The organism is Thermosynechococcus sp. (assembly GCF_025999095.1).
Taxonomy (GTDB): Bacteria; Cyanobacteriota; Cyanobacteriia; order Thermosynechococcales; family Thermosynechococcaceae; genus Thermosynechococcus.
Window position 1 is genome coordinate 624,401 of record NZ_AP024678.1, and the last position, 230,686, is coordinate 855,086.

Below are 230,686 nucleotides of genomic sequence, written 5' to 3' on the forward strand. Positions count from 1 at the left end.
CATAGACACCGCGTTGGCGATGGGCTCCCCCTAGTTCAGGTTCATAGCCACTGCGAGATTCACTTTGGCGCAGTTGCCCCCCAAGCTCTGGTTCTAAACCAAGAGGCTGACCCATCTGCCTATCCATTTCGTGAGAGGCTAGGAACGCCAGCGTTGCAGCACGACCTTGACACTACCATCGGCCTGCTGTTCTGTGGCCTGCACCTGAAAGCCCTGTTCCATTGCAGATTGCAACACCGCATGGTAGGCATAGCGTTGGGTCACCTTATGCAAAAAGCGATCCACTGACCATGCCTGCTGCCAAAACTCCAAATCCGCCACCAGCTCGTACTCAGTGCCATTCCAGCGAAAGCCAATATCATAGCCATTCTCTTGGGGAACAACCACTTGAGCGGTTTGGGTTTGACCGCGAAACCCACGCACTTCTTGAGAGCCAGATTGCCACGGTAAGCCCAAGTCTGTTAGGGCAGCTTGTAGGGCGGGTAAACTGCGAATTTGGGTTTTAATTTGGCTGAAGTGCGACATGGATCACCAATCCTCAACGATTACCACTGGGAGCGGACAGATTGAACAACCAATTGATTTTCTTCCTCTTGGGAAGCGTAGTATTCTGCGGTGGGCTGTTGGCTAATGACACATCCGAGTTGTGCTTCAATGGCAGCAGTCACCTCAGCACAGGATGCCCCCGAAATTCCCGTCACCGTTTCAACGACGCGGCCATCGGGATAAATAACAAATTCAAGGGTTTCTAGCATTGGCACAACCTATTCACCCGCAGTTATGACCAACCGCTTACGCGGCTAAAATTCAAGTTCTAACCTATGGAACTCATTGTGACGAAGGCTAACCAAAGGAGTCAAGGTCTTCAATAAACTTTACACTCCACAGTCGTTTCCCTAAGACCCTGAGTAAAACAGATAATGGGGCAATCTATAGAGCTTTCTCTGCCTCAGGGATTAATAAGAGATATGTACATGTGACTTAGGGGGCAGGGAGGGGCAGCATGTCCTAACAGTTCAGATCAACAGTCGTCACTATTGGACAACGGTCGCGTTTTCTAACGTTATAGATACATTTACTGTAACTCTAGATTATGTGACTAGATAATAGATAGCAGTGCTAAGATTACAGGTGTTCATTTCTGGCAATATCTGACGACCTGTCTGCTAAACCCCTGCCCTCCTCCTTTCGGCCTTGACCTCTATGCAACAACGGCGTAGTTCTCCTGCACCTGAATTATCGTTGCAAAATACGCCCTTTTTTCGGGATTTGCCGCCGGCGGTGGTCGAGAAAGCCCTGGCCCATGTGGTGACACGTCAGCATCCTGCCAACCGAGTGATCCTGCTGGAGAATGACTGGGGCACATCGGTTTACTTTATTCTCAGTGGCTGGGTCAAAATTCGCACCTACAACATGGATGGCAAAGAAGTCACCCTCAATATCCTTGGCCCTGGGGAACTCTTTGGCGAAATGGCACCCCTAGAGGAAGTGCCCCGTTCAACGGATGTGATTACCCTAACACCGACGGTTGTGGCCAACATGCCCGCGACGGATTTTGTCAATCTCGTCAATACTGAACCCCAAGCAGGAATACGCCTCGCCAAGTTAATGGCACGACGGCTACGGCAAGTGAACCGGCGGCTGCGGCTGCGGGAATCCGATAGTACGTCACGGGTGGCGGATATTCTGCTGTTTTTGGCAGATGGTCAAGGGCGACAGGGAGCCGATGGCTTAGAAATTCCCAATCTACCCCACCGTGAATTAAGTAGTCTTAGTGGCATGGCGCGGGAAACGGTGACACGGGTGCTGGGGAAACTGGAGCGTAAGGGGATTATTCGCCGCACTCAAGACTGCTTGTGCATTACTAATTTGCGTGCCCTAGAAAACTTACTCCTTTAGGACGAGAAACGATAATGATTGCTCTGGAGAGGAGGGTATGTAGTGCCCAATACCCCGGCCAATGAACACCCCTAAAATCGCCATTTGAATCACCACTAGCATGATTTGCCAGTTCTTGTAGCCGGCGGCTTTCATTTCAATCCGCACGAGAATTTCGGTGCCAATGAGAATGGCAATCACACTAAAGACCCGAAAGGCAATAATGGCAAGGGTCACAGCGGTACTCAGCACCAGCACTGTAAAGAGACTGGGGGTGCCCACGCGCATCATTAAGCTACTAAAGATATTTCTAGGGTTGCTCTGGCGCGATCGCAGGAGGCTAGAGGTGCCACCCACGAGAAACACTGTTAGAATAGCTGCAAAAAAAGAAGCATAGGCCGACCACATCCAAGGATAGGCAGACAAATACCAGCCCACAAGTACGTACCCCAGAACCACCAGCAACAGTAGGGCGAGGGGAAATTTGGTATACTCTGGCAACGCAGTCATCCCTAACGGGGGGCAAGGTGAGTACAAATCCACTCTACGGCAGCGGCTAGGTCCTCTGCAATGTAATCGGGTTGACTGGCGTGCTGATAACTGCCCTCAAGGACGCGATCGCCAAAGCCTGTTTGCACTAAAATGCCATAGCAGCCGGCATTCCGCGCCAGATCAATATCAGTGGCTTTGTCGCCTACCATCACACTGCGGCTGAGATCTAAATCATGATCCCAAGCCGCCGCCACCAGCATTCCCGTATTGGGTTTGCGCCAGGTTGTCCAGCCCGCATAGTCGGCCACCACTCCCCCTTCGGGACCGCTGAGATCAGGACAGAAGTAAACCGCATCCAACACCGCACCGGCACGTGCGGCTAGCAACTCCTGAAGTCTGTGGTGCAGAGCATGGACGTGATCGATGCTGTAATAATTCCGCGCGGGACCTGACTGATTAGAAGCTAAGCAGCAAAACCACCCCGCATCATTGAGCCGTCGGACTGCCTGGGCAACACCCGGAATTAACTGCAAGTCCTCGAGGTGATGAATGTAGCCCACCTCTTGGTTCAGCACGCCATCCCGATCGAGAAAGACCGCCGGTCTAGCCATGGCAAGCTGCCTCAATCACTGCTGAAACGGGAATATCGGCCATGTTGCCTGTGGTGGACTTAACGGCACGAAAACGGGGATCCGCAGGCAGGAGTTTGGCGGGATCCGTAGGGCCAAAAAGCGCCACAAGGGGGGTACCCACTGCCACCCCAATGTGCATCGGGCCACTGTCTGTGCAGAGAATCTGTTGTGCCTGTTGCATGAGAGCCGCCAGTTTGCGCAAGTCTGGAGGATGGCTAATTTTAATGTCGGGTAGCGCCTGCGTCAGCGCCCTCACCCATGCTTGATCCTCAGGCCCACAGACCACAATAAAAGGGAGATGCGGCTCCTTCTGTGCCAGTGTCTGGATGACCTCCACCCAACGGGTAGGGGGGTAAATTTTGTTGATCCCCTTGCTGAGGGCCATTTGACTAGAGCCGCCGTGCAAGAGGCGATACCCACCGGCAAGGCCTAAGCGTTGCTGCTCCGCAGTTGCCCACTGCCTATCTTCAGCGGTAATCACTGCCTTGGGCAAAGGACAGGGGGTGGTGATCCCAAAGGCTTTGAGCAAGTCGTGGTAGGTGGCGGCACTGTACTGTTTAAGGTTGACAGGGATGGCATCGGTGAGAAATCCCAAGGGATTGAGTTTGGCAAAGCCGACTCGCTTGGGAATACCCGTCAGCCACAGCAGGAAGCGCACCGCTTTACTCCGCCCCAAGGAGAGAATTGCATCGTACTCTCCCTCCCGCAGGGTGCCAATCAGGTTGGCCCAATCCGCTAGGGCATTGCGGTCTTTGAAGTTAAAGGGAATCACTTGGTGGACACTCCTACTCAATTGGTAGGCAGCCACGGCCCGGGGTTCAACCACCACATCCAACTGCGCCTCCGGAAAATGGGCTTTGAGATCATCAAGGGTGGGAAAAAATAAAATTTGATCACCAATGCCGCCGGGCACCAGCGCCACGATACGTTTCATAGGGGTTTAGAACTTATGCAAACTCGCCCTCAATTTTACTGCCTGCAAGTTTTAGTTGCAGGCGATCGCGCCACGCGAAGGCAAGGGGCAGCTCTGTAAAGGGAATGCGACAGTGCTCTCCTGTGTTGGTTTGCAGCACTAGATGAATGGTGCCCTTGACATGGCTGGTATCTGTCTCAATCTCCTGGCCACTACACTCGACCCAAACTCGTTGCACTGTTGATAAGTTACAGCTCTGCAGATTAACAATGCCCTTGGGTGTTGGTTCTCCCCACGTTAGGCGATCGCCCCCCTGACCCAGGACAGCCGCAATATCGTACTTACTGGCTTCAAATTGCTGTGCCCACTGGCGATAGTGTTCCAGCTTGCGGTACTCGACCCAACCCAACCCTGCCAGCACAATAAAAACGGCCAATAGGGGTAACCAGAGCAGACCGTGACTCATGGACTCACCAACACTCATGGACTCACCAACAACTGTCGCCGCAGGAGATCTAGGGCATTCATAGTGCTCAGATAGCGTATCCAATCCCGTCCCCGTTGACCGCTCATGCGAAATTCACGGGTCATGACCTCGCCATTGGGCAGTGCCAAACCAATATAGACCAGTCCCACGGGTTTAGTGAGCGTCGCTCCCCCTGGACCAGCAATGCCGGTAATACTGACACCCCAATCACTGGCCAAGCGCGTCTTGACTCCTAGCGCCATCTGGGCGGCCACCACTGCACTCACAGCCCCCTCTTGTTCTAGATCCTGAGGATTCACTCCCAATAGGTTCACCTTAACTTCGTTTGCATAGGCAATGACGCCCCCTTTGAAATGGAGAGAACTCCCCGGCAGTCGTGTCAGCATTTCCCCAAGGCCACCGCCGGTGCAGGACTCTGCCACAGCCACCGTTTGGTGTTGCTCTTGGAGAAGGCGAGCAACGGCACTGGCAAGGGTGTCCTCATCGGCACCATAGCAGTCTAAACCGACAATTTGGCGAATCTCGGCTTCGAGGGGCTGAATGAGTTGCTGAGCTGCCGCTTCGTCCTTGGCACGTACGGTAATGCGCAGACGGACTTCACCATTGCTCGCATAGGGAGCCACAGTGGGATGCTCGCGGGCAATTTGGGCGGCCACTTTTTCTGCAAGCACGGATTCTGGAATGCCCCAGAAACGCAGTACACGGCTGTAAATTACTTCCTTGCCCCAGCCTTGGGAGCGCAAAAAGGGGACGGCGGTTTCGTGCCACATCTGCTTCATTTCGGCGGGGACACCGGGAAAGGTGAGAATTGTTAAGCCAGTGCGGGGCTGCCAGATCATGCCCGGGGCAGTCCCCAAGGGGTTGGGGAGAATCTGTGCCCCCACAGGCAGGAGAGCCTGCTTGCGGTTACTGGGACTAAAGCCGCCCCGATGGGCATATTTGCGCTCTAAATCAGCAACAATTTCGGGACGTTCTTCAAGGGGGGCTTGAAAGAAATCCGCTAGGGTTTCGGTGGTGAGATCATCGGGGGTGGGGCCCAGGCCACCGGTAAAGATGAGGAGGCGGGCGCGATCGCAGGCAATGGCCACCACTTTTTTAATGCGAGTCGGATTGTCGCCAACCACCGTTTGGTAGTAGTGGGGAATACCCAAGCTCGCCAGCTGCTGGGCCAAAAATTGGGCATTACTGTTGAGAATCTCCCCCAGCAGCAATTCTGTCCCGACGCAAATAATTTCTGCACTCATTGTTTCAGTCATTTTCGCTGCTGCGCACCCGTTGCCACACATACCACGAGGCAAAGCCCATCAGCAGAGACGCTGCCACGGCATAGCCCCATCCTCCCGGCAAACCCGCCAAAGCCAAAGCAAGACTGCCCACCCACAGGGTCAGGCAATAAATAAAGAGCACTGTCACCCGCTGCGAAAGTCCCGCCTTGAGCAGGCGATGGTGCAGGTGTCTCTTATCCGGTGCAAAGGGAGATTGCCCCCGCCGCAGCCGGCTGAAAACCACCGTTGAGGTATCCACAATGGGCACCGCTAGAATCAATAGGGGCAGGAGAATGGCCACCGCTGTGTAGGCCTTAACCAGGCCAATGATCCCCAAGCCAGCAAGGGTAAAGCCCATGAAGTAGGCACCGCCATCGCCCATGAAAATTTGGGCGGGATTGAAGTTATAGCGCAGAAATCCCAAGGCCCCCCCTGCCAGGGCGGCGGCCAATAGTCCCGCCTCCGGCTCCCCCATGACCATACACACAAAAAACATTGCCAAGGCGGCAATGCCAGATACCCCCGCCGCTAGCCCATCCACACCATCAATAAAGTTAATGGCATTGGCAATGCCGACCAGCCAAACGGTAGTGAGGGGCAAACTCAGCCAACCTAAGTCCACGGTGCCGACAAAGGGCACAGTGATAATGCGAATTTTGACGCCTACTGCCCAAACAATCGCCGCCACTAAAAATTGCAGGACAAGGCGCAGGAGTGCCGGCAAAGTCAATAGATCATCAGCAAGGCCAAGGAGAAAAAAGGCCACCCCTCCTAAGGTGACCCCCCAAATTTCGTACTCCGCCGGCTGAGGCAGAACACCAAACCCCCCCGCATTCCAAACAATCAGCAGCCCCACTAGATTGCCCAAAAAGATAGATACGCCCCCCAAGCGCACCATGGGACGGGTATGAATCTTACGTTCATTGGGGCGATCCACAAACCCTGCTTTATGCCCAAGGTCATTGACAATGGGGGTGACCAAAAGGACAACGGCAATGGCAGCAAGGAAGGCAATCAGGTGGTACAGCATCTGCTCAGGGTGTTGGCAGGATCCCCTCTTAGGCTAGCACTGGTTGCGGCAATTGCAAGTGGGGATAGAGGGGGAATTTAGCGCAGAGGGCCGCCACCCGTTCGCGGCAGCGATTTTTGATGGCTTCATCCCCTGGCTCATGCAGGCGATCGCTAATGATTTCAGCCACTTCTGCGAACTCAACTTCTGTGAAGCCGCGCGTGGTCAAGGCCGGTGTGCCCAACCGCAGACCACTGGTCACAAAAGGAGAGGCCGGGTCAAAGGGAATGGTGTTTTTGTTGGTGGTGATGTTGATTTCCCCCATCAGGCGATCGGCCTCTTTGCCCGTTAGATTCACCGATCGCAGGTCAATGAGCATCAAATGGTTATCGGTGCCCCCAGAGACCAGGCGCAGTTGCCGCCCTTGCAGCCCCGCAGCGAGGGCTTGGGCATTGCGGATCACTTGCCCAGAATAGGCTTTGAATTCTGGTTTGAGAGCCTCACCAAAAGCCACGGCCTTAGCGGCAATAACGTGCTCTAGGGGCCCCCCTTGGCTGCCGGGAAAGACCGCTTTATCCAACTTTTTGCCCAACTCTTCATCACGGGTCAGAATCAGGCCGCCGCGAGGACCGCGCAGGGTTTTGTGGGTGGTGGTTGTCACAACATCGCAGAGGGGTACGGGATTGGGATGGTAACCACTGGCTACTAAGCCGGCAATGTGGGCAATATCGGCCATGAGGTAGGCCCCCACTTCATCGGCAATTTGGCGAAACTCAGCAAAGGGAATAACGCGAGGATAGGCGGAATAGCCACAGATAATGAGCTTAGGACGGTGCTGCCGTGCTAAATCCCGCACCCGATCCATATCGAGGCGTTCCGTTTCAGGATGAACACCGTAGTGAACGACGTTAAACCATTTACCGGAGACGTTGACGGGAGAACCGTGGGTGAGATGGCCACCGTGGGACAAATCCATCCCCATAATCGTGTCGCCGGGATTGAGCAGTGCCAAAAAGACGGCAAAATTGGCTTGGGCACCGGAGTGAGGCTGAACGTTGGCGTGGGCAGCACCAAAGAGTTCCTTGGCGCGATCGATGGCCAGTTGCTCCACTTCATCCACAAATTCGCAGCCACCGTAGTAGCGTTTGCCCGGCAATCCCTCGGCATATTTATTGGTGAGAACCGTCCCTTGCGCTGCCATCACCGCCGGGGAAGTAAAGTTTTCGCTGGCAATCAGTTCGAGGTGTTGCTGCTGCCGCTGAACTTCCCGCTGCACCATTTCAGCGACCAATGGATCCGTGTGCGCAAGCCAATCAATATGGGTCATTTTATTGTCAGTGTGAAGGAAGATGAACTGCTTTACTATCTTACCGCGGTCACACCTGTAATTCCTCTGGAGGGCACGCAGATAGTTTTCCAGAGGGGGGGTATTCCTGGTTTTCCGCAAGGGCTAAAAGAGTGCCCTAGCTAACTTGAACATTCCAGAGGCGAGAGGTTTCGAGGCGATCCAGCCACCTTTCGTAGAAGGCCCGATTGGCGGCTTGCTCTTGGGGGTCAGTGGTTGTCCAAGGATAGGGAGCCAGGGCAGTGATTGCCGCCGTGGTGACGCAAAACATTGATTTTTGGAAGGTTTGGCAAATTTTTACTCGCAGATCATCTTCACCTCGGCCTTGGCGACGATAGAACTCCAAAAGATAGGAGGGGAGATAGTGGCGCATATCCTGCATTAGCAGCGTGGGGGGAATACCGGCTGCGCCTGTGGGAATGGGATCTGCAAACAGGGCGCCATAGCTAAACTCCGCTTGATCGCGGGAAATTTGCTGGGCTTGGGCATTGAAGGAAATAAGGCCAAAGAAGGGGGTGCCCCGTATAAACACGGCTTCGACATAGGGAATCGCGGTGTCTGGCAAAAAGGTGAGTCCAGCACTGGCGGGGAGAATCTCGTAGGTCTGGCCGTGGAGCTTGACGCGATAGGTAATGGGGCGATTTGCCGCGGCAATCAGACCCGCACGAATGTGATCTACCACATCGGGAATGCTGCGAATCTCACCCGCATCGTAGCGATCGCTCAACGTTAAAAAGATGGGATACATCACCGACCAAAACTGCCCCAAGCCACTGTAGTAGCAGAGCATCCGCACCGTTTCCAGCAAAAACTCTGGAAAAAGCCGGTTCACCAGTTGCATTAGGGGGTTGCCCCGCAGCTTGGCGGCGATCGCCTTGCCGGCTAATTGCCGAAATTCTGCCGAATCGAGGAAGGCATCCAGCCCTCCGCCCCCATGCCACATCATGGCACGCATACAGTATTCAGCATATTCATAGTTAATGCGGTCGTGCCACCAGTGGCGCAGCAGCTTGGGAATGGTAATCTCGCCATTGAAGTATTTGAAAAAGGGAAAGAGAACAAGAAACTGCCGCTCACTAATGTCGCAGAGATTTTCTGCATAGGCCTTGAGTACTACCCCATAGCTTTTGAGGATGCCCACCACTTCCATCACATGGGTTGGTGTATCCGGTAACAGGGCTTGACCGTGGAGCAACCGCTCTAGGATGGCGGTACGCAGTTCTTGATGCAGGGAGGTTGGAGTAGCGGTAGTCAGGGTCATGGTGGGGGCAGCGTAGCAACAGCAGTAACAAGCAGGCTAACCGTGGTTTTACTCCAATGGATCAGCCAGTTAGGAACAATCCCTAAGATCAAGATTAGCGTGGCTAATAGGAGGCTCGGGAGGCGATCGCCCCAAGCAACGGGCGGCAAATCCGTCAACTCATTGGGCAGACGACCAAAAAAGACGCGGTTCACCAGCAGGAGAAAATACACTGACGTTAAGCCCGTACCCACCATACATAGGAGCGTTTGCCCTGGGAATGTGGCAAAACTACTGCGGAAGATCAGGAACTCCGCCACAAAGCCCACCATGCCGGGGATACCGCCACTGGCCATGACCCCAACAATCATCAGACTACCGATCAGGGGCAGCCCCCGCTCAGGGTTCAGCAATCCCCGCAGTACCTCAATGTTGCGGCTACCGGTTTTTTCATAGACAACCCCCACCAGCAAAAAGAGAAGGGCAGAAATTAACCCGTGGCTCATCATTTGGGCAATAGCGGCCAAAATGCTCAAGGGTGTGGCAGTGGCAGTGGCTAGGAGGACAAACCCCATATGACCAATGGAACTGTAGGCCACCATTTTTTTCATATCGGTTTGGGAGATCGCCATGAGAGAACCGTAGAGAACACTGACCACCGCCCAAGTGGCCAACCCAGGCGCCAAGACCTGCCATGCCTGCGGAAATAACTGCACCCCAAAGCGCACTAACCCATAGGTACCTAGTTTCAGGAGCACCCCTGCCAGCAGCACAGAAATAGGAGTGGAGGCTTCGACGTGGGCATCGGGTAGCCAAGTATGGAAGGGCACGAGGGGAATCTTGATGCCAAAGCCCACTAAAATCAGCCCCAGCAGAACAAGTTGTGAACTTAGGGGCAAGAGGGTGGATAATTGGGCGTCAAAGTCAAAAGAGGGGGCATGGGCTAACCACACTAGTCCTAGAAACCCCGCCAAGAGCAGAACCCCCGAAATGGCCGTGTAAATGAGAAACTTGGTGGCCGCATAACTGCGCCGCGCCCCACCCCAAATGGCAATCAAAAGGTAGAGGGGAATCAACTCTAACTCATAGAAGAAGAAAAAGAGCAGTAAGTTATCCGCCAAAAAGGCGCCACTGACACCAGCATTCAACAGCAGTACCAGTGGGTAATACAACCGAGGACGGGGCAAGTTGACAGAAGTGGCCAATAGGGCAATCAGCGTCAGGAAATTATTTAAGACCAATAGCGGCAGCGACAGGCCATCCACCCTCAGGCGATAGCTCAAGCCCAATGGCTCTAGCCAAGGAACTACCTCGGTTAATTGCGGTGCTGCATTGCTGGGATCAAATAGACGGGCGATCGCGAGACTGACCACCAGGGCGATCGCCATCACCACAGCGGCTAAACTCCGGTACGTGCGCCCCAAACTCCCAGCGGGCAACAGGCTGAGGGCAAAGGCACCCAACAGGGGCACCCAGAGGAGGAAACTCAACAGGGGCATTACAGCAGTATCCACGCGATCGCCCCCCCAAGAATCGCCACACCAATAAACACCAGCAGTAAGTAGGCTTGGGATTGACCGCTGGCACTGTATTTCAGCAATTCACCCCCCACGAGGGACGCCGCCCCCGTTGTATTCACAATCCGATCCACAATGTGGCGATCCACCCAAGCGCTCAACTGCGAGAGCGATCGCACTGCCCAGACCACGGTATAGCGATACAACTCCTCAATGTAAAAATCGTAGGCCAGCAGATCCTGCACAAAGCGCAACGGTACCTTGATGGGGCGTGTCCAACTGCGTTTGAGGTTAACAAAGCCACCCAACAGAATACCCGCCAATCCCGAGACCACAAGCAGAGCCACAATTGTCCAATCGATGGTCTCTGGTAACAACTGCACCCGCTGCAAGATCAAAGGCACCAGCATATTCAAAATACTCAAAGTCACCATCGGCACTGCCAGAGGCCAGGGCACCTCAGGGGCACGGCGGGTTTTGGGTTGGGCAGGCCCTAGGAAAACCAGCCGAAAGACACGGGTGAGGTTCACAGCTGTCAGCACATTGACGACTAAAATCAAACCCACCAACCAAGGCAGTGTTTGCCAGTAGTAGCTAATACCACGGTAAAACGACCAAAAGGCCCCCAAGGGCAGACAGCCAATCAGGGATAGACCGCCGATAACAAAGGCCGAACTAGTGGCCGGCATCCGTTCGCCTAACCCCCCCAATTCCGTCAAATCCTGAGAGTTGGTAGTCATGATTACACTGCCAATACTCATAAACAGCAGTGCCTTGGCGATCGCATGGGTAAGCAATACAAACAGGGCAAAATCCGTCCAGTTGGTGCCAACACCAATAAACACCAGTCCTAGATAGACACTCGTCGAGTGGGACAGTGCCCGTTTGATGTCAATTTGGGCAATCGAGACCAGGGATTCACTGAGGGCGGTGACTGCCCCGATCGCAATCAAGGCAATGTTTGCCCCTGGGCAGGCTACCAGAATCGGCTGTAGCTTAATGAGAATATAGGCTCCCGCAGCCACCACTACCGAGTTCCGCATAATGGAGGCGGGGTTGGGTCCTTCCATGGCTTCATCAAGCCACAGGTGCAAAGGTACTTGAGCACATTTACCGGTGGGCCCCGCAATCAAGGCTAGGCCCAGTAAAAAGCCCCAACCTTCTGGCAAATTGACCTGCTCTGCCCATTCATAGAGATTGGGAAAATCATAACTCCCCGCCAGGCTGCCAACCGCCACCACCCCCATCAGCAGCAGAATATCCCCCACCCGTTTGGTGAGAAAGGCATCCCTTGCTGCTTTGACCACAAGGGGCTGAGCATACCAGAAGCCAATCAGTAAATAAGTAGAGAGGGTCAGCATCTCCAACAGGCCATAGCTCAGAAGCAGCGAGTCACTAATCGCAATGCCACTGAGAGCCGCCTCAAAAAACCCCATTAAGGCAAAGAAGCGGGCCATGCCCCAGTCCTTTTCGAGATAACCCAAGGCAAAAATCTGGGCGAGGATACTCAGACCTGTCACCAATTCCATAGCACCTGTGGTGACACTGTTGATGAGTAATGAAAACGAGAGATCGAGTCCCGGCGCCTGTAGCCAATGCCAAACAATCGTTGCGGTGGCACCACTGCGAGTTTGTTGCAATAGGAAAAACCCATGCACAAAAGCAACAACCGTCATCAGCAGATTGAAATAGGCTGCGGGTCGAGGCCCTGTGCGCCGCACATAACCTGTGGCCCAAGGCAAGGTCAGGGCTGCCCCCACTAAGCCATAACAGGGTACCCACCAACTGGTTTCTAACAGTGAATTTGACATGGCAAAAATGAACCTTGACGGTTGAGGACGTTTGCAATCATGTTCTCTTCGTGTATTCTACAGGCTGGGGTTCTGCAGCAGTTTTGAGTAAATCAATCATGGGGCAAGGGTTCACTCTAGGGAAGGTTGCGCACTGGGGGCGATCGCCCCTCCTCGTGATCGCCCTAGCAGTCACCCTTTTTCCTAGTCCCCCTGCCCCAGCTCAAACGCTTAGCCAGCGGGGAATGGTTACAGCTGCTCAACCTGCAGCAGCAAAGGCAGGTAGAGACATTCTCAAAGCAGGGGGCAATGCTGTGGATGCCGCGGCGGCAACTGCATTGATGATTGCCGTCGTTGAGCCCTATGCGGCCGGGATTGGCGGGGGTGGCTTTGCCCTTGTGTATCACGCCGAATCCCAAACCATTCGTGCCCTTGATTTTCGGGAGCGGGCACCCCTGCAAGCGACACCAACGATGTATCTCAACGGGAAGGGGGAGGTGATTCCCCGTGCCAGTTTGGATGGGGTTTTGGCCGCAGGTACCCCCGGCACCGTTGCTGGCCTAGCTGCTTTGCACCAACGCTATGGTCAACTGCCTTGGTCTCAGGTCGTCACTCCCGCCATTCAGGCCGCTCAGCAGGGATTTGCCGTTACTCCATTGTATCGACAGTGGGCGACAGTGCGCCAAGCCGTTCTGCAGCAGGATGTGACTGCCGCGCGGATTTTCCTCAGAGATGGCCAAGTTCCCCCCTTGGGCACGGTGATTCAACAGCCAGACTTGGCAAAAACCTTGGCGACGATCGCCCGCGATCCGAGAAGCTTTTATGAGGGTTGGATTGCTAGGGCGATCGTAGACTTGATGGTGCAGCAAGGGGGCAAAATGACCCAAGAGGATTTACGAACCTATAGCCCCGTTTGGCGAGAGCCAATTTGTGGCACCTACCGGGCGTTTCAGGTCTGTTCGATGCCACCCCCCTCTTCTGGTGGCGTTGCCCTTGTGCAAATGCTCAACCTCTGGCAACTGTTGCCCCCTGCTCCTATCCCCAGCGATCGTGGTCACTACCTAGCCAGCGTGATGCAAATTGCCTATGCGGATCGCGCCCGTTACCTCGGAGATAGTGACTTTGTGCCTGTGCCTGTCACTGCCCTCACCCATCGTCACTATGCCCAACAGCGCGTCACTGAAATTCTTCCCCGTCGTGCCCGTCCCCAAAGCGCTGTGAGTGCAGCAACCCCGATCCAACTCGCAGAGTCGGACAATACCAGTCACCTAAATGTGGTGGATGCCCAAGGGAATGCCGTCAGCCTGACATTTACGATCAATGGGCCCTTTGGGGCGGGCGTGGTTGTGCCGCAAACGGGGATTCTTTTGAACAATGAAATGGATGATTTTGCCATTGCCCCCAATCAACCCAATCTCTTTGGTGTTGTCGGTATTCAATCGGGCAAGACCTCCCTAGCCAATGGTATCGAACCGGGTAAGCGTCCCCTCTCAAGCATGAGTCCAACAATTGTGCTAAAGGACAACCGCCTCAATATGGTTTTAGGCTCCCCCGGCGGCAGTCGAATTATTAGCACCGTGCTGCAACTGTTTTTGAACGTCGTTGATTTGGGGCAGGATGCCGCCACTGCCATTGCTAGTCCTCGGATTCATCAGCAGTGGGCACCGGATATCCTCTTTGTCGAGCCAACCCTGCCTTATTCTTGGATACAAACGTGGCAGCAGTGGGGCTATCGGGTAAAACAAACCCGTCCGTGGGGCAACGCCAGCTTAATTCGCGTTTTGGAGCATGGACAATTAGAAGGGGTAGCCGATCCTCGAGGGGAAGGTGCGGCCATTGGTTGGTAGAGGAGGGGTATGGCACAGGTGAGTATGGCCGCCTTGGTGGCCGCAGTGCGCACAGGCAATTGGTTGATTAGTTTTCCCACAGATACAGTGCCCGCCTTGGCCAGTCGTTGCGATCGCGGGGAATTGATCTATGCTGCCAAGGAACGTCAACCGGATAAGCCCTTGATCCTCATGGGCGCTAATCCTGAGCAACTCTGGCCCTTTGTGCGCGGCAGTGCTGCTGAATGGGAGCAGTGGTCTGCAATGGCGGCGCGTTATTGGCCGGGGGCAGTGACCTTGGTGTTGCCCGCTGCTGAACTGCCGCCGGGGTTGAATCCCCTAGGTACAGGCACAATTGGCTTACGAGTTCCCGCCTGGCCGCCTGCCCAAGCCCTCCTCCAGCAAACAGGACCGTTGGCCACCACCAGTATCAACCGCTCAGGTCAGCCGCCACTCATTGAATTGGGGGCGATCGCTCGCGAATTTCCCCAAGTTTTAACACTCCACCCTTGGCAGTTACCCCCTGGCCCTGCCGAACCCTCAACCGTGGTGCAATGGCAATCGGGGCAGTGGCACATCCTGCGCCAAGGTCGAGTGCAGATTGAACCCCCCTAGTATTGGGAATCAATTTCCCCGGAGGCAACCCGTTCGAGGAGTTCCTGTAAAATTTTTTCCTCTTCTTCGGAAATTTGGCCATCGGAAAGCACGGCGTCAATAATTTGGCCATGCTCTTCGAGGGTCAGAATTTTATCTTCTAGGGCTTTTTCCACTAGAGCTTTAATTTGGGCCGTGTCCATGATTGCGACTCCACCTGTCACTGCCAGTATAGCCTCACCCTTGAAGGGGGAGGGGCAGGTTTCGGCGGGATCTGGGTAGGGGCGTTTCACGAACCACTAAATCTTTGCTAGACCTATAGGCCTTGCCTGCGGCAGGCAGGACTGAAGACTTCGGTTTTGATGAATCTATTTCTCCGCGGCTTGCCATTGTTCGCGAATGGTTGCTCGCCAGCTTTTACGGCATTTTTCGGGCTGATAGTTCCCCTTCAGGAGATACCCAATCCAGACTCCTAGGCAATTTGTAGCTCTCGACACTCCTACCGTGCCAAGGCGTTAATTTCCTCGACGAAATGGCCAATATCAAGGTGGCCAAAGTCTCCTGCCTTAAGCAGCTGCGCCTATGCGAGTGTCCGGGTGGAAAAATCGGTTTCATGGAAGTTTATTTGCATGATTTTTTATTGTATTAATCCACTTATTTTTGTATTTAATATTTGTGAATTTATCCTAGTTTATTTGCACATCAAACAATGTACGCTGCAAAAAATTCCCCCAAGCTGGGACTGGCACTCACCAGGGTATGAAAGATACGACTCCCAGCCTCCTGTCCCGGCTGAATGGGAAACAGGCTTTGCCACGGTTCTGGTGGGTCCAACCATTGCCAATGACCACCGGCGGCATGGACAATTGGCCAAGCGGGGGCAATATCCCAAATGCGAGGTGTGCGCTCAACGGCCCCGAGGGTATAACCAGCGGCAACGGTCAGCAAATTGTAACTGGCGGCTCCCAACATGCGAATTTTGCAGGGGAAGGCACGCTTGAGCACATCGGTGCTGCGGGCACAAAGGCTAAAAAACGTCTGCACATTTGGCTCACTGACCTTGACGCGAATGGGCTTCCCATTCAAATAGGCACCGTTGGCATGGTCAGGGGCTTGATAGAAGCCATGAAAGGTGTGCTGCAGGCCGGGAACGTGGACATAGCCAAATACGGGTGTGCCTTGGTACAGCAGGCTGAGGGCAATACACCAAATGGGCAAACCATGACTATAGTTAGTTGTGCCATCAATGGGATCGATAATCCAACACCACTGCTCGCCACTGTAGGTGTGGTTTCCTTCTTCACTGAGGCAGCCATGGTGGGGAAACTGCTGTTGCAGCATCGCGGTGATTTTCTGATCGGCCCAAAGGTCGGCGCGGGTAACAAGGCTGCCATCGGCTTTGCGATCGCTGGGGGACTGCCCTGTCCACTCCAGCAAACGGGGGGCAACCACCTGTTGAATCTGTTGACAGGTTGCCAGCACCTCAGACCAAAATCCTGAGTTCATTGGCTGTCTCCCACCACGATACAATGAGCACGTCTGATCCTATACCCACTAGGCAATCTGCGTCCTGACTCCCCATGGCACAAACACTGGTCGTCAAAATTGGCACATCGAGCTTAACGGGGGGCAAAGAAGGAAACCTGGCCTTGGCCACTATTGCCCAACTGGTGGAGGTTCTGTGTCACTGTCAACGGCGGGGCGATCGCGTGGTGCTCGTCTCCTCTGGGGCGGTGGGCGTGGGTACTATGCGCTTGGGCCTGACAGAACGTCCCCAACAATTAGCCCAAAAACAAGCAGTGGCAGCAGTGGGTCAAGGGCACCTGATGCGGATGTACGATGAGCTCTTTGCGGTGCTGCGTCAACCCATTGCCCAAATCCTGGTGACACGGCAAAACTTTGTCGATCGCCAGAGCTACCTGAATATCTACAACACGTTCCAAGCGCTGTTTGAACTGGGCGTCATCCCCATTGTCAATGAAAACGATACGGTGGCGGTGGATGAACTCAAGTTTGGTGACAATGATACCCTCTCAGCCCTTGTGGCGAGCCTTGTCGAAGCCGATTGGTTATTTCTGCTCACAGACGTCGATCGCCTCTATTCAGCGGATCCACGCATTGATAAAACCGCCGTTCCCATTGAGCGGGTGGTCTCCTTAGCCGAGTTAACACAAACCATTCAAATTGGGTCTGCTGGCTCCCCTTGGGGCACCGGCGGCATGGCCACCAAAATTCGGGCGGCGGAAATTGCCACAGAAGCCGGGGTGCGCACCGTCATTACCGATGGGCGATCGCCCACCAACCTCTTGAAAATCCTTGCAGGTGAAGCCTTAGGCACCCACTTTGAACCTCGTCCCAAAACCATCAATGCCCGTAAACGCTGGATTGCCCGTGCCCTCATTCCCAAAGGCGAGTTATGGCTAGATGAGGGTGCCGTTAAGGCAATTACCGTGGGTGGCAAGTCCCTCTTAGCAGCAGGCATTACCCGTGTGGAAGGGGAGTTTCAGGCTCAAGATGCCGTTAAGCTCTGTGACCCCGCAGGAGCTGAAATTGCCCGTGGCCTTGTCAACTACAACAGTGAAGAAATTCGTCGTGTGCAGGGGCAACAATCCACGGAATTGGCCAACATCCTTGGCTATGCCGGTGCCGATACAATTGTCCACCGTGACAACCTAGTGGTGACCCTGTAACCTTGTGCGATTGCGCTGAAAAGGACGATAGGCAGTAGGTGCGGTAAAATTACTTACCAACTGTGACCGTTTATGCAGCGATTGGGGGTAGGTTTTCCATCTGGCATAGCCCCACTAAGGCACGCGTATTAAGACAGTACCTGATTGGTAGAAAAAGTATGGTTCAGTTCCACATCCAACCAGATAGCGAAATTCCTGCTTCAACTCAGCTCTTTAATCAAATTAGTTTTGCGATCGCTGCACGGCAATTTCCCCCAGGCTATCGTTTGCCCAGTACGCGGCAGCTCGCCATGCAAACCGGGTTGCACCGCAACACGATCAGCAAAGTTTACGAACGCCTTGAAGCCGCTGGTTTAGTCGTACCCCAAGTGGGGTCTGGCATTTATGTCCGTGCCCTTGGCCAAGAGGAAACCCGTCCCCGCCAGCGCCGACCCGCTGTTGTGCCTGTACACCGCATTGTTCAAGAAAGTGTGGACACCCTCCTCGAAATGGGCTATTCCTTAAGTCAAATTCGCGAGTTATTCCTTGCCGAGCTTGATGCTCGCCAGAAAGCTGGGGTGAGGGTTTTGGTGACAGTGCCCCGCCACGATCAAGGGGCAGGTGAGCTGATTGTTCAGGAATTGCAACAACTTCTGCCAATTCCTGTGGAACTGGTTTTTCTTGAGGATTTGGCAGCAGTTCTCGATAGTGACACCTCGGCAACTGTGGTTACGGTGCGCTATTTTGCCAGCATGACGGAGGCTGTCACCCGCAATAGGGACGTGCGGGTATTTTTCATCGACATTTACAACTACCAGCGGGAACTGGAAGTGGTACGGCAATTGCCAAAAGGCTCCTGCTTGGGGCTGGTCAGCCTTAGTTCCGGTACACTTGGTGTCGCAGAGGTAATGATCCACAGCCTGCGGGGGGATGAGCTCCTCTTGGTGAGCGCCCAGGCCAACGATAGCTATAAGCTCAATGCCGTTGTCCACCGCGCCCACACGATCATTAGCGATCGCGCCAGTGGCGAACGGGTCAAAGCAGCCATTGCGGCGGCTCGCCACGAGTTGATTCGTATTCCCCGTCTCATTTGCTGCGAAAGCTACATTGATCCGCAGTCGGTTGAACTGCTGAAACGGGAAATTGGTCTGACGGAGGATCTTCCCCTCGAAGCCAAAGCCTCTTGACTCAGGGATTGAGAGCATTCAGCCCATAGGAGAAGTGCACGGGGACTAGCTGATTTTGTGCTTGATTTTGCATTGCATCCAGTTGTAGGTTTGTAAGATAACCTAAGCCAGCAGCTAGACCACAGTACAAGAGGCAGACAGCACTGAGTTTTGGCCAATGCAAGCTCATAAAACGCCACATGAGTTGACTCCTCATTTGCAGAACTACACCACTCAATCAAGACCCCTGCCGCCAACTCACACCACAGCTCTTTTCCCAGGGATGGAACACCGTCGACGCTGTGAAAGTCTCTAGTGGAGTGAAGCACCTCCCCTTTGGCTACCCCACGTTTTAGAATGCTGTACCTAGGAAATCCCTTGAGAACTTCCTAAGCTTGGGAAATTGGCTTGGGAGGAGGGGTCACACCTAAAAAAATTATTTTCAATTTTATTGATTGCCCTAGGAAGCCTACAGAGAGTGTTACAGTTGTTAAAGTTATTAAATACGCGCCAAAGTCTCGAATTTCTAAGGACTTGAGAAAGAGCAAGGAAGTCTTCTAAAATCATCTAAAAAATGTTAATTGTTTTTTTATTTTGGCGAAGCCAGCAAGCGTGGATACCCTTCCTTCAGTGCGGATTGTCCTTGTTGAACCCCAAGGGGAGATCAATATCGGCAGCATTGCCCGCGTCATGAAAAATATGGGGTTGCAGCAGTTGTGGATGGTCAGTCCCCGCTGTGATCCGAAGGGAGAGCTAGCCCAGCGCTGGGCAGTTCATGCAGAGGATGTGCTCCAGCAAGCAAAAGTGACCGATTCCCTGGCGGCGGCGCTGGCGGATTGTCAGCGGGTTTTTGCCACCGTGGGGCGAGATGTGGCGGATTTGGCCTTGCCCTGTTGGACACCGCGTCAGGCAGCACCGCAACTCTTGGCTGTAGCGCAGTCGGCACTGCTGTTTGGGCGCGAGGATCGGGGGCTCACGAATGCAGAATTGGAGTGTGCCCATGGTTTGGTGAAAATTCCGACAGCCAATGCCTATCCATCTTTGAATCTGGCGCAAGCTGTTGCCGTATGCTGCTATGAGTTATGGCTGACGGCCTGCGACAGTGTGGGAACTTTTCCCCAAGGGGATGCCGTCCCCTTTGAGCGGTTGCAGGGGTTTTATGACCATTTAGAGCAGGTGCTGCTCCAGATTGGTTTTTTGTATCCCCATACCGCTGCCAGTCGTATGACCAAGGTGCGATCGCTCCTCGGGCGCGCCTACCCCACGGAGGCCGAAGTGGCCCTATTGCGGGGCATGGTTCGTCAGGTGGAGTGGGCGATTCAACACGCAGCCGCGATTTCTTCAGAGACCTTTCTTCTAAAGTAAATGGCATGGTTGCTCAGTCTCGTTCAATGGTTCAGTCCTCCCGTTTTTCCTCACTCCCTCGGCCAGTCACACCTCCGCCGCTGCCCCGTCCCAATTTGTTCTTAATTACTTTTCGCTGTGGCGTGAGTGGGGTGGCCCTTGCGACGATGGTGGGCACACTCCTCTCTGTAGTGCACCCTCAGGATTTGTCCCTAAAGACCACAGCGGTGCCGGCGATCGCTCCTGAGGCACCCACTCCAACCTTGCCCCCCGAACGTCCACTGACCCGCCTGCAACAGCAAATTCAACAACTGCTTAGCCGTCAACCCAATCTGACGGCGGGGCTGTACTTTTTTAATCTCGATTCCGGCGCTTCCCTAAATCTCGGCGGCGATGAGATCTTTCCTGCCGCCTCTACGATTAAGTTTCCCATTCTTGTTGCCTTTTTCAAGGCAGTGGATGAGGGGCGAGTCACGCTCCACGAACGCCTCACAATGCGCCCCGATCTCATAGCCCCTGAGGCCGGCACATTGCAATACCAAAAGCCCAACTCCCAGTACTCCGCCCTTGAGGTGGCAGAATTAATGATCACAATTAGCGACAACACGGCAACGAATATGATCATTGATCGCCTTGGGGGCGCCGCCGAGCTGAACCAACAGTTTCAGGAATGGGGCTTAGAAAATACGGTGATCAACAATCTGCTGCCGGATATGAAGGGCACCAACACCACTAGTCCTCGGGATTTGGCAACGCTGATGCTCAAAATTGGTCAGGGGGAAATTCTCTCGCCCCGTAGTCGTGATCGCCTGCTGGACATTATGCGGCGCACGGTCACTAATACGCTCTTGCCCGCTGGTCTTGGCAAAGGGGCCACCATTGCCCACAAAACGGGAGATATTGGTATTGTGGTCGGGGATGCGGGCATGGTAGATATGCCCAATGGCCAACGCTATGTAGCGGCAATGATGGTGAAACGACCCTACAATGATCCCCGAGGGAGTGAACTCATTCGCCAAGTCTCGCGGATGGTTTACCAAGCCTTTGAGAAACTTTCTCCGCCTCGGCCTTAGATGGTGCAGCCACTCCTGACCCTAGAGAATGTGTGCCGCTACTTTGGCGGTCTTAAGGCCGTTGAGCAGGTGTCCTTGAGCGTTGAAACGGGGGAGATCTTTGGTATTATTGGCCCCAATGGTGCCGGTAAAACCACCCTTTTTAACCTACTGACGGGGTTAATTCCTCTGACTTCAGGGCAAATTCTGTTTCAGCAGCAGCCTTTGCAGCGGCTTAAGCCTCACCAGATTGCTGCTTTGGGGATTGCCCGCACGTTTCAAAATATTCGCCTCTTTCCCGAGATGAGTGTTTGGGAGAATGTTCGCCTAGGACAGCATCTCCATGCCCCTGCCAGTTTTTGGGCCAACCTTTGGGGGGCACCCTCTGTACGTTATGCTCAGGAGCGCTTGGAGAATCGCGCCAAGGAACTCCTCTACTGGGTGGGCCTCTACGAGCGGCGCCACGAGCGAGCAGGCAACTTACCCTATGGTGAACAACGCCGCCTTGAACTGGCGCGTGCCTTGGCACTGCAACCACGCCTGCTCTTGTTGGATGAACCGGCGGCGGGCATGAATCCCAAGGAAAAGCAAGAGCTCTGTGAGTTGATTCGCCGCCTCAAGGAGACCTTTGAACTGACGGTAATTCTCATTGAGCACCATGTGCCCTTGGTGATGAGTTTGTGCGATCGCTTGGCCGTATTAGACTTTGGTCAACTCATTGCCCTAGGAGATCCCCTGACGGTGAAAAATGATCCCAAGGTGATTGAGGCCTATCTTGGCGGTGATGTTTAAGTCAACAGAGTCCTATTTCCAAGGCCGAACGGCCCTTCTGGCTACGAAGCACGGCAAAGAACAGGTGATTGCTCCTGCCCTTGCCCGCCTAGGGGTGACGGTTGTGGTTGCCAGTGACTTTGATAGCGATCGCTTTGGTACCTTTAGCCGTGAAATTCCCCGCTGTGGCACCCAAGAGGAGGCAGCCCTTGCCAAGGCAGAAGCGGTGCTAGCGCAAACGGATGCCGACTTAGTCATTGCCAGTGAGGGGAGCTTTGGTCCCCATCCTCACTTTCCGATGCTCCCGAGCGATCGCGAACTCATTCTCCTTGTAGATCGCCGCCATGATCTTGTATTGCGGGGGGAGGTGCTCTCCCTAGACACGAACTTTAGCCATGCCACCGTCAGTAATCTTGAAGAGGCTTTGGCCTTTGGAGCCCGGGTGGGCTTTCCATCCCATGGCTTAATTGCAATGGCACAGGCTGATCCGCTACCCAATACGCCAATTTTCAAAGGGATTCAAAGCGAGGAACAGTTGCAAAGGGCGATCGCCACCCTGCAAACCAATAGCGCCACCTTTCACCTTGAAACCGATATGCGTGCCCACATGAATCCCACGCGCATGCAGGTGATTGCTCAAGCTGCTGCTGACCTTGTTCAAGGGATGGCTCAGGGCTGTCCCCAGTGTGGTTGGCCGGGGTTTGTGGCTCGTGAGCACCTGCCGGGGCTACCCTGTGAACTGTGTGGGGCACCCACAAGTGCCATCAAAGCTAGCCGTTACCGCTGTCAACGCTGCTTGTACGAACTGACGCTGCCGGTCCCTGAAACCACTGCCAGTGCCAGTCAGTGCTATTTCTGCAACCCCTAGGCAAAGACAAAGACTTGGTATAATCCCTGTACAGTCCCTTCTACTTCGGCACCGATTGAGTCATCCTGGCGTCTGCATTCCTAGCGCATTTTTGAGGAGTAATCCATGACACCTCGCTATCTGCCCAGTCTTGCCCTTGCGGCAGTCATTCTCAATCTTGGGAGTATGGCCTTTGCCCAGACTGCAAACCCGAATAATCCCATGGAGGGCTGGCCCCAAAACGGCAATGCTAACGACCTAGGCACCCTTCTCAGTCCCCAAAATGGCAACTTTTCCGTACCCGGACTGATGAATCGGCTGCGTTTGATGGATGGTCGTGACCCCAACGAAGTGGTGGCAGATCAAATGGAAAATCTCAATGCTCAAGCGGAGGCCTTTCGCAAACGGCAGCAGCAACAATTCCAAAATCTAACGCTGACGCCCTAGGATAGGGATGCTATGTCCCCAAGGGTATTGATTTTGGGCTTAGGTCATTGGGGACAGACACTGGCATACCTATTTGAGCAAAAGGGCTGCACCGTTTCCTGCTGGGGGCGATCGCAGGGGGCACTCTCGGCTGCCCTTTTCCAGGACATTCATTTGCTGGTTTCGGCTCTCCCTATCAAAGCGGTACGGGAAGTGGCGGCCCAAGTTGGCCGCCTTCACCCCCCCTTAGGAATCATTCTTGTGAGTGCCACAAAGGGCCTAGAATCGCAAACCTTTGCCACAGCGGCGGATATTTGGCAAACGTACTGCCCGCATCACAATCTTGTGGTGCTTTCGGGTCCCAATCTGGCCAAGGAAATCCAGCAGGGATTGCCAGCAGCAGCCGTGGTGGGGGGCAATCTAGCAGTGACCAAGCAGGTTCAGGATTGCTTGGGCAGTCCCACGTTTCGCCTCTACAGCAATGAGGACCGGCGGGGCGTTGAAATGGGGGGCATCTTCAAAAATGTGATTGCGATCGCCTGTGGCGTCAATGATGGCCTTGGTCTTGGCGTCAATGCCCGCTCTGCCCTAATTACCCGAGGACTGGTGGAAATGGTGCGGGTGGGTACCCACTGGGGTGGACAAGTGGAAACCTTCTATGGCCTTTCAGGATTAGGGGATCTGCTTGCCACCTGTACGAGCGCCCTCAGTCGCAATTATCAAGTGGGGTGGCATCTTGCCCAGGGTAAGTCCCTCTGCCAAGCCCTAGCCTTGACCCAGGGCACCGCTGAAGGGGTGAACACTGCTCGGGTGCTCTGCACCTATGCTCAGCAGCATCAGTTAGATATTCCGATCACTGCAATGGTGAATGCTGTTCTGGGGGGCTCTCTGACGCCTCAGGCTGCCCTCAATTGTCTTTTGGAGCGTCCCTTCAAGCCTGAGGTTATTCCTGGACAGTAGTTTTCGGCGTTGGTTTTGAGCTGGGTTCCCCTAAGGCAGCAGGCGCGGTTTCACTCACGGGGATGGCCACGGGGGGACGGTCAAGACTAAGCATCAAGCCGACTGCCGTTGGCTCAACAGGTAGAGGAGATACCTCTGGCTCAATGCGGGCAGGACTTGTGATAGCCACAGGCAGACTGGAAAAGGGATTGGGAATTAGGCCGCTCAGCATTGCCACGAGGGATGCCGCTAGTGTTGCCCCGGCACTCCCCAGGACCCAAATGTGACGGCGGCGATTGGCCTTAGCAATGACTTGGGCTGCTAAATGATCCGCCGGGCAGGGGGTCAAGGGCACTGGCAATTCCTGCAGCTGCTGCTTGAGGTTCAGGAGTCGCTGATAGAGGCGTTGTGCTTCAGAATCGGTAGCCAGCCATGCTTCCACCTGTTGCCGTTCGGCAGCGGTTACTTCACCATCCAGGTAGGCGCTTAGGAGTTCAAAGGTATCGCGTTTGCAGTGATCAAGTTCGTCCATCATAGAGGTCTGTCCTTGCAGGAAAAGGGTAGGGGTGATTCGCCTTAGGTGGAAGGGAGATCCAGGTGAGGTTGGAGTTCGAGTTGGAGTCGCTGTCGGGCCCGGGCAATTCGCGATTTCACGGTTCCGAGGGAAACCCCGGTGATTTGGGCAATTTCTTCGTAGGAGAGGCCTTCAATTTCCCGGAGGACAATCGTTGTCCGAAAGGTTTCCGGTAGGTTGGCGATCGCTCGCCGTAGTTGATCGTAGAATTCATCCGTGCGCAACCGGTCATCGGGACTGGCATCACTGGCGGCAAGTTCCCAGTTCATTTCACCCTCTTGGGTTTTCAGGGGCGCATCCAGGGAAAGGGGCGGTTGATGGCGTTTGCGTTTACGCAACTCATCGTAAAACAAGTTGGTGGCAATGCGGCTGAGCCAACCCCGAAATTTGCTGGCGTCTTGCAATTTGTGAATGTTGCGATAGACCCGAATCCAGACCTCTTGCACCAGGTCGGCGCGATCGTCCCAGTCGGGTGCAAGGTGATAGATAACTCGCTCCACATGGGATTGATATCGCCGCAACAATTCAGTAAAGGCAGCGCGATCTGGGGTTCTGCCGGCTTGACAGCGCACAACCAACTCTTGGGCTGTCAGTTTTGTCAGTGGCACCGTCACCCGAGCACTGGTCTCCTCACCACGTGGCCAAGCAAGGGGAAGACTGGATGTCATGGATACAATCGACCTCAGACCTATCGCTTTTCATGACGCCCTTGCCCCTAGGATGTTCCTTGATCCGTTATAGCTTGCCAGGGACATTTTCATGGGTTCGGTTTTGGCTGCGTGTCTGTTAATGTTTCCTTAACGTTGGTGAATTTAGATTAAAATGCTTATTGTAGCGGCGATCGCTCTTTGGACGCGCTACACAAACACTCAACGCGCGGCTCAACGTAACCCCTTTTCCTAATTACCGCCCCTCACCACTATGCTCTGGATCCGCATTGCCAGTGGACTTGTCGCGATCGCACTTGCGCTGCTGATGACCTTCCTAGGCGGTTGGTATTTTTGTCTGGGGATTGGGGCGCTCATTTATCTGGGGCAACTGGAATATTTTGAACTCGCCCGTGCGAAAGGGAGTGCACCGGCCGCTAAAACGACGCTAGTCGTCAGTCAGGTGCTCCTGATGACTTCCCTGCTGCGGCCTGACCTTGCGGATGCCGTCTTTCCAGTGGCGGGCACCTTTATTTGTTTTTACCTATTGTTTCAGCCCAAGCTGGCCTCGATCGCCGATATTTCCACCTCAATCATGGGGTTGTTTTATGGCGGCTATTTGCCCAGCTATTGGGTGCGCCTGCGGGGGCTAGAACAGCAGTCAACCCTGCCCTTAGGGGGCTTCTGGCCAGAACGGCTGCAACTGACGGCCTTTCCCTTGGGATTACAAGTGACGCTGTTGGCCTTTGCCTGTATTTGGGCGGCAGATATTGGTGCCTATGCGGTTGGTAAGCTCTTTGGCCGCACCCGTCTCTCTCACATCAGTCCCAAGAAAACCGTGGAAGGAGCTATGTTTGGTGTCTTGGGGAGCTTAGGCATCGCCCTTTGGGGAGCGTACTCCCTCGCCTGGCCCCTGCCTTGGCTGGCGGGAGCTCTGTTTGGTCTGATGATTGGGATTGCCAGCCTATTGGGCGATTTAACCGAGTCAATGATGAAACGGGATGCCGGCGTCAAAGATTCTGGGCAGTTGATCCCGGGGCATGGCGGCATTTTGGACCGCGCTGATAGCTACGTATTCACAGCACCCTTGGTCTTTTATTTTGTAACGCTCCTCTTGCCAATTTTGGCTTTCCATTGATTTTTCCATTGATTCGGTTGGGAAAGGCTGCCAGCACCCGCGATCGCTACCCCCACATAGGCTTCGGCATTGAATATTGGCATCAGCACCGATAGCAGCGGCCTGTGGCTTTGATTATTGGACGTCATCACACAATCCATCCAGGGCAATACAGGTCTCGTGTCTCGAAGACGTCAACCTTGAACCAGCGCCTAGGGGGTACGACGACCTTATCAAGTCGCCGCTTCAGCCACCCTCCCCACCAGCTAAAGGGGCTGTTGGCGATGATGTGATGGTGCTAGGCGCTCATTAGCTGCATGTCCCGATAACTTACCGCACCAGGATTGTGGTCAACCCCTGTTAAGGAATGGGCAACTTAAGAGGCTCCAGAACCCATTGGAGATCATCGGAAAACACCTAAAACCGCTCAGCATTCGTTTTTATTAATCATCGTGGCAATGGCAGCCGTGTAATATTCAGGCAAGTCTACGCCATGTACGCGCCTCGTCTGTGGATTGTTAAAGAGACATCGTTCTTCCAGTCTGAGGGGGTTTTCTATCGATTCAACCGTCATTAGCCTGAGCAGTATACTCTTAATGATTTCCTAATTTATGACTACTCTTTGATTTGCCCGCGTTTTAACGGCCTGTACAGCCCCTTATCTAGAACATGGGATTGCAAAAGTGTCATCAGAACAGTCACTAACAGTAATGCAACGCTTAGCAAAACCCAATTTTTTAGTGAAACTGCGAGCAGGGGTATTCTCCCTAGCCCTTTTTTCGTTAGTTGTACCGGCGGTTGCCAACGCTGAAAATCCTGCCCATGTGCGACAACTCTTGGAAACGCGCCAATGTCCCAACTGTGATCTGCGGGGCGCAAACCTGATGGATGCCAATTTGTTTAAGGCGAACTTAGCAGGTGCCAATTTGGAGGGGGCCTATCTGGCGGGTGCGAATCTCTTTGGTGCCAATTTGGCAAGAGCAAACTTGAACCGTGCCAGTCTATACCTAGCGATTTTGGTCAATGCCAATTTGGCAGGAGCACAACTGGTGGGAACACGCCTCACCCTCAGCAACCTTGTCAATGCCAACCTCAGCGGTGCCAATCTGGAGAATGCGGTCATGAAAGGGGCAAATATGATTGATGCGAATTTGACGGCTGCCAACCTGAAGGGGGCCGATCTCGATCGCGCCAACTTGAGTGGGGCCAATTTAAGCCAAACAATCTTTGATCGCCCCCCCAACCCCTAAGAAGTCGCTTGCGCCTGCTTTAGGGCAGCCGCAAGTCGCGGTTGATCCCAGCTTCGCTGGTGGAGAATTTGCCATGTGGCCATTAGATCAGGACCATGGACAGCACCGGTGAGGGCCGCCCGTAGGGTTCGCATTGTTGCTCCTTTTTTCACCCCTGCGGCTTTGGTGGTCTGTTGAATCAATTGTTGCCCCATCTCCACAGTGAGGGTTGGCTCTGAGGGTAAATGCTCTAGTAGGTAGGCCAAAATGCTCGCACTTTGGGGCTGGCCCAGTTGAGCCATGGCTTCAGAATCAAAGGTGACGCTGGGTATAAAGAAAATAGCCCCTTGATCAATGGCCTCCCTAAGGGTGTTGAGCCCGGGTTGCAGGAGTTGGGCAAGGTCAAACAACCAAGGGCGATCGCGCTCCTGATCAAAGGCATAGCCTGCCTCCTGCCACAAAGGGATGAGTGCCGCCAAAAATTCTTCTGGCTCCAATTGTTGAATATATTGACGATTCAGCCAATTGAGCTTATCCCAGTCAAAGCGGGCGCCTGCCTTGTTAATCCGTTCAAAACTAAAGTGCTTCGCTGCCAGATCAAGGGTAAAGAGTTCCCCCATCCCCTCTGGTGGAGACCAGCCCAAAAGTGTCATGTAGTTCGCCAAAGCGGGGGCTAGATACCCCATCGCCCGAAAGTCGGAAATAGAGGTAACCCCATCCCGCTTCGAGAGTTTTTGCCCTGCCGAATTGAGAATCAAAGGGGTATGGGCAAAGTTGGGGGGGGTGGCGCCAAGGGCTTCGTAGAGCAAAATTTGCTTGGGGGTGTTGCCAATGTGGTCTTCACCGCGAATGACATCGGTAATGCCCATGGCAATGTCATCCACCACAACCACCAAGTTATAGAGGGGATAGCCAATTTCACCGCGGGGGGCTGCCCGTGCAATGACCATATCGCCGCCTAGATCGGCCCCCTGCCAACTGACTCGACCGCGCACCAAGTCCTGCCACTCAATCTGGCGATCGTCCTCAATTTTGAAGCGAATCACGGGGGTTCGTCCCGCTGCATCAAAGGCGGCTTGCTCCTCTGGGGTCAAATGGCGGTGACGGTTGTCGTAGCGGGGGGCTTGTCCCTTGGCTTTTTGTTCGGCTCGCAGGGCGTCCAGTTCTGCGGGGGTGCAGTAGCAGTAGTAGGCTAGTCCCTTGTCCAAGAGGGTTTGAATCGCTTGGCGGTACAGATCCAGGCGATCGCTCTGGAAATAGGGGCCTTCATCCCACGTCAGCCCCAGCCATTGCAAGCCCTCCAGGATATTCTCGGTGTATTCAGGCCGCGATCGCTCGCGATCCGTATCCTCAATGCGCAGGATAAATTTTCCTCCCCGATGGCGGGCATAGAGCCAGTTGAATACAGCGGTACGGGCAGTCCCAATGTGCAGCTGTCCTGTCGGACTCGGCGCTAAACGAACACGAACTGTCACTACTGACCTCGAATACAAAAATCGCCCTTCCGATCCTACCGCATTGGTTACAGGCCTTCTAGGCTAGGGTATAGGGACGATTCAGCCGCTCCAGTTGCTGTACCAGCAGACTCAGAAACAGTCCTACATCCGTGACTACGCCCACGGATTCCACAGAACCCCGATCCGCTAGTTTGGTTACGACCGCTGGGTTAATATCCACACAGACTAACTTCACCCCAGCAGGGGTCATATTGCCAACCCCAATGGAGTGCAGCATCGACGCGAGCATCAAAATCATGTTTGCACCCCGAATCAGGTGAGCATACTCCCGCTGCGCCACAATTAAATCCATCAGGGTATCGGGCAGTGGGCCATCATCGCGGATTGAGCCCGCCAGGACAAAGGGCACATTATTTTTGACACACTCATACATCACGCCACTGGTGAGAATGCCCTGAGCCACAGCGTTGGCAATACTGCCACAGCGACGAATGGTATTGATCACTTTCAGGTGATGACGGTGACCACCCCGCACCGGGACGCCCCGCTGCATATCCACCCCCAAGGAGGTGCCCATGATGGCCTGCTCCATATCGTGCACAGCGATCGCGTTGCCGCCGAGGAGTCCTTGGACATAGCCTTCACGGATTAGCTTGGCTAAATGCTCACCCCCACCCGTGTGGATAACCACTGGCCCAGCCACCACAATCGCTTTGCCTCCCTGATCGCGGATGCGCCGCAGCTCCCAAGCAATCTGTTCCACCACCAGTTCGACGCGGCGTTCACTGGAGACCCCTGATCCCATGAATGTGAACTCTTGGTTGTTGCGCTGGCTTTCCGTTTTCCGAATCGTGCGGATGCCTTCGACGCCCACGACGACGCGATCGCCCACCTGCAAATCCCGCAGAATCCGACACTCCGCCACCGTGCCTTCTGGGGTTGAGCGCACCACAATCGCCCCATCCATGCGTTGGTTTTGAACCCGAACCCACTCGCCCGCAACCCGCACCTCTGTGGGGTAAATCGTTGTCACATAGAAGTCATCCGGGGCAACCCCTGCTTGGGTAACGGTTTCGAGGGTAGCATCGCAGACCTCCGAGGGCGGCAAAATCGCCCCGAGGGTGATCAACTGCGCCATGATGCCATCCATGACCTCGGCATCGGGGGCCATGACTCGAATATCCGCTTGGGAAGGACTTTGCCGCTGTTCGCCAAGGTTAAATTGTAGGACTTGGAAACTACCACCATTTTCGACAATTGTGTCGAGGACACGGTTCATCAGACCAGAGTCGAGGAGGTGTCCCTCCAGATGAACGACCCGATTGGGAATGGTGGCGGGTGCATGGAGTTCTTCACGCACCGGTTCAGTCACCCGCAACGTCAAACACTTAGCCGCACCTCCCGCCTTCAGAAATTCTGTGAGGGGCGTCTCCACCACCTCAAAGCCCACTTGGGCAAGGGCGGACTTCAACTCTTGGCTGGCACGGTTGAGAATCACCGTGCGATCGATATTGACGGCATTGCAGGCAAAATTAACCGCATCAGGCTCTTTAAGGGCAATTCGTTTATCCGCCGGTACCCGCAGTTCAATAAGACGGTTGGAATAGGCATCAAACGCGGGAGGATAGTAAAGTAAGTAGCCATTGGTCAGCGGGCAAAAACACGTGTCAAGGTGATAGAAGCGCTCATCCATCAGCCGCAGCGAGAGGACTTCAACATCTAGCCACTTTGCCAAATAGGCATGGGAATCCAATTCTGAACGGAAGCCATACCCCGCCCACAGCCAGCGGCCCTCGCGATCCAAGAGGGCATCCCCTGCCCCCTCAAAAGGCAGTTCTTTGGGTAGCTCAAAGACCTGGTACCCCTGGGATTCAAACCACGCCTTAAAGTAGGGTTCTTCGCCCTGACGTTCTGGGTGATAAAAGCGACTGAGCACCACACGATCGCCCAGCACCAACCCCGCATTCGCCGTAAACACCATATCAGGCCAGCCCGGCTGCGGCTCAATCAAGTCAACCGTCGCCCGAGCCTGGATAATTTCGTAGAGTCTTTGCCACTGCTCCTGTGCCCGATCGCGGGAGGATTTGTGGATATTTCCCTCCATCCAAGGATTGATCACATAGTCCACCTGATAATAGGTGGGCGGGCACATGAGGAATCGCAGGGTTGAACTCATAGGGATTGTTTAGAAATCGTTGAAATGTGTGAAAACAGTATGGGATGGGCTCCACGGCACCCATCGCAAACTTTAAATAATTCTATAGGCAGGGGGGATTCTGACGGTTACTTTTGTCATCAAGTCCTGACATTATCCCCCTTGTCCTTTGGGGTAGGGGCAATTCTATTTGCAAAGAGCAGGGGAAATCTGCGCTAAGATTATAATTTGCGCGATCGCGCACAGCCAACTGACACTACACTGACACCATCTGCGAAGGGGAACGACCTTGACTGACCTGATTGACCTCATTTCCGTAACGACTGAGCCACGTTCCAATAGCCAGCTCCTCGCCAAAATTGAGGTTGCGGGGGCACACTCTCAACAGGTATATAACCAAGTGGTCAACGATCTCCTTCGCCACACACAAGTGCCCGGATTTCGCAAGGGGAAAGCCCCCCGGCAGCTTGTATTGCAGCAGCTTGGCAGAGAGCGGCTGCACTATCTTGCCATGGAAAAACTGATTGAGGATGCCGTCAAAACCGCCGTTGAAAAGAACAATATCCCCTACCTAGGCAATCTCGAACTCGAAGGGAGCATTGCAGAGCTACGGGATCAATTTCATCCCGGCGAAAACTTTTCCTTCAGCGTCACGTTTGACGTCGAACCAGAAGTGACGGTCACAGCCTATCAAGGACTAACCATTGAGTACAGTCCCGTCACCTACAATCCCGAAACTGTCGAGCAGCTCTTGCAGCGGCACCAACGGGAGCACGCCACCCTCATTCCCGTGGAAGACCGACCGGCTCAGTGGGGGGATGATGTCACCCTGAAACTCGTGACCAAAGATGAAAACGGGGAAGTGGTGAAGGAACTCTCAGCGGATGAATTGCCCCTGTCCCTCGATGCAGCGCAACCCTTTTTGCTCAAAGAAATTCCTGCTGCTGTTGTCGGCATGAGTATTGGTGAACTAAAAACGGTGACGGTGTCTGTTGCCCAGGAAGCAGCGGAAGGAAAAGCGGAGACTCCCAAACCGTTGACCGCTGAGATTGAACTCTTGGGAATTAAAGCCCCGGAACTGCCCCCCCTAGACGATGCCTTTGCCGCTGAGCACAGTGAATTTAGCACCATGGCAGAATTGCGGGCCTATCTAGAGCAAAATCATCAGGAGCGAGCTAAAAATCAAGACAAGCAAGCCAAAGAAGCTGCCCTCATTGATGCCCTCATTGCGCAAAATCCCGTTGAATTGCCAAAAACCCTGATCCGCAAAGAAGCGGATGTGAAGGTGCGGACAACTCTGATGCAAATTCAGTCCCAAGGTGTTGATCTCAACAAGATCCTGACCGAGGAACTCTACGAGAAAATGCGCCAAGAGGCAGAGCCGGCGGCAGCTAAGGACGTGCACGCCCGTTTGTTGTTGAAGGCGATCGCTCGCCAAGAGGGCATTGAGCCCAGTCCAGAAGCAGTTGAGGAACGGCTGAACCGCTACAAAGAAGTGGTGAGGAACCAAACGGCAAAGGATCTGGAACGACTCCGCGAATTGGCCCACGATGAAGTGCAGCAGGAGCAAGTCCTCAACTGGCTCCTAGAGCAAAATACATTTCAGCCGGTGCAGTCCGACACAGCCACTGAGCAGCCCCCGGGGACTACTGGAGCGCCAAAGGATACCCAGATGGAGGCCGTTGCTGAAAACCCATCCACGCCGCAAAAACGATCTGGCAAAAAGGCAAGTGCTGCCCCATCCCAAGAATAGTTCGGCATAATGGAGGTAATGATCCCTCCGGGAACAAACCGCTGGTTACAATTAATTACAGTTACAATTAGTTACAAATAAAGCGTCATTTTAGGCCACTATGCTGCAATCCCGTTATGACCACCCCCTGAGTGCCATTCTGCGCTCTCCAGCGCTCAATCTGCCGTCTACCCATGCCAATATTGTGCCGATGGTGGTTGAGCAGTCGGGGCGGGGTGAACGAGCCTTTGACATTTATTCGCGGCTTCTGCGCGAGCGCATCATTTTCTTAGGTGGAGGGGCAGGCGATCGCCGCGGTATTGATGATGCCGTTGCCGACTCTATTGTGGCGCAACTTCTCTATCTAGATGCCGAGGATCCAGAAAAAGACATTTACCTATACATTAACTCCCCGGGTGGCTCAGTCACCGCCGGCATGGCCATCTACGACACAATGAAACACATTCGCCCCGATGTGTGTACCCTCTGCTTTGGCTTGGCCGCCAGTATGGGTGCCTTTTTGCTCTCCGGCGGCACTCCTGGTAAACGGATGGCTCTGCCCCACGCTCGCATCATGATCCACCAGCCCTTAGGGGGGGCCCAAGGTCAGGCGGTGGACATTGAAATCCAAGCGCGGGAAATTCTCTACCACAAGCGCAAGCTCAATGAACTCTTGGCTCAGCACACGGGGCAACCGATCGAGCGCATTGAAGCCGATACAGAGCGGGATTTCTTTATGTCCGCTGAAGAGGCAAAAGCCTACGGTCTGATTGATCAGGTGGTGACGCGGCAAAGCCTCCCGAGCCACTAAGTACACCCTACGTGCACCCCTAGAGGTTCCCTATGGCCAAATATGATACTCACCTTAAGTGCTCCTTTTGTGGTAAGTCACAGGAACAGGTGCGTAAGCTGATCGCCGGCCCTGGGGTCTATATCTGTGATGAATGCGTAGAGCTGTGTAATGAAATCCTCGATGAGGAATTGGCCACCGTTCCCAATGCCGCCGCTCCCCGTCGAGAATCGCCGCCGCCGCGCTCCTCCCGCAGCACCCCCCGCAGTCGTCCTCTGAGCCAGGTGCCCAAGCCACGCCAAATCAAAGAATTTCTTGATCAGCACGTGGTGGGGCAGCACGAAGCTAAGAAAATCCTTTCGGTTGCAGTCTATAACCACTACAAGCGCCTGAGTCTTTTAGATAGTGATCAGCGGGGGGATGACAACGTCGAACTGCAAAAGTCCAATATCCTGCTCATTGGCCCGACGGGTTCGGGCAAGACCCTCTTAGCTCAGACGCTAGCGAAGCTCCTCGATGTTCCCTTTGCGGTTGCCGATGCCACCACCCTCACGGAAGCGGGGTATGTAGGGGAAGATGTGGAAAACATTCTGCTGCGGTTGCTGCAAAACGCCAATATGGATGTAGAGGAAGCCCAACGGGGGATTATCTACATTGACGAGATTGATAAGATTGCCCGCAAAAGTGAAAATCCCTCAATTACCCGTGATGTTTCCGGGGAAGGGGTACAGCAGGCGCTACTGAAAATGCTGGAGGGGACGATCGCCAATGTGCCGCCTCAGGGGGGGCGCAAGCATCCCTACCAAGACTGCATTCAAATTGACACGACGAATATTCTCTTTATCTGCGGCGGTGCCTTTGTGGGTTTAGAAAAGACCATTGAGCAGCGGGTGGGCAAAAAAGCGATGGGCTTTGTCCGCGATGGTGAGCTTCTGCCCAAGGAAAAACGCTCTGCCGATATTCTCAAACAACTGGAGCCCCACGATCTGGTGAAGTACGGCATGATTCCAGAGTTCATTGGCCGTATTCCTGTGGTTGCTGTGCTGGAGCCGCTGGATGTGGCTGCCTTGGCAGAAATTCTCACCCAACCTCAAAACGCGCTCCTGAAGCAGTACCAAAAACTGATGCGGATGGATAGTGTGGAGCTGCGCTTTGAACCAGCGGCGGTGGAGGCGATCGCCCAAGAGGCTTACCGTCGTAAAACCGGTGCCCGTGCCCTGCGCGCCATTGTTGAAGAGATTATGTTAGACGTGATGTACGAACTCCCCTCCCGCAAAGACCTGCGCGAATGTACCATCACCCCCGAAATGGTGGAAAAGCGCTCCACGGCTGAGCTGCTCCTGCATCCTTCTTCACTGCCGACCCTATCGGCATAGGGTGCCGCCGGTAGCTTTAAAGGACTAGAAGAAAACGTGGCTATCGGGCATCAAGCTCAACTCAAGGGGAACGGCGTGGGGATCTGTCTCTAGGGTCGCGCGAATCAGACGGGCAACGGTGGCCGGCCGCAGAAGTTTCTGGCGATCGATTTTGAGGTTGAGGGCATCCCAAAAGGGGGTATCCACACCGCCAAAGTAAAAAAGACTAAAGCGAATACCATAGCGCTTTAGTTCTTCGGCCATGCATTTGCTAAAGCCCACCACCCCAAATTTTGCAGCACAGTAGGCCGACCCCATCGCGATTGAATGTTTACCGAGAATGCCGACAACGGTGCAGATGTGTCCCTGTTGCTGCTCTTTCATGAGTTCGGCAGCCTGTTGGCTAGTGTAAAAGCAACCCTTGAGGTTGAGGTCTAACATTTGATCTAGTTCAGCCGCAGTAATCTTTTGATAGGGCTTGAGGAGGCCAGCTCCCGCCGCGTTGATCAATATATCGAGTCTTGCCTGTTGGCTGCGGATGGCTTGCATCAATGCGCTTACTTGCGCCGGTTGGGTGATGTCACAGGGCTGAATTTGTACCGTAACTGAGGAGGGAAGACGCTCGGCCAAGGCCTGCAGGCGATCGCGCGAGCGTGCTGCCAAGACCAACGTGGCACCCGTTGCTTGGAGTTCCTCGACAACGGCTTGACCAATCCCCCCTGTGGCACCCACCACCAACACCACACGATCTGCTAAGACACTCATTTTGTTACATTTCTTTATGTTTACCCTTTTATCCTAGCGTTTCTTGAATTCCCGAAAACCTGCCAATGGCTTAGGCGATCAAATTTAGAAAGACAAGCCTTTGTTCTGCGTATTAGGATTGAGCCGTTAGGCTTGTCGCCTAGGTGTGACGGAGTTGGCATGAATGACGCAACAACCACAACCCCCCTCTCCCCTTCGGTTTGGTCAGTGGGGATGGAGAATGATTGGCTTGGTGGCCCTAGGGGCGATCGCGGTTGGCACGCGGACGTGGTGGTTTGTGCGCTATGAATTGGCTCCTGAAATCGCCCAACAACTGCAACAGCGCCTCAATCGGCCAGTGGAAATTGGTAGCGTCGAGTACGTCGGGCTGAATGTTGTTCGTTTTGGGTCCTCAGCGGTTCCCAGTTACACGCCAGAGGCGGGTAACCCAGAATTGGACAATGCCCTAATCAACAGCATTGAGGTTGCCTTTAATCCATGGCAGCTCCTGACGGGTCAAAAGCTCGATATTGACATTACCCTCCACCAACCCCAACTCACGGTGGTTCAGGATGCCCAAGGGCAGTGGTGGCGCACCGAAGTTAAGCGGCCAGCGGCGGAGCCGACCTTCTTGCAGCTGAATCAAATCAGGGTGAAGGTGCGGGATGGCTCGGTGCTGGTTCAACCCTTTCAGCGTCCTGCCTACCTGCTGCGTCATATTCATGGGGCATTGACCCTAAAGCCCGATCGCCAGAATTTTGCCCTCGCCGGTCAACTGGAAGGGCAGCTGGCCGGCGGTGGCCAATGGCGATTGCAGGGGGAGTGGAGCCAACCCCAGGAAACGGGACAATTGGCTTTGCGCTTTCGTCAGATTCCCCTTGCCCTGGGTAATGAGATTCTGCCAAGGACCATTCGTGTCCAAGGTGGCCAACTGGCGGGGCAGTTGCGCCTTCGCCTGCCTCTGCCAGAAACACCCCAAGTCACGGGTCAAATTTGGTTGCGGGATGGTAGGCTGCGCACGGCCTTTGTGCCCCAGGATATCAAAGCATTGCAGGCCCATGTGCAATTGCAGGGCACTCAGGCAAGGCTCCACTATCTGCGCGGGGCGATCGCTAACGTCCGCTGGCAGGCTGCAGGCACAGTTAGTCCTGAAAGGGGCTGGAATATCAATGCCCAAGTGTCGAGGTTTGATCTCATCCCCACCTTGAGGGCTTTGCAGATTACGCCACCTGTTCCCCTCAGGGGTCAAGTAGAAGTTCCCACCTTCCGCCTGCAGGGGGATCTGGAGAATCCTAAAATTATGGGTGAACTGCGCAGCCAAACGCCTCTCCAAGTGGATCAACTGCAACTGCAACAGGTAAGGCTGCCATTTATGGCCTCCCTTGCTGGGGGGGTTAGGCGGATGGATGTCCGCGCCCAGTTGGTGGATGGGGGTGAGGTACGGGCAACGGTGGGGATACAGCCCACAGGGGAGTTTCGCGGCCAAGCACAAGTGCAGCAGGTGAATCTGCAGGCGATCGCCCGCCGCTATAAGGTGGCTCCGCCGGTGTTTTTAGGGGAGGGCTTTGCGCAATTGGATTTTCGGGGCCATTTGCGTACCCCAGGGGCTTGGCAGGCCAATGCGGCCTTTCAGCTACCGACGGCTCAGTATCCCCTGCGGGGCACCGCTCGTCTGACCCAAACCCAACTGCTGGTTCCTGAGTTTCAAATGCCGTTTCTCGGCGGCAGTCTGCGGGGTCAAATGCAAGCCAGCGCCGGTCGGTGGCAGTTACAAGCCCAGGCCGCGAATATTCCCCTGCGGCAGTTCAATCAAGAGTTACAGGGTCGTCTCAGTGGGCGGGCGATCGCCCAAGGGCGAGTGGATCAACTGACGTTGCCAGCGATTCGCGCCAGTGCCAATCTCGCAGTGGATCAAACCCCCACAGGGGATCCCCTGATTGCGGCTGTAAACTGGGATGGCCAGCAATTGCAAGTCCAACAGGCCACCCTCGGTGCTATCCGCGCCCAAGGAACCATTGGCGTTGATTTAGCGGCTCTAAAACCTACTGACCTGCAATTGGGCATCCAAGCCAGGAATCTCTCCCTAAGTAGGTTAAGCACCGTCTTGAAACGGCATCTCCCTGTTTCCCTCGCCCTTGCCGGTACAACCTCCTTTACAGGCCAACTCACAGGCCGCCTCAATAGCCTCCAGTTTCAGGGGGAACTGCTGACCCAAGGATTGGCGGTGAATGATTTACGCTTTGCCCCTCAACTCACGGGCACGGTTGCCCTGAACCAACAACAGGGGGCAACCCTCAATTTGCAGGGTGGGGGCGATCGCCTGGCGTTTCGGCTGGATGCCGATGGCTTACCCCACTCACTGCTGGTTCAACGGCAACAGGCGCAACTCATCGGTCAGCGCCAAGGGGCAACCTTTGATCTGCGTCTTCGCCAATTTCCGCTGGACTCCCTGCGCTTACATCCCCCGGCACTCCCTAGGCATGCCATTCTCGCGGGAGTTGCCTCTGGCGAGCTCCAGTTGCAGAACTGGACAAGCGGTCAGGGCCGTTTTACGGTGGAGCGACCGGGGTTAGGAGCATGGCGGGGCGATCGCCTGCAAGCCCAATTCCGTCTAAGTCGCGATCGCCTGACGATTCAATCCGGCCTTTTTGAAAAAGGGGAAAGTCGCTATCAATTCACTGCCGATCTCCAGCCTCAGCAATTGGGGGCACAGTTGACAATTGCCCAAGGTAATTTAGCGGATTGGACGGGACTAGCCACTGTCCTTGGGATTGGTCAACCCACGGCTCGGGGCACCGCTGCAGATTTGGGAACACCCACCGCCGGGGAAGGTCTGCAGGTCTCACTGCTAACGCAAATTCGCCGCCTTGCCGAAATCGAGATGCTCCAAGCCCAAGCGGCTTTGGTGCGGCGGCCAGAACTCCTGCCCCCCTTGGATCAACTTCAGGGCATTTTTAATGGCCAGATCACTCTAAGTCAAACCCCCCAGACCGGTCTGGTGGCCCGCTTTGATCTCAAGGGCGCCAATTGGCAGTGGGGAAATTACCAAGTGGAGCAGTTTCTTGGTCGCGGTCGCTTTGCCCAAAACCGACTGCTGCTGACGACCCTCAATATGCTGGTCAACGGTGGGCAATTGAATGTCAATGGCATTTTGGGGGGTAACCAGCAAAATGCCCAACTGCGGCTAGCGCAATTGCCGGTGGGTCTTGTGGCCAGTCTTTTGCCGCCGGGGGTAAATCTGGAGGGTCAAGTGAATGCCCAAGCGGTGTTAACTGGCCCATGGCAGCAGCCTACTCTCGCTGGTGAGGCTACCCTGGCGCAGGCTCGGTTGAATCAACGTCCCCTTGAAGCCGCCAGTGCCACATTCCGCTATGCCCAAAATCGGCTTGCCCTGCGGGCGATCGCCCGCTTCGATACGCCAGAACCGCTGAGGGTGACGGGTTCGGTTCCCTTGATCTATCCCCTTGACCCACAACCCGTTGTGGATCCGCAGTTAGCCCTAGATGTGAGTGTCAAGGATGAGGGCTTGTCCTTCATTAACCTCTTGACGGATCAGGTGCAATGGCAGCAAGGTAAAGGAATTTTGCAAGCACAATTGCGGGGCACCTGGGACAATCCCATCATTAACGGCGTTCTAAGTGTGGATGATGCGGTTATTAAAACTCCCGCCTTTGAGGAGCCAGTGACGAATCTCAGTGCGCGGGTGCGCTTTGATCGCGATCGCCTACGGGTAGATGGGATTCAAGGCCTCTTTAGTCAGGGGCAAATTACCATGACAGGGGTGCTGCCAATTCAGACTCCCCTGGCCTCAGATGATCCAGATGCTGCGACACCCCTCACTGCTTCCCTGCAACGATTACAAGTGAATGCCGGCAATATCTATCGCGGTACCGTAGATGGCACCCTTGTGATTAGGGATACCCTCCTGAGTCCTAATTTCGGGGGCAGTGTCCAACTCAGCCAAGGCCGTTTAGATCTAGGAGCGATCGGTGGTTTTACCAATGGCGATGGGTTGACCACTTCTGCTGACTCCCTATTTGAGCCCCTGGTCTTTGAGAATTTAGAAATTCATATCTTAGATTCCTTGCGGGTGACGCGATCGCCCGTTCTTAACCTAATGGCCACGGGTCGTTTAACCCTCAACGGCGGCCTCAATAGTCTCCAGCCTGAGGGCAAAATTCGCCTCACAGGAGGGCAACTGAATCTTTTTACCACCCTCTTTTTGCTCCAGCGGCCAGCGGATAACTATGTGCTCTTTACCCCCGCCAATGGCTTGGATCCCGAACTCAACCTCACCCTTGCTGCCACTGCCACCGAAGTTTATACCCCCGGTACCGTGAGGCGACTATCGGATGGGGGCTCCGTAACAGCCAGCAGCCTAGGAACGTTGAACACCATTCGGATCACTGCCCGCATCAATGGTCGTGCCAGTCAACTCCAAACCAATTTACCTGCGGTGCTTGAGCTATCCAGTACCCCCACCCGTAGCAAAACCGAACTCCTGGCATTGATGGGCGGGGGCTCAATTGCAGATCTCAACCCACTGGGGGGAGAAGCGGTAGTGGCCAGTCTCGCCGGATCTGCGCTTTTCAACAACCTACAGGCATGGATTGATCGGGCTACAGGTAACCGCACCTCCTTTCGCATTTTTCCAGCCCTGGTACCCCCCGATCGCCAAGCCCAAAGCCAAGCCCCAATCCTTGCTGTGGGGGCTGAACTCGGGTTCCAAGTAAATAGTTTTACCTCGCTCTCCCTCTTGCAGTTGCTAACTGCCCCCAATGATCCGACACGGTTTAACCTTGGGTTTCAGGTGACAGACCAGATTCGCCTTGGTGGACAGGTGAGCACCAGTGGTCAGGGCACAGGCTTTCTGGAGTTCCGTTACCGTTTTTAATGTCGTCTATGATCGGAGTACTGCCAGCACCGCTCAAGCTTGGAAGGTGGCAATTGCGGCAGTTGCAGTAGCCTCGGTATCCATCTTGATGAAAAATTCCGCTAGAGCCTTATCTCAACGATTTTCGATTTCATGGCAGCGGTTAAGTCTGCGTTGGAAATTTACCTTGGCCTTGGCACTTGCGGCGCTCTTTCCAGCCGTGATTATTACTGAAGCCCTGATTCAAGTCAGCTATCGCAGCTTTGAGCATCACCTCGATCAGCAACTGCGCTCTAGTTTGCAGGATTTGCAGTGGGAAATTGACAATTTGGTCTATGAGTCTCGTATCCAAGCCCTCTTAATTGCCAGTGGAATCGATGCGCAGCATGTGGGTCAATCCCTTGTCAGTGTTTTGCATCCTGCCGCTATCCACGCCATTCTTGCGGCAGTGGATAGGACTGAACGCCCCATGAACCTGATGCTGGTGGCCGATGCCAGGGGTAGAGTACTGGCACAGCAAACAATGGTCTTAGCCAAAACGGGAGAGGCGCTCCTCGACTTGACCCCCGAAACCCATTCCCCCTATCGTCTCAGCCCGCATCAAGCCAACAGTATTGCTAATTTACCGATGTTTCAAGTGGCTCGCGATCGCCAGCAAATGATTAGCGGTCTGGTACTCCTCAATCGTGAACAGTTACAAGAACTGGGCTTAGCACAGCAGGCAACGATTACATTGCGTCCTCAACCTATCGCACCTCTACCCCCCAATCAGCGGCCAGCCCCTGCGGGTACCTATCCCATCGCGGACGGCAATATTGGCTTACTAGCCTTTGCTGCAAAGCCCCTTTATGAAAACAACCAATTTCAAGGGCTAATTCTGACGGGCATTTTGCTCAACAATATGCCGGATTTGGTGGATAGTACCACTGCATGGTCCACTGTAGATACGGTGGCAACCATTTTTGCCCAAGATTTGCGGATTGCCACCAATGTGCCTTACACCGATGGGCGCACTCGCGCCCTTGGGACCCGCGTCGCTCGCGAAGTGGCCACTCAAGTTCTCAATCAGGGCAAAATGTTTGTCGGTACAACTGACATTGTGGGTTCCCCCTATGCAACTATCTACAGCCCATTGCCGGACTTTCGCCAGCAGCTGAATCTGCCGCATCCACCGCCCATTGGTATTGCCTTTGTCGGGAAGTCCCAGGGGTGGATTGATACCATAGCCAACCAAAAACGGTTGGTGTCTTTTGCCATTACCCTTGGTGCCCTGGTGTTGGCCGGTGTTTGGGCTTATCTCACGGCCAATGCGATTGTCAAGCCGCTTCAATCCTTGGTCATTTCAATCCGTCGGGTACAGGCAGGTGATTTGACGACACTGGTGCAGGTGCACTCCCTTGATGAGGTGGGCGAACTGGCCAATTCCTTTAATGCCATGATGCGCCAGTTGCGTCTTTCTTTTGAGGAGTTAGCCCAAAAAAACCGCTCCCTCGAGCAGATTCGCGATGAACTGATTGAGGCCAATGAACAGTTTGAAGCGGTACTCAATGCCGTTCCCGGTACGATTGCTTGGATTAACGCTGAGGGCATCTATAAGGGGGTCAACCGCAAGTTGGCAGAAACCTTAAATTTGCCACCAGAGGCATTTATTGGGCGTCCCTTGGGCTTTTTGTCTGCGGATGACGAGCTGGCAGCCTTTATGCAGGAGTTTTTGCAGTCTCCAGAGCAATTTGCCTCACGGGTGATTTCCGTTCAGCACAATGGTCAAACCAGGTTTTACCTGGTGGCTTTGCAAAAGTATATGAAGGGTACCCATACCGTTGCTGTCGGCATTGATATTAGCGATCGCATTCGAGCCGAGGAAGCGCTGCGCATTGCTGAGGAAAACTACCGCAGTATTTTTGAGAATGCCCTTGAGGGAATTTTTCAAGCGTCAACGGAAAATCAGTTTATTCGGGTCAATGCCGCCATGGCCAAGATTTTTGGCTTTGACTCTCCCGCAGAAATGGTGGAGACCATCACCAGTATCCGCGACCAAATCTACGTGGAACCCAGCACCCGCGATCAGATTCTGAATCATTTTGCGACTGGAGAAACAACGGGCCATTTTGAATTCAAGGCCTATCGGCGCGATCGCCAGATTATTTGGATTCAGTTGGATATGCGAGCGGTCTTGGATACCGACGGCAAGATTTCCTACTATGAAGGATTAGTGCAAGACATTACCGAGCGCAAACAGCGCGAGCAAGCCATGCAGCAGCAAATTGAAGAGCTAAGGGTGGAAATTGATCATGAAAAACGGCGGCAGCAGGTGGCAGAAATTACCGAAACGGAGTACTTTCAGCAGTTGCGCCGCGAGGCAAACTATTTGCGTCAGCGTCGCCATTCCAAAAGCTAACCATGACCGATATCCAGGCCCTGTTTGAGCGCATTGCCCCCCTCTACGATCGCCTCAATGATCAATTGAGTTTTGGTCTGCACCATGTGTGGAAACAGATGGCTGTGGACTGGCTTGAGCTCCCTCAGGGGACAACGGCTTTGGATCTCTGCTGTGGCACGGGGGATTTGACGCGTCTGCTCGCGCGGCGGGTGGGGCGGCAGGGACGGGTGGTGGGCTTGGACTTTGCTGCGGCCCCGCTGGCGATCGCCCGCCAGCGGAGTGACCATTACCCGCAAATTGAATGGCTCCAAGGAGATGCCTTAGCAGTACCCTTGGCAGCTCAAACCTTTCAGGGCATCACGATCGGCTACGGGCTACGCAACGTGGGGGATATTCCCCAAGCTCTCAGGGAAATGTTGCGGCTGCTTGTCCCCGGTGGGCGAGCTGCCATCCTCGACTTTAGCCATCCCCAAACCCCCGCACTCCAGCAATTTCAGCAATGGTATTTGCAACAGTGGGTAGTTCCCACTGCCCGTCAGTATGGCTTGGCGGCAGAGTATGACTACTTGTGGCCGAGCATTCAGGCCTTTCCCACTCCCCTTGCCCTCTGTGAATTGATTCAACAAGCGGGCTTTGCAAGCGTGAAGCACTACCCTCTGCTGGGGGGACTCATGGCGATTACTGTTGCCCAAAAGTAATCTACGTTACAAATGTTAGGCTTCACTCCTTGGGCAATCCTCTAAGCTATAGATAGGCAAGCCGCAGGGCGTTTGGAGGGTGGTATGTATAAAAAAATTCTTGTTGCAGTTGACGACAGTGAACTGGGGGAACAAGTTTTCCAGAGCGCACTGGATTTGGCACAACACTACCAAGCTCGCATGATGCTGATTCATGTCCTCTCGCCTACCAATGCAGCCTATCCTGACCCCATCTTTACGACCCCTTTGGCTTCAGGGGTATATGTGGGACTGCACGAGGAAGTGATGCGGGCCTATGCCGAGCAGTGGGAAAACTTTGAGCAAAAGGGCTTGGATATGCTGCGCCACCTCACCCAAATTGCCACTGAAAAGGGGGTGCCCACCGAATTTACCCAAGCCTTGGGGGATGCGGGTCGGGCCATTTGTGATCTGGCCCAGGAGTGGGAAAGTGATTTGATTGTGCTGGGGCGGCGGGGTCTCAAGGGCTTGAGTGAATTTTTCCTCGGCAGTGTCAGCAACTATGTGCTCCACAATGCCCCCTGTTCTGTACTCACCGTCCAGCGCCGCCGTGATTGAGACTCCCGTTCGCATCAAGTTCCTTCTACAACCTACCCGTCCTGAGTGGGTAGAGCAAGCGATCGCTCACCTAGATACGATTTTGCTCGATCACTCCCACTGTGAGCGCAAAGCCGCTAGTGTGGCTATTAACTTAATGTTTCGCTATCCTTCCCACAAACCATTGGTAGATGCCCTCACCGATATTGCCCAAGAGGAACTTGACCACTTTCGCCAAGTCAATCAGCAATTAGAACGCCGCCACATTGCCCTGGCACCCCTGAGTGCGCCCCCCTATGCCTCGCGCTTGAATGCAGCTGTCCGCCAACAGGAACCCCAGCGCTTCTTGGATAGCCTATTGGTCTGTGCCTTGATTGAAGCCCGCAGCCATGAGCGGTTGCAACTGTTGGCTCAGCACTGCCCAGATGGGGAACTGGCGGAATTCTTTGCTAGCTTAGTGACCTCCGAGGCACGCCACTACGGCACCTATTGGTACTTGGCCTATCGGTACTTTGGTCAAGAGGTAGTGGCAGAGCGACTACCGCAGTTGGCTGCCCTTGAAAGTGAAATTCTCAGCACGCCCTATCCCTTGCCCCGGATTCACAGTTAGCCTTAAATCGCTGGTGACGCTGCCCCTTGAGCAGTCGTGGGCTGACCGACCGTAAGGCGCACCGTTTGACCAAATTGCTCCAAAACCACTGTGGGTGTGGTGTTATAGGCATCGATGGCACGCACAATCACATTGCCGGCGATGGTATCTCCCACTTGCACCGTGCGAGTCACATTTTCCTTGGGCGAGCGAATAATGGCTTGTAGGCGACCATCTACCGCAGCAATACCAAGGACCTGTACGGCTTGAGCATCAACGGGTGGCGGTGGCGGTGCAGGTCGAGTTGCACCCGAGCCAGTGGTGGTGCCTGTCGAGCCGGAGCCAGTGCCTGTGCCCTTCGTGCCTGGGGCTGCAGGAGTGGCAGCCCCATTTCCAGACTTGATGCCACCCATACCAGGCAGGGGCACCGGTGCAAAGGGATTAGTGCGACCGATATCAGACAGCCCCTGAATATAAGTTTTTGGGTTTGTCGGTGGCGTTAAGGCTGCAATCACTGATCCGGCTGTCTGCGGTTCTGTTGGTTTGGGGGCTGGAGGTGACGCTGGCGGGGGAGCAGCGGTCTGATCGGTCACTTTCTGATCGGTTATTTCGGTCTCAGTGGCCGTGAACAAACCACAGCCGCCCAGGGCGAGGGCCAACAACCCAGTTGCAATCCTGATAATAGTGCTGCGCCGGTTCAACATTTGCTGTTTCACCCTGTGATCTTGGTCTGGCGGTGCAGAGGTAGCTCTCCTGTTGCCTACTATAGGGTGTACTGTTATATTTCAGGGGCTATGCAGAGGCAGTTGTCAAAGTGGCCTGAGAGACAGCCAGTTGCTGTGGGGGCGATCGCTCGGTACACTGAGAACAACTGTAATGTTATTTACGGAATGAATCGGTCATGAGTGCTAAGCCCGTCGTGATTGCTCCCTCCATTCTCTCTGCGGACTTTAGTCGTTTGGGTGAAGAGATCCAAGCGGTAGATCGGGCGGGAGCCGACTGGATCCATGTGGACGTGATGGATGGTCGTTTTGTTCCCAATATCACGATTGGGCCATTGATTGTTGAGGCGATTCGCCCCTTGACCCAAAAGCCCCTCGATGTCCACCTAATGATTGTTGAGCCAGAAAAATACGTGGCCGATTTTGCCAAGGCCGGTGCAGATATTATCTCTGTGCATGCTGAGCACAATGCCTCACCCCACCTCCATCGCACCCTCTGTCAAATTCGTGAACTGGGCAAACAGGCGGGGGTAGTGCTCAATCCCTCTAGCCCCCTTGAGCTCATTGAGTACGTCCTGGAGGTCTGTGACCTCGTTCTAATTATGAGTGTCAACCCCGGTTTTGGCGGTCAGAAGTTTATTCCGGCAGTGCTACCGAAAATTCGGCGGCTGCGGCAACTGTGTGAAGAGCGGGGCCTCGATCCCTGGATTGAGGTGGATGGGGGTCTCAAAGCCGACAATACATGGCAAGTCCTTGAAGCCGGCGCCAATGCCATTGTGGCGGGTTCGGCCGTCTTTAATGCCCCCGACTATGCCGCGGCGATCGCGGGTATTCGCCATAGCAAGCGTCCTAGCCCTGAGTTGGTGACTGCCTAGGCACTGGTTTCTGATCGAGCCTGAAATCGCTGCCAGGAAAAGGCTTTGAGGTGGCGATCGCCCGTCTGGTGCAGGATCAAGTTGGCCATCAGCTTCGCTGTAATTGGGGCAAGCAAGATACCGTTGCGATAGTGTCCTGTGGCGAGGTAAAGATTGGCAGCTGGTCCTTGACCCAAAATGGGTAAGTCATCGGGGGTGGCTGGACGATACCCCCACCAGGTATCAATCACTTCATAGCTTGCCAATTCTGGAATAACGGCGGTGGCACGGTTCAGCAGTGCTTGCAGGCCAGCAACCGTAGTCCCTTCTTGAAAACCGACATCTTCACTGGTGGCACCCACCACCACTTTGCCGGAGCGTCGCGGCACAAGATAGAGCTGATCCCCAAAGATCACATGGTTCAGCAGCGGTTGCCCCGGTGGTTTCAGTGCCAACATTTGCCCCTTGCGGGGGGTGACGGGTAGAGGAAGGAGGCTTTGTGCCCAGGCTCCTGTAGCCAGAATGTAAATCCCCGCAGACCACCGGCCGCGATCGCTCTCTAAGGCTGTAATCTCTCCCTGCGGCGTTTGCTGAAAACGTTGAACAGTAATGCCCTCAATTACCTCGATGCCAAGAATACGAGCTGCACTCACCAGCACCTTAGCCAAGTTGCGGGTATTGACCTGACCATCTTGGGGAAACCACCAAGCCCCTAGTACACTCTCCGCAAAGCCCGGCTGATAGTTCGTAAGTTCAGACGCATCCAACCAGCGGCTGTCGGGTTCCATGGGGTGGGAGCGATCCCGCTGCCGCTCATCGGTCACGGGTGCCAAAATGCCACAGGGCCAGTAGCCCGCATCCAGCCCCGTCAGTTGTTCGAGCTTGTCAATCCAAGTGGGATACAAATTGCGGCTCGCCGTACACAAATTCCACATGGCGCCTGCCGGCAAACCTTCTGCTTGGGGGGCGAGCATTCCCGCGGCTGCATGGAGCGCTGCTTCCCGAAACCGGCGACTGAGAACGGTGGGCCGTGCCCCCCGCCATGCCAATTCGATGGCGATCGCCAGCCCCATGGTGCCGCCACCAATAATCAAAATGTCCCGCTGTTCATCCCCCAGGATCATTCTTGATGCGTCAATACCAACTTACCCATTTGTTTATCTTGGCATCTGCCACCCCTTAAGGGTAGCCCAAACTTCATCGGACAAGACGTGCTCAGCCTACTGTCTTGAGGTGAACCCGTTATAATTTAAGAGCGATCGCGGTGGATTTGCTGCCGCTGTGTGGTAACTGTCCATGATCTCATCCGGCTCTCACTACCCGATCTTTGGTCCTGAAATCCGTTGTCCCCACTGTCGGCAAGTCATTCCCGCCCTGACCCTCACCGATACTTACCTGTGCCCGCGCCACGGCCCTTTTGAAGCAGATGCCAAAACCGGGGAATTGATGCACCTGCAATCCGGTCGCATTTGGCGTCTCTGGGAAGGCGAATGGTATCGCCAGCACACCCACCCCGACGGCATTCGCTTTGAAATCCACGATGCCCTCGATCGTCTCTACACCCAAGGCTACCGTGCCACCAAAGTCATTATTGCCGAACGCTATCGGGATCTCTTTGGCGCCTACCTCGAACGCAGTACCCCTTGGCGAGGCGCCACAGATTCGCAAATGCTGCGCCTGTTTGGCTTGCCCGTTGAGTTTAGCCCCCCCGCTAGCCAAGAGGAGCGCTGGGATGTGATTAACTTTGATCTGGAAAAAGAACCCGGTGCCCCCCTTCGCCCCCCCTATTTTCGGATGTTTGACTAGTGATGCTCACCCTCGCCGACTGTGGCGAACTGGAATTGATTGCCCGTCTGCGCCCCTATTGCAACACGCAATTGGTGGGCGATGATGCGGCTGTCCTGTCGCCGCCCCCTGGTGAGCAACTCATTGTGAGTACCGATACCCTCGTGGAGGGGGTGCACTTTAGTTTGGGCATGAACGATACCCCAGTCACCATGACACCTCAGGACGTTGGCTGGCGATCGCTAGCCGCCAATTTATCAGACCTTGCAGCCATGGGGGCATTGCCCTTGGGGTTAACCGTGGGTCTAGCCGCACCTCGCAACTGTCCTGTGGCAATGATTGAGGGCATTTACCAAGGGATGGCTACCTGTGCTCAGGCCTACGGCACCAGTATTATCGGTGGTGATACCTGCCGCTCTAGTGTCCTCAGTCTCAGCATCACAGTCTTGGGCAGTGCCCCGCCAGAACGGATTATTTATCGCAATCGCGCTCAAGTGGGGGATGTCATTGTTGTAACGGGTGTTCATGGGGCCTCCCGCGCCGGTCTCGAATGCCTTTTGTATCCCCAGGGGGCAGGCACCGTCCCTGCCGAACTGCGGCAGGCATGGATTCAAGCCCATCAACGTCCCCGACCGCGGTTGGATATTGTCCACTGGCTGCGCCAACAGGTGCCGCCGCCGCGTCTTGCCGGCATGGATAGTAGTGATGGTCTGGCAGCTGCCGTCCTGCAAATCTGTCAAGCCAGTGGGGTGGGGGCGATGCTTTGGGCAGAGCAGATTCCAATCGTGGACTATGGCGATCGCCTGCAGGCCCTGAACTGGGCGCTCTATGGCGGTGAGGATTTTGAATTGGTATTGTGCCTTTCTCCAGAATGGGCTCAGGATCTCTGTGGCGCAGCGGGTGAACGCGCCGCCATGGTCGGGGAAATTATTCCTGAAAAAAGGGTGCAACTCAGGCTCAATGGTGAATTATTACCCGTCCAAGTCGATCGCCTCTTTCAGCACTTTTAAGGGGTTCGTGGGTTAAAGCACAGCGACAGTGGCAGCAATGGGTGTGCAGGGAAGGGGCAGCCGTCAAGGAATATTACAAAAATTCATAAAACTTGGGGGCGATCGCCAGCAAGTCCCCATAAATTTATACATTTCTTAAAAAAATGCCGAGCCACCCCCGAATCGTTCTAATCTAAGTTAGCGCGTTAACTAAAAGTAAAGGGAGCCTCTTAGTAACCATGGTTGTCAAAGCAAGTGGTGGAAGCTCGGTTGCCCGCCCGCAACTTTATCAAACAGTCCCCGTTTCAACGATTATCCAAGCCGAGCAGCAGGATCGCTTCCTGAATCGGGGTGAACTGGATGAACTCGCTGTTTATCTGCGCTCCGGGGCAAAACGCCTTGAAATTGCCACCACCCTCACTCGCAACGCCGACATCATTGTTTCCCGGGCTGCCAACCGCATCTTTGTCGGTGGTTCCCCCATGGCCTTTCTCTCCCGTCCCCAAACTGAAGAAGCCCCCCAATTCACCACTGGGGCAAGGGGCGAAGCCATTGACATGAAAGAAGCCATGAAGCTGGGAACCGCAACCTATGTGGACACCCGTGGTGGATTCCTAGAGGGATTGCGCTCCATCTTTAGTGCCTCCGGGGGCGGTGCACCCGTGGGGTTCAAACCCATCAACATTGCCCGCTATGGCCCAGCTCGCATGGAAAAATCCCTGCGGGACTTGGATTGGTTCCTGCGCTATACTACCTACGCCATTGTGGCCGGTGATCCCAACATTCTGGCGGTGAATACGCGCGGCTTGCGGGAAATCATTGAGGCTGCCTGCTCTGCCGATGCCACGATTGCTGCTCTGCAGGAAATGCGGCGGGCGGCTCTCAGCTATTTTGAAAAAGACGCCGAAGCCAAGGGGATTGTCGAAACCTACTTTGACGTTTTGATCAACGAATTTATTGCCCCTGCCCCCTCTGATAAAGTGCGGCAGCGCAACTCCACCGATCTGCAGGGTCTGCAACTGCCACAGATTTACTTCAATGCCGCCGAGCGTCGTCCCAAATTTGTGATGAAGCCGGGGCTATCCGCTGCCGAGAAGAATGAAGTGGTTAAGGCCGCCTATCGGCAAATCTTTGAGCGCGACATCTCCCGCGCCTACGGTTTGGGTATCTCTGACTTGGAATCGAAGGTGAAAAATGGCTCCATCTCTATGAAGGAGTTCATCCGCCAACTGGCCAAGTCACCCCTCTATCGCAAAAACTTCTATGAACCCTACATCAACAGCCGTGCCCTAGAACTCGCCTTCCGCCACATTTTGGGGCGTGGGCCCTCTAGCCGCGAGGAAGTGCAAACCTACTTTGCCATTATTTCCAAGGGGGGGCTCCCTGCCTTGGTGGATGCCCTTGTGGATTCCAAGGAATACAGTGACTACTTTGGTGAGGAAACGGTCCCCTATCTGCGGGGTCTGGGTCAAGAGGCTCAAGAGTGCCGCAACTGGGGCGCCCAACAGGATCTCTTCAAGTACAGTGCGCCCTTCCGCAAAGTTCCCCAATTCATCACTACCTTTGCTGCCCAAGATCAGCCCCTACCGGATCAACACCCCTACGGTGCCGGCAACGATCCCTTGGAAATTCAGTTTGGTGCCATCTTCCCGAAAGAGAAGAAAAACCCCAGTGCGCGGCCCCAACCCTTCAACAAAGACACCCGCCGCATTCTCATTGCCCGGGGGCCAGGGATCAATAACCAAGTCAGCAATCCTGCGGCCCGCGGGGTTGCTCCTGGCAGCCTGGGGCCAAAAGTCTTTAAGCTAGACCAACTGCCCAGCATCAATGCCCGCATTGGCAAGCGCGCGATCGCCACGGGCGGCAACAGTGTCAAATTTGCTGAAAGTTCAACCCAGCGGGTGATTCGTGCCGCTTATCTCCAAGTCTTTGGCCGTGATGTCTATGAAGGGCAGCGCCAAAAAGTCGCTGAGATCAAACTGGAGAACGGTGAAATCTCTGTCCGTGAGTTTGTGCGGATTTTAGCCAAATCAAACCTCTTCCGCAGCCTCTACTGGACACCACTGTACGTCACGAAGGCGATTGAATATATTCACCGTCGCCTCTTGGGTCGTCCCACCTATGGTCGCCAAGAGATGAATGCCTACTTTGACATTGCCTCGAAGAAAGGTCTCTATGGCTTGGTGGATGCCATCATTGACAGCCAAGAGTACAGCGAAGCCTTTGGGGAAGATACAGTTCCCTACGAGCGCTACATTACGCCCCAGGGTCTGGCTCTGCGATCGCTACGGGTGGGTACAATTGGCGAAACTGGCGTACCCCCTGAGAAAGAAGAAACGCCTCGCTTTGTCGAACTGGGGGCGGTAACCGAACTGCGCACTGAGCCAGCAATTCAGTTCCGGGCCAATCAAGGGGTGAGCAAGCGCCGCGAGCAAACCAAGGTCTTCAAGCTCACGGATCTCAACGACAAGCAAAATCTGCAACTGGTAATTCAGGCGGCCTATCGGCAGGTCTTTGAGCGGGATGTTGCCCCCTACATTGTCCGCGATGAGTTTACTGCCCTTGAATCCAAGCTCAGCAACGGTGAGATCACCCTCAAGGAGTTCATCGAAGCCTTGGGTTGCTCTGAACTCTATCAGAAGGAGTTCTACACCCCTTACCCCAACACCAAAGTCATTGAACTGGGTACCAAACATTTCTTGGGGCGGGCACCCGTTGATCAAGCGGAAATTCGCCGCTACAACCAAATTCTTGCCACCCAAGGCTTAAAGGCCTTTGTCCAAGCCCTCGTCAGTAGTGCTGAATACGCTGCAGCCTTTGGTGAAGATACGGTGCCCTATCGTCGCTTCCCCACCTTGCCAGCGGCCAACTTCCCCAACACTGAGAAACTGCACAATCAACTCACGAAGCAAAGTGAGGCGATTGTCGTGCCCAGCTTTGCGCCGGTCAAACCTCGCCTCGATAATACGAAGCTGCCGCTGCTCAGTCGGGCGATCGCCGAGCAAGAAGCTAAAGCCCGGCAAGCGGATCCCAGCAAGCCCCGCTTTATCGAATTGGGACGCTCCTTCCGCAATGGCGATGGTCAATCCGTGGAAGTGGGGGTCGGTACCACCCGTCGCCGTCCCGCTCGTATTTTCCGCATGACCGTGGGTGCCCCTAGTGCTGAAGTGGAGCTGGTGATCAATGCCATCTACTGCCAAGTGATGGATGTCTTTAGTGGCCAAGTGCCGAGCCAGTTCCGGCGCCCTGATCTGGAAAGCCGCCTCCGCAATGGTGAAATTACCGTCCGCGAGTTTGTGCGCACCTTGGCCAGCTCAGAGATCTATCGCAACCGCTTCTACACCCCCTATCCCAACACCAAGGTGATTGAGTTCCTCTTCCGTCACCTCCTGGGTCGCGCCCCAGCCACCCAAGCGGAAATTCGCCAATACAACAAAATCTTGGCGGATCAAGGCCTCAAGGCTGCTGTCGAAACGATGGTGAATAGCCCTGAGTACAGCCGCTACTTTGGCGAAGATGTCGTGCCCTACAAACGCTTCCCGACGCTGCCAGCGGGCAACTACATTGGCAGTGTTAAAGCCGATGCCGACTTGGTGAAGCAATCCTGGTCGAGCCTCTCGCCCTCATTGGTGGGGATTCAGCCCAGTCATCGCGACTAGGGTACGCTGCCACTAACCACTTGTGAATCAATCTACTAGCGGATGCTCCTGTAGGGGTGTCCGCTTTTTGGCGCGACAAGACCACGTTAAAATATCTTAAAGATTTTCAATTCTGAAAAACCCGCAAAATCCCGTTCTGGTAAGGGTTGGCAGTCTTTCTATAACCAGTAAAAAAATGATAGAGTACAAAAAATTCACATTTTAATTTCTATCCATTGCTGTCCCCATTGAGTAGGAGTGTCCGTTACTTTGGAGACCCACAAAGAAAAGATACTCGTTGTTGACGATGAAGCGAGTATTCGTCGCATCTTAGAAACTCGGCTGTCAATGATTGGCTATACCGTCGTCACTGCCGCCGATGGCGAGGAAGCCCTGACCACCTTTCGGCAGGAGCAGCCAGATTTAGTGGTGCTTGATGTGATGATGCCGAAACTAGATGGCTATGGCGTCTGTCAAGAACTGCGCAAGGAATCGGATGTCCCGATTATTATGCTCACTGCCCTTGGCGATGTTGCCGATCGCATTACGGGGCTAGAACTGGGGGCCGATGATTATGTGGTCAAGCCCTTTTCCCCCAAGGAGTTGGAAGCCCGCATTCGCTCGGTACTGCGACGCATTGAGAAGACCAATACCTCTGGCATCCCTAGCTCCGGGGTGATTCAGGTGGGCAATATTCGCATTGACACCAATAAGCGGCAGGTCTACAAGGGGGATGAGCGCATTCGTCTCACGGGCATGGAATTTATGCTCTTGGAATTGCTGGTAGGACGCTCGGGCGAGCCTTTCTCCCGTGCAGAAATTCTGGAGCAAGTGTGGGGGTACACCCCCGAACGCCATGTGGATACACGGGTGGTGGATGTCCACATTTCCCGCTTGCGGGCTAAATTAGAGGAAGACCCCAGTAATCCAGAATTAATCTTGACCGCACGGGGCACAGGGTATCTCTTTCAGCGCATTACTGAACCGGGAGAAGCAAGCAACAAAAATCAATAGCTGCTTGGCTTGAGGGTGAGCCATGAATCAAAAACGCTGGCGCTGGTCAGAGGTGGTGGGTCTAGGTCTGACGGCTGTGGCTCTAGGCATTGTTGCCTTTATGCAGCAGGATGCCCTGCGTCGATTACAAGCTCAAACGGGCGAACAATTCACCGATGCCGAATATGAGCGCCAGAATGCTCAAACCATTACTCAAATGCAGCTTTTGGCAAAGTTACCTTCCTTTGGGTTTGACAATTTAGTTGCCGATTGGGCATTTTTGCAATTTCTGCAGTTTTTTGGGGATTCTGCTGCCCGCCAAGTCACGGGTTACGACGACGTACCTGCTTTCTTTGAGGTGATTATTGCCAAGGATCCCGGCTTTGCCCAAACCTATCCCTACCTCTCGACGGCAATTACGGTGTATGCAGGACAGCCACAAACCGCTGTGGCTTTGATGGATCGGGGGCTGGCTGCTATGGATCCCGCCTATCAACCAACGGCCTACCTGGCATGGGTGTTTCGCGCCATGGATGAATTGCTCTTTTTGGGCAAGGGCCGAGCGGCAGCCGCGTCCTACGATCGCGCGGCGGCTTGGGCAGAATTGAATCCCGATCCGCAAGTACGCGCGGCGGTACCTTATTATCGCTCCTTGGCCCAAACGCTACGGCGCAATCCTGACAGTCGCATGGCGCAAATCAATGCCTGGATTTGGGCGCTGGTGAATGCCGTGAGCGATCGCTCGCGACAAACGGCCATAGAGAATATTGAACGCCTAGGGGGCAAAGTCTCACGGCTGCCCGATGGCACTTGGCAAATTCGCCACCCTGAAGATCTGCGGTAACCCCCATGGAGCGGACTATTGCCGAAATTAATGAAAAGATTACAGCAGGCAAAGCCACGGTTTGGACCCTCGCTGAACTCAAGGCCCGCCTTCAAAGCCTGAGCATTGCTGAAGCAGCCCGCCAAGTGGATGTGATTACCACAGGCACGTTTGAACCCATGGAATCCTCGGGAGCAATTATTAACTTGGGACCGACCGATCCGCCCATTAAACTGCGGCAGTGCTGGTTCGATGGCATTCCCGCCTACAGTGGTTTTGGCGCTGTGGATCTGTACCTTGGCGCGGCCCAATCGCTGGATCCCAACTCTGAAGGGGGAGAAGCCGACAGTCTGCGGGAACGGGGGGGTGGCCATGTCATTGCCGATTTGATTGCGGGTAAGGCCATTCCCCTACGGGCAGTGGGCTATGTTACGGATTGTTATCCCCGCGCCAGTTTAGAAACGGTGATTAGCAAAGACACCATCAACCAGTTCTATCTCTATAATCCCCGCAATTTGTATCAAAACTTTATTGTGGGTGTGAATGGGGGCGATCGCCCCCTCTATACCTATCTCGGTCCACTGCAGCCGCAATTGGGGAATGCCGTTTATGCCTGTGGCGGTGCCCTCTCACCGCTGTTGAATGATCCCTACTTGCGATTGGTGGGGATTGGCACGCGCATTTTCCTCGGTGGTGGCATTGGTTATGTGGCCTGGGAAGGCACCCAACACTTTCCGTTGCAAAAACGTCTGGCCAACGACACCCCCATTGGCCCCGCCGCAACCCTTGCCCTCATTGGTGATGCCAAACAGATGGATCCCTTTTGGGTGCGCGGTTGCTATTTCAAGCACTATGGGGCGTCTCTGATGCTGGGGGTGGGGGTGCCGCTGCCGGTGTTGGATCAAGAGGTCATTGCCCGCTGTGCCATTCGCGATGAGGACGTAGTGGCACCGGTTATTGATTTTTCAATTCCTCGCCGGGTACGTCCCACCTTCGGCCTGGTCAACTATGCCCAACTCAAGTCGGGCAGCATCAAAATTGAAGGCAAAACCGTGCGCACTGCTCCCCTGACCAGTCTCTACTTTAGTCAACGCATTGCCGAAGTCCTCAAGGATTGGATTCACAGTGGTCGTTTTACCCTCACAGAACCCATTGCCCCTCTGCCGCGCGATCGCGCCTTTTTGCCGCAACAACCTTGGATGCCCGCTGTCAGTGAGGATTAGTGGGGGTGGCAACCTTGCTTTCGCTATACTGACAAATAGTTCAACTGCCTTGGCCTTGGAATTCGCCAGTGCCTGACCTAGTGATTCAGGCTACTGCTGAACTCTTGCGGATGGGTGTTTAATAAAGATATAGGAGTCTGGATGCCAGCGATCGCGGGCAACCCAAAAGTTGCATCCTTCATCAGCTCAAATCCGTCATAGGTGTTCTTACGGTTGTTGCATGTTCTAGTTGTGTGTCAGTCTCAGGATTAGGGTAGAGGTCAAGGGCTGTGCAGTATCTCGCCGAAGTGATTAAAAAAACGGGTTTTATGGGGACGAGATCCGAGTTGAAGTTGTTGATGCGTGAGCAGTCGGGCTATTGGCACCCTGTCCCCCAAAACGAGGAAACGATTCCCTTTGACAATAGTCGCGACTACGGCAATGGCGTGCTGGTCTTTGTAGAAATGGCCGCCAACCGCCAAATTCAAAACGTAGATGAAGCGGCTCGCCGCCTCACGGGTATTTTGCACGGCTTTACACGGATGCGTGAGCGTTTCCAAAGTCAAGAGGAAGAAATTGAAGGCTGGAAGCAATCCCTCTTGTATCAGGCGGAAGCGCTTAATCAACGGGAACAGGAATTTGAGCAGCGCAAAGAAGAACTTCAAGAACTAGAGGCGCAACTGGCTGGAGCTGAAGAGCAACTGGCACAACTCAACAAACTACGGCAGGAATTGACCGCAGAGGAAGAGCGGATTCAAGCGGAACGCCAAGCCCTTGAAAATTTACGCCACCAAGTCCATCAAGAGCAGCAGCGCTGGGAACAATTGAAATCAAGCCACACCGTTGGCCTATCCCCAGAACAAATTCGCCAAGTGGACTTGATCTTGCAGCAGTTGGCAGAAACCCTCAACAGTAGTGGACGTCCCCAAATTGCGGAATGTTTTCAAATTTTAGACCAGCAGCAGGCCCTGCTGAGTCAATACTGGCAGCAACTGGAGCAACTAGAGCAGGAAGTGAGCCAACGGCAAGCCACCCTAGAGCAGCAACTTCAAGCTTTCCATGCAAAGGAGGAGACCTGGCGCACCGCTCAAGAACAATTTTGGCAAGACAGTCGGGCGATCGCCCTGCAGGAGGAACTCTGCCGCTACAAACAGTCCGTTCTCGAAAAAGAACGCCACCTCCTTGCTCAACAGGAGGAAATGATCCAGCAAATGCGCCAAGCCATGGTCAGTGATCTCACAGAGGCAGTGGATGTGAATGCCCTGATGAAAATGCCCATGGAGGAACTCGAAAAAGAAGTGGCCAACCGCGGCAACGACCTCAAGCGTGCTTCTGCCTTTGTCAACGATCAAGAAGAAGAGCTCAAAATGGCTCTGGAGTCCCTAGCAGAACTGGAGCAAAAAGTTAAAGAAGCCAGTGACTTTGATCGTCTGCAACTGGCGGGGGAACTAGAGGATGAGCGCCAGCGCTGTAATCTGCTCAATCAGGCCCTTGAGGGACAACGGCAAAATATCCGTGAAAAAGAAGCGATCTACAAAATTCACAAGCAAGTGCTAGAGGCCCGCAAGGATCCGGCCTCGCAGCAGGGCATTAGCCTCATTCCCATCCTCAGTGAACTTGAACACCAGTTTCAGGAGTACAGTGTGGCCGTCAATCAACTGGCAGAGGAATTGCAGTACGCCTATACCGATCTAGAAAGTTTGCGCCACGACCTCGAAGAGCGCCGCAAGCTGCAACAGCAGCAAAAAGATCAACTGAGCCAAGAAGAACAGGCACTGATTGAAGAACAACGCTTCCTCGCCGCCAAACGGGGGCAGGCGAATCTGCTGCGGGAAATTTTACAACCCGTGCAAGATCGTCTCAATCACCTGCGCCACAGCTTAGAGGGACTCAACCAAAATATCCTCAATGGCCGTCCCGGTGCCCTCATTTCTGAGTTGCAGCAGGTGGTTATGAATCTGGGGCAGGGGGCTTAGCCCCTAATTGCGCTGCCGCATGGCATCTCGGACTTTGGTTTCCCCTGTGGGGTTATTTTGCTCACGGTAGAGCTTCAAAGCCACTTGATAGGCACGGCGGGCCTCCTGCTGCCGCCCTTGGGCTGCCAAGGCTTTCCCCAGGCGGTAAAATCCTTCGGGATCCTTGGGGTTGATCTGCGTGGCTTGACGATAAATCGCCGCCGCTTCCAGGGGATGATTTTGCTGCATTAACAGCTCACCAAAACTGAAGTAAGTGGCGACCCGTTCCGGTTGCAGGGTGATCAGGCGGCGGTAGGCTTGAATCGCTCGCTCGGGTTGATTTGCCGCCGCGGCCAGTTCGGCCACCTGTTGGAGTAGATCCGCATCCCGCTGACCCAAGTTAGCAGCGCGATCAATTGCCTGCCAGCCATTGCGCGGATCGCCGGCCGCAAGAAGTGCCATTCCTAAATTGAGTTGAATTGAGGCATTGCCAGGGGCGAGGGCTGCCGCCTGTTGCAGACGACTGAGGGCTTCAGGAATATTGCGTTGTTGCAGCAGCAAAACGCCTAATCCCTTTTGAGCTGTCCAATTGCGGGGGGCAAGACGGAGGGCGGCGCGGTAGGCCTGTATGGCACCTTGGGGATCTCCCATGCGGACGAGAATCACCGCCAGTCCTTCATAGGCTTGAGGATTACGGTTATTCAGGCGGATGGCTTGGCGGTAGGCGGCAGCAGCACCGTCATTTTCCCCCATCATTCCCAGACTATAGCCTAGGGCATAGTAAAAATCAGCGTTTTGTGGATCCAACTCAATCGCGCGTTGGTAAGCACGGGCAGCTTCGGCAAATTGGCCCTGCTGGGCATAGATGTAGCCAATGGCAGAATGCACGCGGGGATTACGGCTCTCACTCTGGAGCAGTTGCTGATAAATGGCCAAGGCTTGGGCATAGTTTCCTCCTGCCACTAGCCGCTGCCCTTCCTGCATCAGCTGGCTCACTTGGCTATTGGCGTGGACCGGCGATGCCACCCAAAGGCTAAGACTGGCAATACTAGCCCACAAAAGGGAATTGCAGCGCATTGTGAGTGAGTCCTCCTCGCAAACGTTAACCCCAACTTAACGGTTGTTTACAGCTCCCTTAAGAGATACTGCAAATTCCGCCAAGGGCGATCGCCAAGGGTTAAGAGATCTAGTTAAAGCAAACCAAGGGTCTATTCTGGACAATTTTGACCCCCATGGCAAATCAGGCGAATTAGTAAGGTAGGTGTCCGATGGCGAGACGATGCAACATTGCCCTGGTGGGCAACTACAACAGTGGCAAAACCACCCTCGCAGAAAGTATTTTGCGCCTTACCCACGCCACCAACGGGAAAGCCAGTAGTCTTCTGGATACCAGTCCTGAGGCGCGCGATCGCCGGATGGGCGTGGAACTGAATGTTGTCCATACCCAGTATGGGGAGCTAGACCTCACCCTTCTCGACTGTCCCGGCTCAGTGGAATTGCTCCAAGAAACCCTCAATGCTCTTGTGGGTGTGGACATGGCGATCGTGGTCTGTGAACCCCTTAGCGATCGCGCCTTTACCCTAACCCCCCTATTCAAATTCCTCGATGACTGGCAAATTCCCCATATCCTTTTTCTCAACAAGATGGAGCGTGCCCATGATCCCTACATGGAGATTCTAGCCGCCTATCGCCAAGTGTCCAGCCGTCCCCTTGTGCCCCACCAGTACCCCATTTGGCAGGGGGATGATCTCTTGGGCTACATTGACTTGGTGACGGAGCAGGCCTATCACTACCATGCGGGGGCAGCGGCGGACTTAGTCCCTTTTCCTTCGGAGTTACAAGCCGTCGAACAGGCGGCACGGGCAGAGCTACTGGAGGCTCTGGCCAACTACGATGATCACCTCCTCGAAGAACTCCTGGAGGATATGGCGCCACCGGAAAGTGAAATCATAGCGGATTTGCGCTGGGAGTTGGGAGCCGACTTAATTGTGCCCGTCTTTTTTGGCAGTGCCCAAACGGACTATGGTGTCCGTCCCCTCTTGGCAGCCCTCGATCGCGAAGCCCCCGAGGCCACAGCAACCGCTGCCCATCGCCAGATTAACGGTGAGGAGCCTCTCGCCCAAGTGCTCAAGACGTTCTATGTCCCCCAAGGAGGTGGCAAACTCTCCCTTGTGCGGGTCTGGCAGGGCACCTTGACCGATGGCATGGGCTTGAATGGGGTGCGCGTGGGTGGCATCTACCGTGCCCAGGGCACGCAATTAGAATCCCTGGGGCAAGCAACGGCGGGTGAGGTTGTCCTATTGGCACGACTGGAGGGCATTCGTACAGGTGAGACCCTCAGTGGTAGTGGTCAGGTACCGCCTTTGCCCTGTGCACCGCAACTGGAACCGGTCTATGCCCTGGCCATTACTCCCAGTAAACGGAGTGACGAGGTGAAGCTCACTGGCGCGCTGCAAAAACTCCTTGAGGAAGACCCGGCGCTGCGTTGGGAACAGCATGGCGATACCCATGAAATTATTCTCTGGGGACAGGGGGACATTCACTTGCAGATTGCCCTCGATCGCCTGCGTCGCAAATATAACCTACCGATGCAAACCCATCTACCCCAAGTCCCCTACAGGGAAACCATTCGCCGGGGTATCAAAAACAGCCATGGCCGCTATAAACATCAAACCGGTGGCCACGGCCAATTTGGGGATGTATACCTCGATATCGCTCCCCTAGAGCGCGGCAGCGGCTTCCAATTTAGTGAAACCATTGTCGGCGGTGTTGTTCCCAAGCAATATATCCCCGGTGTTGAGCAGGGGGTGCGCGAATCGCTGAACCAAGGTCCCTTGGGGTTTCCGATTGTGGATGTGGCCGTTACCCTCACCAATGGCTCTTACCACTCCGTGGATAGCTCTGAGCAAGCCTTTCGCCAAGCAGCCCGCCTCGCTATGCAAGCGGGAATTCCCCAGTGTGAACCGCAACTCCTCGAACCGATCATGGCGGTGCAGGTGTGGATGCCCCAAGCCTTTACCGCTAAGGTGATGCAGGCTTTGACAGGGCGGCGCGGTCAGGTTTTGGGCTACAGCGGTAAGGAGGGTTGGCCCGGTTGGGAGGAGATTCAGGCCTACTTGCCTCAAGCGGAAATGCATGACTTTGTGGTGGAGTTGCGATCGCTGACCATGGGCACGGGTGGCTTCCATTGGCACTTTGACCATCTTCAGGAAGTACCGGAGAAACTGGCCGCGATGATTGTCCAGCGCCACAAAAACGCCTAGGCGACTCCTTGAGCCGCCTTGGCCTGCAATTCCTGAAGTCGTGTGGCCATAATCTCCTGAATCTGCGCCTGCTGCTGGCGATCGCCCTCATCAAGGTCATCGGCCACAGTGCCGGGAGCGGCTTGGAATTTCTTGAGTTGACGGTCAAAGAAACTATTGGGAAAACGGCGGTACTCAACGGTCCGCTGCTCGAGGCGGGCGGTGTGGCAAAACTGGTGCAACCAATAGGCATAGGCCACATCCTCAGCCCCATAGCGAAATTGGCGAAACACCTCATCCTCTGGAAAGCCGCCAATAAACTCATGGACTTCGCGGCGCACAGCCAGATTGAGCACCAAGGTTTGCTCGAGGCTCTTGTGCCAGTAGGGATGCAGGCGATCGCGACAATAGACCCCCGTGCGCACCGCCCCAAAATAGGCCGGGGCATAGGGTTCCGGCAAGGGCTGATTCAACACCGACAAGGCCAAAAACAGGTGCTCAGGGCGGTACAGATCATCGGCATCACAAAAAAAAATCACCTCCCCTTTGGCTAAGCGCACCCCAATGTTCCGCGCTGCCGCAATCCCAACATTTGTCGGCAGGCCCACCAATTGCAGAGGGACAGCATTCGGCCATCCTGCCATCGCCACATCGCAGGTGCGATCCGTTGAACCATCGCTAATCAGGATGAATTCCCCCTCAGGGGCGTAGGGGAAGTGCTGTTGGAGGTAGCGGCAACTGGCAGCAATGCTCTCAAGGGTTTCGCGAAAGATTGTTTCGCCTCGCTGGGTTACCACATTATAGGCGGGCATCACAATCGAGAAGGAACGCAGGCCAGCAAGTTTCACAGCACCTTCCTCAGTCACTCGCCCTCATTTTCTCCCTAGGCGGGGCTTCGATGCAAAAATTTCCCGAGGTGTTGACAAACCCTCCGGGTATTCGCTACATTAACTAATGCTGAGTCTTGCCCCCATCGTCTAGTGGCCTAGGACACCTCCCTTTCACGGAGGCGACGGGGATTCGAATTCCCCTGGGGGTATCCCACACTGGCAACCTCACATGAACGACTCGAACGGTGGATAGGTGATTCGCCGCTCGCCCGCCAAAGTGCCACAATACGGAAAGTAGTGCAGGAGACAAAGGATGGACTGGGCAACGCGGGTGATGCGGGTCACACCGTCGGTAACGCTGGCGATTGATGCCAAAGCCAAGGCAATGCGGGCGGCTGGCGAAGATGTCTGTAGCTTCAGTGCAGGCGAACCCGACTTTGACACCCCTGCCCACATTCGTGAGGCTGTGAAAACAGCTCTCGATCAAGGTAAAACTCGCTATGGTCCGGCGGCAGGGGAACCGGCTCTGCGGCAGGCGATCGCCACCAAGCTCAACAGCGACAACCACCTCCCCTATCGTGCGGAAAACATCCTCGTCACCAATGGCGGCAAGCAGGCCCTCTTTAACCTGATGCTGGCCCTGATTAACCCCGGCGATGAGGTGATTATTCCTGCCCCCTACTGGGTGAGTTATCCAGAGATGGTGCATCTAGCCAGTGGCACGCCAGTGATTGTGGCAACCACGCCAGAAACGGGTTATCGGATTACCCCTGCTCAACTGGAGGAGGCGATTACGCCGAAGACACGGCTCTTTGTCCTCAATTCCCCCAGTAACCCCACGGGCATGGTCTATACACCTGAGGAAATTCGGGAGCTGGCGGCAGTGGTTGTGCGGCATCAACTGTGGGTCGTTTCTGATGAAATTTACGAAAAAATTCTCTACGATGGTGCCCAACACCTGAGCATTGGCGCGGTCAGTGGGGCCGCCTTTGAGCGCACCATTGTTTGCAGTGGCTTTGCCAAGGCCTATGCCATGACCGGTTGGCGGGTGGGCTATCTAGCAGGGGCAACGGAGATTATTAAAGTGGCAACCAAAATTCAGAGCCACAGCACCTCAAATGTGTGTACATTTGCCCAGTATGGTGCCCTTGCTGCCCTAGAAGGAAGCCAAGCCTGTGTGGCCGAGATGGTGGCGGCATTTCGCGAGCGCCGTGCCTGTATGTATAAAGGCATTTCTGAGATTCCGCGGCTGCGCTGTCTCAAACCCCAGGGCGCCTTTTATCTGTTTGTCGATATTAGCGAAACTGGCTTAAGTTCGGTGGAATTTTGCGATCGCCTGCTGGAGGAGGAAAAAGTGGCCGCCGTCCCCGGTAAGGCCTTTGGCATGGATGACCACATTCGCCTCTCCTACGCCACAGGTCTGGCCACCATTGAAAAAGGTTTAAGCCGACTGGCAAAATTTGTTGCGCGGCTCTAAGCCTATAGCCGCGCCATCGGCAACGGAAACCCTGGCATCCCTGGCGCGTCAGCGGCCAAGAGCAGCGGCGAGGGATGGCAATTTAGTATTTAGTTAGTATTTAGATTAGTAACGAGTATTTAGTAATGACATCTGTAGCAATTGGAATAACACTAAGATCTACTGTAGGAGCAGTTCCCGCGAGGGGAGGGGCGGCAATGCACACCAAAGACCCCGCTCCCCCATTAGCGGCACATCGTGGACAGTGGTTGATGGCAGAACAGACCCTGTTAAAGTGCTGAGAGTTACAGTGCTTAGAGGCGGTCTTTTATGTATTTCCACGCTAGCTTAGCGGCACCAACCATCCCCGCCTGATTCCCAAGGGTGGCTCGCAAACAGTGGAGGTTATGGCGCGAGGTGGGCAGCACCCGCTCTTCCAATTCAGCAAGCATCGAGGGAAAGAAGAGATCACTGGCGGCACTAATCCCCCCACCAATAATCACTGCTTCCGGGGTGAGCACATACACAAGGCTAGCAATGCCAGCGGCTAGTTCGCGGCCATAGGTTTGCCAGAGGGCGATCGCCTCCGGATCGCCATTGCTGGCACGCTCTGCCATCTCATGGGGTTCACAGCCCCAACGCCGCCGCAGGGCTTGGGCGGAAACGTGTTGCTCAAGGGAACCGCGATTGCCACTGTTGCAGGGAGGCCCGTTGTAGTCGAGGGTAATCAGCCCCAACTCGCCGGCGGTGCCATCGCGACCAACGAACAACTCCCCATTGAGGATAATGGCGCCCCCTACCCCCGTCCCCAACGTGAGCAAAATTAAATCCTTGAACTGACTCCCTGCGCCTAGCCATGCTTCCCCGAGGCCAGCACAGTTGGCATCGTTGGCAATGACTGTGGGTTTGCCCGTCAAGTGTTCGAGGTTGTCGCTAATAGGCACTTCGTACCAGTCCAGGTTGATGGCACGGCGGGCAATGCGACCGCTGGCGTCTACCGGTCCTGGGATGCCCATACCAATGGCCAACGCCCGATCCTCACTGTCCAGTTCTTTAATCCCCTGCAAAATGGCTTTGATCACCCGTTCTGGAAAAGGGGGCTGAGGGGTGGGCAACACCAGGGAATGGTGACAATTGCCTTTAGAACTAAAACACCCCATTTTGATGGCAGTGCCACCCAGATCAACGCCAATAACGTAGGATTCACTCACAGAGATTTTGTTTGTCTCAATTGCAGGCGATCGCGGGCATCGTCGCCCAGTTGAATCGTCACATCCGATGCTAGCATACCCGTACTCTCCACCCGCACTTCTCCAAACCCCAGCAATAACTGTACTCGACGCGCTGCCGCCAAGTCCCCCTGCTGAGCGATGATCCGCGTAATTGGGATCGGTTGGGGGAATGGCTCCGCTACTAAGGGATAGGGGTAACCAGCGGTTGCCAGTTGCTCACTCAGATGCGTGACTAATGATTCTGGCAGGGTAGTATTTTGAATGGCAATCCGCACTTGGGCAGGGGAGGTCAAACCCGTCTCGCGCCGATCAGCAGTAGGGGTATCACGGAAATATTGATCCGTTAGCCAAGCAATCCGTTGGTAATTGGGCAACCAATAGCTCACTGCCACTTCATCAGTGCTGCCATTAAAGTTCCCCGGCAGCAGCAGAAACTGTACCCGCGATCGCGGCAAGCTGGTCAGGAATTGGCCCAGGCTCATCAGTTCTGCAACTGTTAAATTCGTATCCAAGTTTTCGCGAATAATACTAAGAATTTGGGGAGTACGGGCAAGGGTTTCCGGGCGAGCCGTTTGCTCCATCAATGCCCGCAAAAACATCTGTTGTCGCTGCACACGGCCAATATCGCCAAGGGCATCGTAGCGAAAGCGCAGAAATTGCAGGGCTTGGTTGCCATTCAGGTGTTGTCGTCCGGCTTGCAAATCAATACGGAGGCGCTGACTCTCATCGCGATAGCGCATAGCTATGGGCACATCCACGGTCACACCCCCAAGGGCATCAATGAGTTTCTCGATTCCTTGAACATTAATGCGCAAATAGCGATCGATGGGCACATTTCCCAACAGCTCACTGACGGTTGCTGCCGCCAACGCTGGCCCCCCAAGGGCATTGGCTTCGTTGATTTTGGCATCGCCGCGGCCGGGAATAAAGGTCAGCGTATCGCGGGGAATTGACAGTATCACTAAACGTTGCTGCACTGGGTCAAGGCGCACCAGTAGAAGTGAGTCCGATAGCCCCTCAACGGAATTAACTAGGGCATGGTAGGTCAGGTTGGGGTCGGGGGGGTGATCTAAGTCGGAGGTTAAGACCTTAGAGCCAATGAGCAATAAATTTAGCGGCTGATGGAGCCTTGTCCCCGTCCAGCGATCGCCCCCTTGAAACGCCTGCCACTCCTGACTGCTGAGTGATCGCTGCATGAGCGGTGTGCTCTGACTGAGTAGCCCCCAGAGTGCTCCTAGGCTGCCGGAGATCAAGGCCACCCCTAGCCACAACACCAATCGCCAAAATAAGACTCCTTCTTCAGGCGGAGCCGGTTGTCGTCGGCGTTGCCATCGAATAAATACCATTGCCGCGCCACCCTAAAATTCCCTTAAGCCTACCATAGAGCTCTTTTCTCCTAGGACATCCATCAAGGGTCTTCGACAGGGAGTTGCACCCTTTGGTGTCTATCTCGTCCCCATAAAAGGAACTGTCAACAAGTTGGCAGCATACAATACTTAAATACCACTCAAATATCCAACCGATCAGGAACTGATTGCGGCCAACATGCAATTTATTGACCTTGCAGAAATTCACGTCAAAGCCGGCAAAGGGGGTGACGGCATGATTGCCTTTCGCCGTGAAAAGTATGTGCCTGCAGGGGGACCATCGGGGGGCAATGGTGGCAATGGTGGCTCGGTGATTCTGAAGGCAGTCTCCAATTTACAAACGCTGCTGGACTTTCGCTATGCCCATGTTTTCAAGGCAGAAAATGGCCAACGGGGCGGCCCAAATAACCGTACCGGTGCCTGTGGTGCAGATTTAGTGATTGAGGTGCCCTGCGGCACAATGGTCTGGGATTCAGAAACCGGGGAATTGCTGGGAGACCTTACGACCCCTGGTCAAACGCTGCTAGTGGCTAGGGGAGGCAAAGGGGGGTTAGGGAATAAGCACTTCCTCAGCAATCATCAGCGGGCACCCGACTATGCCCTACCGGGCTTGGAGGGGGAAGAGCGGCATCTCCGCCTAGAACTGAAGCTACTGGCCGAAGTGGGCATTATTGGCCTACCTAACGCGGGCAAGTCCACCCTGATTTCAGTCCTGTCCGCAGCGCGACCCAAAATTGCCGATTATCCCTTTACAACCTTGGTGCCCAATTTAGGAGTTGTCCGCCAACCCAATGGTGACGGTACTGTCTTTGCCGATATTCCCGGTCTGATTGCCGGTGCCCATGCGGGGCTGGGGCTCGGCCATGAGTTTCTCCGCCATATTGAGCGCACCCGTCTGCTGCTGCACTTGATTGATGCCACAGTTGAGGATGTGGTGGCTGCCTACCAAACGATTCGCGATGAGTTGGTGGCCTACGGGCACGGCTTGGGCGATCGCCCCCAAATCGTGGCTTTGAATAAAATTGATGCCCTAGAGGCCTCGCAAATCACGACTATTCAAGAGACCCTCGCTGCCTACGTGGGTCAACGGGTTTTTGCCATCTCGGCGGTAGCTCGTCAGGGGTTAGAGCCTCTCTTAGAGGCTGTTTGGCAGGAACTGGGGGTCAGCGTTTCCCAGCAGTATTCTTAATTGCGACGGGTGCGGTTGAGGAACTACCGAGGAAAAAATGAACACCAGAGGACACCTTGTCTCGGGTGCGATCGCCCTTGGAAGTAGTCTGATTGTGGGTCTGGGGGTTCCAACTCTAGCCCAGCCATCCCCCCCGCAATTTCAGGAACTGGTCAATCAACTTGATGAGCAAATTTATCAACTGCGGAAACAAGGCGATGTGCAGGCTGCTATCCCCCTCGCAGAGCGCCTTGTGACCCTCGTGGAAAACACCCTAGGCCCCAACCATACCCGTTTGGCAGCGAGTCTCAACGAGTTGGCAAAGCTCCATGTTGACCAAGGAAATTATGCAGCAGCCCTCCCCCTCTATCAGCGGGCATTGGCTATCTATGAGCGGGCTGGGGGCTCAGATCAACCAGAGGTGGCAGCAATACTCAATAACTTGGCCAATCTCTACCGTGCCCAAGGGAACTATGATGCTGCGTTGCCAGTGTTCCAGCGGGCATTGGCGATCGCCGAAAAGGCTCTAGGGTTAGATCATCCAGAGGTGGCTATCACTCTCAATAACATGGCCCTGCTCTACAGCGAGCAAAAAAACTACACAGCGGCTGTGTCCCTCTACCAGCAGGCCTTGGGCATATTGGAGCGCGCCTTTGGGCCAAAGAATCCCCTCTTTGCAACGACGCTCAATAATTTGGCAGGCGTCTATCGAGCCCAAAAAAATTATGGGGCTGCCCTGCCGCTGTACCAACGCGCCCTTGAGATTCGTGAGCAGATCTGGCCCGCCGGTCACCCCGATATTGCTGCTAGCTTGAATAATTTAGGTACGCTCTATTTTGAGCAGCGCAATTACTCAGCCGCCCTTCCTCTATACCAACGAGCGGTGGCGATCGCCCAATCTCGCCTAGGGCCCAACCATCCCAATACTGCCCTTGCCCTGAGTAACCTTGCTGCTGTCTATTGGCAGCAGGGAAATCTACCGCAAACCCTGGCGTTATTCAAAACCGTGCAGGCGATCGAAGAAAAAAATCTTAGTCAAAATCTGATTGTGGGTTCTGAGGATTACAAGCGCAACTATTTGACAACCTTTCAAGACAGCACCAATGCCATTCTCACCTTCCACCTTCAGAGTCTGCCCCAGAATCCTGAGGCCGCTGCCCTTGCTTTGACAACTCTCTTGGGTCGCAAGGGGCGATTACTGGATTTTCTCAGCCAAAACCAAGCACGATTGCAGCGCCAACTGGCTCCCTCAGATCAAGCTAAACTTGAGCAGCTCATTGGACTGCGCGCCACCATTGCCAAACTCGCCTTTGCCGCCACAGAACCGGCAGCCTTAGCCCAAGTGCAGCAGCTGCAGGCTCAGGCCAACCAACTGGAGGCCGAATTGAGTCTCCGCAGTGCTGCCTTTCGCGAATTGACTGAGCCAGTGACCCTCGCCGCTGTGCAACGGGCTATCCCTGACGATGCCGTTTTGATCGAGTTTGTTCGTTATCGCCCCTACGATCTGACGACGCAGCGATTTGTGGAGCCGCGCTATGCCGTGTACGTCTTGGCCCCTAGGGGGCAACCCCAGGGCAAGGACATTGGCGCTGCAACTGAAATTGAGGATCTTGTCCGCCAAACTCGGTTGCGATTGGCCGATCCTCGCTTGGTCAAAGATGCTGTGCAACAGCCCGCCCAAGCCCTGACCCAGCGGCTGATCACGCCGATTCGTCCATGGATTGGTAAAGCCACCCACTTGCTCATTGCTCCCGATGGCGAACTCAATACCATTCCCTTTCAGGCGCTTGTGGATGCCCAGGGGCGCTACTTAGTGGAATCCTATCTGATCACCCTGCTGACCTCTGGGCGCGACCTCCTGCGTCTGCAGTTGCCACCAACCTCTGCTCAACCCCCCTTGATTGTGGCTGACCCCAGTTTCAGTCATGCCCTTGAGAATGTCTCGCCGTCGCTATTGACCCTGCGTTCTGTTGATTTGCGGGATTTGACCTTTGCGCCCCTCCCCGGAACGGCTGAAGAAGCGCAGGCGTTGAAGACGCTTCTCCCCCAAGCCCAGGTGTTGATTCAAGCGGCGGCTACGGAGACAGCACTCAAGCGGGCAAATTCCCCCAAGATCCTCCATTTAGCAACCCATGGCTTCTTTTTGAGCGATTTAAGCAGCAGGGGCGTCTTGGAAAACCCCCTCCTCCGGTCAGGTTTAGCCTTAGCGGGCTTTAACACACGCCAGAGGGGTTCTGCAATGGATGATGGTGTGCTCACTGCCCTAGAGGTCACGGGGATGAATCTCAGGGGCACGGAGTTAGTCGTGTTATCCGCCTGTGATACGGGGCGAGGCGAGGTGGTGAATGGGGAGGGAGTCTATGGGCTGCGGCGGGCTTTCACCTTAGCTGGGGCGCGATCGCAAGTGACTACACTGTGGAAAGTGGCGGATCAAACTACCCGCGAAATAATGGTTGCCTTTTACCAAAACCTGCGCCGTGGCATGGGGCGAACAGAAGCCCTGCGGCAAGTCCAGCTGCAGCGACTCAAGGAGGAATCTCCCTACTATTGGGCAGCGTTTGTGTCCAGTGGTGATTGGTCTCCCTTAGCATTGCCCTGATGACGATGGTTCGTGCGATTCAATACCGTCTAGCACTGTGGTACGTAGGAGTAACGGCACTCCTGCTCCTCATTTTTGCGACGGGGTTCTTTTTTTATGTGCGGGGAACCCTGATCGAGCGGATTGATGATACCCTTAGCCACGTTGTTGAGGTGGTGAGCCGCTCCCTAATTATTGACACGGGCACAGCAGCAGCCATTGATTGGCAAACCAGTCTAGGCAGTAGTCCCGTTGCGGCACTGGAGGAAGATCACATTGACCTTGAGGGGTTTACCCCAAATCAGCAGTTGGCTTGGAGCACGTTTTCAGAACCCCTTGATCTGCCTTTGCATCCGAGTCGGACGGCGCAAACGGTACAGGTGGGGAAGGATCGCTGGCTCCGGCAGATGACAGTGGCCTTAGTCGTGGGCGATCGCCTCCTGGGCTATTTGCGGGTCAGCCATCCTTGGTTCGAGGTAACGCAACCCAGTCAAGCCCTCCTCTGGGATCTCTTAGTCGGTATTACCCTCACGCTGACACTGGTGAGTATTAGTGGCTGGTTCCTGTCACGGCTAGCCATTGCCCCCTTGCAGCAATCCTATGCCTATTTGAAGCAATTTACCGCCGATGCCTCCCATGAACTGCGTAACCCCGTGGCCCTGATTCAAACCAATGTTCAAGTTGCCTTAGCCACTGCGGATCCGGAAGCCCAACGCCAACAACTCCTGGTCATTGAACGCCTTAGTCGTCGCCTCAGCCGTTTGGTGGATGATTTGCTGTTTCTGGCTCGCCAAGATAGCGGCATGATTCCCCTGCAGGCCCAACCCTGCCACCTCGATGCGATTCTTTTGGGGGTGATTGAGGAGCAGATGCCCCTGATTGAACAAAAGCACCTGCAACTGGAGTTGGAGCTGGCCGATCCCCAAACCGCAGAAGCAACAGCCTATCGCCTTTGGGGCAACCCCGATCATCTCAGCCGCCTGTTAACCAATATCCTCAGTAATGCTGTGCAATATACCCCTGCGGGCGGTCAGATTCAAGTGAGGTTGGAGCAGCAGGGTAAATTTTACCGTGTGGTAATTGCCGATAATGGACCGGGGATTCCTGCCAGTGAACTGCCCCGCCTGTTTGATCGCTTTTATCGCCTTCAGGGCACAAAGTCCGAAGGAACGGGTTTAGGGCTGGCGATCGCCCAGTCCATTGTTCAGGCCCATCGAGGTCAGATTCAGGTGACCAGCGAAGTCGGTCAAGGCACCTGCTTTACGATTCTGCTGCCAACGGAAATAAAAGAATCTAGATCGCTCTAGATCGCTGGTACGATCATCGCCAGAGTTATCCCCAAATCAGCCCATTTCATTAGGATGGCCACCACTGTGGAAAAGAAATCCCGTTCCCTTGCCCACATTGCCACCATTGTTGCCATTGCTACGCTGTTGAGTAAAGTCGCCGGCCTGGTTCGCCAGCAGGCGATCGCTGCCGAATTTGGTGTTGGCGCCGCAGTGGATGCCTACAGTTACGCCTATGTGATTCCGGGGTTTCTCTTTGTGCTCTTGGGGGGGATCAATGGCCCTTTCCACAGTTCGATCATCAGTGTGGTTCTTAAGCAACCGCCGGCAAAAGCCGCGCCCCTCGTGGAAACCATTACCACCGTTGTGGGCGCCCTATTGCTGGTGCTAACTGTCATTTTGATGGTGCTGGCGGATCCCTTGATTCAACTCATTGCCCCCGGCGCCAGTCCAGAGATCCAAGCCTTAGCCGCAGAGCAATTTCGGATTATGGCCCCCTTGGCCGTACTCTCGGGTTTGATTGGCATTGGCTTTGGCACCCTCAATGCTGCCGATCAGTACTGGTTGCCTTCCATGAGTCCCCTGCTGTCTAGCTTGGCGGTAATCATTGGGATTTGGTTCTTTGCCGACGAATTTGGCCCAGCAGTGCTCGCTTGGGGAACCCTAGCGGGGGGAGTGCTGCAATGGCTTGTACAAATTCCTGCCCAATGGAAAGCTGGCATGGGCACATTGCGATTACGTTTTGATCTCCATCGTCCCGAAGTGTGGGAACTGATCCGCCTCATGGGACCGGCTACCCTCTCCTCAGGCATGCTGCTTATCAGCGTTTATATCAGTCTCTTCTTTGCCTCCCAGTTGCCTGTGGGTGCTGCGTCGGCCTTGAGTTACTCCCAACTCCTATTTTTGACGCCCTTGGGGATTCTCTCCAATGTGATCCTTGTGCCCTATATGCCCATTTTTTCAAAGTTGGCACAGCCAGAACACTGGCCGCATCTTAAGGAACGCATTCGCCAGAGCTTGGTGCTCACGGCCTTGAGTATGATGCCCCTCGGTGGCATGATGGCGGCTTTGGCATTGCCGGCAGTGCGAGTGGTCTATGAGCGGCGGGCCTTTGATTTTCAGGCCTCCCAATTGGTGGCGGCGCTTCTGCTGGTCTATGCCATTGGCATGTTTTTCTACCTTGCCCGCGACGTGATTGTGCGGGTCTTTTATGCCCTTGAGGATGGTCGCACCCCCCTGCAGATCACCCTCTGGGGGCTGGGTGTAAATGCCCTGTTTTGCTTTTTCTTTACCCAAGCTTTTGGCGCCGTCGGCCTTGCAATGGCGACAGTGGGGGTGAATACGGTATCGTTTATTGCCCTTACGTGGATTTTGCACCGCCGTTTGGAGGGGCTCCCTTGGGGGGAGTTGATTGGGCCTTTGCTGGGAATTGCCCTAGCTAGTGTTCTCGCTGGGGGAGCAGGTTGGGGTACCCTCAAAGGGCTGGAATTGCTCTGGGGGCGGGAAGGTTTGGGGGTACAACTGGTGCAGTTGGCGATCGCCGCCAGCGTCGGCCTGATCATTTTTGCAGTGGCTATCTCGCCCCTGAATCTGCCAGAGCTGGAGTTTTTTCTAAGTAAAGTCCGGCGGTTTTTGCCCAAGGGATACCAGTAATCGGTTGCCATAGTATGCTAGTAAATCGGCCAATGACAAGCAGCGTTTTTGCGCCTCATCCCATCTGCCTCTGCCGTGGAGTACACCATGAAAGTTGTTTGTTCACAATCGATTCTCAATAGTAAACTGGCCCCCCTGAGTCGTGTTGCTCCTAGCAATCCGTCGCACCCGATTTTGGCGAATATTCTGCTGCAAGCTGAGGGTGGCCGCCTTGGACTCTCCGTCTTTGATCTCAGTCTGGGGATGCAAATCTGGCTCGATGCAGAGGTGAAGGTGCCGGGGGCGATTACCGTTTCCGCCAAGCTCTTTAGTGAGATGGTGTCGCGGATGCCCAATCGCGATATTGAGATTACGGCGGAAGATACGCGGGTGATCCTTGACTATGGCAGTGGTTTCTTTGAGATTCAGGGGATGACTGCTGAGGAATTTCCTGCGTTGCCCACGTTAGAGGATGTGACGCCCGTTACTTTAACCGCTGAGGCATTGCGGCGGGGACTTCAGGGGAGCTTGTTTGCAGCCAGCACTGATGAAACCAAGCAAATTCTCACCGGGTTACACGTGACCTTTGAGGTTGATTGCCTTGAGTTTGCGGCTACCGATGGCCACCGCCTTGCTGTTACCGTAACTGAACAGCCTGTTCCTGAAGCTCTCTCGCCGATTACGATTCCCGCAAAATCCCTCAAAGATCTAGAGCGGCTGATGGCGAAACAAGATGGGGATGTGACACTCCGCTGTGACCCCACCCAGGTGGTGTTTGACCTTGGCAATGATGCTCGCATCACCAGCCGTCTGCTGGAGGGTCAGTACCCCAACTACCGCCAACTGGTTCCCAAAACCTTTGCTCGCCAAGTCACGGTTGAGCGAGCGGCCTTGGCAGATGCCCTAGAACGGGTGGCGATTCTTGCGGCTCAAAAGAATAACGTTGTCAAAATCAACATTGATACTGAGGCTCAAGAACTCAAACTCTCCGCTGAGGCTCCGCAATTGGGAAGTGGTGAGGAGAATGTGCCGGCTCAAATTTCTGGGGAGTCAATGCAGGTGGCCTTCAACGTCAAATACCTCCTTGAAGGACTGAAGGTGATGAATAGTTCCGATGTGCAACTTCAGCTCAATGGCGAAACCCAGCCCGCGATCCTCCTCCCCCTTGGGGCAGCCCAGATGAAATACTTGGTGATGCCAATTCAAATTCGCGCTTAGCGCAGGAAGTTGCTGGTGAACCAAAAGGCAACAAAAACGCCAATACCCACCAGTTGATCCACGTTCAGGAAGACCCCCGCCAGCCCAAGCTGATAGATACCCACGGCGATCACCGTACCCAAGATCAGGGCAAGGAGGGTGATTGAAAAGGCACGGCCAAGGCGTTTTTCCTTGCGTTGCAGCCACACTAGGTTAAAGCCAATCCCCAGCGACAGCACCAAGGCCAAGGTGTCGGGATTGGCCTGAGCCAGCCCGATCGCCATCAGAACGGCATAGACGGTTGAGGTAATGGTGATGCCCCGCAGGTTGGGGGTGTCCAACTGTTGCTGCCACCACTGAAGGGCGGGATGGTTGGCAATGGGATTTGGCTTTGCTGGCGCTGTTTCGTTCAGTTGCTCAGCATAGCGAATGCGCTCAGGCACTTTGATTTTGCCCTCTTGGCGTTGCCGCAGCCGATCCATCAAAATTGCATCGTAGGCTGCTTCAATTTCGGTGCGCTGCCGTTCATCCCCCGGATGAGCCGCTAATAGCGCATCCCGTGCGTCTTTAATCTGCTCGAAAGAAGCGTCTTCCGGCACTTGCAGCTTTTCGTAGGGGTTATCACTCATGGCAAATTGATCTTTGTTCATTGGCCATTCTTACGGGCAGTATCAACAGCGGACTGAAGGCTACCCTACAGCTTTTTCGTAACGATGCCGTACCTTTCCAAGGAGCTGATCTTGCTCGTTTAGATGGATGGCACAGAAAAAAACTGCAGCGCGATCGCCTTCCCTCAAATTCTAGCGACTTCCTAGGAAAAACGAGAGAAAGTGGCGATTAAAGGGATGCAACCCCTTAAATGTAACAAATAATTTACTTTTGAGATTTTTAATTATTCTTTACAACGCTGCGGGCGATCGCCCCCCAGGAGAACAGTTTCTTGTTGCACATTTCCTTTGGCGCGATCGCGTGGCAGCCAAACTTGAGCTTTGGGGTCAGTTGGTCAGGGGATGACTTGGGGAGGGGGAACTTTTGTATTTTTGTTTAATTTGGCAATAAAAATAACAGCAAAAACGTGAAAACTAGTTTCTTAAAGAATTACTGCTTGTCTGAGAGACTTAGAGAGCCTGAAAAATTTTTTACTGATCCTCAAGGAGGCTGAAATTTTATTACGCAAAAATAATTTTCTTGACCGCTGCGGCTTCTGGCGATCGCTGGCGGACAATAGCAGTTAGGTCATCGTGTCGCTCCATTACCTAGGAGGCAAGGTCAACGTGAAACTCGCAGTGTACGGCAAAGGTGGAATTGGCAAATCCACCACCAGTTGCAACATCTCGGTGGCGCTGGCGCGGCGGGGCAAAAAAGTCCTGCAAATTGGCTGTGACCCCAAGCACGACAGCACATTTACCCTCACGGGCTTTCTGATTCCCACCATCATTGACACCCTCCAAGCCAAGAACTATCACTACGAAGATATCTGGCCAGAGGATGTAATCTACAAAGGGTATGGCGGTGTGGATTGTGTTGAAGCGGGTGGCCCTCCGGCCGGGGCAGGTTGTGGTGGTTATGTTGTCGGTGAAACCGTCAAGCTCCTCAAGGAACTCAATGCCTTTGATGAATACGATGTCATTCTCTTTGACGTTCTTGGGGATGTGGTCTGTGGTGGCTTTGCCGCCCCCCTCAACTATGCTGATTATTGCCTGATTGTCACCGATAACGGCTTTGATGCCCTCTTTGCGGCCAATCGCATTGCCGCCTCCGTCCGCGAAAAAGCGCGCACGCGCCCTCTGCGCCTTGCGGGTCTCATTGGTAATCGCACCAGTAAGCGGGATCTCATTGAAAAGTATGTGGAAGCAGTTCCCATGCCCATCCTTGAGGTGCTGCCGCTGATTGAGGATATTCGCGTGTCGCGGGTTAAGGGCAAAACTCTCTTTGAGATGGCGGAAAGTGATCCTAGTCTCAACTATGTTTGTGACTACTACTTGAACATTGCCGATCAAATTTTGGCGCGGCCGGAGGGTGTTGTGCCTAAGGATGCCCCCGATCGCGACCTCTTTGCCCTGCTATCTGACTTCTACTTGAATCCTCAGGGAGCAGAGCGTTCACTCGCTGCTGTCTAAAACTCCCCTAGAATACTCCACGCAACCCCCTCGCTGGAGTCAGTATGAACCCTGAACAACTACGGCAAAGCGCACGCAGCAAGTGGCTGGCCTACTATCAAGAAAACCGCCATTGGATTGTTCGCCTGGCCATTTGGAGTACCTACCGCGGTCAACGGCGCCCCTCCTCGAGCTTTATTTTGGCCGTGCTCACGACCCTAGAGCCCCGCCTACTGGATGCTCTACCCGTCATTGTCGAACTCACCAATGATCCCGATCGCATTATTTCTGCCCTTGGTTTGAACTTCAACCCTGACGAAGAGCTAGCCAATCGCGATAACCCCCCTCAACTGCCCCCGGAACCTCGCTTACTCCCGCCTCAGCCCTTTGTGAGTAATCGAGCTGAAGAACACAGTGAAGAGGCCGCTCAAACCCATCAAACCTAGTTTCAATAGTCTCTGAATGTGGAGGTTCTCCCTATGACTGCGACTGCTCCCAATGCCCTCAACTTTGAGTGTGAAACAGGTAATTACCACACGTTTTGCCCCATCAGCTGTGTGGCGTGGCTCTACCAAAAGATTGAAGATAGTTTCTTCTTGGTCATCGGCACTAAGACCTGTGGCTACTTTTTGCAGAATGCCATGGGGGTGATGATTTTTGCAGAACCCCGCTATGCTATGGCGGAGCTAGAAGAGGGGGACATTTCGGCACAACTCAATGATTATGAAGAGTTAAGGCGCCTCTGCCTTCAAATTAAGCGCGATCGCAACCCCAGCGTGATTGTTTGGATCGGTACCTGCACCACAGAAATTATCAAAATGGACTTAGAGGGACTGGCTCCCAAACTCGAAGCCGAAATTGGCATTCCCATTGTCGTTGCCCGTGCCAATGGTCTCGACTACGCCTTTACCCAAGGGGAAGACACGGTGCTAGCAGCAATGGCCGCCCGCTGCCCCACGCCCACAGCGGTTAGGGATCCAGAGGAGCGTAACCCGATTCAACGGCTTCTCAACTTTGGCAAGAAGAAAGAAGAAGTCCAAGCTGAATCAAGCCAGTACTACGACCACCCACCCCTTGTTCTCTTTGGCTCCCTGCCAGATCCCGTCGTCACCCAACTCACCCTGGAATTGAAAAAACAGGGCATTAAAGTTTCAGGATGGCTTCCTGCCAAACGCTATACCGAATTGCCAGTCATTGATGAAGGCTCCTATGTCGCTGGCGTGAATCCCTTCCTCAGTCGTACTGCCACCACCCTGATTCGCCGCCGCAAATGTCAACTCATTACGGCCCCTTTTCCCATTGGTCCTGATGGTACTCGCGCCTGGATCGAACAGATTTGTGCTACCTTTGGCCTTCAGCCCCAAGGTCTAGCGGAGCGCGAAGCCGAAACTTGGGAAAAACTCAGTGACTACCTTGAATTAGTGCGAGGCAAATCGGTCTTTTTTATGGGGGACAATCTCCTAGAGATCTCCCTAGCGCGGTTTTTGATTCGCTGTGGTATGCGGGTGCACGAAATCGGCATTCCCTACATGGACAAGCGCTACCAAGCGGCCGAGTTAGAACTCTTGACCAAGACCTGTGCGGCAATGGGGCATCCCCTGCCCACCATTGTGGAAAAACCGGATAACTACAACCAGCTCCAGCGGATTAAGGTGCTGCAGCCCGATCTGGTGATTACGGGCATGGCTCACGCCAACCCCCTTGAGGCCCGTGGCATCAGTACCAAATGGTCTGTGGAATTCACGTTTGCTCAGATCCACGGCTTTGGCAATGCCCGCGACATCTTGGAATTGGTGACTCGTCCCCTACGGCGCAACCACGCCCTGGCGGGATTAGGCTGGCAAAAACTTGTGGCCAATTGAGAAAAAGAACCCCCTCTGAAGGTAGCGAGAGGGGGAAACAAGCCACCCTAAAAACGTTGTTGGGGCGGTTGTAAAATTCGATTTTGGATATTGGGCGGCATACTGCCCGGCGTGGGCGAGTACTGGTAGCCAAATTCGGCATTCTGCGTATCATCAATAATCTTCGGTGTTACCATCACCACCAGTTCATTACGTTGACGGGCGTTGGTTTCCCGGCGGAAGAGTCGCCCCAGGAGGGGAATATCGCCTAGGATGGGAATTTTCGTAACTGTTGAGCGATCCTGATCTTGGATGATCCCCGCCAACATCAATGTCTGGCCATCGCGCAGGCGGATCCGCCCTGACTCCATCCGCCGTTGTGACAGAAGCGTTCCCGTAGATGGGTTTGCTACCCCCGGAAAGACGACCGAATAGGTGCCACTCGGAGCACTCACCTCAGGAGAGAGTTGCAACGTAACGAAGCCATTGTCGTCAATTTGATCCACTGTGACATTGAAAATCACCCCTGCAGGTCGAATGATGGGTCGAATTGTCTGAGACTGAAGGGCTGCCCCTGACCCTGTCCCCTGAGCTTCAACAGTGGATTCAATCCCTGAGAAAATCTCTTGAGTCAAATTGACCTGGGCAGCACTGCCCTCTTGAATTACAAGGGTTGGGTTAGTGAGGATTGTCGCATTCCCTGTGTCAATAGCCAATTGAATTTGGGCAAAAAAGTCACTAAGGAAATTACCCACTGGCGTGCCAGGAACGGGAGGTAAAGGTGTAGGGGTCAAACCACCAACATTGGGCGTGGTACCACGGATAACGCTGAGTCCATCAGCGCTGAAGATAGCTCCCCAAAGACTGCTACCAAAGTTAGTGATTAAGTCTGCATTTGCTCTCTGGCCGCGCAGTAGATTAACGTCAATAAACTTGACGTTGACCATCACCTGTCGCTTGCGGATATCAAACTGCTGAATGAGCTGGGTGGCAATTTCTACTTTGCGGGGTGTGCCAATGAGGGTGATGGTGTTCGTACGAGGATCGCCAACGACCTCCAAACCCTTTAAGAGGGTACTACGGCAAATTTGACTGACAACGCCACCGGCTGCAGATGGGACCTGAAGCTGCTCACAGCCCGTTGGCGCTTGTCCTGTATCAGGCAAGTTGGCACCATACATTTCCAACAACTGCACAGCACCCAACTGTAAGTCACCCTCACGAGTTCGAGTTTCACGGTTGAGGGCTGTTTGAGCAGTCGTTGAGGCTTGGGCACCAGCGCCGCCGGCAGTGCCAATAGTACCTCCCGTTTGCGCAACGGAGCTAATTTCCCGTGTGGTTGAACCCGCACCGAAGACTCGCATTTGATTCAAACGAATGGTGCGAACAATACGGTTTTGGGCATCGGGAGGCAAAGCTTGACCAATAAAGATGGTGCGGCCTTGGCGATTGGCTTTGAGGTTGGTGACCCGCAGCACGTAGTTGAACACATCTTGGACGGATTCGTTTTCAATGTCGAGGGAGATAGTTGGCCCGCCAGTCGTGCCCCCTTCGGGAAAGACCACGTTCAGATTGACTGCCCGCGCCAACAGAGAAAGCACTTCCCGCACGGGGGCTTCCCGCAGGAGTAAGCGGGGAATCCGCTGATTTGTGCCCAGTTGAATGACATCGGGCTCTGCGTTCAGAGGACTAATGAGCATATCTCCGACAGGTGGTGGCACCGGCCGTGGCAGAAAGGGAGGAACGGCACTGGGGCCGGGGGGTATGGCTGTGGGTTGGCCAGTGGGAGCAACTTGGGGACCGGCGGGGCCTTGAGCCGTAATGAAGTTAATTTGCAGGCCAGCGCGTCCTTCGCGGATGACCTCACCAATGGGGGCCGCACTAATGCCATTCACGGTGACGCGGATGGTTTTAGCATCCAGTTGCACCACCTCGACGGCGGAGATACCGGGAGCGGGGTTCTCTTGGCGGAAAGCACCCCCTTGGGGTAGGCGCAGTTGGCTATTGGCAATGTCGGCGATGGAGGTATTGCCACGATTGACAGTGAAAACGGCTGGCCGTAGATTCCCCTGCACGTTAAAAAGGAGCTGGATACCGTTAGCAGCAGTCACAAGGCGAATGCCGGTAATTTCTGTGGCTGCGGCCCAAGTGGGTGTTTGACCTGCAGCAATGAGGGCCGTTGTGGCCACCCCTAAACCGAGACGATGTAAAAGCTGACTCACAATGCTTGACTCCTCACGAATGCCACCAAACCTACGAAAAGAGAATGCTACTCAGTCCTAAAATAATCTACGCTGCTTCTTTGATTGCCATGCGCTATTGCTGTTGTGGTTGCTGCCGTTGTCCTTGCTGCTCACCTCCTTGGGGCTGCCCCTCCTGGGGCGGGGATGCTAAAGCGGCAATTTCCTCAGGCGTTAGGGGTACATAGGCCATAAGCTTAAATGTGGTAATCACTTCGCCGGGCTGATCAGCAACGAGTTCCATCGTCAGATTGTTAATAACGAGGAAGTTCTGCTGCTGATCAATTTTTTGCATGACCTGCAAAATGCTGGGAAATGGCCCTCGAATCGTAACGTTGGTTACCTGTTGTTTTAGTTTGGCATTGAGTTCTGGGCCAAGGGAGCCATCTTGGACAATTCCTGAAGCTGCACTATCGGGTTCAAAGGTATTGAGTTGGGCGCCACTGGTTAAGATCAGGCGGTTAAGGTCAAGGAGCAGGGTGTCAAGAGCTTTCTGGGTGGCAAAGAGCGATCGCACATCCCGATTTTCCTGCTTGGCGCGCTCTAACCCCGCAATCACATCATTGAGTTGCTTCAGGAGCACTTCCCGCTGGGAGAGGTCATTTTCCTGTTGGGCAATTTCTTGCTGTAGCTTGGCGGCTTCCTCGAGCTTGGGGGCAATGAGAAGACTGCCCAGATAGACGGCGGCTCCTAAACCGACGAGGGCAATCAATGCCCCACTCACTACGGGTGTCAGGGTGATGCCAAAGACCGTTGGATAATTTGGTGCTGCTTCCTCAACCGGGGGGCCGCCAAAATCGCCAGTTAGAGTCATTGCTCTACCACTCCTTTTTCTTTAAGAAATTGAATGCGCGCTACTAGTCCTTCAACACCATTGGCAGCAAGTTGCTCAAGGAGTTCCGATGCCGGCACGCTGGCGATCGTGGTCTTAACACTAAAGGAAACAGTGGTGATTTTCTCTTCTGCGTTACCACCGGTTGAGCGTTCAGCCTTGATTAACTGGGTGGCCTTGCCATCAAAGAAAGGAGAGCGATTTTGCAGGAGCAGTAGAAACTCACTCACGGCATCAAAGGACACCGCTGTTCCTTCGATCGTTAATTCCTGTGATGCTTCTCCCCCTTGGGTAATTTTGCGAATTTGTACCCCTGCTGGTGTTTGAGTTGCCATACTGCGCATCACCGCTGACCAAGGTTTGACCTGATTAAAGACGGTAGCAAGGGCTTTGGTTTCAGCTGCAATTTGCGCTTGCTCTTTTTTAATTTGATCCATACGTTGCAAATCCGGCGAAATTGCGGCAAGGCGATCTTGAATGGTTTTTTGCTTATTCGCCAGTTGTTGCAGCCAGAGGTTCGCACCCACTGAGCCAAGGAGAGCTAGACCCACAAAGAAGAGGGCGGCAATACTACCAATAATAATCGGTACATTACTCATTCCCGCTGCTGTGGTTGTCGCAGCAGCCATCCCCCCCACTGCGGGACGTTCTTTAAGGAGGTTAATCTCAATTGAGTACATAGGGCATGCTCCTAAGCGCCACGCAGACTAAGACCAATCACTGTACCGAGGGCAGGACGTTTTTCGAGGGGAATCTCTTCAGGGGTTTGCAGCCCCAGCAAACTAATGGGGTCAACTAAAGTGGTGGCATAGTTGAGCCGCTGACTAAAAAACTCATCCACTTGACCAATACTGGCACCCGGACCTGCAAGCAGCAACTGTGAGACCTCTAAGCTCTCCCCTTGGTTCAGGTAAAAGTCAATAGAACGGCGGATTTCATCGGCTAGATCGGAGAGCACGCGCAAAATAGCGGCACCACTGGGGTTGAGTGCCCCAGTGACATCCATCGGCTCTAGGGGAACAGTCAGATTCTCAATGAGGTCAACGCCCATCGAAGGGGGCAAGTTCATGGCACGGCTAATGGCTTCTTGCATCCGTTCCTTGCCAATGGGCACTTTGCGGTTGAACTGGGGAATGCCATCCTTGACGATGCTAATTTCTGTGCCTTCGTCGCCAATATCAATAATTGCTGCTGCTTCCCCCACAAACTGCTGTAGCGAATCCCGCAGGGTACGCATGAGGGCAAAGTTCGTGACTTCAAGGGCGGTCAGCTGCAAACCAGCTTGGGTAAAGGCATTGATGTAGGCATCGGTTACCTCGCGGGGTGTACCCACCAACAGGATTTCTACTCGCTCAATGCCATCTTCATCCAGGGAGGTTCCCAGCTTTTGGTAATCGACGTCGGCCTCTTCGCGGGGAAAGGGGAGGTAGAGGGGGGCTTCCTGCATGAGCACCACTTCCCGCAATTCGTAGTCCGGTAATTCAGCAGGCAGGCGAATCACGCGAATCACGGCTTCATTCATGGGAATGGCACTGATCACCTCCTTTTGTTTGATGCGTTTATCCTCAATCCCTTGACGGATGGCATCGGCAACGGCGCTGGTGTCAATGATACGGCCTTCTTCAATGGCGCCTTCAGCCAAGGGCACTGAGGCCATGGCTGTCATTTTTAGACCCTGCTTTTGCCGCTGAATCTGCACGATATTGACCCGCTCTGGGGTGAGTTCAATCCCCAAGCCTTGCTTTGGTTTTGCAAATAGGTTTCCCAGCACAATATCACCTACCAGTAACGGTCAAGTGTCCATGGACGAAACGACATCAAGAGTCAAGCATAAGGGGTTCACAACAGAGCAGCGCTGCACCTGCGGGGGTTATGCAAATGCCGCTATTGTTAAAGCAATCATAACCAATGGGCATCGGGTCTTTTCAATGGATTGGTATGGTTTGCAAAGTGTCTTTATGCAAAAGTGGCGGGCAACCCTGTGGGAATGCAGGACCCCTACTTGTGTACTAGGAAAAACAAAAATGCTCAGAAAAAGGCTAGCTGGTGATGGGGAGCTATAAAAGTTGCCTACAGGCGCGGGCGATCGCCCAATCCTCTTGGCTCTGAACCACGAGAACTTGCACGGAAGCAGTAGGCAGCGCAATGTTACGATCGCCTTTACCCTTTTCGTTAGCTGTGCTGTCTAACTCAATTCCCAGCCAACCGAGCCCTCGGCAGACATCGCGGCGCACACCTGCGGCATTTTCACCAATGCCTGCCGTGAATACCAACCCATCGAGACCCCCAAGAGCTGGCAAGAGACTGGCAATGCCCCGCTGTAGGGAATAGATAAAACAGTCATAGGCCAACTGGGCTTGGGTATTTCCCTGATCAATGGCCGCCAAAATCTGCCGCAAATCATTACTCACGCCAGAGACGCCCAACAGTCCCGATTGCCGATTCACCAGCCGATCCAGTTCTTCAACCGTCCGACCCCGCCGCAGCAGATAGAGCAAAATTCCCGGATCAATGTCGCCACAGCGCGTCCCCATCATCACTCCCGCTGTCGGGGTAAAGCCCATCGTGGTTTCCACGGAAACTCCCCCTTTGACCGCAGTCAGGGAACAACCATTCCCGAGATGGCAGGTAATCAGGCGCAACTCTGCTAGGGGACGCTGCAACAGGGTCGCGGCCCGCTCACTGACGTATTGATGACTAATGCCGTGGAAGCCATAGCGTTGAATACCAGCGGTTGTTAGTTCATAGGGAATGGCGTAGGTGCGTGCCACTGCCGGCAGTTGGGCATGGAAAGCAGTATCAAACACGGCCACTTGGGGCGTCTGAGGACAAATGTCGGCCATTAATTCCATCCCCAGCAGGTTGGCTGGATTATGCAGCGGCGCATACTCACTAAATTCGGTAATCGCTGCTTTCACCTGCGCATTCACTCGCACCGGTGCTTGGTAACGGCTACCGCCATGGACAACGCGATGACCGATGATCGTAATTTCTGCAAGGCTTTCTAGGAGCTTTGTCTGGCCACTGGTGAGGGTGTCTAGGAGGCTTTTGAGCCAGTCCCGTAGGCCTAAAATTCCCCCCTCTGGGTGGATTAAGTTGGCTTCATAGCGGTGGTCGGCAGTGGTTACCTTGAGATGCGCCACCGTCGGGTTTTGTCCCCAGTCGAGGAGACCTTGCCAAAGGGGAGCGGGGGGGGTAGCAGCCGTTGCCCCTATTTCAGGTGCCAACCGATACAAACAGGCTTTGAGGCTACTAGAGCCAGCATTTAACACCAGCACCGTGATCATGGCAGGCCAGTCAACGCATCGCCTCTATCCTACCCAAGCGCCTTTGGCTGGTGCAGCGCAGAACACCTTGAGGCGAAAAACATAGCCCTAGAATTGGGACAGGCATTGGGGAAGTTAGCATGTTTTGGCAAAAGCTGAAATGGCGGCGACAGGGTGTGTATCTACTGTTGTTTCTCCTGGGGGTGTTGATTGCGGCAGTGGTGCTTACCCAATTGCGATCGCACCCGATTATCCGCCCTTCCCTAAACCCGCTGCCTCAACATCCGCAAATCGCGGTACACATGAACCATTCCCAAGCCCACAGCTACCAAGAACCCTATCGCCCCTATACCCGTGCAGGCGAAGACCTTGAGGCCATCATGATTGAGCAGATTGCCAAAGCACAAAAGACCATTGATGTGGCGGTGCAGGAGTTTCGTCTACCAAATTTGGCAAAGGCTCTCGCAGCACGGCAGCAGGCAGGCGTACGGGTACGGGTGGTTATGGAGAATACCTACACTGCCCCCTGGGCAAAATACAGTGCGGCTGAAGTGAGTGCCATGGATCCAAGGATGCAGGAGCGCTATAACGACTGGAAAACGCTTGTGGATACCAACGGCGATGGTCAACTCAGTGCAGCGGAACTGAGCGATCGCGACGTGCAGACCATTCTCAACAAGGCGAAGATTCCTTGGATAGATGATACGGCCGATGGCTCCAAGGGCAGCATGCTCATGCACCACAAATTTATCGTCATTGACAATCGCCAAGTCATTGCCACCACTGCCAACTTTACCCTCAGCGATATTCACGGAGACATAGGACGACCCGATACCCGTGGCAATGCCAACTCCCTCTTAGTAATTGACAGCCCGGCTGTGGCGCGCCTATTTACAGAGGAATTTAACCTCCTGTGGGGGGATGGTCCTGGGGGTAAACCCGATAGTCGCTTTGGGGTCAACAAGCCCGTGCGTCCTCCCCAACAAGTCGCTGTTGGCGATGCCAGGGTCACGGTGCGCTTTTCCCCCACCCCAAGCTCGCAACCTTGGTCGGTGTCCACGAATGGATTAATTGGTCAAATCCTTCGTCAGGCTCGCCAAAAAATTGATATGGCGCTTTTTGTCTTGTCAGATCAGGAGTTGTCCTACGTGCTGGAGGAACGCCATAACCAAGGGGTTGCCATTCGCGCCCTCATTGACTCAGGATTTATCTACCGTGACTTTAGCGAAGCTTTGGACATGATGGGCGTGGCCATGGCCAATACAGCCCAAGTCCGACGGGGAAAGTGCTTCTACGAAGCCGGCAACCGCCCCTGGCCAAACCCAATTCAGACGGTGGGAACGCCCCTACTGCCGGAGGGGGATAAGCTGCACCACAAGTACGGCGTAGTGGACAATCGCACGGTGATTGTGGGTTCCCACAACTGGTCAGAGGCGGCCAACCGCGGTAACGATGAATTTTTGCTGGTCATCGAGCATCCGACGGTTGCAGCCCACTACGAACGGCAGTTTGAACGGCTCTATAGCCACAGTCGTCTCGGTCTGCCGCAATTCATTCGCGATCGCCTCCAGCAACAGTTGACCGCCTGTGGCGGTAAGATTGCCACCCGACCCGCTGCCGCAAATCGTGCCCGCCCGCCTAGCGCGCGGGTCAATTTGAACACGGCGACCGCCACCGAACTGGAGACCCTGCCGGGCGTCGGCCCAAAACTAGCGGCCGAAATTATCCGTACCCGCGAGCAAAAGCCTTTTAATTCCTTGGCGGATCTAGATGCCGTCCCCGGTGTTGGGCCGAAGCTCCTAGACCGCTTGCGCGATCGCGTGACCTGGTGATCGCTGCTCTTTTTGCTCTCCTAGTAGGTCACAAGGCTAGTAATAGGCACATCAGGAAGCTTTTGCCGTCCTCCTAGGTCCGTTAGTTCAACAATAAAAGCAAAGCCATGGAGTTCTGCCTGTGCTTTTTGGATAAGACCGGCGGCAGCAGCAGCAGTGCCCCCTGTGGCAATCAAGTCATCAACAATGAGCACCCGCCGCCCTGGCTCTACGGCGTCTTGATGCATTTCTAAGCGATCGCGCCCATACTCTAGCTCATACTCTACCGCATAGACAGGAGCACAGAGTTTACCCGGTTTGCGCAAAGGAATGAAACCTGCCCCCAAGTGATAGGCCAAGGGCGCACCAAAAATAAAGCCCCGGGACTCGATCCCAGCCACATAGTCAATGCCGGTGTTAGCATGTTTTTCTACCAATTGATCAATAACGTAGCGCAGCCCTGCCTGATTTTGCAGCAGCGTGGTTAAATCTCGAAACAAAATGCCCGGCTTAGGGAAGTCTGGGACATCGCGAATTAGGGACTTGAGATCCATAGGTAATCAGGTTCCAACCATTCCAGAAGCATCCTATCTAACTTTGAGCCTGGATGACTCAGGGAGTGGAATAAAAGCCGCCCCTTCAGGCGTGTAAATAATCCTTAACTGCCTACACAGGCCCTCCAAAAGCCGCCAAGGAGTCTCTCAGATGCAAATCAAACATTCAAAGTGATATAAAGAAATCTATACTTAAGCTCAATTTAGATTAGCCTTGGATTTACGATAGAAAGAAAAAAGGTTAAGCCAAGAGAAACAAGAGAACAAGTCAATGATCAAAAAACTGAAACGCTCCTTCCGCAGCCGCGGGTTTACCTTGCCCTTGGTCTTGGGAATGGGGCTGATCATGATCGTGGTTGCCCTGACGCTCCTCTCGCGATCGCAACTAGATGTCAGCACCACCAGTTTGCAAAAACAAACCCAGCAGGCCTTTGCCGTGGCGGAAGGGGGCCTGGCACGTACTCTGGGCTTACTGAATGGCAACTACCAGGTTCTGCTGCGCCGTACCTATAACCCTGCCACCAATACCAACTTTAATCCCCCCAGACCCTACCTCATTGATCGTTCAACAGATGCTACGAAAATTGGTCAGCCCAATACCAGCGGTCTAGCTGTTCCCTCTGTCAATGAATGGACGAAAGAGAGCCTGGGGTCCGCTGCTCCCCCCTGCTTTAGCCTCGATAACCTCGATACGATTCTCCTCAGCGGCACCATTGGTACACCGGTGCAGGGCAATTACCGCATCCTCTCCTATCTGTATGACCAGCCGACACAAACGGGACACCTGCTGATTGAGGGCCGCCTAGCCAATTCACCGGCCAATGCTTTTGTCTGGCAAAAGATGAACATCACAGATCGCAACATACCCGCCAACTTCCCTGGACTGCTGGCTGAAAAGATTAATCTCGGTAACAACGATGTCTTTGGCGAAGTCAACGGCAATGTCATTTGCACCAATCCCCTCAACTGTGTCGTACCGCCGACGGAGTGTCAAAATGGCCAACCCACCCAAAAGGGACTGCGACAGGCCATTGGTGCCCTGGATAACGCTACCATTGACGGCACGATCGCTATCAACAAAATTGACCTACCGCCCTTTCCTACCTCTCCTCCAACGGTGGGTAGCGTCGTCAATGGTAATGTTATACGCGATAATGTTTCCCTGACGTCCTTGCTCTCTTGGTTACGCCCCCCTCAAGATCAGGCTCCGGAAGTCTCTGAGTTTATTCAGAAAGCCCAGCAGGATGGAATTACAGAGTATAGTCAAGGTGCCTACGATCTTGGCGATCTTCCCACGCCGCAGGGTGGCGGTCAAGGCAAAAAAACAGATAGTCTACCCTTTCCCAATGACCATCGCCCCTACATTGATCCTAACCCCGCCATTCCCTTCTTCATCCCCGATCCCCTGCGACCTGGGGAGAAGATAGTCAACCCTGAAAAGGTCTATTACGCCTACCGGGTTAACAACATCAAGCTTAGCGGAAATGAAACCGTTCAGTTCGACACCAGCAACTATGCCATTCGCCTCTACGTCAGGGGCAACATCACCCTTAGCGGTAGTGCAGGGATTAAAAACACCTGTTCTCCTGACAGTTCCACCTGTGGTACCGGTGCCAATATGGGTCTTCCCAGCGGTATAGGCACACCGGATCGCCTGCGCATTTATGGCAATCCTCCCGATCCCAACAATGCTACGCCGGATCAGGAATTTACCCTCAGTGGCGGTGCCACCGCAGGCAGTCTCTTTGTCTATGCCCCCGATGCCAAAGTGGGGATTAATGGTGGCAGTAACGATCCCGATATTATTGGTGCAGTGTGGGCAAAAGAGTGGAATGGTTCAAATTCTAATAATGCGGAAATCCGGGTACCCGATCGCCTGCCCGAGGCCTTGGGTGGTCAGTATGCCAATGCTTCCATTGTGGTGGCCCGAACCATGGAAGCCAGCAACTGGAATCGCTTAGCCCAGTACTAAACTTTGGAGCCAATGTCCATGACTCACCCTAAACTCTACTTTCACGGGCTGGTGCAGCAACGTTGCCAAGGCTTTACCCTTGCGGAGGTTCTAGCTTCGATTTTGATTGTTAGCCTCTTTACCCTAGCGGCCATGCAGGCGATTGTCGTCGCTGCCTTTTTCCAGGCCAATGCCCGCAAATTTGCCGAAGCCAGTAACTGGATTCAAGATGATTTGGAAAATATCAAAATTGTGGCCTATGATCTTTGCCAGGCCAAGTTTGTTCAACGCAAGCTGGCCACTGCCGCCAATGACAACGCCACAACCCTAACCCTAGCGCTCATTCAACCGGGTGAAAGTGACTATGACCAAGCAATGCCCCCAGAATACCGATCGGAAGGGGCTTGTGCAGTTAGCTCACCCACCGACGGGTTGCGGGTGGGCGATCGCATCCTCATTGGCTCAGACTCTGGGACTCGAAAGATTACCGCTATTGCTGGAGATACGATTACGGTTACCCCTGCTGTGCAAGGCTATCGGGGTGCTGGCACGCGCGTTTATGCCCGCTGTCGGATTCAGCCCAATGAAACCGACGGAATTGATGGCGGGTTTGCTGCCTACCTGCAAACCCTCCTCCCCCTCTTAAATAGCAGTAACAACAGCCGGCCAATCCTGAACGACACCTTTACCTTGACCCGCACACCGACAATCCGTCCTCAAGCGCCCTTCCAAACTTTGGAGCTGGCCTATTCTGTCCGCGATAGCCAGAATCGCACTGTTGCTCAGCTTTCCACAGAGGTAGTGCCAAATGCATTTTTCCGCTGCCCCTAGGCTCCAACAGGGCATGACCCTGATTGAAATTCTGATTGTTTTGACGGTGGCCATCATTTTAGCGCTGGCTGTAACCCCTAGCTTTCTCTATTGGCTAGAAACACAACGGGTCAACCAGGCCCTTGACAGCTTAGAGGGGGCCCTGCGAGAAGCGCAGCGAGAAGCAATGCGGCGCAATCAAACCTGTCGGGTGGCAATTAATACTGGTGTCAATCCCCTCATTGGCGGCGAGCCTCCCGAATGTCTGCCCAATGGTCCGCGCCAACTACACCATGTGACCCTGCGTCGCAATGATGGAACTGCCTCGGTGCGGTTTGGCTTTCAGGGGCGCACCAGTAGTACCGGTACCATTGTGATTGCTTCGACCAATCAGCCGACCCTTCAACGCTGTTTGGTGGTCTCCCTAGGGTTGGGCATCATGCGCACCGGCAACTACGTTGAAACCGACACCACGGGCACAACTGCCGAGAACTGTCAAGCACGCAACTAGGGAGGCAGAAAGATGCAGGGCTGGCGCACAGGCAATCAAGGCTTTACCTTGACGGAGTTACTGGTGGCGGCTGCCGTTGGCGGTATCGTGGTGGCCATGAGCGGTTGGGCAATGGTGGCCATTTTGCAAAACAACCGCCGCGTTGAAGAGCAGGCAATTACCCGCATGAACCTGAGCCGCGCCTTGGATTTTATTTCCGACGACATCCGCTCAGCAATTCGTATCTCAACAACAGCACCCAGCGATTGGACAATTCCCAGTGGTGGCTACCAGTTGGTAATGTTTATCGAAAAACCGGCGGACAATCTCGAGGAGCAGGAGAATGGTCAATTAGCCTCAACAACTCGTGTGGCCTACTACACTCGCCCCAAGACGAGTAATGTGGTGTGGCGAGGCCCTAGGATTCTCTATCGCCAGAAAATTGGCGATTCGACCCCCAATGCCCTCATTGACGGTATTGCCAACACCAGCCCCACCTGCGCCAATACCTTGCCCAACGCAACCGATAGTGGTACCGACAAAGGAGGGTTTCGGGTCTTTGTGCAGCACAACCGCAACGTCAAGATCTGTCTTGCGGGTTTGGTGGAGTCAACGGGCATGGTTTACGAAGCCGCAACCCTGGCGGCGGTGCGATCGGGATCGGCAACCCCTACTCCCCCGGCGGGATCGTAGCCCTAGGCATGTGAGTAAATCCTAACAGCGATCGCCCTTAAAGCCGGATAGATCGTCATTTTCTGCTCCCCCAGACAGGCGCGATCGCAAGCGGGAGTGTAGGATAGGGAAGGTGTCATTCAAACTGGTTGGCTGCACTGTCCCTATGCCTCGTCGTACTGATATTTCAAAAATTCTCATCATTGGCTCGGGTCCTATTGTGATTGGTCAAGCCTGTGAATTTGACTATTCGGGCACCCAAGCCTGTAAGGCATTGCGCGAGGAAGGGTACAAGGTGGTCCTGATTAACTCCAACCCCGCCACCATCATGACGGATCCCGAGATCGCCGATCGCACCTACATTGAACCGCTGACGCCAGAAATAGTGGAAAAGGTAATTGCTGCCGAACGCCCCGATGCCCTGCTGCCCACAATGGGCGGACAAACGGCGCTGAACTTAGCGGTGGCCCTATCAAAATCGGGAGTGCTGGATCGCTATGGGGTGGAGTTGATTGGCGCCAAATTGTCCGCTATTGAGATGGCTGAGGACCGCAAGCTCTTTAAGGAGGCCATGCAGCGCATTGGTGTGGCGGTGTGTCCGTCGGGCTTGGCCAATACCCTCGAGGAGGCGCGGGCGATCGCCCAAGAGATTGGGGTTTATCCCCTGATTATTCGACCGGCCTTTACCCTAGGGGGCACTGGGGGTGGCATTGCCTACAACCAAGAGGAATTTGAAGACATTGCCGCTGCCGGTCTCGATGCCAGTCCGGTCTCGCAAATTCTCATTGAGCAGTCCCTCATTGGCTGGAAAGAATACGAGCTAGAAGTGATGCGCGACATGGCCGATAACGTGGTCATCATCTGCTCCATTGAGAACCTCGACCCCATGGGCATCCACACCGGCGACTCGATCACCGTCGCCCCGGCCCAAACCCTGACGGACAAAGAATACCAGCGGCTGCGGGATGCCGCCATCAAAATTATTCGTGAAATTGGTGTAGAGACCGGCGGCTCGAACATTCAGTTTGCCGTTAACCCCGAAACTGGGGAAGTGATCGTCATTGAAATGAATCCCCGTGTGTCCCGTTCTTCGGCCCTGGCCTCAAAGGCAACAGGCTTTCCCATTGCCAAAATCGCCGCAAAATTGGCTGTGGGCTATACGCTGCCGGAAATCCCCAACGACATTACCCAAAAAACTCCCGCCAGTTTTGAACCCACGATTGACTATGTGGTGACCAAAATTCCCCGCTTTGCCTTTGAAAAGTTTCCCGGCTCGCCGCCCGTCCTCACTACCCAAATGAAGTCGGTGGGTGAAGCCATGGCCATTGGCCGCACCTTCCAAGAGTCTCTGCAAAAAGCCCTGCGATCGCTGGAAACAGGTCGAGCCGGCTGGGGGTGCGATCGCCCCGAAAAACTCCCTAGCCTTGAGCAACTGCGGGGGAAACTGCGCACGCCAAATCCAGAGCGTATCTTTGCCATTCGCCACGCCTTCCTCTTGGGGATGACCGTTGAGGAAGTTTATGAACTAACGGCCATTGATCCCTGGTTTTTGCGGCAGATGCAGGGACTCCTAGAAACAGAAAAATTCCTTAAGCGCAGCAAACTGGAGCAACTCACGGCCGATGATCTCTGGCGGATCAAGCAACAGGGCTTTAGTGATGCCCAAATTGCCTACGCTACGAAAACCACCGACGATCAGGTGCGGGCCTATCGCCAATCCCTGGGTGTTGTTCCCGTCTATAAAACTGTAGACACCTGTGCTGCCGAGTTTGAGGCCTATACTCCCTACTACTACTCCACCTACGAGCGACCTCTGGAGCAAATTAACCCCGATAGCGGCGATGTTGAATTGCTGCCTCCCGAATCGGAAGTGCGGCCCCCCCGCAAGCCGCGGGTGATGATTCTTGGCTCAGGGCCAAACCGCATTGGCCAAGGAATTGAATTTGATTACTGCTGCTGCCATGCTGCCTACGCCCTGCGGGCCGATGACTATGAAACCATCATGGTCAACTCCAACCCTGAAACGGTTTCTACTGACTACGACACCAGCGATCGCCTCTACTTTGAACCCCTGACCAAGGAAGATGTCCTCAACATTATTGAAGTGGAGCGCCCCGTCGGCATCATTATTCAGTTTGGCGGTCAAACCCCCCTCAAGCTGGCGTTACCCTTGCAACGGTACCTTGAACAGCAGGGCGATCGCCTCGGGACCCAAATCTGGGGCACTTCACCTGACTCCATTGATATTGCTGAAGACCGCGAACGTTTCGAGAAAATTTTGCGGGAGCTCAACATTCCCCAACCCCCCAACGGCACTGCTCGCAGTTATGCCGAAGCCCTGAGCATTGCCCAGCGGATTGGCTATCCAGTGGTAGTGCGCCCCAGTTATGTGCTTGGTGGTCGGGCGATGGAAATTGTCTATTCCAATGGAGAACTGGAACGCTATATGAACGCAGCGGTGCAGGTGGAGCCAGAGCGACCCATCCTCATTGATAAGTATCTGGAAAATGCAATTGAAGTAGATGTGGATGCCATTGCCGATGCAACGGGCAGCGTCGTGATTGGTGGGATTATGGAACACATCGAGCAAGCCGGGATTCACTCTGGGGATTCTGCCTGTAGCTTGCCCACCCAATCGCTGTCTCCTGCGGTTTTGGAGACCATTCGCACCTGGAGTATTGCCCTTGCTAAGGCGCTCAAAGTGGTGGGGCTGATGAACCTGCAGTTGGCAGTACAAGGGGAACAAGTCTATATTTTGGAGGCCAACCCGCGGGCCTCTCGGACGGTGCCCTTTGTCTCGAAGGCGATTGGTATTCCCCTGGCTAAAGTTGCTGCTCGGCTGATGTCAGGGAAAACCCTCGCGGAACTCAATTTCCTCAATGAGAAGATTCCCAACCATGTCGCTGTCAAGGAAGCTGTGCTCCCCTTTGAAAAATTTCCTGGTACCGATACGGTGCTAGGGCCAGAGATGCGCTCCACGGGTGAGGCCATGGGGATTGATATGACCTTTGGGGCGGCCTATGCCAAGTCCCAACTGGCGGCCAATCAAAGGTTACCTTTGCAAGGAACCGTTTTTGTGTCGATGAGCGATCGCGACAAAGCGGCAATTGTGCCCGTGGTGCAGGCGTTGCAGTCGCTTGGCTTTCGGATTATGGCCACTGAAGGAACCCGCAATGCCTTGCTTGAGGCAGGGCTGAGCAATATAGACCTCATCCTCAAGCTCCATGAAGGGCGTCCCCATGTCCTCGATGCCATTAAAAACGGGCAAATTCACCTGATTCTGAATACACCCTCCGGTCAAGAAGCCCGTACCGATGCCCAATTGATTCGTCGCACTGCCCTTGCCTATAAAATTCCGATTGTGACAACGATCGCCGGTGCGAAGGCGACAGCTGCCGCCATTAAAACCCTGCAAACCTCAACCCTAGGGGTACGGGCCCTTCAAGACTACCATCGGGCAGAATGCTAAACATTGGTTTTGGCAATTACGTCTCACCGCAGCGCCTGCTGGCGATCGTGAGTCCTGACTCTGCCCCGATCAAACGCCTGATTCTTGAGGCACGGCAGCACCATCATCTCATTGATGCCACCCACGGCCGGCGAACCCGTGCTGTGCTGGTGCTGGATGGCGAGATGATTGTCCTTTCTGCCCTACATCCTGAAACCCTAGTGGCACGCCTCAGTTCACTCGCCTAACCACGGTGTGAAAGGGGCAACGTCCCCCTAGCGAAAGCTGATCATCTAAAATTTCCCTTGCAGGGCCGCTTTCACAACGATCGCACAACTGGGGATGCAAGGCGGATTGTCCCACACTTTCAGAATAATTCCAGCAGCGGACGCATTTCTGACCTTGGGCATGGCCAACGCCAATCCATAGCCCCTCCGCTTCAAGAACATAGGGCACGTCCACCGCTTGTCGTTGCGGCATCAGCTCCACCTGAGACACCAAGAAGAGATAGCGCAGTTCATCCACCCCATTACCCCTGAGGGCATCATTGGGATTCATCTGCGCCAGGCGATCGCGCCATTCAGAGTCGGCAATGTAGAGCCACACTTTTGCCTCCAGGGAAGAGCCAATCAGCTTTTCGGTGCGGGCTTTTTCGAGCACCTTGTTCACTTCGAGACGCAATTGCCGCAGGTGTTGCCACTCATTAGCTAGCTCCGGATCGCGCCACTGGGCCGGAAGCTGTACCCAACCGCTTTGAAACACTGAAAGATAGGGGGTTTTGAAGGGTAAATGCTGCCAAATATCCTCGGCTAAGTGGGGGAGCACTGGGGCAATGGCACGGGCTAAGTTTTGAACGGCAATGGCAAGTACGGTTTGACAACTGCGGCGGCGATCGCTCGTGGCGGCACTGATGTACAACCGATCCTTGGCAATATCGAGATAAAAGTTCGAAAGATCAACAACACAAAGATTTTGAATAGTTTGGAAAAAGCGATAGAACTGAAAGCTATCAAAGGCCGCCGTCACTTCACTAAAGACTTCGTGCAGTCGATGCAGCATATAGCGATCCAAGGCCGGCAGTTGAGCATAGGGAATGGCATCCTGATCGGGGTTAAAGTCGTGGAGATTCCCTAGGAGAAAGCGAGCCGTGTTACGAATCTTGCGATAGACGTCCGCCAACTGCTTGAGCATGTTTTTGCCAATGGGCACATCATCGGTATAGTCCACCGAGGAAACCCACAGGCGCAGCACATCGGCACCGTAGGCAGGGGCTTGCTTTTGGTCTTTGCCCCCCTCAATCACTTCGCGGGGATCCGTGACATTGCCGAGGGACTTGCTCATTTTTCGCCCCTGCTCATCAAGAACAAAGCCGTGGGTGAGCACCGCCTTATAGGGGGCTTGGCCCTTGACGGCCACCCGTGTCAGCAGTGAGGATTGAAACCAGCCGCGGTGCTGATCGGAGCCTTCGAGGTAGAGATCTGCCTGCTGATCGCCGAGAACCGCTGCCCAAGAAGATCCAGAGTCAAACCAGACATCCATGGTGTCGGTGCCCTTTTCGTAGCGATCCGCTTGATCGCGCAGGGATTCGGGAAGCAATTCCGCAACGGAGAGTTCCCACCAAGCATCGGACCCGCGATCGCGAATAATGGCTTGCACATGGGCAATGGTTTCTGCCGTGAGCAGGGGTTCCCCGGTTTCTTTGTCATAAAAGACGGGGATGGGCACGCCCCAACTGCGCTGCCGCGAGATACACCAATCGGACCGCTCCGCCACCATTGCCGTAATACGGTTTTCCCCTTGGGCAGGAATCCACTTCACCGCAGCGATCGCCCTGAGTGCCGCATCCCGAAAGCCCTCAACGGAAGCAAACCACTGCTCCGTGGCGCGGAAGATAGTGGGTTTCTTTGTCCGCCAGTCATAGGGATACTTATGCACATAGGGTTCCTCCTTCAGGAGCGCCCCACACCCTTGCAACGCCGCAATGACCGCTTCATTGCCTTCCTGGAGAACATTGAGACCGGCAAATGGTCCTGCTTCCGCCGTAAAGCAACCATTCTCATCCACGGGTGATAGGATGGGCAAACCATAGCGCTGACCGACGGCATAGTCCTCTAAGCCGTGACCGGGGGCGGTGTGCACTAGACCGGTGCCCGATTCTGTGGTCACATAGTCACCCCCAATCACAATCTTGCCCTCGCGTTCAAAGAGGGGATGGCGATAGCGTGTGTTTTCCAGGTCAGCCCCTTTGGCAGTGGTCACCACCGTTAGGGTGTGACCAAGGGTATGACTCAGCCGCTCTACAAGCTCCTTGGCCACAATTAAATACTTGTAGCGGCCACTGGGCTTCACCTCCACAAGGGCATAGGTGAGATCGGGATTGACACTCACAGCCAAGTTGGCAGGAATCGTCCAAGGCGTTGTTGTCCAGATGGCAACCCCCAATTTCCCTAGGGCGTTGTACCAAGCCTTGGCTAGCCCCTGGGGTAGCTCAATCACCTCAAAGGCGGCGTAGAGACTGCGGGAGGTGTGACCTTCGGGATATTCCAGCTCGGCCTCGGCAAGGGCAGTTTTTGAGCTGGGACTCCAGTGCACCGGTTTCAGGCCGCGATAGATATAGCCCCGCAGCACCATTTCACCAAAGACACCAATTTGGGCGGCCTCATAGTCGGGGGTAAGTGTCAGATAGGGGTGCGCCCAGTCGCCCCAAACCCCATAGCGCTGGAAGCTCTGCTTTTGTTCGGCGACGGTTTTGAGGGCAAATTCCTTGGCCTGTTGGCGCAGAGTGAGGGGCGTTAGCTGAGCCCGCTGTTCCGGTTTCAGGTGTTGCAGCACCTTGAGTTCAATGGGTAGGCCGTGGCAGTCCCAGCCGGGGCGGTAGTGAACTTTGCGTCCCCGTAGGAGTTGGTACTTGTTGATGATGTCCTTGAGAATTTTATTGAGGGCATGGCCAATGTGCAGAGCGCCATTGGCGTAGGGGGGGCCATCGTGGAGGATAAAGACTTCGCCCGGATTGGTTTGCTGGAGGGTTTCATAGATTTGGTGCTGTGCCCAAAAGGCCTGCAATTGGGGCTCCCGTGTCGCTGCATTTGCCCGCATTTCAAACGTGGTTTGCGGCAAGTTGACAGTGTCTTTGTAGTCGGGGGTTGCATCAGTCATGGGTGGGTACAGCGGCGTATGATCGTTTCAGGGCAAGAAAAACTGGGCAATGGATTCAATTGTAGGGGAACTGTTCTGATTCACTCAAGGATGATTTCCGTTCTCGGTTTGGATCTGGGGCGCAAGCGTATTGGTGTGGCTGGGTGCGATCGCCTGGGGCAGTTGGCCACGGGCATTACAACAATTTATCGCCGCAATTTTGCCAGTGATGTGGCACAGCTGCGGCAGATTTGCCAAGAGCGAGGGGTGGAAAAGTTAATTGTGGGCTTGCCCTACACCCTTGATGGTCAATTGGGTTCCCAAGCCCGCCAGGTGCAGCATTTGGCGGAAAAAATTGGCGCGGCCTTAAATTTGCCGGTGGAATACGTAGATGAGCGCCTTACCTCCTTTCAAGCGGAGGAAATCCTTAAACAACGCCGGCGATCGCCCCGTCAGCACAAGGATTTAGTGGATCAAATTGCGGCTGCCTTGATTTTGCAACAGTGGCTCGATGCCCGCTTGCAAAGCGAAAGATCAACACTGCCCCCCGCGGACCCGCCGCGATAACTGATAATTAATTTATTTGATAATTAATTTATTTTATTAATTTGTGTATTCCCAAATTACTGGGCATGATCCACAACTCAGCTACCATGCACGGGGTCGAAAGTGCGGATCATTGAGAATCACCACCCCGTCTCCCGACTGTGCCAATACAAACAAACCCTGCCGATAGGCATAGCGAGCTACCTCAGGTGGCACAATCATCCCCGCCACTGCTCCCAAGAGTCTGGTGCCGCGATACTGGTGAGCCAAACGACGAAATTTGGCAATGCGCTCTAGATGCTCATCCACATCCCCTTGGCTCAGTTTCGTTTTTACCTCGACGAGAACCGCTTCATCTGTATTGACCACCAGCAGATCAACTTCTAAACTCTCGTTGCCATCTTGCAGAATGACATCGCTGTAAAGTTGAGAGACGGCAATCCCTCGACTTTGAAATAAACGTAGTACCGCGGGTCGTACCTGCCATTCCACGAATTCTCCAAGCCGATTGCCCAGTTTTCCCAGTTGCTGGTTGAGTTGACGAGCCTCTTCCCGCAGCAATTGCTCCGTTTTTTGGAAACGTCGGTCAGTCTCCTGAAATCGCCGGTCTGTTTCTTGAAATCGCCGATCCGTTTCTTGAAAGCGGCGTTCGGTTTCTTGAAAGCGGCGTTCCGTTTCTTGAAAGCGACGTTCGGTTTCCTTTTGAGCTTCTAACAGCTCCCCTAATAATCGCCAAACATCTTCAGGGGTGTATGCCTTTGTCATTGCTTGATTGATGGGACTAAATTTACTGGGCCTTGCTTGAAAGCTGCGCAGCTTGAGTGAGGAAATGAAAAGGGGACTGAGGAAACATCTTTTATCTTAAATCCTTTGCGGTAGCATCTATCTATCACTTTTCTTTGAAATAACTCTCAATGGACCTAGAGACACTGCGCGCCTATCATGACACCTACCCTGCCCTACTGAATAAGATCTACCTCAACTATGGGGGTCAAGGGCCGCTGCACCAAGACACCTGGCAGGCCATTATCCAGAGCGATCGCCACATCCAAGAACAGGGTCCCTTTGCCAATCGCGTCTTTCCGTGGCTGAGTCAACAACTGCACACCCTGCGCGCCGCACTGGCACAGCTTTTGGGAACAACTCCAGAAACCATTGCCCTCACGGATTCGGTCACCACTGGCTGCAACATTGTTCTCTGGGGCATCAACTGGCAGGCAGGGGATCATTTGCTGATTTCCAACTGTGAGCATCCGGGGGTAGTGGCGATTACCGAGCAATTGGCGCGGCGATTGGGGGTGGTTGTGGATCGGGTCGCCTTTTGGCCGTGGTGTGACGATGAAGTAGCCGCCATTGAAGCCCAACTCCACCCCCGCACCCGCTTGGTCGTCCTCAGTCACTTGCTGTGGAATACAGGGAAACTTTTGCCCTTGGAGAGGATTGTTGACGTTTGCCACCGTCGCGGCATCCAGGTCTTGGCGGATGGCGCCCAAACAGTGGGGATGGTGCCCCTAGATTTACCAGCCTTGGGGGTGGACTATTATGCCTTTACGGGACACAAGTGGTGCTGTGGCCCCGCGGGACTAGGAGGGCTCTATATTCGGCGCGATCGCCTAGCCCCATTGGAACCCACCTTTATTGGCTGGCGCAGCATTCATCAGACCCGTGATGCCCAACCGGCGGGCTGGAAGGAGGATGCCAGTCGCTTTGAGGTGGCCACAACCGCCTTTTCCTTGGTACCGGGGCTAATTACTGCCCTGCGGGTGCATGATCAATGGGGGACCCCCCAAGGGCGATATGAGCGCATTTGTCAGCTCAGCCATCACCTCTGGCACCAGTTACGGGGTATGGTGGGTTTGACCTGTCTTAGTCCTGTGCCACCACCGTCCGGCTTGGTAGCCTTTCAGCTGGCCAATGGTCAGCATCGCCAATTGGTACAAGACCTTGAGGCAGCGAATATCTTGGTGCGGGAATTGCTCTATCCTCCCTCGGTGCGTGCCTGTGTCCATTACTTTACGCTGCCGCAGGAGTGCGATCGCCTGGTGAGTGCCCTCAAGCAGTGGATGCAGGCAAATCCCTAGTCTCTGTGCCCCTGCTGTGCCGCAATCATAGCGATCGCCTGCTTGAGAATGCGATGCTCCTGGACTTGAATGCGGGCATGGAGGGTTGCAGGGGTATCATCGGGAAAAACGGGCACCGCTGCCTGAACCAAAATTGGCCCACTATCCACTTCCTCCGCCACCAGATGTACCGTACAGCCCGTAATCTTGACGCCGGCAGCAAGGGCCTGCTCAACGGCATGCAGCCCGCGAAAACTGGGCAGCAAACTAGGATGTAGGTTAATCACCCGCTGAGGATAGGCATTCAGCAGTACCGGTGTAACAATACGCATCCAACCGGCCATGACCACCCACTCTACTGCATGGGCCTTGAGGGTTTCGACGATGGCGGCATCCAGACTTTCACGGTCGGGGTAGTGGCGATGGTTAAGGAGAACGCTAGGAATTTGCCACTGTTTTGCGCGCTCGGCCACAAAGGCGTTGGGATTGTTGTAAATCAACACTTGAATCTGGGCAGCTAGTTCACCAGCGGCGATCGCCGCCGCAAGGGCAGCAAAATTGGAGCCACTCCCGGAGGCCAACACTCCCAATCGCAGGGGGCGGCAAGGGGGGGTATTTTCGGGTGCCGCTGGCACAACAAGAGCCTCACTCGACATGATGGGCATGACGGATTTTGCTGCTCAATAATTCTAAAGCCTTGGCCACCATTGGATCCGTAGGTCGTGCCACCAAGTTAGGATTGAGGCGCAATTCCAAATCACTACTAGGATCGACCGTCACCAGCACATCAGGAGTGATGCCCGCCCCTGTAATATCCCGACCCTTGGGCGTCAGATAGCGCGCCACCGTCACCAGGAGGGCAGACCCATCCCCCAGTTCATGAACCGCTTGGACGCGCACCTTACCAAATGTAGGCGTGCCCACAACCACTGCCCGCCCCTGATCCTGCAAAGCACCCGCCAAAATTTCACTGGCACTGGCGGAGGCCCGATTCACTAAAACCACAAGGGGCAACTGAGTCAAGGCACGTTGGCGGGCACGAATCGTCTCTTCCCGCTGGTTTTGTTGAATGCGCACGATCACCCCAGCATCCAGCCATTGGCGGCTAATTTCAATCCCGGCTTCGAGCAGTCCGCCCGGATTATGGCGCAAATCCAGGATGAAGCCTTGCACCTTCTCCCGTTGCAGGATTGCGATCGCCTCTTGCATCTGTTGTTGGGAGCGGCTATTAAAACCACTGAGGCGGATGTAGCCCACACGGGGAGGGTTGAGGATTTGAAAATGCACGGTGCGGGGAATCTCGCCAGCGCGCGTCAGTTCAACACTAAAGGGTTGGGGCCTGCCCTCACGGCGCACCAGGAGATGCAACTTACTGCCCGCCGGCCCCCGCAGCATCAATGTGGCCCGCTCCAATGTCAAGCGATCGCTACTACGACCATTGATGGCTAGAATTTCATCCCCCACCTTTAGATTGGCCTTAGCGGCCACCGACCCCGGTTGAATGGCCTGAATGCGAAAGAGTTCTCCCGACTCCCCGAGGGCAAGCCCCACATCCACCTGCTGGCCTTGGGTTTGCAGGAGCAATTGACGGTACTCTTGAGGGGGCAGAAAGCGGGTATAGGGATCATTGAGACGGACAAGGGTTTGCTGAATCACCCGATAGGCAGCCTGGCGATCGCCATAGGATTGGGAGAGCAATTCCTGACGCAGGGCCTGCCAGTCAAGACGATTAAAGCTGCGATCTAGATAGCTTCTATAGATAATTTGCCATGCCTCATCCACCAAGGCCTTGGGGGCATCCTTAAGCGTAGAAGTGCCCGCCAGCGCTGGCGACATTCCCAATAGCGCAACACCCACTCCCAGAAGTGCCCAGTGTTTCACCCGCCAAATCCATCTAAAACGCCTCGCCCCTATTCTATCGTTGCCCCATAAAAAAATCCCCCTCACGGGGAGGGGGAAAGGAGAGGGCACTAGAAGCTAAACGTCGTGCGGATAGCACCCACAACAATGGCATCGTTATTTGCGTTGCTGTTGGGGTTAAAGATGGCAATGACCCCCGGCGTCACCGAGATATTCTTGGAGACGGCAAAGCGGTAAAAGCCCTCTAGGTGATAGGAGTTAAAGCGAGTGTAGCTTTCTCCAGGAACACCCGGGACATTGGTAATACTAATGAGCTGCGGCGGCTGACCAAAGACCAAGCCCGCCAAGTCACCCTTGCGCCAGAGGTCTGGCGAAGCAAAGGTAATAGCCCAGTTGACGATCTCCGCTTCGCGCCGTGGTCCTGCCAGTCGCACCTGATAGACGTTGGCGTAGCCAGCCCAGCCTGCCAGATTCAACTGCTTAATCGGCCGGTAGGTAAACTGGAAACCCACTGAATCAGCCGCCTGAGCAGCCACACCAATACCAAGATTAAGAGGATTCGCTGCAGAGCGCGCAAGCGAACTCCCTGTACCCCCAAAGGGATCTAAACCGTAGGAGTGGACGTAGGTGACCCCGAGGGCTAAATTCTTAATGGGTTGAACATCCACCTGCGCCAGAGCCGCATAGGCACCGTCAAAGAAGCCATTCAAACCATTGTTAAGGGTTGGATCGGGATTATTTGCATTTGGGGCAAGGTAGCCCACGTTAAGGGTAACGCCCGTACCGCGCTCTTTGTTTTGTAGAACGTTGTACTTAAAGGTCACGCCCGCCGCATTGGCAGCGTTGCCTGCGCGGTAGATGGGGTTAAAGCGACCAAAGCGAGACAGGGCACCGGTGTCACTGGATTGCAGGAAGGGATTGAAGTTGTTGATGTTATCGTTGAACTCACCCCCAACAAAGTCAAGGATCATCTGACCCCGAGAGGTGACTGGGAAGCTGTAGAATGCCTTTTGTAGCTCGAATGCGTTATTGTTGTTGCCATCGTAGCTAAGGCGGCCCATGTTAGTGAGCATCACTTGTGAGTAGGGAGTAATATTAGCTGCCTGCAACCGCAACCGCAGACGGTCTTTGCCGTAGAAGCTGGTATCAAAGTTCAGGCGTACCCGTGTGTTGGCAACGGGGTTGGTTGGAGCATTTGGTGCAGGCCCAGGAGCACCAGGACGTAGTGCCGCCGTGTCTGGGGTCAACACATCTGAAATGTTGAAAATGACCGTGGCATTGAGTTTTGTGAGGGTCGCAAATTGCCGTGCTTCCAACTGCGCAGTACGAGCCTCCAGCTTATCTACCCGACCGCGCAGGGTCGCCAGTTCAGCCTTGAACTCATCCATCAGGCGCTGCAGGGTGGCAAGGTCTTCCTTGGTGGCAAAGCGATCGCTGATTACATCCAAGCAGGCGTTCAAGGCCGCAGCCATTTCGTAGCGCGTGGCCGCCCGATTACCCCGGAAGGTGCCATCGGGATAGCCGGCAATACAGCCATATTTCTCTACCAGTGACGCCAGGGCTTGGTAGGCCCAATCAGTGGGGCGCACATCCGACAGTTGGCTGACAGAGGTCACTTGCCCCATCCCTTGGGGTGTGCTGCCGGTTCCTTCTTCCAGGGCCGCTACTGCAGGCACAGACATATCGGAGCGGCGGCCTTGGGCAACCCATGGGGTGCCTGTCGATTCCGTCCTCTCCCCTGGGGTTGGTAACTGAGCTGTGCTGACGTTGGTTGTAGGAGTATCAGCGGCTGTCGCCGAGCCAGCAACGATTCCTAATAGCAACAGCGGAGAGGTGAAAAACAACCTCGAAAAATAGCGGGACATAACACTTGACTCCTTCCACTCCTTACACTCGTGGGTAAAGCAATTCCTGGCCCTTCAAGTCACACTAGCAGCTTGAGGACGATTATTTCCTATCGCGGGAAACAACCCTTTACGCTTTGTAGTTTAGCAGTGTGCTCTTGAGTGAGAGGTTGTCTGAAGGTTAAGAGTCGTTTAATTTTTAGGGCTTGGATGAAGTTCTTGGCGCTTCCGAACGATTCCAGCCAGTGGCCACCGATTGGCCGATGCTCTGTAAAATTCCGCGACCAATGAGTCCCAAGCCACGGCCAATCACTTGCGTCAAGAGATAGACGACTCCTCTACCTAGCCAAGCGACCACTGCCCGCACTGGCGGCGCCAAGGCATCGCGAGCTTCCAAGGCTAAGGTGAGGGCGTAGGGAATCCCCTCCAATTGCAGTAGCTCCTGTTGGCGCGGCACGGTCAGCGCCAGTTCCTGAATGCCCCGCTGTGTCAGCCGCAGCAATACCAGCCGACTTTCAAAGATGTTTTGGGGTTCCTTGACCCAGCACTGCCAGCGGTAGTGCCAAGAGAGGGCATTGCGAAAGCGCTCCAGTTCTCGTATGGAAGCAAATTGCGGCTGAAAGAAGGTTTGCTGCACAACCTCGCTGTAGCAGCACCGATTTAGTAGTGGATACACAATCCCATTGGCCACTGTGAGCAACCAATGATCCAACAGGGCATCGAGGATCTCGAAGGCGGCAGCGGTGCCATAGCGGTAGGTCTGCTGATGGAGGGTGAGGGGCTGTTGCACCAGTAAATGAGCCAGCATCTCGGCTACGAAGGGGATCCGCTTCAGATACATGCTGACCACGGTTTCCCTTTCTATGAGCAATTGCTCAATGAGGTCGGCGTCACTGCCGAGGGCAAAACGATAGGGACGAAAAAACTCCCGCAGGCTCTGCTCCCACAGGTCTTGTAGTAGGGGGTTGCCCCGCTGGTGCAGAAATTCAATAGTGGGCGGTGTCGCTTGTAAAGTGCGCACCAGCAGATCCCACTGCCGCAGGATAGTGTAGAGCAGTTCCCGCCGCTGTTGGAGGATGAGCACCTCTAGCTCCAAAGGCTGCGATGTTAGGTTCAACAGATCCGACTGCAGCCGCTGTAAGCAGCGATCCACCAGTTGGGAAATGATTTCAATTTGCGGCCGCCCAGGGGACACCACCGGCCTAGGGGGTGTTTGACTCGGCTGTGGCAGGAAACGGGACACCAACCAGCGGGCAGCACGAATTTCTCGATGGCGACCTTCACACACAAGCCGTTCCAGGGGCGACAGGCTCGCCCGACCTAGATGCTGATCCAACGCCTGTAACCATGCCTCCATTTCCGCCAGTCCCTGCTGCAGAACCTGATACCGCCAACGATCCCAGGGATTGGGAAACAGCACACTCAAAGGCGGCTTCGGGGGCGTTACTGTGTGAACGATTTCCCCTTGGGCAATGGCCAGAATTCCCGCCAACAGCTCACTCAGCGCTGTATTGCGATGGTAAAGGCCTTCGACACCCGCCTGGTGAGCAAGGGAGACCAACTCGAGGGCGGCAGGTCGAATGGTGAGAATGATTCGCAGGGCAGGATAGTGCTGCTTCAACCACTGCCACAGCCAGGGAGTAGTGGCATCATTGACCGTGAGTTGGGCATCACAGAGAACAATCCAAGGCGCGCGTTCCTCATTGAGAGGTGTGTTTTCCAGATATGTGATCAGGCCGTGGCTATCGTGAAAGACCAGCGGCTCAATTCCCAACTGCTGTCGGATGCCTGTCCAAAGGCCAAGACGGACAACATCTTCCCCTTCAACAATCATTAGGCCAAAATGAACGGAGGCATCAGCAGTGACAGCGGTCATGGGCGTTTGGGTAGGACTTGGTTGGGGTTAGCGGAAGGACGATCCAGATATTGACCGACTAGCTGCGCCGTAACAATTGTCACAGACACCCGACCAGACCGGAGGGTATTGCATGCTAGCCGGTTTTTGGGCTGCGTCGGCTTCTAAGGTGAGATAAGGTGAGATGTCTAACCCCTGTCTCCAATAGCATAGCTAGCGTGGTTCCCTGCAAGGCAATAGTTCAATCCTAAGCACTCACTAGGCAGGATGGCTATCTCCACGGTCTGCGATAGGCTATACTGCTAGGGCTGTGGGGTTCGCTAACCATGGAGCCAACTGCTGAGTTTACGCTGCCCATTCCTGGGGCAGATGCCCCTCTTTCTGAGGCGGAATTTCTCCAACAGGTGCGCCAGGCATGGCAGGTGTGTGAGCGTTTTGACCTGCAAACGGAGATTTGGCGCGGCCAAATTTTACGGGCGGTCCGCGATCGCTATCGCCGTCAAGGAGATGAGCGGGGCATTGGCTTTCGGCAGTGGCTCCAAGAACAGGGGGTGACCAAGCGCCGTGCCTCTGCTTTGATCCAGTTGGCCGATCGCGCCGATGAGCTACTCAAGGTGCATCCCCTGCCTGCGGCAGCCCTCTCGCGCTTTAGTAAACGCGCCTTTTTGGCGACAGCCGCCGCCGATCCCCAGGTTCAGGCCCTGATTACAGAAGCGGCCGCCGGCGGCGATCGCATTACCCACCGCGAAGTTCGCCAACTGCAGGAGGAATGGACCGCCCTCCACGCCGAGGTATTGCCGCCCGTGGTGCGCCAAAAGGCCAGCGATCGCACCCTTGCCCCCCGCTACGTCGCCCCCTTGGTTAAAGAGTTAGAAAAGCTTCCCCCCCAGCAGCAGCAGGAACTCTCCCAGGCCCTGGCTAGCGACCCCCGCCTAGAAACGGTTAAGGAAATTACTGCCACCGCTCGCCACCTCAGTCGCTACCTGGAAACTGCCCCCCAAATCCAAGCCCTCAGGGGTCAACCCATTGATCTTGAGCAAGTCCTGATTGAAGCCCAGCGTCTAGGGCAGCTCCAAACCGTGGTGGCTCTCCTCCAGCAAGCTGCACAACTGGAAAGCGCAATTGCCCGCCTCTATACCACCTGGCAGCGTGTCAGTCATTTGAGCGATCGCCTTTACCAAGAATCGGGTGCCAGCACGCCGCAATTACAGGCGCTATTAGAGGCCCTGGATTTCCTCTCTGGCGATATCGTGCAAATTGACTTGGCGGGACAAACCGTTAAAGTACATATCTTTTCTGAGGGTGAAACTCGTGGTCCCAATTCTCCCCCTGAATTCTAAGTCAGTGGATCAACGGCGTCCCCATTACTGGTAACGTGGTATGGAAGCCATGTTATGGCTGGCGGAGTAGTTACTGATTTGAGCACGGTGAGCATGAGAGTCCTTGTAATTGGCGGTGATGGTTATTGCGGCTGGGCAACAGCCCTGTACCTTTCCAATCGGGGTCATGATGTTGCAATTTTGGATAGCCTCATTCGGCGGCATTGGGATGCTGAACTTTGTGTGGAAACCCTGACGCCGATCGCCCCCATTCAGCACCGTCTGCAACGCTGGCAGGATCTCACTGGCAAAAAGATTAGTCTTTATATTGGCGATATTTGTAACTATCACTTCCTTGAGCGCGCCATGCTCGAGTTTCAGCCTGAGGCAATTGTCCACTTTGGTGAACAGCGCTCCGCCCCTTACTCCATGATTGATCGTGAACACGCCGTCTTCACCCAAGTCAATAACGTTGTTGGCACCCTCAACCTGCTGTACGCCATCCATACCCACAACCCGGACTGCCATCTTGTCAAACTGGGCACGATGGGTGAATACGGCACCCCCAACATTGACATTGAAGAGGGCTACATCACCATTGAACACAATGGTCGCAAAGATACATTGCCCTACCCCAAGCAGCCCGGCAGCTTCTATCACCTCAGTAAAGTTCACGATAGTCACAACATCCACTTTGCCTGCCGCACTTGGGGCTTGCGAGCCACCGATTTGAACCAAGGGGTGGTCTATGGCGTCCTCACCGAAGAAACGGGCATGGATGAACTGTTGATTAACCGCCTTGACTACGACGGTATCTTTGGCACCGCCCTCAATCGCTTCTGCATTCAAGCTGCCATTGGCCATCCCCTGACGGTTTATGGTAAGGGGGGGCAAACTCGCGGCTTCTTGGACATTCGCGATACGGTGCGTTGCATTGAGTTGGCCATTAACAATCCAGCAGCGCCGGGTGAATTCCGCGTCCTTAACCAATTCACCGAACAGTTTAGTGTTGGTGACCTTGCCCACAAAGTCCAAGAAGCGGGGAAAGCCCTTGGCCTCAAGGTGGAAATCCAACACCTGGAAAACCCACGGGTTGAGAAGGAAGAACACTACTTCAATGCCAAAAACACCAAACTGCTGGATTTGGGACTACAACCCCACTATTTGTCGGATTCCCTCCTTGACTCACTTTTGAACTTTGCCATCAAATACAAAGACCGGGTGGATGTTAACCACATTCTCCCGAAAGTGAAGTGGCGCGCCTAAGCTGTGATGACTCCCTATGCTGTAACGGCGTCTTGGTTGGCTGAGCATTTGGCAGATCCAACCCTTGTGATTGTGGACTGCCGCTTTGACCTTATGGACCCCCAGCGGGGACAGCAGGACTATGCTCAAGCCCACATTCCCGGTGCCTACTATCTCGACCTAGAGCGGGATTTATCGAGCCCGCGGCAGCGCCATGGGGGGCGCCATCCCTTACCGGATCCGCAACAGTTGGCCACACGGCTCAACCAAATGGGGGTGACCCCCGAAACACTAGTGGTGGCCTATGATGATTCGCGCTTTGCCTATGCTGCTCGCTGCTGGTGGCTCTTGCGCTGGTTGGGGCACGATCGCGCAGCAGTCCTCGATGGCGGCTATGGCGCCTATGTTGCAGCCGGCTACCCGACAACCGCTGAGGTTCCCCCTCCGCGGCAGGGCAACTTTAAGCCCCGTCCGCATCCTGAGTGGGTGGTGGATCGTGCTGCTGTGATGGCTGCTCAAGGCGACCCTCAGACGGTGATTGTGGATGCCCGCGAACCGCGGCGCTATCGCGGTGAAATTGAACCCATTGATCCGATAGCGGGTCATATTCCCGGAGCGGTAAACTATCCATGGCAGGCCATCACCAATGCGCAGGGGCGACTCAAATCGGTTGCGGAACTGCAAGCCCACTGGCAGCCCTTGGCTGGGGCTGAGCAAATTATTGTCTATTGTGGATCGGGGGTGACGGCCTGCGTGGACATTTTGGGGCTGGCGATCGCTAGCCTGCATCAAACCAAGCTCTATGCAGGCAGTTGGAGCGATTGGTGTTCCTATTTGACGGCACCTGACAACCCTTCGCTATGATAGCCTAAGCCCTCTTCCTCACTTGGCTATGGAACGTCTTCCCGGTAATGCCCCGCCGCCGTCCCATCGAGGTCCTACCCAACCTCTCCACCGTCTTGGCCGTGAACTGCAACGCTTTGGCTGGATTGGTTTTTGGATCCAGGTGGTCCTTGGCTTTGTCTCGCTGTTGATTATTATTATTGTTATCTTTAGCCGCCAATTTAATATCAATCGTCCGCAAAACGGCATGAACAGTCCCACACTGGGCTTAGTGTTGGCGATTATTGGTCTAGTGTTTTTAGGTGTGAGTATTTACTGCTGCTATCGCTATCCGCAACTGGGCCGACGCTTGGATGATCCAGAAAAACGCCCGACCAAGGAGCACGTGCTCCGCAGTTTGAATATTGGTCTGTGGGTAAATATCGCCGGCATGATTTTTACTGTGGCCGCCGCAGAGTGGAATGTAGGGATGTTATTACTCAAGGTGCTTTCCATTCCCCAGGGGGCAGCGGTCTATGCCACTAATGTATTGATTGAGCCGTTGGAGATTTTTGTGATTCAGGCGAAGGTGAACACGATTGCTGCTCAGTTGACGGGTATTATTGTGGCCCTGTGGTTGTTGCGCTGTGTGCGCCGTCCAGTGTGAATTGTCTGAGGAGATCCACGAGACTTGTTGAATTCTCAAGAGGCGGTTGCCGGCAAAATTATTGTGGCGTTGGATGTGCCCAATTTGGAGGCAGCGATCGCCACTATCCACAGGCTGCCCCAAGTGCAATTTTGGAAAGTGGGGTTAGAACTCTTTTGTGCCAGTGGGCCGATTATTCTTGATGTCCTCAAGGATCAGGGGAAGCGTATCTTTCTCGATCTCAAGCTTCATGATATTCCCAATACGGTAGCAGCCGCCGCACGAGCGATCGCCCCCTATGGCGTGGACTTTGTAACCATCCACACTGCCACTGGCTTAGTCGGTCTGAAAAGTGCTCAGGCAGCTCTCGGGGAAAGTGCCACTCAACTCATCGGTGTCACATTGCTCACCAGCATTGGCGCAGACACCCTGCAGCAGGAACTCCAAATTCCCCTTGATCCGGCCACCTATGTAGAGCGCATGGCTAATCTTGCCCATCAAGCAGGACTGGCGGGCATTGTCTGCTCACCGCAGGAAGCCGCACGGGTAAAACAACGCTGGGGAGAGGATTTCTTGAGAATTTGTCCGGGGATTCGCCCCCTTGGCAGCGCAACGGGAGATCAAGCGCGATCGCTGACGCCTCATGCCGCCTTTGCTGCCGGTGCCTCTTACCTTGTCATTGGCCGCCCGATTTTACAAGCAGCGGATCCCGCCGCCGCCTTTGATGAAATTTGCTGCAGCCTTGTTTAAGCGATTTACAAAAGCCTGTAAATCAAGATATAATTAAAAGCTACTGAACTAGGGCGATTAGCACAGTGGTAGCGCACTTCCTTCACACGGAAGGGGTCACTGGTTCGAATCCAGTATCGCCCATTGTTCGTTGCCAGTTGCACGTTATAAGATGAACTGCATTGAACTTCACTAGATGGGTTGAGGACTGTGCCATGGGTACCCCAATTCCGCCGATTCAGCTTCCCCCCTGTGGTGACTGCACTGCGGATGCGGAATGGCTGGAGGCAGCCCTTCTCAACTGGCTCAATACCGAGTATTTACCGGAAGCTGTGAATCTGGCGATCGCCCAGCGAGCGGCTCAAGTGTACCGCCGTCAGCGGTTGGAAGGGGAGCACGATCTTGGGGGCATTCTCTTGGCCTTGGTTACGGAGTTGCAAGAGTTTGATTTTTCCCAAAGCTTCTACAGCGAGTTTGCGGTCGCCAATGCGGTGAGTGATCTGCTCCTGCGGCGACTGGGCATTGAACCCTGCTGTGGGGTGGGCTAAGCTTTGGGTTCCCAGTTGGGTTTGACCACTTGACGACAGCGGGCAATGACAAGGGCGTTATCCGGTACATCTTCTGTCACTGTCGAACCCGCCGCTACTGTGACATTCTCACCAAGGGTCACGGGCGCCACTAAAACAGTGTTAGCCCCTGTCTTGGTGCCGCTACCAATATGGGTGGGGTGTTTGCGGACACCATCGTAGTTGGCGGTGATTGTGCCTGCCCCGATATTGACGCGATCGCCCAAGGTGGCATCCCCCAGATAGGACAAATGGGACGCCTTGGTGTCACTGCCCAACTGCGCTTTTTTGAGCTCCACAAAATTGCCAATGCGACAGTGATCGGCAACCACGCTTTGCTGGCGGATGTGGGCAAAAGGCCCCACTTGGGTATCCTCGCCAATCTCACTGTCGCTAATCACCGCATAGCGAGCGGTTACCCGTTCGCCAATGACACTATTTTCAATCAAGGTGCCAGGGCCAATAATGCTGCCACTGCCAATACGGGTTTGGCCGCGCAGGTGAGTTTGGGGTTCAATCACCACATCCGGTGCGAGCTCAACGGTATCCTCAATCGTGATACTGGCCGGATCAATTAGGGTCACCCCCGCTTGCATCCAAGCTTTTTTGATTCGATTTTGGAGCACTTGATAGGCTGTTGCCAACTGCACGCGATCGTTGACGCCCAAAATCTCCTCATAGTCTTCCACGTCCACCGCCATCACGGGACTTAGGGCATTGACGGCATCGGTGAGGTAGTATTCCTGCTGATCATTATTGGACTGGAGATGGGGCAACACAGCAGCGAGTTGGGGCCAATGGAAACAATACACCCCAGCATTAATGCGGCGGTTTTGCTTTTGGGCGGTGGTGCAGTCACGATCCTCAATAATTTGCTTCAGCATATTCTGACTGTCGCAAATCACGCGGCCATAGCCTTGGGGGTTGGGAATTTGTGCCGTTAAAATGGTGGCCGCATTGTTGTGTTTCTGGTGAACTGCAAGCAAGTGTGCCAGTGTTTGGCCACGCAATAGGGGCACATCGCCATTGAGCACCAAAAGATGGCCTTCATAGTCCTTGAGGTAGGGCAAAAGCTGCTGCACAGCATGACCTGTTCCCAACTGTTCCCGCTGTTCGACAAATTCCACGTCGGGCCGATCCGCTAAAGCAGCACGGACAGCGTCTCCCCCATAGCCAATGATCACAAACTGCCGTTGCGGTTGCAGCGATTGAACTTGGTGCAAAACCCAGCCCACCAGCGATCGCCCACCTAGGGGATGGAGAACTTTTGGCAGTGAGGATTTCATCCGTGTGCCTCGTCCTGCCGCTAAGACTGCCACAATGACCATGGATTTGTTGTGCCTCAATGAGCAAAGGGATGGCGAACTAGCACTCCTGGGGGGAAGCAGCCCAGCATCAGCGCCATGCACAATTGGAGTATACCAAGGTTGCGGTAGCCAAAGATAGCAGCCCCACGGGCGAGTCAAGGCGCCCAGGATGAATCAACTGTACCAAAATCCAGTAAGGTTGATGCAGTAGTTGACGAGTCACTCACAGTCCATGACCGCTTCAAAATCAACCAAGCGACCTGTCCCCTTGGCGGCTCAGTTCCTAAAACTGGTGGGAATGATCCTACTCCTCACCTTTTTGGTCGAGTGGGGTATTCTCTTTATTACTCCCCAGTTCAATAACAGCCAGTGGCAACTCACGGTTGTCAACCAATTCATTGAGCGCGGCGCCACCCCCTTGATTGGCTTTGTCTTTATCTACACTGGCTTTTGGATTCAAGCGGTCTCTGGGAGTGCTACGCAGCCGGAGCCCGGGGAACCTGCCCTGAAGGATTGGCGATTTTGGGTCTTTGTCCTCTCCAGTTTGCTGGGATTGCTGTGCCTGCTGGGGATTCCTCTCTACCTATCCATTACAGGCCAAATTACGGAACAGGCGGTCAACCAAATCAATCAAGAGGCGGCACAGGCAGAAATTCGGGTGGAGCAGGAACAGCAGCAAATCAAACAACTGGCCAGTAGCGGTCAATTGCAGCAACTCCTGAAAAGCAATCAACTGCCCCCCGATCAACGGGCAATTCTTGAGCAGTTACAAAAAGACCCCCAAGCCCTCGAGAAACAAGCGGGTCAGGCACGGGAGCGCATCCGCACTCAACAACAGGAGGCGGTCAATCGGGCGCAACAGGAAGCTTTTTTGAATCGTCTAAGGGTAGGCATTCGTAGTTTTCTCTTGGCAGTGGGCTTTATTACCATTGGTTGGAGTGGTCTGCGCGAGCACCGCTAGGCGTTGTTACCATTGCCACCTACCTGAGGAGTGAAGTATGGTTTACCTCATCGTGCGTTGGCGCCTTCTGTCGCAGTCGGTGGGTCTTGGCTGTTTGATCAGCTTGCTCCTACCACTGACGGCCGCAGCAGTGGAATTGCGGGTTGCGGTTTTGGAGCGGGTGCATCAAGTAACAATGGGTAGCTCCACCCCAGCGCAATTGCGGGATGAGGCGGGTCGGGTCCTGACAGTGGCACCGCAGCAGCGTATTACCGCCGTCCTCACAGGGGCTGGCGTACAAGCAGGGGGTGTGCGTGGCCGGCAAGTTTTCCTCGAACCTCGAGACAATGGCCTCGTGCGAGTGGGCGATCGCTGGTATCGCGGGCGGTTGCAATTGGTGAGTACCAATGAGGGGATTCTCGCCATCAACCTTGTGGATTTAGAGGAGTATCTGCCCAGTGTAGTGGGTAAGGAAATGTATCCCTCCTGGCCGCTAGAAGCCCTCAAAGCCCAAGCAGTGGCCTCCCGTTCTTTTGTTCTCTTTCGGCGCGATCGCGAACGCCGTCGGCCGGGCAGCCTTTTTGATGTCGGTGCCACCGTTACTCATCAGGTGTATGGGGGGGTAAGTTCAGAAACCGCCAGTACCCTAGCCGCCGTTGCCGCTACCCGCGGTCAAGTGCTGACCTACAATGGCCGAATTATTGAAGCGCTCTTTCATGCCTCCTCTGGCGGGCACACAGAAAATTCAGAAGACGTTTGGCAAACGGTGATTCCCTACCTGCGCGGTACCCCTGACTTTGACCAAGTCTTCCCCAACTTTCAATGGACGGTTCGTTTTACAGCCGCACAACTGCAACAACGCCTCCCCGGTATTGGTTCAATTGTTGCTTTGCGCCCGCTGCAGCTGACGCCCCAAGGCCGGATTCTGTCAATGCAAATTCTCGGTACTGCTGGCAGCCGCACTATTTCCGGCAGTGAACTCCGGCGCGTGTTGGGACTGCGCAGTACCCTACTGACGATTAGGCCAGAATATGGCAATGTGGCCAGTCAAAGGGCTCAAAGTGTGCCAGTGGCCTTTACAATTACTGGACGGGGTCACGGCCATGGCCTGGGCATGAGTCAATGGGGTGCCTACGGTATGGCATTGCAGGGTTACACCTACGACCAAATTTTGGGGCATTATTACCAAGGCGTTACATTGAGTGTATTGGACACAACTCAGCGTTGACGAGCTTGATGCCCCTCGCCTATGCTGCCCCTAGTGGTATGGGGTCAAGGTTGTGGTCTTAACACTCTATTTCTTGCGCCATGGGCAAACTAGCTTTAGTCGCGCCAATGCCTACTGTGGAGAACTGGATCCACCCTTGACGGATGCTGGCCTAGCAATGGCTGAAGCTTTTGCTGAGCACTATGCCCAGTTGCCTTGGCAGGCAGTCTTTGTCAGCCCAATGGTGCGAACTCGAACCACAGCACAGCCCCTGTGCGATCGCCTGGGTCTCCAGATGCAGATCCGCGACGGTCTGCGGGAAATTCACTATGGTCAGTGGGAAGGCCTCTCCCCCCAAGAGGTAAATGCCAAGTTTCACGATGACTATGTGCGCTGGCTGGCGGATCCGGGCTGGAATGCCCCCACGGGCGGTGAGCGGGGGATTGACATCTACCACCGCAGTAATGCCGTCCTCTTAGAAATTGAACGGGAGTATCCCGACGGCAATGTGCTGCTTGTTTCCCACAAAGCCACCATTCGGATTATGCTCTGTGGTCTGCTTGGGATTGATGTGGGACGGTTTCGCGATCGCCTTGCTGCCCCAGTGGCCAGTGTCAGTATTGTGGAATATACCTCCCGTGGACCACTGCTCCTTGCCCTGGCGGAGCGATCGCACCTGAGTCCAGAGTTGCGCCAGTTGCCGGGCACCTAACCTATACGGTACCTATACGGTCATAATATCCTTTTCTTTTTCGGCAAGGAGGGCGTCAATTTTGCCGATGTACTTGTCGGTGAGCTTTTGCACTTTCTCTTGCAAATCCTTGACTTCATCTTCGGTGAGTTCTCCGGCTTTACCCGCCTTTTTGATGTGGTCAATGGCATCGCGGCGGATGTTGCGAATGGCAACTTTGCCCCCTTCAGCAATTTTGGCGGCAGTTTTCACCAATTCTTTGCGTCGCTCCGTGGTCAAGGGGGGAATGTTGAGGCGGACGCTAGAGCCATCATTGTTGGGCGTCAACCCCAAGTCAGAGAGTTGAATGGCTTTTTCAATGCTGGCCAATGTGGAGCGATCGTAGGGCTGAATCAAAATCGTGGTCGCATCGGGGGTGGAGATATTGGCCAAGGAGCGCAGGGGAGTTTCAGTGCCGTAGTAGTCCACCATGACCCGGTCTAATAACGCCGCGTTGGCGCGACCCGTGCGAATGCTATTGAAGTCATGCTGGGTTGCTTCAACCGATTTTTGCATCCGCTCTTCGACATCAGCTAATTTCACAGGAGCCTCCAACCATCGTACCAATGGGTTCCCCAATCAACGCGCGGTAGATGTTACCGGCTGTTTCTAAGCTAAACACAATAATGGGGATATCATTATCTTTACACAGCGCGATCGCTGTACTGTCCATCACCGCCAAGTTATGGGTGAGGGCGTGGGTGTAGGTGAGACTACGGTAGCGACGCGCGTTAGGATTTTTGTGGGGATCAGCGTCATAGACGCCATCGACCTTAGTGGCTTTGAAGATCACTTCGGCATCAATTTCGGCAGCGCGCAGGGCCGCGGTTGTGTCCGTGGTAAAAAAGGGATTGCCTGACCCTGCCCCAAAGATCACCACCCTTCCCTTTTCTAGGTGACGAATGGCACGGCGGCGAATATAGGGTTCGGCCACCTCCTGCATGGCGATCGCAGTTTGCACTCGTGTGGGCACATTCATCTGTTCAAGGGCATCCTGAAGGGTCATGGCATTCATAACCGTGGCAATCATACCGATGTAGTCTGCGGTTGCCCGATCCATGCCAGCAGCCGCTCCTTTCATACCACGAAAGATATTGCCACCCCCCACCACAATGGCGGTTTGCACTCCCGCCTGCACCACCTGAGCGATTTCACTGGCAAATGCCTGCACCACTTTTGGATCAATGCCGTAGTTCAGGTTGCCCATGAGGGCTTCACCGCTCAATTTGAGCAATACGCGGCGATATTTAGGATTCATTGCGAGGATTCTTGCACTCCAATACGCTCCCCATCAACGATAGCAGGTTAGACGCGCCCGGTTGGACTCGAACCAACGACCAATCGCTTAGAAGGCGAGTGCTCTATTCCGCTGAGCTACGGGCGCATTTTTCAATATTTTCCCACACGGCATAAGCTGAAGATAATATCTGGCTAGTTAGGACGATGCCGATGGATCTAACTTCTCCGCCTTCTCGTTTGCTTTTGGTCTGCGCTGACAACCACTTGTCGCAACGCATGGGGCAAGACCTTCAGGCAGCGGGTTACGATCCAGTGATTGCGACAACAGAAAAAGAATGTCACTTGGCCTGTGCTGAATGGCAGCCTGCCTTGATTATCATGGACCGCTATTTGGGACGGCTCAACAGTATGGAGTTGTGCCAGCAGCTGCGTCAGCAGGGGATCAGTCTGCCAATTCTACTAATGCTGGAGAGCGATCGCCTCGAAGATCGGGTCGCTGTCCTGGAGTCAGGGGCTGATGATTATCTATTGCTGCCCTACAGTCCCAAGTCTTTTCTCCAGATGATTCAGCTCTACCTGAAGCCACCGGTGACCCAAAGTGAGGTGTTGCGATTTGATAATTTGACCCTCGATTTATTGACGCGGCGAGCAGAGCGCAATGGGCGCATAATCGACCTTACGATGAAGGAGTATGAACTGCTGAAGTTTCTCATGGAGCACCCCCGCGAAGTCCTCACCCGTGAGCAAATTTTAGAAAACGTCTGGGGCTATGACTTTTTGGGTGAATCCAACGTCATTGAAGTCTATATTCGTTACCTGCGGTTAAAGATTGAACCCGATGGTGAAAAACGGTTGATTCACACAGTGCGAGGAGTGGGCTATGTTCTCCGTGAAGCCTAAGTTACGCTGGCTGGTTCTGGGATTGGTGACGTTGGGGTTCCTCCTAGGGTGTCAAAACCTGAGCCAAGGGGATCCAGCAACCCCGCCTCCAAGGGTTGGCGGCATTCCCCAATATCTACCGATTACGGCCAAGGCGCGCATTCACGATACCTGGATTCAATTGGAAGTGGCGCGCACGCCAGCCCAGCAGCAGTTGGGCTTGATGTTTCGCCCAGAATTGCCGGGCGATCGCGGCATGCTGTTTCCGATGGCTGCGCCCCACGTGGCCAGCTTCTGGATGAAAAATTGCCTCATCCCCCTCGACTTGATTTTTCTTAGGGATGGGAAAGTGGTAGCGATCGCCCCCGCCGCCCCCCCTTGCCCAACCCTCCCTTGCCCCACCTATGAATCTGGGGTTCCCGTGGATGCGGTTTTAGAGCTGGCGGGTGGCCGCGCCGCTGAATTGGGGCTCAAGGTCAATGACCCTGTAGAGATACAGTACTTGGCGCCTTGAGTAACGATCGGGCGTGCTTAACGCTTAAAAGCATTATCTAAAACATTATCCAAAGTGATTAAATATTTTGTGCTCTAGTTTTGGCCCTAGATCCCGCGGTGGCCTAGCCTCTTCTACCGCCCTTGGAGCTCCCTCATAGGATTCTCCCATAGAACGATTGGCGCTTTCTCCCCGGAACTTGTTGGGGGGACGTTGCGGCCCTCGTTTTCTAACTATGCTAACTATTAACTCGTGTCTTTTAGGAGGCGGTGACGGTGGCGCGATCGCCTGTCGCCGCAGGGCTGACTGCACTAAAGGTCAACTCACTACCCACCAAATCCACCAAAATCGTATCGCCAGGGGTAAAGACCTCCTCCAGAAGCTTCACGGCCAGGGGGTTCTCCAATTCCCGTTGAATGGCGCGCTTTAGGGGACGTGCCCCATAGACTGGATCAAAGCCCACCGCCACTAAATGATCGAGCGCTACTGGGGTGAGGCGCAGGTGAATTTTTTGATCCGCAAGGAGTTTTTCCACCCGTCGCAGTTGAATTTGGGCAATCTGAGCTAGTTCAGTTCGCCCGAGCCCGTGGAAGAGGATCACGTCATCAATGCGGTTGAGAAATTCGGGGCGAAAATACTTTTGGGCACTTTGGAGCACCCGTTGGCGCATTTCCTCATAGCGGCTGTCATCCCCCGCCAAATCTAAGATATGCTCGCTGCCCAGGTTACTGGTCATAATGATCACGGTATTGCGGAAGTCCACCGTCCGCCCTTGGGAATCAGTAATGCGGCCATCATCCAGCACCTGCAAGAGTACATTAAAGACTTCGGGATGGGCTTTTTCTACCTCGTCAAATAGAACCACGGCATAGGGACGACGGCGGATGGCTTCGGTGAGTTGACCGCCACTGTCAAAGCCAACATATCCCGGCGGTGCGCCAATCATGCGGGAGACGGCATGTTTTTCCATGTACTCCGACATATCAATGCGCACCAAGGCATTTTCATCATCAAAAAGGGCTTCGGCAAGGGCACGGGCCAGTTCCGTTTTGCCAACGCCTGTGGGTCCCATAAAGAGGAATGAACCAATGGGACGGGCAGGGTCTTTCATGCCAGCTCGGGCGCGGCGGATGGCCGCGGCCACGGCGGCCACGGCATCGGTTTGACCAATCACCCGCTGATGGAGGACTTGTTCCAGCTGCAGGAGTTTTTGGCGTTCTGAGGCCATGAGTTTTTGCAGGGGAATTCCCGTCCACTTGGCAACAATTTCGGCAATGTCAGCCTCGGTGACTTGATCGCGCAAGAAGGTGCCACCTGCGGCCTGAAGTTCCAAAAGTTGTGCTTCTGTGGCCTCCAGTTCCCGTTGCAGGGTTTCTAAACGACCATATTTGAGTTGCGCGGCTTTGTTGAGGTTGTAGTCCCGCTCTGCTTGCTCAATTTGCAGCTTCACTTGGTCTTCTTCTTCCTTGAGGCTGTTGATGCGCTCTAGCAGTTCTTTTTCTGCTTGCCAGCGGGCTTGCATAGCCTGTTGTCGCGGTTGCAGTTGGGCAATTTCTGCTTCGATGCGCTGCAGGCGATCGCGCGTGGCCTGTAGTGGTGCTTGGCTCAAGGGCAGGTTTTCTTCCTGTTTGAGGGAGAGTCTCTCCATTTCTAGTTGCCGCAGGCGCCGCTCAAGGGCTTCCAGTTCAGCGGGCTTGGTGGTAATTTCCATTTTGAGTTTGGCGGCTGCCTCATCCACCAGGTCAATGGCCTTATCGGGGAGGTAGCGATCGCTAATATACCGATCCGAAAGCATCGCCGCGGCCACCAATGCCGAATCGGTGATCTTAACGTTGTGGTGAATTTCATAGCGATCCTTGAGGCCGCGCAAAATGGAGATCGTATCCTCAACACTGGGCTGGCCAATATACACCTGCTGAAAGCGGCGTTCTAAGGCAGCATCTTTCTCAATGTATTTGCGATATTCATCTAGGGTGGTAGCGCCAATGCAGCGTAGCTCTCCCCGTGCCAACATCGGTTTGAGTAAGTTGCTGGCATCCATCGAGGAGTTTTGATTGGCGCCGGCACCGACAACCGTATGCAGTTCATCAATAAAGAGGACAATTTGGCCATCGGAATGGGTGACCTCATGGAGCACAGCCTTGAGGCGATCTTCAAAATCACCGCGAAACTTGGCGCCTGCAACCAGACTCCCGAGATCTAGGGAAATGAGCCGCCGATTTTTCAGGGATTCCGGTACATCCCCATTGATGATCCGCTGAGCCAGGCCCTCGGCAATGGCGGTTTTGCCCACGCCGGGTTCACCAATGAGAACGGGATTGTTTTTGGTACGGCGGGAGAGAACTTGAATCACGCGGCGGATTTCTTCGTCGCGGCCAATGACGGGATCCAATTTGCCTTGGCGGGCGGCTTCGGTGAGATCGCGCCCGTATTTTTCAAGGGCGGCGTACTTGTTTTCAGGGTTTTGATCTAGGACTTTTTGAGCACCGCGAATGGCTTTGACGGCAGCAGCCAACTGCTCGCGATCGCAATTTAAGGCACGGAAAAGGCGTTGACCGATCCGGCGATCGCCCACAAAAGCCAGTAAAAGATGCTCAATGGAAATGAATTGATCCCCTTGCTCTTGGCGCAGGCGATCGGCCTCATCAAGGAGTGCATCCAAACTACGACCACAGTAGAGTTCGCTGCCTGCGAGAACGCGGGGCTGTTGCTTGGCAAAATCCATCAGCCGCTTGAGCACCCATTCGGTGTCAATATCTGCCCGCTCAAAGATCAGTTGCCCTAATCCCTCTTCCCGCAGTAGGGCAATCATGACGTGCTCTGTTTCCAGATATTGGCTGCGATATTCCCGTGCCACATCTTGGGACTTAACAATGGCTTCCCATGCCTTATCAGTAAACTTTGTTGGATCCGTTGGTTGCATAGTGATAATTGCGGGCAAACCCCCAGCGACCGTGAATGCATTATGCCATCATCTTCAGTGTAACCAACAGGCCACCACCCCACCCACAGAGATGACTTACAGCGGTGGCAAATAGAGAAACTCCCGCAGGAGATTAGCCAATTTTTTCTCGCTGCTATAGTCAGCCCTGTAGCTCCATCGCAGGGGGACTGTGTCGCCAGAGGTCATGTGCACCACGACGCGAGAGAAACGATCGCCCTCATAATTCTTATAGCTTTCAATGGCAATGTCCCTAATTTCGCGCAAGGGCAATTCCTTGCGAGTGCGGTGGAAAAAATTCCCACGGCGAATTGTCAAGGTGCCACTGCCCCGATCTAAATCCAACGCTAAGAGAGGGGCGAAGGAAATTAGACTCATGCCTACAAGAAAGAACACCCCTGCAATGATCCCTACTATCCAGCGATCGTCCACACGGGCTGAAAGTTCGGTTTGATTGGGATTCCTTAAGAATTGGTTAATTTGCTGTACCACGGCGGCGCGATCGCCCCGCTGTGAGGCAGTATTACCCAATAGGATTGACTTGCCCGCCACTTCAAGAACAACGCCGTACCAGCGATCGCCCTCACTGTCAATGTCCTCCTCCAAACTTTGCCTGTCGTAGGACAGAAAGAGGAATTTTCACCCGTTCTTGGATTACGAGAGAGGTTGTCGTGGCAATACACTCATAGGGTAGGGTTTGGCGTTGGCAGTGGATTTCCGCAACTGTAAAGGAGCTTAGTATCAGCAGCGTATGCACAAGAAACATCCCACCCAGAAAATACTCCATCAAGGATCTCTCCCGTAAGCGCAGATAGTTCGTTTGCGCCAGTCTCTTCACGGCTAATCCTCCTGAGAATGTAGAAACAATCCCACGCTTGTTGCTAACTGCTGAAAATTGGGTTCAATTCGTTGTCCTAAGTACTCTTCAACTACCCGAGCAATCATACTTGCTAAAAAGAAGGGGACACCGGTAATGCGTTTTGGATCAATCCTGAGATGGCCTCGGCTGGTGATAATCGTTGAATTGCCCACGGCAATGAATTGATTTTCCCCCTGACAGTCAACGGCCTCCGTAAAGGCATGGGGGACAATGCGCCAGCGGGTAAGATAGTCGCGATCGTCCCAATGGCTATAATCTGTCCAGGAGAGCATCGCCTCACTCAAGAATGCCCGTGCCGCCGCTGGAATTTCCCCGCCACCATGCCAAACCAAGACCATTTCTAGGGCTTGGGGCTGTTCGTTGCGCGCCTGTACTTCAATTGCCCGCACATTGGGCATCCAGTTCACCAGTTCTGGCAGGCGATCGCGATAGGTGCGATAGACAGCGTCGCGGGGAAAGGGTAGCTCGACTTGGGAAGAAATTTCCATGACCTTATTCCCACTGTGGACACTGCCGCGCAATCACAACCACGTAGTCCCCCACCTGCAACTCATAGTTCAGCGGTGGATTAATATACGTTTGGCGACGCCCCTCAATGCGACGTTCCACAGCTATCAGGAGCGCATCGTCCTGCTCCTTAAGGTGGCGTTGCGCATACCAAAAGGTTTTGCCTACCAGCGTTGATGGCAAAGGCAGCCGATAAAATTGGTTCCCCACCTGTACCGTCAGCAGCTCCGCAAAGACATCCATCGCCCCTTGATTGCGCACCGCATTGCCAATGAGGTGACCCGCCATTTCATCAGCCACAACCACATCCTCCACCCCTGCCGCTTGCAGTTGGACATTATTATTGCGATCCAAAAGCTGAGCACAGGTGTAGATTGTCGGATTGAGTTTTTCCATGGTCAGGGCAGCAAGAACAGTGCGGGCATCGCGGTCTTGATCACTGCGGGGCTGGCTGGTATCCGCCAAGAGAATGGCACGGGAGGCATGGTAAATCTGCACCTTCTCTAAAACGTCAATGCGGGTATAGTCTCCCGAATAAAAGTAGAGGCGATTTTGATCCACTGTGCGCAATTCATTCAGGGGCAGCTGTTCCAGTTCAGCAATAATGACAATTGGTGCATAGCGGGTTTGGGGATCGGTTTGTAACTCCTCCAGCACAAGGGGGGCACTGCGATTCCAGCCGCAGAGAATAATGTGGTTGCGTAACTCATCCAAGTCAAGGTTCTTAATGCTCATGACCGACTGCAACCGCTGCACCATGAAGGCAGACACCACCCCTGTAAACACGGCAAACAAGGTCAGCCCCGCCAAAACCACGACTAGGGTAACGATCCGCCCGGCATGGGTTTGAGGATAGGCACCAATGGGTTCGGCAGACACTAAAGAAAAGAAGCTGTACCACAGGGCATCCCCAAGGGTCTTAATGTTTGGGTTTGAGGTTCCTTCGATAATATAAAAAGCCAGGCCCCCAAAGAGCATGATCAACACAATGATTAACAGTGCTGAAATTTGGGCACCGTAGAGACCAGAAACCTGGGGGGCAATGTAGTGCAGGTTGCGGTTCATCAGAATTGAGGCACGGGGCAGACGCAGCAGTGGCAGCAAACGAAACAGTGTCCACTGGGGCGGCATGGGGAGAATCGCCACTAGATCAAGCCAGTAGTGGCGGAAAAATCGTTGCTTTTTGCGGGCGATCGCAAATCGTAGGAATAACTCAACAACAAAGCACAGCCGCAGGGGTAAATCCAACAGCATCACAAAAAAATTAGGGTACCCGGGCTGTATCCAGAAGAGATCGATAACCACTAAAAGTACCCATATTAGAATCAAAACCAGCAGGCTAACTTCTACCTGTGGTGAGTGCAAAAATAGATCAAGCTGCTGTCTCAGCCGGCTTTGTCCCATAGGTGCTGCCAAAAGAGAGCATTAAATTCAAATTGGCGCGATCGCCGGCCAATAATGAACCTACGTGGGAATCAGTTCTCCTGGGCGCAGTTTTGCCCACCGTCCCCGTTCTTCGACAAAACTCGCACAACCGACCACATCCCACTCCAATTGAATTTCTTCCCCTTGGGTGCGGATATTCACATTGATTGTTGGCTCAATCGGCTCAAAGTCTGGCGTCAGGGTCAAATGGGGCTGCTGATGCTGCGCTTCAACGGCATGATAAGTAGTGCAGCGATCCACCAGGGCGCAGTTAACACAAATACACATGGCGAACTCTCCCAATGCCACATGCTCCTACTCTAGCGCATCCCCTAAGGTCGCCAAGGAAACTGCTGAAAGTTGGGGGGGCGTTTTTCCAAAAAGGCGGTCTTGCCCTCGGCACTCTCTTGGGTGAGGTAGTACAGCAGCGTTGCATTCCCCGCTAATTCTTGTAGACCGGCCTGACCATCACAATCGGCATTGAAGGCCGCCTTTAGGCAGCGAATGGCCAAGGGACTTTTGGTGAGAATCTCCTGCGCCCAGCGGATTCCCTCTGCCTCTAGCTCCTCAACCGGCACAACGGCATTCACCAAGCCCATCGCCAGAGCCTCCTGAGCCGTGTATTGCCGACAGAGAAACCAAATTTCCCGCGCTTTTTTTTGACCCACAATGCGGGCGAGATAACTAGCACCAAACCCGGCATCAAAACTGCCCACCTTTGGCCCCGTTTGGCCAAAAATGGCATTGTCTGCCGCAATGGTGAGGTCACAGACAAGGTGGAGCACATGACCACCACCAATAGCATAGCCGGCCACAAGGGCAATCACGACCTTGGGTAGGGAGCGAATTTGCCGTTGCAGATCCAGCACATTCAGCCGCGCCACCCCCTGCTCGTCGAGGTAACCCGCCTCACCGCGAATGCTTTGGTCGCCACCCGCACAAAACGCATACCTACCATCCGTGTGGGGACCTGCCCCGGTGAGCAAGACAACCCCAATGGTGGGATCGTTGCGGGCATCCTCAAAGGCCTGACTCATTTCAACAATGGTTTGAGGGCGAAAGGCATTGCGCTTGTGGGGGCGATTAATCGTAATTTTGGCAATGCCCGTCGTTTTGTGGTAGAGGATGTCAGTGTAGTTGTGAACCTGCTGCCAGTGGACGCTGTCCATAAAGTATCATCGCCGAGGTGAACCCCCATTGTACCCTGAGAATTCCCGGGTTGAGGGGGGGATAGCATGGCCTAACAATTGACCTCTTCCACCTGTGGCAGTTCCCAAGAGCAAGCCCACCGACGGCAACCTGCCAGAAAATGCTTGATGGTCTCTTGCCATGAATTCTTGATAACGGTCCTGCGCTACGAAGGCGCGGGCGGCCGCCAATGGGTTGCCCCGTAATCCTCAGGTATCATAAAACTCTAGGCACATGGGCATAGCAGTATGATGAGCAGTGATTTTCTCGCAGGACTCAATCCCTCACAGCGGCAGGCGGTAGAGCACTACTCGGGTCCCCTGTTGGTGGTGGCAGGAGCCGGTTCTGGGAAAACGCGCACGCTCACCTATCGAATTGCCCATTTGATTCGCCATCATCAGGTAGCACCAGAGAATATCTTGGCGGTGACGTTTACCAATAAGGCTGCCCGCGAAATGAAGGAGCGCCTTGAAACCCTTTTTAGCCAAGAGATGGCCAAGCAACTCTACGGCAGAGACTGGCTGGATCTGTCCCCTGCCGAACAGCAGCGGGTGCGATCGCGCGTCTATCACACCTACACCAAGCCCCTGTGGATTGGCACCTTCCACAGCCTATGTGCTCGACTCCTGCGCTTGGAAATTGAGGCCTATCAACATCCCCAAGGGTATCGCTGGACGCGGCATTTTACAATTTTTGATGAGTCGGACGTACAAAGCCTAATTAAGGAAATTATTACGGGTGAACTCAATCTCGATGAGCGCAGGCATGACCCGCGCGCTATCCGCTACAAAATTAGCCATGCCAAAAACCGCGGACTAAGCCCAGATCAATTGGAGCAGGAGCAAAGATCGCCCGCTGGTCGTGTAGCAGCAGAGGTTTATCGTCGCTATGAGGCGGCTCTTGCCAAGAATAATGCCCTTGATTTTGATGATTTAATTTTGCGAACAGTGCATCTGCTGCAACAGCGCCCTGAGCGTCTTGACTATTGGCATCAGCAGTTCCAGCATATCCTGGTGGATGAATACCAAGATACCAATCGCACCCAATACGATTTCATTCGGCTGTTGGCCACCAATGGCACCCCCCCTCAACAGTTTCAGAATTGGCGCAATCGCTCAATTTTTGTTGTGGGTGATATAGATCAATCCATCTATTCATTTCGCTGCGCCGATTTCACTATCCTGATGAATTTCCAGCAGGATTTTGGCGATCGCCTACCCGATCAGGATACCCGCACAATGATCAAGTTGGAAGAAAACTATCGCTCCGTCGCCAACATTTTGCAGGCCGCCAATTATCTCATTGAGCACAACAGTGAACGCATTGATAAAGTGCTACGTCCCACCAAGGATCCCGGTCCGCCCATTCACTGTGAATGTTGCGACACCGAAGCCGATGAAGCCTATTTCATTGCCCAACAGATTAAAGCCTTGGGCAGTCAATCCCTCGAACCCCAATGGGGACGGTTTGCGATTCTCTACCGTACCAATGCCCAATCTCGCCCCTTTGAGGAGGCTTTAGTTCGCGCCAATATTCCCTACACCGTGGTCGGTGGTCTCAAGTTCTATGAGCGCAGGGAAGTCAAGGATATTCTCGCCTACCTGCGGCTGCTGCAAAACCCTCAAGACACCGTGAGTCTGCGGCGAATTATCAATGTGCCGCGCCGCGGCATTGGCAAAACGACGCTAGAGCGCCTCAGTGAGGCTGCCCAAACCCTTGGCATTTCCCTGTGGGACTTGATTGCTGATACCGAATCCATGACGCCGTTGGCCGGGCGAGCTAGCCGTGCACTGCAGCAGTTTGTGACCCTCATGACCCGCCTGCGATCGCTAGTAGACGATATCGAACTGCCCGAACTGGTGAAAACCGTGATTGAAGAGACAGGCTACCGCCGCGAGCTCGAAAACGAAGGCACCGACGAAAGCTTAGAGCGACTGCAAAACCTGATGGAATTGGTCAACGCTGCCCAGCAATTTAGCGAGGAGAATGCGGAGGCCAGCCTCAGCGATTTCCTCAACAGTTCTGCCCTCACCTCAGATTTGGATACATTGCAAGAGGGAGAGGGGGTCGTCTCCCTAATGACCTTGCATGCTGCCAAGGGGCTAGAATTTCCCGTTGTCTTTTTAGTGGGGATGGAACAGGGACTGTTTCCCAACTTCCGCAGTCTCAACGACCCCATGGCCCTAGAAGAGGAACGCCGCCTCTGCTATGTGGGCATTACCCGTGCCCAGGAGCGCCTCTTTCTGACCTTTGCCCAAAGCCGTCGTCTCTACAATGGCAGGGAAGACACAATACCGTCGCAATTTCTGACGGAGCTACCCCCAGAACTGCTCACGGGCAATGTTCAACGCCGCCCTCCAAGGGCCGCTGTCACGCAGGTATCCCCCTCGCAGTTGAGCAGGGGTGCTGCTTCTCCTTGGCGGGTGGGCGATCGCATTCTCCATCCCGTCTATGGCGAAGGGGAAATTACCCATGTCTTCAATGTGGGAGCGAAACTCTCTTTGGCAGTTCGCTTTCCGCGACGCGGTCAGAAAGTCGTCGATCCGCGCCTGACCCCCCTTGAGAAGCTCAGCTCCTAAACTCGGCTCATACTCTCCAGCTCTCGATGTTCAGGTTTGTGACCAATGAGTAGGTTCACCAGCCGTTGAGTTTGTTCAATGAGTTTGTTGACCGAAACGCCTACACTCTGCCCATCCTCTTGAGTAGTTCAGGTGCAACCTGTCTGTAACATAGGGGATTGGTAGGAGCGGATCAAAACTGGATGGAGTCCTCCCGGGATGGGTCATCTCCTTGGCAATAAACAAAATTGAGTTTGCGGTCAGTGGCGTGGATCCTGCAGCCATTCGGTATTAGAACTGAATGGGTCCTTTGGGAAGGTAGAGGTGGTAGAGTACGCGTGCTAACGCATGGCTACACGGACCTCAAAATGTCCTTCTAGATATCATCTCAAGTTTAAGTTACTTAAGGCAGCGGATAAGCCTCTGAGAAATCAAATACCCTGCGCTGAACCCACTCACCCCCCGCCTAGGTTACAAACGCGTGTAAATCAGCATGTGTTCACCTAAACCTCTTGATAGTGTTGCCGGATGACTCGTTTCGCAACTGGTCATTGCGCCGCCCGACTGCTAGCGTTTCGGCCACCGCGCGGAGTGAGTCGGCTGGAAGCGCGTGTTGGGCGATTACTCGATGTTTGCATCTATCTTTTGCTGCACAAATTCACGTGCCAAATCCAATATCTCCTCGATACTCCTGCAACTATAGTTTGTTCCCATCACAACTTTACGTGCCAAATCCAATATCTTCTTGATACGCTCCCAACCATAGTTTGTTCCCAGCCACCATCCAGGAACGATTTCAATAGAGTCTCCTTCCACCAAGTGCGGTTTGTTCGGATAGAGTTTCTGCTTATCACGGGCTATGTATCTCCGTATCCTTCCATGCTTTTCTGATGCAAATCGGTCAAGAAAACCAGGATCAGCTTCCGCCAAAAACTGAAAGACCTTTACCATGAACTCTTTCGCCGATGCAGCCTCGTACGTCTTGCCTTCAAACACGAATGAAAAACTGCCTGTGGTTCGGGATCGGGAAGTCTGCTTCCGGTTTTTTGGTGCCCGGCGCATAGCCGTTTGTTGATGCGACGGTATCGGATATGCAGAAACGACACCAAGATGGTGATTCGATTTTAAAAATTCGCTACACAAATCCAAATCCGGCCTATAGCCACAGAGATCTTCAACTTTTTCGGCTAATAATTCCAACAACAATGAATCAGGCTCTTCAAGCAAACTCTTCCAAGCTCTTGGGAGTGTTGCCTCAATTTCTCTACTCCGGGCCACGTTTTGATAATCTGCACGTGCAGATTCTAAAGCTTCGCCAGAACACACTCTTTCATAGTGGAGATATCGTTCAAGCCTGCTGACCGCTTCTTCGATCTCACGCTCAAGAAGGTCGAGCTTATATACTCTCCTTTCATCATATCGGCCCTGTTCAGCAGGAAGATAAAAACTCCACTCTTGTCCATCTGTCAGGACGGCCACTGGAACTCCCGAATGAAAGGCGTATTGGAATAGCTGTCTATCAGCCCCTTCCGAAATGCCAACCCTCTTGACCTCAATAAATATCAATGGACGAAGGGCCGGATGACAGAGTGCAAAATCGACACGGCCCCCTTCGACCGAGAATTGGGGGACAACTACATTTGTATCAAATACGGGCCATCCTAGTTCCTGCAAGATCAGAAGAAGAATTCCCTGGGAAACAGCAGCCTCAGATATAAACTCACCACGCCGGAGACGTTCTCGAATCGTTTCTATATGGTTTGAAATTGTCATTTATACACCTTCTTTTTTACAACTTATTACGAGTATGCTTATTTACGACCGCAAAAACTCGCGCCGCAATTCGGTCTAACAAGTTTCACCGGTTTGTGCCTCAAAAACAATGTCATCCCAAAAACAGTAGTAAAGGTGTGACCACCTTTCATAGATTTTTCTAAAGATGACCGGGTTATCATCTTCCGATAACGCCAAAGTATCAACTTTGCCCGAGTGCTGTACGCCCGTGGGAAATTCTGACTGCACCAACTGACAATTGAACACTGTTTCAAGATTCCGTTCGACAAGTATTTGAAGATTTTTCTCAAGTGCAAAATTGAATTACATCAGAACAGGTAACTTTTGATCTGTGATTTCAAATAGTGACATAGATTTTTCTCAACGATACTTTGATTTTGCAAGGGGCAAGCCAACGCAAGAAACTGTTGAAAAAACCCTTTTTCGCGGAGCGAAGCCTGCCTGGGGTGGCTAGCGCGGCGGAGTGAGGGGGCATGCCAAGCGGTTGGGGCAGGGATTTTCGGCTAATTCGGCGTCTCAAACACACAGATTTTCCTCACACTATGTACTAGTGCGTACAGTTTCCATTGTACATCCACTTTCAATTTCGAGTGCAGCCTGAATCGGTTCATGTGTTTGTGAATACAAATGTGCGATGTTCCTCTTGGGTTGAAGGGACTGCAGTCAGGTTTTCCTCAACTCCATCACGAGGGCCTCCTGCGCGGGTGAAAGCCTTTTTTGCAGACGGTGCGCTGTGTGTGGGCGCTCTTCAAAGGTGGTGCGGTGTTTCCACTTGGACACCGTCATGGGGGAGGTTCCGTAGCGCCTGGCCAGCATGCAATCGAGTCAGAGCTCGCCGCAATTCCCGGCCGAATCGCGGGCGTGGTGCGAGTGCCCTTTGTGTAGCCGGATGAGCATGCACTGACCTCCTTAAACCGTCGGACCATGCCCGGAAGCAATCTCAGCTAGGATGCTGCGGGCCATCAGGTAACTATGGTGGGAAGATATTGTATAGTCGCCTGCTGCATTGTATAATTTCCCGCCATATTACAGAGCAACGCAATCGCAGTGAACGACGGTGACAACAACCTGGCTCCGGGCGACGTCGTCGCGGGCTTGGAACCTTCGGAGCTGGTCGAGATCCAGCGCGTCGCTCCCTTCGGCAATAAGACGCTGGTTGAAGGCGTCGGGCTCCAGTCCGGCCGGATGGTGAAGCGGCCTCTGACCGCTGAGGAGCTGGCCGCGCTTGTCAAAGTCCGCGGCCGATTCCGTACGTTCGATGGCGATGCCAGCCTCTTCCTCCTCGGCGTCGAGGCCGAGCGCATCCGCATCGCCCATCAGTTCGACCCGCTTTTTGCCGTCAACTCCAGCATCGTGGATCCACTGCCTCACCAGGTCGAGGCCGTCTATCGCTATCTTTTGCCCCTTCCCAGAATCCGGTTTTTGCTTGCCGACGATACAGGTGCCGGCAAGACGATCATGACCGGCCTTTTGATCAAAGAGCTGCTCTTCCGGGGAGTGATCCAGAAGATCCTCATCATCACCCCCGGCGGCCTGACGAAACAGTGGCAAGAAGAGGAGTTCCAGGAGAAGTTCGGCCTCCACGCGCGGCTGGTGGATCGCGCGTCTTTCCAAGCGGAGCCCGGCCAGTTCTCCCGCAACGAAGAGGGGATCTTCGTCACCTCCATCGATTTCCTGGCGCGGAATGAAGGCTGTCTCAAGGCCGCATCGGCAACTCAGTGGGACCTCGTGGTGGTGGACGAGGCCCACAAGCTCTCGGCCTATGAGTACGGCACCAAGCTCGAGGAGAGTAAACGCTACAAGGCGCTGAAGGCGATCGCCCCCAAGACCGATCATCTGCTCTTCCTCACGGCGACGCCGCACCGAGGACGAAAGGACACCTTCCGCCGGCTTCTTTTGCTGCTCGATGAGGACCTGTTCCAGAAAGATGAACACGTTGCCGACCGGGTGCGCGAGCAGGCGGCGCCCTACGGGGCTTCAGGAGCGGAGGATTTCGAGGACGAGTGCCCGATCAGCGAGGCGCGCAACCGCTTCTTCCTCCGCCGGCTGAAGGAGGAGATGGTGAACTGGGACGGGCAACCCCTTTTCAAGCCGCGCCACACCAAGACGATCGGCTACGACCTCACCCCTGAGGAGAAGACGCTCTACGACGCGGTGACGAGCTACGTCCGCTCGAAGCGCAAGGAGGCCAAGGCGAAGAAGAACCGGAACGTTGAGCTGACCCTCATGGTCATGCAGCGGCGGCTGGCCAGTAGCCTCTACGCAATCACGCGGACGCTGGAAAACCGGCTGCGTGCCCTCAACGAGGTCCTCGCCATCCTGCGGGATCCGCGCCGGTCGGAGGCGGAGAAGAAGCGGCTTCTGCGGGCACCCTCTGATCTGAGCGACCCACAAGACATCACGGAATACGAAGACCTGACCGAAGAGGAACGCGAGCGGATCGATCAGCGGATCTTCCGCTAGGTTCTCACCGATGACCCGGACAAGGTCGAGGAAGAACGGGACGAAGTCGAGCGCCTTTTCCGCCTGGCCGAGGGCCTCAAGGATCACACGGAAGCGAAGTTCGCCGAACTGCTCGCCGTTCTGGATTCCTCCGACGTGATCCGCGCGGAGGTTGGCGTAAAGCAGACCCGAGACTGGGGGCTCTGGCGATTGGCCGAGCAACGGATGGCGCGCACGCCACCGACTGCACAATTAGCATACACGGGAGGAAGCGATAGATGAAAACGGTTCGCGATGCCTGCCAACTCCAACCCAACGCCCTTTCGATCAAGGTCAGCGACCAGATCGAGCAGCTCGACGAACTGATCGCCGAGGAGCATGACGGGATCGCTTTCTTTGAGCGAACTCACATCACGCAGGGCATGCAGGACCTGATCAGCGAGGGCATCGCGCGCCTTGCGGGGGCTTCATCCCAGGCGGTCTTTCATCTCAAACAGGCGATGGGCGGCGGCAAGACGCACCTGCTCGTCGGTTTCGGCCTGCTGGCCAAACACCCCGCGCTGCGCAGGAAGTATTGCGCGGGGGTGGCGCATATCGATGCCTTTGAAAGCACTGCGATCGCGGCGTTCAATGGCCGCAACAGTCCAGACCACTTTTTCTGGGGTGAGATCGCCGAGCAGCTCGGCAAGGGCGAGCAGTTTCGCGAGTTCTGGACTTCTGGCCCGAAGGCGCCGGACGAAAAGGACTGGCTCAAGCTTTTCGAAGGCGACCGGCCGGTCCTGGTCCTGCTCGACGAGATGCCGCCGTACTTCCACTACCTGGACACGCAGAAAGTGGGCAACGGTACGGTCGCAGACATCGCCACGCGCGCCTTCGCCAACCTGCTAACCGCCGCGGGCAAGAAAAAGAACGTCTGCGTCGTTGTTTCCGACCTGGCGGCAGCCTACGAGACCGGCGGTAGACTTATCAACCGTGCGCTTCAAGACGCACGTGCCGAACTCGGTCGGCAGGAACGCGCCATCACCCCAGTAGACCTCGCCGCCAACGAGATCTACGACATCCTGCGCAAGCGCCTATTCACCAAGCTGCCCGACAAGTCGGAGATTGACGGGATTGCCAGTGCCTACGGGCGCAAGCTTGTCGAGGCGGCCAAGGCCAAGACGACGCATCGCGGCGCTGAGGCGATCGCCGACGAGATAGCGGCCACCTATCCCTTCCATCCGCGGTTCAAGAACGTCGTGGCGCTGTTCAAGGAGAACGAGCAGTTCAAGCAAACCCGCGGCCTGCTGGAGCTCGTCTCGCGCCTGCTCAAGTCTGTCTGGGAGCGCAAGGACAACGACGTCTTCTTGATCGGCCCGCAGCACTTTGATCTTTCCATCCCCGAGGTGCGCGACAAGCTCACTGAGATTTCCGGCATGCGCGATGTGATCGCCAAGGACATCTGGGACGCCCAGCAGTCCGCGCACGCTCAGTTGATCGACCTTGAGACCGGAAACGATGCGGCACAGCAAGTAAGCACGCTTCTGCTGACCGCAAGCCTTTCTACTGCGGTCAATGCCGTGAAGGGCCTCACGCGCGAGGAAATGGTCGAGTGCCTAGTGACACCGCTGCGCGAGCCGTCGGAGTTCCTGACCGCCTTCCAGGAGCTGGAGAAAGCCGCCTGGTACTTGCACCACACGCCCGAGGGCCGCTTTTACTTCGACCGCCAGGAGAACCTGACCAAGCTTCTGCAGAGCCTCGCCAACGATGCGCCGGAAAACCAGATCGATGAACTGATCCGCCACCGTCTGCGCGAGATGTTCAAGCCGACGCGCAAGACGGCCTACGAGGAGGTTCTACCACTGCCGCGCCTTGACGAGGTGGCCGAGCGCGTGCGCCGCGGCCGCGTGCTCGTGATCGTAAGCCCCGATTCGAAGATCCCGCCTGCGGAAGTGCAGCGCTTCTTCGAGGGGCTGAGCCAGAAGAACAATCTGCTGGTCCTCACCGGTGACAAGACGGCGATGGGCAGCGTCGAGAAGGCGGCCCGCCAGCTCTATGCGGCGCAGAAGGCCGACGGGCGTATCCCGAAGGGCCATCCGCAGCGCGAAGACCTCGAGCGCAAGCAGGCGGCCTACGAGCAGGACTTCAACGCCACGGTGCTCGGGCTCTTCGACAAGGTGCTGTTCCCGATCCAGCGCGCCGGCCGGGAGGCTCAGCTCGCCGCCAAGGCGCTCGACATGACGCGCGACGCGACCAAGCCCTTCGATGGCGAGGCGCAGATCGAAAAGACCCTGGTCTCCAACCCGCTCAAGCTCTACCTCGATGTCGAGAAGGACTTCGACGCGATCCGCGACAAGGCCGAGGACCTGCTCTGGCCCGCCGGCCAGGCCGAGACGCGCTGGTCTGATGCCGCCGACCGCTACGCGGAGCAGGCAGGCATGCCCTGGCTGCCGCCGCGCGGTCTCGACTGGCTCAAGGGCATCGCCATAAACCGCGGCCTTTGGGAGGACCTCGGCAACGGGTACGTGACCAAGAAGCCTGCGAAGAAGCGCACTTCGGCCCAAGTCGTGATCGAGCAGGGCCCGGATGACGAGGGGCGCGTGCGCCTGAAGGTCAACCCGGTGCATGCCGGTCCGGCGCCGCGCATCCACTACGCCGAGGAATCACCGGTATCGGAGTCGAGCCCGGTGCTCAAAGAGAACCCGTTCACGACGAAAGCCTTGCGCGTGCGCTTTCTCGTCTGCGATCCTTCCGGCCAGTACGAAACCGGCGATCCGGTGGTCTGGCGCAACCGGCTCGTGCTGCGCAATCGGCTCAGCGAGCAAGGCGGCAAGCGGCTGGTCGAACTCTTCGTCGCCCCACGCGGCGAGATCCGCTACACGCTCGACGGCAGCGAGCCGCGTGACGGCACACGGTACGAAGGGCCCGTCGAGATCGGCGACGGCGAGGTGCTGCTGCGCGTCTTCGCCACCGCCGGCGACCTCGAGGCCAAGGACGAGTTCCGCTTCCCGGCAAAGGGCAAGAAGGGTGTGCAGCTCGACGAGACCAAGCCCGCGCGCCTCATCTCCCGCACGGGCCACAAGCTCGATTCGCGAGCTTCGACTTTCGAAGGGCTCAAGCAGGCGGGTGACCTGGGCACCCTCTTCGAAAGCGTGACGCTGACCGTCGGCCAGGGCGCGCAGGTCGCGCAGCTCATGGTCGGCGAAATCCAGGTGGAGGCCACCTTTCTCACTCAGATCCTCGAGAAGGTGCTCGACAAGTTCCCGCCGGATGCGCCGATCACCATGAGCTTCCGCAAGGCGCATTTCCAATCGGGGCACGACCTGAAGCAGTTTTGCGAAAAACTCGGCATTGAGCTTGCCCAAGGGAGCGTCGAGCAGTGAGCGAGAAACCTGCCACCGTGGACTTCGGCGCCCCCGAAGGGTTTGGTGCGCACGTCTTCCGCGTCGAGATCCCGGCCGCGCGCGCGGGCGAGGTCCGCATCGTCGAGGACTACGGCTACCGCGGCAGCGAAGCCGGCATTCCCCGAGAAGAGGAGCGCGTTGTCCTCGAACGCCGCATCTGGTCCGCAATCGCCGACGTCGCCCGCCGCGAGTTCAACAGCCGTCTGAAGGCCGCGGGCCTCAAGACCGGCCGCTGGCACGCAGGCAACAACCTGGTCGAGCGCCTGCTGGGCCGCGAACTCTGCGTCCTCGCCTGGGCCGCGGAGAAGGCGACCGACGCCGAGCTGCCGGTGATCGGCAGCAAGTGGGCGGCGCTGCGTCCCGAGGAGCGCTGGTGGCTCTTCATGGTGACCGTAGCCGAGGCCGGCCTGCCGGACGACCACGACCGCGGCTGGCGCCGAGCGTTGCACCTGGCGCTCGCCGACGGCGAGGCGCCCAAGCCGAGCCGCCGTCGCCCGCGCCCCGCCGAGCCGGATCTCCTCGAGTTGCCGCTTTTCCGGGGGAAGGCATGAACCGCGCCGCCACCGAGCACGCCGCCGTCGTGCCGCTCTCGCTTGCCGAGGCGCCCGCCATCATTGAGCGGCTGCTGCCGGTGCAGAAGCTCTCGGCCGAGGCGTACAAGGAGCAGATGGCGGTGCACGGCAAGACCCTCACCGCCCTCGGCTCCTACTGGAAGGGGCGCAAGCCGCTGATCCTCGCCAAGGCCTGCGTGCTGGGCTGCCTGCTGCCGGCCACCGACGACCCCAAGCGCGACCTCGAGATCTTCGAGATGCTCATGGGCATGGACGAGCGCTCGTTTGCCGCCCGCGCCAAGCGCCGGCCGAAACCGAAGGAGATCCTCGGGAAACTGTCGCTCGCACGCATCCGCGACTACTTCGAAGTCACGCCCGACGACGCGCTGCCGCAGTCGTCGCCGGTGGACTGGTCCAATCCGGCCTACGCCAAGGCCAAGGTCGCCTGGCGCAAGGACCTTCCTGAATCCGAGCGTCGCCGGCTCGAGGCGCAGATGCTGCCCAAGGTTCCGTATCGCACGCTCGTCGAAGGGAGTTACCGGCCCGAAGAGGTGCCGGACGTCCACGACCACATCTGGGAGGAGGTCAACGCGCACCTCGGCACCCAGGCGCGTTCCTTTCCGGAGCTCGTCGAGCAGCTGGGCATCATGCGCTTCGGCCACCGGCCGCGCGTGGCCGATACCTTCTGCGGCTCGGGGCAGATCCCGTTCGAGGCGGCGCGGCTGGGCTGCGACGTCTACGCCTCCGACCTCAACCCCGTGGCCTGCATGCTCACCTGGGGGGCGTTTCACATCGTCGGCGGCACGCCCGAGGCGCGCGCGCAGCTCGAGCGCGACCAGCAGGCGCTGGTCGAGAAGGTGCAGACCGAGATCGACCGTTTGGGGATCGAGGAAGACGGCCGCGGCTGGCGGGCGAAGGCGTTCCTCTACTGCGTCGAGGCCCGCTGCCCGCAGACCGGCTGGATGGTGCCGCTGCTGCCCACGCTCGTCGTGAGCAAGGGCTACCGGGTCATTGCCGAGCTGGTGCCCGACCCGGCGAATAAGCGCTACGACATCGCCATCCGTTCGGGGGTGAGCGACGCGGAGCTCCAGGCGGCAGAAAAGGGCACGGTGCGCTCCGACGGGCGCGGCCAGGACCCGTACCTGGTGCACACCGTGGACGGGCGCGAGTACCGCACCAAGATCTCGACCCTGCGCGGCGACTACCGCAAGCCGGACGGCACCACCGGCAACCGCCTGCGCCTGTGGGAGAAACACGACTTCAAACCGCGGCCGGACGATATCTTCCAGGAGCGGCTCTACTGCATCCAGTGGATGCGGCCGAAGGGGTCAGGCAAGAGCTACGAGTACGAGTTCCGCGCCGTGACCGAGGAGGACCTCGCGCGCGAGCGCATCGTGGAGGAGTACGTGGCGCAGCACCTGGCCGAGTGGCAAGAGAAGGGCTTCGTGCCCGACATGCGCATCGAACCGGGGGACAAGACCGACGAGCCGATCCGCACGCGCGGCTGGACCCACTGGCACCACCTGTTCAACCCAAGGCAGTTGCTGTTGGGGGCGCTGATCAACCGCGAGCGTCGGGCTGGAGTCAAGTTAATCGTAGCGCAATGCGTCGACTGGAACGCTCGACTATGCACTTGGAATCGGTTTGGAGGCGGTGGCGGGATTGTTCAGCACACTTTTACTAATCAGGCGCTTAATACTCTGTTTGACTACGCCTGCCGGGGATTCGCCTACACGCTTGGCTTCCTGGTTCCGAGCTATCGCTCGTTCCCACTGAACCATGTGGCAAGGACCGTCGCCAACATCTCAGCCGATCAGATCAACGAGCACGTCGACACCTTCATCACCGACCCCCCCTACGGCGACGCAGTGAAGTACGAGGAGATCCTCGAGTTCTTCATCGCCTGGCTGCGCAAGAACCCGCCTCCGGAGTTCGCGAACTGGGTCTGGGACAGCCGCCGCGCGTTGGCCATCCAGGGCGAAGACGAGGATTTCCGCCGCAAGATGGTCGCGGCCTACCGGCGCATGACCGAGTGCATGCCGGACAACGGCCTGCAGGTCATCATGTTCACCCACCAGTCGGGCGCCATCTGGGCCGACATGGCGAACATCGTCTGGGCCGCGGGCCTGCAGGTGACCGCCGCCTGGTACGTGGTGACCGAGACCGATAGCGCCCTGCGCGAAGGCAGCTACGTGAAGGGCACGGTGCTGCTGGTGTGCCGCAAGCGCAAAGGCGAACGCAAGACCACGCGCGATGACCTCGCCTGGGAGATCCAGGAGGAGGTGGAAAAGCAGGTGCAGGCACTCACGGGCCTCAACCAGGAGGCGCGGGGGCTGTACCGCGACGAGAACGTCTTCGCGGACGCCGACCTGCAGATGGCCGGTTACGCCGCGGCCCTGCGTTGCCTGACCCGCTACGCTCGCATCGACGGCCGCGACATGACCACCGAGGCGCTGCGGCCGCGGGTGAAGGGCGAGACCACCTTCGTGGACGAGCTGATCGCCTTCGCGGTGGACACCGCCAACGGCTGCCTCGTGCCGCAGGGCATCGACCGGCGGCTCTGGGAGAAGCTCTCGGGCGCCGAGCGCTTTTATCTCAAGATGCTTGACCTCGAAGCACGTGGCGTGCACACGCTCGACAACTACCAGAACTTCGCCAAGGCCTTCAAGGTGCGCAACTTCTACGCGCTGATGGGCGATCGGCGCGCCAATCACGCGCGGCTCAAAAGCGCCGTCGAGTTCGGCCGCGCCGAGATGGGCGAGGGCTCGGAGCTGTACGGTTCGCTCCTGCGCGCCGTGCTCTATGCGCTGATGGAACTGCAACAGGAAGTGGACACCGACCAGGTGCTGGCGCACCTGACGCACAACGTGCCCGACTACTACGGCGACCTGACCCAGCGCGAGCGCATCATCGCAGTGGCCGATTATTTGGCTGGTCGGCTGAAGTTCGTGCGTCCCGAAGAGGCGAGCGCGGCGCGCGTGCTGGCCGAGGCGGTGCGCAACCAGCGGATTGGCTGAGATGAGCGGCATCCGGCGCTTCTCTTCCCGTCGCCAGCGCCTCGATCACGCCTTCCTGAACGAGAGGCTCAGGGGCGCGCGCGCCTACCGCCGCATCGCCGGCTACTTCCGCAGCTCCATCTTCGAGCTGGTGGGCGAGGAGATCGCACAGATCCCGAAGGTGCAGGTGGTCTGCAACAGCGAGCTCGACGCCGCCGACCTGATCGTGGCGCGGCATGCGCGCGAGACCGCGCTTAAGGAACACTGGAACCAGGCGGTGCCTGAAGTCGAGGCGTTGCTGCACCGCAACCGCTACCGGCGGCTGCACGCGCTGCTCACCAGCGGCCGCCTCGAGATCCGTGTGGTGCCCAAGGACCGCGTCTTCATCCATGGCAAGGCTGGTGTCATCGAACTGGCCGACGGCAGCAAGACCTGCTTTCTGGGCTCGATCAACGAAAGCAAGAGCGCCTTCGCCGAGAACTACGAAATCCTCTGGGAGGACCCTTCGCCCGAGGGCGTGGCCTGGCTCGAGGAGGAGTTCGCGGCGCTGTGGGCCGAGGCCTACCCGCTGCCCGAGGCCATCGTTGAGGAAGTCGAGCGCATCGCCAAGCGCGTCGAGATCCGCTTCGGCGACGCGGCGCCCGCCGAGCTACCTGCCGCGGCGCTCGCCGAGGCGCCCATCTACCGCGGCGGCGAGCAACTGCAGCCTTGGCAGCGCTCGTTCGTCACCATCTTCCTGGAACACCGCGAGACCTACGGTAAGGCGCGGCTTTTGCTCGCCGACGAGGTTGGCCTGGGCAAGACGCTCTCGCTCGCGGCCAGCGCCTTGGTCGCGGCCCTGCTCCAGGACGGCCCCGTGCTGATCCTGTGCCCGGCCACCCTCACCTTGCAATGGCAGGTCGAGCTCGCGGATAAGCTCGGCATCCCGAGCATGGTCTGGTCCTCGGCGAAAAAGGTCTGGCTCGACCACAAGGGCCACGAGATCCGCACGCGCGGCGCCGAGGACATCGCCCGCTGCCCGGCGCAGATCGCCATCGTCTCCACCGGCCTCATCTTCCACGACTCGGCCGAACGCCAATACCTGCTCGAGCGCAGGTACGGCACCGTGATCCTCGACGAGGCCCATCGCGCCCGCCGCCGCGGAGGCTTGGGCAGCCGCGAGAAAGAACCGAACAACCTGCTCGATTTCATGTTGCGAATCGGGCCGCGCACGCGACACCTGCTGCTTGGCACCGCCACGCCGATCCAGACCGAGGTGCGCGAGCTGTGGGACCTGCTGCGCATCCTGAACAGCGACGCCGATTTCGTGCTGGGGCGCGAGGTATTCAGCCGCTGGGCGGACTTCGAGAAGGCGCTCCCCCTAGTGAAGGGTGAGGTGAACCCGCCTGACGAGCGCGAGGCCTGGGAGTGGGTGCGCAACCCCCTACCGCCGGCGCGCGAGCACCCCCTGTTCGGGACGCTGCGGCTGCAGCTCGGGGTCGCCGACAACCACTTCTTCACCGACCGCGGGTTCGGCTCGCTCGGGTTCCTCGAGCAGCAGGCGCTCGCAGAGGCGCTCGCCCCCGGCTTTCTGCAGGACCACAACCCCATCGTGCGCCACACGGTCCTGCGTCGCCGCCGCACGCTCGAAGACGCGGGGCTGCTGGAGCGTGTTGGGGTTGACGTGCACCCCGACCCCGATGCCCCGCCCGGAACGTACCGGGGTGTCGAATTGCAGGGGCTCGGACTCGTGACCAATCACCCCTTCGATCTCGCCTACCGCGCGGCCGAGGCCTTCACCGAGGCGTTGCGCAAGCGCTCGAAGGCGGCTGGCTTCATGAAGACCCTGCTGCTGCAGCGCATCTGTTCGAGCTTTGCTTCCGGCCGCGCCACGGCCGAGAAGATGCGCCGGCGGGAGCATCTCGAGGACGAGGAAGCGCCGCTCGAGCTCGACGGCATCCTCGAGGGACTGACGAACGAAGAGGCCGCCCATCTCGATTCGATCATCGCCGAGCTGTCCCGTCCCGAGGCCCGCGATCCCAAGATTGCGGCCGTGAAGTACTTTCTCACCGAGCACCGCACCGAGGGCAAGACCTGGCTCGAGCACGGCTGCATCGTCTTCAGCCAGTATTACGACACCGTTCGCGCCCTCGCGGCCGAGTTGGCCACCGCGCTCTCCGGCGAGCCCATCGCGATCTATGCCGGCGCTGGCAAAAGCGGCATCCACCGCGACGGCGACTTTGCGACCGTGGAGCGTGAGGAGATCAAGGCAGCGGTGCGCAAGCACGAGATTCGGTTGGTGATCGCAACCGACGCAGCGTGCGAGGGGCTGAACCTGCAGACGCTGGGCACGATGATCAACGTGGACCTGCCCTGGAACCCATCGCGGCTCGAGCAGCGGCTCGGCCGCATCAAGCGTTTCGGCCAGCGGCGGCAGACGGTGGACATGCTCAATCTCGTCTACCACGACACACAGGACGAGAAGGTCTATGCGGCGCTTTCGCGGCGCATGAAAGACCGTTACGACATCTTCGGCAACCTGCCGGATACCATCGACGACGAGTGGATCGAAAACGTCGAGAAGCTCGAGGCGATGATGGATCAGTACCTGCACTTGCGGAAGCAGGCGCGTGACGCTTTCGAGATCCGCTACGAACGCCAGGTGGATCCAGACAAGAACCGGTGGGAGCTCTGCTCCCGCGTTCTCGCAAGGCGGGACATCGTGGATGCGCTCTCAACGCCTTGGGATTCTCGATAATGGGTTTACCAAATCCGGGCGCATGTCCGAAGTCGCTCACCCTACTGGTCCTGCCACCCTCACTCGCCTGGGGCGAGAACGGTGGGGCGAAGGACGCAGTCCAGGAACGTGTGAAGGCAATCAGCACGCGGTGCGGCGGAAAGGAGCGGCTGTACCGCAACACGCTCCGCTGTTACGTGAGCGAGAGCAAACACAAGCACAAGAATCGAAGCCGCTAACCGGAGGCAAACCGATGCAGGTCAATGAAGTCAACACCGCTTTCGAGATCTTGCTCGAAGAGATCGAGCTAGTCGCCAACCAACTCAACGAAGACGGGGCACAAGCCTTCAAGGAAGGCAATTACGATACGGCGCGCCGCGCCATAGAGGAAGCGGATCGTCTCGTGGAGTTCCGCGACAAGGTCAAGGCGCTTCAAAAAGAATGGGCTTCTCTCTTGGCAAGGACACCGCAGCGCCCAAAGAAGGCGAGCCGCGAGGTCAAAAGCCGTTTGCCGCGGGGACTTCGTACCCCAGAGGACACCTTTCGCCGCCCTATTCTGGAGTCGCTCGTCGAGCTCGGTGGAGAAGCCCCGACTGGCAAGGTTTTGGACCTTCTTGAGAAGAAAATGCGCGCCGAGCTGACGAAATACGACCTTCAGCCGTTGCCATCGGATCCTAAGTCCATTCGTTGGCGCAACACGGCCCAGTGGTGCCGCAATACCCTGGTTCGCGAAGGTTTGATGAAGCAAGATTCTCCCCACGGGACTTGGGAGATCTCGGACTTAGGGCGGAAGGCATTGAAAGATGAAAGCCCGATCGCGTGAGCTGCTCAACCGCGCCATTGCTGCCATGGTGGCGGCGATTGATGTGTACAACAAACCCGATTTCCGCTACCGCGCCGAGTCGTTCACGATTCTAGCGCTCAACGCCTGGGAACTTCTGCTGAAAGCCAAATGGCTGGCGATGAACAGGAACCGCTTGAGCAGTCTCTACGTGCGCCAGGGAGGTGGCAGTAAGCGGCCGCGATACAAGCGCACGCGTTCCGGAAGCCCGTTCACCCACAGCGCCGATTACCTGGCAAAGAAGCTCACCGAGCAAAAAGTGCTCGACGAAGCTTGCCGGAAGAATCTGGAAGCGCTCGCAGAGCTGCGCGACACAGTGGTTCACTTCTATCACAACAGTCCTGAGCTTGCGGAGCGGGTTCAGGAGATCGGCATGGCCACCGTCAAGAACTTCGCCGCGGCTGTGCAGGATTGGTTCAAAGAGAATCTCTCCCGCTTCAACTTCTATCTCATGCCGCTTTCTTTTGTGGCACCGCCCCGGACGGCGGAAGCCGTGGAGCTAAATAAGGAAGAAAAGGACTTTCTCCGTTATGTGAACAGGTTGGATAGCGGCGACAGTGACCCCAATGGGAAGTACTCCGTGACGATCAACATCGAGCTGCGGTTCGTCCGCTCCAAATCTGTATCAGCAAACCCTGTTCGTGTCACCAACGACCCGAACGCTCCGGCTCTCCGCTTGACCGACGAACAAATTCGCGAGCGTTATCCATGGGATTACCGAAGACTCACAGAAGAATGCAAGCAGCGCTATGCAAATTTCAAAGTCGACAAAAAATATCACCAGCTTCGCAAGTCATGGGAGAGCGATCAGCGATTTGCTCATGTCCGGCACTTGGATCCTCAGAAGCCGGAATCGCCGAAAAAGATATTCTACAGTCAGGCGATACTGTCAGAGTTTGATAAGCAATACGAGCCTCGCCTTACCTGATTCTGATGACCGAACTAGCCGACTACTGCGTCGGCGCAGCGGCGGTGCCGGTGGGAGAGACCACCCTGGCGGATCAGACCGTCTCCTTTACCGCGCAGGTTACCGACACGGTGCAACGGGTGAGTTGACAGAATTAAGCCGAACCTAGGATAATAAGAAGTTACTGACTAAAACAATGAGGAGCGGAACTGGCGGAATTGGTAGACGCGCTAGATTCAGGTTCTAGTGTCCGCAAGGACTTCGGGGTTCAAGTCCCCGGTTCCGCATCTTGGCGAGCCTGCAAAGTACGGTAGGATAGAAGCATTGGCTTCTGTGCATTGTCGTTATGGCTTTTTCCTCCATTGCCGTTCGCGAACTCCCCATCTTTCCTTTGCCGGATGTCGTGCTCTTTCCGGGACGACCACTGCCGCTCCATATTTTTGAATTTCGCTACCGCATCATGATGAATACAATTCTGGAGAGCGATCGCCGATTTGGCATCGTGATGTGGGATCCGCAAACGGGACGACCAGCCACGGTGGGCTGTTGTGCAGAAGTGCGTCGCTACGAACGGCTGCCCGATGACCGCATGCTCATTGATTCTCTGGGTCAGCAGCGGTTTCGCATCCTTGACTATGTGCGCGAAAAACCCTACCGCATTGGGCTGGTGGAGTGGATCGAGGATGAACCCACCAGCATTGATCTGCGCCCCTTGGCCCAAGAAGTGCGTCAACTGCTTGAGGATGTGGTGCGCCTCTCGGCAAAACTGACGGAACAACCCATGGAACTGCCCCCCGATGTGCCCACCGCTGCCCTGGAGCTGTCCTATTGGATTGCCAGTAATTTTCGCGGTGTCGCTCAGGAGCAGCAACGCCTTTTGGAGCTACAGTCCACCTACGATCGCCTGCTGCGGGAAGCGGAAATTTTAACCACCACCCGCAATCATTTGGCGGCCCGTACCGTCCTCAAGGAAACCTTCAAATAGGCCATGTCCTTCTCGGCGGAATATGTTACGCTAGAGGTCTTGCTTATTTTTTGCATCACATTGCCTTGCAGGGGAGAAAACCGATGAGCCGCGTTTGTCAACTAACTGGAAAAAAAGCCAATAACGCCTACGCTATTTCCCACTCCCATCGGCGGACCAAAAAACTACAGGAAGTGAATTTGCAATGGAAACGGGTGTGGTGGCCAGAGGGCAAGCGTTGGGTGCGACTGCGCCTCTCTACCAAAGCCATTAAAACCCTCGAGCGCAAAGGCCTGAGTGCGTTTGCCAAAGAAGCGGGGTTGGATCTTAACAAACTCTAGGGGTTACCCATCCTCAGAAATCGATGCGCCCATAGCGAGCGATGATGTCCCGCTGATTAGTCTGTTGCTGCCTTTGCCACGCCCACAACTGATCCCCAAGGGAAAAGTGCCACCACTCGTTTGGGTGGCGCTGGAAACCGGCATCGCTCATTGCTTGATAGAGAACTTGGCGGCGCTGGGCAAAGCAGGCGGCAGAGGTCCCCTCTGGGTGGCGATCGTAAAAGTCTGGCAGCGATCGCTCAGAAATTTCGTCAATCGCACCGCCCATCTCTAGGAGGCGGCCTTCCCTATCTGCGAGGGTGAGATCCACAGCAGCCCCCGTACTATGGGGCGGTGGTTTTGCCGGGTCTAGGCTGGGCACCGCCCAAAAGCGGTACACCTGTTGCCAAATCTCGGTAGCGATCGCCGGCTCAAGTTGCTGCGCATCATGCCCCCGTTCTTGACAGAGGGCACTAAAGGTATGCGCCACCATGAACTGCTGTACGGCAATGGGGCGATAGGCATCAAAAATTGCCAATTGCCAACCGTGGGGTTTTAGGAACGCTTGGGCCCGCTCCAGGGCGGCAAGAACACCCGAGCGTAACCAAAAGGGGGAGGCTTGGCCATAGGGAGCACCCAGGGACTGATAGGGATGGGGGTGCAGCTTCAGAAATGAATCGGGAATGGGCACCAAGGGTTCCCCACACTCTTGAATCGGGATACTCGTGTAGGGCTTATGGGCCATCTTAAGATTTCGCTTCGCGCTCCAGCGCTAGCTCGACTTGCCTAAATTCCTGCTCAAGACGGGCTTTGAGTTTCTCAGGCAGAGGACGATTGGGATAGGAACTGTAATGACCCGCCAGGGAGTTGAGGGCGGTTTGCATCGTCATAAAGGAGGAGAGCGATCGCAACGAGTCATCGCGCCGATAGAGGGCAAAGAAATCATTGAGCTTTTTGCGGGCCTCGGCTTGAGCTGCCTTTTTGTTGGGGTCATTGTCGGGCAGGGCGATCGCTTCCCGCAGGCTACTGATCAGGGCAAGGGTATCTTCACGGAAATTGCCCGTTAGCCCCGTGGGCACATTGGCACAGCTGGTCAGTAGTAGTGACACACTTAGGAAAAGCGCGCAAACCATCGCCCAAAAACGTTTCATACTCAACCCCAAAACAAAATTAGGTTTTAAGATACCCACGAGGCTAATCTTAGCAAGAATTGGTTACCCTAACCCGGTTCTGTCCCTGGGAAAAGGACTGTATTTGGGGCATCATGATCTCAGCCATGATAAACGCTAGGTGATCAAGGGGTGCAGACACGCGGTTGGCAATGACAATCTACTTTTATCGCGTCAAGGATGCCTACGGCAGTTTTTCCAATTTCTCTCCCCACGGGTTTACCCTAGAGGGCTATTACTGGCCCACAGCAGAGCACTACTACCAAGCCCACAAATTCTTTGGCACTCCCCATGAGGCCTTTGGTCATGCTATTCGCATCGCGCCAACCCCTGAGGCGGCTGCCCAACTAGGCCGCAGTGGTCGCTATCCGGTTCATCCCCAGTGGGATCAGCTCAAACAGGCAGTGATGTGGCGTGCCCTGGTGGCTAAATTTACCACCCATGCCGAGTTGCGGGAACTGCTCTTGGCAACTGTGGATGAAGAATTAGTGGAGGACTCCCCCGTAGATAGCTATTGGGGCTGCGGGGGCGATCGCCAGGGCTCAAACTACCTAGGACGGCTGCTGATGCATCTGCGGCACTGTCTGCGCCAAGGGGCAGATCTCCATGTCTTTACTCCCCTGCAGGATTGCCCCTTTTGTCAGATGCCATGACTTTTGCCTACCACCCAGTGGCGACGGAAAAAACGGGCAAGGCTAGATTCTTTCAGTTGCAGACAGATAGGGCGACCATGGGGGCAGGTGTGGGGTTGATGGCAGCGATACCACTGATCCACCAAGGTTTGCATTTCCGCAAGGGTGAGGGGCGTTCCGTTCCGAATGGCACTGCGACAGGCAACGGCCACCTTAGCGGCGGTAAGATCTGCCACTTGGCTGAGTTCAATGAGGGCCGCCGCCACGTCTTGGCGATCGCGCAAAAGAGCGGGCACACTGCGCACTGCCCAAACCTGTGCGCCAAAGGGGGCGATCGCCAGCCCCCACCCCTGCAAGCGTTGCACTTGTGTTTCCGTGAGAGATTCCAGCAACACCGGCTGCTCTAACTCCACCACCTGCCAATCCGCCTCAATTTGCTCATAGAGTACCCGCTCGTGGGCGATGTGCTGCTCAATCAGCCAAATGTCCTCGGCGTGCTCGGCAATAATGTACCTGTTGTGCAACTGGCCAACCACTTTCAGTGCAGGTAGGGAAGTGGCAGGTCCCTTTGGAGAGAACAGGGTTCGATAGCGAGCCGCAGGTTCAGCCGCCTTGAGCACCTGATAGCCGCTGGCATTATTCAAGGGCGGTGCCGGGCAGGCAAGGAGCTGGCCAATGCGTTCTACCAAGAGGGCTTGCCATTGCTCTGGCTCCCGTAGATAGATCCTGCGCTTTTGGGGCTCTGCTGACCAGTCGATCGCCCCCGGCGGTAAATGGAGATGGGCAATACACAGGGGAAAGCGCTGCCGCGGGAGGCCGCGTCCAAAAGCCTCAAGAATCACCTGCTGCCACGAGGGATCACTGTGCAGTTCCACCCAACGGCCATTCACGGCAACCCCTAACCCATCGGGGCGGGGACGATGGTGGCGATCCGGCGGTGCCAAGACCAGTTCGATCTGGGCATCACTCATTTGGCGTAGATCTTGAGGATGCAGTTGCGGCATCAGTTGCAGCAGGCGATCGCCCAAAGACGCCACCGCCGGCCAGTGACACCACTGTTTGCCATCCTTAAGGAGATACCAAGCCACCTGCGGGAAACAGAGGGCGATTTGCTGAAGCCGCTGCTGTACCTGTTTTGGATTTGCTCCCTGCTGACGTTGGGGCCAGTCCTGAAAAATGTGCTCAGCAATCACATGGGTCCCCACGGCCATTCCTAGAGGACGCTGGCTGCGCACTTGGCCGTGGGCATCATAACTCACTCGCCAACCGCTCTCGGCCTCGCGATGGCGACTGCAAATCGTTAACTGGGCCATTTGTGCCAAACTGTGGAGGGTTTGGCCGCGAAATCCCAAGGTGGTGATGTCGGCTAATTTCCCACTGGCGGGTAACTTGCTGCTGGTGTAGGGGAGGGCTACTTGAGGGAGATCTGCCCAGCGAATTCCTTCGCCATTGTCTGTAACCTCAAGGTGCCATGCTGAAGGGCGCCAGTGCAGGTGGATGCGACTTGCGCCAGCATCCAGGGCATTTTCCACCAGTTCTTGAACAACCGTGGCCAGGGAGTCGAGGGTTTCAGCAGCCGCGATCGCCCGCTGCATTTCAAGCGGCAACGGGACAACCGTCAGGCCATCATTCATGGCAGCCATTCTTGGACAAGGTCAAAAATTTGGTGGGCCAGAATTAACTTTGGTACCTTGGCAAGATGGCGCGATCGCCCCTGCCGATCCAGCACTACCGCAGCGTTTTCCACGGTGCCAAAACCACAATCCGCTTGATCTACGGCATTGGCAACAATCACATCCAAACCCTTGCGTTTTAGCTTTTCCTGGGCAGGCGTGCGAATATCCCCCGTTTGGGCGGCAAAACCAATCAGACGTTGGTGGGGCTGACGCCTTTGAGCCAGCGCTTGCAAAATATCGGGCACCGGACTCAGGGGTAAGGCCGTAGGCAACTCCGATTTAGGCAGCTTTCCCGACCACTGCTGCGCCGGGCGGACATCGCCAACGGCAGCAGCCATCACCAACCAATCTGCCTCTGGCCACACCTCTAGGATGGCCTTGAACATTGCTTCGCCGCTCATTGCTTCAATAGCGCGTACCTGCGCTGGGAGCGGCTCGGCGATCGCCCCATGGATCAACGTGACCCTTGCCCCGCGATGAAGGGCTGCCCTGGCCAGAGCGATCCCCATTTTGCCCGTTGCCGGATTACCGATGAAACGCACGGCATCCCAATATTCCCGGGTGCCCCCGGCGGTAATCAACAGATGCTTCCCCGCTAAGTCTCGCTTGCCGTGGGTATAGGCCAAAGAATCTAAATAGGCAATGATTTCCTGCGTCTGCGCCATTCGCCCCACACCGACACTGTCACAGGCCAAGCGGCCATAGGCCGGGGGTAAGCAATGATAACGGGGCTGTTGTTGTAGTTGTTGCCAATGGGCTTGTACTGTCGGTTGCTCCCACATTGTGGTGTTCATAGCCGGTGCCACCAAGATTGGCATTTGGGAGGCCAGCACCGTACTGGTCAGTAGGTTGTCCGCCAAGCCCAGCACCAATTTTGCCAAGGTATTCGCTGTCAGGGGAGCAATTAACATCAGGGTTGCCCTTTCCGCCAGCTCAATATGCAGTGGTCGTGGCGCTTGGGGATGCCAAAAATCCGCATCCGTAAGCACCGATCGCCGGCACAGGGTTGAAAGGGTCAAAGGGGTAATGAACTGCGAAGCAGTCTCCGAAAGGATAGCGGAAACCTGCCACCCTGCTTTCACCTGCGTGGAGATCACATCGCAGATTTTATAGGCAGCAATGCCCCCCCCCACCCCCACCAGCAAATGGGGAACTGTTCTAGGACTCGTCAAAGGCCTCTAAATCCAAAAGATACAGATAGGGCTCCACCAGCTCTGGTCGGTGAAACGCAATAGCACGCAGGAGGTGCCAGTCTTCGAGGGCGGCAAAGGGGGTGTCGTAGTCATCCTCCTCAAGCCGCCGTGCCAAGGCAGCCACAGCTTCGGGGGTGAGGTGGTCAATATACTCTGGAGAATAGTGGTGCGTTGCTGGCATAACCCCTCCTCCCTGACGCCCAGGGCGTAAGCCTTTTATCCATTCCCATTATAGAGCGGTGCGGAAATCCCTATTTCCTTCAGGGGATATATGTAGTGTCACTGTTGCATCGAGGGGTGTCCTGCCGCAGCCAGAAACGGCCGTTGGCTGCGATAAAAAGCAAAGCTAGGGCACACTAGGGAATCCAGCAGCTCATCGCCAGTTTCATGCTAGTTCCTTGCCTTGGGAGAGCGATCCCCTCCCTGCTAGGGGGAGCCCAGACCCTGTAGCTGTAAATGTTCTTAAAAAATATTGTTAATAAAAATATGTTGTTAAATCTTGTTGAATTCATGCCTGCTCGCAATGACGTTCGCCAAGCTGTAGAACGTGCCAATGGTGGATTAACCTGCATCGCGCCGATCAGTTCAGGTATGGTGGTCCTGTGGGCCAAGCCCCCTACGTGGCTAATGCCGACGGTTCCTACACGCTTTGGTTTGTGGGCTATGGGGTGACAGGTGGTGTGACTGAGGCCGTGCCCAGTGCTGAAATAGCAGCTACGGTGACTCGCGGTGGCCACACCACCATTGGCTACAACGGCCTAGTCTGCAACTAACTGACCAAACCATCGCCCTTGGCCAAGAACTCCTTGAGGAACCAGCGATGTTTTTGGTGAGTTTGCACCAAGCGGGTGTAGAGATCGGCAGTACCAATATCACCGGCCTCAGTGGCGATTTCGGCATCTTGGTGCATCTCAGTAATGATCAGTTCATGGTTGGCGATCGCCTCCTCAATCATTTGCTTGACCGTAAGTTGGCCACTGGAGGGGTTGACTGTTGCTACTTTTAGGTAATCTGCTGGGTCTGCCACGGGTTGGCCATCCAGCATGAGGCTCCGCTCAGCCAGTTCATCAATCATGGCAAAAACCTCTGACCCCTGTTCTTCAAAAAGCAGGTGTAAATCCCGGAACAGAGGGCCATAGGTCAACCAATGGTACTTTTTGTAGTTCAAATACATGACCACTGCATTGGCCTGTTCCCGTTTTAGCGTGGTCAGCACTTGCTCTTTCAGCGTTGTGGTTGTACTCATAGCAGTCTCCTTTGACAGTCATTGAACTGTCCTGTCTTACTTAATCATACTCATAATGAGTACGCTTTAGCAATCCCTCAGGGTGCTACTGCCATTCTATTGACATTAAGATGAAGGTGGTTCTGTGCTGCTTAACAATGCGAGGACAAGCAGCATAACAATGAACTCAATAATTTAGTTTTTTAGCTACTCCTATGGATGCTTCCGCCAATCGCCCCGAGACCTACGTTCCCCACTTAAACTCGCCAACTCGCTTTGGCGAACAGCAGCTGGGGTTTATGCGTCCCAGTGAGCTGATTTTAGCGGCCCCCACACCCCGCTTATTGTTGCACTCAGTTTATATGCAACGTTCAATTGTGTTGGATCAGTTACCTGTTTGGCAAATTGGTCGCAGCAAAGATTGTGATATCGTTTTGCCCGATCGCTGGTGTTCACGGCATCACCTGCGCATAGAACGCCAACCGGATCACCGTTATTCCTTGACAGATCTGAACAGTATGAACGGCACATTTGTGGGGAATCACCGCCTCAGTGCTCCCCACATCCTCCGGCATGGCGATCGCATTTCCGCTGGTGAGTCAGAGCTAGAATACATTGACCTGCGGGATGTGGCAAGTCCTCCCCCCTACACCAATGACTCCCATGGGAGCAAAGGTCAAGTGACGGTGTTGATGACCCATTCTTCCCGTACCCAAGGGGAAATGTGGCGGGAATTATTGAACTCCCAAGGTATTTCAACGATTTGGGCAACTTCCCACTTTGAGTTAGAAAAAATCATTGCCCATCTGGAGTCCCTCAACTGCAACATCAACCTCTTGCTCTTGGATTTGGGAATGCCCAAAACTAATCCCTACGATTTTTGCCGGCAGTATCGCCAGCGCTATCCACAAATGAATGTCATTCTCCTCAGTGGCATGCGTACCCGTGTCCATGAATCGGAGTGCAAGTGGGCGGTCAATCAAGGCGCCATGGCACTCTTTGGGGGGTTGCCCCGCGAAAATATGTTTGGGGAGCTCACGAGCATTACAGAGCGATTGCAAACCATCGCCAAAGCCCTGGGGTGGACCTATTTCAATCCCGAAGCCCTCACCAATACCCTCTTGAAATTGCAAAATGCTGTGGATACAGAGATATCGGGGATTGTCCCCTAGAACCGCTGCACGGATGAGTGAGCAGTGCTACAGTCAGTGGAAGTAGTGTTTTCAGCAGATGGCGAACATTGGTTGTCACAACGTCACAAATTAGTGCCCTTGATAAATCCCTAGGGCGTCTGGAGTGGCCACGTCTATGTCAGCAGTTGGCAACGTTTGCTTCGACAAAGCGGGGTATGCGTCAGCTTCAAGGGGGAGACCTCCTAGGGGGTACCCAAGCGGCCAGTCAAGTGCTGTTGGCGCAAACTGCCGAGGTGATTGCCCTAGAAACGGTACACCAAGTGCGCTTAGATTTCAGCCAAGTCACGGATATTGAACCTGCCCTGGCGCGACTGGATCATCAGGGCTGTTTACAAGGCACGGAATTGCTGGCGATCGCCCACCTGTTGAGTGCTGCGCGGCAGCAGCGGCGTCAAATTGAGGAGCACGCGCAACTCAGTGAGCTCCAACAACTGGTGGCGGGTGTCCGCACCTATCCTGAGGTGACGCAGGAAATCTACCGCTGCATTACCGATCAAGGGCAAGTGAGCGATCGCGCCAGTCCTGAGTTGGCGCAAATTCGCCAGCAGCAACGGCAATGCCGCGCCCAGATCCAGCAGCAGCTTCAGCAGATTCTGCAGCAGCGAGCAGGGGCGATTCAAGAGGCAGTGGTTACCCAACGGCGCGATCGCTATGTGTTGGCGGTCAAAGCTACCCACAAAGATCAGATTCCGGGCATTGTCCACGATCTCTCCGCCAGTGGAGCCACCCTCTACATTGAGCCCCAGGAAACCATTGACCTGCAAAACCGCCTGCAACAACTGACCCATCAAGAAGCGGAGGCAGAACGTGCCATCTGTCAGGCCCTCTCCGAACAGTTAGCTCGCATCAATGATGATCTTTGGTATGTCTTTGATGTCGTTACAGCGCTGGATATGGCCGTTGCTCGTGCCCACTACAGTCTCTGGTTGCAGGGGAATCCACCACAGTTTGTGGGTGAGACGCGCTTGCACCTAAAGGCATTGCGGCACCCCCTTTTGGTTTGGCAACAGCACCATGAACAGGGGCAGCCAGTGGTTCCCATTGATATTGAATTACAGCCAGCCACAAAGGTGGTGACCATTACAGGCCCGAATACAGGCGGAAAAACGGCAACCCTAAAAACATTGGGATTGGCTGCCCTCATGGCCAAGGCGGGGTTGTATGTGCCGGCGGCAGCCCCCGTAGAGTTGCCTTGGTTTACAGGCATTTGGGCAGACATTGGTGATGAGCAGTCCCTTACCCAAAACCTGTCCACCTTTTCTAGCCATATCTGCAATATCCGCGATATTCTCACGGAGCTGGAGGTCGCAGGCGGCAATACACTGGTGCTTCTGGATGAAGTGGGGGCAGGCACGGATCCCAGTGAAGGCACCGCCCTGGCGATCGCCCTGTTACGCTATCTGGCAGAGCACGCCAGTCTCACCTTTGCCACCACCCACTATGGTGAGCTCAAGGCCCTCAAGTACCAAGACAGGCGCTTTGAAAATGCCGCCGTTGAGTTTGACGAGAAAAGCCTTGCGCCCACCTATCGCTTGTTGTGGGGCATGCCGGGACAATCCAATGCCCTGGCGATCGCCGAGCGGTTGGGGCTATATCCCAGCATTGTTGAGGCGGCCAAGGCCCTTCTCAGCAGAGATAGCAACAGTGTCAATGAGATGATCAGGGGGCTAGTGGCTCAGCGCCAGGATCAAGAGGCCAAAACCACAGCGGCAGCGACCCTGCTGCGCGATACCGAAGCCCTCTACCAGGAAATCGCCACAAAGGCGCAGGAACTACGACAGCGCCAGCAGCAGTTGCGTCAGCAACAGGAGGAACAGGTACGCACTGCCCTCCATCAAGCTCAGCAGGAAATTGCCAAAATCATTGCCCAACTGCAACGCGCCAACAGTCCGGAACAGGTACAAGCCGCTCAAACTGCCTTGGCGCAGATTGAAAAAACCTACCTACCACCCCCCCCGCCCGCTGGCTTTATTCCTCAACCGGGCGATCGCGTGCGTCTACCCCAATGGCAACAGGTGGGTGAAGTCCTCAGTGTCAGCCAGCAGGGGGATATTGTCGTCCAAGTGGGTTCCGTGAAATTTACTGTGCCACCCCACGCGGTCGAGTCCCTTAAGGGGGAACCCGTACACCCGCCGTCTAAGCCCAAGCCTAGCCCAGCTCCCTCGCCGCCAACTGCCCGCACCACAGCACCGGCCATCCGCACCGAGAGCCGTACCCTGGATCTGCGGGGCAAGCGTACCCATGAGGCGGAACCTCTCCTCGAGGAATTCCTCAACCGCCAGCAGGGAACTGTTTGGATCATCCACGGCCACGGCAGTGGTGCTCTACGCCGGTTTGTGCATCAATTTTTAGATCAGCACCCCAGCGTTCAAAGCTATCACCTTGCGCCCCCTGAGGAGGGGGGCCGGGGGGTAACAATTGTGCAGTTATAGGAAAAAGACCCATGCAGCAGCGAATTAGGGATATTCTTCACCAAGGTCAAGTGGGCGATCGCGTCACCGTCAAAGGCTGGGTGCGTACCAAACGCGACCTCAAGGAATGCACCTTTGTCAACCTTAACGATGGCTCAACCCTAGCGGGATTGCAGGTGGTCATTCCCAACACCCTTGCCGCTGCCACCCCGACTATCAAAGACCTGACCACTGGTGCCGCAGCGGAATTCACAGGCGAGCTGGTGCGCTCCCCTGGCAAAAACCAAGCCATTGAACTCCATGCCCAGGAGATTCACCTGTGGGGCAGTGCCGATCCAGAAACCTATCCCCTGCAAAAGAAACGCCACAGTTTTGAATTTCTACGCACCATTGGTCATCTGCGACCACGAACCAATACCCTAGGCGCTGTGATGCGAGTGCGCAATGCCTGTGCCACGGCCATTCACCAGTTCTTTCAGGAGCGGGGCTTCCTCTGGGTGCATACCCCCATCATTACCGCCAGTGACTGCGAAGGGGCTGGGGAACTCTTTACTGTCACCACACTGGATTTAACCCAGCCGCCCAAAACCCCAGAGGGGCAGATTGACTTCAGTCAAGACTTTTTTGGCCGTCGTGCCTACCTCACCGTCAGTGGCCAACTAGAGGCAGAAATTATGGCCACAGCCTTTACCAACGTCTATACCTTTGGCCCCACCTTCCGCGCTGAAAACTCCAACACCTCGCGCCACCTTGCCGAGTTTTGGATGGTAGAGCCAGAAATGGCCTTCTGTGACCTCAGGGGGGATATGGAACTAGCGGAGGCCTTTTTGCAGTTTGTCTTTCGCTATGTCCTTGACCACTGCCCAGAGGATATGGCCTTCTTTCAGGAGCGGATTGATAATAGCGTCATGGCAACTGCCGAACAGATGGCCACTCAACCCTTTGCCCGCCTCAGCTACAGTGAAGCCATTCAAGTCCTTGAAAAGAGTGGCCGTGCCTTTGAGTTCCCGGTGGCTTGGGGGCTAGACCTGCAATCGGAGCATGAGCGCTATCTTGCTGAGGCATACTGCCGCCGCCCCGTAATTGTCTATGATTATCCCGCTGCCATCAAAGCCTTCTATATGCGCCTCAATGACGATGGCAAAACCGTGGCGGCAATGGATGTCCTCGCACCCAAAATTGGCGAGATTATTGGGGGTTCCCAGCGAGAAGAACGCTTTGATGTGTTGCAGGAGCGAATTGTGGCCCAAGGGCTAGACCCAGCCACCTACTGGTGGTACTTGGATTTGCGTCGCTATGGCAGTGTGCCCCACGCCGGCTTTGGCCTTGGGTTTGAGCGGCTAGTACAGTTTATGACGGGCATGGACAATATCCGCGATGTCATTCCCTTTCCACGGACGCCGGGCAATGCCGAGTTCTAGCCCAGGCGTGGCGGTTCGCCAAAGAGGATAATTGAGGTTTGCAGCTTTCGGAGGACTTGGGTGGTGATGTCACTCACTGCCAGTCCACCCGCTGTGCCGCGCCGAATCGAACGCATTAAAACCAAGTCATAGAGTGCTGCTTCTTCGAGGATGGCCCTGGCAATATCACTACTGGCAACGGTTTTAATGTGCACGTCAAGGGGACTTGCTCCCTTCGCTTCCTGTAAAATCTGGCGCAAATCCTCCTCAAACTGCGCCATTTGTTCATAGGGCGTGTTGGGCAGGGCCACGTGCAGCAGCATTACCTTTGCTTGGCTGGCACTGCCAAGGGCTTGGGCAAAACTAATAATCCGTAGAGTTTTTGGGCTGAGATCTCGGGTCGGCACCAAAATTGAACGGATATTCTCCGGATCATCCAATAGGCGAGTAATGGCCACAGGACAGGGGCTTGACCAGAGGACACGGTCAATGATGCTGCCAAAAAGCTGGGCGCGCCAACTACTCGTTTCTGGCCAGCCCAAGACAATGAGACTCGCCTCCTGTTCACGACTAAAGCGACTAATCCCGAGGGCAATATCTTCATCAATACGGATGGCAGTGGTTGTCTCGACGCTGTAGGGTGCGGCCAGTTCCGCAGCGCGGCGCAGCAGTTTGCGAGAGCGACGGAGCTTGGTATCGAGGTGGGGATCATTCATGTGCACTTGGCAAGGGATAATCGCAACTGCCACAACTCGCCCCGCCTCATGATGGGCCAACAGTGCCGCCAATTCCATAAGCGGGCGTTGGGTTTGGGGATTGTGGATGGGGACGACGACGGTAAAGGTGTGGGGCTGGGGATCCTCGTGGCCATCCCACCACGTTGCCAGTTCCTCAATCTCCGCCTGCTCGGGCTGCGGAATTGGCAGCCGACTGGCAGTGCGTGCCGTAACCAGCGGGCCAAGAATTGAGGTGACCACCATTAGCACCAGCACGCTGTTGAGAATGTCTTGGGTGAGAATCCCCTCCTGGAAGCCGACTAGGGTTGCCGCTAAGGTGGCCGCCACCTGAGGCAAAGACAACGACCACATTGTCAACATTTCCATTGAAGTGTAGCGATACCAGCGGGCAGCCAGCCAAGCCGCAATGAACTTGCTGCCAATAAGACCGATGACAATTGCAACCGTAATGCCAATGGAGGTGAGGGTCTTGACAAAGGCAGGAATGTCAATCAGCAGCCCCATGTCCACAAAAAAGCAGGGAATAAAGAGGACGCCCCCGATAAACTCAACCTTTTCCTTGACGGGACTGTCCTCGAGAACATCATTGACGGCTAAACCGGCTAAAAAGGCACCGACAATCTGCTCGATGCCAATGATTTCGGCACCGATGGAAGTAACCAATAATGTCAAAAGAATGAAAAGGAATTGCTTCCCCTGAGCATCCCCCGATCGCCGGAAAAACTGCTTACCAATGCGGTCAACCCCCCACAGAACCAGAAAGCAATACAGACCCAGGGCAATGAATTGGTTGAGGAGAGTCAGCACCGTGAATTCACCACGGTTAATGCCCACGCAGATGGCCAGCACCACCAGCGCTGCGGTATCGGTAAAAATGGTTGCGCCAATCGTAATGGTCACGGCTTCATTGTGCACAACCCCCAACTGCCGCACAATTGGATAGGCCAAGAGGGTATGGGAAGCCAGCAGTGAGCCAATGAGAAGCGAGCCATTCCAATCAAAACCAAACCAGTGGCCAATGGTGAATCCGGTCGCCAGGGGGACAATGAAGGTTAAAGCCCCGAACAACAAAGAGCGATCGCGAGTTCTGCGAAAATGACTCAGATCAATTTCTAGCCCCGCCACAAACATTAAATAGACTTTGCCAATGCCTGAGAGAAGTTTGATGGTGTCGCTGTCGTGTTCTAGCAACTGTAGTCCATTCGGCCCAAGCAGCACACCCGCCAGCAGTAGGCCCACAAGCCCCGGTAAGCGCAGCCGCTCAAACACCGGCGGAATGGTTAAAATGACCGCCAATAGAACCATAAAAATAAAAACGGGGCTACTCGTGTTCATGGCCGCAATCTACAGGTGACTTTAATGCCGGTGCCTTTAAGGATACACAGTACCTACTGAGCCTGAAAATAACGGCCAATGGTTTCCACGTCCTTATCGCCCCGACCAGAGCAGTTAATGACAATGCGGGGCTGCCCCGTCAATTGAGGGCATAGGGTTTCCAGATAGGCTAAGGCATGGGCAGTTTCAAGGGCAGGGAGAATCCCCTCTAACTGAGCTAGGCGCACACAGGCAGCCACCGCCTCAGCATCGGTGACACTGTAGTATTCTGCCCGACCAATGTCCTTGAGGTAGCTATGCTCTGGCCCCACCCCTGGATAGTCTAAACCAGCGCTGATGGAGTGGGCCTCAACCACCTGACCATCGGCATCCTGCAATAGATAGCTCATAGCGCCGTGGAGCACCCCCACTTCCCCTTTGGTGAGGGTGGCGGCATGGTGACCGGTGTCCAGCCCTTGCCCGGCAGCTTCAACACCAATTAAGCGCACTTGGGGTTCCTCAATAAACTCATGGAAAAGTCCCATCGCATTGGAGCCACCGCCAACACAGGCAAGGAGAATATCCGGCAGCCCGCCCCATTTCTCAAGACACTGCTGGCGGGTTTCAGCCCCAATGACGGCGTGGAATTCCCGTACTAGCATTGGGTAGGGATGGGGGCCTGCCACTGAACCCAAGATGTAATGGGTGGTTTCAACATTGGTCACCCAATCGCGAATTGCTTCTGAGGTGGCATCTTTGAGGGTCCCTGTGCCAGCACTGACGGGGGCCACTTCTGCTCCCAATAGACGCATCCGCAACACATTTAACCGCTGCCGCTCCATATCCTGCACCCCCATATAAATCACACATTGGAGGCCAAAGCGGGCACACACCGTTGCTGTGGCTACGCCATGCTGACCGGCACCTGTTTCAGCAATAATGCGCTGTTTGCCCATGCGTTTTGCCAGGAGAACTTGCCCGAGGGCGTTATTGATTTTGTGGGCACCTGTATGGTTGAGGTCTTCCCGCTTCAGATAGATTTGGGGCTGGGCTTGATCATGGGCATAGTGGGCGCTGAGACGTTCGGCAAAGTAGAGGGGACTCGGGCGACCCACATAGTCTTGCAGGAGTTGCTGTAATTCGGCTTGAAAGTCAGGATCTTGGCGGTAGTGGGCAAAGGCTGCCTCCAATTCACTGAGGGCGGGCATCAGCGTTTCAGGAACATATTTGCCCCCAAAGCGACCAAAGCGACCGCGGGAATCGGGGCGAGCAGCGGCACTGAGGGCAGTAGAGGGGGCAACAGTCATGGGCAAATTTCTTTCTTCATTAAGGATTCCTTACGCTATTGTGCCACGTTACGGCCGGCAACGGTGGGTGGTGCCCAAGGGATTGAGCCACTCTAATAGGCAGGCTTCAAGAACTTGCATTTCGGGAAAGAGGCTTTGCTTGATCCACTGGCCGACGGCATCCAAGGGAGAAAATTCGGCACCGACTTGCCACTTAAGGCCTTGGCTAAGGGGGGTGAGGTGATTCCCCGGTAGCTTGAGGGCAGTGACCATGTCGCCAAATTTGGCTCTGAGGAGACTGCGCAGGCGCGCCGTTTGGTCAATGTCGTCATCCTGGAAGCGAATCAGGAGGTTGCGGCGCACAGAATAGCGCTCTTGAATAAGTGTTTCGGTTTCGGTGGGGCTGGGGCTGAATTCAACACCGCTGGGGGTCAGGTTTTCCATCCAAGGAATGGATTGACTGGCGGGGTAGTTGTTGAAGGCCATAAACATATTCCCAGCCCGATCGCCATCGTAGAGGCTATTGATCAACAGGTGGAGCTTGCAGCCCATACTGTGCCCTAGACCATAGATGGGCAGTCCTGGCGGATAGCCTTGGCGGTACACCAACCAATCAAGGGCATAGTCGAGTTTATTGAGGATGTCGAGGGCGATCGCCCTATGATCAAAGGTATTCACAAAGGGGGTGGCAATAATGCCATAGCCAGCCTCCCCTAGGTGCTCAAGCAGCCGCCGATAGGTCAATTGCGGTGCCGCTGCTACAAAGGCTCCCCCCAAAAAGTGAACCCACCCCAATGGGCGCTGGGGAATACACAGCCAGTTGCCGCGAACCTCGTGCCACTCCAAAATCCAATCACTCCAAAAATGCCTAACTGACTGTAATCTAGCGAATACGGGAAATACAGTGGTACAGGACACGTGATGATTGCAACGGTGATTGGGATAGGCGCAGCCGCCCTAGGATCACTAGCCCTTTTGGGGGCGATCGCCCTGGAATGGCGGTATCGCCAGCGGCCGGCCCATCCCCTAGAAGTGATCCGTGCTACTTGGAATCTAGAAATCTACGAGCCAACCCACTACCGTTTTGTTGGGCTCCTGGGGTTGAGCAATCCCCACCGTGGCCTTGAGGTGATGGTGCCACAGTTGCGGGCAGAGGTGGTGTTGCTATCTGATGGCAGCGTGGCGGGCATTGAAACGAATGTGCAGGTTATCCCCCGCCACCCGGAGCCTGAGTTCCCGCCCCGTGCCGATGGCTATTGGTTTGCCTATATTGTCAAGTCCACAAAGCAGACAAATGTCGAGATTTGCGTGGATTTGCAGGGAATTGGTGTGAGTGAGGTCAAGGCGGCTTGGGTCAAGATTCACTACGTTGCCTATGGCCCCCATGGTCGCTTCCTGAAAACCCATCATGAATTTATCCCCCTAAAGTTTCCGGCCAAGGGAGATACGGGTGTGTGGCGGCAGGCAGAGGGGGCTCAGGTGCTACCCATTCGCACCCATTTACTGACGCCCTTGGATACTCTCCCCGAGGTGCTCAATCGCTACGTCATGCCCCATGCCCAACCGGGAGATATTGTTGCCATTGGTGAAACCCCCATTGCCATCATTCAAGGCCGTCTTAAGGATCCAGCCCAACTGCGCCCCGGCTGGGTAGCAACGCGGGTCTGTCAATTCTTTCTACCCACCTCCAGTTTGGCCACAGCCTGTGGCATGCAAGCCCTCGTTGAGGAGGTGGGGGAGTTGCGGGTGCTGTTGGCCTTTATTGGGGGAGCGATCGCCAAAATCTTTGGCCACAAGGGCGGTTTCTATCAATTGGCTGGTGAACAAGCTCGCCTCATTGACGATGTCACCGGCACGCTGCCCCCCTACGACCAATTTATTGTCATGGGACCTGCCAACCCCCAAGCCATAGTGGATGATCTGGCGGCCCAAACCGGCCTTGGCGTCGCCATTGTTGATGTCAATGATCTAGGAGCAGTCAAGGTTCTGGCCGCAAGCAAAGGGGTTTCCCATGAACTGCTGATCAAAGCCTTAAGGAAAAATCCCGCCGGCAATGCCGATGAGCAAACTCCCCTTGTGCTAATTCGGCCTTCTCAGTGAAGTTGTTGCTATTAGTTTGGCTGGGAAAGGCTCCCAGCACCACCTGGTCACCTTGTCTCCTTTCTCCCTGTCGGTTTCTATTTTGTTTTTGTCAAACTTTAGCTCCGCGGCTGTCTGGGGGGCAATCCCTCTCCAAAACTGGTTTTCAGAAAATTCAAGCACTTCCAAATCTGTTAGAAATGCCCCTAAGGCGGATAGTCTCTGGGTGAGGTAAAATCCCTCAAATATTTGAATCCAGAGGTGCTTGCATTGTCAGCCAATGGAAAATCTGAAGACCAGCGATCGCTACAGCCGAATGGCCAAAGCAATGACCCCAAAGGCAATGAGGAGCACGCCGCTGACTCTGGTGATCCAACTCGACCACTGCCGCAGGGCCAGTAGCTTTTGGAGGGCACCACTAAAGGTACCCACCACGATCAGGGGCACGACGTAACCGGTTGTGTAGGCCAAGAGCAAACCTGCCCCCACCCAGAGCTGTTGGGTTGTGGCTACCCACGCCAACAGCGTTGCCAACACTGGTGTGCTGCAGGGGGCAGCAACTATGCCAAAGGTGGCCCCTAGGGTATAGGACTGTAAGCGCGCAGGGACGCGATCCGGCAGTTCCTCTAGGAAGCGACTGCGGGGAAAGCTGAGGGGCAAGGCCTCGAGCAAATTCAACCCCATGAGAATGGCCACCAAACTAACCACAAGGGTTAACCCCCAGCCCACCTGACCGTAGATGCGCCCGGCCAAGGCCGCTGTCATCCCCAATACCGTTAAGGTGGTGGCAAGACCCAAGGCAAACCAAAGGGACTGGCGCAACACGGAGCCCTGTTGCTTGCTGGCATAGCCGGCGATATACCCCACCGTAATCGGCAGCATGGAGAGGGTACAGGGGGTCAGACTGGTGAGCAGTCCCGCCCAAAAGACGATACCGACACTGATCACCGTCAGATCACGGAGTTGACCGGTCACCCACTGGTTGGCCCACTGTTCCAGTTGGTAGAGTCCTAGGCTGAGGCTGGCCATGGTCTTAGGGGCTAAAGGAAACGGCAGGCCCGGCAGTGACAATTACCAGTCGCTCCGGATCAATCAGCTCTCGCAGCGCTTGATTGACCTCCGCCAAGGTCACCTGCTGCAAGCGATCGCTAAACTGTTGCAATTCCTGCGGCGGTAAACCCACACTGGCATTCCCCAACAACGTCCGTGCCACCATATCCACATTCGCCAACTCCACGATGTAGGCATTGCTGAGGCTACGCTTGGCCGCATCGAGTTCGGCAGCAGTGAATCCGTTGCGGCATGCTTCCCGCAAAAGTTGCAGTGTCGCTTGAATGGCCTTGGCGGTATCTTCGGGGGCAGTTTGTAACTGAATCATCAACGGTCCGGCCTGACGACTGGCCGTAAAGAAACTGTAGATACCGTAGGTTAACCCTTGGCGATCGCGAATCTCCGTGCCCAAGCGACTGGCCAGCGTATCGCCGCCGAGGATGTGATTCATCAGCATTGCAGCATAGAAGCGAGGATCCCGGCGATCGATCCCCGGTGTCCCTAAATAGGTAATGGCTTGGCTTTTACCGGCAATGACCGCATTCCGAAAGAGGGTTTGCGGGGGCGGCGAAACCGCAGGAAATGTGAGGGAAAGGGGAGCCGTTTGGGGCTGCCAAGCGCCAAAAATGTCGTTGAGGCGCGATCGCACCGCCAGGGGGTCAAAATCTCCCACGAGGGTCAAAATCGTGCGATCCGGCCGATAGGCGGCACGATAAAAGTTCAGGAGGTCTTGGCGTTGAATGGCCTGCACCGACTCAGGGGTGGCAAAGGGATGCAGGGGATGATTGGCTGGGTAGAGGGTTTCCTGTAGAACACGGCGCCCCCAGCGCACGGGATCATCCGCCTCAAGACTCAAGGCCGTCAGGTAGCGCTGCTGACTGAGTTTGAACTCCGCCTCTGGGAAGGCCGCTTCCTGCAGCACCTCGCCAAGGGTAGCCAAGAGGGTGGGTAGCTCACTGGAGAGGGCATAGCCTTCGACATCAACCCCGTCGCGAAAGGCACTGAATTCCAGGCTAATGCCGCGATCCTCAAGGGTTTGAGCTAGGGTGAGGGCAGTTTTGGTCCGGGTACCGTTGAGCAAATTGGCAGCGGTGAGGTTGGCAACCCCCGGCTGCGTGAGTAGATCATAGGCTGTGCCAGCATCAATCCGCCCCGCCAGGGTGACCGTGGGGGTACTGCGATCCACTAGTAGGAGCACCCGCAAACCATTGTTCAGCGTGAAGGTTTCTACCCCATTGTTTTTGACCTCTGGGGCAGCCTGCGCGCCTCCTTGGGGTAAATAGGCGGCGATGGTTTGGGGATCCACGGGTTCACCGATTAAATTGTGGGCTGTGGTTTGAACTGCCGGCCGACCCGACAGCTCCACATCGGCAAATTCACTGGGCATAAATTCCCCGACAATCCAGCGATCGCGCCCAAAGTAGGTCTGCACTACCCGTTGCACGTCGGCAGCGGTGACCTTTGCAATGGCCGCCAGGTGGCGATCGCTAAAGCGGTAATCGCCCGTGAGGGTTTCATCGTTGGCCAGTTGGCTGGCTTGGGCATCAATATCGCGATTGCGGAGAATAAAATTAGCCTTAAGCTGTTGTTTGGCCCGTTGCAATTCACCCAGGCTGAGGGGACGCTCCGCCACTTGCTGCAAAATCTTGCCAATGGTCTGCTCAATGGTTTCAAGGGATTGATCGGGGCTGGCGATCGCCCCCATTTCAAACCAGCCCCCCTCTTGCAATGCGGCTACGTAGGAGTAGGCCGAACTGGCTTGACCCGTTTCCATCACTTCCTGATACAGGTACGAACTGCGGCCGCCACTGAGGAGCATATCCAGGACATCCAAGGCCGCTTGATCCGGATGGGTCATCCCTGGAATAGGCACCAAAATCTGTAGTAGCGGCGCACTCCCCGGTTCCCTGAGGCGAATTCGCTGGGCTGAACCGGCCCCAGGCGGCGGCAGCGGCGGCTCGATCAAAGGTTCTGGCGGCTGGGGAATGACCCCAAAGGTTTTCTTGACCAGCTCCAGTGCCCTCGCCGGACGGACATCGCCAGCAATCACCACCACGGCATTATCGGGGCGATAGTACTGCTGGTAAAAACTCTTGACTGCCGGTAGCGTCAACTGCTCCACATCACTGGCTGTTCCCCCCACTGGCAAGCCATAGGGATGCTTGGGATAGAGGGCCGCCATCACCGCACGACTAAGGCGATATTCAGGACTATTTTCATAGCCCTGCAGCTCCGAGATCACCACCCGCTTTTCACTTTCAAGGGCAGCGGGGGTAATGAGGGTATGGCGCAGGCGATCGGCTTCCAGGATCAGCAGTGGCTCCAATTGGTCAGCACGCACCGTGTGGTGGTAGGCCGTCATGTCGTAGCTGGTAAAGGCATTGGAAGAACTGCCCAGGGCATAAAATAACTGCCCAAACTGTACCGGTCGGCTTTGGGTCCCCTTAAACATCAGATGCTCTAGCTGGTGGGCAATCCCGTTTTCTCCCTTCGGTTCATGGCGAGACCCCACGCGATACCACACCTGCAAACTCACAACGGGCGCCGTGGGAATTTCCTTGATGAGAACGGTTAGGCCATTATCTAAGACCGCTTTGGTTACGCCACTACCGAGTCCTTCTACCATGTGCAGGGGAAAAATCAGAGCCAAACTGGTACTCAAGAGCATCAAGCCAACAAATAAGAAGATTCTAACGAATTTTGGAGTTAGCCCTGGGGTCATCGTTTCACTGAATTGCCTTTTTGCCTTGGGGGGCGATCGCGCCCCCAAGAGTCCTCATCGCCGTCGCAAGACTCGCCAGAACTACCCCTGATGCTGCCGCCATCACGATTGTTGTTTCATCCTTGTTGCCATCCACACCATGGGATTGCAGGGATAGACTTCAAACTTGTACCCCTGCCAACTCATTCCCATCACTTTGGAGCTTGGGCAGGTCGGTCTGAAGATGCCGAAGAGAAGTGACCTCGGTTTGCCTTCGGCACATCTGCACCCAAGGCCGGCCACTCCCTGAGGGCCTTGGCTGGGAATTCCTGATCACCCATCTGCTGGTTGCCCAAAGGTTCTCTCTACTATCTTGAGTGAATCTTGGCACAGAAGGTGAAAAATGCCTAGGGTACAAAGCGCAGGAACTTTTTCTTGCCCACCTGCAGCACTTGGTTGAGGTAGGGTTCTGGCGCGGTGAGGGTAAAATCCACATCGGTAATTTTCTCACCGTTGAGGCGGACGCCACCCCCTTGGATTTGCCGCCGTGCTTCGCTGCTGCTGGGGCAGAGCTTGGTGTGACTGAGCACGTAGGTCAGCTTTACGGGAAACTGAAACTCGCCAAGGGAATACTCTGGAATTGATCCCACCTGTGCCGTTTGCCCTTGGGTGACGATTGCCGCCAGTTCCGCTTGGGTTTGCAGGGCCAGTTCTCGCCCATGGTATTGACTCACCACTTCTAGGGCTAGGGCCTTCTGGCGATCGCGAGGATTAGTGGGCAAACTGTCCAAAGGCAAATCCGTCAGCAACTCAATGTACTGGTTCACCAAAGCATCGGGAATTTTTTCAAGCTTGGAGTACATACTGGCTGCCGACTCCGTGAGCGCCACATAGTTGCCAAGGGACTTGGACATTTTCTGTACCCCATCTGTACCCACTAGGATCGGCATCAGCAGGCCAAATTGCACTGTTGGTAAGCGAAAGTGACGCTGTAAATCGCGACCGACGGCAATATTGAACTTTTGATCCGTTCCCCCCAATTCCACATCTGCGGCCACCGCCACCGAATCATAGCCCTGCATCAGCGGATAGAGAAACTCATGGAGAAAAATAGGCGTTTCCTTAGCGTAACGTTCGGCAAATCCCTCCTTGGCCAGCATTTGGCCCACCGTCATCGTTCCCAAAAGCTCAAGCACTTTGCGCAGGTCCAGTTTGGCAAGCCACTCCGAGTTGTAGCGAATTTCTAAGCGGCCGGGGGTCTCAAAATCCAAAATTGGCCTCACCTGTTCAAGGTAGGTTTGCACATTGGCTGCTATCTCTGCAGGGGTAAGTTGTTTGCGCACTTCCGACTTCCCCGTGGGATCGCCAATTTGAGCCGTAAAGTCACCAATAATCAGCACGGCACAGTGCCCCGCATCCTGAAACTGGCGTAGCTTGCGCAGGACAATGCTATGACCGAGGTGAATTTCACTGCCGGTAGGATCAATGCCAAACTTAATTCGGAGCGGGCGCTGCGTTTGCCGCAAATAGGCCCAGAGATTTTCTTCGGGTTTGGCGGAATCAGGGACATGGGGGAACGTTTCGACAACGCCGCGCTGGAGCCGGGCAATGGTGGCCTCAAGGTCTGAAGACATCATTTGATTGGGCATTTATTGGGGTGAGGACATTTTCTGGTCTAGGATGGCTATGATAGCAATCAATTGCGATCGCGCGGCAATTTTGCCATTCCTGACTTTTAGCTAAATAGAAAATTATATACAAAGCAAAAAATAATTGGCCTGAGGCAGCGACTGTCGTGTCCACCACTACCCTTGGCAAACACCCCTCCCAAACGCGCCCCCAAGATGAAAACTTCTGGCGTGGGGTACTGCGAATTGCTAACCGCACCTTCCTCGTGGGCATGACCTTTGGGTGTGCGGCTATTGGGGGTGGCCTGTTGGGCCTAGCAATTAGCTTTCGGAATCTTCCGGATGTGCGATCGCTACGGGGCTATGTCCCCAGTGAAACCACCCACATTTACGATGCCAAGGGCACACTCCTTGTGAGCCTTCACGATGAAGAAAATCGCGAAGTCGTTCCCCTCAACGAAATTTCGCCGAATCTGAAGCTGGCTGTGCTGGCGATCGAAGACAGCAGTTTCTACCAGCATCACGGTATTAACCCCATTGGTATTGGCCGTGCCTTGATGGTCAACCTCACCTCCGGGCGTACCGTGCAGGGCGGCTCTACCCTGACGATGCAATTGGTCAAAAATCTCTTTTTGTCTCGCGATCGCTCCATGAGCCGTAAAGTGGCTGAGGCTGTTTTGGCTATGCGCCTCGAGCAGATCTTCAGCAAAGACGAAATTTTGGAGATGTACCTCAATCAGGTCTATTGGGGACATAACACCTACGGCGTGCAAACTGCAGCCCAAAGCTACTTCAAAAAAAATGCTGCAGATCTCACGCTTGCCGAAGCCGCCATGATGGCTGGGATTATTCAAGCTCCAGAAGCCTATAGCCCCTTTGTGGATTTTGATCTCGCCAAGGAACGGCAGCAATTGGTGCTAGAGCGGCTGGTGGAGTTGAATTGGATTACCCCCCAAGAGGCTGCGGCCGCTGCCCAAGAACCCATCAAGCTGGGGGAAATTACCTCCTTCCAGCGCAGTCGTAGCCCTTGGATTACCGATGCTGTGTTGCAGGAGTTGACCCGCCAATTCGGCCGTGAAGCTGTCATTCGTGGTGGCATGCGGGTGCAAAGCAGCCTTGATCTCAAAATACAAAAAATGGCGGAAGATGCCATCCGACGGGGGTATGAAAGCCTGCAAGCCAGTGGTGTGCGTGCAGATCAGTTAGCTTTAGCCGCCGTGGATCCGCGTACCCACTATGTCAAAGCGCTGGTGGGGGGAGTAGACTACAGCCGCAGTCAATTTAATCGAGCCACCCAAGCCCTGCGCCAGCCAGGGTCTGCTTTTAAGCCCTTTGTCTATTATGCTGCCTATGCCAGTGGCAAATACACCCCTGATTCAGTCATTAGCGACTCGCCAGTGCAGTACCGGGATGGGGACGGATGGTATGTGCCTCGCAACTACGATGGCTCCTTTATGGGTGGCATATCTATGCGCCTGGCCTTGGCCATGTCCCGCAATATTCCCGCGATTGTCCTTGGCCAAGAGGTGGGCATTGAGCGCGTAATTGAAATTTGCCGTACCCTTGGCATTACCAGTCCAATGTTGCCCGTGGTTTCCCTGCCCTTGGGAGCGGTGGATCTCACCCCCTTGGAAATGGCCGCTGCCTATGCCACATTCGCCAATAATGGCTGGCAATCTCCCACCACAACGATTATTCAAGTCACCGATAACAACGGTCATTTGCTGCTAGATCACACACCGCGCCCCAAACTCGTGCTTGATCCTTGGGCTGCTGCCGCCCTAAACAGCACGATGCAGAGCGTAATCACCAGTGGTACAGGGACAGCAGCCAACATTGGCCGGCCTGCTGCAGGCAAAACAGGCACCACTTCTTCTGAGCGGGATATTTGGTTTGTTGGCTATGTGCCGCAACTCTCAGCGGCTGTGTGGGCAGGGAATGACAACTATGCGCCCTTGGGGCAGGGGGCAACGGGGGGTGGTTTTATGGCACCCATTTGGCGAGATTTCATGGCTCAGGCCCTCAAGGATGTGCCTGTAGAGGACTTTACCCCGATGTCGAAGTTTCAGCGACCCAAGCCGCAGCGGCAAAAAAATTAACTCTGCTGGCGCAATGCCCGATCTCCCCAGAGGGTGAAGTGGTTCAGGGATTGATCTGGGAGTTGGGGGAGGCCGCTTAGGTTATGGGGGCCGGTTGAGCGTTGCAACTCATTGGCAAAAAGTCCAGTAAAACCATTGTAATCATTCTCAATAAGCTGCACTTGTTGCAAATGATACTTGTTGTCGGCTATCATGCAAACCAATACCGGCAGATCAAGTGAATCTCCTATGCCACTTTATACAGCAGCAGCCTTAAAGGCGGAACTGAATGAGAAGGGCTGGCGGTTGACGCCACAGCGAGAAACGATTCTCAATATCTTCCAAAATCTGCCTAAGGGCAATCACCTGAGTGCTGAAGACCTGCACCATGAGTTGCGCAAACAGGGACACTCCATTAGTTTATCCACTGTTTATCGTACCGTGAAGTTGATGTCACGGATGGGTATTCTGCGGGAGTTAGAACTTGCTGAGGGACACAAGCACTACGAGTTAAATACAATGTCCCCGCACCACCATCACCACATGGTGTGTGTGCAATGCAACCGCACGACTGAGTTTGATAATGACTCCATTCTCAAGCAGGCCTTGAAGCAAACGGAGAAATATGGTCTGCAGCTGATTGATTGCCAACTGACGATCTATACCATTTGTCCAGAGGCGCTGCGGCGCGGTTACCCGGGACTGCCGGAAAACTGGGTCTGTAGTAGCGCGATCGCCCACGGGACGGCACCCCCCTCGCGGGGTAAATAGAGGATGTTACGGCCTCTGGGGATTGCCCCTGTTTTAATTCTCGGGTTGGGTTTCCCAATGGGCGGGTGGCCTTTGATCAGCCCCCTGTTTTTGTTGAAGTTGTTCTTGAAGCCAATACCCATTATCCTCAAGTGTTGCTAACAAATACCACCTACAACGTCTTTGTCCGGATAGCCACCACCGCTCCCCTTGCCCATCTTGACATTCAGCAACCGCCCGGCATTGAGACCGTTTACTGGTTGCCCCAACGCCTCCGCGCTTTTATGGGCGATCGCGCCCTGGGTCAAAATATCGCCACGGGTCGCTTGCAGTTTGACCGCAATTCTACTTTTTGCTAACGTGACCGCTGTTGCAACATTACCGCCTCCCCTGCAGCCCGGCGATCGCCTTGCCGTCGCCTTTCCCAGTGGTGTTCTCCGCCAAGGGGAACCTTTTTGGCAGGGGGTGGCCTGTTGGCAAGCCCAGGGCTATGAGGTCATTGTTAATGAGGCTGACTTTGCAGGCTGGGGCTACCTTGCGGGTTCTGATCAACAGCGGCGCGATCGCCTACGGCACTTATTGCAAGATAATTCTATTAAGGGGATTCTCTGCGGGCGAGGGGGATTTGGGGCTACTCGTCTGTTGGAGCAGTGGCAGTGGCCTGCAGCCCCACCAAAGTGGCTAATTGGTTTTTCAGATATTACGGCTCTTCTGTGGAGCTATGCGGCCCAAGGGGTGGCCGGCGTCCATGGTCCAGTCCTCACCACACTGGCACAAGAGCCCCTTTGGAGTCAGCAGCGTCTTTTTGATCTCGTGCGGGGCAAGCCCCTAGAGCCCCTATGGGGAAGCGGTTGGGGGGGCGGTGTGGTGCAGGGGCGCCTCTTGGTGGGAAATTTAACGGTGGCCACTCATTTGCTGGCCACACCTGATTGCCCGCCTTTTGAGCATGTGATCTTGGCCCTAGAGGATGTGGGTGAAGCCCCCTATCGCATTGACCGTATGCTGACGCAGTGGCGCCGTAGTGGGGCCTTGTCTCAGATTAAGGGGATTGCCCTCGGCCGGTTTAGTTGTTGTGAGGATGCCACCACGCAACCGAATTTTCGGCTGATTGAGGTTTTGGCCGATCGCTTGGCGGATTTGGGAATTCCCATTGTTAGTGACTTGCCCTTTGGCCATGAGGGGGTCAATGCTCACATTACCCGTGGGGGTGGCGGCTGAGCTAGATGGCGATCGCGGTTCTTTGCGGCTATTACTCTGACAAGCTGACGAAGTGTCCAGCTGCGGAGGCATCCTACCCGATGTGCCGCTGTTAAGAGGGGCCGAAACTAATCGAACCTATAAGCAGAAGCCGATCGCGAGTAAACAATGAAATGAAAACCTGAGTGATAAGATATGGGGGATTCCATCAAGGCACGTAAAGAGTTATGGATTTGGTGACACTGGCCGGACAGCTCAATGCAGGCACCATTTTGCCGGAAACCATTGTGATTGTGACGCTGCTTGTCGTCCTGTTGGCAGATTTGATTCAGGGACGTCAGGCCGATCGCTGGACACCCTACTTTGCAATTGTCGGTTTAGGGGGGGCGATCGCCACGATGATTCCTCTGTGGACTCAGCCCGCAACCGTCAGTTTCTTTGGCAGCTTTATTTCCGATCACCTCAGCCTCTTCTTCCGGGGACTGATTGCCCTCTCCGCTTTGGGCACGATTCTCATGTCCATTCGCTATGTGGAGCAAACGGGCAGTTCCCTCGGCGAATTTATGACGATTCTGCTGACGGCCACGGTGGGTGGCATGTTCATTGCCGGTGCCCAAGAACTGGTGTTTATCTTTGTGGCCCTAGAGACCCTGAGTATTGCCTCCTATCTGCTCACGGGCTATACCAAGCGCGATAGCCGCTCCAACGAAGCCGCCTTGAAATATCTCCTGATTGGTGCGGCCAGTTCTGCCATTTTCCTCTATGGCTCATCGCTACTGTACGGCCTTTCCGGTGGGCACACCCAACTGCCAGCCATCGCCCAAGCCCTGTCCTCCGAATCCTTGGGTCTTGTTGTGGCCTTGGTGTTTGTCATTGCCGGCATTAGTTTCAAAATTTCCGCGGTACCCTTTCACCAATGGACGCCCGATGTCTATGAGGGTGCTCCTACTCCTGTGGTTGCCTTTCTTTCGGTGGGTTCCAAAGCCGCTGGCTTTGCCCTCGCCATTCGCTTTTTGACCTTGGCCTTCCCCAGCGTCACCGATCAGTGGCAACTCATCTTTACGGTGCTGGCGATCCTAAGCATGATTCTCGGCAATGTGGTGGCGCTCGCCCAAACCAGTATGAAGCGGATGCTCGCCTACTCCTCCATTGGTCAGGCGGGGTTTGTGATGATTGGTTTTGTCGTTGGCACTGAGGCAGGCTATGCCAGTATGCTTTTTTACTTGCTGGTGTACCTCTTCATGAACCTTGGTGCCTTTACCTGTGTGATTCTTTTCTCCCTGCGCACCGGCACCGATCAAATTAGTGAGTATGCGGGCCTCTATCAAAAAGACCCCCTCCTGACCCTCGGCCTGAGCCTATGTTTGCTGTCCTCTGGGGGGGATTCCGCCCCTGGCGGGCTTCTTTGGTAAGATTTACCTCTTCTGGGCCGGTTGGCAAGCAGGTGCCTATGGTCTGGTGCTGCTGGGTCTATTGACGAGTGTGATCTCCATTTACTACTACATCCGCGTTGTCAAGATGATGGTGGTCAAGGAGCCCCAAGAAATGTCCCGAGGCGGTGCGCAACTATCCCGAGGTCTCTTGGTCGAGCTTTGGCCTGCGGCCTTTGCAGGTGGGGTTGGTAATGACGGTGATTGCCACTTCCTTGGCGGGCATCTTGGCCAATCCCCTCTTCAACTTGGTGAATACGGCAGTATTGGATGTGCCCCAACTGGCTAATCAACCAACGGCTATGGCGGTTGCTTACCAAACCCTATCCCCGGCAGGCAAATCTTAAGGATGATTTCAATTCCGATCCCCCATCTATCCTCTTAGAATCAGGGCAAAACCATGCTAGGACAAGTCACAGTGGTGGAATTGGCGCAACGCCTAGCCACAGAGGCGGATACCTTGCAGCTGATTGATGTGCGGGAACCAGAGGAGTGGGCGATCGCCCGTCTTCCTCACTTTACGCCTTTGCCCTTGAGTGCGTTTCCCCAGTGGTCGCCCCAAATTTGTCAGCTCTTTGATCCAGACCGGGAGACTTTGGTGCTCTGCCACCATGGTGTACGCTCTGCCCAGATGGGGCACTGGTTAATTCAGCAGGGGTTTCGCAATGTCAAGAATATTGTTGGTGGAATTGATGCCTATGCTGCAGTAGTCGATCCAACCCTTCCCCGTTACTAGTGGATGATTTGGGAGAGTTTTCATGACGTTGAGAGTCGGTATTAATGGCTTTGGCCGCATTGGCCGCTTGGTGCTCCGGGCGGCTCTTGCCTGCGACAATATTCAGTTTGTCGGCATTAACGATCTTGTGCCTGCGGATAACCTAGCCTATCTCTTCAAGTACGATTCCACCCACGGCCTCTATCCGGGTACCGTCAAGGCCACAGCGGAGGGCATTGAAATTGATGGTAAGTTCATTCCCTGTACGGCCATTCGCAATCCCGCAGAACTGCCCTGGGGAGCCGTTGGTGCAGACTATATCGTTGAGTCCACTGGGTTATTTACTGGCTATGAGGGGGCGGCTCAGCATTTACAAGCGGGTGCCAAACGGGTGGTGATTTCAGCCCCCACTAAGGATGCCGATAAGGTGAAAACGATTGTCGTCGGTGTTAACCACGATACCTTTGACCCGTCGAGCGATCGCATTGTCTCCAATGCTAGTTGCACAACCAATTGCTTAGCCCCAGTTGCTAAGGTGTTGCACGCAAGCTTTGGCTTAGTAGAGGGCTTGATGACCACCGTGCACTCCGTCACCGCTACCCAGCCCACTGTGGATGGCCCCAGCAAAAAGGATTGGCGCGGCGGCCGCGGGGCTGGCCAAAATATTATTCCGGCTTCTACAGGAGCCGCCAAGGCAGTAACGCTGGTGTTGCCTGAACTCAAGGGCAAGTTGACCGGGATGGCCTTTCGCGTTCCCACCCCCGATGTCTCTGTGGTGGATTTGACCTTCAAAACCGAGAAGGCTACAAGCTATGGGGAGATTTGTGCGGCAATGAAGGCGGCGGCTGAGGGGGAACTCCAGGGTATTCTCGGCTATACGGAAGAGGCGGTTGTCTCCAGTGATTTTATCGGTGATGGTCGCTCCAGTATCTTTGATGCCACGGCGGGGATTCAACTCAATGCCAATTTCTTTAAGGTGGTGGCCTGGTATGACAATGAGTGGGGCTATTCCTGCCGTGTGGTGGATCTACTCAAATTGATGGCCGCAAAGGATGGTCTGCTCTAGCGACCCAAGTCATGGAGGCTGTGGATGACTTCGCAGCAATGCTGAGTGACCACTTCTAGGGCAGCGCGATCGCTTGAAGCGGGCGGTGGAATGGGTGCACCAATGCGCACTGTCACTGGAACTGGGCGCGGGAAACATCCCTTGCTTGAGAATCTCCTGGGTGCCCCAAAGGCAAACGGGCAATAGGGGGGCTTGGGCTTTGGCTGCAATCAAGGCTGCCCCGAGTTTCGGGTCATAAATACGGCCATCCTTGGTGCGGGTGCCCGCCAAAAAGACCCCCACCGCCCAACCCTGTTCTAGGGCTTTGAGGGCGGCCTGCAATGCCCGCCGATCGCCCGCGCCTCGCTTCACAGGATAGGCGCCATACCACCTAATCAATGTGCGAAAAATGGGAATGTGGAACAATTCCTCCTTAGCCATCCAGGCCACAGGTCGGCGCACACAGTTGGAGATGAGGGGCGGATCAAAGTAGCTGGCATGATTGGCTACCACCACCAGTGGCCCTCGCAGCGGTACCTGCTGATCACCATAGATGCGCCCCCGAAAATAGGTGTGCAGGAGTGGACTCACCACTGACCATTTGAAGAGATGGTAGAGGAGCAGGCTGATGAAAGGCTCGCGATCGCGACTCACACCAGGCTCTCCAAACTGGCGATCGTGGCCACACGCTGGTAACGGTGATCTCTGGGGTGGTGCGCTTAACCAAACCGGCTAAGACATTGCCAGGGCCAATCTCCAAAGCTTGGGTCACGCCCGCCGCCGCAAGGGCATGGCAAGTGTCTACCCAACGCACAGAACCCGTCATTTGGGATCGCAACCGTGCCTTGATTAACGCTGCATCCGTTGTTGGTTCGGGTTCGACATTGTTCAGGACAGGAAAGACAGCCGCTTGAAACTGACACTCATCCAACAGGGTGGCAAATGTGGCTGCGGCCTCCGCCATCAAGGGGGAATGAAAAGCCCCACTGACATTCAGGGGAACCGCTCGCTTCACTTTAATTTTGCCCACCACTGTGTCCACCGCTGCCGGCAGCCCTGAAATCACCACTTGTCCCGGATGGTTGTCATTGGCCAGAACCACGTTAGGCGTGCTGGCGATCGCCTGCTGCAACTCCTGGCGGTCAAAGCCAATCAAGGCCACCATCTTGCCTCCACCGGCGGCATTCATCAGTGCAGCGCGCCGCTGCACCAATTTGAGTCCCGTTTCAAAATCAAAGACTTCTGCCGCATAGAGGGCAACATATTCACCGAGACTATGTCCTGCCACAAAGTCCGCCTTAGCTCCCCGTTCCTTGAGGGCATCCACCAGTAGGCTCTCCACAAGAAACAAACTGGGCTGAGTATAGAGCGTTTGATCTAAATTGCCGATGGAACCTGCACAGCAGTCAATGACCGACCACCCTAAAATCGCCGCTGCCTGTTCGCACCGCTCCTTGGCTGGGGGATAGGCTGTCAGCAAATCCGCCATCATTTCTGGATGTTGCGACCCTTGGCCGGGAAATAACCACGCTGTCTTTGTCATCGGCAGTGCTCAACTCAAACCGGAATCTACTTTACCCGATTTAGGAGGTCCGTTATACTAGAAAATTGTCAAGAAAAACCCACCCCTTCTATCTCCATAGGCTGACATGATTAAACTGCGTCTCAAACGCTACGGCAAAAAGCGGAACGCCACCTATCGTATTGTGGCCATGAATAATACCGATCGCCGCGATGGGCGTGCCCTTGAAGAATTGGGCTTTTACGATCCAATCCATGATGAAGTGCGCCTCAACGAAGAGGCTATCAAGCGGCGTTTGGCGCAGGGTGCACAACCCACAGATACGGTGCGGCGGCTCTTTGTCAAAGCGAATCTTCTCCCCGCAACTGCCCAAAAATAGGCAATGACTGATTCGGCTGCCCCCAATTACGCTGCCTTAATTCGCTTCCTGCTTGAACCCTTTATGGAAGCACCAGAGACCCTGCGGCTCCATGCGGAATTTTCTCCTGCTCATTCTCGCATTTGGGTACGTCTTGCCTTTGCTGGCGAGGATAAAGGGCGGGTTTATGGTCGTGGCGGTCGCAATCTCCAGGCCATTCGAGCGGTTTTACAGGCTGCTGCCCAAGCCGCTGGTCAGCAGGTTTACTTAGATGTTTATGATGCTGCCAAAAGTACGCCTAAAATAGATCATCAAAGGAGCGATCGCCCACGGCGATCCCGTCGTCGTTTTTATTCATCATCAAGGAGGCAAAGTTAGCGCGTGGCTGAAGTCCGTTTAGGTGAAAATGAATCCATTGAGTCCGCCCTACGGCGATTCAAGAAAAAAATCCAAAAAGCAGGTATTCTTTCGGAAGTCAAGCGGCGTGAACGTTACGAAAAACCCAGCCTGCGCCGCAAACGCAAACAGGAGGCCGCCCGCAAGCGCAATCGCTAAGTTTAGGGTATGACCACGAGGGAAAGCCTCACCATTGACCTCCACAGCATTGAGAGTGCGATCGCCCTTGTCGGTGAGCAAGAAGCTAATCTCCGCATTTTTGCCGCCCAAACAGGGGCGACCCTTGTTTTAAGGGGACGAGATCTCTATATCACTGGCACCCCTGCTCAAATCCAACTCTGCCAACAACTCATTCAAGACCTCAGTACCCTCTGGCGGGAGGGGCGTCCTGTGTCGGGGGTGGATATTCTCACGGTCCGCCATGCCTACGACACTCAGCAGCGGGAAGCCCTCCAGGAGCTGCAACAGGACATTCTAGCTCGCACCCGCCGCGGTGACATTATTCGCGCTAAAACCTTTCGCCAGCGCCAGTACGTTCAAGCGATTCGTAGCCACACCCTCACCTTTGGCATTGGGCCCGCGGGCACCGGCAAAACTTTCTTGGCCACGGTCCTGGCGGTCCAAGCGCTACTGGCGGGCACCTATGAGCGGCTAATTCTAACACGGCCTGCAGTGGAAGCGGGTGAGCGGCTTGGCTTTCTGCCGGGAGATCTACAGCAAAAAATTGATCCCTATCTGCGCCCCCTCTACGATGCCCTCTACGAGCTAGTAGAGCCGGAGAAAATTAGCAACCTGATGGAGCGGGGCGTGATTGAAGTAGCCCCCTTGGCCTATATGCGGGGGCGGACGCTGAATAATGCCTTTGTCATCCTCGATGAGGCCCAGAACACCACTCCTGCCCAGATGAAAATGGTCTTGACCCGTATTGGTTTTAACTCCTGCTTGGTGGTGACCGGGGACTTGACGCAAACCGATCTACCAGAACATCAAACCTCTGGCCTCAGTGTGGCTACGAAAATTCTCAAGGATGTCGAAGGGATCGCGTTTTGTTATCTAACCAAGGGGGATGTCATTCGCCATCCCCTTGTCGAGCGGATTATTGATGCCTACGATCGCCATGAGCAGGGCTTGCGCACTAAGCCAAAAGAGCGCGCATCTGAGCATAGCGATCGCTCACCCAAGGCCAATTAACCACCTGCCACCAAGCCTCTAGGTACTGATCGCGCCGGTTGCGATAGGTCAGGTAATAAGCATGTTCCCACAGATCATTGCCCAAGATGGGCACTTGCCCTTGCATCAGCGGAGAATCTTGGTTTAGCGTCGTGGTAATGGTCAAATTTCCTTGGGGCGTCAGCACAAGCCAGACCCAGCCACTGCCAAAGTGCTGCAGACCTGCCTGCTGAAACTGGGTTTGAAACTCTGGGAACGAGCCGAAAGTGTCTTCTATGGCTATGGCGAGGTCCCCCGTGGGCTCACCGCCGCCATTCGGTGCCATACTTTCCCAAAAGAGGGAATGGTTAGCATGGCCACCGCCGTGGTTGCGCACAGTTTGTTGGATAGCGGTGGGGAGTTGGTGAAGGTGGTGCAGGAGTTCTTCAATGGCGAGCCCGTGCCATTGACGGTAGGGTGTCAGTGCCTTGTTGAGAGTGTTGACATAGGCTGCATGGTGTTTGTCGTGGTGCAGACGCATCGTCTCTGCATCAATCACTGGCTCTAGGGCATCGTAGTCATAGGGCAAAGGCGGCAGCGTATAAATTTCTGATGGCTCATCTGCCGCCACGGCTGGGCGCGATCGCAACCACAGTGTAGCAGCACTGCCGACTAGGAGGCTGAGGGTTTGACGACGGGTTAGGCGCATAACGAGTACGTGAAATGTTCCCGCTAATAGTCTAAGCCCCTCGGAATTATTCTTGGCGCAGCAGGAGGTGTTGGGCTTGGCTGGGGGTCAGGCGTTGGCCATCCAGCTCAATTTGCAGCACCTTGTCGGAGGATGGTTGCAGTGTGGTACTGCCCTGGCGGCGGTCTTTAGAACGCCACTGATTTTGCCAAAGGCGGTTATTTCTGAGGATGCAAAGCCAGTGGTCGGGGAAATGGGATTAAAGAGCGGGAGCAGAGGGGTGGCCAAGTGGCAAGGGGGTAGAATATGCCGTCAGCGCTACGCTCATCAGCAGTGGACGGGTCATCAATCAATACCTCCTAGGAGCGATCGCAAGGGGAATTTCCCCTACCTACATCTTAGAAGCTCTTAGAAACTGTAAAATCCTTGCACCGGAGAACTATGCTTGGCGGCGCGTCTGGCTAATGTGAACTGAAATGCTGTAGCTAGATGACAATAGATACAAGAAAAAATTCACGAGCTAAGTGAGATTCGCAATGAAGCGCTTACCTAATAAAAAATATTGTGGTGCAGCCCCATATCCCCTACTTGATTCGCGAGCGGAAGCAAGGTGGAGAAAGAGGTCCGTCCCACACATTGGTGACCTAGGCAGCGCGTTTGACCAAGGAGCGAATCACGTTGTCTTTCATCATCAATAGGCGGGAGGCTTGCAACAGTAGCTCACGCGCTTCCTGAAGGCTCATGGTACTCACTTGCTCCTCCATCACCCGCATTTGAAACTCCTGTTCAAAGCTGAGGTCAACATTCAGTTCCGGGAAGCGTTGCTCCATAGAACGTACTCCTTATTCCATGTCATTGGGTATAGGTGTTAAAAAATATAACAAACACATTGACAAAGTTGCCACTCAATGGATACCACCTGCGCAGAGGATAAAATGTTCAGTATGAACGATTTCACGAAATTCTTGATCCGTTTTATAAATGAGACCTGATAGACTGAGCTACAATTCAAGTTCAATGATGAGGACGGCAAGATGCGGTTGGCAGATGTCGCCGAACGGTTTGGGGCAACCCTCGACTGTCCAGAGCAAGGCGATCGCCCGGTGTTGGGGGTCGCCCCCCTAGAAACAGCAACAGCAACGGATATTTCTTTTCTGGCCAATCCTAAGTACACCGCCCTGTTGCAGATCACCCAAGCGGCTGCTGTGTTTGTGCGTCCTGACTTTCAAGGGGAGGCCGCCTGTCCTCTGCTGCGGGTGCCCCATCCCTACCTTGCCTTTGCCAAGTGTATTGAATGGTTTTACCCACAACCCAAACCTGCCGCCACCATTCACCCGACAGCAATTCTGGGAACTGATGTGGTTTTGGGAGCTGAGGTCACGATTGGTGCTTATACGGTGATTGGCGATCGCGTCCGCATTGGCGATCGCACGGTGATTGATAGCCATTGCACCCTTTACGACGATGTGGTCATTGGCTCAGACTGTCGTATCTACAGCCACTGTGCCCTGCGGGAGCGGGTGCAATTGGGCGATCGCGTCATCTTGCAAAACAGCGTGGTTTTAGGGAGTGATGGCTTTGGCTATGTCCCCCTGCCCGATGGTCGTCACTACAAAATTCCCCAAGTGGGCACCGTGATCATTGGCAATGATGTGGAAATTGGTGCTGGCACAACGATTGATCGCGCCACCCTTGGAGAGACCACCGTGGCGAAGGGCACAAAAATTGACAACCTGACGATGGTGGCCCACAACTGCACCATTGGTGAAAATGCCATTCTCTGTGCCCAAGTGGGATTGGCAGGCTCGACCCACATTGGTAATCACGTGGTCTTGGCTGGGCAAGTGGGGGCAGCGGGTCATTTGACCATTGGCGATCGCACTGTTGTCTCCGCCAAATCCGGCATTAGTAGCTCGGTACCGCCAGATAGTCGCATGGGGGGGATCCCGGCGATGGATCAAACTCTCTACCTCAAGGTCTCAGCCGCAGTGAAGCAATTGCCAGATCTCCTCAAGCGAGTGCGTAAATTGGAAGCTCAGGTGGGGCAATAGCATCGATACGCTAGCCACCCTCTATAGTGGAATTAAGGACTAGCATTGCCTTGTCTAGCCTTCATCAGCGGGTGAAGGAAAATGAGTCACATGAATCTGCGGCACTAAGCCTATGACTCCTCCAGCGGCAATTCGATTACTGCCCAGTGATCAAAAACTGTTCCAAGACCTCCTTGGCTATCATGAACTCACAACCAAGGCAGAAAAACAGGCGGCCTTGATCTCCTTGCTCCAGCGCGATCGCGCCCAGGTCATCGTCAAAAGTCTTGCCCAAGCTGCCTTTCCCCAAACGGCCTTTAATGTTGCCCTCTGGATGCTCAACCATGACTTGGTGACCCTAGATTGGCTCTACGACATCACCTACCGCATTTCAACCCAAGGCTGCCAAGAAACGATTGATCTGCGCTTGCTCTACAGCAGCCTTAAACACTTAAGTCCGGGGGATGCAGCCATTGTCTTGGGCCAAACCGATGCTGCCCTTAGGGGCATTCGTCTTGATGACTTAGACTTAGAAACTTTGATTACGACATTGGAACCGGCAGTGGCCATTAGTTTGCTCTCCTGGTTTGTCACCTTCAAGAAAATCACGACGGTGGATCTGGAGTACATCAGTCAAATCGTCCAGAAGGTGAAACCGACTGCCGCGCCGCCCCAAGAGACCACTGAGATTCACTCTCAGCCCCTTGTCCCTGAACCCCGTATCATTGAACTCACCCTCGAAGACAAATTGCTAGAGTTAAATTTGCAATTGGGGGGCACAGAAACACAGATCTTACCCAAGGCTTTGGATCGCTTTTTGTTTCGGCGTACCCGGGAAGATAAGGTGGTCTATCGTCCCAACACACAGGTGGTGCGCCTCGCCTGCGTCGGAAGAGAGCGCCGCGACATGCCAGTGCCAGTGCGCAGTGCCAAAACGTGGCCACCGGGAGTCTATGTGATCTATCGCGAGCAGGAATCCCTCCAACTGATGCGCTTGCCGGATAATGAGTTCTACGAAATTTTGCCCTTTGGGCCTGATCCCTATCTGCGCGCCGAAACGATCGCCCGCCTGGTCAAGGAAGGACAGCCCTAGCTATAGACGGGCAGTGTGAAGTGGAAGCAACTGCCTTTCCCCGGTTGGGAGTCCACCCAAATCTGGCCATAGTGCATACGAATAATCTGGCGGCAAAGGGCAAGGCCAATGCCATAGCCTTCAATGGTGCGATCGCGATCGAGGCGAACCGTTTCGCCAAAAATTTTCTCCTGCTGCTCAATGGGAATGCCCGGGCCAGTGTCTGCAACAGTAACTTGCACCTTTTGGGTCATGCGGTGAAAGGCACTCAGGTGAATTTTGCCCCCTTCGGGAGTGTACTTACAGGCATTGTCCAGTAAATTGACCAGCACCTGACGAATGCGATCGCCATCGCCATAGACCAAGGGCAAATCCAAAGGAATATCGGTGGTAAAATGCTGCTTTTTACGCTCAAAATTTAAGCGCACATCCTCAACGGTTTCTTGGCATAGTTGCCGCAAATCCAGTTGCCGTGCCATAATTTGCAGCTTGTCTTGGGGGCCGCGAGCCGCCAACAGTAAATCGGTAATCAGCTGTCCCATCGTCTGGGTTTGACTGCGGGCATGGTGAAACAGGCGTTGGATGTCCTCAATATGGAGTTGTTGATTGCTCTCTTCCTGAAGGTTGGACTCTAGGGTTTCAAGGGCAATACCGACAGCCGTGAGGGGGTTTCGTAATTCGTGAGCCAGCAAGCTAATAATTCGATCCTTGAATTGCAGTTGTTCGGCAAGGCGATCCCGCTCTTGGCGCAGTTGAAACAGCTCATCCTTGAGGCGGCTGAGTTCCATCGAGCAATCTGACTGCTCCGCTGCCGACTTTTGCATATCCGCCTGTAGGCCAAGGGCCACTTCCCGCTGCCAGCGCGGCCACCAATAGTCCACCTTTTGCAGGAGCTTACGACCAGCGAGGGTTTGGCGCGGTTCAGGGCGGACTTTAATTAAGGCAGGCGTGGCAACTAGCTTATACTTCTCTAGGAGGTAGGGTTGCTCACCAATGGGCACCACTTTTAATTCAAAGCTAAAGTTCGAGGGCAGTTGCTGAATGTGAGCTTGAATGGCAGCGGTTTCCTCTTCATCGCCCGGACGATTGGCAACAAACAGGAGCAAACTGAGCGGCGGTGTCGTTTCTTGGGGAGAACTGGCATCCGCAGACGCTTTCATTGAATCACCGGCGAGTCTTCTCAAGGGCAGTGAATTGCGCTTCCTAGAGGGGAAACCCTAAAGAGGATGCATAAAGACTAACTAACATAAAGGTTAACTGAAATGTTAGCGGATTCTCATCCGGAGCCCAACTTAGGAGCGCTGGCCATCCCGCCGTCCGAGTTCGTAAATTGCCCCACCGATGGTTGCCATCAGGCCTAAACTCAAGGCCCAACTTTGACCCAAGCCCAGACTACAGAGGATAAAGCAACCCGTACCTACAACAATAAAGGGAATGAGCCCCACCATCCCTGCCCAGAATTCGGCACTTTGGCTTGCCTCACCCCCTAGCCACATCACTAAACGCTGCATGAAGGCTTGCCCCGTGGGATAAAACCCCCAGTACAGGGCGATCGCCCACAGACCAGACCCCGCAATGGCAATGGGGGAGAAAGAAACCTGCGGCAAATTGGGAATCATAGGAGTCCTTGAAAAATCTTGGGATCAAACATTTCTCGCAAAGATAAATAGTAGGGTGTAAAAACACTTGTATCATGCCCAGTGGCACGGGTTTGTATTTCCTTACCCAAAAGGTGCACCATTTGAAACACCAGCTCCCATGTCACATTCAGAGAAGGATACAGCATCAAACAGAGGGGAAAAAGTTCCCGTTGCAGTGCCTCAAGGCTTTGCTCCAAAAGACACACCCAAAGGTAGATTTGGAACATCTCAACATCGCGAATACTGGAAACGCGCACACTGGCTTGGGTTAAAGGGCCACTAAAACAGCGGTGCTGGGGGTTGAGTTCGGCAACGCGCTGACAAATAGCGGTGGCGATCGCTGTGCTCTGGGACAACAGATGGCGCACTAAAGCCAAGGCAGGATCAGCGTAGTCGTAGTTGGCTGCTGCCTTATAGGCGCGGTGCAAGGGCATGTAGAGGTGATCATCAATGACCTTGAAGAAGCTACTGAGGATGGGACGTTGGCTTGTGGGTGCTACTTCCAGCAGCAACAGCCCCGTGTGATGAAATTGCATACTCACAAAGCCAATCACTCGGGGATCGACCGCTGTATAGCGGCTGCGGATCTCACTGACGGCACTGGCTATCTTGGCGGTCATTTGCTGGGTGCCCTTGCCAGCTGCGTAGAGTTTCAGAGTGCGCTGATAAATGTCATGAATGTCCTTGGAGATGCTCCAGGGATCCACCAGTTCCGCTGGGATGCCATGGCGAATCATCTCTCCAGCCAAAAAGCCTTCGGTGCGCTGCCAGGCCTGGAGACTGGCATGCCGCAGTTCGGCCAGGAGTCGGGGAGCTACCACTGCCGGATCATCCTCCGCAAGGGCGGTGCTGTTGAGGTTGGTGATATAGCGCTTTGCCCAAGCCTGTGCCAGACTGGCCAAGGAAGTCGTGTTCGGCGCGATCGCGTTCGATTCAGCAGTGGTATTCAACAGGGGCACCTCCACCATCATTGAACAGGGCTATGACTATACGCAAAACTAATGTTAAGAATTATAACTTATTTTAAGCTGATCCGGCCACGCTGAACCACGATCCGCGTTGGCCGCCACTGCCTATACTGTTACGCTGGCCTATAGCAGCAACACCTTGGGAGAGACCGGATGGACTGGCAATCCTTTGCCGTAAGTTTTGCGCTTGTTTTCTTGTCGGAACTGGGGGACAAGAGTCAACTGGTGGCGATTACTTTAGGGAGTAATGCTCGCTCTGCGACTGCCGTGTTTTTAGGGGTCGCCTCTGGCTTGGTGTGTACAACGTTTTTGGGTGTGCTTTTGGGCAGTGGGATGGCCACATTGATCCCCGTTAAGGTGGTCAAGGCGATCGCTGCAATGATGTTTGCGTTTCTGGGTTTTTATTTGCTATCTCAAACAACGGCTGACGGCCTTGACAAGGAGCAAATTTGATTATAGCCAGGGGATTGATTATCATAGTGACTACAGGTTAACAAATGGATAATCCTGAAACTGCGATTAAATCGCAATAGGCTACTTAACTAAGCAAAATCTGCTGTTTGAGTTTTATTTTTTAGGATAGCGCCGTGTTCACGTCTCCTGCTCCCAGTTCTTTACCCCCCATTCGTTCCCTTGAGGATGCGATTGATCGCTGTCAACGCCTAGGACTGCGCCTTAGTCGGCAGCGGCGTGCTATTCTCGAACTGCTCTGGGATGCCAAGGATCACCTGTCGGCGCGGCAGATCTACGATCGCCTGAATCAGGCGGGCAAAGACATCGGCCACACCTCTGTGTACCAAAATCTTGAAGCCCTTTCAGAGCATGGCATCATTGAGTGCGTTGAGCGCGCCGATGGGCGTCTTTACGGCAATATCAGCGATAGCCACAGCCATGTAAATTGTCTTGATAGCCAGAAGATTATTGACGTTCACGTTGAGCTACCTCCCTCCCTCATTGCTGAGATTGAAGCAAAAACTGGTGTGAAAATTGTTGACTATCGCATTGATTTTTACGGTTATCAAAACACTGAGCCGAGGGCCCAAGGATAACTGCCGTGGCTCATCCCCAACATCTTCAGCTTCTTAAGCAGGGGGTTACCGCTTGGAATCAATGGCGGGAGCAAGACAGTGATATTCGCCCTGATCTGGGACAGGCGGATCTCACTGGCGCCAATTTAGAGCTGTACAACCTCACCAATGCCAATCTCGATCAGGCAAATTTAGCGGGGGCTGATCTGCGCAACGCTCTGCTCAAGGATGCTTACATGGCAGGAGCAAACCTCTACATGAGTGACCTGATTGAGGCAGATTTGCAGGGCGCCTGTTTACAGCGAGCCACCTTGGCGGGTGCCGATCTCTACAAGTCAAACATTGCTATGGCCGATCTGCGCCAAGCCAACTTAGTGGGCACGCTACTGCGGCGAGTGAGTTTAATAGAGGCGACCCTTGCCTATGCCAACCTCACCCGTGCCAATCTTTTTCAGGCCAACCTGCAATTAGCTGATCTCAAGGGTGCAATTTTGCAAGAGGCGATTCTCGAAAGCGCCAGTCTCATTGAGGCGAACTTTGAATCTGCCGTTCTCATTGCTGCCAAGATGTCAAAGGCCAATGCCCGCCGTGCCAACTTTAAGGGAGCAAACCTCTACAAAGCAGAAATGGACGGCATGGATCTACGGGATGCCATTCTCGATCCAGCTTAAAATCAACAACTTGTGAAAAGACAAGGTTCAGGCTACGTTAGAGGTGAATCATCCTCGCCTATTGGAACTCGAAAGGAGTGCCTGTGACTAAAAGCATCCGTAACACAGCACGTATGGTTCTTGGTGTGATTTTTGGAATTATTGGGGTTGTGGGCTTTATCTTACCCCTAGTGCCAGGAACGCCTTTTTTGCTGATGGCGGCAGCTTGTTTTAATTCTATGGAACCCGAGGAGACCACCAGGGCCCAAGGGAATGAATCGCCACCTGTGGCATGAAGTACTTTTTCCTCACTCAGGGGTGGCACATTGGCCGCGTGTGGGAACCCCAAGGCCTCTGGAATGAGCAAGCGTGGCGCCGCTCGCCGGTGATCACCCGCACCTGCCTCTACATCCTAGAGGGGGAAGAAAAGCTCTGGCTTTACCAAGTGGAGGATATGGTTCTTATGGTGGAAGTCAAGCCAAGCCATCCTGATCCTGCCTCCACGATTGGCCAAGTGGTGCTAAAGCGCCTGATGAGTGCAGAGGATGTGCTAACGTACCTGTGTACCACCCCGGCCATTTCTAAAATTCAAGTGGAGCGAACCTCCCCCTCCGGCGATCGCCCCTAGGGAGTGTTAGGCCCTTGGTACAACTGAGTAAAGAACCTAATCAAAGCGGCCGCCCGTGTCGCCATTTGGGGTAAACTAGTTCGATGTTGTTGCCAACCGATGGAAACGTATTGGGCAACTAAACCCTAGACTTTTGTGATGGATTAATTTTAAGGTGTCCTTTGGTTGCAAATTCCGCTACCTGCCTTGATGGCAAGTCCTTAGCCCAGTCTATTGAGCGCCAGTTGGCTGACCATGTGCGGACGTTTCAAGCCCAGTGGGGGCGATCGCCGGGATTAGCGGTGTTGCGAGTTGGCGATGATCCCGCCAGTGCGGTGTATGTCCGTGCCAAGGAACAGGCCTGTGGCCGCGTCGGGATTCAATCCTTTGGTGCCCACCTGCCGGCCACTATCACAGAAGCAGCTCTCTTGGCCAAAATCACTGAGCTCAATCAAGACGAACGAGTGGATGGCATTCTCCTACAATTGCCCCTGCCACCCCACCTTGATCCTCGTCCCCTGCTATACGCCATTCATCCCGATAAAGATGTGGATGGCCTGCATCCAGAAAATCTGGGCCGGCTAGTGCGCGATGAACCGGGACTACGCAGTTGTACGCCCGCTGGGGTGATGCAGCTTTTGGCCGCCTATGGCATTGATGTCGTAGGTCGCTCAGCAGTGGTTGTGGGTCGCAGTATTTTGGTCGGTAAACCCCTGGCGCTGATGTTGCTCAGCGCCAATGCAACGGTGACGATCGCCCACTCGCGTACTCGTGAACTCACCAGTATCACCCGTCGTGCCGAGATTTTAGTCACAGCGATGGGGCAGCCGCGGCGCATTACGGCCGATATGATCCGGCCAGGGGCAGTGGTCATTGATGTGGGCATTAATCGCATTCAACGCCCCGATGGCAAATCAAGTCTCTGGGGCGATGTGGACTACGAGGCGGCCTGTGCGGTGGCCAGTTATATTACCCCTGTTCCGGGGGGGGGTCGGTCCGATGACCGTTGCCATGTTGTTGCACAATACTGTATGGAGCTACTGTCGCCGTCACGACTGGCACAAGCCCCTACTTTCCTTGACCTCTATGTCGCCCGCACGCTGAGGAGCTGTTCATGATTTCCGCTGATCCCCCCCACGTCCATCCCGCCGGCACATTTGATCTCAAGGCCTACCTCAAAGAACGCCAAGCCCTTGTGGAAGCTGCCCTTGAAGCCGCGATTCCGGTGGCCTATCCGGAGAAAATTTACGATGCAATGCGCTATTCACTGATGGCGGGGGGCAAGCGGCTGCGCCCGATTCTCTGTTTGGCCACCTGTGAACTGATGGGGGGCACCGTCGAAATGGCCATGCCGACTGCCTGCGCGTTGGAGATGATCCATACGATGTCGCTGATCCACGATGATCTGCCGGCCATGGACAATGACGACTACCGTCGCGGCAAGCCCACCAATCACAAGGTCTATGGCGAGGATATTGCCATTCTGGCGGGGGATGGCTTATTGGCCTATGCCTTTGAGTATGTGGTGGAACAAACCAAAAATGTGCCAGCGGAGTATCTGCTGAAAATTGTGGCGCGGTTGGGGCATGCGGTGGCCGCAACGGGATTGGTCGGTGGTCAAGTGGTGGATTTAGAGTGTGAAGGACAGCCCGACATTGGTCTGGAAACGCTGCATTTTATCCACTCCCACAAAACGGGGGCACTCCTGGAGGCCTCTGTGGTTTCTGGGGCATTGCTGAGGGGGGCGAGTGAATCTGACGTGGCACGCCTGTCCCGCTATGCGGCAAATATTGGCTTGGCATTCCAGATTGTGGATGATATTTTGGATATCACTTCGACCCGCGATGTCCTCGGTAAAACCGTTGGTAAAGATGTGGCTGCCCAAAAAATGACCTACCCGCGCCTGTGGGGCCTGGAAAAATCCCGCCAAGAGGCTGAGCGCCTGGTGGCGGAGGCGAAGGCAGAGTTGGCTGTCTATGGAGCAGCCGCTATTCCTTTGCAGGCGATCGCCGACTACATTGCCAGCCGTAGTCATTAACGATCCCAACGATCCCGAAGTGGGTTAGGATCGGCGCAGAGTTTGTCCTTGTCCGCAACCATGATGGACGGTCTTCGTGAGCTACTGGCTAACCGTGTCCTCTGGGTCGCTTTTGCCGCAAGCGCGATCGCCCAAATGCTCAAGTTACTGATTGACATTGCCAAACACCGCAAGCTCAACTTCCGCGTTTTGGTGGAAACCGGTGGGATGCCCAGTTCCCACTCCGCCCTGGTCACTGCTTTGGCGACTGGCGTAGGGCTTCAACGCGGCTGGGATAGCATTGAGTTTGCAATTGCCATTGTCTTTGCCTGTATTGTCATGTATGATGCCGCTGGGGTACGCCAAGCAGCAGGTAAACAGGCCCGCATTCTCAATCAAATTGTTGATGAATTTTTCCAGGAGGGGCACGAATTGGCAGAGGCCCGCCTCAAGGAGTTGTTGGGGCACACCCCCATTCAAGTCATTGTCGGTTCCGCCCTCGGGGTGGCGATCGCTTGGCTAGGGGTCTAGGGTTTTGCCTTTATTACTCTGTCTGGCGACCATAGCGATCCTCAAAGCGGACAATATCATCCTCCCCCAGGTATGACCCCGACTGCACCTCAATCATCTCAAGGGGAATTTTCCCCGGATTGGCCAAACGGTGCACTGCTCCTACGGGAATATAGGTGGACTCATTTTCCGTAAGCAAAAATGTCTTGCCATTACAGGTGACCTCTGCGGTGCCACTGACCACAATCCAATGCTCGGCACGATGATGGTGCTGTTGGAGTGAAAGGCTGGCTCCTGGCTTCACCGTAATCCGCTTTACCTGAAAGCGATGACCGGCATCAATGGCATCGTAGTAACCCCAAGGGCGATAGATCACCCGATGATTATAGGCCTCGCGGCGGTTGCGGGCTTGGAGTTGCTCCACCACCTCTTTCACCTGTTGTGCCGCGTTGCGATGGGCAATCAGAATGGCATCGGCCGTTTCCACCACCATGAGGTTGTCCACGCCCGCCAAGGCAACCAGGCGGTGCTGACTCTGGACAAAGCAGTCTTTGCTGTTATAAACGAGGACATCGCCGCGGCAACTGTTCCCCCATGCATCCTTGGGCATGATCTCCCAGAGACTCGACCAAGATCCCACATCGCTCCAGCCACAGTCTAGGGGCACGACAGCTGCTTTTTGGGTCTTCTCCATGAGGCCATAATCCACAGAAAGATTGGGGCACTGGTCAAAGGGTTCCTTCGCCAAGCGGATAAAGTCTAAATCCTCCCGTCCCTGCCGGAGGGCCAAGCGGCAATAGTCTAAAATCTGTGGCTGTTGCTGTGCCAGTTCCGCCAAAAAACTCTGGGCCCGGAAGAGAAACATGCCGCTATTCCAAAGATAATTCCCCTCAGCAAGGTAGGCCTCTGCTGTTGCTAAATCGGGTTTCTCCACAAACTCGGCCACGCGATAGGTGTCAGGATCACTGAGGGACTCGCCGCGCCGGATGTAGCCATAGCCTGTATGGGGAGAAGTGGGCGCAATCCCAAAGGTTACCAACCAGTCCTGAGCGGCGGCTGAAAATCCCCGTTGCAGTCCCCACTGAAAATGGGCAACATCCTGAATGAAGTGATCTGCCGGCAGCACCAAGAGAAGAGCATCGCTGGCAAGGACTTCCGTGACGTAGAGGGCAGCAACGGTAATGGCAGGGGCAGTATTGCGCCCTATGGGTTCAAGTAAAATACGTGTCGGCGTTACCCCCAGCTCCTGAAATTGCTCCGCCACAAGAAAGCGATGGGCTTCATTGGCAACAACAACGGGGGGCTGAAGTTGGGGTAAGCCCTGCAACCGTTGCCACGTTTGCTGTAGCAGACTCTTCCCTTCGGGAGTTAGGCGCATAAACTGCTTGGGATGAGCTTGTCGCGATAATGGCCAGAGGCGACTTCCTACGCCCCCCGATAGAATGACAGGAATACAGTCCATGCCAAGACTTCCCAGTGGTATTGTGACCCCTAAGCGTAGTTTAACCACAGGCAGCCTACTGTTGAGCCACGGCCATTCCCTGATCCCCTAAAATAGGGAACGATTTCTGTGGAGTGTCCTATGGCAATCAAGAAAGGAGATTTGGTGAAGGTCGTGGCCGAAAAGTTGGCCAATAGTCTTGAGGCTCTAGCCAGTGATCACCGCTACCCCCCCTATCTCTTTGAGGGACGGGGCGAGGTGGTGGAAATTCGCGGTGACTATGCTCAGATTAAATTTCCAGTGCCCACTCCCACGGTTTGGCTGCGCCTCGATCAACTCGAGGTTGCCAAATAACTCCCATCAGTGTCGCTTGCTCTTCTGGTCTTCTGTAGGTGAGTGCAGAGGACCAGTGTTAGCAATTTTCAGCTTGTCTGGATATGATGGAGGCAATGCTGTTGCTTAACATTTGGTAATGCTGGTTCAACCTTCGCAACCTCAACGCTGGTTTCAGTGGCTCAAGGAGACACTCCTTTTTGGCCAAGAGCCCAGTGGCGAACTCTTAGCCATTTTGCTGGTGTATTTTGTCCAAGGGGTTTTGGGCTTAGCACGGCTGGCCATTAGCTTTTTCTTTAAGGATGAGTTGGGGCTGTCTCCGGCGGAAGTGGCGGCATTGATGGGTGTGGCTGCGCTGCCCTGGGTGATTAAGCCAGTCTTTGGTCTGGTTTCTGATAGCCTGCCGCTTTTGGGATTTCGCCGCCGCTCCTATCTTGTCCTGGCGGGCTTGCTGGGCTGTGGGGCGTGGTTGAGCCTGGGGACGTGGGTGGCTACCCCTTGGCAGGCAACGGCAGCGATTCTAGCAGCATCGATGGCGATCGCCCTCAGTGATGTGATTGTCGATTCACTGGTGGTTGAACGGGCACGCCAGGAATCCGCTACAGAAATGGGAACTCTCCAATCCCTAAGCTGGGCCGCTACTGCTGTGGGGGGCATCCTTACTGCTTACTTTAGTGGCCAACTGTTGCAGTGGTTTAGTCCGCGTACAGTCTTTCAAATGACGGCGGTGTTTCCCCTCTTGGTGTCGGCGGTGGCGGGGGCGATCGCCGAAGCACGGGTCACGGCTCGGCCTCAACTAAGTCAAACTTGGGAGCATATCAACCGTGTGCGCCAAGCCATGATGCAAAAACGGATTTGGTTGCCGGTGGCCTTCCTCTTCCTCTGGCAAGCAACCCCCGGCTCGGAATCCGCTTTCTTTTTCTTTACAACGAATGAATTGGGCTTTGAGGCGGAGTTTTTGGGGCGGGTGCGCCTTGTCACTAGCATCGCCTCCCTCTTGGGGGTATGGATTTTCCAGCGGTATTTGAAAACGCTGCCCCTGCGTACCATATTTTTCTGGAGCACGATTCTTTCAGCTTTTTTAGGACTCTCTAGCTTAATTTTGGTTACCCACCTCAATCGCCAATGGGGCATTAGTGACCAGTGGTTTAGCTTGGGGGATAGCTTGATTTTGGCTGTCATGGGGCAAATTGCCTTTATGCCCGTACTGGTGCTGGCGGCCCGGTTGTGTCCGCCGGGGATTGAGGCCACCCTCTTTGCGCTGCTGATGTCCATTAGCAACCTTGCCAATCTGGTCTCCCATGAGTTGGGGGCGCTGCTGACCCACTGGCTGGGGATTACCGAGCACAACTTTGATCGCCTGTGGTTGCTCGTGCTCATTACTAACCTGAGTACGCTATTGCCACTACCGCTGTTGAACTGGTTGCCGCAGCAGCTGCCCGCACCCGCCTCTCAATCCGCTGTTGCTGTTGAGTTGGAGCCAAGTGTTTCATGACAGGAGTTTTAGAGCGCCCCTATACAATGGCGGATTGGCGGGGGGGAACCCAATCCCTGACCCAGGAGTATGACTATTGGATTGAGGATGTCGAAGGCACGGTGCCCACAGATTTGGTGGGGACGCTCTATCGCAATGGTCCGGGTCTATTGGAGCGCGGCGGCGTGCCCTTAGCCCATCCCTTCGATGGCGACGGCATGATCTGTGCCTTTCGCTTTGAGAAGGGACGGGTACATTTTCGCAATCGCTACGTGCGCACTGCCGGATTTGTGGCGGAGGAAAAAGCCAATCGCCTGCTCTATCGCGGTGTCTTTGGCACCCAAAAGCCGGGCGGCTGGTTCGCCAATTTCCTCGATACCCGTGTCAAAAACATTGCCAATACCCATGTGATCTACTGGGCTGGGAAATTACTGGCGCTGTGGGAAGCGGGTTTGCCCTACCGCCTTGACCCCCTGACCCTAGAAACGCTTGGACTTGACAATCTAGGGGGTCTCCTCAAGGAGAGTGATGCCTTTGCAGCGCATCCCCGCTTTGATCCCCAGACGCAGCGGTTGGTGAACTTTAGTGTCAAGCCCGGCCTGAGTACCCGCCTTAGGCTCTATGAGTTTGATGCCACTGGTCAGTGTGTCTCGCAGCCGGTATTTCAAATTCCAGGGTTTGCCTTTATCCACGACTTTGCCCTCACCCCCAATTACGCCATTGTTTTTCAAAACCCAGTGCAATTCAATCCCTTGCCCTATCTGCTGGGACTGCGGGGCGCTGCCCAGTGCCTTCAATTCAACGCTCAGAAACCGACACGGGTTTGGCTGCTGCCCCGTCGGGGTGGCCCCCCCCAACTGTTGACGATGCCCCCCTGTTTTGTCTTTCACCATGCCAATGCCTACGAAGCAGGGGATGAAATTCACGTGGAGTCGATTGCCTACAGCCACTTTCCCGCTTTGGAGCCGGGCATGGATTTTCGCGAGGTGAATTTTGCGGCTCTGCCTGCAAGTTTGCTGTGGCGGATCCAGTTGAACCCGAAGACAAAAGCTGTGGACTGGCAGGTGGTGAGCGATCGCCCCTGCGAATTTCCTGTGGTGCATCCGGCTAAGGTGGGGCAACCCTATCGCTACACCTATTTGGCGGCGGGGCATGATCCAAAAACCAATGCACCCCTACAGGCACTGTGGCGGTGCGATCGCGCCCACGGCGAAGAACAGTTTTGGTCAGCCGCGCCGCGCGGTTTTCTCAGTGAGCCGATCTTTGTTCCCCGCGGTCTGCAAAAGGGGGACTTTCTCTGGCAGGGGGCCCAAGGAGAAGAGGATGGCTGGGTGCTCCAGGTGCTCTATGATGCCAGTTGCCACAAATCGCAGTTACTCATCTTTGATGCCGCGGCCATTAGCGCCGGCCCTGTGGCACGGTTGCGCCTGAAACACCACATTCCCTACGGTCTCCACGGTTCATTTACCACGGCGGTCTAGGCAATGGGAATTGAAATTGAGCGCAAGTTCCTCGTCACAGGTGAGCAATGGCGGTCCCTGGCCACCAGTGTGGCCGAATTTGCCCAAGGCTACCTCTCAACGGTTCCTGAGCGCACTGTGCGCGTGCGTCTTGCGGGTGAGGAGGCATGGATCACGATCAAGGGTAAAGCCAGTGGTGGCCAACGCCGTGAGTATGAGTATCCTATCCCCGTTGCTGATGCTAGGGAACTCCTTGAGGAATTGTGCCTGCAACCAATCATTCAGAAAAACCGCTATCGCATCCCGGTGGGTGACCTCTGTTGGGAAATTGATGAATTTGCTGGCGCCTGCGCGGGTCTCATTTTGGCAGAAATTGAATTGCCCCGGGCTGACTATCCCCTGACTTTACCCCCCTGGGTTGGCCTTGAGGTGACCGATGATCCTCGCTATACCAATGCCTACTTAGCGGAGCATCCCTATCAGGAGTGGTCAACCTGAATTCCTAAGTTCGATAGGATACAAAAATATCGCCACGGCTTCACTATGCTTGCTCGGATTCGCCAGATTACCCACACCCTCACGCCCCGTCTCATTGAAATTCGTCGCCATCTGCACCGCTACCCCGAATTGAGTGGCCAAGAACATCAAACCGCTGCCTATGTGGCGGGGGTGCTTTCCTCCGCAGGCTTAACTGTACAGCAGGATGTGGGCAAAGTGGGGGTGATTGCTGAACTGGAGGGGAATCCTAAAGAACAGCGGCTGTTGGCCATTCGTACCGATATGGATGCCCTGCCGATTCAGGAGCGCACCGGCCTGGAGTTTAGCTCGAAACATACGGGGGTGATGCACGCCTGCGGCCACGATGTCCACACGACAGTGGGTCTTGGCACGGCAATGGTCTTAGCCGCCCTCAAGGAGGAATTCCCTGGCCGCGTGCGGTTTATTTTTCAGCCTGCGGAAGAAATTGCCCAAGGGGCGAGTTGGATGATTGCTGATGGCGCCATGAAGGAGGTGAGTGCCATTTTGTCGCTCCATGTTTTCCCAAGTATTCCAGCAGGGGACGTGGCGGTGCGCTATGGTGCTTTGACAGCCGCTGCCGATGACATTGAGTTAACGATTTTGGGAGAATCGGGGCATGGGGCGCGCCCCCATGAAGCGGTGGATGCCATTTGGATTGCTGCTCAAGTCATCAGTGCTCTGCAACAGGCCATTAGTCGTACCCAAAATCCGTTGCGCCCTGTGGTGCTTACTTTTGGCAAAATTCAAGGGGGACGGGCGGCCAATGTCATTGCTGATCAGGTCACCCTTCAGGGAACCGTGCGATCGCTCCATCCGGAAACCCGTGCCACCCTTCCCAATTGGATTGAGCAAATTGTGGCCAATGTCTGCCACGCCTACGGTGCCCGCTACCAGCTCCACTATCGGCGGGGGGTACCGGGAGTGGAAAATACCCCCTATCTATCGCAATTGCTGGCGGAGGCGGCCACTGAGGTGGTCGGTGCCCCCCATGTGCATATCTTGCCAGAACCGTCCCTTGGGGCAGAGGATTTTGCCCTTTACCTAGAGCACGCCCCCGGTGCGATGTTTCGCCTTGGTGTCGGGTTTCGCGATCGCCCCAACTATCCGCTGCATCACCCTGAATTTGCGGTGGATGAACAGGCCATTCCTGTGGGGGTCATGACCCTTGCCCATGCGGCCTGTCGCTATTGGCAGATTCCCTACTAATGACCTACTAATGACTTGCTAATGACGATTGGCGTGGTAGAGCATCCCGAGGGCGATCGCGCTCACAATCCCCTTCGGTAACCAACTGGCCACAATGGGCGACACTGCCCCCCCCTCGCCAAAGGCAGTGAAAATAAAAGCGGCAACATAGTAGCCAAAAATAATCACCACACTCAGCCCAAAGGCTCGTCCCTGTCCTTGGCGGGGAGAACTGATCCCCAAAACAGCGCCAATGACAGCAAAACTTAGACACAAAAAGGGGAGGGAGAGCTTTTCCTGCAACTGCACCCGCCACTGCCGCAAGCGTTTGGTATCGCCACTTTCCGCCAAAATTTGCAAGTACCGATAGATTTCGCGGCTGGTCATAAACTCTGGGACCCGCGTTTCCATGGCTAAATCAAGGGGGGTGCGCGGGTAAGGAAACCGGCGCTCTACAAACGTTTCTGCCACGGCGTAATTGCGATCGCCCTGCAGGCGATGGTAGGTTCCCTGACGAAACAGCCACGCTGAACCCTGCCACTGAGCTTTCTGGGCCGTGATAATTTCCCGCAACTGCCCCTGCTCAAAGTTTAGAACCGTCACTCCACCCATCACCCGACCATCAAAGCGGTGGGCAAAAAAGAGTTGCTGAAGTTGACCCGCAGCAAAACGGCGGTAGAAGATATTGCGGGTCTGGAAACTGGGTTGGGGTTGTTGAATTGCAAGTTGCAGGGTCTGGATGGCGCGGTAGGCTAGGGGGGGAGCCACCAGTTCATTGAGGGCAAAGGTGAAGAGCAAGGCACAGAACCCCGCCAAGAGCGCCGGTCGCACCAGACGCACTGGACTCACCCCACAGCTTTTACAGGCAATCAGTTCGCTGCGGCGGGAGAGTTGACTATAGGAAAGGAGCGAACCAAAGAGCATTGCCATGGGAATACCCAGCACCGCAAAGGTGGGTAAGCGCAGAAAAAAAACTTCCATGGCACTGAGAATGCTCAAGTTGTGCTCTACCATATTGCGAATCAGGTAGAACACCGTACCAATAACGGCAGCGATCGCCGTAAAAATGCCAAAACCAAAGACAAAAGGGCGAATCATCTCCCGCAGGATATAGCGATCCAACAGGGAGAGTCGCGGCAGCTGCCAAGGCAGCTTCTGAAGGGGTCGGGCGATCGCCAACATCATCTATAGCCCCAGGCGAGGTTTTGCCAACTTCCAATAGCGAAAGAATCGCTTCAAATCCGCATTGGCTGGCAACGCCACAAAGGGTTCTGGCTCCAGAATTTCCACCGGATAGGCCAATTGCCCACAAATGGCGCGAAAGCGAGGGCTAGGACTTGCCATCGTCACCAGGCGATCGCCCCCGTGCACCTCCACAAAGGCATTGACCAAGGGCGCCACCTCGCCACGGTACATTTGCACGGGTAGATCCAGCAGGCATTCATAGAGAAACACCAGCCGCTTCAGACGAATTTGCCATTCCTTGAGCAGGGCCACATCCCAGACAAAAATTGCCGGTGCCCCCGGGTAGCGGCTGAAGATTGGGGCGTGAGGGTCGAGGCAATCCCCATGTACCCAGAGAATTGGCTGCCCCATTAGCGTTGCATGACCTCTTTTTTTAACTGTTTGCTGTCCCGCTGCGCTGCGGCTGCCAAGTCGGCATCCAAGAGGGTTTGACCGGTGGCTGCCAAATAGACATCATCTAGACTGGGGTGTGACTGCGCCAAGCTAAACAGGGGCAGTCCTGCTTCCTCTAGCGCCGTTCTAATGGCTGTGATCGCCACAGTGACATCTGTGACTACCAGATTTAAGGAGTTGCCTTGGTTGGCGTTAATCAGGACGGATTTGACGCAGTCCAATTGACTGAGAAGGCCCTGTGCCATTTGCGCCTCTTGACGCGGTGTGAATTCCCGCACCCGCAACGTGACGCGATCGCCCCCGATATTGGCCTTGAGTTCCTCAGGAGACCCACTGGCAATCACCCGTCCCTGATCGAGAATCACCAAGCGATCGCTGAGGAGATCCACCTCCTCCAGGTAGTGGCTGGTCAAGATAATCGTCAGTCCTTGGGCCTTGAGATCCCGCAGCACATCCCAAATCACCTGGCGACTTTCAATGTCGAGACCTACGGTGGGTTCATCCAAGACAAGTACTTGGGGTTGGTGTAGAAGTCCCGCCGCAAGATCAAAGCGTTTGCGAATGCCACCGGAGTAGGTACCACACTGGCGATCGCGCCATTGCCGTAGATCTAAGCGTGCCAGCACCGCCTCAATGCGCTCCGGAATCAGGGCCCGGGGAATGTGGTACAGCGCCGCCTGCAATTCTAGAAATTCCTGACCCGTAAGAATTTTATCGAGAGCCACCTCTTGGGCCACATAGCCTAATTTCTGGCGCACCAAATGGGGTTGGTGGAGCACCGAGAAGCCGCAGACTTCCAGGCGCCCCGCATCCGGTCGCGAGAGGGTACACAGACAGCGCAGTGTTGTCGTTTTCCCTGAGCCATTCGGCCCCAGCACCCCAAAAATTTCCCCTTCATGGGCTGTAAAGGAGACATCGGCCACCCCTGTAATGGCCCCGTAGGACTTCTTGAGATGTTCGACCTTTACCGTGGCTGTCATGGTCATTAACTCTGTGTGCGATTCCTTTAACATTTTGACAGATATTTCTCCTTGCTTTGGGGTGCGTGCTACAACAGCAACTAGAGCCTATTGGGTAGGGGTCCCATGGCCACTGCTGAAACTGCACCCATTGCCGAAGTCATGCACCTCACGGGCGATCGCCTGCGATTGCGGATTCAAGAACTGAAAACCGATGTTGGCTTTCGCGATTCCTTGAGTGCCTACCTGGAAACCCTCCGAGGTATCCAGTCTGTTCACGTTAACCCCCTTGCCGCCTCGATCACCATTGAGTATCGCCGTGAGCAAATCACTCCCCTGCAACTGCTCGCGGCCATTCAATTTTGGGGGGATGTCCAGATCATCGGCCAAGGCAATAGGGGCTTGCAAAACCTCACCCGCGCCTTTGATCTCGAACCCGAAGAAGTTGGCAACAAACTCACCTCCATGGGCGGATTTCTCATCGGGGGCTACGTGGGCGATATGCTCGGCGGCATGGTGGGGGGAACGGCGGCGGGTCTGTTTATGGGGCCTGCGGGTGTAGTCATGGGGGTGCAAGTGGGCACCTTTGTGGGTGGCGTCATTGGTGCGCGACTGGGGATGGAAGCCAGTGAGCAGATAACCCAACTGCAATTTACTGCCCTTGAGGAAACGCCCGAACGGGTCGCAAAAGCGCTGGAGATTCACAGTGGTGACAAAATTGGCGGTGCAGCCGGTGAAATTGCTGGCGGCTTGGCGGGACAAGTGGTCTTAGGACCTGTGGGTGAAACCCTCGGGCGCGTGGTGGGGAATATGGTGGGTTCGCAACTCGGGGAAGATCTGGGGCGACAGTTAGCCGAGCCATCCCCTGAGGAACCTCCTCCCCCGTCTCTGCATCTTTTCCTGGAGTGGTGGGTGAAAACCAGTCAAACCTTTATGAAGGAAACGCTATTGGGCACCCTCGGTGGAATTGTGGCCCGGGCAATGCTGGGTCCTCAAGCCGAAGCTGAGGGCATCCGAGCCGGTACCCGGCTTAGTCGTCATCTCGATATGCAACAGTCCAACACCGCAGCCCCAGAGAAAAAAGTATAATCCTAAAGTAATGGCCTATGGAGATGTCCAGCGCGACAGGAGCGAACTAATGCTCGATACAATCCTACTCCTCATTATCGTCGTGATGGGAATTGCCGTTGGCTTCAACAGCATTGACCTACTCCCAGAAACGGTTCTTGCTCAAGTGGCCAATGTGCGGGGGTTGCAGTGGGTCATGGCTGGCTTTGGCGCCATTGTTGGTATTGCCCTTGGCCTCTTGCTGCAGTCGCTTTACCATCGTCTTGAGCGCAGTATCCGCCAATTGCCTCCAGAAACGCTCCTGTCGCGGGCAGTGGGGCTTGTCGTGGGGCTGCTCCTTGCCAATTTGATGCTGGCACCGATTTTTCTGTTGCCCATTCCCAAGGACTTTTCCTTTATTAAGCCTCTGATTGCGGTTCTCACCAGCATTCTCTTTGCCTATTCGGGAACCACCTTGGCCGATAGCCACGGCCCCGCCCTGCTGCGGTTAATTAATCCCAATGCGGTTGCCAGTAGCCTCTTGGCAGAGGGAATGCTCAAACCTGCCCGGGCTAAGGTGCTGGATACCAGTTGCATTATTGATGGCCGCATTGAGGCGCTGTTGAATTTAGGGGTACTGGAAGGGCAAATCATTGTGCCCCAGTTTGTGCTTCAGGAGTTGCAACGGATTGCCGATGCGGGCAATGAGCAAAAACGGATTCGCGGTCGGCGGGGTCTAGATGTGTTGAACCGCCTACAGGCCAGTTTGGGCGATCGCATTGTCATTCACTCCGCAGACTATCCAGAATTAACGACAGTGGACGCCAAGCTGGTGCGTCTGTGTCAAGAGATCAACGGCACCTTGGTCACCAATGACTTGAATCTCAACAAAGTGGCCCGCTTCCAGAAGGTGGATGTCTTTAACGTCAACGAAGTCGCCCAAGCCCTGCGTCCGATTTATCTCCCTGGGGATACCCTGGAGTTGAAAATCCTCAAGGAAGGAAAAGAGCCTGCCCAAGGGGTGGGATACCTTGAGGATGGCACCATGGTCGTGGTGGAGGAAGGGGTGGATCACATTGGCGATCAATTGTCTGTGGTGGTCACCGGTGCTCTGCAAACGGCAGCAGGACGGATGATTTTTGCCCGTCTGCAAATGCCAACAGTGGCCTAAAATTAACCCTTTGTAGCCTTGAAGGGGCTTTCACATGGCCCACGAGTCACCCAAGCAGGCTTCGCCTCCCCAGCTGGTTTCGCCTTGGGTATGGGGGTTTTTTGTGTTCAGCCTGTTATTTTTGCTGGGGGTCTTGCTGGCAACAGTGTGGCGACCGACCCTTTTTCCTATTGACTTGGTCAATCCCGATCAGTTGCGGCCGCTGCCCGATCTCTTGCAGATGCCTACGGATGAGATGGGTTTGTGGTGGCCGGTTGTCCTTGCCACAATGGTGGCGATCGCCCTCAACTTCATCCCCAGCAAGAATGTTACCCGGCTCATCGTTCGCCTCATCGTCATTCTCTTTGGCTGCCGCTATCTTCTGTGGCGCGGCTGGGTGACGCTCAATGATGCCCACTGGTTGAGCTTTGCTGCCAGTGTTGCCTTCTATGGTCTGGAGCTGCTCTACTTTTTCACTTATCTACTCTACTTTTACCAAACAGCATGGCTGACCAGCGAGTGGCGATCGCGCCAAGCCAATCACTACCAGCAGGCAGTTCTCAGTGGCGAATATTGCCCCAGTGTCGATGTTTTCATTCCCACCTACAATGAACCGCCCCATATTTTGCGACGCACTATTGTTGCCTGTCAGGCCATGAATTACACAAATAAAGCCATCTATGTCCTTGACGATGGTCGGCGATCGGACATTGCCGCTCTGTGCAAACAACTGAGGGTCTGCTATCTCACCCGCCCTACCAACGAGCACCGCAAAGCAGGAAACCTCAACCATGCCCTGAAACGCACCACCGGTGAACTCATTGCCGTTTTTGATGCCGACTTTATTCCTTTTCAGAATTTTTTAACTCGCACTGTGGGCTTTTTCCAAGATGATCAGGTGGCTATGGTGCAAACTCCCCAGCATTTTTTTAACCCCGACTATCACGCCCAAAACCTTGGCATTGAATTTATGATGCCCGGCGACATGGAATATTTTTTCGGGTTTATTCAGCCGGGACGCGATCTTGGCAATGCGATCATCTGTTGTGGTACCTCCTATGTGGTGCGTCGCCGTGACCTAAAGGCAGTGGGGGGCTATTACACCCGCTGTGTGGTTGAGGATTTCCAAACAGGGACAAAGATGCAAATTGCCGGCTACCGCCTAATTTATCTCAACGAGATCCTCAGCATGGGGGAATCTCCCCGCAACTTTCAAGACTATTTGGAGCAACGACTGCGGTGGCTACAGGGGAATATGCAAATCTATTTCTGTGGGGATGATCTCCCCATCTGGTCAAAACTCTCTTGGTTTCAGCGCAGTTGTCATGTGTCCTTGCTATTGCACAATATCACTCCCTTTACCCGTGTTTGCTTTCTCATTGGTCCATTTTTAAGCCTAATGACGGGTATTTCCCTGACGGTTGCTACATTGAGTGAGTATCTTTTCTATGCCCTGCCCTACACCTTACTGAATATTGCCACCTTTAGCTGGGCCACAGAAGGGCGGTATTTCTCAATCTGGGGTGAGGTTTATGAAGTTGCCTTTGCCTTTCCCGGCATGGTGCAACTGATTAAAATCCTGCGCAATCCCTTTGGCAAAATTGGCAGCATCGTCACCAATAAAGGAACTCTCTCTAATCGCAAGCGGTTGAATTTACGCTTCACATGGCCGCTGGCAGCCTTTGTGATTGCTGTGGGGCTGGGTATCTTTATCCGCTATGGGGGCTACTGGCTCCATATTTGGCCGCCTATGGAGTATGAGCGCTCAGGGTTGGAGGTGATGTTGGCTTGGACGCTGTATAACGCCTTTATTGCCTTGATTGCCGTCTTGTCCTCCATCGATCAACCCAGCCGTCGCCAGAGCGATCGCTTCCCCGTTTGCACTGTGTGTCGCTTTCAACTGGGGAATCAAACCTACTGGGGCTATACCCGGGATCTTTCGGAGACAGGGGCGGCTCTATTACTGACCGCTGGCCGGTTTGTGGAAGACCAAGGCAATCAGGTGGGGACGCTCACTTTTTTAGAGCAGGACTTTAGCGTGACCGCAGCTGTTGTTCGCAGCCGTGCAGAAGACGAGAAATGCTGTATTTACCTGCGGTTTCTTGAGGTCAGTGATGAGGCACACCGGGGCCTAGTACAACTGCTCTATGGTGGCCTCACATGGTGGCACAAACCGAAAGCCCCCAGTGGCCTAGATGCCTTTTGGCCAATGTTGATTCGTCTATTCGACTTTCGATCGCTCTTTAGCCTTTATAGCAATAACTAGGAATAACTAACCAATAACTAACCATCGGCTCACGGCTCAAAAATGGGCCCTAGGGGACAACGACAGTTGGGCAACAGGGGAGATGTCAATGTATTCTTTTGAATAACGCCGGTTCCCATCCAGGCACGACTGGGACCCATGCCTAAAGTTGGCTGTCAAAATTTCTACAGATAGGGGATTTGCCAGTGGGGGCACAGCTCATCCCTGACTCCCCACTAATCATTACTAAATCATTTCGTACTAATCATTTCGTAGCGATTGCCGTTCTTGGGTAATAGCTCTGGAGCGCCACTGATCTAGAGATTCTTAAGAAAACTAGCAAGGCCTACCCTGTGTCATTTCCAGTCCTTGAGAACTACCATACTGCCTGTGCAGCCCTTTTTGCAGGGTGGTAAAAGCTGCTTTATAACCAAGCTACCAAGAGTGTGGCCACGCCCAAGCCCGTGAGGGCAATCCAAATGAAAGCATTTGGTAAAGGAGTAGCGGGGGGCGGTGGTTCTTGGGGTTTTGGGGTGGGAGCCGCTGGCCTTTTCGAGGAGCGGCGATTGGGGGAGGTGTAGCTGCGATCGCCCAGGTGGGATAGGTCAGGAATTTCGCTATACCATTCTGGACGGCGTTTCAGTTGGGGAGCCTCCAAAATCGCTAGCAAGCGACGACTTTCCTGCCGCGTGTGAGGATCGGGATGCCGTTGGAGTTGACGGCAGAGACTCACCGCTGCCCCTTGATCGCCAGCAGCGCTATAAGCTGTGACTAACCAGAGACTAATTTCTCCTGATTGCACCGCATTTCCCTCAGCCAGCGCCGCCGCCTGTCCCAAGAGGGCAATGGACTGTTGATAGTTGCCCCGCTCAAAAGCCTCTTGTCCCTGTTGAAAGAGGACAGCTACCGCATCCGTCATTGCTTAAACTTAAAAGAGAAAATAACGTTGGGCAAGGGGTAAGACACTGGCCGGTTCACAGGTGAGCAATTCACCATCCGCCCGCACCTCATAGGTTTCGGGATCTACCTCAATGTGGGGTAAGTAGTCATTGAGCTTGAGATCTGCTTTGCGCAGTTGGCGGATGTGGCGCACCGGCAGCACTGTTTTTTGCAACCCCAACTGTTCTGGGAGGTTGTTGGCAATGCCTGCTTGAGACATAAAGGTTACTGAGGTGGCGGTTTGGCAGCCCCCATAGCTGGCAAACATGGGTTGCATGTGCACTGGTTGGGGCGTGGGAATACTGGCATTGGCATCCCCCATTTGAGCGTAGGCAATCATTCCCCCCTTGATTACCAGCTCCGGCTTGACTCCAAAGAAAGCGGGCTTCCAGAGGCACAGATCAGCAATTTTGCCCACCTCTACTGATCCCACATACTCAGCAATGCCGTGGGTAATGGCAGGATTAATCGTGTACTTGGCTACATAGCGGCGGGCGCGAAAGTTGTCATGATCGACGCCCGGCTGTTGGGGATCCCTGAGATGTCCCCGCTGCAGCTTCATTTTGTGAGCAGTTTGCCATGTGCGAATAATACTCTCCCCCACCCGTCCCATTGCTTGGGAGTCCGAAGAGATAATACTAAAGGCCCCGAGGTCATGGAGAACATCTTCAGCAGCAATGGTTTCTCTGCGAATCCGCGACTCGGCAAAGGCCACATCTTCAGGAATATTGGGGTCGAGGTGGTGGCACACCATCAACATATCCAAGTGCTCATCGAGGGTATTGACAGTGTAGGGGCGAGTGGGATTAGTGGAAGAGGGCAACACATTGGCTTGACCACAGACCTTAATAATGTCCGGGGCATGTCCTCCGCCGGCGCCCTCAGTGTGATAGGCGTGAATGGTGCGGTTTTTGAAGGCAGCAATGGTGTCTTCGACAAACCCAGATTCGTTAAGGGTGTCGGTGTGGATGGCCACCTGAATGTCGTAGTCTTCAGCCACACTCAAACAGGTGTCAATGGCAGCAGGGGTAGTGCCCCAGTCTTCGTGGAGTTTAAGACCAACAGCGCCCGCCTGCACTTGCTCAATCAGTCCTTGGGGTTGGCTGCTATTGCCCTTGCCCAAAAAGCCTAAATTCACTGGAAAGGCATCGGCAGCTTGAAGCATGCGGTAGATGTTCCAAGGTCCTGGCGTACAGGTGGTGGCATTGGTACCTGTGGCAGGCCCCGTTCCGCCACCAATCATTGTTGTAATCCCCGAGGCAATGGCAGTGGCAATCTGCTGTGGACAGATAAAGTGAATGTGGGCGTCAATCCCCCCAGCAGTGAGGATCATGCCTTCGCCAGCGATCGCCTCCGTGCCAGGGCCAATGATAATATCTACCCCCTCTTGGGTGTAGGGGTTTCCTGCTTTACCAATTTTGTAGATTTTGCCCTCTTTGATGCCGACATCGGCCTTGACAACGCCCCACCAGTCCAGAATGACCGCATTGGTGATCACCACATCCACTGCGCCTTCTGCATTAGCAATGGGGGACTGTCCCATCCCGTCGCGGATCACCTTGCCGCCGCCAAACTTGACCTCATCACCGTAGTGGGTGTAGTCGCGCTCAATTTCGATAATGAGATCTGTATCCGCAAGTCGCAGGCGATCGCCCACCGTCGGGCCATAGGTTTCTGCATAGGTCTGGCGATCAATGCGGTAGCTCATGGGGGTCTCAAGGGGTCGGGTGGGAGAGAAGTCCGGCCTTCTCAGTCTAAATTTAGCCTAATTCTTCGACAACAACGAGGCCCTTTTTAAGCAAAGCCTGCAGGTCAGCATTGTGGGTTTTACAGTTGCGCCAGCGCCGCTCATCGACATTTTCATTGCGACCCGGCTGCAGGGTCACAGGCCCAAAGAAACTATCAAAGGTCATGGGCTGTTCGAGGTAGCTAATCACAGTCAGCATGGCAGCAGACGTTCGACAAAATCACTATTTTCAGAATAAGGCTAGAGTGGATCTGCTGCCGAGTTGAGTTAAGTATGGTTCGCGCGCGGTTGAGTTTCGTTGGGATGGCGATCGCCCTTGGGGCCCTAACGGGCTGTCCATTGCGTTTGCCCGATCGCACCCCCACCCCCCCCCATACAGAGGCGTCTCTACCTCCCCTTGCCCCCATGGAGCGACTCAAGGTGAGCGAGAATTTCATTGCCAAGGTGGTTGCTGAGGCAGGGCCAGCGGTGGTGAGTATTGATACTCTACGACTGCGCCGCAGTCAAGAGGATAGTTTCCTCAATCCTTTTCCGGTGCCAGATATGCCAGTGCGCCAAGGTCAAGGCTCTGGGTTTATCTTTACGCCCGATGGCAAAATCATGACCAATGCCCATGTGGTGGAAGGCGCTAGCGCCGTGCGAGTCACACTGCCCGATGGTCGCCAGTACGATGGCAAGGTGCTGGGTGCTGATTCCCTGACGGATGTGGCGGTGGTGCAAATTGATGCCAAGAATCTGCCCACGGTGCAACTGGGGAATTCCGACACCTTGAAGCCCGGTGAGTGGGCGATCGCCATCGGTAACCCCTTGGGGCTGAGTAACACCGTCACCGCTGGGATTATCAGTGCCATGGGGCGTGCCAGTAGTGAAATTGGTGCTGCCGATAAGCGCGTCAGCTTCATTCAAACGGATGCGGCCATTAATCCCGGAAATTCCGGGGGGCCACTCCTGAATGCTGCCGGTCAAGTGGTGGGGGTCAATACGGCGGTAATTTCCCAAGCGCAGGGCCTTGGCTTTGCCATTCCCATCAATACGGCCTATCGCATTGCTGAGCAAATTATTACCACGGGTCGCGCTCAGCACCTCTACTTAGGCATTCGCATGGTGCCCCTAACTCCAGAACTGGTACTACAAATCCGTGAACAACAGCCCAACTGGACCCTGAACCAAACCCAAGGCACTCTGATCATTGGTGTTGCCCCCAATTCGCCAGCGGCAAAAGCAGGTCTGCAAGCGGGAGATTGGATTGCCAAAGTGAACGACATTAACCAACCCACCCCGCAACAAGTACAAAGTGTTGTTGAGGAAACGAAACTCGGGGAGAAAATCACTTTGGAGATTCAACGGGGCGATCGCCGGCAAACTATTAGCCTTAAACCAGAGCCAATGCCGCCGGAATTGTATCCCTCCTCTCAGCCAGAATAAGTTAGTTAATAGTTAGTTAATAGTGGGGCTACAGTAGTGCACTTTTCCTGTAAACCAGCGGCCACAATAGCTGAGGCGCCCGCTAACAATGGGGTAAACCCGATGGACATCGCTGGGGATGGCTGGGGAATGCCGGCCCCCTTTGAGGGTGTTCCAGCCCTCTGAGGCGGGCGGCAAGGATTTGAGCAACCATAGGAAAATCCCCAATTATGGGATGAGTACCACCTTCCCCTGTACCAAGCGTTGGCTGAGATAGCGATGGGCATCGGCGGCGGCACCGAGGGGAAAGGTTTTATCCACAACAACCTGGAGCTCGCCGCAATCCACAAGGCTGGCCACCTGCTCTAGGATCTTGCCTTGGTGGGCAAGGGCCTCCCGCAGGCCCATGAGTTGAGGGGTGAGCATCAGGGTGAGTTGGATCAAGAGGTTGCGTTGGCGGGCAATTTTCCATGGCGTATCGGCTGCCGGTTCCAAGAGGGTGGCGAGGGTGCCATAGGGACGCACCGCCTTGAAGGTCTCGGCAAAGGTGGTACCCCCAACGGTATCAAGGGCAAGATCAACCCCCTTGCCGCCGGTCCAATCTAAAACCGCTTGCACCCAGTCGGTTGTTTTGTAGTTAATGGCGAGGGTTGCCCCCAAAGCTTCTGTAAATTCGGCTTTTGCTGGCGAACTAATGGTGGTGGCCACCTGGGCACCTGCGCGCCGGGCTAATTGAATGGCCAGATGCCCCACCCCGCCCGCGCCGGCGTGAATGAGAACGGTTTTTGCGGTAGAGAGGACATTCAACGGTGGGACTGCCCCGCGATCGCCCAAAGCTTCCCAAGCGGTAATGACGGCCAAGGGCAAGGCAGCCGCCTGAATAAATGAGAGAGACTTGGGTTTATGGGCAACAGCAGCTTCCGGCACAACTGCATACTCGGCGTAACAGCCGCCGCGATCGCCCAAGCCGCCATAGCAGAAATAGACCTCATCGCCTACGCGAAAGCGCCGTACTGCCGCACCCACCGCCACCACGACGCCGGCACCATCACAGCCGAGAATCGCTGGCCGGCGATCGGGAAAAAACGTGCCCCGCTGTCGCAGCTTAGTATCAATGGGGTTGACACTGGCTGCCCGCAGTTGAATTTTCACCTCATCGGCAGCTTCAACCTGCGGCTCGGGCATCTCCCGTAGCACTAAAACATCGGGCTCGCCAAACTCAGTGATGGCAACGGCTTTCATGTTTTGGCTAGCTGGGAAAGCATCTCAGGACGAAATAACGCTCCTATTGTACTCCATCAACTCGACCGCCAAAGAACCCCCGCCAGGGGGGAGTCATTACCACCCCCCCAGCACAGACCCCTCCTAGGAGGTCGTCTGGGACTACTATAAGCACAACCCCTTTGCAAGTATCTCGTCCCGATCATTATTTTGTTTTTGTAAAACTTTAGATCCGCAGTTGCCCGAGGCGCAATCTCTCCCTAGGACCGGGTTTCCAGCAAATTCAAGCACCTCTAAATCCACCAGAAACTGTCCTAGGGCTGACAGTGGCGGGCTTTGCTAAAATCTTGGAGCGGAGAGAATATCTTTGTCCAGAGGGGCTTGATCGACCGCCGTTGGGCACGCGATCGCCGCCGCAGGGGGGAAGCCTCTATACTAGGATGTTGACCCTCTGGCCATTTGGTTTGCCCCATGAGCTTGCTCCAAGTCACCGATGTCTATGCCGGCTATATTCCCGACGTGGATATTTTACGGGGGGTTAATTTTCGCCTCGAAGCCGGGGAGCTTGTGGCTGTCATTGGCCCCAATGGCGCCGGAAAATCAACATTAGCAAAAACCATCGCCGGTTTGCTGACGCCCCGCCTTGGCACCATTACCCTCGCCGGCGAAGATATTACCTACCTGCGTCCCAACCAAATTGTTAAAAAGGGCATCGGTTACGTGCCGCAAGTTGCCAATGTATTCCGCTCCCTCACCATTGAAGAAAATCTGGAGATGGGGGCCTTTACCAAAACCGGCAATCTCAAGGTACTCAAAGAGCGTGTCTATGATACCTTTCCCCGCTTGGCGGAGCGGCGACAGCAACGGGCCGGTACCCTTTCCGGGGGCGAACGGCAAATGCTGGCCATGGGACGCGCCATGATGCTGGATCCCCAAATTATGGTCTTGGATGAACCCTCTGCGGCTCTTTCCCCAGCGCTGGTCAATGATGTCTTTGCCAAAATCAAAGAAATTAATGCCCAGGGCACCGCTATTATTCTTGTGGAGCAAAACGCCCGGAAGGCCCTTGCCATGAGCGATCGCGGGTACGTCTTAGAAATGGGTAAAGAGCGCTATGAAGGACTGGGCAGCGAATTACTCAATGACCCCAAAGTGGGAGAACTTTACCTCGGAATTGTGCGGGCACAGCCTTAGGGCGCTGGGCTAAAAATGGCCGTTTCAAGGGCAATCAGGCTTTTTTCTAGATCATCATTGACAATTTGCACATCAAATTCTGGGGCAGCAGCAATTTCAGTTTCCGCTTGAGCTAAACGGCGGGCGATCGCCTCCTCACTGTCTTGGCCACGGCTGCGCAGGCGGTGTTCCAGTTCTGCTAAAGATGGCGGCAAAATAAAGATGTGACGCGCTTGGGGATAGGATTGGCGCACTTGACGTGCCCCTTGCAGTTCAATTTCGAGGATCACGGTTTTCCCTTGGGCAATGAGTTGAACCAGGGGGTGGCGCGGTGTGCCGTAGTAATGACCTGCAAACTCCGCCCATTCCAAGAGTTGGCCAGCGGCAATCATGGCCTTAAATTCTTCTACAGAGACAAAATAGTAATCCACCCCTGCAACCTCTGTAGGACGCGGCGGCCGGGTGGTGGCCGAAACTGAAAAGGCCAGTTCGGGATGGCGTTGCCGCAGTTGCCGTAGGAGCGTTCCTTTGCCGACACCACTGGGGCCAGTAATCACAATGAGTTGCCCGGGCTGGGGCGTTGCACTGGTCATAACTGCATAGGTGAGAAACTTTTTAATCCTACTGTGTTTGCTTAGAGTTTTATCATTAAGGCAACGTGGTTGAGGCATGACCGTGAAGATTCATTTGCCCACTGGAAGTGACAATGTCCGCATTGAAATGCTGCCCCTGATTGATGTGGTCTTTTGTATTCTCACGTTCTTTATTTTGGCGGCGGTGAGTCTGACGCGGCAGCAGGCGATTACGTTGAATCTGCCCCAAGCCAGCACCAGTCAAGCCCAGTCGCAAAAGATGCTGGTGGTGAGCATTGATCCGGCAGGGCAACTCTTTGTGGATAAAGACCCAGTCAACCGCAGTGAACTCTATCAACGCTTGGCCACATACTTGAAAACCAATCCCCAGGGCATGGTAATTTTGCGGGCGTCGCAGGTGGTCAGCTATAACGAAGTCATCCAGGTCTTGGATCTTCTGCGATCCCTAGGGGGCAATCGGGTGGCCTTGGCCACTCAACCCGTTGAACAGCCGGTGCTCAGTACGGAGACCCGCCCTACCCCCCTCCCCTCGCCGCCGGCTAACGACCAACCCATACCCGCCAATCTATAGGGCGTTACCGTGGAACCGATTTCCAGTATTCCTGTGGCCCCGGTGGGCTTTCGCTCTGGCTTTGTGGCCTTAGTGGGTCGCCCCAATGTCGGTAAGTCCACGCTCTTCAACCATCTGCTGGGACAAAAGGTAGCCATTACCTCCCCTGTGGCGCAAACCACCCGTAACCGCTTACGGGGCATTCTGACAACGGCAACAGCGCAATTTATCTTTGTGGACACACCGGGCATCCATAAGCCCCACCATCGCCTTGGGGAAGTGCTGGTGCACAATGCCAAAGGTGTTCTCAAGCGGGTGGATGCGATTGTCTTTGTGGTGGATGCTGCTAGTCCGCCGGGTCGGGGCGATCGCTACGTGGCGGATCTCCTGACAACGACTCCATCGCCCGTTCTTATGGCCATCAATAAAATTGACCTGCTGCCAGCAGCGGAGCGAGAACAGCGGCAACAGGACTATCAAACCCTTGGCCCTTGGCCGGCCTATCCCTGCTCAGCCCTGACTGGAGAGGGAGTTGGTTTGCTGCAATCGGCGATCGCAGCGCAGTTGCCCCTTGGTCCCTATTACTATCCACCGGACATGGTTACCGATCAGCCGGAGCGATTCATCATGGCGGAATTAATCCGTGAACAAATTTTGCACCACACCCGCGAGGAAGTCCCCCATTCAGTAGCCGTGACCATTGAACAGGTGCAGCAGGTGCGCAACCTCACTCGTGTGCACGCGGTGATTTATGTGGAGCGTCCAACGCAAAAGGCTATCATTATTGGCCAAGGGGGTCAGTTGCTCAAACAAATTGGCACCGCTGCCCGCCAAGAAATTGAAACCCTCATTGGTGGCAAGATCTATCTAGAACTGTTTGTCAAGGTGCGCCCCCGCTGGCGACAGGATCGGTTGCGCTTAGCGGAGTTGGGCTATCGCCTTGAGAAGGATTGAGAACATGGAGACAGTATTGCGAGTCGGTGTGGCAGGGCCCGTGGGTTCAGGTAAAACCGCTCTTGTGGATGCTCTTTGTAAAGCCTTGCGCGATCGCTATCGCCTAGGGGTCGTGACTAATGATATTTACACCCAAGAGGACGCTCAGTTTTTGGTGCGTTCCCAAGCCCTTCCCCCAGAGCGAATTCTTGGTGTTGAAACGGGGGGATGTCCCCACACCGCCATTCGGGAAGATGTTTCCCTCAACCTAGCGGCCATTCAGCAATTGGAAACAACTCTTCAGCCTTTGGATCTGATTTTTGTTGAGAGTGGCGGCGATAATTTGGCTGCGACATTTAGTCCGGAACTGGTGGATTTAACGATTTACGTGATTGACGTGGCTGCTGGCGATAAAATTCCTCGCAAGGGCGGGCCTGGCATTACCAAGTCGGATTTATTGGTGATTAATAAAATTGATCTTGCCCCCTATGTGGGTGCTGATTTAGAGGTGATGAAACGGGACACCCTAAAAATGCGGGGCGATCGCCCCTATGTGATGACGAACTTGAAAACTGGCCTTGGGCTCGATCAGGTGATTGCGTTTCTCACATTCCACCTGGCAGCGTAAATATCATCACATGGAATTTGACCCAACGCACACCAAGTCACTGATCATCATCACTGGCACTGCAACAATTTGTCCCTTAAAATCGTCCTAGCGGCATCGACAGCTAGGAAGTATTATGAACTAGGCATGGTTCTCACGGTTCCCACGCGATTATTTGCCACTCGGGTTCGACCGACTATGTGCTTAGCGCAAGGCATGTTGTCAATTGTAGGGATAATTACCGCGTGATGCCTATTGATCAGTACGCCTACGCCGTTGACTTCAATAGGATGAAATTTTTGCCGATACAGAGCTGATACAGATTTAGCTGTCGTGGAATTCCCGAGCCCAAAAACCCAAAAAACGACTATCAGGTAGCTACGCTAACAAACTCTAACTTTGCCGAGAAAGGGTCACATTATCTCTGGATGGCTGCAGCCCTGGGGCAAGTGAGTTTTTATTCATTGCCGGTTCAATTGCGAGGATTGAGTAATATGGCTATTCAATTGGGAATCCGCCCCATTGCTGTGCTCCTCAGTTTGGCAGTGGGCATGATTGGAGCGATCGCCCATGCCTCTTGGGCAAGTTATCGTCCACCTGCAAACATTGGCCGCCCCGGTAATCGCGAGGGGGCCGCAACGCGAATTGCCCGTCCCATGCTGCTGCGGGAGAGTACCGGTGGTACCGAAAGCTGTCTGACTGAGCCAAAGCAAACCGTGGTTGCCCTCGTGCCCAAGGATAACAATGGCCTCACCAGCACATCCACCCCCACCCTCTATAGCTTCATTCCCGCCAATAGGGGAGCAGTCCTAACCCTAACCCTGCGGGATCCCCAAGGTACAGAAGTCTATCGCCAAGAGCGTCCTGCCCCCACAGCAGCGGGCATTCTTGGCTGGCCCGTGGAGAATGTCTCCCTCAAAAACGGTGTGGATTACCAGTGGCAACTGACTCTCACCTGCACCAATGGCACCACGGCCCTTAAAACTCTCAGCTGGTTGCGACCGGTGCCCTTATCCCGCAGCCAACAGCAGCGAATTGTCCAAGCGAAAGATGTAGCGGCTGCCTTTGCCATGGCAGGCTACTGGTACGATGTCCTCAATCAACTCGCTAAACAACGCCTAGCGCCGCCGGAGAATGCCCAACTCCAGCAAAAATGGCAAGCCCTCTTACAGTCTGCCCCTGTCCAGTTAACCAATGTGGCGAATCAACCCCTCCTTCCCTGGCCATCCCAGCCCTAACTCTCTAGGGAGAGACTGGCCAGCCACTTGTAGAGGTCAGGAATATTGGCATTGGGTTGAAGGAGATCCTCCTTCATGCGCATGAGTGCCTTGGCCAAGGGTTGGGCGCGATCGCGATACTCTGCAACACTGGCCAGCAAATCTGTAAACACCTGTTCTTCGATCTGGGCGCGAGGGGGTGGCTCAGCCGTTGCATCACGGTAGGTTTGATAGGCCACAGGGGTTGCGGCAAACCCCAGTCGAAAAATAAAGGCCTCAGCTGCCTCTTGCAGTTGCCCTTGGAGCGATCGCACAGACAACTCACCGCGCTCAAAGCCCACTTCTCCTTTGAGGCTGACTTCAACAATCGCCTCTGCCATGTCTGACCGATGCCGCTGCACCAATTGCTGGAGTTGCTTCTCCACCTGGCTCACGGTGTCACTGGGGGTGAGAGTAAGGGTGTAGCGATGGATGGGACGCTGCCAATAGTCGCGCTTGAGTTCCGCTTGGGGTGGTCCCTGATCAAGGCTGACCAACAGGACTCCCCGCGGATTTTGCTGCTGGTTTTCCTGAATCGAATTGGCCTCAACGGAGCCGGGATTAAAGATCCAGTCCTCAACGGCATAGTGGCGATGGATATGCCCTAAGGCCAGGTAATCTACACCCGCTTGGCGCAGCGGTAGGAGTTCGTTGTAGCGCAATGCCCCTTGGTAGCGGGAGACTTGCCCCTCAAGACCGTGGTGAAAGAGCAAAATCGTCGCACCGGCAGCGCGGGGCAGCACCTGAATTTGGCTCGCAAGCTGTTGAATGGCCCGGGGGGCACTGGCACCATACCACTGGGAACCAATGACGCGCACACCACAGGGGAGATCAATATACCCACCCCGCGCTGTCTCGGAGTTCCAGGGATGCAATTGGCCACTTTCATCCGGTTCCAGTAGATAGAGATAATCTTTTTCACAGAGGTAGCGTAGCCAATTGGACTTGACACCGTAGGGGCAGTTGTCGTGGTTGCCCTCAATGGCGAGCACTGGAATTCCCGCCGATCGCACCTTATCAAGGACGTATTCCGCCTGATTGAGAATGCCGGGGGTAATCATCCGCTCCTCAAAGAGATCACCGGCAATCAGAACAAAATCGACCCGTGCCTCGATGGCGTAGGTTTCCAAGGCACTGTCAAAGGCCCGGAAAAAGTCCAGCATGCGGCTGGGGTTGTCTTGGCGATATTTGTTGTAGCCCAAGTGCACATCGGCAACATGCAGAAACCGCACCATTTGACTCTGTCTCCTAGGGACGATCGCTGGCAAGTTGGGCAAGGCGGACTGCCCAATTGGGATAGGCCTCTGCTGCTTGATCGGTGGCCACCACTTCCACAGTGCGATAGCAGGCCACGGGCAAATTTAGCAAACTGGCCAGAAATACAGCTAAATCTTCACGACTCAGAAAACCCGTCAGGCGATCGCCTTGATCCAGGCGCAGTTCCTTGCCGCCGGGCTGATCCGTCAGACCACAGGGACGGACAATCGTGTAGGGAAGACCACTTTGGCGCAGCATATTTTCCGCTGCTAGTTTCCACCTCAGGAGGCCCCCCAATTGTTTGTTGTATTGAACCGCCAAGGGCTGTCCCTTAACATCAAGATTGGCTTGCTGCGGACGGGTAACCCCGGCAGAACTGACCTGAATAATGCGAGGTAAGGGCAAGCCCCCATAGGCTTGGATGAACTCTATCTCAAGCCTGAAGGAGCCGGGGCGAAAGTGCGGGTTGAGGGCACCGTCATACTCAAACTTGCTCAGCATCAGTTGCAGTGAGTAAATTTGCCCCACATTCAGCGGCGGGGCATTGGTGGCCGTGCGTGCCCGAAATACAGGGATAAAGTGGCTAAAGGGCAACTCAACCGTGATCCACTGATCGGCCGCCGTATCAAAAGAGATGGCATAGCCGACGCCATCCCAAGCGGGGTCACTGCGTAGGAAAAATTTATAGCGCTGGCCATCGCCGCGAACCCGGAGTTGAATGCCCGTGCATCCTTGCAAATTGAGAGGTGGGGTGAGGTTGCGGGTGCGAATCGAGACAAAGCCCCCAGAATTTTCCGTAGAAACCACCCCTGTGAAGAGAGCACTGTGATCCTTGAGGTAAAACTGGCTGGCACTGACGCCGCCCATGACCACATCATCAAGGGCACCCCAAACTTCCTTCAGAGGCGGCGTGGGATAGCGATAGTCAAAGAGAGGATAGGTGTTGGGTTGACTTTGAAAATAGGGTTGGGCACGTTCCAACAAATGCCGCATCCCCTCAAATTCAACGGCCTCTGGGCTAGCACCGGCAATTTCAAGGCCCGGAGGTGGCGCCTTGGGATTGGACTGTACCTTTGCCCCGACACAGTTGATCACCGCTCGACTCCCCTGCAGGAGATCGGTAGGCAGGGGCTGAGTCACATCGGCAATGACGATCTCTAAAAAGGGGTCTGGGGGAAGCACACTTTCAGCCTTGGCGCGATCGCGCACGACTGCCCGCACAGCATAGCCTTGACCCAAGAGGGTTTTCACCACTGCTTGACCGGTTCGACCCGTTGCCCCCATAACCACCACCAGGCCACTGCCCCGATAGGCGGGCGGCTTGAAGAGATCCGGTAAAAGGGGCGACAGCACGGGGCGCAGGGGCTCCAGCGTTCCTACAAAAGGTAAGGTTTGAAAAAAGCGCAGTGTATCGAGAAAGCGACCAAGTTCCCAGTTATTTGCCATAGAGGGGCACCACGCTTGACCAGTGGGGAAATGTTTCCCCTGCCCTTAGTGTATCGTGCCACTGTTGGGCTGCCCATGTCAGCAAAGCCCGGCCATAGTCGCTGGAATGGGGAGGGCTCAGGTGTTTGGAGGGATGGGGCCAAGTGGCTAGGAGCGCCTCTGCCTCGCTGTCTGTGACCAGGCGATCGCCCCAAAGAGCGTGGAGACACCCTCCCTGATAGCGATAAATGCCAAGGTATTGATGCCCCTGCTGGGCGCGGCGTGACACGATCCCATCCTCCTCTAGGAGTGCGTTACGATAGTGCCAGGCCATTGTGCCCAGGCTAGACAGACCCAAAAGGGGGACTTCCAATTGTTGGGCCAGTATGCGGGCAGTGACTACCCCCAACCGCGTTCCCGTAAAGCTGCCCGGACCACAGCCAATGGCGATCGCCCCCAGTTTAGCCCAAGTGTAACGACCCATGAGTTCCCCAAGGCAGGGGTGAAGTTGGCTGGCCAGTTCTCGACCCAAGGGCCATGTTTTCACCTCCAGCAGTTGAGCCGCCTCCAGATCATAAAGACCAGCCACCAGTGTGGCATCACTCGTATCAAAGCCAAGACAAAGCAGATTAGCTCACTCCGATAGCGATCGCCACCAAGCCAGCCACTAAGAGCAATCCACCCCCAACCAACAGGGCTGCCCGTACTTTTTGCTGAGGTGTCCAAGGCTGCGCTTGATAGACCTTGGGTTCAATAGCAAAGTTGTTGAGGCGACCGCCCTCATCGGTGGTATAGCGCATCGAAACAAACCTCAATTCAGCGTTACAGTGCCGCTATTTTAACAAGCGAGCTTTAGGACTCTTGAGAATCCTTAACAATTTCTTGCAATTGACCATGGCGATCCAGACCCGCAACCAGCGACCGCGCCAGTAGATGCGATTGCCAAAACAGCCCCCCAGCCAAATCAGGAAACTCATCACATCCCGCAGGGGCAATAGCCACAACCAGAGCAACAGCCGCGGCGTGCCCATCAAAAGAATGCTGATCACGGCCTGCAACCAGCGAATCCCCTGCACCGTCAAAAAGAGCCCTAAGGTCCAAGGTGCCGGAAACAGACCCCACAGCAGGGCACTATAGACAGTGCCAAACATCAACACCATGCCAAAATACTGGTTGCCCCGATTGACACGAATACTGCGAGACCAGCGCAGTTCCCGTTGGATGGCTTGGCGCAAGGACTCATGGCCGCAGTCGTTGTCAAGAATATAGGTAGATAACTCCACGCGGTACCCCGCCCGCCAAGCCGCATATCCCAATTGATAATCTTCACCAACACGATTGAGGGCAATCTCAAAACCGCCAATTTTTTCTAGAACCTCCCGCCGCAGTAGCACGGTGGGTCCAATGGCAAAACGCAGTCCCCCATCCAGGCGCCGCGCAACGAGCACACTAGGGATAAAGTCTAAACACCGCCCGAGGGCGATAAAGGCGGCTCCTAACCTTTGGGGCTGGTGATCGATGTAACCGCAGGTAACGACTCCCACCTGCGGATCCGCTAACGGTTGGGTGAGGGTGGCTAGGTAATTGGACCCCACCCGCACGTCACTATCTGTTTCCACAACCACGCCATAGCGCGCATGGGCAAATAATTGCGATACGTTGCTGGTCTTTAGGTTGATGCCACGAATTTGGTTACAAAGATACCAACGGGCACGGTGGGGATAGGTTTGGCAAATTGCCTGCAGGACGGGTATGGCAGGATCATTGGCGTTTTGGACACCAAAGAGAACTTCGTAAATGGGGTAGTTTTGCTCACACAGCGAGGACCAATTTTGCCATGCCCTTGCCTCTAAGCCACACACAGGTACCAAGATCGAGACTGCCGGTAACATTTCTAGGGAGGCAGTTCTCTGCTTTGTGAAAAATTGCCAAGTGAGGGCCCCTGCAACAAGGTAGAAAAGGGCTCCTGTGCAGCTCAATAGGGTCAGGAGAACAAGCACGGGATTCATGGCCCAGCCGTAATCGTGCCACTTAGGGGTGAACTGGCGCTGGCATAGGCTTTGATGGGAATGCGACCCGCTAAGTAGGCAAGGCGGCCGGCAGTTGTGGCGAGGGCCATCGCTTTGGCCATTGCCGGCGCATTTCCCGCTTGGGCGATCGCCGTATTAATCAACAGGGCGTCGGCTCCCAATTCCATGGCAGCGGCAGCCTCACTGGGCGTGCCAATCCCCGCATCCACAACCACGGGCACGGTTGCCTGCTCAATAATGATTTGAATATTAGCAGCATTGCGTAAACCTTGCCCTGAGCCAATGGGGGAAGCCAAAGGCATGACGGTGACACAGCCCACTTCCTCAAGGCGTTTAGCCAGCAGGGGATCCGCATTGATGTAGGGAAGAACCGCAAACCCTTCTTTGACCAGTTGCTCAGCTGCCGCCAAGGTGCCAAAGGGATCAGGCAACAAATACTTGGGATCGGGAATCACCTCAAGTTTGACAAAGTTATTGTCTTCTTGACCCAAGAGCTTAGCCATTTCTCGGCCTAAACGGGCAACGCGAATCGCCTCCTCAGCGGTTTGACAGCCAGCGGTGTTGGGCAGTAGCCAGATTTTACTCCAGTCAAGGGCATCCACCAGCCCTTCGTGACCCGGGGCGTTGGTTTGAACGCGACGTACGGCTACTGTCACAATTTCGCAACCGCTTGCGGCAACACTGGCCTGTAGATCTGCAATGGAACGATACTTACCCGTACCGGTCATCAGGCGTGAACGAAACTGCCGCCCAGCGATCGTGAGCGGGGCATCTTCAATCAACAGCTCGGGGGGAGGCGCAGTCACCATGATGTACTTGTGAAACAGAAAGCACTAGGGTTTGCCTTTCTACGATATCAGGGTTACGCTCTTTGCTGCTGTGACCTTGGAAAACTTGTGGCATTATAGAGGCACCATAACTACAGGAGTGCAACATTGGTGCATGGCACATATTGGCAACAATGCCGCCATTCAGGCTGCCGATCGCCTGCTACGTCAATATGGGTTTGATTTGGATGGTTCCTCAGTTGAAGTTATCTTAGATCGCTGGTTGCGCCATTTTCCTCCCCGCTGGATTCGCCTTGCACTCATTGAAGCCCTTTATCTGGGGCGCTATAAGGCCATTTCTGTAGAGCAAATTTTAGAGCTGTGGCAACGGCGTGAGCAACCAATTTATCACTTCAACAGTGAGTTTGAAGCCATTATCTGCCAGTCATTGCCTATTAGTGTCCCCGAACCTACTTCCGCTCCCCTTTCAGAGACACCCAGCAAAACAAGAATCAGTGAATTTCACCCTGATTCAGCCTCTGAGCCATTTGTTACCAAGTTAACCAGTATTGTGCGGCAGTGGCAGTCCCAAGACTTCCTGGTGGAGCAGGGCGATCGCTCCTCCTAGGCCATTGCAGGTTATACTCTTTTGGGTAAGACTTGGCACCTCCACCTATGGCTGTGTTTGAAGGCACCTATCAAGTTCTGGGAACGCCTCGCTTTGGCATTGTAATTTCCCGCTTCAATGACCTAATTACGACCAAGCTGCTAGAGGGTTGCCAAGATTGTCTGCGTCGTCATGGCGTTGATCCCAGTCCCCATGGTTCTCAAGTGGACTATGCTTGGGTACCCGGTAGTTTTGAAATTCCCCTTGTGGCAGCTCAACTGGCCGCTAGTCGTCGCTATGCTGCTATCATTTGTCTAGGGGCCGTCATCCGTGGCCAAACCCCCCACTTTGACTATGTGGCTGCGGAAGTCACCAAAGGCATTGCCGCTGCCTCCATGCAAACGGGGGTGCCCATTATCTACGGCATTCTCACCACCGACACCATGCAGCAGGCCCTTGAGCGAGCAGGTATTAAAAGCAATAAAGGCTGGGAATATGCCCTCAATGCCTTGGAAATGGCAAACCTGATGCAAACCCTCGCCAGCGCCATCAATCCACCAACAACCAAACTCAGCCCCAGTGCTCGTGTTCTCACGGATGGGTAATCCCAAACGGTGAAGCAGAAATTGTCTTCTAGAGCTACCAAGGGCTACCAATCATCGTAAACCCTGCCCAAAAGTATGGATGAGAAAGTAGACGCCTACCTCCAGTTTGAACTTCTTGGGGCAAAGGAATCGAAAGCCCTCCCTGCAGTCCAGCACTGCGCAGATGATTCTCCTCAATCACAACCTGCCGGTGGATCATGGCAAGCTGGGCCTGTCGCAGGGCCTCTGCTTTAATCGGAGCAGTTCTCAACTGGCCATAAAATGCCGTCATCAAGGCCAGTGTCCCTTCATCACTGACATACCAAAGGCTGGCCACAGAACTCTTCACCCCCGCTTGCAGCGACAGTCCGGCAAACCCAAGTTCTGCGTTGATATCTCCTACCGCTGTGCGACAGGCACTCAGGGTCATGAGCTCTGTGGGTGGCCGGAATAAACGCAACTGCCGTAATTGAGCCATTGAAAGCTGCCTATCCCAAAACTGAATATAAGAATTTTGTGGCTTACCTGGATTAAATTCAGCATGGGTCGCCAGATGCAGGATAGGGTAGAGACTGCGCCGCCGCTGGCTTTCCAGGTTTGAGACCGTAAAAGCTTCATTGAGGAATACTTGCCCTTGACCTACCACTTGAGTAATTGTTTGTAGCTCGATAGGAGCTGCTGGCAAAGGACTTTGATCTGTGAACTTGGAGGCGCCCATTGCCAATACCGAGGCGTTTTGCAACGGCTGGTAGCGGGTATCCACCAAGTTGATACTGGGAATGAGAGCCAGGTTATAGCGTTCCACTAGAAACTGACCATTACGACCTATTGGACTATCACTAACTGTCGAGGAAATAAGATTTGACCCTGTGTGCAAAGCAGCCAGCGGCATAGTCCGTAACCCCTCATCAAGGGCAAAAACCAGCGTATTAATGCCTCGTGCTTGCAACTCAGGATCAACACTACCCATGATCCATTGGTAGAGCTGCTGCGCGAAGGGTAGATAGGATTCGCTATTGGTTTTTCTTGGATCTCGCACCTCTTGGTTAAAGGCAGCAATGACGCGACGCACTGTTTCTTGGGGCACTTGAACGGGTTGATAAATAGGTTCCCCTTGAGGTGTAATGATGAAAATATCTAACTGTTTAGGTCGCCAAAAGACATAGCTTAGCGCAGGTTTTTGACCTGTTTCTTGAGCTATACGCCCCAATAATTCTTTGATTTGATCAATATCAAAGAACTGTAGTCCCCCTTGGCCAGGAGTACTCAAAAATTCACCAAAGTACTCACTAAACTCAAAGGAATAAAGCTGCTGAAGCAGTTTGATAGCACTGTTGTAATCTCCCTGATCAAAAGCGGCACTGATTTGCTGACGGATGGTATCAACTCCGGGGAAGTAAACGACTTGAGCAGTATTCTGGGGCAGTTGAGTGCTTTGTATCTCCTGGCCAAGTAAAATTTGACCTAGATCTTCTTGAATTTGGGATTCTGGAGGTACTGGTGGGGGTGTGGGTGTTTCCGAGGGTGGGGATTCTGGAGGTACTGGTGGGGGTGCCTGAGAAACTCGATAGAGAAAACCAGAACCAGAAAATAGAGCAGGCTGAGGATAGGTGGCGTTGAATTGCTCTGAACCCGTGAGGCCGCCCTTGATATTAAGATTCGGGTCAGTTGAATAAACTAGCCAGCGACCGTTGGGGGTACTGAAGACATTTGGACCATAGTTGTTAATAAAGTTCTCTTGCGCAACAAGGACAATCGCATCCCCGGTCCCAACAGCAGAAATTGGCGCATTGAGAACAATATCGCCTGCTAATGTTTGCAGAAAAACATTGCGCGCTGTAATGCCCGTTGGGTTAACACTGCCAACGGTAAGGGAGCCGTTATTAACGAATCGAAGATCCCCAGAACTGTTCAACTGAGCAGCAAGTGTGCCCACTTGGTTATCGGGGTTAGTTAGAGTTGCACTGCCATTTTGTAGGAGCAAGCCCAAGCTGCCGGATCGGATAGGCGCGCTCTGGGTTAGATCACCACTGGCTAAGTTAAGGATTAAGGTATTGCCATTTGTGTTGATACCAGTAGTGAGACCATTGACACCATTGTTGAAACTGACGATACCTAGAGCGCCTTGATTACTCAAGTTCACATTGCCAGTGACATTTCCTGAGAGTGCCTGAAAGTCATTGTTGGCATTGTTGAGGGTGAAAGGTCCCTGTCCGAGGAGTTGGAGTGTTCCCCCAGAAATGGCATGGCTCCCCTGAGTAACGCCGCCACCGCTATTGAGTGTCAGATTACGACCATTGAGATTCGTCGCGCCAGAGCCATTGAAACGAATACCTTGGGAGCCTGGCGCAGGAGTTTGTAGGGCAAGATTGTAGTTGAGGCTGAAGGGGCGAACATCAATCAAACCAGTACCACTAGGGTGACCGATGGTAATTAATGAGAAGCCACCGGTGATTCCGTTGAGGAGAAACTGATTAACGATTAAGTCACCCGTCGCACCATCGCCAAGGCCAACAGGGGTAGCGGCATCAATCGGTTGAAAGATAAGGCGGCCTGCTCCGCCACTGTAGATATTTAGATTTAGATCATCTAGGTCACTAGAGACGTCAATCCCCCCTTGGGCTGCTAATGTAAGCACGCCATCTCGAACAGCTAGTGTCAGCCAGCCAGAGCCCTGCATGACCAGACCCTCATTACCACCCGTGCCGCGACCTTCAATGAGGATATTGCCATTGCCAGCCGTTGTGATTTCGGCAGGGTAGCTGGTATCAGTTGCTGCTTCTAAAAGAAAACCAACCCCGCCGGATTCGCCCCCTGTGCCCCTAAGGATGATGTTACCGCTCTCACTGTTAATGGATGTAGAGTAACTCCGAATACCGATACCCTCGTAATTCGCACCGCCAGTACCTGTAAGGGTAATATTCCCTGTCGTGGTTTGAATTTGTGACTCTTCAAGATAGATGCCAAAGTTGGAAAATACTTCAGAGCCTAAGCCGCCGCCCGTGCCGGTCAAGGTAAGATTGCCAGCCTCGGCCCTGATTGAGGAGTTCTGAATTGAGATACCATCCAAAACGGTAAAAACACTACCACCTGTCCCTAGAATGGTGATCTCCCCAGATCCGGAGGTGAGGATTGAACTGTTGCTGATCTCTACCCCCATAGTGTATTCACTGCTGCCATGAATCCTAATATGGCCACCACCTGCATTGAGGATAGAGAATTGGATATCAACCCCAGCATTGGCCGGGGTGACACCGATCGCTGGACTGGTGAGAGGATTAGAACCGCCCCCCAAAACAATATTGCCACCGTTAGAAATAAGTGAGACTGAGCTTAATTGAATGGCACCGGCACCGTTGTTATCAGCATCGGCATGGAGAATGATATTTAGTCGGCCTGCTTGTGATTGAATGTCATAATTAACAGAAATGTTATTTGCGGCTTGGAACGTTAGGGAGGCGTCGCCCCCTGCTGTCTTGATAATAGGAGCAGCAATAGAAATATTACCCTCTTGGCTTCCAGTATCACCAGTTGTGATGATGACACTAGTCCCGGAATTCAGAGCAGCTTCAATGGCGGTATTCCCAACAGAGGCATTATCACCTGTGGGGGTAAAAATATCAGGGTTGGCACCAGAAAATGTACCGTTACTGGTGCCGCTGCTAATGGTGACATTGCGTGGGTCAAGGAGCCATGTACCGGACTGACCATTAGCTGCAGTGGCATCTACTGTTCCCCAAACGCTCAGTAATTCTCGACCGGAGGTTTCAACAAAGCCCCCATTACCGCCAAGTTGACCGCCGCGTGCAGTGATAGTGCCGCCAAATTGAGTGCTGTTGTCTGCCCATGCAATGACGGTGCCGCCATTGCCTTGATTGACGGCATCCGCTGCAATCACGCTCCCACTGTTGATAAAGAGGTTACGGGCATTGAAGCTGCTATCCAGTCGATTGGTGCCTGTTGTTCCCCCGCGGTAATCGCCCCCTAAGAGAATCGTGCCACCACCGAATTGACCAGAAGCAGTTAAGTTGGTATTGATAAGGGCGATATGTTGACCGGTGATCGTGATTTTGCCACCAGTACCTATGGGATTGGCGACGGAAAGGCTGCCACTGATGACGGCGGTGTTGGTTGTGGTGGGGATTTTACTGGGGTCATGGACAAGGTGAATGGTGCCATCGGGGTTTTGAATGACGCTGTTGACGGGTTGTGAACCATTGCCGGTGAGTAAGCTGGGTAACTCCACAGCAGCGATCGCTCCTCCAGAGGGTAGTCGCTCCTGAGGAATCTCAAGACTGAGCAGCATTCCCTCTTGGGAGACCCGCACCATTCCTGTTTCAGGCACAGCTGTAATGTGGATATTGCCGGCGGGCGCTGCGAGTGTACCCGTATTGATCACTTGGTGTGCCATTAGGCTGAGGCTTTGACCGTTACCAACCCTCAGCTCGCCTTCATTGATGATGAGGCCTTTACTCAGGAATTCAAAGCCTATGGGCTGACCATTGAGGGCTGCATAGAGGTTCTGGCCATTGACATCAAAAACCCCTCCTTCAAACAGCACCCGTTGAGCGGTGGCGGCATGGAAAGCAGCGGGGAGATTCAAGCGGGCATTGGGGCCAAAAACGATCCCCGCAGGGTTGAGCAGATACAGGTTACTGTTGCCACCTGTGATTTGAATCAAGCCATTGATATAACTGGCGTTGCCACCATTGACGCCCGCAAGAATGTTGCGAATTTGCGGATTAGAGAGAAAGTTGACGATTTGGCCATTGCCAACATTGAAGTTACGGAAGAGGTGAAAGAGATTTTGACCATTCGCCGATAGGCTGCCACCGCTAATATCAATCTGTTGACCATTGTGGATGACGGTGGTGTTAGTGCCATTGATAGCTGGGGTGATCTGGCTGTAAACAGCGCCACTGCACAGTCCCCCAAAGGCTAAGGCAATGGTAAATAGATACCGTTGTAGAGTTTTCACGATTCTAGTCTCCAGATAATTCATCGAGTCGTGCCTCTGGAGACTCTTGTCGAGGAGTGCAGAGGCTGTGGTGGAAATTGGCAATAACCATTATAGGTAGAACAATAAAATTCCCAAAATGCTATGCTTTATTACTTCTCAATCCGCAACGATCATAGAATGAGCTTATATTCCTAGGAGTAATAGTCTTGGCACAGGGATTACGAGTTGGCATTTTAGGAGCCACAGGTGCGGTTGGCACAGAAATTTTGGCCATTTTGGGGGAACGGTCGTTCCCAGTAGCAGAGTTACGTCTGTTGGCTTCGCCTCGTTCAGCAGGTCAAGCCCTCTCGTTTCGTGAGACCGTGCTGCCTGTGGAGGCGGTGAGTGAACAGACCCTCAAAGGGTTGGATCTCATTCTGGCTTCGGCAGGGGCAAGTGTGTCGCGGCAGTGGCTGCCGATCGCGGTCAAAGGGGGAGCGATCGCCATTGATAATTCCAGTGCCTATCGCATGGAACCTAACGTTCCCTTAGTGGTGCCCGAAGTCAACCCTGAAGATCTAAAAACACACCAAGGCATCATTGCCAATCCTAACTGCACAACAATTTTGATGACGGTTGCGCTATGGCCATTGCATCAGGTGCGACCGATTCGGCGGATTGTGGCGGCCACCTATCAGTCGGCCAGTGGGGCGGGGGCAAAGGCTATGCAAGAACTCAAGGATCAAGCCCTCGATATTCTAAAGGGACAGCCACCGCGCACAGCGGCCTTTCCCTATCCCTTGGCCTTTAACCTCTTTCCCCACAATTCTCCCCTCAATGAACAGGGCTACTGCCAAGAGGAAATGAAGATGGTCAATGAAACCCGCAAAATTTTCCATGCTCCCCAGTTGCGGTTAACGGCCACCTGTGTTCGGGTACCCGTGTTGCGTGCCCATTCGGAAGCCCTCAATGTGGAATTTTTTGAGCCTTTTCCACTGCAGGAGGCCCGCGATCGCCTGCAAACAGCGCCGGGGGTACAGTTTGTTGAGGATTGGCAGCGCAACTATTTCCCCATGCCCCTCGAGGCAACAGGTAAGGACCCAGTGCTTGTGGGGCGGCTGCGCCAAGACATTTCAGAACCCAATGCCCTTGAACTATGGCTGTGTGGGGATCAAATTCGCAAGGGAGCGGCATTGAATGCGGTGCAAATTGCTGAATCCCTGATTGCCCAAGGACTGCTTTAACTCCCTTCACCAGTCATTGATCAGCAGGTTCAGGGGGCGATCGCCCAATATCAGGTGATGGCTCCCCCAGCCTTTCTAAGTAGGCTTCGAAGTGCTCCTGAAAATACAGCCACGAGGTCATATCTGCGCCCTCGCGGTATTCCCTGGGGGCTTCCCGGTATTGGGGCAGTTGCTCTAATTGCTCTTGGAGGAGAGGGGGCAAGTCTTCCACACTCAGGGCTTTGCAGCCGGTCGCGCTATAGATGAGATAACCGGGGCGATCGCCCATCTTCATCCAAGGCAACCAAGGACCCATCCGACTCCAAGACAAATGGACATCGGCAATGGTCGGCGTATCCTGTTGTAAATCGGCAGTGGCCACCGTTAGCTTAAAGAGTTCTGCTGCTTGGTAGATGGGTTGGGGGCTGTAGGCTTGAAACCGCTTATCCCTAGCCAAGGGATTGTCGTAGTAGGGAAACAGATCAAACTGAAACGTCGTGGTTCGCTCACTGACTTGAGCAGGTACCTCACGGCGAAATAGCCCCTGTACAGGATCATTGGCAACCGGAATCACGGGAACTACCTCGTCTGTCCAAGGATTGTGCCAGCGATCGCACAGGGATCCATTTTCTGGATCCAGATAAAACGTTAATTCACGGGAAAGAAAATACCACCCGCCCTCGGGATGGGGCAAACAGCGAGCGGCACTCATGCCAACCATGTTGAAGAGGTGACGGCGACGCTCTTGGGGAACAAAGCTATACACGGCTCCCTGCCATGCGATAAACGTCGTCTTGCCCTCCAAATCTGCCCGCACCCGCACCCAATCGCGAGCACTCAACCATTTTTGAATCAATTCAGCAGCGGGCATGGCTACTCCACAGGAATATTGGCAGCCTGCAATTGCACCTCCTGATTCGGATAGCTGGCAAGGCGCAGTGTTAAGGTTTTTGTATTGTTGAGGAGGCTTTTGGGAATAAGAATCGTGCCTTTGACCAGATCACTGCCGGCGGGTAATTCCGTCGGTAGGCCTTCGGTGAGGGCACTTAAAAGGTCACCTTTATCATTTGTGATTTCAAGGAAGGTGTAAATAAACTGCACCCTTTGGCTACTATCGTTTTTCAAGCTAACCTGCAGCGCTAAATCTTGGCCAAGGGTGTCCACACGGCTAATTTCTAGGCGCACCCCCTTGTCCTCAGCAACGATAGGCAGTGTCCGACTCACTGCGGGTTCCGCCGCTGGGGGTTCATTGGCAGTGGTGGGAGCAGGCACAATCTTGCGATCGCTAGCCCCTTTGGTCATTTCGGCAATGCGGGCTTTGGTTTGGGCAATGATCTGCGCCTCGTCAAGAATGGGCGATCGCTCCCCTTCAGTTTGATCATTGGCATTCACAGCATTGCCGAGGATGGGATTCACCACTGGCTGGGACACACCGCGCAATGAGTCTCGCCCTAGGTGGTAGCCAATAAAAGCCGTAACTAGGGTAATGGCGGTTGTTGTACTGATTAAAACAAGGGACGTGAGAATTCCGGGGTGAAGGACACGCAGCATTTTCCTACTCCACTGAGGATGGCTTCATTGAGGAAGAAACCGGCGGTAAGGGGGGCGGATGATTGGGGAGTGCAACGGTGGCGTCCACGTCTTCCTCAGTACTGAGGCGCGATCGCACACTCACAAGGAAGGTCTTGATCACCACGGCGATCGGAACTGCAATTAGAACCCCAACTAAACCCGAAGCCCTAGCGCCCGTTAGGATCGCCAAAAAAACCCACACCGGATTTAAGCCCGTAAAGCTACCAATGATCCGTGGCGCAACCACATTCTCCAAAAACTGCTGATAGAGAAAGGCAAACCCGACCACCTTAAGGGAGAGCCAAACATCCTGAAGGGCAACCAGCAAACTAATGGAAATGATCCCCACCGTGCCGCCAAAGGGCACCAAAGCCATCACGCCAATAATGACACCAAAGAGCAGTCCATAGGGCACCTTGAGAAAAATGAAAATCGTGGTCAAGCCAATCCCCATGCATAGCCCCAGTACCAGCTGACCAATAAAATAGCTCTCAAAACTGCGGCGTATTGTTTCTGAAACCGTGGGGCGGACCGTATTTGGCAGCCAACTGAGGAGACCCTCCCACAATTCATCACCATGCTGCAACAAATAAAACGTGAGCACAACCGTCAAAATCAGGTTAATCAGCACATCCACCGCACTGCTGAGGGTGCCCAAGATTAAATTCAGTGCCTCGCGAGCTAAGCTTTGCAATTGATCCTTAAGTTTTTCCAACAGTTGATTGGCAAGGGCATCCACATCCACCGTCACCGGTAGATTGAGGGAGTCCACCCACTGACCAAATTCCAAGAGTCGCCGTTGGCTGGAGTTAAACCATTCCGGCAGACGGGCAATGAGTTGTTGTGCCTGATTAAAGAGATTGGGCACCACAACCAAGGCAATGATGGCAATCAGTACCAAGGCGAGCAGAAAGACGAAAATTGCTGAGGGTCCGCGGGGGTTTCCCTGTTCCTCCATCCAGCGCACCGGGTAGTTCAGCAAAAAGGCAAATAGAGAGGCAAGGACAAGCACTGCCACCAGTGGCCCAAAGAACTTGAGAACGGTGGCAAATGCCCAGAAATTCAGCGTCAAAATTGGCCCTGCCAAGCCAATAATCAGAAACCGACTGGCAATGGAGAGGTGATTCCACCAGTGACCCGAGGCCGCAGGTTGGCTCATAGCTCTAAGCACAGTTGACGAAAGTGATCACCGCGTTCTTCAAAGTTCTGATATTGGTCAAAGCTGGCACAGCCAGGGGAAAAGAGCACGGTTTTGATCGGATACTGGGTCACCAGTTCAGCCGCCGCCGCCACTGCCCGATCCAGTGTCTCCATGATCTCATAATTTGTAAAACCGATCGCCTCGAGGCGCTGGGCAAACTGCGGTGCCGCTTCACCAATTAAGAGCACCCAAGCAGCTTTCTCCTGAATCAGGTTGAGCCAAGGGCGATCGTCCCCCTTTTTGGCCTGTCCCCCAGCAATAAGGATCACCGGACCTGTCACAGAGCGCAGTCCAATTTCTGCGGCATCATAATTGGTGGCTTTGCTGTCGTTGATCCACTCCACCTGTCGCCATTGACGAATCCGCTCTAGGCGATGGGGCACACCGGCAAACCCGGCCACCCCTTTGGCGATCGTTTTGGCGGGAATACCGGCTAAATGAGCAGTTGCCACCGCTAGAAGAAAGTTTTGCTGATTGTGTTGACCCGGCATTTGCAGGATATGGGTAGGCAGGAGGGGCTGATCCTGAAACCACACTTGATCTTCAGCAATGTAGATGCCCTGTTCAATCCCCTTGGGCAGGGCTGCTGCCCCTTGAGTACTGATCCACCATGCCTTGGACCAACGATTCACCATGTGCTGACGCAGATAGGGATCATCGCCATTGAGAATCACTTGTTTGGCACCGTTCATTAGGTGGGCTTTGGTTGCCACATAGGCGTCAAGGGTACCGTGGCGTTCCAAGTGATCCGGCGTGAGGGTTGTCCAAAGGGCAAATTGGGGTTGGAGGGGGGGGCTCGACTCTAATTGATAGCTACTAATCTCAGCAATCACCCAATCAAGGGCGCTAGCGGTCAAAGCCACTTCGCAAATACTCTTGCCGATATTGCCACAGGCGGGGGCATGGTACCCCGCTGCTTGAAAAATGGCAGCCGTGAGTGCGGTAGTGGTTGTTTTACCGTTGGTGCCCGTAATACATACCCAGGGCCGATGGGCCAGGGTCCGCCACGCAATTTCTACTTCACCGCGGATGGGGATGCCGGCTTGGCGAGCGGTAACGAGTGCCGGTGAGTGCCATGGTACCCCCGGACTAATGACAATTTCATCGGGAACATGCAGGCCAACGCTGACAAGAGTTTGCAAATCAAAGTCATAGTTGAGTTGAACGGGGATGCCTTCAGCTTGCAGCAGTTGCTGTTGAGATTGCAGCGCTGGAGTTTGACGGCGGTCACTGACCTCCACTTGCCAACCTTGACGTTTGAGTAAACGGGCGGCAGCAATGCCAGAGCGACCAAGACCAATCACATGAACAGTTGGCATAGTTAAGGGGGTGAATCCAATCGAGCAGGTACAGACTCGGGGCAGCGGCCACCAAAGTGCTATCCTCAAGGCCAATGGGACCGAAAGGCGATCGCTCCCGCTGAGGCTTGCAGCTTAAGTTCTATTATTTTCCCACCAAGTAGAGAACAATGCCTAGCTTACGCACAATTTGGCTCTGCGGTTTGCTATTGACAACCTGTGGCGGGTTCCTCTCCCTTGCAAGCAGGCCCGCGATCGCCCGCCGCCGCGAAGCCCCCAAAGTGGTGCGCGTCACCGATGTCCAATTGCAGAGTGAGAATATTGCGGGTGTCTGGTACCACCGCCTGACGGGACGCGTGCGCAATGAAACGGCCACACCAGCACGCAATGTTCAGATCTATTACGAAATCTATGACCCCACCAGCAAACGACTGCTGGCAGCGGGATTCACCCAGTTGCGCAATCAAGTGCTCAATAGCGAAGCAGAGGCGGAGTTTCTGGCACTTCCCAATGCGGGCGGACGGGTGAAAATTACGCTTGTGGAATGGCTGAGTGGCGATCGCGAGTACCGCTCGTTTCAGCAAATGCAGGAATTTTCCCAATAGGAGTGTGCCTACTGGGGTGTCTCACTGGAGGCGGGGGATTGAGGGGGTGTTTCCTGCACCCCAAAGGCCAGTACCCAGCCTTCAAGATTATTTTTAGTGCGAATCTTCAGCCATTCCCCATCCTCACTGCGCCCTAGGATCGTCACCACCTCATCAAAGGCCACACCCCCTAGGGCATTTGCTTCCCGACTGGGGCGATCGCGCACCCGCAAACCATCTCCATAGATCACTCGCCCTTCAGGATTTGGCCGCGCTGACTGAGTCGGGGTTGGTTCAGGCGTGGGTGAGGGTGAATTCGCTGAGGACTTTGCTGGCGTCGGTGGTGGCGAATTGTGTGCCTCCACCTCAGGACGCGGCGGTGGCCAGAGCAGGTTAAAGAGGAGGGGCATGATGAGGGCAGCAACCACAAGGGTCATCAGGCCTAAGCCCAAAAAAGTTCCCAAGAGCCATTGCAGCAGACGCACACCTGGTTTCATGATCTAACGTCCTGGGGGGGAGACAGGATGCGTGAGGCAAACCGTGCCCGACCCGAGGCCGCCCATTCTTGTAATTGGTGGACTTGTTCGCGAGCTGTCCGTGCCAAGGGGATAATTTCGCTGGCCGCGTGCAAGAGATCTTCGGTGGTAAAGTCGCGGTCTTGGCTAAAGGCAAGGTGCATTGCTTCAATGATACACTGCTCGATTTCAGCCCCGGAAAAGTCAATGGTTTCGTAGGCCAGGCGCTCTAGATCGTAGTTTTGCAGGCGATCGCGCCGCACGCGACTGAGGTGCACTTCAAAAATGGCGCGCCGCTCCTCCAGATTGGGTAGCCCCACAAAAAAGATTTCATCAAAGCGTCCCTTGCGCAGCAGCTCCGGAGGCAACACTTGGACGTTATTTGCCGTAGCCACCACAAAAACGGCAGAGGTTTTCTCCGCCAGCCAAGTGATAATCGTGCCAAAGACACGGCTGCTGGTTCCGCCATCGCCACGGCCATCAATGCCGGCAAAGGCTTTATCCATTTCATCAATCCAGAGAACACAGGGCGCCAAGGCTTCAGCAATTTGAATCATTTCGCGGGTGCGTGCTTCCGATTCCCCCACCAGGCCACCAAAGAGCCGCCCGACATCCAATCGCAACAGGGGCAAGTGCCATTGGTGGGCGATCGCCTTGGCTGTCAGGGACTTACCCGTACCCTGAATCCCCACCAGCAGCACCCCACGGGGATAGGGTAGCCCATAGCGCCGTGCCCGCTCGGAAAAGGCACCGCCGCGCCGCAGCAACCACTCCTTAAGGTTATCCAGACCGCCAATATCAGCAATCGTTTCTTGGGTGGGGTAAAACTCGAGAATTTGGGTTTGCCGCAGGATCTGCCGTTTCTCCTCCAAGATTAGATCCACATGGCTGCCGTCCAGCATACCGTGGAGGGCAATAATCCGACCAATCACCCGGCGAATCCGCTCCAGGGTCAAGCCCTGACAGGCACGGATCAATTCATCGAGAATCGGTTCTGGGGGAATGTTGCCAAGACTGTGGCAGAGCTTCACCAGTTCAAGGCGAATTTCCTCCCGTTGGGGCAAGGGAAACTCGACAACGGTAATCACATCCCGCAGTTCCGGGGGCAACTGCACCGTCGGCGCAAGCAAGATTAAGTTTTTGGGCTGGGACTTGAGTTGCCGTGCCAGGTTGCGCAGTTTGCGAGAGACCGCTACATCCTCAATAAAGCGATGAAAATCCCGCAGCAGAATCATGGCCGCTGCCGGTGGCGGTAGTTTTTCGACAAATTCAAGGGCAGTGAGGGGATTGCGCTTGGCCACTCCCAGATCATTGGGATTCCCCTGATACCCCTCGACAAAATCCCAAATGTAGATGGGGCGCTGATTCAGG

The 230,686-nt window shown here is 54.8% G+C and carries 204 protein-coding genes, 4 tRNA genes and 5 pseudogenes (2 of these 213 cut by a window edge); 117 read left to right on the forward strand and 96 right to left on the reverse strand.

Going from position 1 to position 230,686, the window contains the following annotated elements:
• The 4 genes and pseudogenes from Q0W94_RS03130 to Q0W94_RS12370 form a co-directional block, all read right to left on the reverse strand.
• A protein-coding gene (locus Q0W94_RS03130) for a ferredoxin (RefSeq protein ID WP_297760995.1) crosses the window boundary here: on the reverse strand, positions 1–115 show its start. 296 nt of this gene lie to the left of the window's left edge; only the first 115 of its 411 coding nucleotides appear in the window; the start codon lies at positions 113–115; its stop codon lies off the left edge, out of view.
• A 23-nt stretch (positions 116–138) separates the two neighbouring features.
• Positions 139–525 carry a DUF1257 domain-containing protein gene (locus Q0W94_RS03135; RefSeq protein ID WP_297760998.1) on the reverse strand — a complete coding sequence of 129 codons (387 nt, stop codon included), beginning with the start codon at positions 523–525 and terminating at the stop codon, positions 139–141.
• 3 nt (positions 526–528) lie between these two features.
• A complete protein-coding gene (locus Q0W94_RS12365; RefSeq protein ID WP_399372376.1) occupies positions 529–609 on the reverse strand; it encodes a zinc finger domain-containing protein in 81 nt (26 codons plus the stop codon).
• A gap of 53 nt (positions 610–662) precedes the next feature.
• Positions 663–755 (reverse strand): annotated as a pseudogene (locus Q0W94_RS12370) (DUF2997 domain-containing protein); the annotation flags it as partial.
• A 448-nt stretch (positions 756–1,203) separates the two neighbouring features.
• Here Q0W94_RS12370 and Q0W94_RS03145 point away from each other — a divergent pair.
• On the forward strand, positions 1,204–1,899 hold the full coding sequence (locus Q0W94_RS03145) for a Crp/Fnr family transcriptional regulator (RefSeq protein WP_297761001.1): 696 nt from the start codon (positions 1,204–1,206) through the stop codon (positions 1,897–1,899).
• Here the strand turns inward: Q0W94_RS03145 and Q0W94_RS03150 are convergent.
• The 10 genes from Q0W94_RS03150 to Q0W94_RS03195 form a co-directional block, all read right to left on the reverse strand.
• Positions 1,888–2,379: a hypothetical protein gene (locus Q0W94_RS03150; protein WP_297761004.1), complete on the reverse strand. Its 492-nt coding sequence runs from the start codon at positions 2,377–2,379 to the stop codon at positions 1,888–1,890. The two genes, Q0W94_RS03145 and Q0W94_RS03150, sit on opposite strands and share 12 nt — an antisense overlap.
• Positions 2,380–2,390: 11 nt before the next feature.
• A complete protein-coding gene (locus Q0W94_RS03155; RefSeq protein ID WP_297761007.1) occupies positions 2,391–2,981 on the reverse strand; it encodes an HAD family hydrolase in 591 nt (196 codons plus the stop codon).
• The gene (locus tag Q0W94_RS03160) at positions 2,974–3,936 is read right to left on the reverse strand and encodes a glycosyltransferase family 9 protein (RefSeq protein WP_297761010.1); all 963 of its coding nucleotides are present in this window, start codon (positions 3,934–3,936) and stop codon (positions 2,974–2,976) included. The genes Q0W94_RS03155 and Q0W94_RS03160 overlap by 8 nt, the downstream gene beginning before the upstream one ends.
• A 13-nt stretch (positions 3,937–3,949) precedes the next feature.
• Positions 3,950–4,399 (reverse strand): hypothetical protein, encoded by a 450-nt coding sequence (locus Q0W94_RS03165; RefSeq protein WP_297761013.1) that lies wholly within the window; start codon positions 4,397–4,399, stop codon positions 3,950–3,952.
• Positions 4,396–5,646 (reverse strand): competence/damage-inducible protein A, encoded by a 1,251-nt coding sequence (locus tag Q0W94_RS03170; RefSeq protein WP_315863092.1) that lies wholly within the window; start codon positions 5,644–5,646, stop codon positions 4,396–4,398. The genes Q0W94_RS03165 and Q0W94_RS03170 overlap by 4 nt, the downstream gene beginning before the upstream one ends.
• A 4-nt stretch (positions 5,647–5,650) precedes the next feature.
• Entirely contained in the window at positions 5,651–6,697 is a 1,047-nt protein-coding gene (locus Q0W94_RS03175; RefSeq protein WP_297761018.1) for a glycosyltransferase family 4 protein, read from the reverse strand.
• A 28-nt stretch (positions 6,698–6,725) separates the two neighbouring features.
• Positions 6,726–8,003, reverse strand: coding sequence for a serine hydroxymethyltransferase (glyA, locus tag Q0W94_RS03180; protein WP_297761021.1), 1,278 nt, complete (start codon positions 8,001–8,003; stop codon positions 6,726–6,728).
• Positions 8,004–8,139: 136 nt separating this feature from the next.
• Positions 8,140–9,282, reverse strand: coding sequence for a CO2 hydration protein (locus Q0W94_RS03185; protein WP_297761024.1), 1,143 nt, complete (start codon positions 9,280–9,282; stop codon positions 8,140–8,142).
• Complete coding sequence (locus tag Q0W94_RS03190) at positions 9,279–10,754, reverse strand: NADH-quinone oxidoreductase subunit M (protein ID WP_315863093.1); 1,476 nt, start codon at positions 10,752–10,754, stop codon at positions 9,279–9,281. Before Q0W94_RS03190 ends, Q0W94_RS03185 begins: the two co-directional genes overlap by 4 nt.
• Before the next feature lie 5 nt (positions 10,755–10,759).
• Entirely contained in the window at positions 10,760–12,589 is a 1,830-nt protein-coding gene (locus tag Q0W94_RS03195) for an NAD(P)H-quinone oxidoreductase subunit F (protein WP_297761027.1), read from the reverse strand.
• Between the two features lie 98 nt (positions 12,590–12,687).
• On the opposite strand from Q0W94_RS03195, the gene ggt reads away from it, so the two are divergent.
• Both ggt and Q0W94_RS03205 read left to right on the forward strand, forming a co-directional pair.
• On the forward strand, positions 12,688–14,415 hold the full coding sequence (gene ggt / locus Q0W94_RS03200) for a gamma-glutamyltransferase (protein WP_297761030.1): 1,728 nt from the start codon (positions 12,688–12,690) through the stop codon (positions 14,413–14,415).
• 9 nt (positions 14,416–14,424) lie between these two features.
• Positions 14,425–15,009, forward strand: coding sequence for an L-threonylcarbamoyladenylate synthase (locus tag Q0W94_RS03205; protein WP_297761034.1), 585 nt, complete (start codon positions 14,425–14,427; stop codon positions 15,007–15,009).
• Here the strand turns inward: Q0W94_RS03205 and Q0W94_RS03210 are convergent.
• The 3 genes from Q0W94_RS03210 to Q0W94_RS03215 form a co-directional block, all read right to left on the reverse strand.
• Positions 15,006–15,191: a hypothetical protein gene (locus Q0W94_RS03210; RefSeq protein WP_011057956.1), complete on the reverse strand. Its 186-nt coding sequence runs from the start codon at positions 15,189–15,191 to the stop codon at positions 15,006–15,008. The two genes, Q0W94_RS03205 and Q0W94_RS03210, sit on opposite strands and share 4 nt — an antisense overlap.
• Before the next feature lie 165 nt (positions 15,192–15,356).
• Positions 15,357–15,485, reverse strand: a complete 129-nt coding sequence (locus tag Q0W94_RS12375; protein ID WP_399372114.1) for a DUF29 family protein — start codon at positions 15,483–15,485, stop codon at positions 15,357–15,359.
• A gap of 205 nt (positions 15,486–15,690) precedes the next feature.
• Positions 15,691–16,494 carry an inositol monophosphatase family protein gene (locus Q0W94_RS03215; protein WP_297761037.1) on the reverse strand — a complete coding sequence of 268 codons (804 nt, stop codon included), beginning with the start codon at positions 16,492–16,494 and terminating at the stop codon, positions 15,691–15,693.
• 74 nt (positions 16,495–16,568) lie between these two features.
• Between Q0W94_RS03215 and proB the strand changes: the two genes are divergently transcribed.
• The 8 genes from proB to Q0W94_RS03255 all read left to right on the forward strand — a co-directional run bounded on the left by proB (position 16,569) and on the right by Q0W94_RS03255 (position 24,223).
• A complete protein-coding gene (gene proB, locus Q0W94_RS03220; protein WP_297761040.1) occupies positions 16,569–17,678 on the forward strand; it encodes a glutamate 5-kinase in 1,110 nt (369 codons plus the stop codon).
• A 158-nt stretch (positions 17,679–17,836) separates the two neighbouring features.
• Entirely contained in the window at positions 17,837–18,844 is a 1,008-nt protein-coding gene (locus Q0W94_RS03225; protein WP_297761043.1) for a GntR family transcriptional regulator, read from the forward strand.
• A gap of 591 nt (positions 18,845–19,435) precedes the next feature.
• Positions 19,436–20,188, forward strand: a complete 753-nt coding sequence (locus Q0W94_RS03230; protein ID WP_297761046.1) for an RNA methyltransferase — start codon at positions 19,436–19,438, stop codon at positions 20,186–20,188.
• Positions 20,189–20,193: 5 nt separating this feature from the next.
• A complete protein-coding gene (locus tag Q0W94_RS03235; protein WP_297761049.1) occupies positions 20,194–21,240 on the forward strand; it encodes a serine hydrolase in 1,047 nt (348 codons plus the stop codon).
• Positions 21,241–22,011 (forward strand): ABC transporter ATP-binding protein, encoded by a 771-nt coding sequence (locus Q0W94_RS03240; protein WP_297761052.1) that lies wholly within the window; start codon positions 21,241–21,243, stop codon positions 22,009–22,011.
• Positions 22,004–22,858 carry a DUF6671 family protein gene (locus tag Q0W94_RS03245; RefSeq protein WP_297761055.1) on the forward strand — a complete coding sequence of 285 codons (855 nt, stop codon included), beginning with the start codon at positions 22,004–22,006 and terminating at the stop codon, positions 22,856–22,858. Before Q0W94_RS03240 ends, Q0W94_RS03245 begins: the two co-directional genes overlap by 8 nt.
• Before the next feature lie 105 nt (positions 22,859–22,963).
• Positions 22,964–23,284, forward strand: coding sequence for a hypothetical protein (locus Q0W94_RS03250; RefSeq protein WP_297761058.1), 321 nt, complete (start codon positions 22,964–22,966; stop codon positions 23,282–23,284).
• Positions 23,285–23,296: 12 nt separating this feature from the next.
• A complete protein-coding gene (locus tag Q0W94_RS03255; protein WP_297761060.1) occupies positions 23,297–24,223 on the forward strand; it encodes an NAD(P)H-dependent glycerol-3-phosphate dehydrogenase in 927 nt (308 codons plus the stop codon).
• Here the strand turns inward: Q0W94_RS03255 and Q0W94_RS03260 are convergent.
• Entirely contained in the window at positions 24,207–24,737 is a 531-nt protein-coding gene (locus Q0W94_RS03260) for an anti-sigma factor (protein WP_297761062.1), read from the reverse strand. The two genes, Q0W94_RS03255 and Q0W94_RS03260, sit on opposite strands and share 17 nt — an antisense overlap.
• A 41-nt stretch (positions 24,738–24,778) precedes the next feature.
• Positions 24,779–25,444, reverse strand: coding sequence for a sigma-70 family RNA polymerase sigma factor (locus Q0W94_RS03265; protein ID WP_297761065.1), 666 nt, complete (start codon positions 25,442–25,444; stop codon positions 24,779–24,781).
• Between the two features lie 253 nt (positions 25,445–25,697).
• On the opposite strand from Q0W94_RS03265, the gene Q0W94_RS03270 reads away from it, so the two are divergent.
• Both Q0W94_RS03270 and Q0W94_RS03275 read left to right on the forward strand, forming a co-directional pair.
• Positions 25,698–26,561, forward strand: coding sequence for a phosphatidate cytidylyltransferase (locus tag Q0W94_RS03270; protein WP_297761069.1), 864 nt, complete (start codon positions 25,698–25,700; stop codon positions 26,559–26,561).
• 689 nt (positions 26,562–27,250) lie between these two features.
• On the forward strand, positions 27,251–27,790 hold the full coding sequence (locus Q0W94_RS03275) for a pentapeptide repeat-containing protein (RefSeq protein WP_297761072.1): 540 nt from the start codon (positions 27,251–27,253) through the stop codon (positions 27,788–27,790).
• On the opposite strand, the gene gltX is transcribed toward Q0W94_RS03275, so the two are convergent.
• Together gltX and Q0W94_RS03285 are read right to left on the reverse strand one after the other, a co-directional pair.
• Positions 27,787–29,244, reverse strand: coding sequence for a glutamate--tRNA ligase (gene gltX / locus Q0W94_RS03280; protein ID WP_297761075.1), 1,458 nt, complete (start codon positions 29,242–29,244; stop codon positions 27,787–27,789). The genes Q0W94_RS03275 and gltX overlap by 4 nt on opposite strands.
• Before the next feature lie 58 nt (positions 29,245–29,302).
• A complete protein-coding gene (locus Q0W94_RS03285) occupies positions 29,303–31,402 on the reverse strand; it encodes a TIGR00300 family protein (RefSeq protein ID WP_297761078.1) in 2,100 nt (699 codons plus the stop codon).
• Positions 31,403–31,670: 268 nt separating this feature from the next.
• Here Q0W94_RS03285 and tig point away from each other — a divergent pair, with 268 nt between their 5' ends.
• From tig to clpX, 3 genes are all read left to right on the forward strand, one after another.
• Entirely contained in the window at positions 31,671–33,134 is a 1,464-nt protein-coding gene (gene tig / locus Q0W94_RS03290; protein ID WP_297761081.1) for a trigger factor, read from the forward strand.
• A gap of 100 nt (positions 33,135–33,234) precedes the next feature.
• Positions 33,235–33,924 carry an ATP-dependent Clp endopeptidase proteolytic subunit ClpP gene (gene clpP / locus Q0W94_RS03295; RefSeq protein ID WP_297761084.1) on the forward strand — a complete coding sequence of 230 codons (690 nt, stop codon included), beginning with the start codon at positions 33,235–33,237 and terminating at the stop codon, positions 33,922–33,924.
• Between the two features lie 32 nt (positions 33,925–33,956).
• Positions 33,957–35,279, forward strand: coding sequence for an ATP-dependent protease ATP-binding subunit ClpX (clpX, locus tag Q0W94_RS03300; protein ID WP_297761087.1), 1,323 nt, complete (start codon positions 33,957–33,959; stop codon positions 35,277–35,279).
• A 24-nt stretch (positions 35,280–35,303) separates the two neighbouring features.
• Here the strand turns inward: clpX and Q0W94_RS03305 are convergent, their stop codons facing one another.
• Positions 35,304–36,023, reverse strand: coding sequence for an SDR family oxidoreductase (locus Q0W94_RS03305; protein WP_297761090.1), 720 nt, complete (start codon positions 36,021–36,023; stop codon positions 35,304–35,306).
• Between the two features lie 220 nt (positions 36,024–36,243).
• On the opposite strand from Q0W94_RS03305, the gene Q0W94_RS03310 reads away from it, so the two are divergent.
• From Q0W94_RS03310 to Q0W94_RS03330, 5 genes are all read left to right on the forward strand, one after another.
• A complete protein-coding gene (locus tag Q0W94_RS03310; protein WP_297761093.1) occupies positions 36,244–40,896 on the forward strand; it encodes a translocation/assembly module TamB domain-containing protein in 4,653 nt (1,550 codons plus the stop codon).
• Positions 40,897–41,062: 166 nt separating this feature from the next.
• On the forward strand, positions 41,063–43,273 hold the full coding sequence (locus Q0W94_RS03315) for a PAS domain S-box protein (RefSeq protein WP_297761096.1): 2,211 nt from the start codon (positions 41,063–41,065) through the stop codon (positions 43,271–43,273).
• A gap of 2 nt (positions 43,274–43,275) precedes the next feature.
• Positions 43,276–43,953 (forward strand): bifunctional demethylmenaquinone methyltransferase/2-methoxy-6-polyprenyl-1,4-benzoquinol methylase UbiE, encoded by a 678-nt coding sequence (ubiE, locus tag Q0W94_RS03320; protein ID WP_297761100.1) that lies wholly within the window; start codon positions 43,276–43,278, stop codon positions 43,951–43,953.
• 84 nt (positions 43,954–44,037) lie between these two features.
• Positions 44,038–44,529 (forward strand): universal stress protein, encoded by a 492-nt coding sequence (locus Q0W94_RS03325; protein ID WP_297761102.1) that lies wholly within the window; start codon positions 44,038–44,040, stop codon positions 44,527–44,529.
• Positions 44,486–45,118, forward strand: coding sequence for a tRNA-(ms[2]io[6]A)-hydroxylase (locus Q0W94_RS03330; RefSeq protein WP_297761104.1), 633 nt, complete (start codon positions 44,486–44,488; stop codon positions 45,116–45,118). Before Q0W94_RS03325 ends, Q0W94_RS03330 begins: the two co-directional genes overlap by 44 nt.
• Positions 45,119–45,120: 2 nt before the next feature.
• Here the strand turns inward: Q0W94_RS03330 and Q0W94_RS03335 are convergent, their stop codons facing one another.
• Positions 45,121–45,756 (reverse strand): hypothetical protein, encoded by a 636-nt coding sequence (locus Q0W94_RS03335; protein ID WP_297761107.1) that lies wholly within the window; start codon positions 45,754–45,756, stop codon positions 45,121–45,123.
• Between the two features lie 242 nt (positions 45,757–45,998).
• Here Q0W94_RS03335 and rpe point away from each other — a divergent pair, with 242 nt between their 5' ends.
• A complete protein-coding gene (gene rpe, locus Q0W94_RS03340) occupies positions 45,999–46,694 on the forward strand; it encodes a ribulose-phosphate 3-epimerase (RefSeq protein ID WP_297761110.1) in 696 nt (231 codons plus the stop codon).
• On the opposite strand, the gene thiO is transcribed toward rpe, so the two are convergent.
• On the reverse strand, positions 46,691–47,797 hold the full coding sequence (gene thiO / locus Q0W94_RS03345) for a glycine oxidase ThiO (RefSeq protein ID WP_297761113.1): 1,107 nt from the start codon (positions 47,795–47,797) through the stop codon (positions 46,691–46,693). The genes rpe and thiO overlap by 4 nt on opposite strands.
• 172 nt (positions 47,798–47,969) lie before the next feature.
• Here thiO and Q0W94_RS03350 point away from each other — a divergent pair, with 172 nt between their 5' ends.
• The 7 genes from Q0W94_RS03350 to hmpF all read left to right on the forward strand — a co-directional run bounded on the left by Q0W94_RS03350 (position 47,970) and on the right by hmpF (position 58,079).
• Positions 47,970–48,479: a TIGR02652 family protein gene (locus Q0W94_RS03350; RefSeq protein WP_297761115.1), complete on the forward strand. Its 510-nt coding sequence runs from the start codon at positions 47,970–47,972 to the stop codon at positions 48,477–48,479.
• A 2-nt stretch (positions 48,480–48,481) separates the two neighbouring features.
• On the forward strand, positions 48,482–49,468 hold the full coding sequence (gene thiL, locus Q0W94_RS03355; RefSeq protein ID WP_297762345.1) for a thiamine-phosphate kinase: 987 nt from the start codon (positions 48,482–48,484) through the stop codon (positions 49,466–49,468).
• 218 nt (positions 49,469–49,686) lie between these two features.
• Complete coding sequence (locus tag Q0W94_RS03360; protein WP_297761118.1) at positions 49,687–53,106, forward strand: phycobilisome rod-core linker polypeptide; 3,420 nt, start codon at positions 49,687–49,689, stop codon at positions 53,104–53,106.
• A 237-nt stretch (positions 53,107–53,343) separates the two neighbouring features.
• The gene (gene rpaB, locus Q0W94_RS03365; protein ID WP_071823306.1) at positions 53,344–54,099 is read left to right on the forward strand and encodes a response regulator transcription factor RpaB; all 756 of its coding nucleotides are present in this window, start codon (positions 53,344–53,346) and stop codon (positions 54,097–54,099) included.
• Between the two features lie 22 nt (positions 54,100–54,121).
• The gene (locus Q0W94_RS03370) at positions 54,122–54,922 is read left to right on the forward strand and encodes a hypothetical protein (RefSeq protein WP_297761121.1); all 801 of its coding nucleotides are present in this window, start codon (positions 54,122–54,124) and stop codon (positions 54,920–54,922) included.
• 5 nt (positions 54,923–54,927) lie between these two features.
• Entirely contained in the window at positions 54,928–56,124 is a 1,197-nt protein-coding gene (locus tag Q0W94_RS03375; protein WP_297761124.1) for a homocysteine biosynthesis protein, read from the forward strand.
• Between the two features lie 269 nt (positions 56,125–56,393).
• On the forward strand, positions 56,394–58,079 hold the full coding sequence (hmpF, locus tag Q0W94_RS03380) for a pilus motility taxis protein HmpF (protein ID WP_297761128.1): 1,686 nt from the start codon (positions 56,394–56,396) through the stop codon (positions 58,077–58,079).
• A 3-nt stretch (positions 58,080–58,082) separates the two neighbouring features.
• On the opposite strand, the gene Q0W94_RS03385 is transcribed toward hmpF, so the two are convergent.
• Positions 58,083–59,135, reverse strand: coding sequence for a tetratricopeptide repeat protein (locus tag Q0W94_RS03385; protein WP_297761130.1), 1,053 nt, complete (start codon positions 59,133–59,135; stop codon positions 58,083–58,085).
• A gap of 191 nt (positions 59,136–59,326) precedes the next feature.
• On the opposite strand from Q0W94_RS03385, the gene Q0W94_RS03390 reads away from it, so the two are divergent.
• Positions 59,327–61,321, forward strand: a complete 1,995-nt coding sequence (locus tag Q0W94_RS03390; protein WP_297761133.1) for an elongation factor G — start codon at positions 59,327–59,329, stop codon at positions 61,319–61,321.
• Here Q0W94_RS03390 and Q0W94_RS03395 read toward each other — a convergent pair.
• Positions 61,318–62,148 carry a glycosyltransferase family 2 protein gene (locus Q0W94_RS03395; RefSeq protein WP_297761136.1) on the reverse strand — a complete coding sequence of 277 codons (831 nt, stop codon included), beginning with the start codon at positions 62,146–62,148 and terminating at the stop codon, positions 61,318–61,320. The two genes, Q0W94_RS03390 and Q0W94_RS03395, sit on opposite strands and share 4 nt — an antisense overlap.
• Positions 62,149–62,266: 118 nt before the next feature.
• Here Q0W94_RS03395 and Q0W94_RS03400 point away from each other — a divergent pair.
• Positions 62,267–62,339: transfer RNA gene (locus Q0W94_RS03400), tRNA-Glu, on the forward strand.
• A 104-nt stretch (positions 62,340–62,443) separates the two neighbouring features.
• A complete protein-coding gene (locus tag Q0W94_RS03405) occupies positions 62,444–63,607 on the forward strand; it encodes a pyridoxal phosphate-dependent aminotransferase (protein WP_297761139.1) in 1,164 nt (387 codons plus the stop codon).
• A gap of 293 nt (positions 63,608–63,900) precedes the next feature.
• On the opposite strand, the gene Q0W94_RS03410 is transcribed toward Q0W94_RS03405, so the two are convergent.
• Together Q0W94_RS03410 and Q0W94_RS03415 are read right to left on the reverse strand one after the other, a co-directional pair.
• The gene (locus tag Q0W94_RS03410; protein ID WP_315863094.1) at positions 63,901–64,746 is read right to left on the reverse strand and encodes an ROK family protein; all 846 of its coding nucleotides are present in this window, start codon (positions 64,744–64,746) and stop codon (positions 63,901–63,903) included.
• A 47-nt stretch (positions 64,747–64,793) separates the two neighbouring features.
• Positions 64,794–66,164 carry an LCP family protein gene (locus tag Q0W94_RS03415; RefSeq protein WP_297761145.1) on the reverse strand — a complete coding sequence of 457 codons (1,371 nt, stop codon included), beginning with the start codon at positions 66,162–66,164 and terminating at the stop codon, positions 64,794–64,796.
• A 199-nt stretch (positions 66,165–66,363) separates the two neighbouring features.
• Between Q0W94_RS03415 and obgE the strand changes: the two genes are divergently transcribed.
• The 5 genes from obgE (at position 66,364) to dnaN (ending at position 74,067) form a co-directional block, all read left to right on the forward strand.
• Entirely contained in the window at positions 66,364–67,374 is a 1,011-nt protein-coding gene (obgE, locus tag Q0W94_RS03420; protein WP_297761148.1) for a GTPase ObgE, read from the forward strand.
• A 37-nt stretch (positions 67,375–67,411) separates the two neighbouring features.
• Positions 67,412–69,952 carry a CHAT domain-containing tetratricopeptide repeat protein gene (locus tag Q0W94_RS03425; protein WP_297761151.1) on the forward strand — a complete coding sequence of 847 codons (2,541 nt, stop codon included), beginning with the start codon at positions 67,412–67,414 and terminating at the stop codon, positions 69,950–69,952.
• A 5-nt stretch (positions 69,953–69,957) separates the two neighbouring features.
• Positions 69,958–71,238: a HAMP domain-containing sensor histidine kinase gene (locus Q0W94_RS03430; protein WP_315863095.1), complete on the forward strand. Its 1,281-nt coding sequence runs from the start codon at positions 69,958–69,960 to the stop codon at positions 71,236–71,238.
• 54 nt (positions 71,239–71,292) lie between these two features.
• The gene (gene murJ, locus Q0W94_RS03435; protein ID WP_297761156.1) at positions 71,293–72,870 is read left to right on the forward strand and encodes a murein biosynthesis integral membrane protein MurJ; all 1,578 of its coding nucleotides are present in this window, start codon (positions 71,293–71,295) and stop codon (positions 72,868–72,870) included.
• A gap of 87 nt (positions 72,871–72,957) precedes the next feature.
• Positions 72,958–74,067, forward strand: a complete 1,110-nt coding sequence (gene dnaN, locus Q0W94_RS03440) for a DNA polymerase III subunit beta (protein WP_297761159.1) — start codon at positions 72,958–72,960, stop codon at positions 74,065–74,067.
• On the opposite strand, the gene Q0W94_RS03445 is transcribed toward dnaN, so the two are convergent.
• On the reverse strand, positions 74,064–74,696 hold the full coding sequence (locus Q0W94_RS03445) for a CPP1-like family protein (protein WP_297761162.1): 633 nt from the start codon (positions 74,694–74,696) through the stop codon (positions 74,064–74,066). The two genes, dnaN and Q0W94_RS03445, sit on opposite strands and share 4 nt — an antisense overlap.
• Before the next feature lie 624 nt (positions 74,697–75,320).
• Between Q0W94_RS03445 and bchL the strand changes: the two genes are divergently transcribed.
• The 3 genes from bchL to Q0W94_RS03460 are packed head-to-tail and all read left to right on the forward strand — an operon-like array spanning position 75,321 to position 78,007.
• Positions 75,321–76,166: a ferredoxin:protochlorophyllide reductase (ATP-dependent) iron-sulfur ATP-binding protein gene (bchL, locus tag Q0W94_RS03450; protein WP_297761165.1), complete on the forward strand. Its 846-nt coding sequence runs from the start codon at positions 75,321–75,323 to the stop codon at positions 76,164–76,166.
• A 44-nt stretch (positions 76,167–76,210) separates the two neighbouring features.
• A complete protein-coding gene (locus Q0W94_RS03455; protein ID WP_297761168.1) occupies positions 76,211–76,591 on the forward strand; it encodes a DUF5331 domain-containing protein in 381 nt (126 codons plus the stop codon).
• 33 nt (positions 76,592–76,624) lie between these two features.
• Complete coding sequence (locus Q0W94_RS03460) at positions 76,625–78,007, forward strand: ferredoxin:protochlorophyllide reductase (ATP-dependent) subunit N (protein WP_297761171.1); 1,383 nt, start codon at positions 76,625–76,627, stop codon at positions 78,005–78,007.
• 47 nt (positions 78,008–78,054) lie between these two features.
• Here Q0W94_RS03460 and Q0W94_RS03465 read toward each other — a convergent pair whose 3' ends face one another.
• The 5 genes from Q0W94_RS03465 to Q0W94_RS03485 all read right to left on the reverse strand — a co-directional run bounded on the left by Q0W94_RS03465 (position 78,055) and on the right by Q0W94_RS03485 (position 84,345).
• On the reverse strand, positions 78,055–80,208 hold the full coding sequence (locus Q0W94_RS03465) for an AMIN domain-containing protein (RefSeq protein ID WP_297761173.1): 2,154 nt from the start codon (positions 80,206–80,208) through the stop codon (positions 78,055–78,057).
• Between the two features lie 94 nt (positions 80,209–80,302).
• Positions 80,303–81,040: a pilus assembly protein PilO gene (locus Q0W94_RS03470; RefSeq protein ID WP_297761176.1), complete on the reverse strand. Its 738-nt coding sequence runs from the start codon at positions 81,038–81,040 to the stop codon at positions 80,303–80,305.
• On the reverse strand, positions 81,037–81,738 hold the full coding sequence (locus tag Q0W94_RS03475) for a PilN domain-containing protein (RefSeq protein ID WP_297761179.1): 702 nt from the start codon (positions 81,736–81,738) through the stop codon (positions 81,037–81,039). The genes Q0W94_RS03470 and Q0W94_RS03475 overlap by 4 nt, the downstream gene beginning before the upstream one ends.
• Positions 81,739–81,749: 11 nt before the next feature.
• On the reverse strand, positions 81,750–82,829 hold the full coding sequence (gene pilM, locus Q0W94_RS03480; protein ID WP_315863084.1) for a type IV pilus biogenesis protein PilM: 1,080 nt from the start codon (positions 82,827–82,829) through the stop codon (positions 81,750–81,752).
• 286 nt (positions 82,830–83,115) lie between these two features.
• A complete protein-coding gene (locus Q0W94_RS03485; RefSeq protein ID WP_297761182.1) occupies positions 83,116–84,345 on the reverse strand; it encodes an acetate/propionate family kinase in 1,230 nt (409 codons plus the stop codon).
• 119 nt (positions 84,346–84,464) lie between these two features.
• On the opposite strand from Q0W94_RS03485, the gene Q0W94_RS03490 reads away from it, so the two are divergent.
• Entirely contained in the window at positions 84,465–86,156 is a 1,692-nt protein-coding gene (locus tag Q0W94_RS03490) for a phospholipase D-like domain-containing protein (RefSeq protein ID WP_297761184.1), read from the forward strand.
• Positions 86,157–86,176: 20 nt separating this feature from the next.
• On the opposite strand, the gene Q0W94_RS03495 is transcribed toward Q0W94_RS03490, so the two are convergent.
• On the reverse strand, positions 86,177–86,689 hold the full coding sequence (locus Q0W94_RS03495) for an adenine phosphoribosyltransferase (protein WP_297761187.1): 513 nt from the start codon (positions 86,687–86,689) through the stop codon (positions 86,177–86,179).
• Positions 86,690–86,960: 271 nt separating this feature from the next.
• On the opposite strand from Q0W94_RS03495, the gene Q0W94_RS03500 reads away from it, so the two are divergent.
• From Q0W94_RS03500 to Q0W94_RS03525, 6 genes are all read left to right on the forward strand, one after another.
• On the forward strand, positions 86,961–88,661 hold the full coding sequence (locus Q0W94_RS03500; RefSeq protein WP_297761190.1) for a hypothetical protein: 1,701 nt from the start codon (positions 86,961–86,963) through the stop codon (positions 88,659–88,661).
• Between the two features lie 18 nt (positions 88,662–88,679).
• Positions 88,680–89,471 (forward strand): prepilin-type N-terminal cleavage/methylation domain-containing protein, encoded by a 792-nt coding sequence (locus Q0W94_RS03505; RefSeq protein ID WP_297761193.1) that lies wholly within the window; start codon positions 88,680–88,682, stop codon positions 89,469–89,471.
• Positions 89,449–89,961 carry a GspH/FimT family protein gene (locus Q0W94_RS03510; protein WP_297761196.1) on the forward strand — a complete coding sequence of 171 codons (513 nt, stop codon included), beginning with the start codon at positions 89,449–89,451 and terminating at the stop codon, positions 89,959–89,961. Before Q0W94_RS03505 ends, Q0W94_RS03510 begins: the two co-directional genes overlap by 23 nt.
• A gap of 12 nt (positions 89,962–89,973) precedes the next feature.
• On the forward strand, positions 89,974–90,633 hold the full coding sequence (locus Q0W94_RS03515) for a type II secretion system protein J (protein ID WP_297761199.1): 660 nt from the start codon (positions 89,974–89,976) through the stop codon (positions 90,631–90,633).
• A 145-nt stretch (positions 90,634–90,778) separates the two neighbouring features.
• Positions 90,779–94,081 carry a carbamoyl-phosphate synthase large subunit gene (gene carB / locus Q0W94_RS03520; protein WP_297761202.1) on the forward strand — a complete coding sequence of 1,101 codons (3,303 nt, stop codon included), beginning with the start codon at positions 90,779–90,781 and terminating at the stop codon, positions 94,079–94,081.
• Positions 94,075–94,308, forward strand: coding sequence for a DUF370 domain-containing protein (locus Q0W94_RS03525; protein WP_297761205.1), 234 nt, complete (start codon positions 94,075–94,077; stop codon positions 94,306–94,308). Before carB ends, Q0W94_RS03525 begins: the two co-directional genes overlap by 7 nt.
• Here the strand turns inward: Q0W94_RS03525 and ileS are convergent.
• Complete coding sequence (gene ileS / locus Q0W94_RS03530; RefSeq protein WP_297761208.1) at positions 94,292–97,216, reverse strand: isoleucine--tRNA ligase; 2,925 nt, start codon at positions 97,214–97,216, stop codon at positions 94,292–94,294. The genes Q0W94_RS03525 and ileS overlap by 17 nt on opposite strands.
• Positions 97,217–97,306: 90 nt before the next feature.
• On the opposite strand from ileS, the gene ruvX reads away from it, so the two are divergent.
• Complete coding sequence (gene ruvX, locus Q0W94_RS03535) at positions 97,307–97,762, forward strand: Holliday junction resolvase RuvX (RefSeq protein ID WP_297761211.1); 456 nt, start codon at positions 97,307–97,309, stop codon at positions 97,760–97,762.
• A gap of 81 nt (positions 97,763–97,843) precedes the next feature.
• Here the strand turns inward: ruvX and Q0W94_RS03540 are convergent, their stop codons facing one another.
• The gene (locus tag Q0W94_RS03540) at positions 97,844–98,506 is read right to left on the reverse strand and encodes a hypothetical protein (protein WP_297761214.1); all 663 of its coding nucleotides are present in this window, start codon (positions 98,504–98,506) and stop codon (positions 97,844–97,846) included.
• Positions 98,507–98,655: 149 nt separating this feature from the next.
• Here Q0W94_RS03540 and Q0W94_RS03545 point away from each other — a divergent pair, with 149 nt between their 5' ends.
• Complete coding sequence (locus tag Q0W94_RS03545) at positions 98,656–99,822, forward strand: aminotransferase class V-fold PLP-dependent enzyme (RefSeq protein ID WP_297761218.1); 1,167 nt, start codon at positions 98,656–98,658, stop codon at positions 99,820–99,822.
• Here the strand turns inward: Q0W94_RS03545 and purN are convergent.
• The 4 genes from purN to Q0W94_RS03565 all read right to left on the reverse strand — a co-directional run bounded on the left by purN (position 99,819) and on the right by Q0W94_RS03565 (position 105,381).
• A complete protein-coding gene (purN, locus tag Q0W94_RS03550; RefSeq protein WP_315863096.1) occupies positions 99,819–100,457 on the reverse strand; it encodes a phosphoribosylglycinamide formyltransferase in 639 nt (212 codons plus the stop codon). The two genes, Q0W94_RS03545 and purN, sit on opposite strands and share 4 nt — an antisense overlap.
• Positions 100,447–101,682 (reverse strand): S41 family peptidase, encoded by a 1,236-nt coding sequence (locus Q0W94_RS03555; protein ID WP_297761224.1) that lies wholly within the window; start codon positions 101,680–101,682, stop codon positions 100,447–100,449. The genes purN and Q0W94_RS03555 overlap by 11 nt, the downstream gene beginning before the upstream one ends.
• An 89-nt stretch (positions 101,683–101,771) precedes the next feature.
• A complete protein-coding gene (locus tag Q0W94_RS03560; protein WP_297761227.1) occupies positions 101,772–103,526 on the reverse strand; it encodes an iron uptake porin in 1,755 nt (584 codons plus the stop codon).
• Positions 103,527–103,704: 178 nt separating this feature from the next.
• Entirely contained in the window at positions 103,705–105,381 is a 1,677-nt protein-coding gene (locus Q0W94_RS03565) for a DUF3685 domain-containing protein (protein WP_297761230.1), read from the reverse strand.
• A gap of 305 nt (positions 105,382–105,686) precedes the next feature.
• Between Q0W94_RS03565 and Q0W94_RS03570 the strand changes: the two genes are divergently transcribed.
• The 7 genes from Q0W94_RS03570 to Q0W94_RS03600 all read left to right on the forward strand — a co-directional run bounded on the left by Q0W94_RS03570 (position 105,687) and on the right by Q0W94_RS03600 (position 110,669).
• Positions 105,687–106,700 (forward strand): hypothetical protein, encoded by a 1,014-nt coding sequence (locus Q0W94_RS03570; protein ID WP_297761233.1) that lies wholly within the window; start codon positions 105,687–105,689, stop codon positions 106,698–106,700.
• A gap of 93 nt (positions 106,701–106,793) precedes the next feature.
• Entirely contained in the window at positions 106,794–107,945 is a 1,152-nt protein-coding gene (locus Q0W94_RS03575) for an NAD-dependent epimerase/dehydratase family protein (protein ID WP_297761236.1), read from the forward strand.
• A gap of 6 nt (positions 107,946–107,951) precedes the next feature.
• A complete protein-coding gene (locus Q0W94_RS03580; protein WP_297761239.1) occupies positions 107,952–108,788 on the forward strand; it encodes a sulfurtransferase in 837 nt (278 codons plus the stop codon).
• A gap of 28 nt (positions 108,789–108,816) precedes the next feature.
• A complete protein-coding gene (locus Q0W94_RS03585; RefSeq protein ID WP_297761242.1) occupies positions 108,817–109,413 on the forward strand; it encodes a DUF3611 family protein in 597 nt (198 codons plus the stop codon).
• A 27-nt stretch (positions 109,414–109,440) separates the two neighbouring features.
• The gene (gene pyrF / locus Q0W94_RS03590) at positions 109,441–110,142 is read left to right on the forward strand and encodes an orotidine-5'-phosphate decarboxylase (RefSeq protein ID WP_297761246.1); all 702 of its coding nucleotides are present in this window, start codon (positions 109,441–109,443) and stop codon (positions 110,140–110,142) included.
• A gap of 51 nt (positions 110,143–110,193) precedes the next feature.
• Positions 110,194–110,265: transfer RNA gene (locus Q0W94_RS03595), tRNA-Val, on the forward strand.
• A 71-nt stretch (positions 110,266–110,336) separates the two neighbouring features.
• The gene (locus Q0W94_RS03600; protein ID WP_297761249.1) at positions 110,337–110,669 is read left to right on the forward strand and encodes a hypothetical protein; all 333 of its coding nucleotides are present in this window, start codon (positions 110,337–110,339) and stop codon (positions 110,667–110,669) included.
• Here the strand turns inward: Q0W94_RS03600 and glmU are convergent.
• Entirely contained in the window at positions 110,666–112,015 is a 1,350-nt protein-coding gene (gene glmU, locus Q0W94_RS03605) for a bifunctional UDP-N-acetylglucosamine diphosphorylase/glucosamine-1-phosphate N-acetyltransferase GlmU (protein WP_297761252.1), read from the reverse strand. The two genes, Q0W94_RS03600 and glmU, sit on opposite strands and share 4 nt — an antisense overlap.
• Positions 112,016–112,226: 211 nt before the next feature.
• Between glmU and Q0W94_RS03610 the strand changes: the two genes are divergently transcribed.
• The 3 genes from Q0W94_RS03610 to Q0W94_RS03620 are packed head-to-tail and all read left to right on the forward strand — an operon-like array spanning position 112,227 to position 114,853.
• Positions 112,227–112,955: an HpsJ family protein gene (locus Q0W94_RS03610; protein ID WP_297761255.1), complete on the forward strand. Its 729-nt coding sequence runs from the start codon at positions 112,227–112,229 to the stop codon at positions 112,953–112,955.
• Between the two features lie 37 nt (positions 112,956–112,992).
• On the forward strand, positions 112,993–114,162 hold the full coding sequence (locus tag Q0W94_RS03615) for a SpoIID/LytB domain-containing protein (protein ID WP_297761258.1): 1,170 nt from the start codon (positions 112,993–112,995) through the stop codon (positions 114,160–114,162).
• Positions 114,163–114,214: 52 nt separating this feature from the next.
• Entirely contained in the window at positions 114,215–114,853 is a 639-nt protein-coding gene (locus Q0W94_RS03620) for a histidine phosphatase family protein (protein ID WP_297761261.1), read from the forward strand.
• A gap of 12 nt (positions 114,854–114,865) precedes the next feature.
• On the opposite strand, the gene frr is transcribed toward Q0W94_RS03620, so the two are convergent.
• The 3 genes from frr to Q0W94_RS03635 all read right to left on the reverse strand — a co-directional run bounded on the left by frr (position 114,866) and on the right by Q0W94_RS03635 (position 116,255).
• Positions 114,866–115,414 carry a ribosome recycling factor gene (gene frr, locus Q0W94_RS03625; RefSeq protein WP_024125460.1) on the reverse strand — a complete coding sequence of 183 codons (549 nt, stop codon included), beginning with the start codon at positions 115,412–115,414 and terminating at the stop codon, positions 114,866–114,868.
• A complete protein-coding gene (gene pyrH / locus Q0W94_RS03630) occupies positions 115,401–116,129 on the reverse strand; it encodes a UMP kinase (protein ID WP_297761264.1) in 729 nt (242 codons plus the stop codon). The genes frr and pyrH overlap by 14 nt, the downstream gene beginning before the upstream one ends.
• Positions 116,130–116,181: 52 nt before the next feature.
• A tRNA-Arg gene (locus tag Q0W94_RS03635) sits at positions 116,182–116,255 on the reverse strand.
• Between the two features lie 65 nt (positions 116,256–116,320).
• Here Q0W94_RS03635 and nblR point away from each other — a divergent pair.
• Together nblR and Q0W94_RS03645 are read left to right on the forward strand one after the other, a co-directional pair.
• The gene (nblR, locus tag Q0W94_RS03640; protein WP_024125462.1) at positions 116,321–117,010 is read left to right on the forward strand and encodes a response regulator transcription factor NblR; all 690 of its coding nucleotides are present in this window, start codon (positions 116,321–116,323) and stop codon (positions 117,008–117,010) included.
• A complete protein-coding gene (locus Q0W94_RS03645; RefSeq protein ID WP_297761267.1) occupies positions 116,991–117,503 on the forward strand; it encodes a DUF192 domain-containing protein in 513 nt (170 codons plus the stop codon). Before nblR ends, Q0W94_RS03645 begins: the two co-directional genes overlap by 20 nt.
• 238 nt (positions 117,504–117,741) lie before the next feature.
• On the opposite strand, the gene clpB is transcribed toward Q0W94_RS03645, so the two are convergent.
• From clpB to menB, 6 genes are all read right to left on the reverse strand, one after another.
• A complete protein-coding gene (gene clpB / locus Q0W94_RS03650; protein ID WP_297761270.1) occupies positions 117,742–120,405 on the reverse strand; it encodes an ATP-dependent chaperone ClpB in 2,664 nt (887 codons plus the stop codon).
• Between the two features lie 96 nt (positions 120,406–120,501).
• Positions 120,502–121,029, reverse strand: a complete 528-nt coding sequence (locus Q0W94_RS03655) for a hypothetical protein (protein ID WP_297761272.1) — start codon at positions 121,027–121,029, stop codon at positions 120,502–120,504.
• Positions 121,030–121,263: 234 nt separating this feature from the next.
• Complete coding sequence (locus Q0W94_RS03660) at positions 121,264–121,791, reverse strand: hypothetical protein (RefSeq protein ID WP_297761275.1); 528 nt, start codon at positions 121,789–121,791, stop codon at positions 121,264–121,266.
• Between the two features lie 4 nt (positions 121,792–121,795).
• Positions 121,796–123,115, reverse strand: a complete 1,320-nt coding sequence (locus tag Q0W94_RS03665) for a TrkA-related ion transporter (protein WP_297761277.1) — start codon at positions 123,113–123,115, stop codon at positions 121,796–121,798.
• Between the two features lie 159 nt (positions 123,116–123,274).
• Positions 123,275–123,523: a Ycf34 family protein gene (locus Q0W94_RS03670; protein ID WP_297761280.1), complete on the reverse strand. Its 249-nt coding sequence runs from the start codon at positions 123,521–123,523 to the stop codon at positions 123,275–123,277.
• A gap of 44 nt (positions 123,524–123,567) precedes the next feature.
• Entirely contained in the window at positions 123,568–124,404 is an 837-nt protein-coding gene (gene menB, locus Q0W94_RS03675) for a 1,4-dihydroxy-2-naphthoyl-CoA synthase (protein WP_297761283.1), read from the reverse strand.
• Positions 124,405–124,674: 270 nt separating this feature from the next.
• Between menB and pcrA the strand changes: the two genes are divergently transcribed.
• Positions 124,675–127,002, forward strand: coding sequence for a DNA helicase PcrA (gene pcrA, locus Q0W94_RS03680; protein WP_297762349.1), 2,328 nt, complete (start codon positions 124,675–124,677; stop codon positions 127,000–127,002).
• Positions 127,003–127,602: 600 nt separating this feature from the next.
• Here the strand turns inward: pcrA and Q0W94_RS03685 are convergent.
• Positions 127,603–128,754, reverse strand: coding sequence for a hypothetical protein (locus tag Q0W94_RS03685; protein ID WP_297761286.1), 1,152 nt, complete (start codon positions 128,752–128,754; stop codon positions 127,603–127,605).
• Between the two features lie 1,068 nt (positions 128,755–129,822).
• On the opposite strand from Q0W94_RS03685, the gene Q0W94_RS03690 reads away from it, so the two are divergent.
• From Q0W94_RS03690 to rpmB, 10 genes are all read left to right on the forward strand, one after another.
• Positions 129,823–131,238 (forward strand): SNF2-related protein, encoded by a 1,416-nt coding sequence (locus Q0W94_RS03690; RefSeq protein ID WP_297761289.1) that lies wholly within the window; start codon positions 129,823–129,825, stop codon positions 131,236–131,238.
• A gap of 257 nt (positions 131,239–131,495) precedes the next feature.
• Positions 131,496–134,579: an anti-phage-associated DUF499 domain-containing protein gene (locus Q0W94_RS03695; RefSeq protein WP_297761292.1), complete on the forward strand. Its 3,084-nt coding sequence runs from the start codon at positions 131,496–131,498 to the stop codon at positions 134,577–134,579.
• On the forward strand, positions 134,576–135,151 hold the full coding sequence (locus tag Q0W94_RS03700; protein WP_297761295.1) for an anti-phage-associated DUF3780 domain-containing protein: 576 nt from the start codon (positions 134,576–134,578) through the stop codon (positions 135,149–135,151). Before Q0W94_RS03695 ends, Q0W94_RS03700 begins: the two co-directional genes overlap by 4 nt.
• Positions 135,148–138,168: an anti-phage-associated DUF1156 domain-containing protein gene (locus tag Q0W94_RS03705; protein WP_297761298.1), complete on the forward strand. Its 3,021-nt coding sequence runs from the start codon at positions 135,148–135,150 to the stop codon at positions 138,166–138,168. The genes Q0W94_RS03700 and Q0W94_RS03705 overlap by 4 nt, the downstream gene beginning before the upstream one ends.
• Position 138,169: 1 nt before the next feature.
• Complete coding sequence (locus Q0W94_RS03710) at positions 138,170–140,884, forward strand: phospholipase D-like domain-containing anti-phage protein (protein WP_297761301.1); 2,715 nt, start codon at positions 138,170–138,172, stop codon at positions 140,882–140,884.
• 232 nt (positions 140,885–141,116) lie between these two features.
• The gene (locus Q0W94_RS03715; RefSeq protein ID WP_297761304.1) at positions 141,117–141,686 is read left to right on the forward strand and encodes a winged helix-turn-helix domain-containing protein; all 570 of its coding nucleotides are present in this window, start codon (positions 141,117–141,119) and stop codon (positions 141,684–141,686) included.
• Entirely contained in the window at positions 141,667–142,632 is a 966-nt protein-coding gene (locus Q0W94_RS03720) for a DUF3644 domain-containing protein (RefSeq protein ID WP_297761307.1), read from the forward strand. Before Q0W94_RS03715 ends, Q0W94_RS03720 begins: the two co-directional genes overlap by 20 nt.
• Before the next feature lie 182 nt (positions 142,633–142,814).
• Positions 142,815–142,898: transfer RNA gene (locus Q0W94_RS03725), tRNA-Leu, on the forward strand.
• A 59-nt stretch (positions 142,899–142,957) separates the two neighbouring features.
• Positions 142,958–143,596 (forward strand): LON peptidase substrate-binding domain-containing protein, encoded by a 639-nt coding sequence (locus tag Q0W94_RS03730; protein ID WP_297761309.1) that lies wholly within the window; start codon positions 142,958–142,960, stop codon positions 143,594–143,596.
• Positions 143,597–143,679: 83 nt separating this feature from the next.
• Positions 143,680–143,916, forward strand: a complete 237-nt coding sequence (gene rpmB / locus Q0W94_RS03735) for a 50S ribosomal protein L28 (protein WP_297761312.1) — start codon at positions 143,680–143,682, stop codon at positions 143,914–143,916.
• A gap of 13 nt (positions 143,917–143,929) precedes the next feature.
• Here rpmB and Q0W94_RS03740 read toward each other — a convergent pair whose 3' ends face one another.
• Both Q0W94_RS03740 and psb27 read right to left on the reverse strand, forming a co-directional pair.
• On the reverse strand, positions 143,930–144,640 hold the full coding sequence (locus Q0W94_RS03740; protein WP_297761315.1) for a M15 family metallopeptidase: 711 nt from the start codon (positions 144,638–144,640) through the stop codon (positions 143,930–143,932).
• A gap of 1 nt (position 144,641) precedes the next feature.
• Positions 144,642–145,046 carry a photosystem II protein Psb27 gene (psb27, locus tag Q0W94_RS03745; protein WP_297761318.1) on the reverse strand — a complete coding sequence of 135 codons (405 nt, stop codon included), beginning with the start codon at positions 145,044–145,046 and terminating at the stop codon, positions 144,642–144,644.
• A 170-nt stretch (positions 145,047–145,216) separates the two neighbouring features.
• On the opposite strand from psb27, the gene Q0W94_RS03750 reads away from it, so the two are divergent.
• Positions 145,217–145,717 (forward strand): NADAR family protein, encoded by a 501-nt coding sequence (locus Q0W94_RS03750; RefSeq protein WP_297761321.1) that lies wholly within the window; start codon positions 145,217–145,219, stop codon positions 145,715–145,717.
• Here Q0W94_RS03750 and mutL read toward each other — a convergent pair.
• Genes mutL through Q0W94_RS03765 form a run of 3 tightly spaced genes read right to left on the reverse strand, consistent with a single transcriptional unit; the run spans position 145,705 to position 148,746 of the window.
• Positions 145,705–147,330, reverse strand: a complete 1,626-nt coding sequence (gene mutL, locus Q0W94_RS03755) for a DNA mismatch repair endonuclease MutL (RefSeq protein WP_297761324.1) — start codon at positions 147,328–147,330, stop codon at positions 145,705–145,707. The genes Q0W94_RS03750 and mutL overlap by 13 nt on opposite strands.
• Entirely contained in the window at positions 147,327–148,544 is a 1,218-nt protein-coding gene (coaBC, locus tag Q0W94_RS03760) for a bifunctional phosphopantothenoylcysteine decarboxylase/phosphopantothenate--cysteine ligase CoaBC (RefSeq protein ID WP_297761328.1), read from the reverse strand. The genes mutL and coaBC overlap by 4 nt, the downstream gene beginning before the upstream one ends.
• A complete protein-coding gene (locus Q0W94_RS03765) occupies positions 148,531–148,746 on the reverse strand; it encodes a DUF2555 domain-containing protein (protein WP_297761331.1) in 216 nt (71 codons plus the stop codon). Before Q0W94_RS03765 ends, coaBC begins: the two co-directional genes overlap by 14 nt.
• A 421-nt stretch (positions 148,747–149,167) precedes the next feature.
• Between Q0W94_RS03765 and Q0W94_RS03770 the strand changes: the two genes are divergently transcribed.
• Positions 149,168–149,338, forward strand: coding sequence for a hypothetical protein (locus tag Q0W94_RS03770; protein ID WP_297761334.1), 171 nt, complete (start codon positions 149,168–149,170; stop codon positions 149,336–149,338).
• Here Q0W94_RS03770 and Q0W94_RS03775 read toward each other — a convergent pair.
• Positions 149,335–149,811, reverse strand: coding sequence for a Dps family protein (locus tag Q0W94_RS03775; RefSeq protein WP_297761336.1), 477 nt, complete (start codon positions 149,809–149,811; stop codon positions 149,335–149,337). The two genes, Q0W94_RS03770 and Q0W94_RS03775, sit on opposite strands and share 4 nt — an antisense overlap.
• Positions 149,812–150,005: 194 nt before the next feature.
• On the opposite strand from Q0W94_RS03775, the gene Q0W94_RS03780 reads away from it, so the two are divergent.
• The 3 genes from Q0W94_RS03780 (at position 150,006) to asnS (ending at position 154,815) form a co-directional block, all read left to right on the forward strand.
• Entirely contained in the window at positions 150,006–150,962 is a 957-nt protein-coding gene (locus Q0W94_RS03780) for an FHA domain-containing protein (RefSeq protein ID WP_297761339.1), read from the forward strand.
• Between the two features lie 68 nt (positions 150,963–151,030).
• Positions 151,031–153,415 (forward strand): endonuclease MutS2, encoded by a 2,385-nt coding sequence (locus tag Q0W94_RS03785; protein ID WP_297761342.1) that lies wholly within the window; start codon positions 151,031–151,033, stop codon positions 153,413–153,415.
• Positions 153,416–153,426: 11 nt separating this feature from the next.
• On the forward strand, positions 153,427–154,815 hold the full coding sequence (gene asnS / locus Q0W94_RS03790) for an asparagine--tRNA ligase (RefSeq protein WP_297761345.1): 1,389 nt from the start codon (positions 153,427–153,429) through the stop codon (positions 154,813–154,815).
• Here the strand turns inward: asnS and Q0W94_RS03795 are convergent.
• From Q0W94_RS03795 to Q0W94_RS03805, 3 genes are read right to left on the reverse strand one after another with little or no spacing between them, the layout of a single operon-like run.
• Positions 154,812–156,866 (reverse strand): cation:proton antiporter, encoded by a 2,055-nt coding sequence (locus Q0W94_RS03795; RefSeq protein WP_297761347.1) that lies wholly within the window; start codon positions 156,864–156,866, stop codon positions 154,812–154,814. The genes asnS and Q0W94_RS03795 overlap by 4 nt on opposite strands.
• A gap of 53 nt (positions 156,867–156,919) precedes the next feature.
• Positions 156,920–158,152 carry a tryptophan synthase subunit beta gene (trpB, locus tag Q0W94_RS03800; RefSeq protein WP_297761350.1) on the reverse strand — a complete coding sequence of 411 codons (1,233 nt, stop codon included), beginning with the start codon at positions 158,150–158,152 and terminating at the stop codon, positions 156,920–156,922.
• 48 nt (positions 158,153–158,200) lie between these two features.
• Positions 158,201–158,977: a DUF1350 family protein gene (locus Q0W94_RS03805; RefSeq protein WP_297761353.1), complete on the reverse strand. Its 777-nt coding sequence runs from the start codon at positions 158,975–158,977 to the stop codon at positions 158,201–158,203.
• A 75-nt stretch (positions 158,978–159,052) separates the two neighbouring features.
• Between Q0W94_RS03805 and Q0W94_RS03810 the strand changes: the two genes are divergently transcribed.
• Positions 159,053–160,231 carry a F420-0:Gamma-glutamyl ligase gene (locus tag Q0W94_RS03810; protein ID WP_297762351.1) on the forward strand — a complete coding sequence of 393 codons (1,179 nt, stop codon included), beginning with the start codon at positions 159,053–159,055 and terminating at the stop codon, positions 160,229–160,231.
• A gap of 285 nt (positions 160,232–160,516) precedes the next feature.
• Here Q0W94_RS03810 and Q0W94_RS03815 read toward each other — a convergent pair whose 3' ends face one another.
• The 4 genes from Q0W94_RS03815 to tyrS all read right to left on the reverse strand — a co-directional run bounded on the left by Q0W94_RS03815 (position 160,517) and on the right by tyrS (position 165,595).
• Positions 160,517–161,239 (reverse strand): cytochrome c biogenesis protein CcdA, encoded by a 723-nt coding sequence (locus Q0W94_RS03815; protein ID WP_297761356.1) that lies wholly within the window; start codon positions 161,237–161,239, stop codon positions 160,517–160,519.
• Positions 161,240–161,243: 4 nt separating this feature from the next.
• Positions 161,244–163,928: a pitrilysin family protein gene (locus Q0W94_RS03820; RefSeq protein WP_297761359.1), complete on the reverse strand. Its 2,685-nt coding sequence runs from the start codon at positions 163,926–163,928 to the stop codon at positions 161,244–161,246.
• A 58-nt stretch (positions 163,929–163,986) separates the two neighbouring features.
• Entirely contained in the window at positions 163,987–164,118 is a 132-nt protein-coding gene (locus Q0W94_RS03825) for a hypothetical protein (RefSeq protein ID WP_297761362.1), read from the reverse strand.
• Between the two features lie 250 nt (positions 164,119–164,368).
• On the reverse strand, positions 164,369–165,595 hold the full coding sequence (gene tyrS, locus Q0W94_RS03830) for a tyrosine--tRNA ligase (RefSeq protein ID WP_297762353.1): 1,227 nt from the start codon (positions 165,593–165,595) through the stop codon (positions 164,369–164,371).
• Between the two features lie 161 nt (positions 165,596–165,756).
• Between tyrS and Q0W94_RS03835 the strand changes: the two genes are divergently transcribed.
• From Q0W94_RS03835 to gap, 7 genes and pseudogenes are all read left to right on the forward strand, one after another.
• Positions 165,757–167,688: a transglycosylase domain-containing protein gene (locus Q0W94_RS03835; RefSeq protein ID WP_399372170.1), complete on the forward strand. Its 1,932-nt coding sequence runs from the start codon at positions 165,757–165,759 to the stop codon at positions 167,686–167,688.
• A 228-nt stretch (positions 167,689–167,916) separates the two neighbouring features.
• The gene (locus Q0W94_RS03840; protein WP_315863085.1) at positions 167,917–168,438 is read left to right on the forward strand and encodes a transcriptional repressor; all 522 of its coding nucleotides are present in this window, start codon (positions 167,917–167,919) and stop codon (positions 168,436–168,438) included.
• Between the two features lie 65 nt (positions 168,439–168,503).
• Positions 168,504–168,776 carry a hypothetical protein gene (locus tag Q0W94_RS03845; protein ID WP_297761369.1) on the forward strand — a complete coding sequence of 91 codons (273 nt, stop codon included), beginning with the start codon at positions 168,504–168,506 and terminating at the stop codon, positions 168,774–168,776.
• A gap of 1 nt (position 168,777) precedes the next feature.
• Positions 168,778–169,675 (forward strand): annotated as a pseudogene (locus Q0W94_RS03850) (LD-carboxypeptidase).
• A gap of 166 nt (positions 169,676–169,841) precedes the next feature.
• Positions 169,842–171,391, forward strand: a pseudogene (locus Q0W94_RS03855) (NAD(P)H-quinone oxidoreductase subunit N).
• Between the two features lie 53 nt (positions 171,392–171,444).
• On the forward strand, positions 171,445–171,780 hold the full coding sequence (locus Q0W94_RS03860) for a rhodanese-like domain-containing protein (protein ID WP_297761373.1): 336 nt from the start codon (positions 171,445–171,447) through the stop codon (positions 171,778–171,780).
• Positions 171,781–171,802: 22 nt separating this feature from the next.
• On the forward strand, positions 171,803–172,825 hold the full coding sequence (gene gap, locus Q0W94_RS03865; RefSeq protein ID WP_297761376.1) for a type I glyceraldehyde-3-phosphate dehydrogenase: 1,023 nt from the start codon (positions 171,803–171,805) through the stop codon (positions 172,823–172,825).
• Here the strand turns inward: gap and Q0W94_RS03870 are convergent.
• A pseudogene (locus Q0W94_RS03870) lies at positions 172,822–173,458 on the reverse strand (lysophospholipid acyltransferase family protein). The gene gap and the pseudogene Q0W94_RS03870 sit on opposite strands and share 4 nt — an antisense overlap.
• A complete protein-coding gene (fabD, locus tag Q0W94_RS03875; protein WP_297761379.1) occupies positions 173,349–174,347 on the reverse strand; it encodes an ACP S-malonyltransferase in 999 nt (332 codons plus the stop codon). Before fabD ends, Q0W94_RS03870 begins: the two are co-directional and overlap by 110 nt.
• Before the next feature lie 106 nt (positions 174,348–174,453).
• Here fabD and rpsP point away from each other — a divergent pair, with 106 nt between their 5' ends.
• Genes rpsP through Q0W94_RS03895 form a run of 4 tightly spaced genes read left to right on the forward strand, consistent with a single transcriptional unit; the run spans position 174,454 to position 176,271 of the window.
• Positions 174,454–174,705 carry a 30S ribosomal protein S16 gene (rpsP, locus tag Q0W94_RS03880; RefSeq protein WP_297761382.1) on the forward strand — a complete coding sequence of 84 codons (252 nt, stop codon included), beginning with the start codon at positions 174,454–174,456 and terminating at the stop codon, positions 174,703–174,705.
• Positions 174,706–174,708: 3 nt separating this feature from the next.
• Complete coding sequence (locus Q0W94_RS03885) at positions 174,709–175,062, forward strand: KH domain-containing protein (RefSeq protein ID WP_297761385.1); 354 nt, start codon at positions 174,709–174,711, stop codon at positions 175,060–175,062.
• 3 nt (positions 175,063–175,065) lie between these two features.
• A complete protein-coding gene (gene rpsU / locus Q0W94_RS03890) occupies positions 175,066–175,239 on the forward strand; it encodes a 30S ribosomal protein S21 (protein WP_011055893.1) in 174 nt (57 codons plus the stop codon).
• A 9-nt stretch (positions 175,240–175,248) separates the two neighbouring features.
• A complete protein-coding gene (locus Q0W94_RS03895; RefSeq protein WP_297761388.1) occupies positions 175,249–176,271 on the forward strand; it encodes a PhoH family protein in 1,023 nt (340 codons plus the stop codon).
• Here the strand turns inward: Q0W94_RS03895 and Q0W94_RS03900 are convergent.
• Both Q0W94_RS03900 and Q0W94_RS03905 read right to left on the reverse strand, forming a co-directional pair.
• A complete protein-coding gene (locus Q0W94_RS03900; protein WP_297761391.1) occupies positions 176,216–176,938 on the reverse strand; it encodes a superoxide dismutase in 723 nt (240 codons plus the stop codon). The two genes, Q0W94_RS03895 and Q0W94_RS03900, sit on opposite strands and share 56 nt — an antisense overlap.
• A 623-nt stretch (positions 176,939–177,561) precedes the next feature.
• Complete coding sequence (locus Q0W94_RS03905; protein ID WP_297051737.1) at positions 177,562–177,747, reverse strand: NblA/ycf18 family protein; 186 nt, start codon at positions 177,745–177,747, stop codon at positions 177,562–177,564.
• 204 nt (positions 177,748–177,951) lie between these two features.
• Here Q0W94_RS03905 and lpxD point away from each other — a divergent pair, with 204 nt between their 5' ends.
• Both lpxD and Q0W94_RS03915 read left to right on the forward strand, forming a co-directional pair.
• A complete protein-coding gene (gene lpxD / locus Q0W94_RS03910) occupies positions 177,952–178,968 on the forward strand; it encodes a UDP-3-O-(3-hydroxymyristoyl)glucosamine N-acyltransferase (RefSeq protein WP_297761394.1) in 1,017 nt (338 codons plus the stop codon).
• Positions 178,969–179,080: 112 nt separating this feature from the next.
• Positions 179,081–180,040 carry a hypothetical protein gene (locus Q0W94_RS03915; RefSeq protein WP_297761397.1) on the forward strand — a complete coding sequence of 320 codons (960 nt, stop codon included), beginning with the start codon at positions 179,081–179,083 and terminating at the stop codon, positions 180,038–180,040.
• Here Q0W94_RS03915 and Q0W94_RS03920 read toward each other — a convergent pair.
• The 3 genes from Q0W94_RS03920 to Q0W94_RS03930 all read right to left on the reverse strand — a co-directional run bounded on the left by Q0W94_RS03920 (position 180,037) and on the right by Q0W94_RS03930 (position 182,630).
• Positions 180,037–181,179, reverse strand: coding sequence for a histidine kinase (locus Q0W94_RS03920; RefSeq protein WP_297761399.1), 1,143 nt, complete (start codon positions 181,177–181,179; stop codon positions 180,037–180,039). The two genes, Q0W94_RS03915 and Q0W94_RS03920, sit on opposite strands and share 4 nt — an antisense overlap.
• A gap of 132 nt (positions 181,180–181,311) precedes the next feature.
• Positions 181,312–181,638, reverse strand: a complete 327-nt coding sequence (locus Q0W94_RS03925) for a hypothetical protein (protein ID WP_297761402.1) — start codon at positions 181,636–181,638, stop codon at positions 181,312–181,314.
• Positions 181,635–182,630, reverse strand: coding sequence for a hypothetical protein (locus Q0W94_RS03930; RefSeq protein ID WP_297761405.1), 996 nt, complete (start codon positions 182,628–182,630; stop codon positions 181,635–181,637). Before Q0W94_RS03930 ends, Q0W94_RS03925 begins: the two co-directional genes overlap by 4 nt.
• Before the next feature lie 150 nt (positions 182,631–182,780).
• Between Q0W94_RS03930 and Q0W94_RS03935 the strand changes: the two genes are divergently transcribed.
• From Q0W94_RS03935 to Q0W94_RS03970, 8 genes and pseudogenes are all read left to right on the forward strand, one after another.
• Entirely contained in the window at positions 182,781–183,080 is a 300-nt protein-coding gene (locus Q0W94_RS03935; protein WP_297761408.1) for a TMEM165/GDT1 family protein, read from the forward strand.
• A 134-nt stretch (positions 183,081–183,214) separates the two neighbouring features.
• On the forward strand, positions 183,215–183,676 hold the full coding sequence (locus Q0W94_RS03940) for a Fur family transcriptional regulator (RefSeq protein ID WP_024125516.1): 462 nt from the start codon (positions 183,215–183,217) through the stop codon (positions 183,674–183,676).
• 5 nt (positions 183,677–183,681) lie between these two features.
• Positions 183,682–184,326, forward strand: coding sequence for a pentapeptide repeat-containing protein (locus Q0W94_RS03945; protein ID WP_297761412.1), 645 nt, complete (start codon positions 183,682–183,684; stop codon positions 184,324–184,326).
• Positions 184,327–184,409: 83 nt separating this feature from the next.
• On the forward strand, positions 184,410–184,601 hold the full coding sequence (locus tag Q0W94_RS03950; RefSeq protein ID WP_297761415.1) for a DUF454 family protein: 192 nt from the start codon (positions 184,410–184,412) through the stop codon (positions 184,599–184,601).
• A complete protein-coding gene (locus Q0W94_RS03955; protein ID WP_297761418.1) occupies positions 184,598–184,933 on the forward strand; it encodes a hypothetical protein in 336 nt (111 codons plus the stop codon). Before Q0W94_RS03950 ends, Q0W94_RS03955 begins: the two co-directional genes overlap by 4 nt.
• A gap of 161 nt (positions 184,934–185,094) precedes the next feature.
• A pseudogene (gene folD, locus Q0W94_RS03960) lies at positions 185,095–186,016 on the forward strand (bifunctional methylenetetrahydrofolate dehydrogenase/methenyltetrahydrofolate cyclohydrolase FolD).
• 10 nt (positions 186,017–186,026) lie between these two features.
• Complete coding sequence (gene crtE / locus Q0W94_RS03965; RefSeq protein ID WP_297761421.1) at positions 186,027–186,950, forward strand: geranylgeranyl diphosphate synthase CrtE; 924 nt, start codon at positions 186,027–186,029, stop codon at positions 186,948–186,950.
• Between the two features lie 60 nt (positions 186,951–187,010).
• Positions 187,011–187,460: a divergent PAP2 family protein gene (locus tag Q0W94_RS03970; protein ID WP_297761424.1), complete on the forward strand. Its 450-nt coding sequence runs from the start codon at positions 187,011–187,013 to the stop codon at positions 187,458–187,460.
• A gap of 13 nt (positions 187,461–187,473) precedes the next feature.
• Here the strand turns inward: Q0W94_RS03970 and Q0W94_RS03975 are convergent, their stop codons facing one another.
• On the reverse strand, positions 187,474–188,901 hold the full coding sequence (locus Q0W94_RS03975) for a mannose-1-phosphate guanylyltransferase/mannose-6-phosphate isomerase (protein ID WP_297761428.1): 1,428 nt from the start codon (positions 188,899–188,901) through the stop codon (positions 187,474–187,476).
• Positions 188,902–189,021: 120 nt separating this feature from the next.
• On the opposite strand from Q0W94_RS03975, the gene ndhO reads away from it, so the two are divergent.
• From ndhO to Q0W94_RS04000, 5 genes are all read left to right on the forward strand, one after another.
• Positions 189,022–189,234, forward strand: coding sequence for a photosynthetic/respiratory NAD(P)H-quinone oxidoreductase subunit O (gene ndhO / locus Q0W94_RS03980; RefSeq protein ID WP_024125524.1), 213 nt, complete (start codon positions 189,022–189,024; stop codon positions 189,232–189,234).
• Between the two features lie 118 nt (positions 189,235–189,352).
• Positions 189,353–190,708, forward strand: a complete 1,356-nt coding sequence (locus Q0W94_RS03985; protein ID WP_297761431.1) for a folate/biopterin family MFS transporter — start codon at positions 189,353–189,355, stop codon at positions 190,706–190,708.
• The gene (locus tag Q0W94_RS03990; protein ID WP_297761434.1) at positions 190,705–192,168 is read left to right on the forward strand and encodes a carotenoid oxygenase family protein; all 1,464 of its coding nucleotides are present in this window, start codon (positions 190,705–190,707) and stop codon (positions 192,166–192,168) included. The genes Q0W94_RS03985 and Q0W94_RS03990 overlap by 4 nt, the downstream gene beginning before the upstream one ends.
• 3 nt (positions 192,169–192,171) lie before the next feature.
• Positions 192,172–192,645 carry a CYTH domain-containing protein gene (locus Q0W94_RS03995; RefSeq protein ID WP_297761437.1) on the forward strand — a complete coding sequence of 158 codons (474 nt, stop codon included), beginning with the start codon at positions 192,172–192,174 and terminating at the stop codon, positions 192,643–192,645.
• Between the two features lie 45 nt (positions 192,646–192,690).
• Positions 192,691–193,872 (forward strand): M20 family metallopeptidase, encoded by a 1,182-nt coding sequence (locus Q0W94_RS04000; RefSeq protein WP_297761440.1) that lies wholly within the window; start codon positions 192,691–192,693, stop codon positions 193,870–193,872.
• Positions 193,873–193,890: 18 nt separating this feature from the next.
• On the opposite strand, the gene Q0W94_RS04005 is transcribed toward Q0W94_RS04000, so the two are convergent.
• From Q0W94_RS04005 to Q0W94_RS04015, 3 genes are read right to left on the reverse strand one after another with little or no spacing between them, the layout of a single operon-like run.
• Positions 193,891–195,036: an LptF/LptG family permease gene (locus tag Q0W94_RS04005; RefSeq protein WP_297761443.1), complete on the reverse strand. Its 1,146-nt coding sequence runs from the start codon at positions 195,034–195,036 to the stop codon at positions 193,891–193,893.
• Positions 195,037–195,447 carry a hypothetical protein gene (locus Q0W94_RS04010; RefSeq protein WP_297761446.1) on the reverse strand — a complete coding sequence of 137 codons (411 nt, stop codon included), beginning with the start codon at positions 195,445–195,447 and terminating at the stop codon, positions 195,037–195,039. It abuts the gene before it with no gap.
• A complete protein-coding gene (locus Q0W94_RS04015) occupies positions 195,447–196,469 on the reverse strand; it encodes an ATP-binding cassette domain-containing protein (protein ID WP_297762357.1) in 1,023 nt (340 codons plus the stop codon). The genes Q0W94_RS04010 and Q0W94_RS04015 overlap by 1 nt, the downstream gene beginning before the upstream one ends.
• Before the next feature lie 105 nt (positions 196,470–196,574).
• On the opposite strand from Q0W94_RS04015, the gene Q0W94_RS04020 reads away from it, so the two are divergent.
• The 3 genes from Q0W94_RS04020 to Q0W94_RS04030 are packed head-to-tail and all read left to right on the forward strand — an operon-like array spanning position 196,575 to position 200,911.
• Positions 196,575–197,537, forward strand: coding sequence for an HMA2 domain-containing protein (locus Q0W94_RS04020; RefSeq protein ID WP_297761449.1), 963 nt, complete (start codon positions 196,575–196,577; stop codon positions 197,535–197,537).
• Positions 197,538–197,586: 49 nt separating this feature from the next.
• Positions 197,587–198,666, forward strand: coding sequence for a PIN/TRAM domain-containing protein (locus tag Q0W94_RS04025; RefSeq protein WP_297761453.1), 1,080 nt, complete (start codon positions 197,587–197,589; stop codon positions 198,664–198,666).
• Positions 198,667–198,700: 34 nt separating this feature from the next.
• On the forward strand, positions 198,701–200,911 hold the full coding sequence (locus Q0W94_RS04030; protein WP_297761456.1) for a glycosyltransferase: 2,211 nt from the start codon (positions 198,701–198,703) through the stop codon (positions 200,909–200,911).
• Positions 200,912–201,314: 403 nt separating this feature from the next.
• On the opposite strand, the gene Q0W94_RS04035 is transcribed toward Q0W94_RS04030, so the two are convergent.
• Genes Q0W94_RS04035 through Q0W94_RS04045 form a run of 3 tightly spaced genes read right to left on the reverse strand, consistent with a single transcriptional unit; the run spans position 201,315 to position 203,775 of the window.
• Positions 201,315–201,809, reverse strand: coding sequence for a hypothetical protein (locus tag Q0W94_RS04035; RefSeq protein WP_297761459.1), 495 nt, complete (start codon positions 201,807–201,809; stop codon positions 201,315–201,317).
• Between the two features lie 9 nt (positions 201,810–201,818).
• Positions 201,819–203,537, reverse strand: coding sequence for an urease subunit alpha (gene ureC / locus Q0W94_RS04040; RefSeq protein WP_024125535.1), 1,719 nt, complete (start codon positions 203,535–203,537; stop codon positions 201,819–201,821).
• Between the two features lie 52 nt (positions 203,538–203,589).
• Positions 203,590–203,775 (reverse strand): hypothetical protein, encoded by a 186-nt coding sequence (locus tag Q0W94_RS04045; RefSeq protein ID WP_297761463.1) that lies wholly within the window; start codon positions 203,773–203,775, stop codon positions 203,590–203,592.
• 74 nt (positions 203,776–203,849) lie between these two features.
• On the opposite strand from Q0W94_RS04045, the gene Q0W94_RS04050 reads away from it, so the two are divergent.
• The gene (locus Q0W94_RS04050; RefSeq protein ID WP_297761466.1) at positions 203,850–205,001 is read left to right on the forward strand and encodes a trypsin-like peptidase domain-containing protein; all 1,152 of its coding nucleotides are present in this window, start codon (positions 203,850–203,852) and stop codon (positions 204,999–205,001) included.
• A gap of 12 nt (positions 205,002–205,013) precedes the next feature.
• Here Q0W94_RS04050 and Q0W94_RS04055 read toward each other — a convergent pair whose 3' ends face one another.
• The 3 genes from Q0W94_RS04055 to Q0W94_RS04065 all read right to left on the reverse strand — a co-directional run bounded on the left by Q0W94_RS04055 (position 205,014) and on the right by Q0W94_RS04065 (position 206,674).
• Entirely contained in the window at positions 205,014–205,190 is a 177-nt protein-coding gene (locus Q0W94_RS04055) for a hypothetical protein (RefSeq protein WP_297761470.1), read from the reverse strand.
• Positions 205,191–205,208: 18 nt separating this feature from the next.
• Entirely contained in the window at positions 205,209–206,222 is a 1,014-nt protein-coding gene (locus Q0W94_RS04060) for a zinc-dependent alcohol dehydrogenase family protein (RefSeq protein ID WP_297761473.1), read from the reverse strand.
• 293 nt (positions 206,223–206,515) lie between these two features.
• Positions 206,516–206,674: a hypothetical protein gene (locus Q0W94_RS04065; protein WP_297761476.1), complete on the reverse strand. Its 159-nt coding sequence runs from the start codon at positions 206,672–206,674 to the stop codon at positions 206,516–206,518.
• Between Q0W94_RS04065 and Q0W94_RS04070 the strand changes: the two genes are divergently transcribed.
• On the forward strand, positions 206,673–207,395 hold the full coding sequence (locus Q0W94_RS04070; RefSeq protein ID WP_297761479.1) for an ABC transporter ATP-binding protein: 723 nt from the start codon (positions 206,673–206,675) through the stop codon (positions 207,393–207,395). The two genes, Q0W94_RS04065 and Q0W94_RS04070, sit on opposite strands and share 2 nt — an antisense overlap.
• On the opposite strand, the gene gmk is transcribed toward Q0W94_RS04070, so the two are convergent.
• Positions 207,392–207,967, reverse strand: coding sequence for a guanylate kinase (gene gmk, locus Q0W94_RS04075; protein WP_297761482.1), 576 nt, complete (start codon positions 207,965–207,967; stop codon positions 207,392–207,394). The two genes, Q0W94_RS04070 and gmk, sit on opposite strands and share 4 nt — an antisense overlap.
• A gap of 76 nt (positions 207,968–208,043) precedes the next feature.
• Here gmk and Q0W94_RS04080 point away from each other — a divergent pair, with 76 nt between their 5' ends.
• The 4 genes from Q0W94_RS04080 (at position 208,044) to Q0W94_RS04095 (ending at position 211,295) form a co-directional block, all read left to right on the forward strand.
• Complete coding sequence (locus tag Q0W94_RS04080) at positions 208,044–208,538, forward strand: biopolymer transporter ExbD (protein WP_297761484.1); 495 nt, start codon at positions 208,044–208,046, stop codon at positions 208,536–208,538.
• Between the two features lie 9 nt (positions 208,539–208,547).
• Positions 208,548–209,471: a GTPase Era gene (gene era, locus Q0W94_RS04085; protein ID WP_297761487.1), complete on the forward strand. Its 924-nt coding sequence runs from the start codon at positions 208,548–208,550 to the stop codon at positions 209,469–209,471.
• 4 nt (positions 209,472–209,475) lie between these two features.
• Complete coding sequence (ureG, locus tag Q0W94_RS04090) at positions 209,476–210,078, forward strand: urease accessory protein UreG (protein ID WP_297761490.1); 603 nt, start codon at positions 209,476–209,478, stop codon at positions 210,076–210,078.
• A gap of 473 nt (positions 210,079–210,551) precedes the next feature.
• Positions 210,552–211,295, forward strand: a complete 744-nt coding sequence (locus tag Q0W94_RS04095; RefSeq protein ID WP_297761494.1) for a DUF928 domain-containing protein — start codon at positions 210,552–210,554, stop codon at positions 211,293–211,295.
• On the opposite strand, the gene Q0W94_RS04100 is transcribed toward Q0W94_RS04095, so the two are convergent.
• The 6 genes from Q0W94_RS04100 to Q0W94_RS04125 are packed head-to-tail and all read right to left on the reverse strand — an operon-like array spanning position 211,292 to position 216,834.
• Positions 211,292–212,548: a DNA repair exonuclease gene (locus Q0W94_RS04100; RefSeq protein WP_297761497.1), complete on the reverse strand. Its 1,257-nt coding sequence runs from the start codon at positions 212,546–212,548 to the stop codon at positions 211,292–211,294. The genes Q0W94_RS04095 and Q0W94_RS04100 overlap by 4 nt on opposite strands.
• Positions 212,549–212,561: 13 nt before the next feature.
• Positions 212,562–214,016, reverse strand: a complete 1,455-nt coding sequence (locus tag Q0W94_RS04105; protein WP_297761501.1) for a CIA30 family protein — start codon at positions 214,014–214,016, stop codon at positions 212,562–212,564.
• Positions 214,006–214,584 carry a tRNA (adenosine(37)-N6)-threonylcarbamoyltransferase complex dimerization subunit type 1 TsaB gene (gene tsaB, locus Q0W94_RS04110; protein WP_297761504.1) on the reverse strand — a complete coding sequence of 193 codons (579 nt, stop codon included), beginning with the start codon at positions 214,582–214,584 and terminating at the stop codon, positions 214,006–214,008. Before tsaB ends, Q0W94_RS04105 begins: the two co-directional genes overlap by 11 nt.
• 40 nt (positions 214,585–214,624) lie before the next feature.
• Positions 214,625–214,795 carry a photosystem II assembly protein Psb34 gene (psb34, locus tag Q0W94_RS04115; RefSeq protein WP_024125547.1) on the reverse strand — a complete coding sequence of 57 codons (171 nt, stop codon included), beginning with the start codon at positions 214,793–214,795 and terminating at the stop codon, positions 214,625–214,627.
• Positions 214,796–214,828: 33 nt separating this feature from the next.
• Positions 214,829–216,004, reverse strand: coding sequence for a glycosyltransferase (locus Q0W94_RS04120; protein WP_297761507.1), 1,176 nt, complete (start codon positions 216,002–216,004; stop codon positions 214,829–214,831).
• Positions 216,001–216,834 carry a thiazole synthase gene (locus Q0W94_RS04125; protein WP_297761511.1) on the reverse strand — a complete coding sequence of 278 codons (834 nt, stop codon included), beginning with the start codon at positions 216,832–216,834 and terminating at the stop codon, positions 216,001–216,003. Before Q0W94_RS04125 ends, Q0W94_RS04120 begins: the two co-directional genes overlap by 4 nt.
• 133 nt (positions 216,835–216,967) lie before the next feature.
• On the opposite strand from Q0W94_RS04125, the gene Q0W94_RS04130 reads away from it, so the two are divergent.
• Together Q0W94_RS04130 and ribH are read left to right on the forward strand one after the other, a co-directional pair.
• Complete coding sequence (locus Q0W94_RS04130; protein ID WP_297761514.1) at positions 216,968–217,420, forward strand: hypothetical protein; 453 nt, start codon at positions 216,968–216,970, stop codon at positions 217,418–217,420.
• A 47-nt stretch (positions 217,421–217,467) separates the two neighbouring features.
• Positions 217,468–218,004, forward strand: coding sequence for a 6,7-dimethyl-8-ribityllumazine synthase (ribH, locus tag Q0W94_RS04135; RefSeq protein WP_297761517.1), 537 nt, complete (start codon positions 217,468–217,470; stop codon positions 218,002–218,004).
• 34 nt (positions 218,005–218,038) lie between these two features.
• On the opposite strand, the gene Q0W94_RS04140 is transcribed toward ribH, so the two are convergent.
• A complete protein-coding gene (locus Q0W94_RS04140; RefSeq protein WP_297761520.1) occupies positions 218,039–222,961 on the reverse strand; it encodes a CHAT domain-containing protein in 4,923 nt (1,640 codons plus the stop codon).
• A gap of 182 nt (positions 222,962–223,143) precedes the next feature.
• Here Q0W94_RS04140 and Q0W94_RS04145 point away from each other — a divergent pair, with 182 nt between their 5' ends.
• Entirely contained in the window at positions 223,144–224,166 is a 1,023-nt protein-coding gene (locus Q0W94_RS04145; protein ID WP_315863098.1) for an aspartate-semialdehyde dehydrogenase, read from the forward strand.
• Positions 224,167–224,179: 13 nt separating this feature from the next.
• On the opposite strand, the gene Q0W94_RS04150 is transcribed toward Q0W94_RS04145, so the two are convergent.
• From Q0W94_RS04150 to murD, 4 genes are read right to left on the reverse strand one after another with little or no spacing between them, the layout of a single operon-like run.
• Positions 224,180–225,016: a DUF1838 domain-containing protein gene (locus Q0W94_RS04150; RefSeq protein ID WP_297761526.1), complete on the reverse strand. Its 837-nt coding sequence runs from the start codon at positions 225,014–225,016 to the stop codon at positions 224,180–224,182.
• A gap of 2 nt (positions 225,017–225,018) precedes the next feature.
• Complete coding sequence (locus Q0W94_RS04155; RefSeq protein ID WP_297761529.1) at positions 225,019–225,696, reverse strand: hypothetical protein; 678 nt, start codon at positions 225,694–225,696, stop codon at positions 225,019–225,021.
• 4 nt (positions 225,697–225,700) lie between these two features.
• On the reverse strand, positions 225,701–226,876 hold the full coding sequence (locus Q0W94_RS04160) for an AI-2E family transporter (protein ID WP_297761532.1): 1,176 nt from the start codon (positions 226,874–226,876) through the stop codon (positions 225,701–225,703).
• Positions 226,873–228,237 (reverse strand): UDP-N-acetylmuramoyl-L-alanine--D-glutamate ligase, encoded by a 1,365-nt coding sequence (gene murD / locus Q0W94_RS04165; protein WP_297761535.1) that lies wholly within the window; start codon positions 228,235–228,237, stop codon positions 226,873–226,875. The genes Q0W94_RS04160 and murD overlap by 4 nt, the downstream gene beginning before the upstream one ends.
• A gap of 149 nt (positions 228,238–228,386) precedes the next feature.
• Between murD and Q0W94_RS04170 the strand changes: the two genes are divergently transcribed.
• On the forward strand, positions 228,387–228,821 hold the full coding sequence (locus Q0W94_RS04170; protein ID WP_297761538.1) for a hypothetical protein: 435 nt from the start codon (positions 228,387–228,389) through the stop codon (positions 228,819–228,821).
• A gap of 8 nt (positions 228,822–228,829) precedes the next feature.
• Here the strand turns inward: Q0W94_RS04170 and Q0W94_RS04175 are convergent, their stop codons facing one another.
• Positions 228,830–229,297: an SH3 domain-containing protein gene (locus Q0W94_RS04175; protein WP_297761541.1), complete on the reverse strand. Its 468-nt coding sequence runs from the start codon at positions 229,295–229,297 to the stop codon at positions 228,830–228,832.
• Positions 229,294–230,686, reverse strand: the 3' portion of a protein-coding gene (locus Q0W94_RS04180; RefSeq protein ID WP_297761544.1) for an AAA family ATPase. The gene runs 113 nt beyond the window's last position; the window shows 1,393 of its 1,506 coding nt (coding positions 114–1,506); the start codon falls outside the window, past its right edge; the stop codon is at positions 229,294–229,296. Before Q0W94_RS04180 ends, Q0W94_RS04175 begins: the two co-directional genes overlap by 4 nt.

Excerpts from the sequence above, each read along its gene's own strand:
- Q0W94_RS03490 (WP_297761184.1), top strand. The coding sequence starts at position 84,465 with ATGTTTTGGCAAAAGCTGAAATGGCGGCGACAGGGTGTGTATCTACTG.
- proB (WP_297761040.1), top strand. The coding sequence starts at position 16,569 with ATGGCACAAACACTGGTCGTCAAAATTGGCACATCGAGCTTAACGGGG.
- nblR (WP_024125462.1), top strand. The coding sequence starts at position 116,321 with ATGGATCTAACTTCTCCGCCTTCTCGTTTGCTTTTGGTCTGCGCTGAC.
- Q0W94_RS04150 (WP_297761526.1), bottom strand. The coding sequence starts at position 225,016 with ATGCCCGCTGCTGAATTGATTCAAAAATGGTTGAGTGCTCGCGATTGG.
- Q0W94_RS03645 (WP_297761267.1), top strand. The coding sequence starts at position 116,991 with ATGTTCTCCGTGAAGCCTAAGTTACGCTGGCTGGTTCTGGGATTGGTG.
- Q0W94_RS03330 (WP_297761104.1), top strand. The coding sequence starts at position 44,486 with ATGCCCCCTGTTCTGTACTCACCGTCCAGCGCCGCCGTGATTGAGACT.
- Q0W94_RS04100 (WP_297761497.1), bottom strand. The coding sequence starts at position 212,548 with ATGGTGCGGTTTCTGCATGTTGCCGATGTGCACTTGGGCTACAACAAA.
- gmk (WP_297761482.1), bottom strand. The coding sequence starts at position 207,967 with ATGACCAGTGCAACGCCCCAGCCCGGGCAACTCATTGTGATTACTGGC.
- glyA (WP_297761021.1), bottom strand. The coding sequence starts at position 8,003 with ATGACCCATATTGATTGGCTTGCGCACACGGATCCATTGGTCGCTGAA.
- Q0W94_RS03780 (WP_297761339.1), top strand. The coding sequence starts at position 150,006 with ATGGATGCTTCCGCCAATCGCCCCGAGACCTACGTTCCCCACTTAAAC.
- Q0W94_RS03515 (WP_297761199.1), top strand. The coding sequence starts at position 89,974 with ATGCAGGGCTGGCGCACAGGCAATCAAGGCTTTACCTTGACGGAGTTA.
- Q0W94_RS03245 (WP_297761055.1), top strand. The coding sequence starts at position 22,004 with ATGTTTAAGTCAACAGAGTCCTATTTCCAAGGCCGAACGGCCCTTCTG.
- Q0W94_RS03915 (WP_297761397.1), top strand. The coding sequence starts at position 179,081 with ATGACTCCTCCAGCGGCAATTCGATTACTGCCCAGTGATCAAAAACTG.
- Q0W94_RS03225 (WP_297761043.1), top strand. The coding sequence starts at position 17,837 with ATGGTTCAGTTCCACATCCAACCAGATAGCGAAATTCCTGCTTCAACT.
- Q0W94_RS03195 (WP_297761027.1), bottom strand. The coding sequence starts at position 12,589 with ATGTCAAATTCACTGTTAGAAACCAGTTGGTGGGTACCCTGTTATGGC.
- carB (WP_297761202.1), top strand. The coding sequence starts at position 90,779 with ATGCCTCGTCGTACTGATATTTCAAAAATTCTCATCATTGGCTCGGGT.
- Q0W94_RS03135 (WP_297760998.1), bottom strand. The coding sequence starts at position 525 with ATGTCGCACTTCAGCCAAATTAAAACCCAAATTCGCAGTTTACCCGCC.
- Q0W94_RS03730 (WP_297761309.1), top strand. The coding sequence starts at position 142,958 with ATGGCTTTTTCCTCCATTGCCGTTCGCGAACTCCCCATCTTTCCTTTG.
- crtE (WP_297761421.1), top strand. The coding sequence starts at position 186,027 with ATGATTTCCGCTGATCCCCCCCACGTCCATCCCGCCGGCACATTTGAT.
- Q0W94_RS03815 (WP_297761356.1), bottom strand. The coding sequence starts at position 161,239 with ATGGCCAGCCTCAGCCTAGGACTCTACCAACTGGAACAGTGGGCCAAC.
- lpxD (WP_297761394.1), top strand. The coding sequence starts at position 177,952 with ATGCGGTTGGCAGATGTCGCCGAACGGTTTGGGGCAACCCTCGACTGT.
- Q0W94_RS03860 (WP_297761373.1), top strand. The coding sequence starts at position 171,445 with ATGCTAGGACAAGTCACAGTGGTGGAATTGGCGCAACGCCTAGCCACA.
- Q0W94_RS04155 (WP_297761529.1), bottom strand. The coding sequence starts at position 225,696 with ATGCTGCGTGTCCTTCACCCCGGAATTCTCACGTCCCTTGTTTTAATC.
- clpP (WP_297761084.1), top strand. The coding sequence starts at position 33,235 with ATGCTGCAATCCCGTTATGACCACCCCCTGAGTGCCATTCTGCGCTCT.
- Q0W94_RS04030 (WP_297761456.1), top strand. The coding sequence starts at position 198,701 with ATGGCCCACGAGTCACCCAAGCAGGCTTCGCCTCCCCAGCTGGTTTCG.
- Q0W94_RS03995 (WP_297761437.1), top strand. The coding sequence starts at position 192,172 with ATGGGAATTGAAATTGAGCGCAAGTTCCTCGTCACAGGTGAGCAATGG.
- rpmB (WP_297761312.1), top strand. The coding sequence starts at position 143,680 with ATGAGCCGCGTTTGTCAACTAACTGGAAAAAAAGCCAATAACGCCTAC.
- Q0W94_RS04130 (WP_297761514.1), top strand. The coding sequence starts at position 216,968 with ATGGCACATATTGGCAACAATGCCGCCATTCAGGCTGCCGATCGCCTG.
- Q0W94_RS03900 (WP_297761391.1), bottom strand. The coding sequence starts at position 176,938 with ATGCGCCTAACCCGTCGTCAAACCCTCAGCCTCCTAGTCGGCAGTGCT.
- ruvX (WP_297761211.1), top strand. The coding sequence starts at position 97,307 with ATGATTTCCGTTCTCGGTTTGGATCTGGGGCGCAAGCGTATTGGTGTG.
- murD (WP_297761535.1), bottom strand. The coding sequence starts at position 228,237 with ATGCCAACTGTTCATGTGATTGGTCTTGGTCGCTCTGGCATTGCTGCC.
- Q0W94_RS03285 (WP_297761078.1), bottom strand. The coding sequence starts at position 31,402 with ATGAGTTCAACCCTGCGATTCCTCATGTGCCCGCCCACCTATTATCAG.
- Q0W94_RS03410 (WP_315863094.1), bottom strand. The coding sequence starts at position 64,746 with ATGGGGTGTTTTAGTTCTAAAGGCAATTGTCACCATTCCCTGGTGTTG.
- Q0W94_RS03165 (WP_297761013.1), bottom strand. The coding sequence starts at position 4,399 with ATGAGTGTTGGTGAGTCCATGAGTCACGGTCTGCTCTGGTTACCCCTA.
- rpsP (WP_297761382.1), top strand. The coding sequence starts at position 174,454 with ATGATTAAACTGCGTCTCAAACGCTACGGCAAAAAGCGGAACGCCACC.
- Q0W94_RS03240 (WP_297761052.1), top strand. The coding sequence starts at position 21,241 with ATGGTGCAGCCACTCCTGACCCTAGAGAATGTGTGCCGCTACTTTGGC.
- Q0W94_RS04175 (WP_297761541.1), bottom strand. The coding sequence starts at position 229,297 with ATGAAACCAGGTGTGCGTCTGCTGCAATGGCTCTTGGGAACTTTTTTG.
- Q0W94_RS03405 (WP_297761139.1), top strand. The coding sequence starts at position 62,444 with ATGGACTGGGCAACGCGGGTGATGCGGGTCACACCGTCGGTAACGCTG.
- Q0W94_RS03740 (WP_297761315.1), bottom strand. The coding sequence starts at position 144,640 with ATGGCCCATAAGCCCTACACGAGTATCCCGATTCAAGAGTGTGGGGAA.
- Q0W94_RS03325 (WP_297761102.1), top strand. The coding sequence starts at position 44,038 with ATGTATAAAAAAATTCTTGTTGCAGTTGACGACAGTGAACTGGGGGAA.
- Q0W94_RS03170 (WP_315863092.1), bottom strand. The coding sequence starts at position 5,646 with ATGAGTGCAGAAATTATTTGCGTCGGGACAGAATTGCTGCTGGGGGAG.
- ureC (WP_024125535.1), bottom strand. The coding sequence starts at position 203,537 with ATGAGCTACCGCATTGATCGCCAGACCTATGCAGAAACCTATGGCCCG.
- Q0W94_RS04025 (WP_297761453.1), top strand. The coding sequence starts at position 197,587 with ATGCTCGATACAATCCTACTCCTCATTATCGTCGTGATGGGAATTGCC.
- thiL (WP_297762345.1), top strand. The coding sequence starts at position 48,482 with ATGCTCACCCTCGCCGACTGTGGCGAACTGGAATTGATTGCCCGTCTG.
- Q0W94_RS03310 (WP_297761093.1), top strand. The coding sequence starts at position 36,244 with ATGATTGGCTTGGTGGCCCTAGGGGCGATCGCGGTTGGCACGCGGACG.
- Q0W94_RS03970 (WP_297761424.1), top strand. The coding sequence starts at position 187,011 with ATGATGGACGGTCTTCGTGAGCTACTGGCTAACCGTGTCCTCTGGGTC.
- Q0W94_RS03485 (WP_297761182.1), bottom strand. The coding sequence starts at position 84,345 with ATGATCACGGTGCTGGTGTTAAATGCTGGCTCTAGTAGCCTCAAAGCC.
- Q0W94_RS04010 (WP_297761446.1), bottom strand. The coding sequence starts at position 195,447 with ATGGGGCAGCCAATTCTCTGGGTACATGGGGATTGCCTCGACCCTCAC.
- Q0W94_RS03560 (WP_297761227.1), bottom strand. The coding sequence starts at position 103,526 with ATGTCCCGCTATTTTTCGAGGTTGTTTTTCACCTCTCCGCTGTTGCTA.
- Q0W94_RS03455 (WP_297761168.1), top strand. The coding sequence starts at position 76,211 with ATGAACCCTGAACAACTACGGCAAAGCGCACGCAGCAAGTGGCTGGCC.
- Q0W94_RS03390 (WP_297761133.1), top strand. The coding sequence starts at position 59,327 with ATGGCGAGACGATGCAACATTGCCCTGGTGGGCAACTACAACAGTGGC.
- Q0W94_RS04170 (WP_297761538.1), top strand. The coding sequence starts at position 228,387 with ATGCCTAGCTTACGCACAATTTGGCTCTGCGGTTTGCTATTGACAACC.
- Q0W94_RS03925 (WP_297761402.1), bottom strand. The coding sequence starts at position 181,638 with ATGATTCCCAATTTGCCGCAGGTTTCTTTCTCCCCCATTGCCATTGCG.
- Q0W94_RS04050 (WP_297761466.1), top strand. The coding sequence starts at position 203,850 with ATGGTTCGCGCGCGGTTGAGTTTCGTTGGGATGGCGATCGCCCTTGGG.
- Q0W94_RS03175 (WP_297761018.1), bottom strand. The coding sequence starts at position 6,697 with ATGCTGTACCACCTGATTGCCTTCCTTGCTGCCATTGCCGTTGTCCTT.
- Q0W94_RS03375 (WP_297761124.1), top strand. The coding sequence starts at position 54,928 with ATGGAGCGGACTATTGCCGAAATTAATGAAAAGATTACAGCAGGCAAA.
- ggt (WP_297761030.1), top strand. The coding sequence starts at position 12,688 with ATGGGGCAAGGGTTCACTCTAGGGAAGGTTGCGCACTGGGGGCGATCG.
- Q0W94_RS03260 (WP_297761062.1), bottom strand. The coding sequence starts at position 24,737 with ATGATGGACGAACTTGATCACTGCAAACGCGATACCTTTGAACTCCTA.
- menB (WP_297761283.1), bottom strand. The coding sequence starts at position 124,404 with ATGGACAGCGTCCACTGGCAGCAGGTTCACAACTACACTGACATCCTC.
- murJ (WP_297761156.1), top strand. The coding sequence starts at position 71,293 with ATGGCCACCACTGTGGAAAAGAAATCCCGTTCCCTTGCCCACATTGCC.
- Q0W94_RS03470 (WP_297761176.1), bottom strand. The coding sequence starts at position 81,040 with ATGACTCTAACTGGCGATTTTGGCGGCCCCCCGGTTGAGGAAGCAGCA.
- Q0W94_RS04105 (WP_297761501.1), bottom strand. The coding sequence starts at position 214,016 with ATGGCAAATAACTGGGAACTTGGTCGCTTTCTCGATACACTGCGCTTT.
- Q0W94_RS03430 (WP_315863095.1), top strand. The coding sequence starts at position 69,958 with ATGGTTCGTGCGATTCAATACCGTCTAGCACTGTGGTACGTAGGAGTA.
- Q0W94_RS03540 (WP_297761214.1), bottom strand. The coding sequence starts at position 98,506 with ATGACAAAGGCATACACCCCTGAAGATGTTTGGCGATTATTAGGGGAG.
- Q0W94_RS04045 (WP_297761463.1), bottom strand. The coding sequence starts at position 203,775 with ATGCTGACTGTGATTAGCTACCTCGAACAGCCCATGACCTTTGATAGT.
- Q0W94_RS03885 (WP_297761385.1), top strand. The coding sequence starts at position 174,709 with ATGACTGATTCGGCTGCCCCCAATTACGCTGCCTTAATTCGCTTCCTG.
- Q0W94_RS03155 (WP_297761007.1), bottom strand. The coding sequence starts at position 2,981 with ATGGCTAGACCGGCGGTCTTTCTCGATCGGGATGGCGTGCTGAACCAA.
- rpe (WP_297761110.1), top strand. The coding sequence starts at position 45,999 with ATGAGTGCTAAGCCCGTCGTGATTGCTCCCTCCATTCTCTCTGCGGAC.
- ubiE (WP_297761100.1), top strand. The coding sequence starts at position 43,276 with ATGACCGATATCCAGGCCCTGTTTGAGCGCATTGCCCCCCTCTACGAT.
- pyrH (WP_297761264.1), bottom strand. The coding sequence starts at position 116,129 with ATGAATCCTAAATATCGCCGCGTATTGCTCAAATTGAGCGGTGAAGCC.
- Q0W94_RS03360 (WP_297761118.1), top strand. The coding sequence starts at position 49,687 with ATGGTTGTCAAAGCAAGTGGTGGAAGCTCGGTTGCCCGCCCGCAACTT.
- asnS (WP_297761345.1), top strand. The coding sequence starts at position 153,427 with ATGCAGCAGCGAATTAGGGATATTCTTCACCAAGGTCAAGTGGGCGAT.
- Q0W94_RS03505 (WP_297761193.1), top strand. The coding sequence starts at position 88,680 with ATGACTCACCCTAAACTCTACTTTCACGGGCTGGTGCAGCAACGTTGC.
- Q0W94_RS03670 (WP_297761280.1), bottom strand. The coding sequence starts at position 123,523 with ATGTGTATTTGTGTTAACTGCGCCCTGGTGGATCGCTGCACTACTTAT.
- Q0W94_RS03660 (WP_297761275.1), bottom strand. The coding sequence starts at position 121,791 with ATGGAAATTTCTTCCCAAGTCGAGCTACCCTTTCCCCGCGACGCTGTC.
- Q0W94_RS03705 (WP_297761298.1), top strand. The coding sequence starts at position 135,148 with ATGAACCGCGCCGCCACCGAGCACGCCGCCGTCGTGCCGCTCTCGCTT.
- Q0W94_RS03235 (WP_297761049.1), top strand. The coding sequence starts at position 20,194 with ATGGTTGCTCAGTCTCGTTCAATGGTTCAGTCCTCCCGTTTTTCCTCA.
- Q0W94_RS03685 (WP_297761286.1), bottom strand. The coding sequence starts at position 128,754 with ATGACAATTTCAAACCATATAGAAACGATTCGAGAACGTCTCCGGCGT.
- Q0W94_RS04095 (WP_297761494.1), top strand. The coding sequence starts at position 210,552 with ATGGCTATTCAATTGGGAATCCGCCCCATTGCTGTGCTCCTCAGTTTG.
- Q0W94_RS03445 (WP_297761162.1), bottom strand. The coding sequence starts at position 74,696 with ATGAACAAAGATCAATTTGCCATGAGTGATAACCCCTACGAAAAGCTG.
- Q0W94_RS03210 (WP_011057956.1), bottom strand. The coding sequence starts at position 15,191 with ATGGACACGGCCCAAATTAAAGCTCTAGTGGAAAAAGCCCTAGAAGAT.
- purN (WP_315863096.1), bottom strand. The coding sequence starts at position 100,457 with ATGTCGAGTGAGGCTCTTGTTGTGCCAGCGGCACCCGAAAATACCCCC.
- thiO (WP_297761113.1), bottom strand. The coding sequence starts at position 47,797 with ATGATCCTGGGGGATGAACAGCGGGACATTTTGATTATTGGTGGCGGC.
- Q0W94_RS03820 (WP_297761359.1), bottom strand. The coding sequence starts at position 163,928 with ATGCTCTTGAGTACCAGTTTGGCTCTGATTTTTCCCCTGCACATGGTA.
- Q0W94_RS03955 (WP_297761418.1), top strand. The coding sequence starts at position 184,598 with ATGAAGTACTTTTTCCTCACTCAGGGGTGGCACATTGGCCGCGTGTGG.
- Q0W94_RS03585 (WP_297761242.1), top strand. The coding sequence starts at position 108,817 with ATGGAACGTCTTCCCGGTAATGCCCCGCCGCCGTCCCATCGAGGTCCT.
- Q0W94_RS03525 (WP_297761205.1), top strand. The coding sequence starts at position 94,075 with ATGCTAAACATTGGTTTTGGCAATTACGTCTCACCGCAGCGCCTGCTG.
- Q0W94_RS04020 (WP_297761449.1), top strand. The coding sequence starts at position 196,575 with ATGGCCACTGCTGAAACTGCACCCATTGCCGAAGTCATGCACCTCACG.
- Q0W94_RS03920 (WP_297761399.1), bottom strand. The coding sequence starts at position 181,179 with ATGAAAGCGTCTGCGGATGCCAGTTCTCCCCAAGAAACGACACCGCCG.
- ribH (WP_297761517.1), top strand. The coding sequence starts at position 217,468 with ATGGCTGTGTTTGAAGGCACCTATCAAGTTCTGGGAACGCCTCGCTTT.
- psb34 (WP_024125547.1), bottom strand. The coding sequence starts at position 214,795 with ATGCGCTATACCACCGATGAGGGCGGTCGCCTCAACAACTTTGCTATT.
- Q0W94_RS03795 (WP_297761347.1), bottom strand. The coding sequence starts at position 156,866 with ATGAACACGAGTAGCCCCGTTTTTATTTTTATGGTTCTATTGGCGGTC.
- Q0W94_RS03895 (WP_297761388.1), top strand. The coding sequence starts at position 175,249 with ATGACCACGAGGGAAAGCCTCACCATTGACCTCCACAGCATTGAGAGT.
- Q0W94_RS03710 (WP_297761301.1), top strand. The coding sequence starts at position 138,170 with ATGAGCGGCATCCGGCGCTTCTCTTCCCGTCGCCAGCGCCTCGATCAC.
- Q0W94_RS03600 (WP_297761249.1), top strand. The coding sequence starts at position 110,337 with ATGGGTACCCCAATTCCGCCGATTCAGCTTCCCCCCTGTGGTGACTGC.
- Q0W94_RS03370 (WP_297761121.1), top strand. The coding sequence starts at position 54,122 with ATGAATCAAAAACGCTGGCGCTGGTCAGAGGTGGTGGGTCTAGGTCTG.
- Q0W94_RS03695 (WP_297761292.1), top strand. The coding sequence starts at position 131,496 with ATGAAAACGGTTCGCGATGCCTGCCAACTCCAACCCAACGCCCTTTCG.
- Q0W94_RS03975 (WP_297761428.1), bottom strand. The coding sequence starts at position 188,901 with ATGGACTGTATTCCTGTCATTCTATCGGGGGGCGTAGGAAGTCGCCTC.
- Q0W94_RS03905 (WP_297051737.1), bottom strand. The coding sequence starts at position 177,747 with ATGGAGCAACGCTTCCCGGAACTGAATGTTGACCTCAGCTTTGAACAG.
- Q0W94_RS03475 (WP_297761179.1), bottom strand. The coding sequence starts at position 81,738 with ATGTACTCAATTGAGATTAACCTCCTTAAAGAACGTCCCGCAGTGGGG.
- Q0W94_RS03930 (WP_297761405.1), bottom strand. The coding sequence starts at position 182,630 with ATGATGGTGGAGGTGCCCCTGTTGAATACCACTGCTGAATCGAACGCG.
- Q0W94_RS03750 (WP_297761321.1), top strand. The coding sequence starts at position 145,217 with ATGACAATCTACTTTTATCGCGTCAAGGATGCCTACGGCAGTTTTTCC.
- Q0W94_RS04070 (WP_297761479.1), top strand. The coding sequence starts at position 206,673 with ATGAGCTTGCTCCAAGTCACCGATGTCTATGCCGGCTATATTCCCGAC.
- Q0W94_RS03510 (WP_297761196.1), top strand. The coding sequence starts at position 89,449 with ATGCATTTTTCCGCTGCCCCTAGGCTCCAACAGGGCATGACCCTGATT.
- trpB (WP_297761350.1), bottom strand. The coding sequence starts at position 158,152 with ATGACTGTTGCCCCCTCTACTGCCCTCAGTGCCGCTGCTCGCCCCGAT.
- Q0W94_RS03270 (WP_297761069.1), top strand. The coding sequence starts at position 25,698 with ATGCTCTGGATCCGCATTGCCAGTGGACTTGTCGCGATCGCACTTGCG.
- Q0W94_RS03610 (WP_297761255.1), top strand. The coding sequence starts at position 112,227 with ATGACCGCTTCAAAATCAACCAAGCGACCTGTCCCCTTGGCGGCTCAG.
- Q0W94_RS03565 (WP_297761230.1), bottom strand. The coding sequence starts at position 105,381 with ATGACCGCTGTCACTGCTGATGCCTCCGTTCATTTTGGCCTAATGATT.
- ileS (WP_297761208.1), bottom strand. The coding sequence starts at position 97,216 with ATGACTGATGCAACCCCCGACTACAAAGACACTGTCAACTTGCCGCAA.
- Q0W94_RS03810 (WP_297762351.1), top strand. The coding sequence starts at position 159,053 with ATGATTGCAACGGTGATTGGGATAGGCGCAGCCGCCCTAGGATCACTA.
- Q0W94_RS04125 (WP_297761511.1), bottom strand. The coding sequence starts at position 216,834 with ATGGTGACTGCGCCTCCCCCCGAGCTGTTGATTGAAGATGCCCCGCTC.
- Q0W94_RS03580 (WP_297761239.1), top strand. The coding sequence starts at position 107,952 with ATGACTCCCTATGCTGTAACGGCGTCTTGGTTGGCTGAGCATTTGGCA.
- psb27 (WP_297761318.1), bottom strand. The coding sequence starts at position 145,046 with ATGAAACGTTTTTGGGCGATGGTTTGCGCGCTTTTCCTAAGTGTGTCA.
- tyrS (WP_297762353.1), bottom strand. The coding sequence starts at position 165,595 with ATGTCTTCAGACCTTGAGGCCACCATTGCCCGGCTCCAGCGCGGCGTT.
- Q0W94_RS04005 (WP_297761443.1), bottom strand. The coding sequence starts at position 195,036 with ATGATGTTGGCGATCGCCCGACCCCTTCAGAAGCTGCCTTGGCAGCTG.
- fabD (WP_297761379.1), bottom strand. The coding sequence starts at position 174,347 with ATGACAAAGACAGCGTGGTTATTTCCCGGCCAAGGGTCGCAACATCCA.
- Q0W94_RS03935 (WP_297761408.1), top strand. The coding sequence starts at position 182,781 with ATGGACTGGCAATCCTTTGCCGTAAGTTTTGCGCTTGTTTTCTTGTCG.
- Q0W94_RS03545 (WP_297761218.1), top strand. The coding sequence starts at position 98,656 with ATGGACCTAGAGACACTGCGCGCCTATCATGACACCTACCCTGCCCTA.
- Q0W94_RS03720 (WP_297761307.1), top strand. The coding sequence starts at position 141,667 with ATGAAAGCCCGATCGCGTGAGCTGCTCAACCGCGCCATTGCTGCCATG.
- Q0W94_RS04000 (WP_297761440.1), top strand. The coding sequence starts at position 192,691 with ATGCTTGCTCGGATTCGCCAGATTACCCACACCCTCACGCCCCGTCTC.
- Q0W94_RS03500 (WP_297761190.1), top strand. The coding sequence starts at position 86,961 with ATGATCAAAAAACTGAAACGCTCCTTCCGCAGCCGCGGGTTTACCTTG.
- Q0W94_RS03250 (WP_297761058.1), top strand. The coding sequence starts at position 22,964 with ATGACACCTCGCTATCTGCCCAGTCTTGCCCTTGCGGCAGTCATTCTC.
- Q0W94_RS04080 (WP_297761484.1), top strand. The coding sequence starts at position 208,044 with ATGACCGTGAAGATTCATTTGCCCACTGGAAGTGACAATGTCCGCATT.
- Q0W94_RS03350 (WP_297761115.1), top strand. The coding sequence starts at position 47,970 with ATGATCTCATCCGGCTCTCACTACCCGATCTTTGGTCCTGAAATCCGT.
- Q0W94_RS03265 (WP_297761065.1), bottom strand. The coding sequence starts at position 25,444 with ATGACATCCAGTCTTCCCCTTGCTTGGCCACGTGGTGAGGAGACCAGT.
- obgE (WP_297761148.1), top strand. The coding sequence starts at position 66,364 with ATGCAATTTATTGACCTTGCAGAAATTCACGTCAAAGCCGGCAAAGGG.
- Q0W94_RS03145 (WP_297761001.1), top strand. The coding sequence starts at position 1,204 with ATGCAACAACGGCGTAGTTCTCCTGCACCTGAATTATCGTTGCAAAAT.
- mutL (WP_297761324.1), bottom strand. The coding sequence starts at position 147,330 with ATGAATGATGGCCTGACGGTTGTCCCGTTGCCGCTTGAAATGCAGCGG.
- Q0W94_RS04160 (WP_297761532.1), bottom strand. The coding sequence starts at position 226,876 with ATGAGCCAACCTGCGGCCTCGGGTCACTGGTGGAATCACCTCTCCATT.
- Q0W94_RS04060 (WP_297761473.1), bottom strand. The coding sequence starts at position 206,222 with ATGAAAGCCGTTGCCATCACTGAGTTTGGCGAGCCCGATGTTTTAGTG.
- Q0W94_RS03415 (WP_297761145.1), bottom strand. The coding sequence starts at position 66,164 with ATGGTATTTATTCGATGGCAACGCCGACGACAACCGGCTCCGCCTGAA.
- Q0W94_RS03775 (WP_297761336.1), bottom strand. The coding sequence starts at position 149,811 with ATGAGTACAACCACAACGCTGAAAGAGCAAGTGCTGACCACGCTAAAA.
- Q0W94_RS03615 (WP_297761258.1), top strand. The coding sequence starts at position 112,993 with ATGGTTTACCTCATCGTGCGTTGGCGCCTTCTGTCGCAGTCGGTGGGT.
- ndhO (WP_024125524.1), top strand. The coding sequence starts at position 189,022 with ATGGCAATCAAGAAAGGAGATTTGGTGAAGGTCGTGGCCGAAAAGTTG.
- Q0W94_RS04065 (WP_297761476.1), bottom strand. The coding sequence starts at position 206,674 with ATGGGGCAAACCAAATGGCCAGAGGGTCAACATCCTAGTATAGAGGCT.
- Q0W94_RS03275 (WP_297761072.1), top strand. The coding sequence starts at position 27,251 with ATGCAACGCTTAGCAAAACCCAATTTTTTAGTGAAACTGCGAGCAGGG.
- Q0W94_RS03985 (WP_297761431.1), top strand. The coding sequence starts at position 189,353 with ATGCTGGTTCAACCTTCGCAACCTCAACGCTGGTTTCAGTGGCTCAAG.
- Q0W94_RS03185 (WP_297761024.1), bottom strand. The coding sequence starts at position 9,282 with ATGACCCTGACTACCGCTACTCCAACCTCCCTGCATCAAGAACTGCGT.
- Q0W94_RS03305 (WP_297761090.1), bottom strand. The coding sequence starts at position 36,023 with ATGAGTGTCTTAGCAGATCGTGTGGTGTTGGTGGTGGGTGCCACAGGG.
- Q0W94_RS03425 (WP_297761151.1), top strand. The coding sequence starts at position 67,412 with ATGAACACCAGAGGACACCTTGTCTCGGGTGCGATCGCCCTTGGAAGT.
- Q0W94_RS03765 (WP_297761331.1), bottom strand. The coding sequence starts at position 148,746 with ATGCCAGCAACGCACCACTATTCTCCAGAGTATATTGACCACCTCACC.
- clpX (WP_297761087.1), top strand. The coding sequence starts at position 33,957 with ATGGCCAAATATGATACTCACCTTAAGTGCTCCTTTTGTGGTAAGTCA.
- Q0W94_RS03205 (WP_297761034.1), top strand. The coding sequence starts at position 14,425 with ATGGCACAGGTGAGTATGGCCGCCTTGGTGGCCGCAGTGCGCACAGGC.
- glmU (WP_297761252.1), bottom strand. The coding sequence starts at position 112,015 with ATGGTCATTGTGGCAGTCTTAGCGGCAGGACGAGGCACACGGATGAAA.
- Q0W94_RS03840 (WP_315863085.1), top strand. The coding sequence starts at position 167,917 with ATGCCACTTTATACAGCAGCAGCCTTAAAGGCGGAACTGAATGAGAAG.
- Q0W94_RS03990 (WP_297761434.1), top strand. The coding sequence starts at position 190,705 with ATGACAGGAGTTTTAGAGCGCCCCTATACAATGGCGGATTGGCGGGGG.
- dnaN (WP_297761159.1), top strand. The coding sequence starts at position 72,958 with ATGAAAGTTGTTTGTTCACAATCGATTCTCAATAGTAAACTGGCCCCC.
- gap (WP_297761376.1), top strand. The coding sequence starts at position 171,803 with ATGACGTTGAGAGTCGGTATTAATGGCTTTGGCCGCATTGGCCGCTTG.
- Q0W94_RS03495 (WP_297761187.1), bottom strand. The coding sequence starts at position 86,689 with ATGGATCTCAAGTCCCTAATTCGCGATGTCCCAGACTTCCCTAAGCCG.
- Q0W94_RS03460 (WP_297761171.1), top strand. The coding sequence starts at position 76,625 with ATGACTGCGACTGCTCCCAATGCCCTCAACTTTGAGTGTGAAACAGGT.
- Q0W94_RS03160 (WP_297761010.1), bottom strand. The coding sequence starts at position 3,936 with ATGAAACGTATCGTGGCGCTGGTGCCCGGCGGCATTGGTGATCAAATT.
- Q0W94_RS04015 (WP_297762357.1), bottom strand. The coding sequence starts at position 196,469 with ATGACAGCCACGGTAAAGGTCGAACATCTCAAGAAGTCCTACGGGGCC.
- Q0W94_RS03255 (WP_297761060.1), top strand. The coding sequence starts at position 23,297 with ATGTCCCCAAGGGTATTGATTTTGGGCTTAGGTCATTGGGGACAGACA.
- Q0W94_RS03215 (WP_297761037.1), bottom strand. The coding sequence starts at position 16,494 with ATGAACTCAGGATTTTGGTCTGAGGTGCTGGCAACCTGTCAACAGATT.
- pcrA (WP_297762349.1), top strand. The coding sequence starts at position 124,675 with ATGAGCAGTGATTTTCTCGCAGGACTCAATCCCTCACAGCGGCAGGCG.
- Q0W94_RS03715 (WP_297761304.1), top strand. The coding sequence starts at position 141,117 with ATGCAGGTCAATGAAGTCAACACCGCTTTCGAGATCTTGCTCGAAGAG.
- ureG (WP_297761490.1), top strand. The coding sequence starts at position 209,476 with ATGGAGACAGTATTGCGAGTCGGTGTGGCAGGGCCCGTGGGTTCAGGT.
- Q0W94_RS04120 (WP_297761507.1), bottom strand. The coding sequence starts at position 216,004 with ATGAATCCCGTGCTTGTTCTCCTGACCCTATTGAGCTGCACAGGAGCC.
- Q0W94_RS03575 (WP_297761236.1), top strand. The coding sequence starts at position 106,794 with ATGAGAGTCCTTGTAATTGGCGGTGATGGTTATTGCGGCTGGGCAACA.
- clpB (WP_297761270.1), bottom strand. The coding sequence starts at position 120,405 with ATGCAACCAACGGATCCAACAAAGTTTACTGATAAGGCATGGGAAGCC.
- Q0W94_RS03385 (WP_297761130.1), bottom strand. The coding sequence starts at position 59,135 with ATGCGCTGCAATTCCCTTTTGTGGGCTAGTATTGCCAGTCTTAGCCTT.
- Q0W94_RS03570 (WP_297761233.1), top strand. The coding sequence starts at position 105,687 with ATGGAGCCAACTGCTGAGTTTACGCTGCCCATTCCTGGGGCAGATGCC.
- Q0W94_RS04035 (WP_297761459.1), bottom strand. The coding sequence starts at position 201,809 with ATGACGGATGCGGTAGCTGTCCTCTTTCAACAGGGACAAGAGGCTTTT.